The following is a 181,035-nucleotide window of genomic DNA, read 5'->3' as shown; positions in this document are numbered from 1 at the left end:
GCCCCGGCAACTGACCGGCCCGCGGCCGCCCCCGATTGTCAGTGGCGGCGGGTACTTTTCCTCCATGGGGAAGAGGACGGGGGCGCGGGCCGCGTCGTCGTGCGGGGCGGACAGCCGGAGTCCGCGGGGCCGGTGACGGCCGGCCGGGGACCTGCGGCCAGCTGGCTAGTCCCCCGACTTCGAGGACTTCTTCTCCTCGCTGTCCTGGATGACCGCCTCGGCGACCTGCTGCATCGACATCCGGCGGTCCATCGACGTCTTCTGGATCCAGCGGAAGGCCGCCGGCTCCGTCAGGCCGTACTCCGTCTGCAGGATCGACTTCGCCCGGTCGACCAGCTTGCGGGTCTCCAGCCGCTGGGAGAGGTCGGCGACCTCCTTCTCCAGCTCCTTCAACTGCGTGTAACGGGAGACGGCCATCTCGATCGCGGGCACGACGTCGCTCTTGCTGAACGGCTTCACCAGATACGCCATGGCCCCGGCGTCCCGCGCCCGCTCCACGAGGTCGCGCTGCGAGAAGGCGGTCAGCATGAGCACCGGTGCGATGGACTCCGCGGTGATCTTCTCGGCCGCGGAGATGCCGTCGAGCTTGGGCATCTTCACGTCCAGGATCACCAGATCCGGCTTGTGCTCCCGGGCGAGCTCGACGGCCCGCTCCCCGTCACCGGCCTCGGCGACGACGGCGTACCCCTCTTCCTCCAGCATTTCTTTCAGGTCGAGCCGGATCAGCGCCTCGTCCTCAGCGATGACGACTCGGGTCGTCACCGGAGGAACGTGCGACATGTCGTCGTCGGGCACGTCTACGGGCTGGGGCGACTCGGGGGTCACGGGGGCTCCTCGTTCGGGGCAGGGGTACTGCTGACAAGAGCCTACCTAGCTACGGTAAGGTGGACGCGCGGAGGGTCCCGGGAAACCTTGGATTCCTCGAGCCCCGGTAGCCCAATTGGCAGCAGGCAACGGATTCAAAACCCGTACAGTGTCGGTTCGAGTCCGACCCGGGGCACTTTTCCTGCGATTCCAAGGTCACCACTCAATGGGTGAATACCCCGCAGAGGGCCCCTCTTCCGAGGGGCCCCTTTTGGTTTCCCGCTATGCGGAACCGCGGCCCTCGCCCATGTGATGCACATGCACCAGGTTCGTCGTGCCCGGCATACCGGGAGGCGAGCCCGCCGTGATGACGACCGTGTCGCCCTTCCGGCAGCGGGCGTATTCCGAGAGGAGTTCGTCGACCTGGTCGACCATCGCGTCCGTGGAATCCACCCGCGGGCCGAGGAAGGTCTCCACACCCCAGGTGAGGCTGAGTTGGGAGCGGGTGGCCGGGTCCGGGGTGAAGGCCAGGACGGGGATCGGGGAACGGTAGCGGGACAGCCGGCGGGCGGTGTCGCCGGACTGCGTGAAGGCCACCAGGAACCTGGCTCCGAGGAAGTCGCCCATCTCCGCGGCGGCACGGGCCACGGCTCCGGCCTGCGTGCGGGGCTTGCTGCGCTCGGTCAGGGGCGGCAGGCCCTTGGCGAGCATGTCCTCCTCGGCGGCCTCGACGATGCGCGCCATGGTGCGGACGGTTTCCACGACGTGCTTGCCGACGCTGGTCTCGCCGGACAGCATCACCGCGTCCGCGCCGTCGAGGACCGCGTTCGCCACGTCGCTGGCCTCGGCCCTGGTGGGACGGGAGTTGTCGATCATCGAGTCGAGCATCTGGGTGGCGACGATGGCCGGCTTGGCGTTCCGCCTCGCCAGTTTGACCGCGCGCTTCTGGACGATGGGCACCTGTTCCAGGGGCATTTCGACGCCCAGGTCGCCGCGGGCCACCATGATGCCGTCGAAGGCGGCGACGATCTCCTCGAGGTTGTCGACCGCCTGCGGCTTCTCGACCTTGGCGATGACGGGGAGACGGCGGCCCTCCTCGTCCATGATGCGGTGGACGTCCTTGATGTCGTGCCCACTGCGCACGAAGGAGAGCGCGACGATGTCGAAACCGGTGCGCAGGGCCCAGCGCAGGTCGGCCTCGTCCTTGTCGGAGAGGGCGGGGACGGAGACGGCGACGCCGGGGAGGTTGAGGCCCTTGTGGTCGGAGACCATGCCGCCCTCGATCACCGTGGTGCGGACGCGGGGGCCGTCGACGGCGGTGACCTGCAGACACACCTTGCCGTCGTCGACGAGGACGCGTTCGCCGGGGGCGACGTCGTCGGCGAGGCCCGGGTAGGTGGTGCCGCAGCCGTGGCCGTCGCCCTCGGCGTCGTCCTCGACGGTGATGGTGAAGGTGTCGCCCCGCTCCAGCAGGACGGGGCCTTCGGCGAATCGGCCGAGTCTGATCTTCGGTCCCTGGAGGTCGGCGAGGAGGCCGACGCTCCGGCCGCACTCGCCGGCGGCCCTGCGGACCCGTCGGCAGCGCTCCTCGTGCTCCGCGTGGTCGCCGTGGCTGAGATTGAAGCGGGCTACGTCCATTCCGGCCTCGACCAGAGCCTTGATCTGGTCGTAGGAGTCGGTGGCGGGGCCCAGGGTACAGACGATTTTCGCTCGGCGCATGAAACGACCCTAGGCCTTACCGATGGGTAGGCCATGGACGGTGTCCGACTGTCCAACGAGCCTGATGCAAAGGGCAGTTGCCCACTGACGAAAGGTGCGGGGAGACGCTCCGATGAGCATTCCCGTCTTCTTCGGCGGAACGCGAAGGCGGCCTTCTCGTGCAGACATTTCGCGCGGCGAATTGCCGGAACGGGCGAGTTCTTGATTGCGCGATTACCCGCCCCCTCCAGCGTTTCCTCACAGGACCGGTGGAGCCATGGTGAAGCGGGCGTCGACCTCAGCGTGGACGTGCTGGCGCTGAGGTTCCAGGTCGAGGGGTCCGGGTCCGGCGTCCTCGGCGGCCGCGGCGAACGACATGGAGCGGGTGCGGCCGGACGGAGGGCGGGGCGCGGGCGCGTCGGTGCCGGTGTCGGCGAGTTCGATCAGGGCGGTGAGGGTGGTGCCGAGGGCCTCGGCGTACTCGCGGGCGCGCTGCACGGCCTCGCGAACGGCCTGCTGCCGGGCCTGCCGGTGGGCGGGCGAGTCGGGACGCAGCGTCCACCAGGGGCCGTCGACACGGGTGAGGTCGAGGTCGGCGAGACGGGTGGTGAGTTCGCCCAGGGCGGTGAAGTCGGTGAGTTCGGCGATGAGGTGGACGGTGCCGTGGTGGGTGCGGACGCGTTCGCCGCGACCGTGCCTGGCCGGTTCGGGGGTGATCGTGAAGGCTCCGGTCTCGAGGCGCTCCACGGCGTCGCCGCAGGATTTCACCAGGTCGAGGACGGTGGCGTTGCGGCGGGTGAGGTCGTCGAGGGTGGCACGGCGGTCGCGGCCACGGGCCTGGACGGTGATCGCGATGCGCGCGAGGTCGGGGTCGACCTCCAGGTGGGCCGCGCCGCGGACGGCGATGCGCGGCGCGTCGGGGGTGCCGTACGGGACGGTGGGGGGCGTCGGGGCGCCGGACGGGGTGTCAGGAGTAGACATACGTCCCACTCTGTCACCCCTTCGGCGGTGGTGGCCCCGGTGCGGCCGTGCTGTGGTCACCGGATCGAAACCTGCCAGGCCTGTTGCGGCCTGCCGTGTGCGAGTCAGAATCTACGCGCGTTGTCGATTGTCCCCGAGGAGAACCACATGCCCCTGAATCGCCGCAAGTTCCTGAAGAAGTCCGCTGTGACCGGGGCGGGGGTGGCGCTGGCGGGTGCGGCGGGGGTTCCGGCCGCCGGGGCTTCCGCGGCGCCGCGCCGCAAGCGGTACTCGCTGACCGTCATGGGCACGACCGACCTGCACGGGCACGTCTTCAACTGGGACTACTTCAAGGACGCGGAGTACGCGGACGCCCAGGGGAACGCGCAGGGCCTGGCCCGGGTGTCGACGCTGGTGAACCAGATCCGCGCGGAGCGGGGCCGGCGCAACACGCTGCTGCTCGACGCGGGCGACACGATTCAGGGCACGCCGCTGACGTACTACTACGCGAAGGTCGACCCGATCACCGCCGAGGGCGGGCCGGTGCACCCGATGGCGCAGGCGATGAACGCGATCGGGTACGACGCGGTCGCGCTCGGCAACCACGAGTTCAACTACGGCATCGAGACGCTGCGCAAGTTCGAGGAGCAGTGCGACTTCCCGCTGCTGGGCGCCAACGCGGTGGACGTGAAGACGCAGAAGCCGGCCTTCCCGCCGTACTTCATGAAGACGTTCCGGGTGCCGGGGGCTCCGCCGGTGAAGGTGGCGGTGCTGGGGCTGACGAACCCGGGCATCGCGATCTGGGACAAGGCCTACGTGCAGGGCAGGCTGGAGTTCCCCGGGCTCGAGGAGCAGGCCGCGAAGTGGGTGCCGAAGCTGCGGTCGATGGGCGCGGACGTGGTCGTCGTGTCGGCGCACTCGGGTTCGTCGGGCACGTCGTCGTACGGTGACCAGCTGCCGCACGTGGAGAACGCCGCGGCCAATGTCGCCAAGCAGGTGCCGGGGATCGACGCGATCCTGGTCGGGCACGCGCACCTGGAGATTCCCGAGCTGAAGGTCGTCAACGAGCGGACCGGGAAGACGGTCGTGCTGTCGGAGCCGCTGTGCTACGCGGAGCGGCTGACCCTGTTCGACATCGAGCTGGTGTTCTCGAAGGGCCGCTGGGAGGTCGAGTCGGTCGCCGCGTCGCTGCGGAACACGAACACGGTGGCCGAGGACCCGGCGATCTCCGCGCTGCTGGACGACGAGCACGCGGCGGTCGTGGAGTACGTCAACCAGGTGGTCGGCACCGCGACGGCGACGCTGACGACGGTCGACGCGCGGTACAAGGACGCGCCGATCATCGACCTGATCACAAAGGTCCAGGAGGACGTGGTCAAGGCGGCGCTGGCGGGCACCGAGTACGCCTCGCTGCCCGTGCTGTCGCAGGCTTCGCCGTTCTCGCGGACGTCGCAGATCCCCGCGGGCGATGTGACGATCCGGGACCTGTCGAGCCTGTACGTGTACGACAACACGCTGGTCGCGAAGGTGATGACGGGCGCCCAGGTGCGCGCGTACCTGGAGTTCTCGGCGGAGTACTTCGCGCAGACCGCGCCGAACGAGCCGGTCGACGTGGCGAAGCTGACGAACGCGAACGGCCGGCCGGACTACAACTACGACTACGTGTCGGGTCTGTCGTACGACATCGACGTCGCGCAGCCGGCCGGTTCGCGGATCAGGAACCTGACGTACGGCGGTGTCCCGCTGGCCGACGGGCAGGAGTTCGTGTTCGCGGTGAACAACTACCGGGCGAACGGCGGCGGCGCGTTCCCGCACGTGGCGTCGGCGAAGGAGGTGTGGGCGGAGTCCACGGAGATCCGCACCCGGATCGCGGAGTGGGTGACCGCGAAGGGTGTGCTGGACCCGAAGGACTTCGCGTCGGCGGACTGGCGGCTGACGCGGGACGGCACGCCGGTGTTCTAGCGCCCGGGCCCGGTGCGGAGCCGGACGGGTCCCGTCCGCGGGGGTGAGCCGTTCGGCTTCCCCCCGCGGGCGGGACCGCATGGTGTCGCGGCCCGTTGTCCCGCTATGCCCGCCGTACGCGCAACGCGCGGGCCAGGTCGTCCAGTTGGTCGGCGAGCTGGCGGCGCAGGGCCGGGGTGGGTCCGTCGCCGGCGAGGCACTGCTCGCCCAGCCGCAGGGTCTCGGTGTCGACGGCGTGGGCGGGGAAGGCCCAGCGGCCGGCGGCCACGGCGATGGCGGGGCCGCGGCGGGCGGCGACGCCGACCACGTCCTCGTAGTAGCGGGGCACGTAGGCGCGGACCAGGTCGGCCTGTTCGGGCTGCCAGAAGCCCTTGGCGGTGGCCGTGAACAGGTAGTTGGACAGGTCGTCGGAGGCGAACATGGCCTGCCAGGCGCGGGCCTTCGCCTCGTCGTCGGGCAGTGCGGCGCGGCAGCGGGCGGCGCCCTCCCGGCCGGTGGCGCTCGGGTCGCGTTCCCGTTCGGCGGCGATGGCGGCCTCGTCGGTGGCGCCGAGGACGGCGAGCCGGACGAGGATGCGCCAGCGCAGTGCGGCGTCGAGTTCGGGGCCGCCGGGCACGATGCCGTCGGCGAGCCAGGCGGCGATGGTGTCGGGGTGGGCGGCGGTGTCGATGCGGTGGCGTACGGCGATCAGGCGCAGGCCGGGGTGGTCGCCGTCCTCGGTGCGGCGGATGAGGTCGCGGCACAGTTCGGTGAGGGTGGCGAGGGCGGCGGGCCGCTGCTCGGGGGCGAGGTAGCGGTCGGCGATCTGGCCGGCCGCGAAGGCGAGGACGCCCTGGACGAGGGCGAGGTCGGTTTCGTGCGGGAGGTGGGCGCGGGCGGTCTCCAGGTAGGCGGTGGGCGCCAGTTCGCCGTCGCGGACGGCGTCTCGCAGCGCGTTCCAGACGACGGCGCGGGTGAGCGGGTCGGGCACGCCGGCGAGGGCGCTGTGGACGGTGGTGGAGGAGTCGGGGTCGAAGCGGACCTTGGCGTAGGTGAGGTCGCCGTCGTTGAGGACGAGCAGCGCGGGGCGCTTGCCGATGGGCAGGGGTTCGGTCTGCGGGACGTCGAGGTCGAGGCGGCGGCGCAGGGCGAGCCGGCCGTGGTCGGTGAGGTCGCGGTCGTAGAGGCCCGCGGCGACGCGGTGCGGGCGGCTGCCGGTGTGGTCGACGGTGAGGGTGACGGTGCCGGCGCCGGCGGGCGTGACGCGGGAGGTGAGAGTGTCGACGCCGGTGGTGCGCAGCCAGGCGTCGGCCCAGGCGTGGACGTCGCGTTCGGTGGCGGCGGCGAGGGAGTCGAGGAAGTCGGCGAGGCCGGCGTTGCCGAACCTGTGGCGGGCGAAGTGGGTGTTGATGCCGGCGAGGAAGTCCTTCTCGCCGAGCCAGGCGACGAGCTGGCGCAGCGCGGAGGCGCCCTTGGCGTAGGAGATGCCGTCGAAGTTGAGGAGGGCGGCGGCGGTGTCGTCGACGTTCCCGGGGGCGACGGGGTGGGTGGAGGGGCGCTGGTCGGCGTCGTAGCCCCAGGCCTTGCGCTCGACGCCGAAGTCGGTCCAGGTGCCGGTGAAGCGGGTGGCCTCGGTGAGGGTCTGGTAGCCCATGTACTCGGCGAAGGACTCGTTGAGCCAGATGTCGTCCCACCAGCGCAGGGTAACGAGGTCGCCGAACCACATGTGGGCCATCTCGTGGGCGACGACCATCGCGCGCGTCTGGCGTTCGGTGTCGGTGACGGCGGACCGGAAGACGAAGTCGTCGCGGAAGGTGACGAGTCCGGGGTTCTCCATGGCGCCGGCGTTGAACTCGGGGACGAACGCCTGGTCGTAGGAGTCGAAGGGATAGGGCTCCTCGAACTTCTCGTGGTAGCGGTCGTAGCACTGCCGGGTGATGTCGAGGAGTTCGCCGGCGTCCACGTCGAGGTGGGGGGCGAGGGAGCGTCGGCAGTGCAGGCCGAGGGGCAGGCCGCGGTGTTCGGCGCGGACCGAGTGCCAGGGGCCCGCGGCGACGGCGACCAGGTAGGTGGCGATGAGCGGGGTGGGGGCGGCCCGCCAGCGGCCGTGGCCGAGGTGTTCGGTGATGCCGTTGGCGAGGACGGTCCAGCTCTCGGGGACCGTGACGGCAAGGTCGAAGACGGCCTTGAGGTCGGGCTGGTCGAAGGCGGCGAAGACGCGCTGCACGTCGTCCAGGAACATCTGGGTGTAGACGTAGGTCTCGCCGTCGGAGGGGTCGGTGAAGCGGTGCATGCCCTCGCCGGTGCGGGAGTACCGCATGACGGCGTCGACGCGCAGGTCGTGCTCGCCGGGGGTGAGGTTCTTCAGCGGCAGCCGGTTGCCGTCCAGGGTGTCCGGGTCGAGGGGCTGTCCGTCGAGGGTGACGGTGCGCAGCTCGGCGGGCTTGACCTCGACGAAGGTGTCCGTGCCGGCCTCGTCCTCGCGGACGGTGAACCGGATCGTGGTGCGGGAGTCGAAGGTCTCGTCGCCGGTCGTCAGATCGAGTTCGATCGTGTAGCGGTGGACGTCGAGGAGCCTGGCACGGGTCTGCGCTTCGTCGCGCGTCAGTACGGACATGAACGACATGCTGCCTGATGGCGTGGTCGCGGCACAGGGGCGGACCGGTTCACGGACTATGTCCGGTCGCTCTCCAGTTCCCCGGTGTGCTCCCTGCCCAGCTCCCCTGCGCGGTCACGGCCACCGGTCCGCTGCGGAACCACCAGGGTGTCGGGGTGTGACCGGGCGGCGGGCCTCGGCAGGAGCGCGGCGGGGCCGGACGGGGCGGCGAGCAGGGCGCGCAGTTCGCTCACTTCGTCCTGGAGGGCGAGCTGGCGCTGGTGCGCGTCGAAGAGGTAGCGGATCTTGGTGCGCAGGCCCGCCGGGTCGACGGGCTTGCTGACGATGTCGGCGACGTGGAGTCCGTGGGCGGCGGCGGCCAGGGCGTGGTCCCGCCCGAAGCCGGTGAGCAGGACGACGGGGATGCTCCGGGTCTGTTCCCTGAGCCGCATGTAGCGCACCACGTCGAGGCCGCTGATGCCGGGCATGCGCACGTCCAGCAGGACCAGGCCGACACGGCCGCGCAGCAGCTGCTTGAGCGCTTCTTCGCCGCCGGCGGCCCGGCTGAGCCGGTAGCCCAGCGGGGCCAGGGCGTTCTCCAGCGCGAACAGGGTGTCCTCGCGGTCGTCGACGATGAGGATTCCGGTATCCGACGGCATGGCCCGACGTCCCTCCCTCCTGGCAGCCGGATGGGCGACCAGTTTGGGCCCGAGGCTGACGGGTTGTGCTCGTCAGCTGACATGGAGTGCACAGCAGAATGCACCTTGTCGGCCGTCTTGTCACTCCCCAGGACGTCTGCCGAGGTCAGTCGGCCGCCGGGGTGCTCTTCTCGGCGTCCTCGGCGATGCGCTCGTGGTGGCGGATGACCTCGCCGATGATGAAGTTCAGGAACTTCTCGGCGAAGGCCGGGTCGAGTCTTGCGTCCTCGGCGAGGGCGCGCAGCCGGGCGATCTGGCGGGCCTCACGGCCGGGGTCGGCGGGCGGCAGCCGGTGGGCGGCCTTGAGGTGGCCGACCTGCTGGGTGCACTTGAAGCGCTCGGCGAGCATGTGGACGACGGCCGCGTCGATGTTGTCGATGCTCTCGCGCAGCCGGTCGAGTTCCGCACGGACGGCGGGGCCGGCGGCGCCGGTGTGGCTGGTGGTCATGGTGGTTCAGCGTACGACTCGCCGGGCCCGGGGCGCGCGGCGGTCAGCACCGTACGGGACGGGCACCGCCGGGACGGGTACGCGCAGGCCGGCACCCCGAGCAGGCGGTCGGCCGGGGGGACGGTTCCCGGGGACCGGGCGTCGGCCACGTCCCGACGGTTCCCCCGGCGGGTGTCCGTCGGCCGGGCGGGAAGCTCGTACGCCGTCGGGGCGGCCCCGGCTTACCCTTTGTCCCTGAGTGTTCGTTACCTTGTTCGCCGCCGACCCCACCGGCTCACCGTCCGTCCCAGCCCTGCGAGGAGCCGGCCCGTGGATCCCGAGTCCACCGTCACCACCTGCTACCGCCACCCCGAGGTGGAGTGCTACGTCCGCTGCACGCGCTGCGAGCGGTTCATCTGCCCCGGCTGCATGCGCGAGGCGGCGGTCGGCCACCAGTGCCCGGAGTGCGTCAGGCAGGGCGCGCGGTCGGTGCGGCAGGCGCGCACCCTGGTCGGCGGCCGCATCACGGCGGTGCCCGTCGCGACGTACGCGCTCATCGCGCTGAACGTCCTCGCCTACCTGGCCGAGACGGTGCGGCCGGAGCTCGTGGACCGCTTCGCGATGGTGGGCGCCCGGCTGGCCGGCCCGGACGGCGGCTTCTACGTGTTCCAGCCCGAGTACTCGGCGGACTTCGACGCCCAGGGTGTCGTCGCGGGTGAGTGGTACCGGATGCTCACCGGCGCGTTCCTGCACCTGGAGCCGGCCGAGGGCACGTTCGGGATCGCGCACATCGTGATGAACATGCTCGCGCTGTGGCAGCTCGGCCGGGTCGTGGAGGTCCAGCTGGGCCGGGTCCGGTACCTGGCCCTGTATCTGATGTCGGCGCTCGGCGGTTCGGTGCTGGTGCTGCTCGCCACCGACGCCGGGCAGAGCACGGTCGGTGCCTCGGGCGCGCTCTTCGGCGTGGGCGCGGCGTACTACGTGGTGGCCCGTCGTGTCGGTGCCGACATGGCGGCCGTCAACCGGTCCATGGCGTTCCTGCTGCTGTGGCTGCTCCTCTCGGCCCGCTGGGCGTCCTGGCAGGCGCACGTCGGCGGGCTGCTGGTGGGCGGCGCGGTGGCGCTGGCGTATGCCTACGCGCCCCGGGACCGGCGCCGGGTGCCGGTGCAGGCGGGGGCCTGCCTGGGGCTGCTGGCGCTGCTGGCGGTCCTGACGGTGGCCGGGGTGACGGATCTGACCGGTGGAGGTGTCGCCCCGTGAGGCGCCCGGGTGTGCTGTGGCTGGCGGCGGTCCCCGTCGTCGCGACCGCGGTGGTCTACGTGCTGGGGCCGGGCGAGTCCGGTGGGGCGCCCGCGGGCCCGGCCGTGTCGGCCTCGCCCGATGCCCGCGAGGCCGCCAAGGAACGCGCCGAGTCGGAGCGGGCCAAGGACGACGCGCTCGTCGCGAGCAGGCCGCCCGGCCTGGCCGGTCCGGCGAAGAAGGAACTCGCCCAGCAGATCCTGGCGAGCGCCGAGAACTCCACGCTGCGCTGGCGCGAGACGTACGGCTCGATCGAGGACCTCGGCGACGGCGAGGGCTACACGGCGGGCGTCGTCGGCTTCTGCACCGGCACCCACGACCTGCTGACCCTCGTGGAGCGCTACACGAGGAAGCACCCGGACAACGGCCTGGCCGCGTACCTGCCCGCGCTGCGCGAGGTGGACGGCACGGACTCCCACGAGGGCCTCGACCCGGGCTTCACGGACGCGTGGCGTGCCGAGTCGGCGAAGCCGGCGTTCCGCGCGGCGCAGGAGGCGGAGCGCGACCGGGTCTACTTCGATCCGGCGGTGCGCATGGCCAAGCTCGACGGCCTGGGCACGCTCGGCCAGTTCGCGTACTACGACGCGATGGTCCTCCACGGCCCCGACGCCCGTCCGGACGGCTTCTACGGCCTGCGCGAGAAGGCCCTGACCAGGGCCAGGACGCCGGACGAGGGCGGCGACGAGAAGGCCTTCCTGACGGCGTTCCTCGACGTGCGCCGGGCCGCCATGCTGGCGAAGCGACCGGACGCCGACACGTCCCGCGTCGACACGGCCCAGCGCCGCTTCCTGCGCGAGGGCAACCTGAGACTGGCCACGCCGCTGACGTGGGCGGTGTACGGGGAGACGTACCGGGTTCCCCGGTGAGGCCCCGCCGGGGCGTGCGGGCACATGCGGCGGCGCCTGCCATGTCGTCCGGTCGGGGACAGTGAGGCAGACGCCGCCAGTGTTCCGTACGCCTTTGTACGGGACGCTTTATGAATGACCGTCAGGTCACCTTTGTGATCCGGCGTGTCACGCCATGAGGGCGCGGTCCGTCGGACGGATCGGGGCCGGCAGGTCGCTGGCGCCGGTCAGGAAGCGGTCGACGCCGCGGGCGGCGGAGCGGCCCTCCGCGATCGCCCACACGATGAGGGACTGTCCGCGGCCGGCGTCACCGGCGACGAACACGCCCGGCACGTTGGTGTGGTAGTCGGCGTCGCGGGCGATGTTACCCCGCTCGTCCAGCTCCAGGCCGAACTGGTCCACGAGGCCGTTCTCGCGGTCGGTGCCGGTGAAGCCCATCGCCAGCGTGACCAGCTGGGCGGGGATCCTGCGCTCCGTGCCCGGCTTCTGGTGGAGCCCGCCGTCGGAGAACTCCACTTCGGTCAGGTGCAGCCACTGGACGTTGCCGTCCTCGTCGCCCTCGAAGTGGGTGGTGGACACGGAGTAGACGCGCTCGCCGCCCTCCTCGTGCGCGGAGGTGACCTTGTACAGCATCGGGAAGGTCGGCCACGGCTGGTGCGCGCCGCGCTCCTCGCCCGGCCTCGGCATGATCTCCAGCTGCGTGACGGACGCCGCGCCCTGGCGGTGGGCGGTGCCCACGCAGTCCGCGCCGGTGTCGCCGCCGCCGATGACCACGACGTGCTTGCCCTCGGCGGTGATCGGGGGCGCCACGAAGTCGCCCTCCTGCACCTTGTTGGCCAGCGGCAGGTACTCCATGGCCTGGTGGATGCCGTGGAGCTCGCGGCCGGGGACCGGCAGGTCGCGGGCGGTGGTGGCGCCGACGGCCAGGACGACCGCGTCGTACCGCTTCTTCAGGTCGGTCGACGTCAGGTCGCGGCCGATCTCGACGCCGGTGCGAAACCGGGTGCCCTCCGCGCGCATCTGCTCGATACGGCGGTTGATGTGCCGCTTCTCCATCTTGAACTCGGGGATGCCGTACCGCAGGAGGCCGCCGACGCGGTCCGCGCGCTCGTAGACGGCGACCGTGTGGCCGGCCCGGGTCAGCTGCTGCGCGGCGGCCAGACCGGCCGGGCCCGAGCCGACGACGGCGACGGTCTTGCCCGACAGGCGCTCGGGGATCTGCGCGGCGACGTCCCCGGTCTCCCACGCCTTGTCGATGATGGAGACCTCGACGTTCTTGATCGTCACCGGCGGCTGGTTGATGCCGAGCACGCATGCCGACTCGCACGGGGCCGGGCACAGGCGGCCCGTGAACTCCGGGAAATTGTTGGTGGCGTGCAGGCGCTCCTGCGCGGCCGACCAGTCCTCGCGGTAGGCGTAGTCGTTCCACTCGGGGATGAGGTTCCCGAGCGGGCAGCCGTTGTGGCAGAACGGGATGCCGCAGTCCATGCAGCGGCCGGCCTGCTTGCTGATGATCGGCAGCAGGGAGCCGGGGACGTAGACCTCGTTCCAGTCCTTGACGCGCTCTTCGACCGGGCGGGACGTGGCGACTTCGCGCCCGTGGTTCAGGAAGCCCTTCGGGTCAGCCATTGATCGCCGCCTCCATCATCTTCTCGTGGGTGTCGGACTCGGAGAGCCCGGCTCGCTCGGCGGCGTCCTTGGCGGCGAGCACTGCCTTGTACGTGCTGGGGATGATCTTGCTGAAGCGTTCGGCGGCCGTGTCCCACTCGGCCAGGAGCTTCTCGGCGACGGTCGAGCCGGTCTCCTCCCGGTGGCGGCGGATCACGTCGCGCAGCCACTGCCGGTCGGCCTCGTCCAGCGCCTCGACGGCGGCCAGGTTGCCGGCGTTGACGTGGTCCCGGTCGAGGTCGATGACGTACGCGACGCCGCCCGACATGCCGGCCGCGAAGTTGCGGCCCGTCTCGCCGAGGACGACCGCCCGGCCGCCGGTCATGTACTCGCAGCCGTGGTCGCCCACGCCCTCGGCGACGACCAGCGCACCGGAGTTGCGCACGCAGAACCGCTCGCCGACCTTGCCACGCAGGAACATCTCGCCGCCGGTCGCGCCGTAGCCGATGGTGTTGCCGGCGATGACGCTGTACTCGGCGAGGTGGTCGGCGCCGCGGTCCGGGCGGACGACGAGCCGTCCGCCGGAGAGGCCCTTGCCGACGTAGTCGTTGGCGTCGCCCTCCAGGCGCAGCGTGACACCGCGCGGCACGAAGGCGCCGAAGGACTGGCCGGCGGAACCGGTGAAGGTGATGTCGACGGTGTCGTCGGGCAGACCCGCACCGCCGAACTTCTTCGTCACCTCGTGACCGAGCATGGTGCCGACCGTGCGGTTGATGTTGCGGATGGCGACCTGGGCGCGCACCGGCGCCGCCCCGGTGGCGGACTCGGCGTTCAGGGCGTCGGCGGCGAGCCTGATCAGCTCGTTGTCGAGCGCCTTCTCCAGGCCGTGGTCCTGCGCGATCACCTGGTGGCGCACCGCGCCCTCGGGCAGCTCGGGCACGTGGAACAGCGGCGCAAGGTCCAGGCCCTGCGCCTTCCAGTGATCCACGGCACGCGTGACGTCGAGGGTCTCGGCGTGGCCGACGGCCTCCTCGACGGAGCGGAAGCCCAGCTCGGCGAGGATCTCGCGGACCTCCTCGGCGATGAACCGGAAGAAGTTGACGATGTACTCGGCCTGGCCGGAGAACCGTTCCCTGAGCACCGGGTTCTGCGTGGCGATGCCGACCGGGCAGGTGTCCAGGTGGCAGACGCGCATCATGACGCAGCCGGACACGACCAGCGGCGCGGTCGCGAAGCCGAACTCCTCGGCGCCGAGCAGCGCGGCGATCACGACGTCACGGCCGGTCTTCAGCTGGCCGTCGGTCTGGACGACGATCCGGTCGCGCAGGCCGTTGAGCAGCAGCGTCTGCTGGGTCTCGGCGAGGCCGAGCTCCCAGGGGCCGCCCGCGTGCTTGAGCGAGGTGAGCGGGGAGGCGCCCGTACCGCCGTCGTGGCCCGAGATGAGCACGACGTCCGCGTGCGCCTTGGAGACACCCGCGGCGACCGTGCCGACACCGACCTCGGAGACCAGCTTGACGTGGATCCGGGCCCGCGGGTTCGCGTTCTTCAGGTCGTGGATCAGCTGGGCCAGGTCCTCGATGGAGTAGATGTCGTGGTGCGGCGGCGGGGAGATGAGGCCCACGCCCGGCGTCGAGTGCCGGGTCTTCGCCACCCACGGGTACACCTTGTGGCCGGGCAGCTGGCCGCCCTCGCCGGGCTTGGCGCCCTGGGCCATCTTGATCTGGATGTCGTCGGAGTTGACCAGGTACTCGGAGGTCACGCCGAAGCGGCCGGAGGCCACCTGCTTGATGCTGGACCGCCGCGCCGGGTCGTACAGGCGATCCGGGTCCTCCCCGCCCTCACCGGTGTTGGACTTGCCGCCCAGCTGGTTCATGGCGATGGCGAGCGTCTCGTGCGCCTCCCGCGAGATGGAGCCGTACGACATGGCGCCGGTCGAGAACCGCTTGACGATCTCGGAGACCGGCTCGACCTCCTCGACGGGGATCGGCTCCCGGTCCGACGTGAAGCCGAACAGGCCGCGCAGTGTCATGAGGCGCTCGGACTGCTCGTTCACACGGTCGGTGTACTTCTTGAAGATGTCGTAGCGGCCGGAGCGCGTGGAGTGCTGGAGGCGGAAGACCGTCTCCGGGTCGAACAGGTGCGGCTCGCCCTCGCGGCGCCACTGGTACTCGCCGCCGATGTCCAGCGCGCGGTGTGCCGGGGCGATGCCCGAGGCGGGGTACGCCTTGGCGTGCCGGGCGGCGACCTCCTCGGCGACGACGTCGATGCCGACGCCGCCGATCTTGGTGGTGGTGCCGTTGAAGTACTTCGTGACGAAGGCGTCGTCCAGGCCGACCGCCTCGAAGACCTGCGCACCGCGGTAGGAGGCCACGGTCGAGATGCCCATCTTGGACATGACCTTCAGGACGCCCTTGCCGAGGGCGTAGATCAGGTTGCGGATCGCCTGCTCGGGTTCCATGCCGGGCAGGAACGTCCCTGCACGGACCAGGTCCTCGACGGACTCCATCGCCAGGTACGGGTTGACCGCGGCGGCGCCGTAGCCGATCAGCAGGGCGACGTGGTGGACCTCGCGCACGTCTCCGGCCTCGACCAGCAGGCCCACCTGGGTGCGCTGCTTGGTGCCGATGAGGTGGTGGTGGACGGCCGCGGTCAGCAGCAGCGACGGGATCGGCGCGTGCTCGGCGTCGGAGTGCCGGTCGGACAGGACGATGAGGCGGGCGCCGTTCTCGATGGCGGCGTCGGCCTCGGCGCAGATGTCCTCGATGCGGGCGGCCAGCGCGTCGCCGCCGCCGTGCACCCGGTACAGGCCGGACAGCGTGGCGGCCTTGAAGCCGGGCATGTCGCCGTCGGCGTTGATGTGGATGAGCTTGGCCAGCTCGTCGTTGTCGATGACCGGGAAGGGCAGCACGACGGAGCGGCAGGACGCTGCGGCGGGCTCCAGCAGGTTGCCCTGCGGGCCGAGCGAGGACCGCAGGGAGGTGACCAGCTCTTCCCGGATGGCGTCCAGCGGCGGGTTGGTGACCTGCGCGAACAGCTGCGTGAAGTAGTCGAACAGCAACCGCGGACGGTCGGACAGCGCGGCGATCGGCGAGTCGGTGCCCATCGAACCGATCGGCTCGGCGGCGGCCTTGGCCATCGGCGCGAGGATGACGCGCAGCTCCTCCTCGGTGTAGCCGAAGGTCTGCTGGCGGCGGGTGACCGAGGCGTGCGTGTGCACGATGTGCTCGCGCTCGGGCAGGTCGCTCAGCTCGATCTCGCCGGCGTCCAGCCATTCGGCGTACGGCTGCTCGGCGGCGAGCTGCGCCTTGATCTCGTCGTCCTCGATGATGCGGTGCTCGGCGGTGTCCACGAGGAACATCCGGCCGGGCTGCAGGCGGCCCTTGCGGACGACCTTCGCCGGGTCGATGTCGAGGACGCCGACCTCGGAGCCGAGGACGACGAGGCCGTCGTCGGTGACCCAGTAGCGGCCGGGGCGCAGACCGTTGCGGTCGAGTACGGCGCCGACCTGGACGCCGTCGGTGAAGGTGACGCAGGCGGGGCCGTCCCAGGGCTCCATCAGGTTGGAGTGGAACTGGTAGAAGGCGCGCCGGGCAGGGTCCATGGAGTCGTGGTTCTCCCACGCCTCCGGAATCATCATCAGCACGGAGTGCGGCAGGGAACGCCCGCCGAGGTGCAGCAGTTCGAGCACCTCGTCGAAGGACGCGGAGTCGGAGGCGTCGGGCGTGCAGACCGGGAAGATCCGCTCGATGGCCCGGTCGTCGGAGCCGAGGAGGTCCGAGACGAGCTGCGACTCGCGGGCGACCATCCAGTTGCGGTTGCCCTTGACGGTGTTGATCTCACCGTTGTGCGCGACGAAGCGGTACGGGTGCGCGAGCGGCCACGACGGGAAGGTGTTCGTGGAGAACCGGGAGTGCACGAGCGCGATGGCGGAGGCGAAGCGGCGGTCGGACAGGTCCGGGAAGAAGGGCTCCAGCTGGCCGGTGGTCAGCATGCCCTTGTAGACGATGGTCCGCGCGGAGAGCGACGGGAAGTACACGCCGGCCTCGCGCTCGGCGCGCTTGCGCAGCACCAGCGCCTTGCGGTCGAGGTCGATGCCCTTGCTGCCGCCGTCGGAGACGAAGATCTGCCGGAAGGCGGGCATCGTGGAGCGGGCGGTGGCGCCGAGCAACTGGGGGGCGACCGGGACCTCGCGCCAGCCGAGGACGGTCAGTCCCTCGTCGGCGGCGATCGTCTCGATCTGTGAGACGGCGGTGGTGAGGGCGTCCACCGGGCCCCGGGCGCCGCCGGCGCCTTCGGGGCCTGCGGAGCCCTCGGGCAGGAAGGCGATGCCGACCGCGTACGCGCCGGGCTCGGGCAGCTCGAATCCGGCCACCTCGCGGAAGAACGCGTCGGGCACCTGGGAGAGGATGCCGGCGCCGTCGCCGGAGTCCGGCTCGGAGCCGGTGGCGCCCCGGTGCTCCAGGTTGCGCAGCACGGTGAGGGCCTGATCGACCAGCGTATGGGACGCCTCGCCGGTGAGAGTGGCGACGAAGCCGACGCCGCAGGCGTCGTGCTCGTTGCGGGGGTCGTACATACCCTGCGCAGCAGGGCGAGCATCCATGAAGGACCAGTTCTGGCCATTCGCGGAGTGCTGGGACGGCTGGCGCGGCGTACGCATCGGCTCTCCCGTCGTCGTCATCTGGCATGTTCGCGTGCCGAGGGACGACGTTGGCCCTCTGCTTGAGTGCAAAATTTCGTGCAGGTTACATGATGGAGCGGTTCTCGGAAACCGGATACGTCGTTCCACCATGCGGACACCAGAGAGGTCGCGGCGGGGGTACCGCGCCGGTCGGCGGAGGCTGTGGGGGCCGGGTCGACACGGACAGATCGATGTCCGTCGTCCCGATGACGGTTTGGGCGTCGTCGCCCGCGCCGCGGATGCGCACCGCAGGCCTCATTGCCCGCAACGCTAGAGGCTCATGCCCGATGGTCACGCATTCGAAACCAGCGGGTAACAGGTGCCGGCCGCGCAGGCGGTCCCGCGCACGAGCAGGAGCTTCACCCCAGGACCGTTCCGAACATCACGCCCAGGGCGTACGTCACACCGGCCGCCGCGCCACCGAGGGCGAGCTGCCGCAGGCCGCTGTACCACCAGGTCCGCGTCGTCACCCTGGCCACGACCGCGCCGCACAGGAACAGCCCGGCGAGCGCGAGCACCACGGCGGGCCACAGAGCGCTCGCGCCGAGCAGGTACGGCAGGACGGGCAGCAGGGCACCGAGCGCGAACGAGCCGAACGACGACCCGGCCGCGACCGCGGGGGAGGGCAGGTCGCCGGGATCGATGCCGAGCTCCTCGCGGGCGTGGATCTCCAGGGCCTGCTCGGGGTCGCGCGACAGTTGCCGGGCCACCTCGCGGGCGAGCTCCGGCTCGACGCCGCGGGACTCGTAGAGCGCGGCGAGTTCGGCTTCCTCGTCCTTGGGGTGCCTGCGCAGCTCGCCGCGCTCGACGTCCAGCTCGGCCTCGACCAGCTCGCGCTGGGAGGCGACGGAGGTGTACTCGCCCGCCGCCATGGAGAAGGCGCCCGCGGCGAGGCCGGCGAGTCCGCTCAGGACGACGGTGTGCTGGCCGGCCTGGCCACCGGCGACACCGGTCATCAGGGCGAGGTTGGAGACCAGGCCGTCCATCGCGCCGAAGACCGCGGGACGCAGCCAGCCGCCGTTGACATCACGGTGGGTGTGGTTGTCGCGGTGCGCCGCGTGCAGCGCCGCCTCGGTCTCGATGATGGCCATACCGGTCCCCCAGAGTTCCGTCGGGCGAATTCCCGGACGAGGACGAGAGCACGCCCTCGGACGCACTCTTGGACGAGTTCCACTTTTCGACAACAGCAAAGTTACGCCGTTCATTTCGGGTCCGCCAGCAAGGAAAGGCTCGGCTAACCTGCGGTTTTGCCTCTCCTGTCCTTGCGTGACGTGGGGCGCGCAGAAGTCGACCGGGTGGTTCTGGGGCGCGTGGGGCTGCGCGGGGCGCCGCGCCGGGGACAGTTCCGCACAAGGGGTTCCGCGCCCTCGGGCGCCCCGCGAGGCACCCCTGGGAGGAGAGCCCGCGTATGGCATCGATCGTCTGCAGTCCCCCGGTCCCGGCGGCCGGGGACGCCGCCGGGCTGCGCGAACGGGCCCGCGGCGCGCTGCTGGGCCTCGCCGTCGGCGACGCGCTGGGCGCCCCGGCCGAGAACATGAAGCCCTCCGAGATTCGCGCCCGCTGGGGCCGGATCACCGGATACGTCGCGGACACCCCGGCCGGTACGGACGACACCGAGTACGCGATCTTCTCCGGGCGCCTGCTGGCACGGCACGGCTCGGCGCTCACCACGGCCCACGTGGAGGCGGCCTGGCACGAATGGATCGCCGACCGCGACGAGGGGCCGTTCCGGGGCGCGGGGTTCAGCGAGCGGGGCACCCTGGAGAACCTGCGCCGCGGGCTCGCCGCACCGATCTCGGCACAGCACCGGCACGCCTGGAGCGACGGGCTCGCGATGCGCGCCGCGCCGTTCGGGGTGTTCGCCGCGGGCCGCCCCGCCGAGGCCGCCCGGCTCGTCGCCATCGACGGCTCGGTCAGCCACGACGGGGAGGGCATCTACGGCGGCCAGGCGGTGGCGGCCGGGGTCGCGGCGGCGATGGCGGGCGCGCCCGCCATGGCCGTGGTGGCGTCGGCGCTCGCGGTGGTGCCGGACGACTCCTGGACGGCCCGCTCGCTGCGCCGGGCCGTGGCCGTCGCCCACCGCGGCGAACGGGCGGTCCGTTCGGCGGTCGTCGTCGGCGGCTATCCGTGGACCGACCTGGCCCCGGAGGCGGTGGCCCTGGCGTTCGGCGCGTACGCGGCGGCCGACGGCGACTTCGAGCAGGCGGTGCTGACGGCCGTGAACATGGGGCGCGACGCCGACACCACGGCGGCGGTCGCGGGCGCCCTGGCCGGCGCGACCCGCGGTGCGTCCGCCGTCCCGGCCCCGTGGGCGGCGGCGATCGGCCCGGCGCGCGGAAGCTGCCTGCCGGCGATGGCGGGCCATCACGTCCTGGACGTGGCGGATCTGCTGGTGGCGGGGAGGGAGACGTTGTGACGCGGTCAGCGCAGGCACCGCAGCCGCAGGCATCACCCGCGCGAGCCGCGCAGACGCGGGCGCCACGAGCGCAGGCACAGGCACCGGCACCGGCACCGGCACCGGTGGCACCGCAGGCACAGGTGCCGCAGACACAGGCGCAAGCACCGCAAGCACCACAGGCACCACAGGCACCACAGGCACAGGCACCGCAGGCACAAGTGCCGCAAACGCAGGCACAGGCACCCACGGCACCACCCGCGGTCGCCGACGGCGCGGACCTCCGGCCGTGGCCGCCCGCACCCGGAGGCGAGGGCCGCCCGGGGAGCGCGGAGGGGACACAGAAACCGCCGGCCGAAGGCGTGGCCCGGGCCGGGAGGAATCACCGCCGGGTGGAGGGCCTGCTCCTGGGGCTCGCCGCGGGCGACGCCGCCGGCTGGCCCGCCGCCCGCCACCGGGCCGCGCGGATGCCGGAGTGGACCCGACGCCTCACCCGCGAGCTGGACACCTTCGCCGAGCACAACGCGACGACCACCCTCCCCGTCCCGATCGCCCTCAACCAGCCCCCGGAGCCCCTCTGCCTCGGCCCCTCCGACGACGCCGAGTGGGCGGCCTTCGCGGCGGAGGCCGTACTGCGGGCCGGCGACGACGACGTACAGGGGGATCTCAGCCGGGAGCGCCGCACCCGCGCCGCCATCGACCTGACCTGGAACGCGGTCGCCGCGGAGGTCGCCGCCGCGGCCGAACGCGCCCCCGAGATCGAGTCGGCCGTCCTCCCGCTGCGCGCCCGCATCTCGGTGCGGGCCGGTCTCGGCAACCTCGCCACCGGTCTGCGCCCGCCCGCCTCCGGCCACGACAACCCGCACTTCTTCGACGACGCCGCCTGCGTGCGCGCCTGTGTCCTGGCCGTCGCCCATCCCGGCGACCCGTGCCGCGCCGCCGCTCTCGCCGAGTTCGACGCCCGCTACACACAGGACGGCGACGGTGTGCACGGCGCGCGGGCCATGGCGGCGGCCGTCGCGTGCGCCCTGGCCGGCGCGGACGTGACGGCGTGCGTGTCTGCGGCGCTCGCCGAGCTGCCCGAGTCGACGGAGATCGGCCGCAACGCCCGGCACGCGCTCGCGCTCGCCCGGGACGCGGACGGCGCCTTCGACCTCGTACCGCGTCTGGAGCACCAGATCGTCGACCACGTCTACAGCTACGGCATCGCCGCCGCCGAGACCGTCCCGGTCGCCCTCGCCCTGGCCCGCGCGGCCCACGGCAGGATCGCGGAGGCGGTTCCGGCGGCGGCCTGCCTGTCCCGGGTGGCGGACTCGGCGCCCGCCCTGGCCGGTGCCCTGACCGGCGCGCTCGGCGGCGGCGCCGCGATCCCCGCGTCCTGGCGGGAGACCTGCCGCACCCTGTCCGGCTGCGCCCTGCCCCGCCTCACCGGCACCGACCTGGTGGAACTCGCCGGACTCCTGGAAGCCGTACAACCGGCCCCGCCGGGGGGATGATTCGGGCATGACGCCCAGAAGCCAAGAAAATCCCCGAGACTCCGAGACATGCTCCGAGACGTGTCTGGAGGACCGGATCACCGGCGCCCTCGTCGGCGCGGCCGTCGGTGACGCGCTCGGCGGCCCCGTCGAGGGCTACTCCCCCGACCAGATCCTCGAGCGGCACGGCGGCCGGGTGCACGGCGTCGTCGGCCCCTGGAACGGCGACGCGTGGCGCACCGCCCGCCCCATCGCCCCGTACCACAAGGGCGACGGCCACGTCACCGACGACACCCTGATGACGCACGCGCTGGTCCGGGTGTACGCGCGGGTCCGCGACCACCTCGACGCGTACGCCGTCGACGGCCACCTGGTGCCGGATCTGATGACGAACCCGCGCTGGATCCCGGAGCTGGAGGCCGAGGCGCTCCCCCTCCATCGGGTCTTCCTCGCGGAGAAGTGGCTCGTGGCCCGCCTGCACTACGGCCACGTCGACCCGCGCGAGGCCGGCACCGGCAACATCGTCAACTGCGGCGCCGCGATGTACATGGCCCCGGTCGGCCTGGTCAACGCGGCCAACCCGGCGGGCGCGTACGCCGAGGCGCTGGACGTGGCGGGCGCGCACCAGTCGTCGTACGGCAGGGAGGCGGCGGGTGTCCTCGCGGCGGCGGTCGCGGCGGCCTGCGCGCCGGGCGCGACGGCGGACTCGGTGGTGGCGGCCTGCCTGGCCCTGGCGAAGGACGGCACGCGGGCGGCGATCGAGCGGGTCTGCGACGTGGCGGCGCGGTACAGCGACTTCGAGTCGGCGCTGGTACCGCTGCGGGAGGCGGTGGCCCCGTACGACACGGTGGGCCCCGACTACCGCGCGCCGTCGCTGGGCGCCCGACGCCCGTCCCGGCTGCACGCCGTCGAGGAACTGCCGATCGCCCTCGGCATGCTGGTCGTCGCGCGCGGCGACTGGCGGCACGCCGTGCTGGGCGCGGTGAACTACGGGCGCGACTGCGACTCCATCGCCACCATGGCCGGGGCGGTCGCAGGCGCGCTGGGCTCGGCCGTGCCGGAGGACTGGGCGAAGAAGGTCGCCGACGCCAGCCGCCTGGACCTGTGGGAACCGGGCCGGACACTCACCGGGGTCGCGCGGGAGGTCTTCGCACGGGACGTGGCGCGGCGCCGGTCGCACGAGGCGGCGTTCGCTCAGCTCGGAGGCGCGGGATGCTCCGCCTGACGTGGGTGCAGCCCGAGGACCTGATCGGGCACGAACTGCGGCAGGCGGCGCTGGACGGCCGTGCGGCGTCGGTGGTCGCGCAGCGGTGGCGGGCGGCGGGCGGCCCGGAGGCCCCGCTCCGTGCCGGCGCCTCCGAGCGCCCCGCCTCCCACCGTCTGCGGCGGCTCGCGAACGACCTGCTGGACGAACTCGCCGACCTGCCCGGCGCACTGGCCGACGCCGAACCGACCGACCTGGCCCGGATCAGGGCCTTGTGCCCCGACTGGCCGAGCGACCCGGCCCCCGGCCGCCCAGATGTGACAGCACGCCGTCCCGAGTCGCCCACCGGACCCCCCGACACCGCCCCGCGCTCCCACCCGAGCGACCCGGCCCCCGGCCGCCCGGACGCGACAGCCCGCCGTCCGGAGTCCGCCACCGGACCCCCCGGCCCCGCCCTGCGCTCCCGCCTGGAAGCCGCCTGGCTCGGCCGCGCCGCCGGCTGTCTGCTGGGCAAGCCCGTCGAGAAACTCCCCCTCCACGCCATCCGCGCCCTGGCCCGCGCCGCCGGTAACTGGCCGCTGACCGGCTGGTTCACGGCCCGTGGCGTCCCGGCGGAACTTCTCACCGCGCACCCCTGGAACCGCCGCTCGGCCGCCACGAGCCTCGCCGAGAACATCGACGGCATGCCCGAGGACGACGACCTCGATCACCCCGTCCTCGGCCTCATGCTGCTGTGCCGCCACGGCCGGTCCTTCACCACCGCCGACGTGGCCCGCCTCTGGCTGGACGAACTGCCCGCGGGCCGCACCTTCACCGCGGAGCGCGTCGCCTACCGCAACCTGCTGACCGGCCTGGAGCCCCCGCTGACCGCCCGGTACCGCAACCCGTTCCGCGAGTGGATCGGCGCCCTGATCCGTGCCGACGTGCACGGCTGGACCAACCCGGGCGATCCGGCCGCGGCGGCCGGGCAGGCCCACCGCGACGCCACCCTCACCCACACCGCGAACGGCGTCTACGCGGCGATGTTCACCGCGGCCGTGATCGCCACCGCCACCACCGGCGACCACGACGTCCACACCTGCCTGCGCACCGGCCTCACGGTCGTCCCACCCGGCTCCCGGCTGGCAGCGGCCGTACGGCATGCCGTGGGACTCGCCGCGTCCCACGAGGACTTCGACGAGGTCGTGGACCGGCTCCACGCCGCCTACGACGCGACCCACCACTGGGTGCACGCCGTGCCCAACACCGCCCTGATCGCCGCCGCGCTCACCCACGCCGACGGCGACTTCTCCGGCTCGATCCGCCGTGCCGTGTCCGGCGGCTGGGACACCGACTCCAACGGCGCCACGGCCGGGAGCGTCGCCGGGCTCCTCGCCGGTTCCCCGGACGCGCTGCCCGGCCGCTGGACCGCGCCCCTGAAGAACCGGCTCGCCACCTCCGTCGGCGACTTCGACGGCACGGGTTTCGACACCCTCGCCCACCTCACCTTCAAGGAGGCCACCCGCCCATGACGGCCACCGCCACGACCGGCACCACCCCCGGCACCACCTCCGCCCCGGGGCCCGGCACCACGCCCGACGGTCCGCTGACCGGCCTGCGTGTCCTCGACCTCGCGACCCTCTTCGCCGGCCCGCTCGCCGCCACCCTCCTCGGCGACTTCGGCGCCGAGGTGATCAAGGTCGAGCACCCGCGGAAACCTGATCCCTCCCGCGGCCACGGCCCGTCCAAGGACGGTGTCGGCCTGTGGTGGAAGGTGCTCGGCCGCAACAAGCGCACCATCACGCTCGACCTGTCGAAACCCGGCGGCCGGGACACCCTGCTGAAGCTCGCCGCCGGCGCGGACGTGATCGTCGAGAACTTCCGCCCCGGCACCCTGGAGAAATGGGACCTCGGCTGGCCCGAGCTGTCGGCGGCCAACCCGCGCCTCGTCCTGGCCCGGGTCACGGCCTTCGGCCAGTTCGGCCCGTACGCGCACCGGCCCGGCTTCGGCACGCTCGCCGAGGCCATGAGCGGCTTCGCGGCGATCACCGGCGAGCCGGACGCGCCGCCCACGCTCCCGCCGTTCGGCCTCGCCGACTCCATCGCCGGCCTCACCACCGCGTACGCCGTGCTGGCGGCGCTCGCCGCCCGGGACCGCACCGGCGAGGGCCAGGTGGTCGACATGGCGATCATCGAGCCGATCCTGACGGTGCTGGGGCCGCAGCCCACCTGGTACGACCAGCTCGGCCACGTCCAGGCACGCACCGGCAACCGGTCGGCGAACAACGCGCCGCGCAACACCTACCGCACCGCCGACGGCGACTGGGTCGCCGTGTCCGCCTCGGCGCAGTCCGTCGCCGAGCGCGTGATGCACCTGGTCGGCATGCCGGAGCTGATCGACGAGCCGTGGTTCACGACGGGCGCCGGCCGTGCCGAGCACGCCGGCCTCATCGACTCGGCGGTCGGCGACTGGATCGCCCGGCACTCCCGCACCGACGTCCTCGCCGCGTTCGAGAAGGCGGAGGCGGCGGTGGCGCCCGTGCAGGACGTACGGGACGTACTGACCGATCCGCAGTACCGGGCGCTGGACTCCGTCACCACCGTGGACGACCCGGACCTGGGCCCGCTGCGCATGCAGAACGTGCTGTTCCGGCTGTCGGCCACACCCGGCGCGATCCGCTGGGCGGGCCGCCCGCACGGCGCCGACACGGACGAGGTGCTGACCGCGCTGGGCCTCACCCCGGCCGAGCTGACGGCGCTGCGCACGGAGGGAGCCCTGTGACGGACACCCCGCTGACCTGGCTGTACGCCCCCGGCGACCGGCCGCACGTCGTCACGAAGGCTCTGGCGTCCGGTGCGGACGTGGTGATCGTGGACCTGGAGGACGCCGTCGCCCCGGACCGCAAGGCGTACGCCCGCGACGCCACCGCCGAGCTGCTGAGCGACGGACCGCAGCCGGCCCCGGTACCCGTCCACGTCCGGGTCAACGCCCTCGACGGCCCCTGGGGCGCGGCCGACCTCGCGGCGCTCGCGCCCGCCCCGGGCATGGCCGGTGTGCGGCTGCCGAAGCTGACCCGTCCGCAGGACGTGGTCGGTACGGCCCTGCGCACCGGCGATGTCCCCCTGTACGCCCTGCTGGAGACGGCGCTGGGCGTCGAGCACGCCTTCGCCGTCGCCTCCTGTCATCCCGCGCTGCGGGGCATCGCGCTCGGCGAGGCGGACCTCCGGGCCGACCTGGGCGTACGGGACGACGCGGGCCTCGACTGGTGCCGCTCCCGGGTGATCGTCGCGGCGCGGGCGGCCGGACTCCCCCCACCGCCCCAGTCGGTGCACCCGGACACGCGTGACCTGGAGGGGCTGATCGCGTCGTGCGCGCACGGCCGGGCCCTGGGCTTCCTGGGCCGGGCCGCCGTCCATCCCCGTCAGCTCCCGGTGATCGAGCGGGCGTATCTGCCCACGCAGCGGGAGATCGAGCAGGCGGAGACGGTCGTCAAGGCGGCGGCTCAGCAGGCGGGTGCGCAGGCCCTGGCGGACGGCCGGTTCGTGGACGCGGCGGTGGTCAGGGCGGCCCGCCGCACGCTGGCGCTGTCCCGCCGACGCTGAGTGCGGCGTCCGCCACGCACACGACGAGGGCGCCCGGAGTGTCCCGGACGCCCTCGTCGCCGTAGTGAGCGGGTCACTCCCGCGCGTCAGACCTTCTTCGCCGACTCCGCCCCGGCATCGGCCTCGGCGTCGTCCCCGGCTTCAGCCTTGGCATCGGCCTTGGCATCGTCCCCGGCTTCGGTCCCGGCTTCCTTCCCGGCTTCGGCTTCGGCCTCGTCCGTCGCCTCCGCGGCCGTCCCGCCGTCCGTCCCGGCGGCCTCCCCGGCCTCCGTCGCCGGAGCGCCCGTCCCGGTCCCGGTCTCGGTGGCGGTCTCGGTGGCGGAGCCGTCGGATGCGCCGGCGTCGTCGGAGGACTCCGCACCGGTGGAGGACTCCGCGTCGTCGGAGGACTCGGCGTCGGTGGAGTCGTCGCCCCCGTGGTCGGTGTCCTTGGCCGCCGGTTCCACCACGGCCTCGCGGCCGGGCCGCTTCTTCGCCGACACCACGATGCAGAGCACCGCGAGCAGGAAGACGAACAGCGCGGTCCAGTTGTTCAGCCGCAGGCCCAGGATGTGGTGGGCGTCGTCGACGCGCATGTACTCGATCCAGAACCGGCCCACGCAGTAAGCGGCGACGTACAGCGCGAACGCCCGGCCGTGGCCCAGCGTGAAGCGCCGGTCGGCCCAGATGACGAGCAGCGCGACACCGACGCACCACAGCGACTCGTACAGGAACGTCGGGTGGTACGTGCCCGGCATCCGGCCGTCCGCCGACGACGTGATCTCCAGCGCCCACGGCAGGTCGGTCGACTTGCCGTACAGCTCCTGGTTGAACCAGTTGCCCCAGCGGCCCATGGCCTGCGCGAGCGCGATGCCCGGGGCGACGGCGTCGGCGTACGCCGGGAGTGGGATGCCGCGGCGCCGGCAGCCGATCCACGCGCCGACCGCGCCGAGCGCGATCGCGCCCCAGATGCCGAGGCCGCCCTCCCAGATCTTGAAGGCGTCCACCCAGTCACGGCCCTCGCTGAAGTACAGCTGGTAGTCCGTGATCACGTGGTAGAGCCGACCGCCGACCAGACCGAACGGCACCGCCCAGACGGCGATGTCGGCGACCGTGCCGTCCCGGCCGCCGCGGGCGACCCAGCGCCTGCCGCCGAGCCAGACGGCGATGAAGACGCCGATGATGATGCAGAACGCGTAGCCGCGCAGCGGGACGGGGCCGAGGTACAGCACCCCGCGCGACGGGCTGGGAATGTAGGCAAGTTCCATGGCAGGGTCGACGCTACCGTGCCGGGCCGCGCCCCTGGAGTCCGGCCCGGCTACGGCTCCATAACGGGCGCGGGCTACAGGGGCGGACGGCGGGCGGGCGAAACGGACGGCAAGCCTCCGTCACCCCTGGCCCGGGTCCTTCGCCGCCTGCTGCACCATCCGCTTCAGCTTCGCCGGGGTCATCGTCCGGTCCTGGTAGATGTTCTTGCCGTTCAGCAGCACGGTCGGGGTGCCCGAGAAGCCGCCCTTGGAGAAGGCCTCGCCGGACCTGGTCACCCAGGTGTCGTGCTTGCCGTCCTTGACGCACGCGCGGAACCCGGCCGTGTCCAGGCCGTCCACTGTGCCCGCCAGCTCCAGCAGCTTGGCCGGATCGGCGAAGGCGTCGTCGGCCTCCTGCGGCTGGTTGTCGAAGAGCAGGTCGTGGTACGCGGGGAACTTCCCGGCGTCCTGCGCGCACGCCGCCGCGTTGGCCGCGGTGCGCGAACCGGTGCCGCCCATGTTGCCGTCGATGATCGTGGCCAGGTGGTATTCCGTCCTCAGCTGTCCGGCGGCCGTCAGCTCGTGGATCGTCGAGCGGTACGCCTGCTCGAAGCCCTTGCAGGCCGGGCAGCGGAAGTCCTCCCAGACGGTGAGCGTCGACCGGGCGCTCTCCTTGCCGACCGGGATGGCGAGGCCGTCCTTGCCCTTGGCGCCGGACGGTGCCACCACAGGGCCCGCCGCGTCACCACCGTCGTCCTTGCCCACGTTCGCCGCGACGACGCCGATCACCGCCGCCAGTCCCAGGACACCGATCACAACGGCGCCCGCGACGAGCACCCGCCGCCGCTTCTCGCCGGCCTTCTGCTTCTCGCGCTCGGCCGCCAGCCGCTCCCGGGCGGTGCGCTTTCCCTCTCGGTTCTTCTCGCTCACACCCGCAGAACGAACCGGGGAGGCGCAGCGCGCCTCCCCGGCTCCAGGTCCACCCGTACGAGGGACCCGTAGGACATTTCCGTGTCGCGCACGCCCTCCGGCGTGCGCCCACGCCCCGTGCGTGCCTGCGCCTACGCCTGTCCGCGTACGCCCTTGGCGAGTTCACCGGCCAGGGCGCGGACACCCTCGACGCCGGCCGCGTCGTCCGGCGCGTCCAGCATCCGCTTCACGAACGCCGAGCCGACGATGACGCCGTCGGCGAAGCGGGCGACCTCGGCGGCCTGGGTCGGGTTGGAGACGCCGAGGCCGACGCAGACGGGCAGGCCGGTGGTGGCGCGGGTACGCCGCACCAGGTCCTGGGCCTGCGAGCTGACGGATTCCCGGGTGCCGGTGACGCCCATCAGGGAAGCCGCGTAGACGAAGCCGCTGCCGGCCTCGGTGATCTTCGCGAGGCGCTCGTCGCGACTGCTGGGTGCGACCACGAAGACCGTGGCGAGGGAGTGCTTCTCGGCGTGCTCGCGCCACAGCGCCGACTCCTGCACGGGCAGGTCGGGCAGGATGCAGCCCGCGCCGCCCGCCTCGGCGAGCTCGGCGGTGAACCGCTCGACGCCGTAGCGGTCGACGGGGTTCCAGTACGTCATGACGAGGATCGGCCTGCCGGTGGCCCGGTGTGCCTCGCGGACCGTCCGCATCACGTCGGCGATCCGTACGCCGCCGCGCAGGGCGATGTCGTCGGCGGTCTGGATGACAGGCCCGTCGAGCACCGGGTCGCTGTGCGGCAGGCCCACCTCCACGATGTCCGCGCCGCCCTCGATCGCCGCCTTGACGGCCTCGATGCCGCCGTCGACGCTCGGGAACCCGGCGGGCAGGTAGGCGATGAGCGCCGCGCGCTCCTCGGCCCTCGCCGCGGCCAGGGTGTCGGTCAGCAGCTGCATGTTCCCGCTCACTTGGCGTCCCCCTCGATCTCGGCGGTGTCGGCCGCGTCGGCGGCCACCTCGGCATCGGTGTCGTACAGGCCGAAGTACCGCGCGGCGGTGTCCATGTCCTTGTCGCCGCGCCCGGACAGGTTGACCACGATCAGCCCGTCCTCGCCGAGTTCCCGGCCGACCTCCAGGGCGCCGGCCAGCGCGTGCGCGCTCTCGATGGCGGGGATGATGCCCTCGGTGCGCGACAGCAGCCGCAGCGCCTGCATGGCCGCGTCGTCGGTGACCGCGCGGTACTCGCCGCGGCCGGAGTCCTTCAGATAGGCGTGCTCGGGGCCGATGCCCGGGTAGTCCAGACCGGCCGAGATCGAGTACGGCTCGGTGATCTGGCCCTCGTCGTCCTGGAGGACGTAGGAGCGGGAGCCGTGCAGGATGCCGGGCTCGCCGACGGTGAGGGTCGCCGCGTGCTCGCCGGTCTCGATGCCGTGTCCCGCGGGTTCGCAGCCGATCAGCCGGACGCCCTCGTCGGGGATGAACGCGTGGAACAGGCCGATCGCGTTGGAGCCGCCGCCGACGCAGGCGACGGCGGCGTCGGGCAGGCGTCCGGCGCGCTCCAGGAGCTGGCGGCGGGCCTCGACCCCGATGACGCGGTGGAAGTCGCGGACCATCGCCGGGAAGGGGTGCGGTCCCGCGACGGTGCCGAACAGGTAGTGCGTGCGGTCGACGTTGGCGACCCAGTCGCGGAACGCCTCGTTGATGGCGTCCTTGAGGGTGCGGCTGCCGGACTTCACGGCGACGACCTCGGCGCCCAGCATGCGCATGCGGGCGACGTTGAGGGCCTGCCGCCGGGTGTCGATCTCGCCCATGTAGATCGTGCACTCGAGGCCGAACAGGGCGCAGGCGGTCGCCGTCGCGACACCGTGCTGACCCGCGCCGGTCTCGGCGATCACGCGCGTCTTGCCCATGCGCCGGGTGAGCAGCGCCTGGCCGAGCACGTTGTTGATCTTGTGGCTGCCGGTGTGGTTGAGGTCCTCCCGCTTGAGGAAGACGCGGGCGCCCCCGGCGTGCTCGGCGAACCGGGGCACCTCGGTCAGGGAGCTGGGGCGGCCGGTGTAGTGGACGAGCAGATCGTCGAGCTCGCGGGCGAACCCGGGGTCGGCCTTCGCCTTGTCGTACTCGACGGCGACCTCGTCCACGGCGGCGACGAGGGCCTCCGGGATGAACTTGCCGCCGAACGCGCCGAAGTAGCCCTCGGCGCTCGGGATGTGACCCTCCGGGTCGGGGATGAAGAAGTCGCTGGGCATGCGGGTACCTCACGGTGAGTGTGTGGAATGCACTGATTCGCCGTGGGGGCGGGGGCCGTCAGGTGAGTGCGCCCGTCGTGGCTGTCGTGCCCACGTGACGGAGTCGCCCGTTCGGCAGAGCCCCGCGCCCCTGAGGGGCGCGTCGCCATCGTCGGCCGTTGACCTGTCCCGGTTCGTCTCCGATGACGTACCTCACCCTGCGGCCGTGGACCCTGCGTGCCGGGGCGCGGCAGCCCCTGGGGCGGCAGCCGCGCGCGAGGCGGGCGTGCCGGTCAAGGGTGGCCAGGGCGGAAGTCATCGAGGGAGAGCCTAGCCGTGGGTCAGCCGCGGCCGTGCCGCAGCGCGGGGTGCTCGCCCGCCGCGACCAGGTCGGAGACGGCGGACCTGGGGTCGCGGCCGGTGACGAGGGACTCGCCGACGAGGACCGCGTCGGCGCCGGCGTTGGCGTACGCGATGAGGTCGTGCGGGCCACGGACGCCGGACTCGGCGACCTTGACGATGTGGTCGGGGACCTCCGGGGCGACCCGCTCGAACGTGCCACGGTCCACCTCGAGCGTCTTGAGGTTGCGCGCGTTGACGCCGATCACCCGGGCGCCCGCGTCGACGGCCCGGTCGACCTCGTCCTCGTCGTGCACCTCGACGAGCGGGGTGAGGCCGATCGATTCGGCACGCTCGATGAGGGACTCCAGAGCGGACTGCTCGAGGGCCGCGACGATCAGCAGCGCGAGGTCGGCGCCGTACGCGCGTGCCTCCCACAGCTGGTACGACGTGACGATGAAGTCCTTGCGCAGGACCGGGATGTCCACGCGTGCGCGGACCGCTTCGAGGTCGGCCAGGGAGCCGCCGAAGCGGCGCTGCTCGGTGAGGACGGAGATGACGGACGCGCCGCCCGCCTCGTAGTCCGCGGCGAGCGCGGCGGGGTCGGCGATCGCGGCGAGCGCGCCCTTGGAGGGGCTGGACCGCTTCACCTCGCAGATGACCTTGACGCCGTCGCCGCGCAGGGCCGCCACGCCGTCCTTGGCCGCGGGGGCCTTCGCCGCGCGCTCCTTGAGCTCGTCGAGGCTGACGCGCGCCTGCCGCTCCGCGAGGTCGGCACGGACTCCGTCGATGATCTCGTCGAGCACACTCACGCGAGCGGCCCCCTTCCAGACGGTTGGTGAAACGGTGGGCTTGCGCCACCGTCCTCGCGTCCCCGGGTGAAACCGCTGGGCGAAAACCGGTGGTCATTGCGATGGTATCCGCAGGGCGGCCCCGCATCCGCATCCGGTGGACGCCGGTCCCACACCCTGGACGTCCCGGCACGGATCAGGGATGCAGCCAGTGGCCGAACGGCAGGTTGCGCACGAGCGTGAAGACCAGCAGCAACGTCCCCGCGCTCCACGCGTGGACCGGTCCGGGATCGAAGCGCATCGGCCGGCCGCGCACCGCGCGGACCACCCAGACGGTCCACAGCACGGCGCACAGCACATAGCCGGTGACCGCGAGCGCGTTGTCCTGGAGCGCCGCCGTGAGGTCGCCGTGGACGACGGCGTGCGCGCTGCGCAGTCCGCCGCAGCCGGGGCAGTAGATGCCGGTGAGCCGGAGCAGGGGGCAGGCCGGATAGTGGCCGGGCTGGTTCGGGTCGACCGTGCCGACGTAGGCGAAGGCGGCGGTGACGGCCGCGAGGGCGCCCGCGGGGAGGGCGAGCCCGCGCGGCACGGGACGCGGGCGCGCCGGGATCGTCGTCCGGGGCGGCGCCGGGTGCTGGACGTCCGTGGGGTGCGGGCTGTCGGCTTCCACACCTCGCATTGTGCCCGGCGCGGGGCGCGGACGCGCGCGTGAGGGGCGGCCCGGGCCCGCCCCTCACCCGAGGTCGTACGGGGTTCCGCTCAGGCGTCGGCCGGTTCGCGCTGCTGCGTCGTGTGCGCGGAGCGGGCGTTGCGCGGCTGGCCGAGGCCGGCCTTGCTCATGATGCCGCCGATGACGCCGCCGATCAGCACGATGACCATGCCGGCCCAGAAGCCCGCCGGCACCGCCATCACCATGAACGCGCCCGCGACGCAGAAACCGATGAAGGCGATGATGACACCGGTCCAGGCGGCCGGGGTGTGACCGTGGCTGCTGCCCGCCATTGCTTGCTCCTCGTTGCTGTGTACGTGACTGAGCAGGACGCTCGCGCTCATTGTCCCGCACGCGTACGCGTGCCGTGAGCGGGGGTGCGCCACGCGTGCGTGCCGCCCTGCGCGGCCCGCCGCGGCCAGGGCCCCCGGCGGGCCGGCCGGGAGCCGGGCGGCCGGGGCGGGCCGGCCCGCCCGTCAGGCTCCTGTGGGGTCCTCGCCCCGGTCGAGGGCCTTCCACAGGTCCTCGGGGCGGTCGGGGTCGACGGCGGGTGCGGAGCTGCGGGCGGGGCGGGCGGCACCGCGTTCGTAGCGGCCGGACATCGTGGGCCACATCCGGCCGTAGCGCAGCGCGAGCAGTCCGGCGAGCAGGAGCAGCACGCCGCCGGCGACGGCGACGTAGGGCCAGCCGGTGTGGCTGAGGGAGTCGACGGTGGCGGAGGTGTCGCCGGTCGCCTCGGCGGCCTTGGTGTCGAGGGCGCCGCTGTCGGAGGCGCCGAGGGAGGCGGCCACGATCGTGCCCGCGCCGCACAGGGCGAGCAGGGCGGCGACGGCGAAGCGGCCGGTGCGGCGGACGGCGAAGACGGCGACGAGCGCGGCGAGGCCCACTATGGCGAGCGCGGCGGGGACGCCGGTGACGTCGCTGCCCTGCGCGGTCAGCGGGAACTCGCCGCCGGCCACCGTCGCGGTGCCCTCCGACCAGCGCTGTCGGGTGGCCAGCAGGACCACGGCCGCGCCGAGCGCGCCGCTGAGGAGGGCGATGGCCAGGCTCCGGCGGCCGGCCCGGGCGGGGCCTGCGGCTTCGGGACGAAGGTGCGGTACGGCAGTCACGTACCCCAGTGTCGCCTGAACCCCGGGCGAAACGTCACCCGGGGCTCACGTGAGAAGCGCCCTACTTTCCGAGCCGGTTCGCGGTGTGCACCGCCCTCAGCACGGCCGCCGCCTTGTTGCGGCACTCGGTGTCCTCGGCGACCGGGTCGGAGTCGGCGACGACACCGGCGCCGGCCTGCACGTAGGCGGTGCCGTCGCGCAGCAGGGCGGTGCGGATGGCGATGGCGGTGTCGGAGTCGCCCGCGAAGTCGAGGTAGCCGACGCAGCCGCCGTACAGGCCGCGCCGGGACGGTTCGAGTTCGTCGATGATCTGCATGGCGCGCGGCTTGGGCGCGCCGGAGAGCGTGCCGGCGGGGAAGCAGGCGGTGAGGACGTCGAAGGCGGTGCGGCCGGGCGCGACGCGGCCGGTGACCGTCGACACGATGTGCATGACGTGCGAGTACCGCTCGACGGACATGAAGTCGACGACCTCCACGGAGCCCGGCTCGCAGACCCGGCCGAGGTCGTTGCGGCCGAGGTCGACCAGCATGAGGTGCTCGGCGCGTTCCTTGGGGTCGCCGAGGAGCTCGTCGGCGAGGGCCTGGTCCTCCTGCGGGGTGGCGCCGCGGTGCCGGGTGCCGGCGATGGGGTGGACCATGGCCCGTCCGCCCTCGACCTTCACCAGCGCCTCGGGTGACGAGCCGACCACGTCGAAGCCCTCGAAGCGGAACAGGTACATGTACGGCGAGGGGTTGGTGGTCCGCAGGACGCGGTAGACGTCGAGGGCGCTCGCCGTGCAGGGCGTCTCGAAGCGCTGGGAGGGCACGACCTGGAAGGCCTCGCCCGCGCGGATGCGCTCCTTGATGTCGTCCACGGCCCGCTGGTAGTCCGGGCCGCCCCACAGCGCGGTGTACTCGGGCAGTTCGGAGGAGGGCAGCCGGACCGGGGGCTGGGCGACCGGGCGGGAGAGGTCGGTCTCCATGGCGTCGAGGCGGGCGACGGCGTCCGCGTACGCCTCGTCGACGCCGGTCTCCAGGTCGTTGTGGTTTATCGCGTTGGCGATCAGCAGGACCGAGCCCTCCCAGTGGTCCATCACGGCGAGGTCGCTGGTGAGGAGCATGGTCAGCTCGGGCAGCCGCAGGTCGTCGCGCTCGCCGGGGCCGATCTTCTCCAGGCGGCGCACGATGTCGTAGCCGAGGTAGCCGACCATGCCGCCGGTGAAGGGCGGCAGGCCCTCCTGGTGCGGGGTGTGCAGGGCCTCGGAGGTGGCGCGCAGCGCGGCGAGCGGGTCTCCCTCGGTGGGGACGCCGACCGGCGGGGTGCCCAGCCAGTGGACCCGGCCGTCCCGCTCCGTGAGGGTGGCCGCGGAGCGCACGCCGACGAAGGAGTAGCGGGACCAGGAGCGGCCGTTCTCCGCGGACTCCAGCAGGAACGTGCCGGGGCGTTCGGCGGCGAGCTTGCGGTAGAGGGCGACCGGGGTGTCGCCGTCGGCGAGGAGTTTGCGGGTGACGGGGATGACGCGGCGGTCGACGGCGAACTTGCGGAACGTCTCGAGATCCATGGCGGCAGACCCTACTGACCTTCGGCCGGGACGCCGGAACCGGCGCCTCGGGACGGTGCGTCGGCAAGCAGCACGTCGGCGTCGAAGCAGGTGCGGGCGCCGGTGTGGCAGGCCGCTCCGGTCTGGTCGACCTTGACCAGCACGGTGTCGGCGTCGCAGTCCAGGGCGACGGACCTGACGTGCTGGACGTGGCCCGAGGTGTCGCCCTTGACCCAGTACTCCCGGCGGCTGCGCGACCAGTAGGTGCAGCGGCCGGTGGTGAGCGTGCGGTGCAGCGCCTCGTCGTCCATCCAGCCGAGCATCAGCACCTCTCCGGTGTCGTACTGCTGGGCGATGGCGGGCAGGAGGCCGTCCGGGGTGCGCTTGAGGCGCGCGGCGATCTCCGGGGCGAGGCGGCTGGGCCGGGGGGACGAACTGGTCATGGCTGCCATTGTGCCGCGCGGCGGCCGGTTGCCCGGTGGGGCGTCCGCGGTGCGGACACCGGGGCCCGACCGGAACGCGCCGCCCGGCACGCGACACCGGCGTCGCCGTGCGGACAGGGCCCGGGGGCGGTCGTAGGCTGGCGGCATGTCGACCCATGCGAAGCGTGAACGGCTCCTTCTCGCCGACCTGCTGGAGACCGCGGGGCCCGAGGCTCCGACTCTGTGCGAGGGCTGGCTGACCCGTGATCTCGCCGCGCACGTGGTGGTGCGCGAGCGCCGTCCGGACGCGGCGGGCGGCATCCTCGTCAAGCAGCTCGCGCCCCGTCTGGAGCGGGTGACGGCGCAGTTCCTGGCGAAGCCGTACGAGGAGCTGATCCAGCTGATCCGGACGGGCCCGCCGCGTTTCTCTCCGTTCGCGCTGAAGCAGGTCGACGAGATGTCGAACACGGTCGAGTTCTACGTCCACACCGAGGACGTGCGCCGCGCCCGGCCCGACTGGACGCCGCGCGCGCTCGACCCGGTGTTCCAGGACGCGCTGTGGGCCCGGCTCGAGCGCACCGCCCGGCTGATCGGGCGCGGGCTGCCGACCGGTCTGGTGCTACGGCGTCCGAACGGCCAGACGACGGTGGCCCGGCGTGGCACACCGGTCGTGACGGTGACCGGCGAGCCGTCGGAGCTGGTCCTGTTCGCCTACGGCCGGCAGGGCGCCGCTAAAGTCCAGGCGGACGGCGACGCGGACGCGATCGCCAGGCTGCACGAGTCGAAGCAGCTCGGGATCTGATCCCGGGCCGCCTGCGGAAGGACACCCCGTGATCAAGGTCGCCATGACCAGCGTGTACGTCGACGACGTCGCCAGGGCGCATGCCTTCTACACGGATGTCCTGGGCTTCGAGACGCGCTTCCGCATGGACGCGGGCGGCGGCAGTCCGTTCGTCACGGTGGGGGCGCCCCACGGCGCCCAGCCGGACCTCCAGTTGCTGCTCGAGCCGGGTCGGGGCCCGATCGCGGAGCCGTACCGCAGGGCGGTGCGGGAGGCGGGGCTGCCCTCCATCGTGTTCTCGGTGGACGACGTGCGCGCCGAGTACGAGCGGCTGCGCGGCCTCGGCGTGCTCTTCCCGCAGGAGCCGCAGGAGCAGGGCCCGGTGCTCACGGCCGTCCTGGACGACACGGTGGGCAACCTGATCCAGCTGACGCAGCCGAAGATCTAGCGGGCGAGGTCGGCCGAGGGGCTCGGCTGCCGGGTCAGCCCGGCAGTACGGCTTCTCTGAGGCCGGGGAAGCAGAGCGCGACGACCCCGCCGAGTCCGCAGACCACCGCGCTCGTGACGAACACCGGGCCGGTGCCCCAGGCGCCGATCGCGGCGGCGGCCACCGGCATGCTGAGCGGGGCGAGGCCCAGGGAGACGAGGCTCGCGGCGGAGGACACGCGGCCGAGGTAGGCGGGCTCGGACTGGGTCTGCAGCAGGGCGCCGCACACGGCACCGCTGAGCCCGACGAGCAGTCCGACGAGCAGCGCGGTGCCGACGGCCGCCACGACCCCGGGCGCGTACGCGAGATATCCCATGGCGGCGGCGCCGGGAAGGATCGTGCCCGCCACGGCGTACCCGGCGTGCGGCAGCCGGCCCCGGACGACGAGCAGCAGCGAGGCGAGGCCGGCGCCCGTGCCGAAGCCGGCGAGCACCCAGCCCATGCCGGTGGCGCCCCAGCCGCGTTCGTCGGCCAGCAGGGTCAGCCCGACGTTGAGGGGGCCGACGAAGCCGAGGTCCCCGAGGGCGATGGCCAGCACGAGCGGGGCGAGGACGCGGTGCCGGCGGATGTGGCGCAGCCCGTCGCGCAGTTCGGCCCGGGCCCCGGCCGGGGCCTTCGCGGCGGCCGTCGCGGGCGGGGTGTCGTCCGGCGGCAGGTCCCGGACACGGACGCCGATCAGCAGCGGTACCGACACCGCGATCAGCAGGCCCGCCAGGGCGAACGCGGTGGCGGCGCCGCCGAGGGCCACACCGAGGCCGCCCAGCGGGGCGCCGACGACGCCCGCGACGCGCACGGCGAGACCGCGCATGCCCTGCACCCGCGCGAGCTGGTCCCGGCTCGTCACCCGCGCGGGCAGGGCGCCCACGGCGGGCACGAACACGGCGTCCACGGTGCCGAACACCACGGCGAGCGCGGCCAGCGGCCACAGCCCGGGTTCGGTGAGGAACAGCAGGGAGGCCACGGCGAGGACGGCCGCGCAGCGCACGGTGTCGCTGACGATGACGACCCGGCGCGGCCCGAACCGGTCGGCGATCACTCCCCCGGCCAGCATCAGCAGCGCGCGCGGCACCGCGCTCGCCGTCATCACGAGCCCGGCCTGCGCGGGTGTACCGGCGCTCACAGCCGCCCAGGACAGGGCGATGTAGTACATCTGGTCGCCGACCATCGACGCGGTGTAGGCGCCGACCCAGCGCAGGACGTTGCCGTCCCGGTGGGCGGGCCCGGCGGTGACGGGGGTTTCCCCGGGGAGTGTCGTGGCCACGGGCGGACGCCTCTCAGACGCGGAACGGGAAGCCGTACACGTGCAGCGCGACGTTCTCGCGCCCTTCGCTGTCCCCTGCGGCCTCGGCGGCGCGGCCCCTCGCGTCGTACTTCTTCAGCAGGGCGTGCAACTCCCCGGACAGTTCGGCGAGTTCGGCCGCGGTGAGCCGTGCCAGGTACTCGGAGTCGAGGGAGGCGCTCTTCCACTCGGCGCTCCAGTGGGACCGGGTGTCGAGGTGCCGGCGGTAGAGCTCGCTGCGCTGCTCGTGGATGAGCCGGGAGGCGGCGGCGTGCGCGGCGGCCTTCTCCGGGGCGTCGCTGAAGTCCTCGTCGTGGATGCTGAGGCCGTCCGACGCGGGCCGCCACCACCGTTCGCGTCCGTCCTCGCTCTGCGGGTCGGCCTGCTCGATCAGGCCGTGGTCGGCGAGCTTGCGCAGGTGGTAGCTGACCAGGGACACCGCCTCGTCGACCTGGTCGGCGAGGTGCGAGGCGGTGGCCGTGCGGCTGACGTACAGCAGCCGGTACAGCCGCATCCGCAGGGGGTGGGCCAGCGCCTTGAGCGTGCCCATGTCGGTGATCCGCCGGTTCTCCTTGCTCGCCATACCCGAACCGTAGACAGAAAAGAAAAATTGCACAACTTATCTTGCGCAGTTTTTCTTTCACGTCGGGCACGGGAAAGCCCCGGCCGCTCCTGGCGACCGGGGCCCCGCGTGCCGCGCGCTACCTGACCGGTTGCCCGGCCGCGCGCAGCGCCTGTTTCACCTCGCCGACGCGCAGGTCGCCGAAGTGGAAGACGGAGGCCGCCAGGACGGCGTTTGCGCCCGCCTCGACGGCCGGGGCGAAGTCGGCGAGCCTGCCGGCGCCGCCGGAGGCGATCACCGGGACGGTCACGTGCTCCCGGACCGCTCTGATCATCTCCAGGTCGTAGCCGTCCTTGGTGCCGTCCGCGTCCATCGAGTTGAGCAGGATCTCGCCCGCGCCCAGCTCGGCGGCCCGGTGCGCCCACTCGACCGCGTCCATGCCGGTGCCCTGGCGGCCGCCGTGCGTGGTGACCTCGAAGGAGCCCGGCCCGGTGCGCCGCGCGTCCACCGACAGGACGAGGACCTGCCGTCCGAAGCGTTCGGCGATCTCTCGGATGAGGTCCGGGCGGGCGATGGCGGCGGTGTTGACCCCCACCTTGTCGGCGCCCGCGCGCAGCAGCTTGTCCACGTCCTCGGCCGTACGGACACCGCCGCCGACCGTCAGCGGGATGAACACCTGCTCGGCGGTGCGGCGCACCACGTCGTAGGTGGTCTCGCGGTTGCCGGACGAGGCGGTGATGTCCAGGAACGTCAGCTCGTCGGCACCCTCGGCGTCGTACACCTTGGCCATCTCGACGGGGTCGCCCGCGTCGCGCAGGTTCTCGAAGTTGACGCCCTTGACGACCCGGCCGTCGTCCACGTCCAGGCAGGGGATGACTCGTACGGCCAGGGTCATGCGGATGCTCCGTGTTCTCCGCCGGGCCGGTACGCCTCCACCTCGACCTCGACCACCAGATTGGGGTCCACGAAGCCGGAGACGATGATCATGGATGCGGCGGGGCGGACCGTGTCGAACAGCTCCTTGTGGGCGCGTCCCACCTCGTCCACGTCCCGGGCGTGGGTGAGGTACATGCGGGTGCGGACGACGTCGTCGCGGCCGAGGCCCAGCTGACGCAGCGCCGAGAAGGCCGACTCGAAGGCGTTGGCCGTCTGCTCGTAGGGGTCACCCGCGACGATCTGGCCGTCCACGACGGACGTGCAGCCGGACACCAGCACCAGTCCGTTCGGCAGTTCCACCGCGCGGGAGTAGCCGAAGGCCTCCTCCCAGGGCCCGCCGGACGAGACGCGTCGTACGTCGCTCACTCGGCCACCGCCGCCAGGGCCTCTTCCAGGGTGAACGCCTCGGCGTACAGGGCCTTTCCGACGATGGCGCCCTCGACGCCGAGCGGGACGAGGCCGGCGATGGCACGCAGGTCGTCCAGGGAGGAGACGCCGCCGGAGGCGACGACGGGGCGGTCGGTGGCCGCGCAGACGTTCTTCAGCAGCTCCAGGTTGGGCCCCTGGAGGGTGCCGTCCTTGGCGATGTCCGTGACCACGTACCGCGCGCAGCCCTCCTTGTCGAGGCGCTCCAGCGTCTCGTAGAGGTCGCCGCCGTCGCGGGTCCAGCCCCGGCCGCGCAGCGTCGTGCCGCGGACGTCGAGGCCGACGGCGATCTTGTCGCCGTGCTCGGCGATGACCCCGGCGACCCACTCGGGGGTCTCCAGGGCGGCCGTGCCGAGGTTGACGCGGGTGCAGCCGGTGGCGAGCGCGGCGGCGAGGGTGTCGTCGTCGCGGATACCGCCGGACAGCTCCACCTTGATGTCCATGGCCTGCGCGACCCCGGCGATCAGCTCGCGGTTGTTCCCGGTGCCGAACGCGGCGTCCAGGTCCACGAGGTGCAGCCACTCGGCGCCGGAGCGCTGCCAGGCGAGGGCGGCCTGAAGCGGCGAGCCGTAGGAGGTCTCGGTGCCGGACTCGCCGTGCACGAGGCGCACGGCCTGGCCGTCGCGGACGTCTACGGCGGGGAGGAGTTCGAGCGTGGCCATGTCTCTACAGGGTTCCGATCCAGTTGGTGAGGAGCTGGGCGCCGGCGTCGCCGGACTTCTCGGGGTGGAACTGCGTCGCCCACAGCGCGCCGTTCTCCACGGCCGCCACGAAGGGCTTGCCGTGCGTGGTCCAGGTGACCTTGGGCGCGGCGAAGGCCGGGTTGTGGGTCTCCAGGTTCCAGTCGTGCACGGCGTAGGAGTGCACGAAGTAGTACCGGGCGTCCGCGTCCAGGCCGGCGAACAGTTGGGAGTCGGCCGGTGCCTCGACGGTGTTCCAGCCCATGTGGGGCACGACGTCGGCCTGGAGGGGTTCGACCGAGCCGGGCCACTCGCCGAGCCCCTCGGCCTCCACGCCGTGCTCGATGCCGCGCGCGAAGAGGATCTGCATGCCGACGCAGATGCCGAGGACGGGGCGTCCCCCGGACAGCCGCCGGTCCACGATCCAGTCGCCGCGCGCCGCGGTCAGCCCGTCCATGCAGGCGGCGAACGCGCCGACGCCGGGCACCAGCAGCCCGTCGGCGTTCATGGCCCGGTCGAAGTCACGGGTGATCTCGACGTCGGCGCCCGCGCGGGCGAGGGCGCGCTCGGCGGAACGGACGTTGCCGAAGCCGTAGTCGAAGACGACGACCTTCCTGGGGGCGGTCAACTCCACACCTCCAGCCTCATGACGCCCGCGACGAGGCACATCGCGGTGCCGATGGAGAGGAGCACGATCAGGCTCTTGGGCATCTGCTGCTTGACGAAGGAGATCACGCCGCCGAGCAGGAAGAGACCGACGACGATCAGCAGGGTGGACAGGCCGTTCACAGGGCGCCCTTCGTGGAGGGGAGGATGCCGGCCGCGCGCGGGTCGCGCTCGGACGCGTAACGCAGGGCACGGGCGAGGGCCTTGAACTGGCACTCCACGATGTGGTGCGCGTTGCGCCCGTAGGGCACGTGCACGTGCAGCGCGATCTGCGCCTGCGCGACGAACGACTCCAGTATGTGCCGGGTCATCGTCGTGTCGTACTCGCCGATCATCGGCGCCATCTTCTCGGGCTCGGTGTGCACGAGGTAGGGGCGGCCGGACAGGTCGACGGTGACCTGCGCGAGGGACTCGTCCAGCGGGACCGTGCAGTTGCCGAAGCGGTAGATGCCCACCTTGTCGCCGAGGGCCTGCCTGAAGGCGGCGCCCAGCGCGAGGGCGGTGTCCTCGATGGTGTGGTGGGAGTCGATGTGCAGGTCGCCCTCGGTCTTCACGGTCAGGTCGAACAGGCCGTGCCGGCCGAGCTGGTCGAGCATGTGGTCGTAGAACCCGACGCCGGTGGTGATGTCGGTTCGGCCGGTGCCGTCGAGGTCGATCTCGACGAGCACCGAGGTCTCCTTGGTGGTGCGCTCCACGCGTCCGACGCGGCTCATGCGCTCTGCTCCTTCTTCATGTCACGGACCGCGTCGAGGAACGCGTCGTTCTCGGCGGGGGTGCCGGCGGTGACCCGCAGCCATCCCGGTACGCCGTTGTCCCGGACCAGCACGCCCCGGTCGAGGATGTCCCGCCAGGCGGCGTGGGAGTCGTCGAAGCGCCCGAACTGGACGAAGTTGGCGTCGGACTCGGTCACTTCGTAGCCGTTCGCGCGCAGTTCGGCGACGAGCCGGTCCCGCTCGGCCTTGAGCTGCCGGACGTACTTCAGCAGGGTGCCGGTGTGTTCCAGGGCGGCCAGCGCGGTCGCCTGGGTGACGGCCGAGAGGTGGTACGGCAGCCGGACGAGCTGGACGGCGTCCACGACGGCCGGGTGCGCGGCGAGGTAGCCCAGGCGCAGCCCGGCCGCGCCGAACGCCTTGGACATGGTGCGGGAGACGACGAGGTGGGGGCGGCCGTCGAGCAGTGCCAGCAGCGAGTCGCCGTGGCTGAACTCGATGTACGCCTCGTCCAGGACCACCATGGACGGCTTGGCCGCCTGCGCCGCGTCGTACAGCGCGCGGACCGTCTCGGGCGGGACGGCGGTGCCGGTGGGGTTGTTGGGGGTCGTGATGAAGACGACGTCGGGCCGGTGCTCGGCCACGGCTTTCTCGGCCGCCGCCAGGTCGATGGTGAAGTCGTCGTTGCGCGGGCCGGAGATCCAGCCGGTGCCGGTGCCGCGCGCGATGAGGCTGTGCATCGAGTACGACGGCTCGAAGCCGATGGCCGTGCGGCCGGGCCCGCCGAAGGTCTGCAGCAGCTGCTGGATGACCTCGTTGGAGCCGTTGGCCGCCCACACGTTGGCGAGAGCGACCTCGTACCCGGAGGTGTCCGTCAGGTACGCGGCGAGCCGGGTGCGCAGTTCGACGGCGTCCCGGTCCGGATAGCGGTTGAGGTGCCGGGCTGCCTCACGAACCCGCTCGGCGATCCGCTCGACCAGCGGTTCGGGCAGCGGGTAGGGGTTCTCGTTGGTGTTCAGCCGGACGGGGACGTCCAGCTGGGGCGCGCCGTACGGGGACTTGCCGCGCAGCTCGTCCCGTACGGGGAGATCGTCGATCCGGATGTTCACTTGCCCTCCGGCACCTTCCAGTCGAAACGTGCCTTGATCGCCGCACCGTGCGCGGGCAGGTCCTCGGCCTCGGCGAGTGTCACCACGTGGTGGGCGACGTCGGCGAGCGCGTCGCGCGTGTAGTCCACGACGTGGATGCCGCGCAGGAACGACTGCACGGACAGGCCGGAGGAGTGGCAGGCGCAGCCGCCGGTGGGCAGGACGTGGTTCGATCCGGCCGCGTAGTCCCCGAGGGAGACGGGCGCCCACGGGCCGACGAAGATCGCGCCGGCGTTCTTCACCCGGTCGGCGACCGCGGCGGCGTCGGCGGTCTGGATCTCCAGGTGCTCCGCGCCGTACGCGTCGACCACGCGCAGGCCCTCCTCGATGGAGTCGACCAGCACGATCGCGGACTGCCTGCCCCGAAGAGCCGGCACGATCCGGTCGTCGACGTGCTTGGTGGCGGCGACCTGCGGCCGGAGCTCCTTGTCGACCGCGTCGGCGAGCTCCGGGGAGTCGGTGACGAGGACGGCGGCGGCCAGCGGGTCGTGCTCGGCCTGGCTGATCAGGTCGGAGGCGACGTGCGCCGGGTCGGCGCCCGCGTCGGCCAGGACGGCGATCTCGGTGGGGCCGGCCTCGGCGTCGATGCCGATGCGGCCGGTGAAGTAGCGCTTGGCGGCGGCCACCCAGATGTTGCCGGGGCCGGTGACCATGTTCGCGGGCGGGCAGGACTCGGTGCCGTACGCGAACATCGCGACGGCGGTCGCGCCGCCCGCCGCGTACACCTCGTCCACTCCCAGCAGGGCGCACGCGGCGAGGATCGTCGGGTGCGGCAGGCCGCCGAAGTCGGCCTGGGCGGGCGAGGCGAGCGCGATCGACTCGACACCGGCCTCCTGGGCGGGCACCGCGTTCATGATCACGGAGGAGGGGTAGACCGACCGGCCGCCGGGCGCGTACAGCCCGACGCGCTCCACCGGCACCCACTTCTCGGTGACCGTGCCGCCGGGCACGACCTGCGTGACGTGGGTCGTACGGCGCTGGGCGCGGTGCACGAGGCGGGCACGGCGGACGGACTCCTCCAGGGCCGCGCGGACGGCCGGATCCAGCTCCTCCAGTGCGCGCTCGATCGCCGCGGCCGGAACCCGCACCTGGTCGAGCTTCACCCCGTCGAAGCGCTCGGCGAAGTCGATCAGTGCCGCGTCGCCGCGATGATGCACGTCCTCGCAGATCGGACGCACCTTCTCGAGGGCGGCCGAGACGTCGAAGTCGGCTCGGGGCAGCAGGTCGCGCAGAGCGGGGCCCTCCGGGAGGGCGTCGCCGCGCAGATCGATTCGGGCCAGGAAGGAATGTTGCAGCACGTGCCCAATTCTCTCAGACCCGCGCCGGGCGCTGTCCGCACGTATCAATGGCTGATACGAGCCGCTTCGGGCGGCGTCCGGAACGGTCGGCCGGCGGCAGGCCGACGGGCTGCGGGGCCGACGGGGCGGTGCGCGACCCGGCAGTGCGGTGCGCCACCCGGCGGTGCGGTGCGCCACCCGGCGGTGCGGTGCGCCACCCGGCGGTGCGGAGGGCTCAGGCAGGGCCGTCCGCTCGGGCCGCGCGCACGGCTGAAACGCACCCCTCACGCGCCCCCGGCCGAATGACTGAAACGAGCCCTTTCGGCACGCCTCGGGGCGGCCGGTGCGGCACCCTCGGGCCAGCCGGGAAGTCACCGCTACTTTTAGTGACTTTCGGCGTTCGTTTCGTCACTCAGCGGGCATGAACAGGTGTACGAAGACACCGACCGGTGAGTAGCAGAGGAGGGAGGGGGTGCTGTGAACGAGGGGGCGGGCCTCCGCGCCGGAGAACTGCCGGACGACCTGACCGCCGCCGAGGCCGGCATGTGGCAGGCCTTCCGCAACGGCAGCGTGTACGACCTGAGCAGCGGGGACCCGGCGGTGGACGACCCGCACGGCGGGCATCCGTGGGGCCCCGAGCGGACCGTACGGGCCCGCATCGTGTGCTGGCTGCTGCTGGACGGGCCGCCCGCGCTCGCGGGACGGGTCGCGGCGCTGAAGCTGTTCGGCGTGCGCATCAGCGGCACACTGGACCTCGCGGGCGGCACGGTCTCGCCGTACCTGGAGATGCGCCACTGCCGCTTCGAGCGGGAGATCCTGCTGCCGGAGGCGCGCTTCAGCACCCTCCGGCTGGTGGACTGCGACGTCCCGAGGCTGGAGGCGGCCCGCGTGCACACGGAGGGTGACCTGCACCTGCCGCGCTGCCGGTTCCACCACGGCATCCGGCTCACCGACGCCCAGATCGGCACCGACCTGATGCTCAACCAGGCGATCGTGCACCGCGACCGCAGTGGCCGCTCGATCTCCGCCGACGGCCTCGCGGTCGGCCAGGACCTCCAGGCGGAGATGCTGGAGACCGACGGCGAGGTGCGCCTGCGCGGCGCCACGGTCGGCGTCTCGCTGAGCCTGCGGGGCGCCCGGCTGTCCAACCGGTACACGCCCCTCGCGCTGAACGCCCCCCAGCTCACCGTGGAACGGACCCTGTACCTGACGCCCGCCGGTCTCGGGAACCCCCTGATGAGCGGCACGACACCGGCGCAGGGCACCCGCGTCCAGCGCTTCGAGTGCCGGGGCGGGGTGCGGCTGGACGACGGACGGTTCGGGGACGCGCTCGATTTCGGCCAGGCCAGATTCACCCTCACCGACGACCAGGAGGTGTCGCTGCGCCGGGTGCAGACACCCGAGCTGCGCTTCCTCGGCGAACACATGGAGCGCGGCCGGGTGGTGCTGTCCGGGGCACGCGTCGTGAACCTGATGGACCGGGCCGACAGCTGGCCGGGCCCGGGCCGGCTGCACATGGGCGGTTTCACCTACGAGAACCTGGTGCCGCGCGGCCCGTTCCCGCTCGCCGAGCGCCTCGGCTGGGTGGCCGCCGCGACCGCCGAGTACAACCCCGAGCCGTACGAGCTGCTCGCCGCGGTGCTGCGGGCCGGCGGCGAGGACGAGGACGCGCGCGAGGTGCTGCTCGCCAAGCAGCGCAGACGCCGCGAGAGCCTGCCGCTGGCCGCGAAGCTGTGGGGGTACGCCCAGGACTGGACGGTCGCCTACGGGTACCGGCCGGGCCGGGCCGCGGTGTGGATGGCGGTGCTGTGGGCGGCAAGCTCCTTCGCCTTCGCGCACGCCGACCATCCACCGCTGAAGCGGGGTGAGCATCCCGACTGGGACCCCGCCCTGTTCGCCCTCGACCTGCTGCTTCCGGTCATCGAGCTGGGTCAGGTGGGCTTCTGGCAGCTGAACGGCGGCTGGCAGTGGCTGGCCGCGGCGATGATCCTGCTGGGCTGGGTCCTCGCGACGACGGTGGCGGCGGGCGCGACCCGCCTGCTGCGCCGGAGCTGACGGCGGGCGGGCGGCGGCGGGGCTCCGGCGCCGCCCCCGGCCGGTCCGCCCGGGGAGGACGCCACCGGCCGGCATCGAGAGGTACGGGCCCCGTCGACCGGCCCGGGGTGGAGCCCCGGCCGCACGACGTGGCACACGGGCGCCGGCCGAACCCCTCCGGCGCGGCGACACCCGCCGACCTGGCCCGCAGGCCGGGGCGGACCCCGGCCCCGCCCCGGGGCACAGCCGCGTGTGACCGGCGCGGGACACGGCCGCGCTCGACCGGCCGGGTGAGCAGCCGGGGCAGGCCCGGCGTCCGTCCGGCAGAAGGGCACAGCCGTGGCGGCCCTCGGGACCGTCCACCCACGCGCCCCCACACCATCCGTCCGGCCGCACAACCATCGCCGTTCGCCGCCGGTCATCACAGCCGCGACACACACTGACCGCACGACCACGTCGGCGAGCGAACCGGTACCGCCGTTGCGGCGCCGGTGTCGGTCCCGACGCCGGTCACGGCGCCGAGGAGGGCCCCCACCATGGCTCTGCTGAACCCGTTCCTCCGTACCGCACGGCCGCGGCGGAGGCCGTCGCCGCTGCCGTTCGGGCTGCCCGGCGACGGGGACGTACTGCTCGACGCCCCGGACGAGCGGCTCGGCCCGGTGCTGGTGGCCGCCGCGCGCGGCGAGTACCGGCCGGCCGCCGCCCTGCTCGCCGCCACCCGGGAGGGCGCCGAGTGGGACCGCCGCGACCGGTACGCGACCCGGCTCGCGCGCTTCGCGCGGTTCCGCCCCGAATGGCTCCAGCTCTGGTCGGCCGCCGCCCCGCGCGACGCCGGCGCGCTGCTGGTGCGCGCCCGGCTGGCCGTGGACCGCTGCTGGGAGTCGCCGGCCCCCGCCGAGCTGCTGCACCTGGCGCACCCGCCGGTCCTGGCGGCCCTCGAGCACGGCGGGCCCGACCCGGTCCCCTGGCGGGTCGCCCTGGACCGCGTGCGCGGCACCGCCGCCCCGTACGCCGAGTTCGCGCGACTGTGGCGGGAGGCGGTGCGCCGCGACCCGCATCACTACGGCTGCCACGTCGCCGCCCTCGCTCACCTCGCCGCGGCCTCACCCGGCGCCCACCGCGAGTGCCTGGACTTCGCCGAGACGGCGGCGCAGGACGCGCCGCTCGACGCTCTGGTGCAGGCCCTGCCGCTGCGGGCGGCGTTCACCTGCCTGAGTGAAGGCGATCCGGCAGAGGGCGACCCGGCCGGGGCGGTCCGGGTCCGGCTGCACGCGGCGGCCGACCGGGCCGTCGCCCTGTCCTCGCTGTCCGGGCCGCCCGACCCCTGGACCGCGCGCCTGCGCAACATGCTGGCGTACGTCCTGGTGCGCCTCGAGCGGCCCCGGGACGCCCTGGAGGAGTTCCGGCGGACCGGCCCGTACGCCACGTCCTTCCCCTGGGACGGGGACACCGAGGACCCGCTCGGCCGTTTCCTCACAGTGCGGGGCGACGTACGCACCGCGGTGGCCCAAGCCGGGCCGGCCACCGGCATCGGACGCCCGGCCGGTGGGCGATGCGGACGGCTCCGCCGTATGGAGCACTAGGCTTCTGGGTCGTGACCACCGTCCGGCTCCCCCTCTTCCCCCTGAACGCGGTGCTGTTCCCGGGGCTGGTGCTTCCTCTCACCGTCTTCGAGGAGCGCTACCGCGCCATGATGCGCGACTTGCTGAAGATCTCCGAGGACGAACCGCGCCGGTTCGCCGTCGTGGCGATCCGCGACGGCCACGAGGTGGCGTCCGCCCTGCCCGGTCTGCCCGACCCGACGGCCGCGCCGGAGAGCGGGCCGGCCGCCGGTTTCGGGCCGGATCCGGCCAAGGCGTTCCACACGATGGCCTGCGTCGCGGACGCGGCGACGATCCGGGAGCGCGCCGACGGCACCTTCGAGGTGCTGGCGACCGGCACGACCCGGATGCGGCTGCTGTCGGTGGACGCCTCGGGCCCGTTCCTGACGGCCGGGCTCGCGCCCGTGGAGGAGGGGCCGGGCGACGGGGCGGGGGCGCTGGCCGAGGGCGTGCTGCGGGCCTTCCGCCAGTACCAGAAGCGGCTGGCGGGGGCGCGGGAGCGGTCGCTGGCGACCGGGGCCGAACTGCCGGACGATCCGTCCGTGGTGTCGTACCTGGTGGCCGCCGCGATGATGCTGGACATCCCGACGAAGCAGCGCCTGCTGCAGGCGCCGGACACCGCGTCCAGGCTGCGCGACGAGCTGAGACTGCTGCGCTCGGAGACGGCGATCATCCGTAGGCTTCCGTCGTTGCCGGCGGCGGACCTGACCCGCGGCCCCACGTGCCTCAACTGAGGCGGGCACCCCCCGGAAACAAGCAGGACCCGTAGCACCCAGCAGCACCATCAGGAATGGGCCGGGATGGCGAAGAAGTCGAAGAAGCAGCAGGACAAGGGACCGGGCGGCACCCCGGCGACGGTGGCGCTCACGGCGGCCGGGGTGACGTACACGGTGCACGCCTACGACCATGATCCCGCCCATCCGTCGTACGGCGAGGAGGCCGCCGAGGCGATGGGGGTCTCTCCGGACCGGGTCTTCAAGACGCTCGTCGCGGACGTGGACGGGATTCCGACGGTCGCGGTCGTGCCGGTGGCCGGTCAGCTGGACCTCAAGGCGCTCGCCGCGGCGGTCGGCGGCAAGCGCGCCGCGATGGCCGACCCGGCGCTCGCGGAACGCACCACGGGCTACGTCCGCGGCGGCATCTCGCCGCTCGGCCAGCGCAAGCGGCTGCGCACCGTGCTGGACGCGTCGGCGTCGGCGCACGCCACGATCTGTGTCTCGGCGGGCCGCCGCGGCCTGGAGGTCGAACTCGCCCCGGACGACCTGGCGAAGCTGACGGACGCGGTCCTGGCCCCGGTCGGCCGGGCCTGAGCCGTCTCGCGGGGCCGGGGCCGGCCACCCGGGCCCGGCCCCCGCGACGCCTCAACCCTTCGGCGGCGGCGTCCCCTGGTGCCCCTGCGCGCCCTGCTGATTCTGCGGCTCCGCGTACGGCTCAGGGTCCCGGGGGCCGAACATCGTCATCAGGCCGAGGTGGACGACGAGCGTGGCGAAGGGCCACGCCAGCAGCGCGCCCTTCGCGCCGAGCCGGAGCGGCGCCGAGAAGGTGACGCCCTCGCCGATCCTCCTGGCGTGTGCGACCACGTCCTGTTCGGGACCGAGCCACACCCCGAGCCGCCACGCGAGCAGCGAGCCGAGCAGTCCGCCGACGGCGAGCGCGACGACCAGGGGCACTCCCCCGCGCCGCCGCGCCAGGAAGGCGAGGCCCGCGCTGACGGTGCCGAAAGCCAGCGCGAGCAGCGTGAACGTTCCGTCCACGCCCACCGCCTGCTCGCCCTCGGTGTCCTTGAGGTAGACCACCCATCCGGTGCTCGAGGTGTCGCCGACCAGGGGCACGTGCGGCGCGAGCCACCACCACAGCAGGCCGAGCAGCGCTCCGCCGAGTGCGACCGCCACCGTGATCACGGCGGCCTCCCGCAGTTCCGTCTTCATACCGGGGCCGTCCTGTCCGTACCAGCCGAGCCCGCCTCCCCCAGGCGCGTCCGCCGCGTACCCGGCGGGCGGCTGCCCCATCCGGTGCGCGGACTGTTCGTGCGGTGGTGGGGGTGGCGTATGAGGTGCGGTCACCCTGACATCGTGCCAGGCCCGGCCGCGCGACGCGTCACCGGACGGCGGCCCGGCGGTAGGCCCAGGTCGCCACGGCGAGCGAGACGACGCCGACGAGGCCGCACACGGCGAGGTCACCGAGGACGACCATCCAGTCCGGGTGGGGCCCGAAGGTCCGCGCGAAGGCCTCCACGCCGTACGTCGACGGCAGCAGGCCGCGCGCCAGGCGCACCACCTCGGGCATCCGGCCGGCGGGCAGCACGCCGAGCAGCAGCGCCGCCGACATGCCGAGCTGGCCGAGCAGCGTGGCCAGTTCCGGCCGCGGCGCGAGCAGCCCCAGGGCCGCCCCGAGCCCGGCGAGCGCGGCGCCCGCGAGCGGGATCACCGCGGCCAGCACCCACAGGTGCGTCATCGGCAGCCCGAACAGCACACAGCCGCAGACGGCGGTCACGACCGTACCGGGCACCGTGAAGGACGCGTACGCCCCGGCAGCGCCGAGCACCACAGCGGCGGGCGGCACCGGCAGTGTCGCGTAGTGGTCGAGACCGCCGCCGGCCCGCAGCCGGCCGAAGTACTGGGCGAGCAGGTTCAGCGCGACGAACGCGACGACGAGTACGGCGGAACCGGCGACGACGGCCCGCGCCTCCTCGCCGCCGTCCACGACGCCCCGCATGAGGATCATGATGCCGATGGACTGGAAGGTCGCCACGAACAGCAGCGGGATCCGCGCGACCCGCGCCCGGGACAGCTGCGCCCGGTACACGGCCGCCAGCGCCGGCCACAGGCTCGCCCGCGGCCCGAGTTCGGCGGCGCGCGTCGCGCTTGCCCCGGCGGCCGGGGCACCGTCCGGCAGGACATCGGCGGGTACGGCACTCACGTCGCGCTGCTCCCCTTCACCAGGTTCGACTCCGGCTCCCGCCCCGCCGTCCTGCGATACGGACGCGGGGGCCGCCGCGCTCAGGACCCGTGGGTTCACGCCTTCACCAGACCCTGCCGCGCGGCGCCGCCCAGTGCCAGGTACACGTCCTCCAGGCTGGGCGTGGCCAGCGTGAAGTCGTCCAGGGCGGCGAAGGCGGCGCCGCCCGTGACGGTGGCGACGACGGCGCGGGCCTCCTCGGGCGCGAGCCGCAGCGTCCAGCGCCGGCCCGACCGCACGGCGTGGTCCCGCAGCGCGGCCACCTCGGGCACGTGCAGCGGGGCGTCCTCGCGCCACACCAGGTCGACGCGGACCTCGCCCGCGACCTGCTTCTTCAGCCCGGCCGGGGTGTCGCAGGCGATGACGCGTCCCCGGTCGAGGACGGCGACCCGGTCGAGGACGGTCTCGGCCTCGATGACGTTGTGCGTGACGAGCAGGACGGTCGTGCCGCGCTCGGCGCGGCGCCGGTCGACTGCGGCCCACACGGCGCGCCGCGCCACCGGGTCCATGCCGGTGGTCGGCTCGTCGAGGACGAGCAGCGGGCGCTCCCCCACCAGCACGGCGGCGAAGCAGGCGAGGCGGCGCTGCCCGCCGGACAGTTTCTTCAGCGGGCGGGTGGCGAGGGCGGTGAGGCCCAGTTCCTCCAGGACGCCGTCCCGCTCGGCGCGTGCGCCGCGTACGTCCAGGCCGCGCAGCCGTCCGGTCGTCTCGACGGCCAGCGACACGGTCAGTTCGTCGAGGGCGGTGGACTCCTGACCGAGGTAGGCGAGGATCCGCGAGGCCCGTTCCGGGCGCCGCACGATGTCGTGGCCGAGGATCTCGACACCGCCGGTGTCGGGCCGCATCAGCCCGGTCAGCTGCCGTACGACGGTGGACTTGCCGGCGCCGTTCGGGCCGAGCAGTCCGAAGATCTCGCCGCCCCGGATGTCGAGCGTGACGTCGTCGGTGGCCCTGACCTCGGGCGTGCCCGGTACGCCGCGCCTGCCCCGTACCGCCGGATAGGTCTTCGTCAGCCCGCGTACCGCACACACGACGTCACCATCGTGCCGAAGTGCCTGTGCCGCGCGCGTACTCACAAGGGACGAGACTACGGGGTCCACGGGCCCGGCTCGCCCCCGGGGCCCTGTGGCGACAGGCGCCCGAACCCGCCTCCGGGGCCCTGTCGAGCAGACGTCCCGATCGCTCCCGGGGCCTCGTGGCGACAGGCGCCTCAGTCGTTCCGGGGCCCGGCGGCGGGGGCTCAGTCGGCGGCCGGGGCGTGTTCGACGCCCGTGCGCAGGCCGATCTCGCGCCAGAATCCGGCCCGGATGGCATACCGGTCGTGCTCGTCGATCTGGTCGTCCTTGTGGGCGAGCAGTCCGAACCGGGCCGCGTACCTCAGCAGTTCCCCGTCGACGCGGTGCGGGATGCGCGGGTACATGCCGGACAGCCGCTGGAGATGGCTGGGGTCGCCGAGCCGCTCCACCCAGCGCCGGGCGAAGACCTGTCCGACCTCGAACGGGTCGCCGCCGACGGTCGTGATGTCCTCCTCCCGGTCGGCCCACCGCTGCTCGGCCGTGGTCAGCTGGGCGAGCGTCGGCATCGACGCGGCCTCCGGCGGCTCGACGGGCGGCCGGTCCACCCAGCCCTTGTCGGAGGACCAGCGCAGCGTGGCGTTCGGGGGGTGCGGGGCGGGGTGCTGGCCGTGGACGCGCAGGGCGGCGAGATCCTTGGGCGTGGGCACGCCGGCCTTCGCCGCGGGCGTCCGGACGGGGGTGCCGTTCGACGCGGCGGCCGGCGGACGCCCGGTTTCGCCGGCCGGGCGCTCGGGTGCGGCGAGGGCGGACTCGGGCAGCGGCGCGGACAGGATCGCGGCGATCTCCGGCCGGGGCACCGGGGACGGCGCGCACACTCCGGTGAGTTCCTTCGCGCGGACCGCCCGGGTGATCCACGTACGGTCCAGGACGCGGCGTTCGTCGGCCTCGGCGACCAGGTCCTCGGACTGGTTGTAGTCGCCGTCGGCGGCCTGCACGGCCCACAGGTGGACGGCGACGCCGTGTTCCTTGGCGGCCATCATGCCGGGCAGCAGGTCGCCGTCGCCGGTGACGAGAACGATGTCGGAGCAGGCGCGGTTGCGGGCCAGCTCGGTCAGCTCGGCGTGCATCGCGGCGTCCACGCCCTTTTGCGCCCAGCGGCCGTCACTCCGGGTGAGCGCCCCCAGCCGGACGGTGACCCGGGGCATCACGCGCAGCCTGCGGTGCTCGGGCTGCGGGACGCGGTCGGGGGCGCCGTCGAACCAGTAGATGCGCAGCAGGGGCTGCGCGGTCTCGGTCTCGGCCCGTTCTCGCAGGCCCTGGATGAGGGCGGCGTGGTCGACGGTGATGCGGGAGCGCGACGGTTCCCCGGCGAGGAGACTGGCGGCCGCTCCCAGCAGATACCCGGCGTCCACCAGGACGATGCAGCGGTCCACGCGGTCCACCCTCTTTCCGGGAGGTTTGCTTCGGGCTTGCTTCGAGTCTGCCCGACCGCACGGGGGTTAACGGCCCGAACTCGATCTTCGGCGTGGCGTTTCCGCACCGCCTCGCCCGACGAAGCCTGTCACAGACGGTAATTAACCGAAATGCGTTCTTTGTCAGCCTATGTGAATCTGATCCCGACCCCGGCCCCTGAGCCCTGTCGTCGCGATCAGCCCGGCGGACGGGGCCCTGATCCCCCCAACAGGAGGCACTTCACCATGGCCAAGAACAAGAACCGTGATCGTAAACAGCCGCAGTCCGAGCGCAGTCAGGAGGCGGCACATCGGTCGTCGATGGAGACGCAGGCGCACGAGCGTGCCACGCAGGTGACGCCCGGTGATGTCGCCCGCAAGGGCCGGCAGAAGCGCTTCGGCCACAACTGATCACCGGTACACGGGCCGTTGCGGTCCCGGCACCCGGCACCCGGCGAGGGGCGCACCCGGGGGTGCGCCCCTCCGCCGTTCGCGCGGAACAGCCCGCCGGGCCGCTTCGGTGATGCCCGCCGGGCCGGTCAGCCCGCCAGGCAGGACGGCCCGAGCAGCACCTTCAGGTCTCCGAAGAGCGCCGGGTCGGGCTTGACGCGGTGCCGGTCCAGGCGCAGCAGGGTGGTCCTGGTAGGGCCCTGGAGCTTGATCCGGACCTCGCTGTCGCCCTTGTGGTGGCTGAGGATCTCGCCGAGGCGGCTGACCATGGGCGGGGTGACGCGAGTGGCGGGGATGGTGAGGATCACGGGTGCGTTGGTGCCCGCGTTGGACAGGTCGGGCACCTGCAGTTCCATCGCGACGAGCCGCGGCACGTCCTCGCGCTTGTCGAGCCGTCCCTTGACGAAGACGACGGCGTCCTCGACGAGTTGGGTGGACACCAGCTGGTACGTCGCCGGGAAGAACATGCACTCGATGGAGCCGGCGAGGTCCTCGACCGTGGCGATGGCCCAGGCGTTGCCCTGCTTGGTCATCTTGCGCTGCAGGCCCGAGATGATGCCGCCGATGGTGACGACCGCGCCGTCCCCGAAGTCGCCGCCGGTGAGCTGGGAGATTCCCGCGTCGGCCTTGTCGGACAGCACGTGCTCCAGGCCGAACAGCGGGTGGTCCGAGACGTAGAGGCCGAGCATCTCCCGTTCCTGGGCGAGCAGGTACGTCTTGTCCCACTCGTCGGTGGAGAACTCCACGTCCATGCCGAAGCCCGGCTCGCTGGTGTCCTCCTCGCCCATGCCGCCGAAGAGGTCGAACTGGCCCTCGGCCTCCTTGCGCTTGACCGCGACCACATTGTCGATCATCGGCTCGTACTGCGCGGTCAGGCCCTTGCGGGTGTGGCCCATCGAGTCGAAGGCGCCGGCCTTGATCAGCGACTCCGTCGTCCGCTTGTTGCAGACGACGGCCTCCACCTTGTCGAGGTAGTCCGGGAACGACGCGTACTTCCCCTTGGCCTTGCGGCACTTGATGATCGACTCGACGACGTTGGTGCCGACGTTGCGCACGGCGGACAGGCCGAAGAGGATCACGTCGTCGCCCTGTGCCGCGAAGTTGGACATCGACTCGTTGACGTTCGGCGGGAGGACCTTGATGCCCATGCGGCGGCACTCGTTGAGGTAGACGGCCGACTTGTCCTTGTCGTCCTTCACCGAGGTGAGCAGCGCGGCCATGTACTCGGCGGGGTGGTTCGCCTTGAGGTAGGCGGTCCAGTACGACACCAGGCCGTACGCGGCGGAGTGGGCCTTGTTGAACGCGTAGCCGGCGAAGGGCACCAGCACGTCCCACAGCGCCTGGATCGCCTCGTCGCTGTAGCCCTTCTTGCGGGCGCCCGCCTGGAAGAGGACGAAGTTCTTCGCCAGCTCCTCGGGCTTCTTCTTGCCCATCACGCGACGGAGGATGTCGGCCTCGCCGAGCGAGTAGCCCGCGATGATCTGGGCGGCCTTCTGCACCTGCTCCTGGTAGACGATCAGGCCGTAGGTGACGGCCAGGACCTCTTCGAGCGGCTCCTCCAGCTCCGGGTGGATCGGCGTGATCTCCTGCTGGCCGTTCTTGCGCAGTGCGTAGTTCGTGTGGGAGTTCATGCCCATCGGGCCCGGCCGGTACAGGGCCGACACGGCGGAGATGTCCTCGAAGTTGTCCGGCTTCATCAGCCGCAGCAGCGAGCGCATGGGGCCGCCGTCGAACTGGAAGACGCCGAGGGTGTCGCCGCGCTGGAGCAGGTCGAACGTCGTGGGGTCGTCGAGCGGGAGGCTCAGGAGATCGATGTCGATCCCCTTGTTGGACTTCACCATCTTGACGGCGTCGTCCATGATCGTCAGGTTGCGCAGACCCAGGAAGTCCATCTTCAGCAGGCCGAGCGACTCGCAGCTCGGGTAGTCCCACTGTGTGATGGTCACGCCGTCGGTGTGCCTGACCCACACGGGCACGTGGTCGGTGATGGTCTCACTGGACATGATCACGCCGGCGGCGTGCACGCCCATCTGCCGCACCAGGCCTTCGACGCCCTTGGCCGTGTCGATGACCTTCTTCACGTCCGGCTCGTTCTCGTACATCGCGCGGATCTCGCCCGCCTCGCTGTAGCGGGGGTGCGAGGGGTCGGTGATGCCGTCGAGGTTGATGCCCTTGCCGAGGACGTCGGCGGGCATCGCCTTGGTGAGCCGGTCGCCCATCGCGTACGGGTAGCCCAGCACGCGCGCGGAGTCCTTGATCGCGTTCTTGGCCTTGATGGTGCCGTACGTGCCGATCATGGCGACCTTGTCGGCGCCGTACTTCTCCGTCACGTACCGGATCACCTCGACGCGCCTGCGCTCGTCGAAGTCGATGTCGACGTCGGGCATGGAGACGCGCTCGGGGTTGAGGAACCGCTCGAAGATCAGGCCGTGCGGGATCGGGTCGAGGTCGGTGATGCCCATGGCGTAGGCGACGATCGAGCCGGCCGCCGAGCCGCGGCCGGGGCCGACCGCGATGCCCTGCTTCTTGGCCCACATGATGAAGTCGGCGACCACGAGGAAGTAGCCGGGGAAGCCCATCGAGATGATGACGTCCATCTCGTACTCGGCCTGCTTCTGGCGGTCCTGAGGGACGCCGCCGGGGAAGCGGCGCTCCATGCCGCGGCGGACCTCCTCCTGGAACCAGGTGACCTCGGTGTACCCCTCGGGGATGTCGAACCTGGGCATGAGGTCGCGCTTCTGGAACATGTCCGTGGTGTCGACCATCTCGGCGATCAGGAGGGTGTTGGCGCAGCCCTCCTGCCAGGCGTCCGAGGAGTCGATGGCGTACATCTCGTCGGTGGACTTCAGGTAGTAGCCCGTGCCGTCGAACTTGAAGCGGTCGGGGTCGGAGAGGTTCTTGCCGGTCTGGATGCACAGCAGGGCGTCGTGGGCCGTGGCCTCGTGCGCGTACGTGTAGTGCGAGTCGTTGGTGACCAGCGGGGGGATGCCGAGCTTCCTGCCGATCTCCAGCAGGCCGTCACGGACCCGGCGCTCGATCTCGATGCCGTGGTCCATCAGCTCCAGGAAGTACTTGTCCTTGCCGAAGATGTCCTGGTACTCGGCCGCCGCCTTCAGGGCCTCGTCGAAGTGGCCGAGGCGCAGCCGGGTCTGGACCTCGCCGGAGGGGCAGCCGGTGGAGGCGACGATGCCCTCCGACCACTTTGAGATGGTGTCCTTGTCCATCCGGGGCCACTTCGTCAGCCAGCCCTCGGCGTAGGCGTCGGAGGACAGGCGGAAGAGGTTGTGCAGGCCGGTCTTGTTCACCGCCCACATGGTCTTGTGGGTGTAGCCGCCCGAACCGGAGACGTCGTCCCTCTTCTGGTGCGGCTGGCCCCACTGGATCTTGCGCTTGTTGCGCCGCGAGTCGGGGGCGACGTACGCCTCGATCCCGATGATCGGGGTGATTCCGGCCTTCTGCGCGGAATGGAAGAAGTCGTACGCACCGTGGAGGTTGCCGTGGTCGGACATGGCGATGTGCGACATGCCCATCTCGTTGCACGCGTTGAACATGTCCTTGAGCCGCGCGGCACCGTCCAGCAGCGAGTACTGGGTGTGGACGTGCAGGTGCGTGAACGGCGGCTTCGACACGGCTGCGGCCTCCAGGGAAAACGTCGGGGGGACGGGCGAGGGGGGTCCGGCAGGCTGCGGGCAGCCCGGGGGACAGCGTCGAAGTCTATGCCTCGGCACTGACACTCGCGGGCAGCACCGCGTACCTTCGTGCGGGGGCGCGGCCACGCCTCGCACCTCCGTGCGAGGGGCGCGGTCGCGGGCCCCGTACCCTCGCGCGAGGGCCGCGGGCCCACGGCTCGGACCTTCCTGCGGAGGCCGGGCACTCCGCCGTACCCTCGCCCGTTGGAGAGGGCGACGGCGTCCGTCCCGGCCCGTCAGCCGTGTCATGCACCACCCCGCACCAGGAGGCACCAGCGATGTCGGTTCCGCAGCTCGGCGACGAGAGCCGCGGCGAGGAGATACTCGCCGTGTTCGACACCGCGTTCGGCGAGCTCCTGGCCGCCGATCCGGCGGCGTTCCATGTGAAGTTCCGGAAGATGGCGGCCTCGGCGTTCGCCTTCTACCGGGGGACGGCGTGCCTGTTCTACCGCGATCTCGAGGAGGAGCGGCGGGGCGGGCCGTTCCTGGACGAGCGCACCGCGCGCGTGTGGATCCACGGCGACCTGCACGCGGAGAACTTCGGCACGTACATGGACGCCACGGGCCGCCTGATCTTCAACGTCAACGACTTCGACGAGGCGTACGTCGGCCCCTTCACCTGGGACCTGAAGCGCTTCGTCGCCTCGGTGGCCCTGATCGGGTACGCGAAGGCGCTGAGCGACGAGCAGATCACCGCGCTGGTGCTGACGTACGCGGGCGCCTACCGCGAGCGGATCCGTGCCCTGGCGACCGGCGCCAAGAGCGAGGAGGTCCCCCCGTTCACGCTGGACACCGCGCAGGGCCCACTGCTGGACGTGCTGCGTGACGCCCGCGCGCTGACCCGGTTCGGGCTGCTGGAGTCGATGACGGAGATACGCGACTTCGAGCGCCGTTTCACGGCGGGCGGCGGCTCCGTCGAGCTGGACGCGGCCACGCGCTACAAGGTGCTCGCCGCCTTCGACGGCTACCTGGAGACACTCCCGGAGTCGTCGCTGACCCGCCCGGACTCCTACCGCGTGAAGGACGTCGTCGGCCGCCGCGGCATCGGCATCGGCTCGGCGGGCCTGCCGTCGTACAACATCCTCCTGGAGGGCAACAGCGACGCCCTGGAGAACGACGTGGTGATCTACATCAAGCAGGCCCAGACCCCGGCCGTCTCCCGGCACCTCGCGGACCGGGCGATCCGCGACTACTTCGAGCACGAGGGACACCGCACGGTGATCTCGCAGCGCGCCCTCCAGGCACACGCCGACCCGTGGCTCGGCTGGACGGAGCTGGACGGGGCGGGCCAGCTGGTCGCCGAGGTGTCGCCGTACGCGGTGGACCTGGACTGGGGCGACATGGACGACCCGGAGGAGATCGCGCAGGTCGTCGCCGACCTCGGCCGGGCCACCGCGACGATGCACGCCGCGGCGGACGACCAGTCCGGCGAGTCGCTGGTGCCGTTCTCCACGGAGCGCGCCATCGACGCGGCGCTCGCGGCGGACGAGGACGGCTTCGCCCCGCTGCTCGTCGACTTCGCGCACACCTACGGCGCACGCGCCCGTGCCGACCACCAGATCTTCGTGGACCTCTTCCGCAACGGCCGGATCCCGGGTCTGTGACCATCCCCTCGCCCACAGGCTCCCTTTAGGGGCCCCTTACCGGAGCACTGACACACTCTTCCTTTGCTATGGACATGTCCAGGACCCCGATCAGAGCCCTGCGCGCGGCGCTGTTCACGGCACTCGTCGTGACCCTCAGCACCGCGTCGCACGTGCTGCTGTCGCGGGCCCCGCTGCCGCTGAACACGGTGGCCGCCCTCGCGGCCGCCGTCTTCGCCGTGGCATACACCCTCGCGGGCCGGGAGCGCTCCTTCGGCCGGATCGCCGCGCTGCTGATCCCGCTGGAACTGGCCGCGGACACCGTCCTCACCACCGGCCAGCACCTCTGCTACGGCGCCGCGGGCGGCCCGGTCACGGGCCCGCTGCACTCCGTCGGCTTCGACGTGCTGTGCGGCGACGGCACCCCGGTCGGCACGCCGCTGGCCCGGGTCGCCGGCGCCGACCCCGACCGGCTCGCGACGCTGGTCGCGGGCACCGGTCCCGCCACCGCCTGGCTGCTGCTCGGGGCGCACCTCGCCGTCGGCCTGCTGGCCGCGGCCTGGCTGCGCCGCGGCGAGCGGGCCCTGACCCAACTGCTGCGGGCCGTGGGCGCGGCCTCGTTCCGGCCGCTGCTGATCGCCGTGGCCACCGCCTTCGCACGGTCCGGCCCGGCGCCCCGCCCCGCCCCGCGCCCGGCGCACCGTACGGCGCCCGCCCGCGGCCTGCTCCTCGCACGCTCCCTGGGACGGCGCGGACCTCCGTGCCCGGCCGCCGCCCTCGCCTGAGGCACGCGTAGCCTCCGCGTCGGCACCCCCTGAGCACCAGCACTCCCCACCCATACGTATCCCGCACACGACGTGTGCGCGTCCCCCATGGAGAAAACCCCCATGAGCAAGCGGAACAGCCAGACGGCGAAGACGGCGGCCCGGGAGCGGCTGCGCATCGAGCGCGAGCGCGAGGCGAAGCGGGCGAAGTCCAAGCGGCAGGTCGTCGTCGCCCTGTCCATAGTCGGCGTCCTCGCGATAGCCGGCGGCATCGGCTATGCGGCGGTCCAGGCGGGCAAGCCGGAGTACTGGGAGGCCGCCAAGGACGACAAGCTCGTGAAGCCGGCCAACACCACCGGCAAGGACGGCACGACCGTCGTCATGGGCAAGAGCGGCGCCAAGAAGACCCTCGTGATGTACGAGGACTCGCGCTGCCCGGTCTGCGCGTCCTTCGAGCAGGTCGTCGGCGACGCGGTCCACAAGGGCTACGAGGACGGCACGTACAAGCTGCAGTACGTCGGCGCCACGTTCATCGACACCACCGTCCCGGGCGAGGGTTCGAGGAACGCCCTCAGCGCGCTGGGCGCCGCCCTGGACGTCGGCCCGGACGCCTTCCTCGACTACAAGAAGGCGCTCTACTCGATGAAGTTCCACCCCGAGGAGAGCGACGACAAGTTCAAGGACGACGACTACCTCATCAAGGTGGCGGACAGCGTCGACGGGCTGAAGGGCAACAAGGCGTTCCAGAAGGCCGTCAAGGACGGCACCTACGACAAGTGGGCGCTGACCATGAGCGAGAAGTTCGACAAAGACGGCGACACGTACGGCTTCCAGGGCACGCCGACCCTGCTCATGGACGGCAAGAAGATCACCGGCGCGGACGGCAAGAACGCGCCGATGACCGCGCAGGAGTTCAACACGGCGATCGAGAAGGCGCTGAAGGGCTAGGACGCGGCCGGGCAGGCCGGCGGCCGGCCCACGGCGGGGCAGACCGGGGCCGCGCCGGCCCACGGTCGGCACCGTCCAGGTCCTGCCCGGCCCACGGCCGAAAGCCGCTGACGCCGTGGCGAAGAGCGGGCGAACTTTCGCGAGTTCGCCCGCTCTTGTTCCTACCAGTCAGTAATCTGATCGGCTGTGACCAGTCGATACAGCACATCCGAGACCCCGGACAATCCGGAGAACACAGACACCACGGGATCCCCCGACCCCCGTGCCCCGCGCCGCCGTACGGTCGTCAAGACCGCGGCGGCGACGGCTGTCCTGGCCGGCCCGCTCGCCGCCGTGCTCCCCGCCCGCGCCGCCACGGACACTCCCGCCTTCCTGCACGGCGTGGCCTCCGGCGACCCGCTGCCCGACGGCGTCCTGCTCTGGACACGCGTGACGCCCACACCCGAGGCGATACCCGGCTCCGGCACGGGCCCCGACACCGAGGTGAGCTGGACCGTCGCCCGGGACCGGGCGCTGACGGACGTCGTCGCCCAGGGCTCGCTGACCGCCACCGCCGCGTCCGACCACACCGTGAAGGCGGACATCCGCGGCCTGAAACCCGCCACCGACTACTGGTTCCGCTTCTCCGCGGGCGGCACCGACTCCCCCGTGGCGCGCACCCGCACCGCGCCCGCCGCCGACGCCGCGGTCACCAACCTCCGCTTCGGGGTGGTCTCCTGCGCCAACTGGGAGGCCGGCCACTTCTCCGCGTACCGCCATCTCGCGGCCCGCGGCGACCTGGACGCCTGGCTGCACCTGGGCGACTACATCTACGAGTACGGGACCGGCGAGTACGGCACGCGCGACACGGTCGTCCGGCCGCACGAGCCCGCGCACGAGATCGTCACGCTCGCCGACTACCGCACCCGGCACGCCCGGTACAAGACCGACCCGGACCTCCAGGCGCTGCACACGGTGGCACCCGTGGTGGCGATCTGGGACGACCACGAGTTCGCCAACGACACCTGGTCGGGCGGCGCCGCGAACCACACCGAGGGCACGGAGGGCTCCTGGTCCGCCCGGCAGTCCGCCGCCAAGCAGGCCTACTTCGAGTGGATGCCGGTGCGCCCGGCGGTCGAGGGCACCACCTACCGCCGGCTGCGCTTCGGCAAGCTCGCCGACCTGTCGCTGCTCGACCTGCGGTCCTTCCGCTCGCAGAAGGTCTCCGTCGGCAACGGTGACGTCGACGACCCGGAACGCACCCTCACCGGCCGCGCCCAGCTCGACTGGCTGAAGTCCGGCCTGTCGGCGTCGGACACCACCTGGCGGCTGGTCGGCAACTCCGTGATGATCGCGCCGTTCGCGATCGGCTCGCTCTCCGCCGAACTGCTGAAGCCGCTCGCCGAGTTGCTGGGGCTGCCGCAGGAGGGCCTCGCGGTCAACACCGACCAGTGGGACGGCTACACGGACGACCGCCGCGAGATCCTGGCCCATCTGCGCTCCCACGCGATCCGCAACACCGTGTTCCTGACCGGCGACATCCACATGGCATGGGCCAACGACGTGCCGGTGAACGCCGGGACGTACCCGTTGTCGGCCTCCGCGGCCACGGAGTTCGTGGTCACCTCGGTCACCTCCGACAACCTCGACGACATCGTGAAGGTCCCCGAGGGCACGGTCTCGGCGGTCGCCGCCCCGCTGATCCGCGCCGCGAACCGGCACGTCCACTGGGTCGACACCGACCGGCACGGCTACGGCGTCCTCGACCTCACGGCCGAGCGGGCGCAGATGGACTTCTACGTGCTGTCCGGCCGTACGCATCCGGATGCGTCCTCGTCCTGGGCCCGGTCGTACCGCACGCGCAGCGGCACCCAGCAGATCGAGCGCACCTACGACCCCGTGTAAGCCGCACCGGAGTCCGCCCCGCAGGGGCTGTTTTCAGCCAAACCTTGACCGGGATACGAGGCATCGACGAAAGATCACATCGTCGTGGCGGGGGGTGTGGGCCGTGAGCCCAATCCGGACACACCACCCGCCCTGCCGCCTCACCCGACACATCCGGCGCTCAAACGTCGGATGACGGCACGTTTCTGCAGGACATGCTTTCCCAATTGCCCCCATTTGCCGGGTATTTGATTGGGCTTGATCGCTGCTCTACGCGCGTGGTCATGTCCACGTAATCTCCGGGCGGCGGCCAGGAAGACCCCTGTGCGCCATGTCCCCACCACATCCGCTAGGAGCTCGCATGCGTGCGCTTGCCCGGATATCGCCCCTCTCGCGCAGACGCCTTCTCGGAACGGCCGTCGTGGCCGGAACCCTGATGCTCGCCCCCCTCTCCGCCCCCACCGGCATCGCCGCGGCGGCCCCCACCAAGGCCACCGACTGCGCCGAGGACACCAACGCCGCGGCCCGTGAGGCGCGTCCCGGCCACGGCGAGCACGTCGCCGAACCGAACGAGGTCACCGAGGCCCGCGCCCAGGCCATGAACAAGGACCTGCGCGCCAAGCTCGACGGGCTGCGCGACAGCGGCCGTCTCTCGGCCGCCGCCTCCACCAGCATCCCGGTCTACTTCCACGTCATCCACGACGGTACGACCGGCAAGCTCAGCTCGTCGGTCATCTCCGCCCAGATGAACGTCCTGAACGCGGCGTACGCGGGCCAGGGCTCCGGCAACAACGACTCGGGCTTCCAGTTCACGCTGGCCGGCACCGACTACACGGACAACGCCTCCTGGTACAACGTCGGCTCCGGCTCGTCGCAGGAGAGGGCGATGAAGTCCGCCCTGCGCAAGGGCGGCGCGAACGCACTGAACTTCTACACCGCCAACATCGGCGACGGCCTGCTCGGCTGGGCCACCTTCCCCAGCTCCTACCAGTCCAACCCGTCGATGGACGGTGTCGTCGTCCTGGACGCCTCACTGCCCGGCGGCTCGGCCGCCAACTACGACGAGGGTGACACCGGCACCCACGAGGTCGGCCACTGGATGGGCCTCTACCACACCTTCCAGGGCGGCTGCAACGGCAACGGCGACTACGTCTCCGACACGCCGGCCGAGGCGAGCCCCGCGTTCGAGTGCCCGACGGGCCGTGACACCTGCACCGGCAAGCCGGGCGCCGACCCGATCCACAACTTCATGGACTACACGTACGACGCGTGCATGTACCAGTTCACCGCGGGTCAGGTGACCCGCATGCAGCAGAGCTGGGCCGCCTACCGGGCCTGATCTTCCAGCCTCTCCTGCAGCGAGCCGAGGAAGCCGAGTGCCACCCGCCAGGTGGCCTCGGCGGCCTCGGCGTCGTGGTCGGGCAGGCCGGGGTCGGTGTAGAGGTGACCGGCCCCCGCGTATCTGTACACCTCCACCTCGGCGCCTGTCCTGCCCATCTGCAGGTACCAGGCGCTGAGCCAGTCGTCCGTCTCGAACGCGTCCGGCTCGGCCACGTGCAGCTGGACCGGCAGCCCGTCCGCCGAGGCGTTCGCCGCGATGTCCGACGTGCCGTGCAGGAGCAGCAGCCCGCGTGCCTTGCCGTCGCCGAGGGCCAGGGTCTGCGCGACGGACGCGCCCAGCGAGAACCCGGCGTACACCACACCCCGCTCCGAGTAGGGCGCGGCGGCCAGCACGGCACGCTTCAGCAGCTCCTCCTTGCCGATCTCGTCCTGGTGCGCCATGCCCTCCTCGAGGGTGTCGAACGTACGTCCCTCGAAGAGGTCGGGCGTCCACACCTCGTGTCCGGCGGTGCGCAACCGGTCGGCGGCCTGCCGGACGGCGGGCCTGAGGCCATAGGTCGAGTGGAAGAGCACGATGTTCATGAGGTCATGGTGCCAGCCGGGTCCGACAACGCCGGCGGCACGACCGCCGGGCATCGAGCGGGCGGGCCGTCGAGGGGGGCAGGGCCGCTGGGCGGCGGGCCGGGCGGGGCGCCGCAACCGGCGGGTGAGCAGGCCGAAGGCCGGTGGGTGAGCAGGCCGGCGGGTGAGCAGGCCGGTGGGTGAGCAGGCCGGTGGCCGAACAGACCGAGCCCATACCCACTCCGCTCCGGAAGTCACATGTTCGTATCCACCGAGGTCCGGTTAGGTTCGGGGGTATGGAGAATCTGCTCCGCCCCCTGATCGTGGCCGGCGGCTCGGTCGTGCTCACCTTCGTGATCGCCTGGGCCGGCGACCGTCTGCTGTGCCAGGCCGACCGGCGGCACCCGGAGACCCCGCTGTGGGGACTGCTGCGCCGCGGCCGCGTCCCGTTCCAGCTCGTGCTGTGCGCGGCCTTCCTCAGAGGGTCGTACGACGCGGCCCGGGTCCTGGAGGACCACGAGATCGGCATCGGCCGGACCCTGACCCTGGTCCTGATCGGTGCGGCGGCATGGCTGGTGATCCGTATCGCCGCCGCGGTCGTGGAGACGTCGTACTCGCGCTACGCCCGTACCCATCGCGATCCGGCGCGGGTGCGCCGGGTGCGGACCCAGGTGACGCTGATCGTGCGAGTGGTGTCCGCGGTCGTCGGGGTGGTCGCCGCCGCGGCGATGCTGCTGACGTTCCCCGCGATGCGCGCGGCGGGCGCCTCGCTGCTGGCGTCGGCGGGCATCCTCGGCATCGTCGCCGGTGTGGCCGCCCAGTCGACGCTGGGGAACCTGTTCGCCGGGCTGCAGATCGCCTTCGGTGACATGGTGCGCATCGGCGACACGGTCGTGGTGGACGGCGAGTGGGGCACGGTCGAGGAGATCACCCTGACCTTCCTGACCGTGCGCACCTGGGACGAGCGCCGGATCACGATGCCCGTCTCGTACTTCACGTCCAAGCCGTTCGAGAACTGGTCGCGCGGTGGCGCGGAGATGACCGGCACCGTCTTCTGGCATCTCGACCACTCGGCACCGATCGACCTGATGCGCGAGCGGCTCGGCGACATCCTGCGCCAGTGCCCGGCCTGGGACGGCCGCGCCTGCAACCTGTCCGTCACGGACAGCACGCCGAACACCATGCAGGTGCGGGCGCTGGTGACGGCCAAGGACGCGGACGACCTGTGGACGGTACGGGTGGCGGTCCGTGAGGCGATGGTGCGCTGGCTGGCCGACCACCATCCGTACGCCCTGCCCCGCGTCAACACCGCGGACGCCGCCGTACCGCCGCCCCGCAACGGTCACGGGCCCGCCCGCGAGGGGCGCCGCCCCGCACCGGACAACAACCGCGCGAACGGCAACGGCTCGGACAGCAACGGCTCGGCGCCCGACGGCGCGGGACCGCGCCGCGCCCACGGCACGCCACGCCACTGACGCGCCGGGCGGGACGGCCGGAAACCATGCCCGGGCGCCCGCCTGGATGCCCGATCCGCGAGGGATGCCGGAGGCCCGGCGGGGAGAGCGCCCGGCAGCGGTGCGTACGGCCGTACGGCGACGAGCCACCGGCCTCCGTCCCGCGCGGATCACCGCAGGCTTCGTACGTCCAGGTGGCGCAGCACCCGGTCCACGATCTCCGGGTCGGCCCCCGGCTCGCTGCGCGCCGCCAGCACCTCGTGCCGTGCGGCGCTCAGCATCTCCCCGTGGATCCGCCGCACCCGCCTGATGCGCCGGACCCGGTTCACGTGCGCCTCGCGCCGTTCGTCCTCGGCGATGTCCGGGCTGATGCGCAGCCCGATGTCGAAGGCCCGCCGCTGCATCTGCTCGCTGATGTCCTCCGGGAGTTCCTCCGCCTCGCCGATCTCCTTCAGCCGCCCTTTCGCCGCCTTCGCCGCCCGCACCGCGAGCTGCTTCTCGAACTCCTTCTCCCGTTCCGAGTCGGCCCGCACGCCCAGCCGCTTCACCAGCCACGGCAGCGTCAGCCCCTGGATCAGCAGGGTCGACATGATGACCCCGAACGCGACGAACACGATCTCGTCCCGGTTGGGGAAGGCGCCCCCGTCGTCGGTGTGCAGCGGGATGGCCAGCGCCAGCGCGGCCGAGGCGACGCCGCGCATCCCCGCCCACCACATGACGACGGTCTCGCGCCGGCTCATCGGGATGTCCTCGTCGTGGTCGCGCCGGGCGTGCAGCCGCTGCGCCAGCCAGGTCGCCGGCAGCAGCCACAGCAGCCGTACCAGGACCACCACCACGACGATCGTGCCCGCCCAGCCGAGGAGTTCGCCCCACCGTCCGGACGCCGTGCGGATCGCGATGTGCAGTTCGAGGCCGATCAGCCCGAACGCGACGCCGGTGACGAGGGTGTCGACGACGTCCCAGAAGGTGTGCCCGGCGAGCCGTGTCATCACGTCGTCGGCGTCGTGGGCGTACTCGGTCAGGAACAGGGCGGTGGTGAGCACGGCGAGCACCCCGGAGCCGTGCAGTTCCTCGGCCAGTACGTAGGAGGCGTACGGCACGAGCAGGCTCAGGCCGATCTGCAGGGTGGCGTCGCCGAGCATGTTCATCAGCTTGTTGGCGCCCCAGCCCAGTGCGAGCCCGAGCGCGACGGCGACGACGGCGGACAGCACCAGGTCGAGCCCGGCGTTCCAGGGGGAGAACGTCCCGCTGACGGCCGCGGCGATCGCCACGTGGTAGAGGACGATGGCGGTCACGTCGTTGAACAGCCCCTCGCCCTCCAGGATGGACACCAGGCGGCGCGGCAGGCCGAGCCGGGCGGCGACGGCGGTCGCGGCGACCGGGTCGGGGGGCGCGACCAGCGCGCCGAGGGCCACGGCCGCGGCGAGCGGCAGCCCCGGCACGATCGCGCCCGCGACGGCGGCCACGGCGACGGTGGTGACGAAGACGAGCGCCACCGCCAGCAGGAAGATCGGCCGTTTGTTGATCGTGAACTGTCGCCACGACGTCCGCCGCACGGCCGCGTACAGCAGGGGCGGCAGCAGCAGCGGCAGGATCAGTTCGGGCGGGATCTCGACGTTCGGCACGAAGCCGGGCAGCGCGAGCCCGACCCCGAGGACCGTCATCAGTACCGGCGACGGCAGGCCCAGCCGCTCCCCGACCGGGACGCTCACCAGGGCCCCCAGCAACAGCACGAACAGCAGGGTCAACTGATCCACGGTCAGCGCTCCGGGGTGCGACGTCACACGGGTGTCCCCCACCCTGCCACGGCGCCCCGCGGCGGGCGGGTCCGGCACCACCGAGGACGGGCACGGGCCAGGAGGACGGCCCGGCACCCTCGATGTCGGCAGTGGTGCCGCCGGCGATCATTCACCGCCCATGCGGTCCCGGCGACGGCGCGCCCTCCGGGGGTGCGGGTCGGACGGGTCATGCGGGCGAGGCGCAGGACCGTACGGCTAGAGCGAACGCCGCATCGCCCGGTGAGGCAGACCGGCGCCCTGGAACTCCGGCCCGTACGCCTCGTATCCGAGCCGCTCGTAGAAGCCGAGGGCACGCGTCTGCGCGTGCAGGTCGACGGCTCTCAGGCCCCGGGCGCGTGCCGCTTCCTCGATGCCGTGCACCAGCGCGGCCCCGACGCCGAGTCCGCGCGCGTCCCGCGTCACGGCCAGTCGCCCCAGGGAGCCCACCTCCGGATCCCCGCCGTTTCTCGCGGCGGCCGCCTCGCCGTGCAGCAGCCTGCCGGTGCCGAGCGGTACGCCGTCGTCCCGGACGGCCAGCACGTGCACGGCGCGGGCGTCGTACGCGTCGTACTCGACGTCCTCCGGCACTCCCAGCTCGCCGACGAAGACCTCCTTGCGCACCGCGAAGCACGCCTCACGGTCGGCCGGGTCCTCGGCGGCACGCACCGCGTACGGCGGCAGGCTCATGCGTAGGTCTCCTCGCGGACCTGCTCCAGGGCCTTCTGCAGGTCCTCGGGATAGTCGCTGGCGTACTCCACCCACTGCCCGTCGCCGGGGTGCTCGAAGCCGAGCCGGACGGCGTGCAGCCACTGGCGGGTCAGGCCGAGCCGCCTGGCAAGGGTGGGGTCGGCGCCGTAGGTCAGGTCGCCGACACAGGGGTGTCGGTGGGCGGCCATGTGGACGCGGATCTGGTGGGTGCGGCCGGTCTCCAGCTTCACGTCCAGCAGGGAGGCGGCGCGGAAGGCCTCGACCAGGTCGTAGTGCGTGACGGAGGGCTTGCCCTCGGCGGTGACCGCCCACTTGTAGTCGTGCTGCGGGTGGCGGCCGATGGGGGCGTCGATCGTGCCGCTCGTCGGGTCGGGGTGGCCCTGCACGAGCGTGTGGTACCGCTTGTCGACCGTGCGCTCCTTGAACTGACGCTTCAGCGACGTGTACGCGCGCTCGGACTTGGCGACGGCCATCAGACCGGACGTGCCGACGTCGAGGCGGTGCACGATGCCCTGGCGCTCCGCGGCGCCGGACGTCGAGATGCGGTACCCGGCGGCGGCGAGCCCGCCGATGACGGTCGGCCCGGTCCAGCCCGGCGACGGGTGCGCGGCGACTCCGACCGGCTTGACGATCACGACGACGTCCTCGTCGTCGTGCACGATCTCCATGCCCTCGACCGGCTCGGCCACCACCTGCACCGGCGCGGGCGCCTGCGGCATCTCGACCTCGAGCCAGGCGCCGCCGTGCACGCGCTCCGACTTGCCGACCACCGACCCGTCGACCGTGACCTTCCCCGCGGCGGCGAGCTCGGCCGCCTTCGTCCGGGAGAAGCCGAGCATGCGGGAGATGGCGGCGTCGACGCGCTCGCCCTCCAGGCCGTCGGGCACGGGCAGGGTACGGATCTCGGGAATCGTGCTCACCCGTCGAGTATGCCGGACCCGTCCGACCCTCCCGACCGGGCCTGTGGACAAAGGGGTCGTTCAGCCCTGGCGGACGGCACGGTTCCTGTGGACAGAGCCGTTCCCGGGGGGAAAACGGCCGTCGCGCGGGCTCGCCGTCCGTGGCCGGGACCGGTCCCGGCAGGACCGGGCCCGGCGGACGGACCGGTCCCGGCGGGCGGACGGGTCCCGGCGGGCGGCTCAGTCCTTGTGGACGGTGCCGTCCGGGTCCAGACCGCGGAACGACAGCAGCACGATCAGGATGCCGCCGCACACGATCGCCGAGTCGGCCAGGTTGAACACCGCGAAGTGCTTGGGCGCGATGAAGTCGACCACCGCGCCCTCGAAGACGCCCGGCGAACGGAAGATCCGGTCGGTGAGGTTGCCCAGCGCGCCGCCGAGCAGCAGCCCGAGCGCGATCGCCCACGGCGTGCTGTACAGCTTGCGCGCCAGCCGGGCGATCACCACGATCACGACGGCCGCGATCACCGTGAAGATCACGGTGAAGGCCTCGCCGAAGCCGAAGGCCGCGCCCGCGTTGCGCACGGCCTCGAACTTCAGCCAGTCCCCCACGACCTCGACGGGCTCGTGGTGCTCCAGCTCGGCCACCACGAGCATCTTGCTGATCAGGTCGAGGGCGTACGCGACCACGGCGATCGTGAACAGCACGGCGATACGGCGCCTGCCCCGGGGCCGCTCGGCCTCCGGCACCGCCCCGTCGGCGCCGGGCCCGCCGGCCGGGCCCGCGGGCGGCTCGTAACCGGACCGCTCGCCGGGCGACGCGTCCCCTTCGGGCCGGTCCTGCCGCGCCCGTGCCGCGTCCGGGGTGCCCGGCGTACCGATGATGCGCTCCGCCTCTGCCACGTGAGTCCTTCGACCTAGGTACCTGACTGAGCACGAGGGTACGGCACGCCCCCGCGCCGCCCCGATCAGTACCGGCGTTCCTGTTTCTGCTTGCACTCCACGCACAGGGTGGCCCGCGGAAACGCCTGCATACGGGCCTTCCCGATGGGGTTGCCGCAGTTCTCGCACAGGCCGTACGTGCCGGCCTCCAGCCGCTGCAGGGCGTGCCCGGTCTGGGTCAGCATCTCGCGCGCGTTGGCGGTGAGCGCCAGTTCGTGCTCGCGCGTGATGTTCTTGGTGCCGGTGTCCGCCTGGTCGTCGCCCGCGCCGTCCCCGGAGTCCCGCATCAGGCCCGCCAGGGACCGCTCGGACTCGCTGATCTCGGTCTCCAGCCGCTGCTGCTCCGACTGCAGCCCCGCGCGGGCCTCCGCGACCTCCTCGGGGGTCCAGGGATCCTCGCCGGGACGCACCGCGAGGTCGCCGGGCTCGGTCGCGGCCACCCGGGCCTTGGGAACGGCCGTCTTCGCCGCCGTGGCCGTGCCAGGAGTCTTCTTCGCAACCACCGTCGTGGCTCCCGTCTGCTCCGCGGCCTGCGCCGCTCCCACTTCCTTGGCTGTGCTCTTCCCGGCGGCCGGTTTCCCGGCAGCCGCTTCCCCGCTCCCACCCGCTACGGCCTTCTTGGCGGCCGCCTTCCTCGCCACGGCCTTCTTCGCAGCCGTCCTCCCACCGGATGTCTTCCCGGCGACCGCCTCCCCGGCAACCGGCTTCCCGGCCGTCGCCCTGCCGGCCGGAGCCTTCTTCGCGGCGACCTCCTTCCCGGCGGCCTTCCTGCCGGTTCCCCTCTTCGCCACGGGCTTCTTCGCGACGGCCTTCTCAGCCGTGGCCTTCCTCACCCCGGCCTTCTTGGCCGCGGCCTCCTCGGCGGGCGCGCCGGGTACCTCGGGTGCCCCGGATGTCTCCGCCGCCTCGGGCACGTCGGACGCCCCCGGTGCGCCGGGCACCGCGACCGCCTTCTCCCCACCCGCCGCCTTCGTCCCCCCGCTCGCCTCTCTCACCCTCCCGGTCACCGCCTTCCGGACGGCGGCCTTCACCCGCGTCGCCGCGCCGCCCGCCGGGGCCTCCGAGCCTCCCTGTGCGCTCTTCTTCGCCACCATGGCCGCGGCCCCTTCACATATAGTGATCTTGCTCGCGAATCGTGCTGGGACGATAAATCGACTTGAGTCCCGCGACAACGGGGCGCACCGCCCGATTCGCCCACCTCGCGGATCGCACGCGGCGAGCATGCATCCGTTGTGCCCAGCTCCCCGCCGGGTAATCCGCCGGGCCGGACCTCCCGGCATACGCACACGTACAGTGTGGCATTCGATCCATATAGGGCCATATGCCACCCCGTCCATGAGGCCGGGAAATCCGGTCGGCCGCTGTCCGTGCGGCGCCGTACACTGGGCGGAGCGAGAAGCGTGGATGGGGACGAGTAGCGGCGTACGCAGCCCAGAGCGACCCGGGGACGGTGTGAGCCCGGGGGCGAGCGCGACGTGAAGATCACCCCGGAGCCGCCGGAAGAAAGCCCAGCGGGCGAGTAGAACCGGCTTCGCGACCCCAATGAGGGGGCTCACCGCCGCACCACGCGCGGGGGGCCAAGGAGGGTGGTACCGCGGGAGCGCGCCGCAGGCGCAGTCGTCGAAGACAAGCTCTCGTCCCTCCGACGGAAGGCAGCACGTCCGCCGGAGGAAGCTCGTTGAATACGCAGCCGCAGTACCGCCAGGTGCCCGCCCAGGTCGACCTCTCCGCGCTCGAGCACGCGGTGCTCGACTTCTGGCGCGAGCAGAAGATCTTCGCCAAGAGCCTGGAGCAGTCCGAGGGCCGCCCCGAGTGGGTGTTCTACGAGGGCCCGCCCACGGCCAACGGCATGCCGGGCGCCCACCACATCGAGGCCCGCGTCTTCAAGGACGTCTTCCCCCGTTTCCGCACCATGCGCGGCTACCACGTGGCCCGCAAGGCCGGCTGGGACTGTCACGGCCTCCCGGTGGAGCTCGCCGTCGAGAAGGAGCTGGGCTTCTCGGGCAAGAAGGACATCGAGGCATTCGGCATCGCCGACTTCAACGCCAAGTGCCGCGAGTCCGTGCTCCGCCACACCGGCGCCTTCACCGAGCTGACGACCCGCATGGGCTACTGGGTCGACCTCGACGACGCGTACGTGACCATGGAGCCCGAGTACATCGAGTCGGTCTGGTGGTCACTGAAGGAGATCTTCACCAAGGGCCTGCTGGTCCAGGACCACCGCGTCGCCCCCTGGTGCCCCCGCTGCGGCACGGGCCTGTCGGACCACGAGCTGGCGCAGGGCTACGAGACGGTCGTCGACCCGTCCGTCTACGTCCGCTTCCCGCTGACCTCCGGCCCGCTCGCCGGCGAGGCCGCGCTCCTGGTGTGGACGACGACGCCCTGGACGCTGGTGTCCAACACCGCGGTCGCCGCGCATCCCGACGTCACGTACGTCGTCGCGACGAACGGCGAGGAGAAGGTGGTCGTCGCCGAGCCGCTGGCCGGCAAGGCGCTGGGTGAGGGCTGGGAGTCCACCGGGCAGAGCTTCACGGGCACGGAGATGGAGCGCTGGACGTATCGGCGCCCCTTCGAACTGGTCGAGTTCACCGAGCCCGCGCACTATGTGGTGAACGCGGAGTACGTCACGACCGAGGACGGTACGGGTCTGGTCCACCAGTCCCCCGCCTTCGGTGAGGACGACCTCAAGGTATGCCGGTCGTACGGCCTGCCGGTCGTCAATCCGGTCCGCCCCGACGGCACGTTCGAGGAGGACGTCCCGCTCGTCGGCGGCGTCTTCTTCAAGAAGGCCGACGAGAAGCTCACGGCCGACCTCGACGAGCGCGGCCTGCTCTTCAGGCACATCCCGTACGAGCACAGCTACCCGCACTGCTGGCGCTGCCACACGGCGCTGCTGTACTACGCGCAGCCGTCCTGGTACATCCGCACCACGGCCGTCAAGGACCGCCTCCTCGAGGAGAACGAGAAGACCAACTGGTTCCCGGACACCGTCAAGCACGGCCGGTTCGGCGACTGGCTGAACAACAACATCGACTGGGCGTTGTCCCGCAACCGCTACTGGGGCACCCCCCTGCCGATCTGGCGCTGCGAGGACGACCACCTCACCTGCGTCGGCTCCCTCACCGAGCTGACCGCCCTGACGGGCACCGACCAGTCGGGCCTCGACCCGCACCGCCCCTTCATCGACGAGGTCACCTTCGGCTGCCCGCAGGACGGCTGCGGCAAGACCGCCACGCGCGTGCCGGAAGTCATCGACGCCTGGTACGACTCGGGTTCGATGCCGTTCGCGCAGTGGGGCTACCCGTACAAGAACAAGGACCTGTTCGAGTCCCGCTACCCGGCCCAGTTCATCTCCGAGGCCATCGACCAGACCCGCGGCTGGTTCTACACGCTGATGGCGATCGGCACCCTGGTCTTCGACAAGTCGTCCTACGAGAACGTCGTGTGCCTGGGTCACATCCTCGCCGAGGACGGCCGCAAGATGTCCAAGCACCTGGGCAACATCCTGCAACCGATCCCGCTCATGGACCAGCACGGCGCCGACGCGGTCCGCTGGTTCATGGCGGCAGGCGGCTCCCCGTGGGCGGCCCGCCGCGTCGGCCACGGCACCATCCAGGAAGTCGTCCGCAAGACGCTCCTCACGTACTGGAACACGGTCGCCTTCCAGGCCCTGTACGCCCGTACGTCGGGCTGGGCACCCGGCGCGGCCGACCCGGCACCGGCCGACCGCCCGCTGCTGGACCGCTGGCTGCTGTCCGAACTGCACGCGCTCACCGACCAGGTGACCCAGTCCCTGGAGGGATACGACACCCAGCGCGCGGGCAAGCTGCTGTCCGCGTTCGTCGACGACCTCTCCAACTGGTACGTGCGCCGCTCCCGGCGCCGCTTCTGGCAGGGTGACAGGGCCGCGCTGCGCACCCTGCACGAGGTGCTGGAGACGGTGACGAAGCTGATGGCGCCGATCACCCCGTTCATCACCGAGCGGGTGTGGCAGGACCTGGTGGTACCGGTCGGCCCGGACGCCCCGGAGTCGGTGCACCTGGCGTCCTGGCCCGAGGCGGACCTGACCGCCATCGACCCGGAGCTGTCGAAGCAGATGATGCTCGTACGCCGTCTCGTGGAGCTCGGCCGTGCCACCCGCGCGGAGTCGGGCGTCAAGACCCGCCAGCCGCTGAAGCGCGCGCTGATCGCGGCGGCGGGCTTCGACACCCTGGACCGCGAACTGCACGCACAGATCACCGAGGAGCTGAACGTCGAGTCTCTGGCGTCCCTCTCCGAGGTGGGCGGCTCCCTGGTCGACACGACGGCCAAGGCCAACTTCCGCGCGCTCGGCAAGCGGTTCGGCAAGCGCGTCCAGGACGTGGCCAAGGCCGTCGCGAACGCCGACGCCGCCGCTCTGTCCCTCGCCCTGCGCGAGGGCACGGCGTCGGTGGAGGTCGACGGCGAGACCGTCACCCTTGCCCCGGACGAGGTGATCATCACCGAGACCCCGCGCGAGGGCTGGTCGGTGGCCTCCGACTCGGGCGCCACGGTCGCGCTCGACCTGGAGATCACGGAGGAGCTGCGCCGCGCGGGCCTCGCCCGTGACGCGATCCGCCTGATCCAGGAGGCCCGCAAGAACAGCGGCCTCGACGTCGCCGACCGCATCGCGCTGCGCTGGACGGCGACGGACCCGGCCACCACCGACGCCCTGACCGAGCACGCGCCGCTGATCTCCGACGAGGTCCTCGCCACGGACTACGCCCGGGGTGAGGCGGACGACACCTTCGGCGAGCCGTTCACCGACGACGGCCTGTCCCTCACGTTCCGCCTGCGCAAGGCGTAACAGCGACACCCGAAGGCCCGGCCCCGCCCCAAAAATTCTGGCGGGCCCGGGCCTTCGGCGTTGTGTACACCGGACAGATGCCCAGCGCCTCGAACACGTACCCGGCAGCCTGCGGGCCCCTCGGGCAGCCGCCCCACCTACCGGGCAGTCCTCGCACACACGCAGCACGAAGGCGGGGCCCCGGACCGAAAGATCCGGGGCCCCGCCCTGAACGCTGCCGACGCCTACGGCGTACTCCTGCCCGTCAGTTGTCGTCCTCGTCGATGAGGAACCCACGCATCGGGGAGGGAGCCTGTCCCATCGGGCCCGGGCCCTGCGGCCGGACCGGAGCCATCGGCTGGGTCATGGCAGGAGACATCTGCTGCTGACCGCCGTAGGAGGGACCACCGGCCGGGCCGGGGTTGCCGCCCATCGTCTGGTTGCCGCCGCCGTACGACGGGGCGCTCGCGCCGGCCGGGGCCATGGAAGGCGCCGGGGACGGCGGGAGGGACGCCGCGGCGGGCTGGCGCGGCGGGGCGAGCGAGTCGTCCGCCTGGGTCTCCAGCTGACGCAGCTGCGACTCCAGGTAGGACTTCAGCCGCGTGCGGTACTCGCGCTCGAAGCCACGCAGATCCTCGACCTTGCGCTCCAGCGTGGCGCGGGCGGACTCCAGGGAGCCCATCGCGACGCGGTGCTTCTCCTGCGCGTCCCGCTCCAGGGCGTCGGCCTTGGCACGGGCGTCACGCTCGAGACCCTCGGCACGCGAACGCGCCTCGCCGACGATCTTGTTGGCCTCGGAACGGGCCTCGGCGATCGCCTGGTCGGCGGTCTGCTGGGCCAGCGACAGGACGCGCGCGGCGCTGTCGCCACCGGGGCCGCCCTGCCCGTGGCCGGGCATACCGGGACCGCCCATGGGACCGCCCATCGGGCCACCGGGGCCCATCTGCCCCTGCATCGGGCCGTGACCCTGGCCCATCGGCCCGGGGCCCTGACCCATCGGCCCGGGGCCCTGACCCATCGGGCCGGGACCCTGCGGGCCCTGTCCGCCGGGGCCGGCGGGCAGCTGCGGCGCACCGCTCGGCAGCTGGGGCGGGCCACCCATGGGGCCACCCATCTGCTGCTGCGGCGGGCCCGATATGCCGGCGGGTACCGGAGCGCCGGGACCTCGCATGCCCTGCTGCTGCTGCTGCTGTTGCTGTTGCTGCTGTTGCTGCTGGTCCTGCTCCGGCGGCCCCTTGCGCATGTTCTGCTGGTTCTGGGCAGCAGCGCGCGTGGCGGCGGCCAGCTTGGCGCGCAGGTCCTCGTTCTCGCGGAGCAGGCGCGTCAGTTCGGCTTCGACCTCGTCGAGGAAGGCATCGACCTCGTCCTCGTCATAGCCTTCTCGGAGGCGAACGGTCGTGAACTGCTTGTTCCGCACGTCCTCGGGGGTCAACGGCATCTCTTCACCTCAACGTAGTCGTCGGCATTCGGCAAGACGGTAGGTCACATCGCTCACAGCCGGCTCACGATCGAGATCAGGATGTAGACGATGATCATCAGTACGAAGAAGGACAGGTCGAGCGCCACGCCCCCGAGACGCAACGGCGGGATGACCCGCCGCAGAAGCTTGAGCGGTGGATCAGTGACAGTGTAGGTGGCCTCCAGAACGACCACCGTCGCCTTGCCGGGTTGCCACGAGCGGGCGAACTGGAAGACGTAGTCCATGACCAACCGGAAGATCAGCACGATGAGAAAGCACATCAGCGCGATGTAAACGACATCCAAGACCACGCTCATGACTCGTGCTTCCCTCTCCCCTGCCTGCGTACTTCCAAAGTACTTCTACCGGTCGTGCGTCTCAGCTCTGGTTGAAGAACCCGCCCTCTGCGATGCGGGCCTTGTCCTCCGCCGTGACATCGACGTTAGCAGGAGACAACAGGAACACCTTCTGCGTCACCCGCTCGATACTGCCGTGAAGACCAAACACCAAACCGGCCGCAAAGTCGACAAGTCGCTTCGCGTCCGTGTCATCCATCTCGGTGAGATTCATGATCACCGGTGTGCCCTCACGGAAGTGTTCCCCGATGGTACGGGCCTCGTTGTACGTCCGGGGATGCAACGTGGTGATCCGGTAAGGCTCTCGTTCGGACACGACCTTGGGCATGATCACCGGCGCGTTCTTCTCCAGGGACTGACGTTCTTGTGTGATGGACGCCACGGGCGCGATGCGCGCCGGGCGACTGGATTCCGCGGCCGGCGAAGCGGACTGGGCCACCGGTTCGCGCGGCGTCGGAGGATGCACCACTCGCACCGATTCGTCCCTTTGGGACTGATGTGCACCGTGCAACTGGTGCGACGGCTCGCGCCGCCGGTGATCCCGCTCGGGCTCGGGGTCCAGTTCGGGTTCGAAATCGTCGTCGGGATCGAATCCCCGGCCGTCGTACCCATCGTCCTCCACGAGGCCGAGATAGACCGCCATCTTGCGCATCGCGCCGGCCATGCTCTGAGTCCTCCGCTCTGTGGTGGATCGGCTGACGACTGCCAGGTGCCCGCGATCCACGAGGTCGTTTTGACCGCCTTTCGGCGGATAATGACCATATTTTCTGCTGTGGTCCGACTTCTTGGCGACGTTACCCGAGCCTGGGGCGGACTCCGAGTACCGCAGTGCCGACGCGCACATGTGTCGCTCCGGCCGCCACGGCCTGTTCGAGGTCCGCACTCATCCCTGCCGAGACCATGTTCGCAGTCGGATGCGCCCGGCGCAGGTGGGTCGACAAATCCATCAACCGATCGAACGCGGCCCGCCCGCGCCCCGCGTACTCGCCGGCCAGCGGAGCCACGGTCATCAGACCGTCGAGCCGCAACCCCGGCGAACCGGCGACCAGCTCGGCCAACTCCGCGATTCCCCCCGGAGCCACGCCACCGCGATCGCCGCGCGCACCCTCCCCGGCGTCCAGAGCGACCTGGACGAGGCACCCCACCTCGCGCCCGGCCCGCACCGCTTCCTTGGACAAGGTTGTGACAAGCCTGGAACGATCGACCGACTGCACGACATCGGCGTAACCGACCACGGATCGCACCTTGTTGGTCTGCAGCTGACCCACGAAGTGCCACGCGAGGGGCAGATCCGAACAGGCGGCGGCCTTGGGCGCCGCGTCCTGGTCCCGGTTCTCGGCGACGTGACGCACACCGAGTTCCGACAGGATCCGCACATCGCTCGCCGGGTAGGTCTTGGTGACCACGATCAGGGTCACGTCCTCCCGCTTGCGGCCAGCGGCCCCGCACGCGGCGGCGATGCGCTCCTCCACTGTCGCCAGGTTCCCGGCGAGTTCGTCCCTACGGTCCGTCATGCCCATCAGTCCAGCCAGACATAGCCGGCGAGCCGCCCCGTAGTGCGGTCCCGGCGATACGAGAAGTGGTCGCCCGATTCCAGGGTGCACACCGGCGAACGCTCCCGGTCGTGCACGCCGAGCCGGTCGAGCTGCGCGTGCACTCCGGCGCTCACGTCGACGGCCGGTGTGCCCCAGGTGGTCTCGGAGTGCGCCGCCGGTTCCCGGGCGGCGACCTCGGCGCGCATGTCCTTCGGCACCTCGTAGCACCGGCCGCAGACGGCGGGCCCGGTGCGGGCGACGATGCGGGCGGGCTCGGCGCCGAGTTCCGTCATGGCCCGTACGGCGGCGGGGACGACACCCGCGACCAGGCCCGGCCGGCCCGCGTGGGCCGCGGCGACGACACCTGCGACGGGGTCGGCGAGCAGTACGGGTACGCAGTCCGCGGTGAGGACGGCGAGGGCCAGGCCGCGGCGGGCGGTCACGACCCCGTCGACCTCGGGCACGGGCTCCGCCCCCCACGGCTCCTCGATCACGGCGACGTCGTTGCCGTGCACCTGGTTCATCCAGACCACGTGGGCCGGGTCCATCCCGAGGGACGTGGCCACGAGCTCGCGGTTGGTGCGTACGGCGTCGGGGTCGTCGCCGACCGCGCCGCCGAGGTTGAGCTCCTCGTACGGAACGGCGCTCACCCCGCCCCACCGGTCGGTGAAGGCGAAGTGCGCGCCGTTCGCGGTGTCGCGCTGTCCTATCACTTCAGGAAGTCCGGCACGTCCAGTTCCTCGGCCGCGCTGTCCGAGTAGGTGCGCGGCGCGGGCGGGGCGGGCTGGGCGACCGGGATGTCGCGCACCGGCTCGGGCCGGGGCTCCGGGTCCTCCTTCGGCGTGACGCTGCCGAGGGAGCCGAAGGACGGGCGGCTGTCGTGCTGCTGCCGCGCCGGGCCGGTGTCCTCGCGCTTGGCCGAGGACGAGCCGAGGACGTTGTCCCGCTTGTTGGGCGGCTGACCGCCGTCGAAGCCGGCCGCGATCACGGTGACCCTGACCTCGTCGCCGAGCGCGTCGTCGATGACCGCGCCGAAGATGATGTTGGCCTCGGGGTGGGCGGCCTCGCTCACCAGCTGGGCTGCCTCGTTGATCTCGAACAGTCCGAGGTCGGAGCCGCCGGAGATGGAGAGCAGCACGCCCCGGGCGCCGTCGATGGACGCCTCCAGCAGCGGGGAGGAGATCGCCATCTCGGCCGCGGCCACCGCGCGGTCGTCGCCGCGGGCCGAGCCGATGCCCATGAGCGCCGAACCCGCCTCGGACATGACCGACTTGACGTCGGCGAAGTCGAGGTTGATGAGGCCGGGCGTGGTGATGAGGTCGGTGATGCCCTGCACACCGGAGAGCAGGACCTGGTCGGCCGACTTGAACGCGTCGAGCACCGAGACCTGGCGGTCCGAGATGGACAGCAGCCGGTCGTTCGGGATGACGATGAGGGTGTCGACCTCTTCGCGGAGTTCGGCGATGCCGTCCTCGGCCTGGTTGGCCCGGCGCCGTCCCTCGAAGGTGAAGGGCCGGGTGACCACGCCGATGGTGAGGGCGCCGAGCGAGCGGGCGATGTTGGCCACGACGGGCGCGCCGCCTGTGCCGGTGCCGCCGCCTTCACCGGCTGTCACGAAGACCATGTCGGCCCCCTTGAGGACCTCCTCGATCTCCTCGCGGTGGTCCTCGGCGGCCTTGCGGCCGACGGCCGGGTTGGCTCCGGCGCCGAGTCCGCGGGTGAGTTCGCGGCCGACGTCGAGCTTGACGTCGGCGTCGCTCATCAACAGCGCCTGCGCGTCGGTGTTGATGGCGATGAACTCGACGCCCTTGAGACCGACCTCGATCATCCGGTTGATGGCATTGACACCACCGCCGCCGACACCGATGACTTTGATGACTGCGAGGTAGTTCTGCGGTGCTGCCACGTCGAAGGCCTCTCGCCTCGAGTTACGTGTCGTCGGATCACCGTAACGCGCCGCGCTCCGCGATCCGACGACTGATGCCGAATGGGACGGTCCGTATCGCCGACCCGAACCCTAACGCTGAAGTTTAGGGTTACCAATGTGTCTGTTGCTGGGCTTCGTCTGACCCTTCCGAACAGGACACTAAGTCGACAAGCGGCGCCCGTTCAACGAACACGCCGAACCTCCCGTTTTTCTTTTCACCCTATGTGATCAGGCACTGTGACACCCAACCAGGGTCCTGGCCTGCACGGATGAGCGTCAACTTCCTGATGACGCGGGGGCGGTGGGAGCACTGACATCGAAGCGTCCGGCGCCGGGGGTCGCTTTCATCAGGGCCGTGAGCGTGCGAGACTTCGCCCCGCCCTGCTCGCTGCTGCCCCAGGCGACGGTGCGTCCGCCGGACAGTTCGAGCGCGATGTCGTCGTAGGAGCGCACGGTGACGCGCTCGGTCTGACGGGCGACGGCGGGCGGCAGGTCACCGGCGACCCGCACCGCCTCCCGCACCAGCCGGGCCGCGTCGAAGCGGCGCAGGCTCGCGGCGGCCGAACCGGAGCGGGCGGGTCTCAGTTCCAGCAGCGGCACACCCTTCGGCGCCTGAGAAACCGTGGCGAAACGGACACCACCGTCATCCACTTCCACGAACGTCCCGGCCTTCCGGACAAGGAGTACAGCCTTCCGCTCGGTCACTTTCAGCCTGATGTCGTGTGGCCAGGAACGCACCACGTCGACCGAGTCGATCCTCAGGAGTTTCTCCCGCAGCCGGGAGGCGACGGCGTCGGTGTCGACGGACACCAGCGGCTCCCCGACGGGCACGTCCGCCGCCTCCCGGACCTGAGCCTCCGTCAGCAGGACCGTGCCGGACACCGTCACGCGCTCGACGCGCAGCCAGGACGACCCGTAGAGCAGCCACAGCACCCCCGCCGACACCAGGACCAGGGCGAGGGCCGCTGCGGCGATCACGCGGAGGCGGCGCGTGCCGAGGCGCCGCACGACGGGCGGGCCGGACGACTCCTGCTGGCGTTCACCGCGCTCGGCGGTCGTCGTACCGGCCACGCTCCCTGCCTTCCGTCATACGGGTCTAGCGGTGTGCACGCGCGGCGATCGCCTCGTACACCATGCCGACGAGCAGGTCGTCGGCGTCCCGGCGGCCGAACTCGGCGGCGGCGCGGGACATCTCGTACAGCCGGTGCGGGTCTGCGAGCACGGGCAGCACGTTCTGCTGCACCCACTGCGGGGTGAGTTCCGCGTCGTCGACCAGCAGGCCGCCGCCGGCCTTGACCACCGGCTGGGCGTTCAGCCGCTGCTCGCCGTTGCCGATGGGCAGCGGGACGTAGGCGGCCGGGAGCCCGACGGCGGAGAGTTCGGCGACGGTCATCGCGCCCGCGCGGCAGAGCATCATGTCGGCCGCGGCGTACGCGAGGTCCATACGGTCCAGGTAACTTACCGGGATGTACGGCGGCATCCCCGGCATCTGGTGCACCTGCGGCAGTTCGTTCTTCGGGCCGACGGCGTGCAGGATCTGGAGCCCGGCCTGCTGGAGGTAGGGCGCGACCTGCTGGACGACCTCGTTCAGGCGGCGGGCGCCCTGCGAGCCGCCGGAGACCAGCAGCGTCGGCAGGTTCGGGTCGAGGCCGAACGCCGCGCGGGCCTCGGGGCGTACGGCCGCCCGGTCGAGGGTCGCGATGGAGTGGCGCAGCGGGATGCCGATGTAGCGCGAGTTCCGGAGCTTGCTGTCCGGAGTGGCGACGGCCACCTGGGAGGCGTAGCGCGAGCCGATCTTGTTGGCGAGACCGGGGCGGGCGTTGGCCTCGTGGATGACGATGGGCACGCCGAGGCGCTTGGCCGCGAGATAGCCGGGCAGCGCGACGTAGCCGCCGAAGCCGACGACGCAGTCGGCCTTGGTGCGCTCCAGGATCTGCTCGGCCGCCTTGATCGTGCCGCGCAGCCGGCCCGGGACGGTGATCAGCTCGGGGGTGGGCTTGCGCGGCAGCGGTACGGCCGGGATCAGCGCCAGCTCGTAGCCCCGCTCCGGGACGAGCCGGGTCTCCAGACCGCGCTCCGTGCCCAGGGCTGTGATCCCCACGGTCGGGTCCTGCCTGCGCAGGGCGTCCGCGAGGGCGAGCGCGGGCTCGATGTGGCCCGCGGTTCCTCCGCCGGCGAGTACGACATGCACCGAAATTCACCGCTCTCCGGACGAGCGTGCCGACGAGGCACGTCGTCTCATCGTGTTCCAACTGCGGGGACCCCGACTGGCCGCCGGGCCCCCGGCCCCCCGCTTTCTACCAAAGCGGGGTTGCCGCATCGCAAGCGCCGCCCGCGCAGCGGGCTCGTCACGCGCGAACGCGATGAGCAGCCCGATGGCGGACATGGTCGGCAGCAGGGCGGAACCCCCGTAGGAGAACAGCGGGAGGGGGACGCCGGCGATCGGCAGCAGGCCGAGCACCGCACCGATGTTGATCACGGCCTGGGCCGTGATCCAGGTGGTCACACCTCCCGCGGCGTACCTCACGAAGGGGTCCTCCGTGCGTCCGGCGACGCGGATACCCGCATAGCCTAGAGCCGCGAAGAGGGCGAGTACCGACAGCGTCCCCGCCAGACCCAGTTCCTCACCGGTGATCGCGAAGATGAAGTCGGTGTGCGCTTCGGGGAGTTGGCCCCATTTCTCGACGCTCGCGCCGAGTCCGGACCCGAAGAGTCCGCCGGAGGCCAGGGCGTAGATGCCGTGCACGGCCTGCCAGCAGGCGTCGCCGGGGCCCGGGTCGGAGGCGCCCAGGCAGGCGAGCCGGGCCATCCGGTTCTCGCTGGTCCTGATCAGGATGGCGCCGAGGAGCCCGGCGACGGCCAGGACGCCCGCGAACAGCCGGGTGGGCGCGCCCGCCAGCCACAGCAGGCCGAACAGGATCGCCGTGAGGATGATCGCCGTGCCCATGTCGCCGCCGAGCATGATCAGCCCGAGCAGCATGAAGGAGGCGGGCACGAGCGGCACCAGCATGTGCTTCCACTGCGTGAGCAGGTTCCTGTCCTGCTTGCGGGCGAGCAGGTCGGCGCCCCACAGGACGAGTGCGAGCTTGCCGAACTCGCTGGGCTGGATCTGGAAGGAGCCGCCGAGGGAGATCCAGTTCTGGTTGCCGTTGACCGACACCCCTACCCCCGGGACCTGCACCAGCGCCATCAGGAACACGGCGCCGGAGAGGAGCGGGTAGGCCAGCGCCCGGTGCAGCCTCACCGGCATCCGGCAGGCGGCGAACATCAGCCCGCCGCCGATGACGGCCGCCATGAGCTGCTTGCGGAAGAAGTACGAGCCGGACAGGGACATCTGCAGCGCGGTGATCTGGGAGGCCGAGTAGACCATCACCAGACCGAGCACGGTGATCAGCAGGCTGCCGCCGAGGATCAGGTAGTACGCGGTCAACGGCCGGTCCCAGGCGCGGCGGGCGCGCCGGTGGAGCCGGAGTACCGGGTTCTCACGCGGCAGGCGGCCGGCGACGGACCCCTTGCCGGCCCGCGGCGCGGGCGGACGCCGGGTACGGCTGCCGGGGGCATTGGGGCTACTGGGCATCGCGGCCTCCGCCGTCCGCCGGCCTGGACCGTCCCACGCGTCCCTCCCGAAGTCGCCCGGCTCAGGCGGCCGGGTCAGGCGCCGAGTTCGCGAACGGCTTCCGCGAACGCCTCACCGCGCCTGTTGTAGTTGACGAACATGTCCATCGAGGCGCAGGCCGGGGCCAGCAGGACCGTGTCGCCGGGGCCGGCGAGCCGCTGTGCCTCCTGGACGGCCTGGAGCATCGCCCCAGTGTCGGTCCGCTCGACGTCGACCACGGGTACTTCCGGGGCGTGTCGCGCGAGGGCTTCGCGGATCAGGGCCCGGTCGCGGCCGATGAGGACGGCGCCGCGCAGCCGCTTCGCGGACCGGGTGACGAGGTCGTCGAAGGTGGCGCCCTTGGCGAGTCCGCCGGCGATCCACACGATCGAGTCGTACGCCGCCAACGAGGCCTGCGCGGCATGCGTGTTGGTGGCCTTGGAGTCGTCCACGTAGGCCACCGCGTCCACGTCGGCGACGTGCGCGATGCGGTGGGCGTCGGGCCGGAAGGCGCGCAGACCGTCCCGTACGGCCCGGGCGGGTACGCCGAAGGCGCGGGCGAGGGCCGCCGCGGCGAGGGCGTTGGCGACGTTGTGCGGGGCGGGCGGGTTGACGTCCGCGACCTCGGCGAGTTCCTGGGCGTTCTTCTGCCGGTTCTCGACGAAGGCCCGGTCGACCAGGATGCCGTCGACCACGCCGAGTTGGGAGGGCGCCGGGGTACCGAGGGTGAAGCCGACGGCGCGGCAGCCCTCCTCGACGTCGGCCTCGCGGACCAGGTCCTCGGTGGCCCGGTCGGCGATGTTGTAGACGCAGGCGACCCGGTTGCCCTCGTAGATCCGGCCCTTGTCGGCGGCGTACGCCTCCATGGAGCCGTGCCAGTCGAGGTGGTCGGGGGCGAGGTTCAGCACGACGGCGGAGTGGGCGCGCAGTGAGGGCGCCCAGTGCAGCTGGTAGCTGGACAGCTCCACGGCGAGCACGTCGTACGTCTCCTCACCGGTGACCGCGTCCAGCAGGGACACGCCGATGTTGCCGACGGCGGCGGTGCGCAGGCCCGCCGCCCGCAGGATCGACGCGAGCATCTGCACGGTGGTGGTCTTGCCGTTGGTGCCGGTGACCGCGAGCCAGGGCGGGGCGTCGGGGCCGCGCAGCCGCCAGGCGAGCTCGACGTCGCCCCAGACGGGGACGCCGGCCCGCCGGGCGGCGGCGAACAGCGGCTTGTCGGGCTTCCAGCCCGGTGCGGTGACGATCAGTTCGGTGCCGTCGGGCAGGGTCGCCCCGTCGCCGAGGCGCACGGTGATGCCGAGCGCCTCCAGTTCGGCCGCCTGGGCGCGGGCGCGCTCGTCGTCGCCGTCGTTGACGACGGTGACCCGCGCGCCGAGCCCGTGCAGGACCCTGGCCGCCGGGATGCCGGAGACGCCGAGCCCGGCGACGGTGACGTTCTTCCCCTGCCAGTCGGTCACTTGTGCGCTGCCCATCCCGCGTAGAAGAGGCCGAGTCCGACGATCACGCAGATGCCCTGGATGATCCAGAAGCGGACCACCACGAGGACTTCGGACCAGCCCTTGAGTTCGAAGTGGTGCTGGAGTGGCGCCATCCGGAAGACGCGCTTGCCGGTCAGGCGGAAGGAGCCCACCTGGATCACCACGGACATGGTGATGAGGACGAACAGGCCGCCCATGATGGCCACCAGCAGCTCCGTGCGGGAGCAGATGGCGAGGCCGGTGAGGACACCACCGAGCGCGAGCGAACCGGTGTCGCCCATGAAGATCTTGGCCGGTGAGGTGTTCCACCACAGGAAGCCGAGGCAGGCACCCATCAGCGCGGAGGAGACCACGGCGAGGTCGAGCGGGTCGCGGACCTCGTAGCAGGCGCCGGGGTTGGTCAGGGTCTGCGCGTTGGCGCAGGACTCCTGGAACTGCCAGACGCCGATGAAGGTGTAGGCACCGAAGACGAGGACGGAGGCGCCGGTGGCCAGGCCGTCGAGGCCGTCGGTGAGGTTCACGCCGTTCGACATCGCGAGGATCATGAACAGCGCCCAGACCACGAACAGCACCGGGCCGATCGTCCAGCCGAAGTCCGTGATGAACGACAGCTTGGTGGAGGCCGGGGTGTTGCCGCGGTTGTCCGCGAACTGCAGGGAGAGCACCGCGAAGGCGATGCCGACGATCAGCTGGCCGGCCATCTTCGCCTTGGCCCGCAGGCCCAGCGAGCGACGCTTGACGATCTTGATGTAGTCGTCGAGGAAGCCGACCATGCCCATGCCGGCCATGAGGCCCAGCACCAGCAGTCCGGAGAACGTCGGCTGGAAGCCGGTGATGACCTTGCTGAGGAAGTACGCGGCGATCGTCGCGAAGATGAAGGCGATGCCGCCCATCGTCGGCGTACCGCGCTTGCTGGCGTGCTCGCGCGGGCCGTCGTCCCGGATGTACTGGCCGTAGCCCTTGCGGGCCAGCAGCTTGATCAGCAGCGGTGTGCCGATCAGGGTGAGGAACAGACCAATGACTCCTGCGAACAGGATCTGCTTCATCATCGGGCGGCAACCTCACCCTCGGCACCGGCCGCGAGCAGCGCCTCGGCGACACTCTCCAGGCCGACCGACCGGGACGCCTTCACGAGTACGACGTCTCCCGGGCGCAGCTCGCTGCGCAACAGGTCGACCGCCGCCTGTGCGTCGGACACGTGCACCGACTCCTCACCCCACGAACCCTCGTTATATGCGCCCAGTTGCAGCCAGGACGCTTCCCTGCCCCCGACCGCGACGAGCTTGCTGACGTTGAGCCGGACGGCGAGCCGTCCGACCGCGTCGTGCTCGGCGAGCGCCTCGTCCCCGAGCTCGGCCATCTTGCCGAGCACCGCCCACGTGCGACGCCCCTTGCCCATGGCCGCCAGCGCACGCAGAGCGGCCTTCATGGACTCGGGGTTCGCGTTGTAGGCGTCGTTGACGACCGTCACGCCGTCCGGACGCTCGGTGACCTCCATCCGCCAGCGGGAGAGGGAGCCCGCCTCGGAGAGCGCGACGGCGATCTCGTCTGCGGACATGCCCAGCTCGTGGGCGACGGCGGCCGCGGCGAGCGCGTTCGACACGTGATGCTCACCGTACAGGCGCATGGTCACGTCGCTTGCACCGGAGGGTGTGTGAAGCCTGAAGGACGGCCGTCCACTGTCCGTGAGTCGCACGTTCTCGGCACGTACGTCCGCTTCGTCTGACTCTCCGAAGAGAAGCACCTTCGCCCTCGTCCGGGACGCCATGGCCCGTACGAGGGGGTCGTCCGCGTTGAGGACGGCGGTACCGTCCTCGGGAAGGCTCTCGACGAGTTCGCCCTTGGCCTCGGCGATCTGCTCACGGCCGCCGAACTCGCCGATGTGGGCGGTGCCGACGTTGAGGACGAGGCCGACCTTCGGGGGCGTCAGCCCGGTGAGGTAGCGGATGTGGCCGATGCCGCGCGCGCCCATCTCCAGCACCAGGAACCGGGTGCCGGCGGTGGCGCCGAGCGCGGTGAGCGGCAGCCCGATCTCGTTGTTGAAGGAGCCCGGCGTGAACACCGTGGGCGCCTTGCGCTCGAGCACCTGGGCGATGAGGTCCTTCGTACTGGTCTTGCCCGCCGAGCCGGTGAGGGCGACGAGGGTGGCGCCGAGCCGGGCGACGACGTGACGGGCGAGGGCGCCGAGCGCGGCCTGCACGTCCTCGACGACGATCGCGGGCACGCCGACGGGGCGGGACGCCAGCACGGCTGCCGCTCCCGCCGTCACGACCGCTTCCGCGAAGTCGTGGCCGTCCACGCGCTCGCCCACGAAGGCGACGAAGAGGCTGCCGGACACCACCTCGCGGGAGTCCCGGACCACCGGCCCGGTGACCTGCACGGAGGGGTCCGGTATGTCGTACGTCTGCCCGCCGACGACTTCTGCGATCTCGGCGAGGGAGAGGGCGATCACAAGTTCATCCCCTGGATCATTCGGGATTTCATCCCTGGGTCTTCTTGATGGCTTCGCGAAGCACCTGGCGGTCGTCGAAGGGACGGACCACTCCGGCGATGTCCTGGCCCTGCTCGTGGCCCTTGCCCGCGATCAGCACGGTGTCGCCGGGCTGTGCGCGGGCGACGGCGGCGGCGATCGCGGCGGCCCGGTCCTCGAAGACCTGGACCTCGCCCCGCTCGTGCGCCGGCACGGATGCCGCACCCCGGAGCATGGCCGCGAGGATCGCGAGGGGGTCCTCGGAGCGGGGGTTGTCGGAGGTCAGTACGGCGGTGTCGGCGAGCCGGGCCGCGGCGGCGCCCATCGGCTCGCGCTTGGTGACGTCCCGGTCGCCGCCGCAGCCGAGCACGATGTGCACCTGGCCCTCCGTGACCCGGTGCAGGGCGCGCAGCACGGACTCGACGGCGTCGGTCTTGTGCGCGTAGTCGACGACCGCGAGGTAGGGCTGTCCGAGGTCCACGCGCTCCAGCCGGCCCGGCACTCCGGGGACGGCGGCCACGCCGTCGGCGGCGCTGTGCGGGTCGAGGCCCGCGGCGGCGAGGGCGGTGATCGCGGCGAGGGTGTTCGCCACGTTGAAAGGGCCGGGGAGCGGTGACGTGGCGGTGATGCGCTCGGCGTCCGGGCCGAGCGCGACGAACTTCGAGTCGAGCGGGCCGACGTGCACGTCGTCGGCGCGCCAGTCGGCGTCCGGGTGGCCCTCGGCGGAGAAGGTGACGACGGGGACCGTGGCCTCCTTGGCGAGCCTGCGGCCGTACTCGTCGTCGACGTTGATCACGCCCAGCCTGGAGCGTTCCGGCGTGAACAGCTGTGCCTTCGCCTGGAAGTAGTCCTCCATGTCGGAGTGGAACTCCATGTGCTCCGGACTGAGGTTGGTGAAGACGGCGACGTCGAAGACGCAGCCGTCGACCCGGCCGAGCACGAGGGCGTGGCTGGACACCTCCATGGCGACGGCCTCGGTGCCGCGTTCACGCATGACGGCGAACAGGGCCTGCAGGTCGGTCGCCTCGGGCGTGGTGCGCTCGGACTTGATGCGCTCGTCGCCGATGCGCATCTCCACCGTGCCGATCAGGCCGGTCGAATGCGCCGTCCTGAGGCCGCCCTCGACGAGGTAGGCGGTGGTGGTCTTGCCGGAGGTGCCGGTGATGCCGATCTGGAGCAGGTCGGCCCCGGGGCGGCCGTAGATGGTGGCCGCCAGCTCGCCCATCCGGGCCCGCGGGTCGGCCACGACCAGTACCGGCAGGCCGGTGGCGGCGGCGCGTTCGGCACCCGTGGGGTCGGTGAGCACGGCCGCCGCGCCGAGGCCGGCGGCCTGCGTGACGAAGTCGGCGCCGTGCAGACGGGCGCCCGGCAGCGCGGCGTACAGGTCACCGGGGCGGACGGCGCGCGAGTCGTGGGTGATGCCCGAGATCTCGACCGTACGGTCGGTCTCCGGCTGCTCGGCACCCAGCTGACCGGCGAGTTCCGCGAGGGGTGTGGCGGTGACCCGCTCCGGCCGGGGCGGTCCCGGATATGTCACGGGGTGGCCCTTCTGGGTGGTTTCGGACTGATCAGCGTGTGGCACGGCGGTGAGCGTACCCGGCGCACCCGGCCGGGAGCGAAGCGAGGGGCCGGGGCCGTTCCGGTTCCCGGGGTCGGGATCGGGGGTGAGCGTTGTCACGAGCTGTTCCTGGGTGGTTCCGTGCTGACCGTACGCGACCGGTCAGGAGTGCGGGCTGATCAGGGCTGGTAGGTGACGGGGAGTCGGGCGGCACCGGCGCCCGTCGGGGGGACCTGGAGGGTCTTGAGGGCGAACTGCATGACCTGCTTGTGGACCGGTCCGCAGATCTGGCCGCCGAAGTAACTGCCCTTCGTGGCGTTCTGGATGGCGCAGTAGACGGTGATCCGGGGCTTGTCGGCGGGCGCGAATCCGGCGAACGACGAGGTGTAGCCGTGGTACTTGCCGGTGGCCGGATCGACACGGTTGGCCGTGCCGGTCTTGCCCGCCACGCGGTAGCCGGCGATGCGCGCCTTGGCGCCGGTGCCCTCCTCGTCGTCCACCACCGACTCCAGCATCTCGGCGAGGGTCTTCGCCGTCTTCGGGCTCACGACCCGCGTCTTCTCGGGCCGCGGGACGGGTGTGAAGCGCCCGTCGGCGCCCCGGGTGCCGCGCACCAGGGTGGGTTCGACGCGTACGCCGCCGTTGGCGATGGTCGAGTAGACCGACGCCGCCTGCATCGCGTTGATGGAGACGCCCTGGCCGAAAGGGATCGTGTACTGCTGCGAGGTGGACCACTCCTCGGGCCGGGCGAGGATGCCCTGGGTCTCGCCGGGGAAGCCGAGCCCGGTGGGACTGCCGAGGCCGAACCTGCGCAGGTACGAGTAGAGGATCTTGTTGGACTGCCGCTGCGTCGTGCCGAGCTGCCCGGTGGCGAGGATCGTGCCGATGTTGCTGGACTTGGCGAGGACGCCGTTGAGCGTCAGGTACCAGGTCGGATGGTCGACGTCGTCCTTGAACAGCCGGTCGCCGCGGTGCAGCCGGTTGGGCACCACGACGTGCGTCATGGCCGTGGCGGCGTGCTCCTCCAGGACGGCCGCCATCGACATGACCTTGGCGGTGGAGCCGGGTTCGAAGGCGTCCTGGAGGGCGGCGTTGCCGAGCGTCTCGGGGCTGGCCGCGGACAGGTCGTTGGGGTCGAAGCCGGGCGCGTTGGCCATGGCGAGGATCTCGCCGGTCCTGGTGTCCTGCACGATCACGTAGCCGCGGTCCGCCTTGGACTTCTTCACCTGCTCGGCAATCGCGTTCTGCGCGGCCCACTGGATGTCGCGGTCGATGGTGAGCTCGATGTCGCTGCCGGGCACGGCGGGCGTCTCGTCGGCGTCCACGGTCGGGACCTGCCTGCCGCCGGACTGGGCGTAGCGGACCTGTCCCGGCTTCCCGGTGAGCTGCTTGTCGAGCTGGGACTCGATGCCGCCGCCGCCCCTGCCCTCGCTGTTGACCCAGCCCAGTATCCCGGCGGCGAGGTCGCCGTTGGGGTACACGCGCTTGCTGCTGGGGTCGGCGAAGACACCCGCGAGCGCGTTGACCGTGTCCTTGTCCGTCCCGGACTTCTTCGCGAGCGCGCTCTTGAGGTCCTTGATCTGGTTCCAGACCTGCGGGGTGCGGCTGCGGGCGAGCCGCACGTAGCGCAGGTCCTTCTTCGCGGGGCGCAGCTTCTTCACCAGGTCGGCCTCCTCGACACCGAGGATCGGCGCCAGCAGCGCCGCCGCCTGCTCGGGCCCGTCACCGATCCCGAGCAGCTTCCGCGTGAACATCGTCGGGTCGGCGGTGATGTCGTACGCGTCCACGCTCGCCGCGAGATCGACGCCGTTGCGGTCGGTGATGCCGCCCCGCTCGGCGGCCAGGGTGTGCACGACGTACCGGTTCTGCTCGGCCTTCGCGCTGTAGGTGCTCGCGTCGACGGCCTGCACCTGGAGCAGCCGCAGCGTGAAGGCGGTCAGTACGAGGGTGAGCGCCACGCCCAGCAGGCGCAGCCGGGGGCGGGGGCTGCCCAGCCGGATGACGCGCGGGGAGGCCGGGCGGGGCGGGCCGGGGCGGCGGGCGGCCGGACGCGGGTGCGCGGCCGGGTGGTCCCCCGCTCCCCGGGGCCGGGCGCCGCCGGGGCGGCCCGGATGAGCGGGGCCGGCGGGCCCGGGCACACGGCGGCGGGGCGGTTCCCTGTCGGACACTTTCCGTCACCTGCCGGGGGTCGAGGTCGTGGCGGTCGGTGTGGGGGAGGACATGGAGTCGTCGGCCGGGTCGGCGGATGCCCGGCCGGGCGCGCCCTCGGGTGGCACGGTCGTGGCGGTGTCCGCGGCGGCACCGGTCGTGGGCGTGGTGGCGGGCGGGCCGTCGGCGGACGTGCCGTCGGGCGGGAGGACGAGCCGCTCACTGCCGTCCGTCTGGGGGACCGCGGCGGGGCCGGGTACGCCCTTGACCCTGCCGTCGGGGCCGAGGAAGGCCGGGTCGGAGCCGGGGACCATGCCGAGGTCGCGGGCACGGCGCTGCAGGGCGTCGGGGGCGGAGTAGGCGTCGACGTCCCGCTGGAGGGCCTGCTCCTCGTCGGTGAGGTCCGTGGTCTGCCGCTCCAGGTCGTCCAGCCGGAACGAGCCCGCGCTCAGGGCGGAGTTCAGCACCAGCAGGGCGATGAGGCCACCTCCGAGGAGCACGACCACGAGCAGCACGAACGGGGTGCGGGCCGCCTGGGTGCCCCTGCCGCCCGGTCCGGTCGGAAAGAGCCGCGCGAGCCGGGCCGCCCTTCCCTTGAGTTCTGGCTTCCCGCGCAGCAGTGGCTTCCCGGCCGGCGCCGCCTTCGCGCCCGGACGGCGCTTCGCGCTCGACTGCGGTTTTCCACTGAGCGGGGATCTCCTGCTCACGCGCCCTCCCCCGAGTCCGTTTTCCCGAACCGACCCTGCGGCATCAGGCTCACTCCACGTCCTCCCTGATGCGCTCCGCCCCGCGCAGACGGGCCGGCGCGGCCCTGCGGTTGTCCGCGACCTCTTCCTCGGTGGGAAGTTCGGCACCACGGGTCAGCAGCTTGAGCCGGGGCTGGTAGCGCTCGGGCACGACGGGCAGCCCGGGCGGCGCGGTGTTGGCGGCGCCGGCCGCGAGGACCTGCTTGACCAGCCGGTCCTCCAGGGAGTGGTACGACAGCACGGCGATCCGCCCGCCGGTGTCCAGGGCCTTCACGGCGGCCGGAATGGCCCGTTCCAGGACCGCCAGCTCACCGTTGACCTCGATGCGCAGCGCCTGGAAGGTGCGCTTGGCCGGGTTGCCGCCGGTGCGCTTGGCGGCCTGCGGCAGCGCGTCGCGAATCAGCTCGACCAGCCGTGCGCTGTTGCTGAAGGGTTCCTTCGCGCGTTCGCGTACGACGGCGGACACGATCCGCTTGGCCTGCTTCTCCTCGCCGTACGCGCGCAGGATGCGGACGAGTTCGCCGGGCGGGTACGTGTTGAGGACCTCGGCGGCGCTCACCCCGGTCGTCTGGTCCATGCGCATGTCGAGCGGCGCGTCCTGCGCGTAGGCGAAGCCGCGGCCGGCCTCGTCGAGCTGCATGGAGGAGACACCGAGGTCGAACAGGACGCCTTGCACGCGCGGCATGCCGAGCCGGTCGAGCACCTCGGGGAGTTCGTCGTACACGGCGTGCACCAGGGTGGCGCGGTCCCCGTACGGCGCGAGCCGCTCGCCGGACAGCCGCAGCGCCTCCTTGTCCCGGTCGAGGGCGACGAGCCGCGCCCCGGGGAACCGGTCCAGCAGGGCCTCGCTGTGGCCGCCGAGACCGAGGGTGCAGTCGACGACGACCGCTCCCGGGCCCTCCAGGGCGGGCGCCAGCAGATCCAGGCACCGCTGGAGCATGACCGGAACGTGTCGACTCTGACTCAAGGGGCCCTCTCAGATCGGCAGAGCCCGTCCGCACGGCCGGGTCCCGCCCGCGCGCCGAGGGGAGACCGGCCGGCGCCGGAAGCGTCGGCCGGCCGGGAGCGGAGAGGCCGAGCCGTACGTACGCGCCGCGCACGTGGGGAGAAATCCGGACGTCGTGCCGGATTCTCCGGGAAGTTTCAGTCCAGCAGGGAGAGCCTCGCCTCCCGCTTCGCGTCACTTTAGTCCACCCTGTCGCCCGGTCAATCAACCGGCCAGCGCGTCGCCCCCCGGGGCGGCCGCAAATCCTTCGGCACGGGAAATCACCGGAGGATTCACCCGTCCGGCGGCAGCCCGGCCGCCCTATGGGGTAGCTCACAACAACGATCAATGACGCTCTTTGTCCCGTCTCACGGCGAGCCTCGACCGAAGGCGACCAGCTAACGTCGTGAGTATGACGACTTCTGCATCGGTACCCGCAGGTTCCCAGGGCGCCACAGACGCCGACGCTGTGACCGACCGGCTCGTCGAGGCGAACGAGCGGTACGCCGCCGCGTTCACCGACCCCGGCATGGACGCCCGCCCCGTGCTCCGCGTCGCCGTGGTGGCCTGCATGGACGCGCGGCTCGACCTGCACGCCGCCCTCGGCCTCGAACTCGGCGACTGTCACACCATCCGCAACGCGGGCGGCGTCGTCACCGACGACGTGATCCGCTCCCTCACCATCAGCCAGCGCGCCCTCGGCACGCGCAGCGTGGTCCTCATCCACCACACCAACTGCGGCATGGAGTCCCTCACCGAGGACTTCCGGCACGACCTCGAGATGGAGGTCGGCCAGCGCCCCGCCTGGGCGGTGGAGGCCTTCCGGGACGCCCAGCAGGACGTACGCCAGTCCATGCAGCGTGTCCGCACCTCGCCGTTCCTGCTGCACACCGAGGACGTCCGCGGCTTCGTGTTCGACGTGAAGACGGGCCTGCTGACCGAGGTCCACCCCGACTGACCGGGCCACCCACCCCGAATACGGCACACCGCACATCGCGGGAAAAGCCCTAAGACCCGACATGTCGCAGTCAGTTGTCCACAGGCGAGTGACACGAATCGGTAACGGCAGCAAGAATGCGGGTGTGGCACCACGTGGAACCTTTCACGCGTGGTGTCCGTGTTCGGGGTGGGCCGGTCCGCACCACAGAGCGTCGGCCCGGGCAATTTGGGGTACCCCCTGCTCCCCTGTGAGCGCGGGGAAGGGCCGAGGAGGGCCGGGTGACGACCTATGACGATCGAGCGAGCCTCACTGATCTGACCGCCGTGGTGGAGCGCGTGCGGGGGTCGGTGGAGAGCGTGATCGAGGGCAAGCCGGAGGTCGTACGGCTCTCGCTGACCGTGCTGCTCGCCGAGGGACACCTGCTGATCGAGGACGTCCCCGGCGTCGGCAAGACGATGCTGGCCAAGGCGCTGGCGCGGTCCATCGACTGCTCGGTGCGCCGCATCCAGTTCACGCCGGACCTGCTGCCGTCGGACATCACCGGAGTGTCCATCTGGGACCAGCAGCGCTCCGAGTTCGAGTTCAAGCCGGGCGCGATCTTCGCCCAGGTGGTGATCGGCGACGAGATCAACCGCGCCTCGCCCAAGACCCAGTCGGCGCTCCTGGAGTCCATGGAGGAGCGGCAGGTCACCATCGACGGCAGGACGTACGAACTGCCGAGCCCGTTCATGGTGGTGGCGACGCAGAACCCGGTCGAGATGGAGGGCACCTACCCGCTGCCCGAGGCGCAGCGCGACCGCTTCATGGCGCGCGTCTCCATCGGCTACCCCAGCGCGGAGGCCGAGCTGCAGATGCTCGACGTGCACGGCGGGGTCAACCCGCTGGACGACCTCCAGCCGGTGGCGCACGCGCACGAGATCCTCAAGCTGATCGAGGCGGTGCGCGGCGTGCACGTCGCCGAACCGGTCCGGCGGTACGCGGTGGACCTCGTCGCCGCCACGCGCACCCACCCCGACCTGAGACTGGGCGCCTCGCCGCGCGCGACACTGCATCTGCTGCGCGCGGCGAGGGCGTCCGCGGCCCTCGGCGGCCGGGAGTACGCACTGCCGGACGACGTCCAGGCACTCGCCGTGGCCGTCCTCGCGCACCGCCTGCTGCCCACCGCCCAGTCCCAGCTCAACCGGCGCACGGCGGAGCAGGTCGTCCAGGAGATCCTGCAGCGCACCCCGGTGCCCGCGGCCCAGCGCCCGCTGGGCGACTACGGCCAGGGCCCCGGCACCCCGGTGTACGGCCGGCAGCAGCCGCGGAGGCTGTGATGACCTCCGCGGCCCCCGGGAGCGCACTCTTCGCGGAGGGCCGGGGCGGCGACCCGGGCGGCCTCCGTATGGCCCTGTCGGGCCTGACCACCCGCGGCCGGTCCTTCCTGGCCGCCGGGATCGCGGCGGCCGTGTGCGCGTACGTCCTGGGCCAGAGCGACCTGCTGCGGGTCGGGCTGCTGCTGTCGGTGCTGCCGCTGGTGTGCGTGACGGTGCTGTACCGCACGCGGCACCGGGTCACGGGCAGCCGCCGGCTCTCCCCCGCGCGCGTGCCCGCCGGCGGCGAGGCCCGGGTCCATCTGCGGATGGACAACGTCTCGCGGCTGCCCACGGGTCTGCTCATGCTCCAGGACCGGGTGCCGTACGCGCTCGGTCCGCGCCCGCGCTTCGTCCTGGACCGGATCGAGGCGGGCGGCCGGCGCGAGGTGTCCTACCGGGTCCGGTCCGACCTGCGCGGGCGCTATCCGCTGGGCCCCTTGCAGTTGCGGCTGACCGACCCGTTCGGGATGTGCGAGCTGACCCGGTCCTTCTCGGCGTACGACACGCTGACGGTGATCCCGCGCGTGGAGCCCCTGCCGTCGGTGCGGCTGGGCGGCGATGCCAAGGGATACGGCGACGGACGGCAGCGCTCCCTGGCGCTGGCCGGTGAGGACGACGTGATCCCGCGCGGGTACCGCTACGGCGACGACCTGCGCCGCGTGCACTGGCGTTCCACCGCGCGCCACGGCGAGTTGATGGTGCGCCGCGAGGAGCAGCCGCAGCGGGCCCGCTGCACGGTGCTGCTGGACACGCGGGCCGTCGCCTTCCTGGGCGCGGGTCCAGACTCGGCGTTCGAGTGGGCGGTGTCGGGCGCCGCGTCCGTGCTGGTGCACATGCTGGAGCGGGGTTTCTCGGTGCGGCTGCTGACGGACACCGGCAGTTCGGTGCCGGGCGAGGGCTCGGACGGTTTCGCGGGCGCCAGTCAGGAGGCGGCGGACGCGGCCGGGATGATGATGGACACCCTCGCGGTGATCGACCACTCCGACGGCGCCGGGCTGTCCCGCGCGTACGACGTGCTGCGGGGCGGGATCGAAGGGCTGCTGGTCGCCTTCATCGGCGACCTGGACGACGCACAGGCTGCGGTGCTCGCGCGGATGCGGCACCGCAGCGGTGCCGCGGTCGCCTTCCTGCTCGACAGCGGCGTCTGGGGGCGGGAACCGGGCGACGCGGCCGGGCCGTTGCAGCAGCACGGGGAGCGGCTGCGGATGCTCCGCGAGGCGGGCTGGACGGCCGTGGCCGTGCCGCGGGGCGCCCCGGCGGCCGAGTTGTGGCAGCAGGCGGACCGGGAACGGACCGGTGTCGTCGCGGGGAGCGACGGGGAGGCGTGGTCATGAGCGGTCGGGCACGACTGGCGCTGTGCGCCTGGGTGGCCACGCTGACGACCGCCTGCACCCTGCTGCCCCTGGTGCAGCCGGCCTCGTGGATTTTCCGGGCGGCCTTCCTGCTGGCGGTGCAGACGGGCGTGGGCATGGTGACGCGCCGGGTGCCGCTGGCCCGCCCGCTGACCGTCGCGGTGCAGGCGCTGGTGACGCTGGCGCTGCTGACGGTGATCTTCGCGCGCGAGTACGCGGTCGCGGGTCTGGTCCCGGGCCCGCAGGCCTTCGCCCACTTCGCCGACCTGCTCCAGCAGGGCGGCAAGGACATCGGGCGGTACGCGATCCCGGCACCGCTGACCGACGGCATCAAGCTGATGGTGGTCGGCGGTGTGCTGGCGATCGGGCTGCTGGTGGACGCGCTGGCGGTGACCTTCCGTACGGCGGCCCCGGCCGGGCTGCCGCTGCTCGCGCTGTACTCGGTGGCGGCGGGTCTGTCCGACGGCGGCGCCGACTGGGTGTCGTTCCTGGTCGCGGCGGCGGGCTATCTGGTCCTGCTGCTGGCCGAAGGGCGTGACCGGGTCTCCCAGTGGGGCCGGGTCTTTAGCGGCGTCTCGCGTACCTGGGGCGGCGAGTCGGGTGCCCTGGCCCCGGTGCACACCGGACGGCGCATCGGTGTGGTCGCGCTGGGCATCGCCCTGGTGGCGCCGCTGGGACTGCCCGCCATGGACGGCGGGCTGCTGGGCACCGGTGGAACCGGCGTGGGCGCGGGCACGGGTGGCGGCGGCACGATCTCCGCGGTGAACCCGCTGGTGTCCCTGCGCGACAGTCTGAACGGGGGCGACGAGAGTCCGGTGCTGACGTTGCGGACCGAGTCGAAGGACGTCTCCGGTCTCTATCTGCGCATCGTGTCCCTGGACGCCTTCGACGGCACGACGTGGAAGCCCGCCAAGCGGGAGATCACGGCCGTGCCCGAAGGCGGTTTCCCCACGCCGCCCGGCCTCGGCCCGGAGGTGAGGCGCACCGAGTTCGCCACGACGGTCCGCGCGTCCGAGGCGTACGAGCAGGACTGGCTGCCCATGCCGTACCCGCCGAGCCGCGTCCGCCTCGGCGGCGACTGGCGGTACGAGCCCGAGGGCATGTCAGTGGTCGGCGACCACGGGCAGGACACCCGCGGCCTGACGTACCGGGTGAGCGGCCTGGACGTGCAGCCGACCGCGAAGCAGCTGGCCTCCGCACCGGCCCCGCCCGCAGCGGTGACGAAGGAGTTCACGAAGCTCCCGGGCTCCCTGCCCGAGGTGGTGAGCAGCACGGCCCAGCGGGTCACCCGGGGCGCGGCGAACCCCTACGAGCAGGCGGTCATGCTCCAGGAGTACTTCGCCGACACCGGCGGCTTCAAGTACGACACCGAGGTGCGGGTCGGCAGCGGCTCCCAGGGCATCGCCCGCTTCCTCCGCGACAAGGAGGGCTTCTGTGTGCATTTCTCCTTCGCGATGGCGGCCATGGCGCGCTCGCTGGGCATACCGGCCCGGGTCGCGGTGGGCTTCGCGCCGGGCACTCCGCAGGCCGACGGCACCGTGTGGGTGAGCCTGAAGGACGCGCACGCGTGGCCGGAGCTGTACTTCGAGGGCGTGGGCTGGACCCGCTTCGAGCCGACGCCCAGCCGCGGCACGACCCCGGGGTACACGCTGCCGGACACCCCGGGCAGCACCCTGCCGGACCCGGCCGGGCCGTCGGACGCGGCGTCCGCCGCACCGTCCGCAGCACCTTCGCGCAGCGGGGGCTGCACGGTGCAGCAGAGGCGGCTGGACGGCGGCTGTCCGACCGAGTCCGCGCAGGCGGTGCTCGCGTCGGGCGACGACGGACCGACGGGGTGGATGGTTCTGTTGTGGGTGCTGGGCGGGCTCGCCACGACGGCTCTCCCGTTGGCACCGATGCTCTGGCGGCTGAGAACCCGGACCGTGCGACTGGGTGCGCACGGCCGCTCTGCGCAGGGCGCGGTGGCCCACACCCTGGCAGTGTGGCAGGAGCTGACCGACACGGCGTGGGACGTCGGGATCGCGCCGGAGGAGTCCCGGACGCCGCGCGGGGCTGCCGCCCGGATCGTGCGGCTGGGGCACCTCGACGGGGACGCCGCGGCCTCGGTGCACCGGGTGGCGGGCGCCGTCGAACAGGTCCTGTACGCGCCCCGGCCGCAGCCGACGCCGGGCCTCGCGGACGACGTCCGCCGGGCTGTCGCCGGTCTGTCGGCGGCGACGAGTCGCGGTACACGTCTGCGCGCCGTGTTCGCGCCGCGTTCGGCCGTGCGGGTGATGTGGGCGACGTCGGTGTGGTGGGCGGACGTGAAGTGCCGCGCCGCCGCGACCCGCCCGGCCCTGCGCGGGGCGGGCCGACAGCGGGGCTGAGGCAGGAGCGGGGGGATGTCGGGCGGGCGGGTCCGTTGATCGATGGGGGTGGCCGGTCGATGGGGGTGACCCGTCGGCCGGGCTGTGATCGGGATGGCCAGTCGGCCGAGGAAGCACGGCCCTCCTGGCGGTCGGACAGGGTGGCGGGTGATCGGCCGACTGGACCCACCAGGTCGGACCGGATTGGTGACCCGGATTGGTCGGCCCGAGTGGTCGGCCGGTGGCCGGCAACACCTCCGAGCCGCGCACCGTGAGCTTCACGGTGATGGTCGGCGGCGGGGTGCCGGCATTGGCCTGATCAGCCGGTCCGGCCCGACGTGGCGTTATTGCTGGCACCCCGCGCTCCCGGGCCGGCCGCTTGGGACGGCCCTGTCGGTTGGGGTGCACGGCGCGTCGGAGCGGCGACAGGTACCCCTCGGCGGACGACGGGGTCCCGGGGCTCAAGCAGCAGCGGGACACAGACAGGCGTGAGGGGTGACCACCTGTTCCGGTGGTCACCCCTCACGCCTGTCTTCACATCTTGGGGAGCTAGTGGCCCTGTTCGTCGCGGCGCCGCTGCCAGCGCTCTTCGATCCGGTCCATCATGGAGCGGCGCTGCCTTGCCTGACGGCCCGGGGCCGTGGCACCGGCGGCCGGCTGTTCACCCGGCTTGGGTGCCTTGCGCCAGCCGGTCACGGCGAGTACGGCGCAGCCCAGCATCACGAGGAAGCCGACGACGCTGAGCCAGACCTGCTGGGCGACCATTCCGGCCATGAGGAGCGCAATACCTGCGAGGAAGCCCGCAACCGCCTGGTAGACCCGCCGCCGGGTGTACGTGCGCAGCCCGCTTCCCTCAAGCGCTGACGCGAACTTGGGATCTTCGGCGTACAGCGCTCGCTCCATTTGCTCGAGCATTCGCTGCTCGTGCTCCGAGAGCGGCACGGAGTCCTCCTCATCGTGCAGTCGCCGGGGCGACCCGGGGGGGTCTCTTCAGGATAGGCAGGGAATCGCCCCCGTGAAACCCGCCCCTCTGCGCCAATTGGCCAACCGGAACCCGCCATGCACGTCCCGGTCCACTGAAGTTTCCATTCCCCAGCGACCGGCCCGTCATGCCGGGCGGTCTCCCTCGATCATACGGCGCGATGCCTCCGTTCGGGGGGCCTGTGGCCTACTGCATGCGCCGATGACGCGCTGATCAGCGGCCACTCCGCAGGTCCGCTCAGTCTTCGTCCGCCGCCCGGGTCTCCCCGAGCACATGGAGCTGGGTGGCCACGGAGTGGAACGCCGGAAGCTCGGCCGCCGCCTCCTCCAGCTTCAGCAGCGCTTCCAGGGCACCGGGCTCGGTGTCGACCAGCACCCCGGGCACGAGGTCGGCGAAGACCCGCACGCCGTGCACGGCGGCGACTTTCAGGCCGGCCCCCTCGACGAGTCCGGTGAGCTGCCCGGCGGTGAAGCGGCGCGGCACGGGGTCGCCCTCGCCCCAGCGGCCGTCCGGGTCGTCGAGCACCTGTCGGGCCTCCGTGAAGTGACCGGCGAGGGCGCGGGCGAGCACGGCGCCGCCCAGGCCGGCGGCGAGCAGGCTGAGGACGCCCTCGGAGCGCAGGGCGGCGACCGTGTTGCGGACACCCTCGGCCGGGTCGTCGACGTACTCGAGGACGCCGTGGCACAGCACGGCGTCGTAGCCGCCGCGCTCCACGACGTCGAAGAGGCCGTGGGCGTCGCCCTGGACGCCCCGGACGCGGTCGGCGACATCGGCCTCGGCGGCGCGGCGCTCCAGGGCGAACAGCGCGTTCGGACTGGGGTCGACGACGGTGACGCGGTGGCCGAGGCGGGCGACGGGCACCGCGAACTTGCCGCTGCCGCCACCGGTGTCGAGGACGTCCAGCGCCTGGCGACCCGTGGCCTTGACCCGGCGGTCCAGGGCGTCCTGGAGGACCTCCCAGACCACGGCGGTACGGATTGAGGCGCGGGGGCGCATCGGGTCCGACACGGCAGTTGACTCCTCGGCACGGCACCGCCCGGTGGACGGCGGGGCGAACGGCGTGCCCCTCCCGGACCGGCGTGCGGGCGGGCAGGGCTTCAGGTCCTCCACCCTATTGCCTCCGGTTGCCTGCCCGGCGCCCGCGGGGCCACGGCCTCCGGCACCCCGCCCGGGGCCGCAGACAGCACCCCCGCCGGTGGCTGCGGGCCACCTGCCGATGGCCGCGGACCACCTGCCAGTGCCGCGGAGTTGATGATGCCCCCCACCTGGTCGCCGCGCGGGTCACCTCCGGCGCCCCAGTGCCCCACCTGGTCGCCCGGTTGCTGACGACAATCTCGCGCCCCGGCGGCGTCCAGGTGGGGCGGCTCCGTCAGCCCACGTCCGGCATGTCCCGGCCCGGGGTGGCGGCCCGGCTGCGAGGGCCCGGGCGGTCCGGGGTGGTGGTCCGGCCACGCGGAGCCGGCCGGCCCGTGTCCGCGTGGGGCTGCGGCAGGGACGGCTGGAGGACGAGCATCCGCTCCACCAGGCGCAGGAACATCGCCACGTCGCGTATCAGATCGTCGGCGTCCCGGCCGCTCGCCGCGCCCCGGATGCCCGCCTCCGCACGGGCCCGGCGAGCGGCTCCCGAGGCGAACAGCGCGCTCCACTCGGTGAGCTCGGGCGCGATGTCGGGGAGCACTTCCCAGGCGCTCCTGATGCGGGCGCGGGCGCGCGGGGTGGCCGCCGGGCGGCCGCGGGCGGCCAGTACGGCGGCGGCGGTGCGCAGGGCGGCGAGGTGGGCCGTCGCATAGCGCTCGTTGGGGGTTTCGAGAGAGGCGGCCTCGTCCAGGGCGGCGTGGGCCCGGGCGAGCAGGTCGAGGGCGGCGGGCGGTGCTGTGGCACCGCGCAGCACGGGGTGCACGTCGGTCGCGGGTCCGGTCAGTGAGGGGGCAGGGCCGGTGGCGCGGCGCCGACTGGCGGCGGCTGCGGACGGATGGGCCATGACGAACCTCCTGTCGTCTCTGTGACGGCACTGTGGCCGTATGGGCCCATCGTGGGGTATGCCACTGACAATCCGTTCTGACCTGGGCTTTTGCCTCGATCGCAAGTTCGGGATAGTTTTTGCACTGACCAGTCAGTTCAAAGGGCGTTCCCCGTGCGGGTTCGCTGCGGGGGAGGAGGAAACCGTGCACGGACTCGCGGTCACGGCCCGGGGTCTGGGCCTGCGGGGCCCTCGCGGCTGGGCCTTTCGCGGGGTCTCCTTCGCCGCCGAGCCCGGTGCGCTGATCACCGTCGTGGGGCCCTCCGGGTCCGGCCGCACCTGCCTGCTCCTCGCGCTGACCGGACGGATGAGGGCGACGGAGGGAACGGCGGCCGTGGGCGAGGCCCGGCTGCCCCGGCGGATGTCCGCGGCCCGGCAGGTCAGCGCCCTCGCCCATGTCGCCGGGGTCGCCGAACTCGACCCGGCACTGACCGTGGGTGAGCACCTGCGGGAACAGGCACTGCTCCAGCGCCGCTTCGGCGGCTCGCTGCCCGCCCTGCTGCGCCCGCGGGCCGAGCGCCGCGACGAGGCGGAGCGACGTACCGACTCCGCGCTGGCCGCCGCCGGACTCGACCGGTCAACGCTGCCCAAGGGCGCCCGGACCGCCGTACGGGATCTGGAGCGGCTGGAGGCACTGCGGTTGTCTGTCGCGCTGGCGCTCGTCGGCCGCCCGCGGCTGCTGGGCGTGGACGACACCGATCTGAAGCTGTCGCCGCCCGAGCGCGACGAGATGTGGGCACTGCTGAGGTCGGTCGCCGGCGACGGCACCACGGTCGTGGCCGTGTGCAGCGACGCCCCCGAGGGCACGGTCGTCGTGCCCACCCGGCCCGCAGCCGACCCGGACAGCGACAACGGCGACGGCGACGGCGACGGCGGGATCAATCACTCATCGAAGGAGGCGGCGGCCGATGCGCTCGCCGGGACTGGCCGCGCTTGAGCTGAGGCGCTTCGGGCGCGGCAGGCTTCCCAGAGCCGCGCTGGTCGCGCTGCTGTTGCTGCCGCTGCTGTACGGCGCCCTGTACCTGTGGTCCTTCTGGGACCCGTACGGGCGGCTGGACCGCATCCCCGTGGCGCTCGTGAACGACGACGAGGGCGCGAGCGCCGACGGCCGGCGGCTCACGGCGGGGGACGACATCGCCGAGGCGCTGCGCGAGAGCGACACGTTCGACTGGCGGGAGGTCGGCGCCGACGAGGCCCGCAGGGGTGTGGAGGACGGCACGTACTACCTGTCGCTCACCATGCCCGCCGACTTCAGCAGGCGCATCGCGTCCAGCGCGGGCGACTCCCCCGAGACCGGCGCCCTGCGGGTGCGGACGAACGACGCCAACAACTACGTCGTCGGGCAGATCTCGCGGACTGTGTTCGGCGAGGTGCGGCGGGCGGCGTCCACGAAGGCCTCGCGGTCGTTCCTGGACCGGATCTTCATCTCCTTTTCCGGCATCCACGGCGAGACGGTGAAGGCCGCCGAGGGCGCCGACGAACTCAAGGGCGGGATCGGCAGGGCGAAGAAGGGTTCCGAGGACCTCGCCGACGGGCTGCGGGACGCCAAGAGCGGCAGCGGCAGGCTGGCCAAGGGCTTGGACAGGCTGCACTCGGGCGCGGGCGCTCTGCAGTCCGGTTCCCGCCAGGTCGCCGACGGCACGCAGACGCTCGCCGACCTGGTCAACGGCGTCGCGGACCAGGCGGGCCCGTTCCTGCGGGACAACGAGAAGACCATCGGGGACACGGCCCGGCTGGTCGCCGACTCCTCCGGCGCGATCCGCGACAACCTGGACACGCTGGCCGAACGGGCGCCTGCCGCCGCCAGGACGGCCCACACCGCGGCGGACACGCTGACCGTGATCCACCACACGCGCTGCGAGGGCCCCCCGTCGCCTGGTCCGCCGCCCGACCCGGCCTGCCCCGATCTGTTGAAGGCCAGGGACGCCGCGGCCGACGTGGCGGCCGTCGCCGACGATCTCCACACCCTGATCGCCGATCAGAACGGCGACGTGAAGAAGCTCGACCGGCACCTCGCCGTCCTCCAGAAGCAGGCGCGGGCCCTGGCCGACCGCGCCCCGCATCTGTCCGAGGACTTCGAGGCCGCCGTGAAGAAGATCAACAAGCTGAACGACGGCGCGGCGAAGGTCGCGGCGGGCGCGAAGAGACTGAACAAGGGCCTCGGCGGCGCGGAGACGGGCGCGGCCGGCCTGGACGAGGGCGTCGGCAAGCTCGGGACGGGCGCACGCACCCTGAACGGCGGCATGTTCAAGCTGGCCGACGGCTCCGGGAAGCTCGCGGGCGGCCTGCACGACGGCGCCGGACGGATCCCGGACTACACGGAGAAGGACCGCGACGCACGCACCGAGGTCATGGCGGACCCGGTCCGGCTGGTCTCCGAGGACCTGCACAGGGCGCCCAACTACGGCACCGGGTTCGCCCCGTACTTCATCCCGCTGTCCCTGTGGGTGGGCGCGATGGTGGCGTACATGCTGATCGCACCGATGAACCGGCGCGCGCTCGCCGCGGGCGCCCCCGCGTGGCGGGTCGCTCTGGCGGGCTGGCTGCCGGTGGTGGCGATCGGGGTGCTCCAGACGGTGGCGCTGATGTCGGTGCTGCACTGGGCGATCGGGCTACGGGCAGCCCGGGCGGCCGGCACGGTGGCCTTCCTGTTCCTGGTGACGGCGTGTTTCGCGGCGATCGTGCAGTGGTTGAACGCCCGCTTCGGCGCGGCGGGCCGGATCCTCGTCCTGGCGGCGATGATGCTCCAGCTGACGTCGGCGGGAGGCACGTACCCCGTGCAGACCAGCCCCGGCTTCTTCAACGCGCTGCATCCCTTCCTGCCGATGAGCCATGTCGTGGACGCGTTGCGCAGGCTGATCACGGGCGGCGGGCTCGGGCCGGTGTGGCAGGCCTGCGCGGTGCTGGCGGCGTTCACCGCGGGCGCCCTCGCGCTGACCGCCCTGTCCGCCCGCCGACGCCAGGTGTGGACCCTGGACCGGCTGCACCCGGAGCTGACCCTGTGACCGCACCCGGCTCCGCGACCCCGCACGAGCCTACGACCGCACCCGACCCCGTGACCCCGCACGAGCCGGCGACCACACCCGACCCCGCGACCCCGCACCGGCCCGTGACCGCACCCGACGTGTCCGGGAAGGGTCCCATTGCTGTGAGAATCGGGGCCATGGAAAGCAGCAGCACCACGTCGGGCGGCCGAACCCGCCGTGAGACCACCCGGCAGAAGCTCTACGAGGCGGCCGTCACGCTCATCGCCGAGCAGGGGTTCTCCGCCACCACGGTGGACGAGATCGCCGAGCGGGCCGGAGTCGCGAAGGGCACCGTCTACTACAACTTCGCCAGCAAGTCCGTGCTGTTCGAGGAACTGCTGCGGCACGGCGTCGGGCTCCTCACCGCGTCCCTGCGGGAGGCGGCCGAGCGCACCGCGCGCGGGGGCGGCAGCAAGGTCGACGCCCTGGACGCGATGGTCCGCGCGGGGCTCGTCTTCATCGACCGCTACCCGGCCTTCACACAGCTGTACGTGGCGGAGCTGTGGCGCACCAACCGCGCCTGGCAGTCCACCCTCCTGGTGGTCCGTCAGCAGGCTGTCGCGGTCGTCGAGGACGTCCTGCGGGAGGGCGTGGCCGGCGGTGAGTTCAGCGCGGAGATCGACGTGCCGCTGACGGCGGCGGCGCTGGTCGGCATGGTGCTGGTGGCCGCGCTCGACTGGCAGTCCTTCCAGCCGGAACGCTCCCTGGACGACGTGCACGCGGCGCTGTCCCGCCTGCTGCAGGGCCGGGTGAGCGGCCGCGGCTGAGCACCGCTGCCGGTGACGTACGGGAAAGCGCCGGTCCGCCGCGACCGCGTCCCCCGCGGGCCGCCGTCGGACCGGCGCTTTCCCTTCCCCCGTACGTCCCCCCGTAGAACCCCCGTCTTCCGGTCGTCCCCCGGGTCTCCCCTGCTTCCCCCGTGCTCCCCCGTGCCCCGCTCCCGCCGACCACGGCCGGTGGGAGGAGTGGATCGAGGGCCGCACCGTTCCGGCGCCCCGTGTCGTCGGTGCCGGTGCCGCGCCCCTTCTCCGTGCCCCACTCTCTCCTTCGAGCGGTCCGGCACCCATCCGCGCGCGTACTCATCTGCCGCCCTGGGTACGACTACTCAGCCCTGCGCACCCCTCCTCACCGGCCCCGGTGCCGATCGCGTCCGCGCCGGTACTCCCGAACCGGGCGTCCGGCCGCCGCGCCCGGCACCCGCAGCCACTCGGCGAAGTCCGGGAAGCCGCAGCTCACGGGCGGGCGGGGGGAATGTCGGTGGGGGCGGATAGAGTCGCCGGCATGGCACGGATTGCGGTGATCGGCGCCGGCATGGGCGCGATGGCAGCCGCCGCCCGGCTGGCCGTCGCCGGCCACCGGGTGACGGTGTACGAGCGGACGGACACGTACGGCGGGGCCGTGCGCCGCGTGGCGCGGGACGGCTTCGCCTTCGACACGGGGCCGGGGCTGCTGCCACTGCCCGCCGTCTGGCGCGACCTGTTCGTGAAGACCGGCAAGGAGCGATTGGAGGACCGGGTCGACCTGGTCCAGGCCGACCCGTCGTCGCGGCACGTCTTCGCGGACGGCACCGAGGTCGCCCTGCCGAACGCCTCGCGCGCGGGCGTCGTCGCCGCCCTGGACGAGGCGCTGGGCGGGGGCGCGGGCGGGCGCTGGGGCGACTTCCTGGTGCGCGCCCGCGAGGCCTGGGACCGCACGCGCCGCCCGCTGCTGGAGGAGCCGCTCTGGCCGAACTGGCAGGTGCTGGCCGGGCGTGAGCCGTACCCGGCGGTCCCGCACAAGCGGCTGCTGCGCACTCGCCGGGCCGGCACGCTCGCCGAGGTCGCCGCGTGGGAGCTGCGGGACCCGCGGCTGGCCGCCCTGCTGGAGAGCCACGCCCTCGCGTACGGCCTGGACCCGCGGGTCGCCCCGGCGAGCGCGGCCGTGCTGCCGTACATGGAGCACGCCTTCGGCATGTGGTACGTGCGCGGTGGGCTGCGGGAGCTGGCCCGCGCCGTGCACGAGCGGTGCGCGGCACGCCGGGTGGAGTTCCGCTTCGGCGCCGAGGTCACCGCGATCGTGGAGAAGGACGGCCGGGCGGCGGGCGTGGAGCTGGCCGGCCAGGAGGTGGCGGAGGCCGACGTCGTGGTCGCCGGTGTCGCCCCGGGCGTGCTCGGCCGGCTCACCGGGGAGGCGGGGGTACGGGAGGAAGGCGATGTGCCGCCGCAGCGCGGGGTGGCGGCGAGCCGGCTCACGGTGCTGCTGGCGCTGCGCGGGCCACGGCCGGAGGGGACGGCGCACCGCACGGTCGTGCACGCGGCGGACCGGGAGGCGGAGCTGGACCCGCTGTTCGGTACGCCCGGCACGGGCGGGGCCTCCCCGGTGAGGGTGCAGGTCCCGACGGTGACGGTCCTGCGGCCCGACGATCCGGGGCTGGTCCCGGACGCCGGGCACGAGGCCGTGACGCTGACGTCGACCGTGCCGGCCCGGCCCGGCTCAGGAAACGGGGCCGACTCCGAGGTCCTCGAGCATCACACCGAGGCCATGATCACCGCCGCCGAACGCGCCGTTCCCGGTCTGCGCGGGCGGATCCGTTGGCGCGAGGTGCGCACACCGGCTCACGTCGCCGCCCAGACCGGCTCCGATTCCGGTGCGGTTCCCGCGCCCGCGCTGGCCGCGGCCGGCGGTCGGCTGTTGCACCCGTCGAACGGCACCCGCATACCGGGGCTGTTCACGGTCGGCGGCTGGGCCCACCCCGGCGGCGGGCTGCCGCACGCGGGCATGTCGGGCGCGCTGGTGGCCGGGCTGATCGTGGAGGGACCGGACTTCCGCGGCTCACAGTGAGCGTGCCCGCGACGGGCCGCCAGCGGTGAGCGGTCGGCAGCGACAGCCGAGTGCGCGGTGGCACCGCTCAGTAGCGGTACTGCTGCTCGTCGTACCCGTTGCCCTGCATGGGCTGCTGCTGCGGCTGCTGCTGCTCGCCCTGGTACGGGTAGGGCTGCTCGGGCGGCATCTCCCCGCCGTAGGGGTCGGTGCTGCGCTGCTGCGGCACCCACACGCCGTCGGCCGGGGTCTCGCCGCCGTAGCCGCCCGCCGCGTACTGGTCCTGGGTGTAGCCCTGCTGCTGCCCGTATCCCTGCTGGCCGTAGGCCGCCGGGTCGTACGGGGCGCCGCCGTAGGTCTGGGTGCCGATGTACGGGTCGGAGTAGGCGGCGTACTGCTGCTGGCCCGTGGTGTCGTAGCCGTAGTTCTGGTCGTAGCCGGTGCTGTACCCGTAGGCGTAGTTCTGGTCGGTGCCCTGGGCGGCTGCCGCGTGCTGCGGGTCCGCCTGGGGGTAGCCGGTCTCGGCGCCGTATATGCCGTAGGCGCTGGTGTCGTCGGGCATGGGCTGCGGCTCGTAGACCGCGGTGGCCTCGGCGGGCATCGGCGCGGAAGCCGGAGGCGCGGGCGCGAAGACGTCGTCGCGGTCGTAGGCGTCGGACGCGTAGGGCATGCCGTCGTCACTCTGTGTGGGCGCACCGTCGCCGTAGCCGCTGTCGGCGGCCTCGGGTACGAGGGCCTCGTCGCGGTCGCGGTCGTAGCGGCGGGTCTTGCTGCTGAGGGCGGGTGCGTTGACCGCCCAGCCGGACGCGAAGCCGCGCCGGAACGACAGCGTGACGTAGGTCTGGCCGACCGCGAAGGCGGCGGCGCCCAGACCGATCACGACGACGGACGGGATGAGGACACCGAGGACCACGCCGAGGAATCCGCCGAAGGCCAGCAGCCGCCAGCGCAGACGCGCCTTGTACTGGAGCAGCACCTCGCCCAGCAGCCACAGCGCGACGATGCCGAACGCGATGTAGAGGACCGTCCAGCCCATGTACGCCCCTCTCCCAGTGACCGCTACGGCAGTGTGTCGTACGTCCGTGCGGCCGGTCTAGGCCTGCGGTGGATGGTGCAGGCCCAGGTTCTCGTAAATTTCCAGCGTCGCCGTGGAGTTGTTCAGCGTGATGAAGTGCAGTCCGGGGACTCCCTCGGCCAGCAGTCGCGCACAGAACTCCGTGGCGAACCCGATCCCAATGGAGCGTACAGCCGCCGGATCGTCCTTCGCGGTGAGGAGCCGCTCTTTCAGGGCGTCGGGGAACGAGGCGTTGCTCAACTTGGGCAGCCGCTCCAGCATCCGCACGCTGGTCACGGGCATGACCTCGGGGATGACGGGCGTGTCGCAGCCGGCCGCGTCGACTTTGTCACGCAGCCGCAGGTACGACTCCGGCTGGAAGAACATCTGAGTGATCGCGTAGTCCGCGCCGGCCCGGCACTTGTCGACGAAGTGCGCGACGTCGGCGTCCCAGTCGGCGGAGCGCGGGTGCATCTCCGGGAAGGCCGCGACGCCCACGCAGAAGTCACCCGACTCCTTGATGAGCCGGACGAGCTCGGCCGCGTACGTCAGCCCCCGCGGGTGCGGGACCCACTCGCCCATCGGGTCGCCCGGCGGGTCGCCGCGCACGGCGAGCATGTTGCGGATGCCCGCGTCGGCGTACTGCCCGATGATGTTGCGCAGTTCCGCCACGGAGTGGTCGACCGCGGTGAGGTGGGCGACCGGGGTGAGCGTGGTGTCGGCGACGATCTGCTCGGTCTCCTTGACCGTGCCGGCGCGCGTCGTGCCACCGGCCCCGTAGGTCACGGAGACGAAGTCGGGCGCGATCGCCTCGACCCTGCGCAGCGCGCTCCACAGGTTCCGCTCGCCCTTGGGTGTCTTCGGCGCCGAGAACTCGAAGGAGTACGTCGTTTTGCCGCCGGCGAGGATGTCGCGCACCGTCCGTGCGCGATCCGTCCTGGTGGATGCGGTTCCGAGGGCCATACCCGCAGGTTAGCCAGGCGGTCGCGGTACCCCAACCGAATGCCGAATTTTTGACCGGATTGTCCACTTCTTGTCCAATCCTTGGACAGACTGGACCCCGCAGGGCTCCGACAGGGCCACGGGAGAGCTCCGCTCCCCGCTCCGATGACCCCGACGCGGCGCCCGGGCCGTCAGAGGGCCGTCCGCGCCTCGGTCACGCCCCGCGCAGCCGCTCGGCGAGCTCCGCCGCAGCGGCCCCCGGGTCGTCCGCCTCGGTGATCGTCCGGACGACGACGACCCGGCGGGCGCCGGCCTCCAACACCTGGTCCAGGTTGCCGAGGTCGATGCCGCCGATGGCGAACCAGGGGCGGTCGGTGCGGAGGGAGGCCGCGTACCGCACGAGGGCGAGGCCGGGCGCGTGGCGTCCCGGCTTGGTGGGGGTGGGCCAGCAGGGGCCGGTGCAGAAGTAGTCCACGCCGTCCTGTGCGGCGGCTGCCGCGGCCTCGGACCGGGCGTGCGTGGAGCGGCCGATCAGGACGTCCTCGCCGAGGATCGCGCGGGCGGCGGGGACCGGGAGGTCGCCCTGGCCGAGGTGGAGGACGCCGGCGCGGGCGGCGTGGGCGACGTCCGCGCGGTCGTTGACCGCGAGGAGTCTGCCGTGCCGGGCGCAGGCGTCGGCGAAGACCGTCAGGTGCTCCAGCTCCTCGGCGGCCTCCATGCCCTTGTCGCGCAGCTGCACGATGTCGACCCCGCCGGCGAGGACCGCGTCCAGGAACTCGGGCAGGTCACCCTGGCGCTTGCGGGCGTCCGTGCACAGGTAGAGGCGGGCGTCTCCGAGCGCGGCGCGTGCGGCGCCCGTGGCGGTGGCAGCGTCGGGTATGTCGGGCATGCGTGGATCCCCCGGGTCTTCGGTGCGTGGGCAGGTGCGCGGGCCGTGCCGTGAGTGGCCGGCACCCGGATGCGGGTGTCTGCGCGCGGAGGTGCGAGGGTGCGGCGTACGGGCCGGGGCGTGGCCGGGCCGTGCTGGGCCCTGGCCGGGACCCGGGCGGGCGAACCGGCCCGTACGCCGACGGTGTCAGGTCGGATTCATGCTCTGCTCAATCGGGCTCGGGTTCAGACGGCGAGCGCCTGGGCGCGGCGCTTCACCTCCGTGCCGCGATTCTCGCTCAGGGCCTGCGCGGGCGTGCCCGGCAGGCTCGGGTCGGGGGTGAAGAGCCACTCCAGCATCTCTTCGACCGTGAAGCCGTCGTCCCGCAGGAGCGTCAGGGTGCCCGACAGGCCCTTGACGACCTTGTCCCCGTCGACGAAGGCGGCGGGAACGTGCAGCGCGCGGTTCTCGCCACGGCGTACGGCGATGAGCTGGCCGTCCTTGACCAGCTGTCGCACACGCGTCACCTCGACGCCGAACTGTTCGGCGATGTCGGGGAGGGTGAGCCAGGCAGGGACGAGAGCATCGATCTTTGCGTCAATCTCGGTCACGGAACAAAGCCTGCCATCTGCCACTGACAGCCGGAAGCCGGAGCCCCCCGCGCGGCGCACCGGCGGGTCGTGTACAGGCACGCGTACCGGCGGGGAACGGGGGGTGCGGCGCGGGTGTCAGGCCGTCGCCGCCTTCAGGGGACGCGCCGGGTCCGCGAGCAGCGGCGGGTTCATCGTGACGCCCGCCTCGATCAGCCGTCTGGCCTGGGCCAGGTCCCTCGGCCGGCCCACCGCGAGCAGGGCGACCAGCCGGTCGTCGCGCAACCAGCAGACCGTCCAGGCCGGTCCGGAGGGGTCGCCGCGCCACAGGACGGTGTCGGCGTCCGTGTGGTGGCCGGCGTACTGCACGAAGCGGCCGAACTGCTCGGACCAGAAGTACGGCACCGGGTCGTAGACCGCGGGTGGTTCGCCGAGCGCTTCGCCGACGATGTTCCGGGCGACGGTGCGCGGGCCCTGGAGCGCGTTGTCCCAGTGGTGCACCAGCAGCCGTTCGCCGTACCGGCCGGACGGGAAGGACGCGCAGTCGCCGACGGCGTGGACGTCCGGCGCGGAGGTGCGCAGGTGCGCGTCGGCGACCACCTCGCCCCGCGTGCCCAGCTCGATGCCGGAGTCGGCGAGCCACGCCGTGGCGGGGCGGGCGCCGATGCCGACGACGACCGCGTCGGCCGGGAGGCGCGCACCGTCGTCCAGGAGCACCACGCCCGGCTCGACGCACGCCACGCGCGCGTGCGTGCGCAGAACGGCGCCGGCTTCGGCGTACCAGGCGGTCATCGGCTCGGCCACCTCGGCGGGCAGCACGCCCGCGTGTGGCCGCTCCGCCGCCTCGACCACGGTGACGGCGCAGCCCGCCTCGCGCGCCGCCGTGGCGAACTCGGCGCCGATCCAGCCGGCGCCGACGACCACGATGTCGTGCTGCCGGGCGAGCACGGGCCGCAGCCGTTCGGCGTCGTCCAGGGTGCGCAGCAGATGCACGCCGGGCACGGCCCCGGAGCCCGGCAGCCGGACCGGTTCGGCGCCGGTGGCCAGCACGAGGACGTCGTACGGCACCGGCCCCTCGGCGGTGTCGAGTTCGTGGTCGGCGGGGCGGACGCCCAGGGCCTCGCGGCCGAGTCGGAGTTCGATGCCGAGTGCCTCGAAGTCAACGTCGAAGGCGGAGTCCTCGGCCTCGCCGAGCAGGACGGCCTTGGACAGCGGGGGCCGGTCGTACGGCTGGTGGGGTTCGGCGCCGATCAGTGTCACGGTGCCGGTGAAGCCCGCTTCCCGCAGGGCGACGGCGGTCTGCACACCGGCCATGCCCGCGCCCACGACGACCACGCGGCGTGCCGTGTCCCCTGCCCGGTCCTGCGTCTGCTCGCTCACCCGATCACCTTAGACACCTGAAGGCTCCCGAAGGCGGGTCAGCCGGGCGTGGCCTGCTCCACCACGCTGGTCCCGCTGCCCTCCCGGGACTCCCACGCCCAGGTCTCCTCCAGGCGCACGCGCCCGTCGGGCAGGTCGGCGACGGCCGACACGCAGTGCCCGCAGGCCGTGCCCCCGTCCCGTGTGAGCTGTACGTACCGGAAGTCCAGCCGGTCGCCGCGCCGGGTGCCCACGAGGTGCCCGCGTACGACGTCGCCGCCCGCGTAGTCGGCCCAGATCACGCCGTCCTGCTCGTGGTAGGTGAAGCGGGTGCGGGTGTCCACCTGGCCGGGCGCCTGGTCGGCGACGGGGGCGAGGACGAGGTTGTCGAGTGAACGTGCCACGGCGATGACTCCTCAGCGGTGCGGGCGGGGCGGGTTAGGGTGGCCAACGTAAAGCACTCGCGGGAGCCCGGACGCACCGGGCTGAGAGGGAGGCTGGCGGCCTCCGACCGTACGAACCTGATCCGGGTCATGCCGGCGAAGGGAGGGGCTGGACGCCCATGTCGCTCACGCGTACCCCCGACGTCCTCGCCGTCGGGGGCGGAATCATCGGACTGGTGACGGCCTGGCGGGCCGCGCAGCGCGGTCTCGCCACCGGCGTGGTGGATCCGGAGCCGGGCGGCGGGGCCGCCCGGGTGGCCGCCGGGATGCTGGCCGGCGTCACCGAACTGCACTACGGCGAGCAGACCCTGCTCGCCCTCAACCTGGTGTCGGCCGGACGCTATCCCCGCTTCGTGGCGGAGCTCACCGACCTCACCGGTCACGACCTCGGCTACCGCCGCTGCGGCACGCTCGCTGTCGCGCTGGACGCCGACGACCGCGCCCACCTGCGGGAACTGCACGCCTTCCAGCGGCAGTCGGGTCTCGAGTCGGAGTGGCTGTCGGGGCGGGAGTGCCGGCGCCTGGAGCCGATGCTGGCGCCGGGTGTGCGCGGCGGGCTGCGCGTCGACGGGGACCACCAGGTCGACCCGCGGCGCCTGGCCCGCGCGCTCGTGGCCGCCTGCGAGCGGGCCGGAGTGGTGTTCCACCGGCAGTGGGCCGAGCGGCTCACCGTCTCTGGGGACCGGGCCACCGGCGTCGTCACCGCCGACGGCACCGCGCTCACCGGCGGGCAGGTCGTCCTCGCCGCGGGCAGCCTCAGCGGGCGGCTCGCCGGTGTGCCGGACGCCGTGCTGCCACCCGTTCGACCCGTGAAGGGGCAGGTCGTACGGCTGGCCGTGCCGCAGCGGTACGCGCCGTTCCTGCACCGCACGGTGCGTGCCGTCGTACGCGGCGGTCATGTGTACCTGGTGCCCCGCGAGAACGGCGAGCTGGTGATCGGCGCGACCAGCGAGGAGATGGGCTGGGACACCACGGTCACGGCGGGCGGCGTGTACGAGCTTCTGCGCGACGCGCACGAGCTGGTGCCGGGCCTCACCGAGCTGCCCCTGACGGAGACCCGGGCCGGGCTGCGTCCCGGGTCCCCGGACAACGCTCCGCTGCTCGGCCCGACCGGGCTGCCGGGGCTGCTGCTGGCCACCGGGCACTACCGCAACGGCGTACTGCTCACGCCGGTCACCGGTGACGCCATGGCGCACGCGCTGGTCACCGGGGAGCTGCCCGAGGAGGCCCGCCCCTTCACCCCGAGGCGCTTCGACGCCACCACCCCCACGGACCCGTCCGCGCACACGGAGCAGACCGCACTCACGGAGCAGACCGCATGAACGTCTCCGTCAACGGGGACCCCCGGGAGTTCCGGCCCGGTACGGCTCTCGACGCCGTCGTGGCATCGCTCACCGCGGCGCCGGCCGGCGTGGCCGCCGCCCTCAACGAAACCGTCGTCCCGCGCGCGAAGTGGCCGTCGACGCCCCTGTCCGAGGGCGACCGCGTCGAGGTCCTCACCGCTGTCCAAGGAGGCTGACCATGGCCGACGACCCCTTCGTCCTCGGCGGTACGTCCTACACGTCCCGTCTGATCATGGGCACCGGCGGGGCGCCCGGCCTCGACGTCCTGGAGCGGGCGCTGGTGGCCTCCGGGACGCAGCTCACGACCGTCGCGATGCGGCGGGTCGACCCCGACGTGCACGGCTCGGTGCTGACGGTGCTGGACCGGCTCGGCATCCGGGTGCTGCCGAACACGGCGGGCTGCTTCACCGCGGGCGAGGCGGTGCTCACCGCGCGCCTGGCACGCGAGGCGCTCGGCACGGACCTGATCAAGCTGGAGGTCGTCGCCGACGAGCGCACCCTGCTGCCGGATCCGGTCGAGCTGCTGGACGCGGCGGAGACGCTGGTGGACGACGGGTTCACCGTGCTGCCGTACACGAACGACGACCCGGTGCTGGCGCGGAGACTGGAGGACATCGGCTGCGCGGCCGTGATGCCGCTCGGGTCGCCCATCGGATCCGGGCTCGGCATCCGCAACCCGCACAACTTCCAGCTGATCGTCGAGCACGCGCGCGTGCCGGTGATCCTGGACGCGGGTGCGGGGACGGCGTCCGACGTGGCACTGGCCATGGAGCTGGGCTGCGCGGGCGTGATGCTCGCCTCGGCGGTCACCCGGGCCCGGCAGCCGGTACTGATGGCGGCCGGCATGCGGCGCGCCGTGGAGGCGGGGCGGCTGGCCCGCCGCGCGGGGCGGATTCCCCGGCGGCACTTCGCGGAGGCGTCGTCCCCGGTGGAGGGCCGGGCGGTGCTGGACCCGGAGCGCCCCGCCTTCTGACGGACCGGCCGGGGCCCGCGGTGCGTCCCCCGGTGGGAAGCGTCACAGGTCGGCTGCAGAGGTCTGCATTGGTCCAGGTTGTCGGTGGCGGCTCGTAGACTCGCCTGCGTGGACACGACCCTTCAGGACCCTCTGGTCGGGCAGCTGCTCGACGGGCGGTACCGCGTCGAGGCGCGGATCGCCGTCGGCGGGATGGCCACGGTCTACCGGGCCGTGGACACCCGCCTGGACCGCGTGCTCGCACTCAAGGTGATGCACCCCGCGCTCGCGGCCGACGGGTCGTTCGTCGAGCGGTTCATCCGGGAGGCGAAGTCGGTGGCCCGTCTCGCGCACCCCAATGTGGTGCAGGTCTTCGACCAGGGCACCGCCGGCCCGTACGTGTACCTCGCCATGGAGTACGTGGCGGGCTGCACGCTGCGTGACGTGCTGCGCGAGCGCGGCGCGCTCCGGCCGAGGGCCGCGCTGGACATCCTGGAGCCGGTGCTGGCCGCGCTGGGCGCCGCCCACCGCGCCGGTTTCGTGCACCGGGACATGAAGCCGGAGAACGTCCTCATAGGGGACGACGGCCGGGTCAAGGTCGCCGACTTCGGCCTCGTACGGGCCGTGGACACGGTGACGAGCACCACCGGGGCCGTGCTGGGCACCGTGGCGTATCTCGCACCGGAGCAGATCGAGAGCGGGACGGCGGACCCGCGCGTCGACGTGTACGCGTGCGGTGTCGTCCTCCACGAGATGCTGACCGGCGGCAAGCCGCACACCGGGGACTCCCCCGCGACCGTGCTCTACAAGCACATGCACGAGGACGTGCCGCCGCCGTCGGCCGCCGTGCCGGGCATGGCGTACGAGCTGGACGAACTGGTCGCGTCGGCCACCGCCCGCCGCCCGGCGCTCCGGCCGCACGACGCGGTGGCGCTGCTCGCGCGGGTTCGCGAGACGCGTGCCGCACTGGGCGCCGCCCAGCTGGACGCGGTACCGCCGCAGTCGCTCGCCTCGGACCATGACATCGCCGACGACCGTACGAGCGTGATCGCGCGCGGTCTGACCGTGCCGCGCCTGCTGCCGGTCGACGAGGACGACGAGGCGGCGGGAGTTCACCACACCAGCCGCCTCCAGTCCCCGCCGCCGCCTCCGCCGCGCCGGGGTGCGGGGCTGCGCGGGCGCGTTCCGCTGGTGATCGGGCTGGCGGTGCTGCTGTTGCTGGGCGTCTGGTACATCAACTCCGGACAGTTCACGAAGGTCCCGCCGCTGCTGACGAAGACGGAGGCGCAGGCCAGGGACCGGCTGTCGGAGGCGGGGCTCGGCGTGGGCGCCGTCCGGCACGCCCACAGCGACACGGTGAAGCGGGGCACGGTCATCAGCACGGACCCGGAGGCGGGCGCCCGCATCCGGCAGAACGACTCCGTGGCACTGACGATCTCCGACGGCCCGAAGAACGTGAAGATGCCGGACCTGGCCGGCTCCCGGCTCGACAAGGCCCGCGAGATCCTCGAGCGCGAGGGCCTGGAGCCGGGCATGGTCACCCGGGAGTTCAGCGACGACGTGCTGCGCGGTTTCGTGATCTCGACGGCTCCGGCATCGGGCATCACGGTCCGCGCGGGCGCGGCCGTCGCGCTCACCGTCAGCAAGGGCAGCCCGGTCGACGTGCCGGACGTCACCGGTGATGACCTCGCGGACGCCCGGGCCGAGCTGACCGAGGCCGGTCTGAAGGTCAGGGTCGCGCAGAAGCAGGTCAACTCCGAGCACGGCAAGGGCCAGGTGGCGCGGCAGTCCCCGGCGCCCGGCAGCCGGGCCGCCGAGGGCGACACGGTGACACTGACGGTGTCCAGGGGTCCGGTGCTGGTCGCGGTCCCGGACGTGGTCGGGGACAGCGTGGACGACGCGAAGGAGAAGCTGGAGGCGGCCGGCTTCGAGGTGAAGGAGGACCGCGGCCTGCTCGGCCTGTTCGGCGACACCGTCGAGGGGCAGTCCGTGGCGGGCGGGGAGAAGGCCCCCAAGGGTTCGGCCGTCACCCTCAAGATCCGCTGACGGCCTCGGGGTCCGCCGTCGGGGGCGGAGGTCCGCCGACGGGAGCGGGCCGACGGCATGACACCCTGGCAGGGTGAAGAGTCAGCAGTCCGGCCGTTCCCGCAATCCCGTCGGCGGCCATGTCCCCGTCGCCGGCGGCCTCCATTCCGTGGGCCTGTCCTACGCCCGTGACCTGGGCGCCGAGACCGTGCAGGTCTTCGTCGCCAACCCGCGCGGCTGGGCCACCCCGGTCGGCGATCCCCGGCAGGACGAGGCGTTCCGCGCCGCGTGCGAGGCGGAGTCGATCCCGGCGTACGTGCACGCCCCCTACCTGATCAACTTCGGCTCCCACACGGAGGCGACCGTCGAGCGCTCGGTGGAGTCGCTGCGGCACTCGCTGCGGCGCGGCCGGGAGATCGGGGCGCTGGGCGTGGTCGTGCACACGGGCAGCGCGACGGGCGGCCGGGACCGGTCGGTGGCGCTGCGGCAGGTGCGGGAGCGTCTGCTGCCGCTGCTGGACGAGCTGACCCACGACGACGACCCGTATCTGCTGCTGGAGTCGACCGCCGGGCAGGGCGCCTCGCTGTGCTCGCGGACCTGGGACTTCGGACCGTACTTCGAGGCACTGGACGCGCATCCGAAGCTGGGCGTGTGCCTGGACACGTGCCACGTCTTCGCGGCGGGGCACGACCTGACCGGCCCGGCCGGCATGCACCAGACGCTGGACCTGCTGGTGGACACGGTCGGCGCGGGCCGGCTGAAGCTGATCCACGCCAACGACTCGAAGGACGTGGTGGGCGCGCACAAGGACCGGCACGCGAACATCGGTGCCGGTCACATCGGTGAGGACCCGTTCCGCGCGTTGATGACCCACCCCGCCACCGAGGGCGTACCGCTGGTCATCGAGACGCCCGGCGGCAAGGAGGGCCACGCCGCGGACGTGGAGCGGCTGAAGAAGCTGCGGGAAGCCGGCTGACGGCTCACAGGCCGGGGGCCGGACGCCCCGCCCCCGACGTCCCCGACGACCACGGCGACCGCGGCGACCGCGGCGACCCGGAAACGGGTCAGAGTTCGGGGCCCTCCCCCGGCTCCTCCTGGTACGAGTAGCGCTGTTCCTTCCAGGGGTCGCCGACGTTGTGGTAGCCGCGTTCCTCCCAGAAGCCGCGGCGGTCGGCGGTCATGTACTCGACGCCGCGCACCCACTTGGGACCCTTCCAGGCGTACAGGTGCGGCACGATCAGGCGCAGCGGGAAGCCGTGTTCGGCGGTGAGGAGCTCGCCGTCCTTGTGGGTGGCGAAGAGGGCACGGTCGGCGGCGAAGTCGGTGAGCCGCAGGTTGGAGCTGAAGCCGTACTCCGCCCAGACCATCACGTGGGTGACGGAGGACGCCGGCGGTGCCAGGTCGAGAACGGTCCGTGCGGGGATGCCGCCCCACTCGGCGCCGAGCATGCTGAACTTCGTGACGCAGTGCAGGTCGGCGACGACGGTGATGTACGGCAGGGCAGTGAACTCATCGTGGTTCCAGCAGTGCTTCCCGCCGTCCGCGGTGGCGCCGAAGACCCGGAACTCCCAGCGCTCGGGGCGGAACTTGGGGACCGGCCCGTAGTGGGTGACCGGCCAGCCCTTCTGGAGCCGCTGCCCGGGGGGAAGCTCGGGCGGCGGCGCTCCCTGTGGATCGCGCTCTCCCGCTTCGCGCTCCGCCGGCTGACCCATGTCTCCATCCTGACAGACCTCTGAGGATGCGCTTCACCTGCCCCGCCCGCCCCGCGAGCGGCAGCGGCGATTCACCGCCAATCTGGACCAAACATACATTCTCCTACTAAGCGCAGACTTACTGGACGATCCACGCATGCGGTGCGATCATGCGGCGCAACCCGCCAGTTTCCCCTGGAAGGAGCCTCTGCGATGCAGGGCGATCCCGAGGTCATCGAATTCCTCAACGAGCAGCTCACGGGCGAGCTCACCGCGATCAACCAGTACTTCCTGCACGCGAAGATGCAGGAGAACTTCGGCTGGACGAAGCTCGCGAAGTACACGCGGCACGAGTCGTTCGACGAGATGAAGCACGCCGAGGTCCTGACCGAGCGGATCCTGTTCCTGGAGGGGCTGCCCAACTATCAGCGGCTGTTCCACGTCCGGGTGGGTCAGACCGTCAAGGAGATGTTCCAGGCGGACCGGCAGATCGAGGTCGAGGCGATCGACCGCCTCAGGCACGGCATCACGGTGATGCGGGAGAAGGGCGACATCACGTCGGCGAACATCTTCGAGTCGATCCTGGCGGACGAGGAGCACCACATCGACTACCTCGACACCCAGCTCGAGCTGGTCGAGCGGCTCGGCGTGGCTCTCTATCTGGCGCAGCTCGTCGAGCAGCCGGAGAGCTGAAGCCTGTCATGTGCAGGGCCGTCACGGCCACGCCGGTCCGGGTCGGGCCGGATCTCCTGCGCACCGGGTCGCCCCCGGGCTCGGATCAGGCCGCCGCGTCGAGGCCGGTGCCGGTGGCCGGCAGGTCGGACAGCACCGGCATGCCCTGCTCCGCGAGGTCGCGGCGCGGGCAGGCACCGCGGCCGAGAATCGCCTGGATGCGTCGCACGCACGACCCGCAGTCCGTGCCGGCCTTGCAGGCCGAGGCGATTTGGCGGGGGGTGCAGGCGCCGTCTTCCGCGTGCCGCTCGACCTGCTGTTCGGTGACTCCGAAGCAACTGCAGACGTACACGCGGCTCACCTCCGGGCAGGAATCACAGGTCGTGCCGTCCCGACGTCGCGGTGAGGCAGACCTAACCTTACCTGTCGGCCACGTGGCGCAAAAGTGGGGTGGGGCGCGGATCGTTGGTGATCCGCGCCCCACAGCGCACTGTGCCCGCACGCCTACCGGGCGCGGTCCGTCCGGCTACCGGGCGCGGTCCGTCCGGCTTACCGGGCGCGGCCCGTCCGGCTACTGGTCGCGGTACATCTCGGCGACCAGGAACGCCAGGTCGAGCGACTGGCTGCGGTTGAGCCGCGGGTCGCAGGCCGTCTCGTAGCGCTGGTGGAGGTCGTCGACGAAGATCTCGTCGCCGCCGCCCACGCACTCGGTCACGTCGTCGCCGGTCAGCTCCACGTGGATGCCGCCCGGGTGGGTGCCGAGCTCCTTGTGGACCTCGAAGAAGCCCTTGACCTCGTCGAGCACGTCGTCGAAGCAGCGGGTCTTGTGCCCGGACGCCGCCTCGTAGGTGTTGCCGTGCATCGGGTCGGTCACCCAGGCCACCACCGCACCGGACGCCGTGACCTTCTCCACCAGCTCCGGGAGCTTGTCGCGGACCTTGTCGGCGCCCATGCGGACGATGAAGGTCAGCCGGCCCGGCTCGCGGTCCGGGTCGAGGCGCTCGATGTACTGCAGCGCCTCCTCGGCCGTGGTCGTCGGGCCGAGCTTGACGCCGATGGGGTTGCGGATCTGCGAGGCGAACTCGATGTGCGCGTGGTCCAGCTGCCGGGTGCGCTCACCGATCCACACCATGTGCGCCGACACGTCGTACAGGCGCCCGGTGCGGGAGTCGACGCGGGTGAGCGCCGACTCGTAGTCCAGCAGCAGCGCCTCGTGCGAGGCGAAGAACTCGACGGTCTTGAACTCCTCCGGGTCGGCCCCGCAGGCGTGCATGAAGTGCAGCGCCTTGTCGATCTCGCGGGCGAGCTTCTCGTAGCGCTGGCCGGACGGCGAGGACTTCACGAAGTCCTGGTTCCAGGCGTGCACCTGGCGCAGATCGGCGTAGCCACCGGTGGTGAAGGCCCGCACCAGGTTCAGCGTCGAGGCGGACGCCTGGTACATGCGCTTGAGGCGCTCGGGGTCCGGGACCCGGGCCTCCTCGGTGAACTCGAAGCCGTTGACGGAGTCGCCCCGGTAGGTGGGGAGCGTCACGCCGCCCCGGGTCTCGGTCGGCTTGGAGCGCGGCTTGGAGTACTGGCCGGCGATCCGGCCGACCTTCACGACCGGCACCGAGGCGGCGTACGTCAGCACGGCGCCCATCTGGAGCAGGGTCTTGAGCTTGTTGCGGATGTGGTCGGCGGACACCGCGTCGAAGGCCTCCGCGCAGTCGCCGCCCTGGAGGAGGAACGCCTCTCCCTTGGCGACGGCCGCCATGCGGGCGCGCAGCTGGTCGCACTCGCCCGCGAAGACGAGCGGCGGATACGACTCGAGGTCCGCGATCGCTGCGCGCAGAGCCTCGGCGTCGGGGTACTCGGGCTGCTGCGCCGCGGGCAGGTCTCGCCAGGTGTTGCCAGCGCTCGCGCTGGTCTTAGCGTTCACGGTCACGGCCCCAACATTACGGGGTGACGTCGTGCCTTCCAGCCGATGCCCAGGAAGTGAGACACGTCGTACAGCCCGCGGACCTGGGGTAGGGTGCGCCGTATGTTCGCGCCGCTGACCTGCACCTGGTGGTGGACCGCTCCCTCGGCGGCCCACTGACTGCGCGTACGCACCGACTTCGCGAAGGCCGCCCGAGGGGCGGCCTTCGGCGTTTGCGGCCCGGGTCGTCCCTCCTTCCCAGAAGGACCACGACGACCATGAGCAAGCCCGCGAAAACGTCCGTGAAACCGACGGCCGGGACCCTGTCCGGCCTGATCGCCGGCTCCCGTCCCTTCGCCCTGCTGCGCCGCCGCTCCCCCGGGCACGACCACGACGTGGTCGAGCTGCTGCTCGGGCCGGTGGCGGCCTACGGCCGGCTCGCCGACCTGCCCGACGCGTGCCTGGCGCTGGTGCCGTTCCGGCAGATCCGCGAGCGCGGTTTCGACGTCCGCGACGACGGCACGCCCCTGCTGGCACTGACACCCGAGGAGTCGTACGAGATTCCGCTCGCCGACGCCCTGGAGCAGTTGCCGGGCCACGACGTGCGCGTCACGGACGGTGGGTTCGACGTGACCGACGACGCGTACGAGCGCATCGTCGGGCGGGTGCTGGAGGAGGAGATCGGGCGGGGCGAGGGCGCCAACTTCGTGATCCGGCGGACGTACCGGGGTGAGATCCCCGGCTTCGGGCGGGCCGACGCGCTGGCGCTGTTCCGGCGGCTGCTGGAGGGCGAGCGGGGCGCGTACTGGACCTTCGTGGTGCACACCGGAGACCGGACCCTGGTCGGGGCCAGCCCGGAGGCGCACGTCCGGATGTCCGGCGGGACCGTCGTCATGAACCCGATCAGCGGGACGTACCGCTATCCCGCCGAGGGGCCGACCCCCGAGCACCTGCTCGGCTTCCTCGCCGACGGCAAGGAGATCGAGGAGCTGTCGATGGTCGTGGACGAGGAACTCAAGATGATGTGCACCGTCGGCGACATGGGCGGTGTCGTCGTCGGGCCCCGGCTGAAGGAGATGTCCCACCTCGCGCACACCGAGTACGAGCTGCGCGGCCGGTCCTCCCTCGACGTGCGGGACGTACTGAAGGAGACGATGTTCGCGGCGACCGTCACCGGGTCCCCGGTGCAGAACGCCTGCCGGGTCATCGAACGGCACGAGAGCGGCGGGCGCGGCTACTACGCGGGCGCGCTGGCCCTGATCGGCCGGGACGCGGGCGGCGCCCAGACCCTGGACTCCCCCATCCTCATCCGCACCGCCGACATCGATGCGGCGGGACGGCTGCGGGTGCCGGTCGGCGCCACGCTCGTACGCGGTTCGGACCCGGCGGGCGAGGTGGCGGAGACGCACGCCAAGGCGGCCGGGGTGCTGGCGGCGCTCGGCGTACGGCCGGGCCGGCCGCGCGCCGAGGGCCCCGCCGTACGGCTGGCGGACGACCCGCGGGTGCGGGCGGCGCTGGACGGGCGGCGGGCCTCGCTCGCGCCGTTCTGGCTGCGGATGCAGGACCGGTCCGACGGGCCGGCGGGCCACGCGCTGGTCGTGGACGGGGAGGACACCTTCACCGCGATGCTCGCGCACGTGCTGCGCTCGGGCGGCCTGGAGGTGACCGTCCGGCGGTACGACGAGCCGGGGCTGCGCCAGACGGTGCTCGGGCACGAGGGGCCGGTCGTCCTGGGGCCGGGCCCGGGTGACCCGTCGGACCTCTCCGACCCGAAGATGCGGTTCCTGCGGGACCTGGCCGCCCGGGTGGTGCGCGAGCACCGGCACGGGCTGCTCGGCGTCTGCCTCGGGCACGAGCTGATCGCCGCCGAGCTGGGCCTGGAGATCGTCCGCAAGGATGTGCCGTACCAGGGGGCCCAGACGCGGATCGACCTGTTCGGGCGCGGTGAGACCGTCGGCTCCTACAACAGCTTCGTGGCGCACTGCGACGACGCGGCGCTGCGGGAGCTGGCCGCGCACGACGTGGAGGTGAGCAGGTCCGGCGGTGGTGAGGTGCACGCGCTGCGGGGGCCGGGGTTCGCGGGGGTGCAGTTCCATCCGGAGTCGGTGCTGACGCTGAACGGGGCCGCGATCGTGCGGGAGCTGGTCGGCCGGCTGCGCGGCACGAGCGCGGTCCCGGAGCGGCGGCCCGCCCGGTAGTCGAGGGTGTCGCGCACGGTCCCGGAGCGGCGGCCCGCCCGGTAGTCGAGGGTGTCGCGCACGGTCCCGGAGCGGCGGCCCGCCCGGTAGTCGAGGGTGTCGCGCACGGTGGCGTCGACGGTCTGCGTCACGGCGTCGTCGTGCGTGCGCCCGGCGGGGCGTGAGCAGTGCGTTCGGGTACGCCCTGAGGGGGCCGGGGTCTCGTCCGCGATGACCTCAGGGCCTGCCGAGGGCGCTCAGGCCCGCCTCCGCCTCGTACACGTCGTGGCCCGCGCGCGGAGGGTGGGCCGGACTCGGCGCTCACCCGCGCCGAAGGGGCGGGGAACTCACCCGAAGAAGACACCGACCTCCGCGTACCGGGCCGGGTCCACCTGCCTCAGCCCCGCCACCGCCTCCCGCAGGGGAATGCGGACGATGTCCGTGCCGCGCAGCGCCACCATCGTGCCGAAGTCTCCGTCGTGGACGCAGTCGACGGCGTGCAGCCCGAAGCGGGTGGCGAGCCAGCGGTCGAAGGGGCTGGGCGAACCGCCGCGCTGCGTGTGGCCCAGCACCGTGGTGCGGGCCTCCTTGCCGGTGCGGTGCTCGATCTCCGCGGCCAGCCACTCCCCCACGCCGGACAGCCGCACCTGCCCGGCCGGGCCCTTCCTGAGGACCATGCCGCCCTCCTTGGGCACGGCACCGTCGGCGACGACCACGATCGGCGCGTACGACGCCCGGAACCGGGACGTCACCCAGCCGCACACCTGCTCCACGTCGAAGGGCTGCTCGGGGACGAGGATGACGTTCGCGCCGCCGGCCAGCCCGGAGTGCACCGCGATCCAGCCGCTCTCCCCGCCCATCACCTCCACCACGAGCACCCGCTTGTGGGACTCGGCGGTGGTGTGCAGCCGGTCGATGGCCTGCGTGGCGACGCCGACGGCGGTGTCGAAACCGACCGTGCAGTCCGTGCCGGGCAGGTCGTTGTCGATCGTCTTGGGTACGCCGACGCAGGGCACGCCGTGCTCGTCGGCGAGGCGGGTGGCGGTGCCCAGGGTGTCCCGGCCGCCGATCGTGATCAGGGCCTCGACCTCGTGCTCCGCGAGGGTGTCCTTGATGCGGCGGGCCCCGTCCCGGTGCGCCAGGGGGTCGGTGCGCGAGGAGCCGAGGATGGTGCCGCCACGGGGCAGGGTGCCGCGCACCGCGGGGATGTCGAGGGGGACGGTCTGGCCCTCCAGGGGGCCGAGCCAGCCGTCCCGGAAGCCGACGAACTCGTAGCCGTACTCCTGCACGCCCTTGCGGACGACGGCCCGGATCACGGCGTTCAGCCCCGGGCAGTCACGGCCTCCGGTCAGTACTCCGACCCGCATGATGGGGAGTCCCTCCGCCGCGTTGACCCTGTCCCGACGGTCCCCACGCTAGCGGGCGGACGGCGCTCGGTGGGTTCACTCGTCGTCCAGGCCGCGTTCGATGGCGTAGCGGACGAGTTCCACGCGGTTGTGGAGCTGGAGTTTGCCGAGGGTGTTCTGTACGTGGTTCTGGACCGTGCGGTGCGAGATGACGAGGCGTTCGGCGATCTGCTTGTAGCTCAGGCCCTTGGCGACCAGGCGCAGCACCTCGGTCTCGCGGTCGGTCAGCCGGGGGGCGCGGGACGCCCCGGCGTCCCGTGCGGCGGCCGGGGCGGGTTCGCAGGCCAGGCGGCGGTACTCGCCGAGGACCAGTCCGGCGAGGCCGGGCGTGAAGACGGGGTCGCCGACGGCGGTACGGCGCACCGCGTCGAGGAGTTCCCCGGTGGACGCCGACTTCAGCAGGTAGCCGGTGGCGCCCGACTTCACGGCCTCCAGGACGTCGGCGTGCTCGCCGCTCGCGGACAGCACCAGGACGCGCACCGTCGGGTCGGCTGCGACGACCTCCTTGCAGACCTGGACGCCCGGCTTGGCGGGCAGGTTCAGGTCGAGGACGAGCACGTCGGGCCCGGTGGCCCTGGCGCGGCGCACCGCCTGGTCGCCGTCGCCCGCGGTGGCGACCACGTCGAAGCCGGCTTCGGCGAGGTCGCGGGCGACGGCGTCGCGCCACATGGGGTGGTCGTCGACCACCATCACCTTGATCGGAGCCTGCTGTTCGGTCATCTCTTGGTGGCCTTCCCCCGTGCGGGCGTCACGTGCTTCGCGGGCTGCACGGGTTCTCCGTGCCTCCCGTGCGCCGTGTCCTTCGGTACCTTCAGTTCGACCTCCGTGCCCTGACCCGGTACGGAGACGAGCTCGGCGCTGCCGCCCAGGTCGCGCAGCCTGCCGCGGATCGACTGGGCCACGCCGAGCCGCCCCTCGCCCTCGGCCTCGGCGAGTCGGCCCGCGGGGATGCCGGGGCCGTCGTCCCGTACGGTCACCAGGATCGCGCCGGGTTCACCGGGCCGGCCGGGTTCGTCCTCCACGAGGATCCACGCGCGCGCGTGCTCCCCCGCGTGTTTGCGGACGTTGTCCAGGGCGGCACCGACGGCCGCGGCGACCTCGCGGGCGGCGGCGGGCGCGAGCAGCACGGGGGCGCCGGGCTCGGCGAGGCTGACGCCGGCGCGGGCGTACGGGGCGAGCAGGCCCCGCAGGTCCACGGGACCGGCGCCGGCGGCCGTCCCGTCGTCCCCGTCCTCGACGTCCGCCTCGTCCACGGCCCGTACGACGGCGCCCTCGGCGGCGTCCTCCGAGACGCGGGAGACGGGCAGCAGGCCGCTGGAGACGAGGGTGCGCAGCGCCACCTCCTGCTCGCCTGCCATCCGGCCCAGCTCGGCCGCCTCGCCTCCGATGACGGCGCCGCGCCGCTGCACCATGGCCAGCACCTGGAGGACTCCGTCGTGGATGTCGCGGGCGAGCCGCTCCCGCTCACGGGTGGCGGCCTCGATCTCCAGGGCGCGGGCGAGGGTGCGCTCGGAGGCGCGGGCGACCTCGACGACGTAGCCGATGGCGATGGCGGCGACCCAGACGAGGATGACGTTGTGGACGGTGTCGCGGGCGGGGCCGCCGCGCTCGAGGAGGTTGGCGGCGGCGACGGGAGTGGAGGCGAAGGCGGCCCAGCGCCAGCCGCCCTTGAGCGCGAAGGCGAGGACGGCGCCGGCGGTCCAGATCGACGGCAGTGTGGGGCCGCCCGCCTGGACCCGCTCGTGGGCGTCGGCGACCGGCGTGAGCAGGATGCCGGTCAGCGCGACGGTCAGGTCGGCGGCGAGGAAACGCCCGGTGCAGCTGTCGGCGTTCGCGACGCGGGGCAGGGTGGCCAGGGTCCACGCGGCCAGGACGGCGAAGTAGGCGACGGCGACCCAGGGGCGGACGAACTGGTCGTGGGCGGAGGCGAAGACACCGACCGCGTACACCGCGGAGAGGAGGCGGTAGCCGACGAGCGCACGCCACAGCGGCAGCTCGACCGACATCCTCATGACGTGCTCGCGCCCGGCCATGTCCCCCACCCCCGGCCCGCCGTGTCCGGCGCCGGCTCTACTCGCTCTGCGCTTTCGGGCCCTGCTCCCGCTCCGTCTGCTCCCGTTCGGCCTGGTCCCGTTCGGCCTGGTCCCGCTCGGCCTGGTCGCGGGCCGCCCGCTCCCTGCGTGCCCGCTCCTTCAGTACCTGTTCCCTCTCGGCCGCCGCGAGCGCGGCCCGGGCCGCCTTCACGGCTTCCCTCTCGGCCTTCGCCGCCTCCGCCAGCTGCCGCTTCATGGCGGTGGCGTACATGTCGACGTACTCCTGGCCGGACAGCTTCATGATCTCGTACATGACCTCGTCGGTCACCGCGCGCAGGACGAAGCGGTCGTGGTCCATGCCCTGGTAGCGGCTGAAGTCCAGCGGGCGGCCGATCCGGATGCCCGGCCGCATCAGCTTCGGGACGACCTTCCCGGGCGGCTGGATCTTCTCGGTGTCGATCATGGCGACCGGGATGACGGGTGCCCCGGTGGCGAGCGCCACGCGCGCGAGCCCGCCCGGTTTACCGCGGTAGAGACGGCCGTCGGGCGAGCGGGTGCCCTCCGGGTAGATACCGAACAGCTCGCCGCGCTCCAGCACTTCGATGCCGCTCTGGATGGCGGCCTCGCCCGCGCCGCGCCCGCCGGAGCGGTCCACCGGGAGCTGGCCGACGCCCTTGAAGAAGGCGGCGGTCAGCCGGCCCTTCACACCGGGGGTGTTGAAGTACTCGGCCTTGGCGATGAAGGTCACCTTGCGGTCGAGGACGGCCGGCAGGAAGAACGAGTCGGAGAACGACAGGTGGTTGCTCGCCAGTATGGCGGGGCCGCGGGCCGGGACGTGCTCGATGCCCTCCACCCAGGGCCGGAAGGCGAGCTTCAGCGAGCCCCCGATGGTGACCTTCATCGTGCCGTACAACAACCGAGTGCCTCCCGTGTCTGTGGGTCAGACCCTATCCCGGCGCACTGCCGAACGGCCCGACGGTCCGGCCGGTGTCAGTGGCCCGACGGCCCTGGCCGGTGTCGGTGCCGTCGCGTACGGTGAAGTACCCGCGTGCGGCACGCGTGAGCGACAGGCGCGCGGAGTCCCCGCAGTAAACGTGCCAGCCAGGCGTCGAACGTGTCAGCCAACGTGTCAGCCTCTTCACGGACAGGAGAGCGAAGGTGCCGGTCCTCCCCGGAGCAGAGCCGTTCCGCCACGAGGGCGGGGAGGTCGGGGTGCTCCTGTGTCACGGCTTCACCGGTTGCCCGCAGTCGATGCGCCCCTGGGCGGAGTATCTCGCCGAGCGCGGTCTGACGGTCTCGGTGCCGCTGCTGCCCGGTCACGGCACCCGCTGGGAGGACATGCAGCTCACGGGCTGGCCCGACTGGTACGCGGAGGTGGACCGCGAGCTGCGGACCCTGCGCGAGCGCTGCACGCGGGTGTTCGTGGCCGGCCTGTCGATGGGAGGCGCGCTGGCGCTGCGGCTGGCGGCCCGGCACGGCGACGCGGTGGACGGCGTCGTGGTGGTCAACCCGGCGAACAAGGTGCACGGCCTGTCCGCGTACGCCCTGCCCGTGGCCCGGCATCTGGTGCGCACCACGAAGGGCATCGCGAGCGACATCGCCAGGCCGGGAGTCACCGAGGTGGGTTACGACCGGGTACCGCTGCACGCGGCGCATTCGCTGCGGACCTTCTTCCGTCTGGTGGACGGGGAGCTGCCGCAGGTCACCCAGCCGTTGCTGCTGCTGCGCAGCCCGCAGGACCATGTCGTGCCGCCCGCCGACTCGGCCCGGGTCCTCAGCCGGGTGTCCTCCCCGGACGTGACGGAGATCCTGCTGGAACAGAGCCACCACGTCGCGACGTTGGACCTGGACGCGGACCGGATCTTCGAGGAGAGCCTCGCGTTCATCGCCCGGATCGCACCCGGTGTCGCCAAGGAAGGGACGGCCTCAGGTGGCTGAGCAGGACTCCGAGCGTGAGGACCACGAGCCGGACGAGAAGGCGGCGGAGCAGCGGGCCGACGAGCAGGCGGACGCCACGCCCGAGGGGGACGGTGTGCCCCTCGACGAGGAGGCGGCCTGGGCGGCCATCGTCGCGGGGTACGGCGACGAGCCGCCGGACCCGCCGGGTGCCAAGCCGTTCAAGACGATCGAGGACCTGGCGCTGCTGGAGCCCGAGACGAACACGGAACCGGAGGCGCGGCGCCGGGCCCCGGTCGCCGACGACGACCCGGAGGAGGAGCGGCCCGCGTCGGCCCGGCCGGTGGGCAGCTCGGTGTCGTTCGCACCCGGGGTCGCGGGCCCGCGCGACTACTCGGTGGCCGAGTCCCCGGACGAGGACCTCGACGAGGACGACGGCGACGAGGGCCACTTCGTCCCGCCGGAGCCCCCGCCGCTGCCGGAGGCCGACGTCACCGCCAAGTTCGCCTGGCTGGGCGTGCTCGGCGGCCCGGTGCTGCTTCTGCTGGCGGTGCTGCTCGGCTGGGAGATGACATGGTGGCTGCAGACCCTCGGCATAGGCGGCTTCCTCGGCGGGTTCGTCACGCTGGTGGTGCGGATGAATCCGGGGGACGAGGAGGACGACGACCCGGGCCGGGGCGCGGTGGTGTGAGCCTGATGGTGTCGCGGCCGGGGCCCGTCATCCGGCCGCCGGCACCCTGAGGGCGGCCAGGACCGGCAGGTGGTCGGTGGCCGCCCGCAGGTCCGCGTCCGTCACGCCGGGGTGGCCGAGCGGTACGCCGCAGCCGAGCACCTCGATGCCCTTGGTCGCGAGGATCGCGTCGATGCGCTGGTGCGGGTGGCCCGGCGTGAAGGTGTACTCACCACCCCAGGGAGCCGCGGCCCAGCAGTCCTGAAGCCCGTCGGCGAGCCGCCGGAAGGTGCGTCCGTCGGGACGTTCGTTGAAGTCGCCGCCCACGACCGCGTGCTCGGTGCCGAGTGCGGCGAGCCGGTCGAGAAGCAGACCGCCGTGCTCGTAGCGCTCGTCGTGCCGCAGGCCCAGATGGCAGCTCAGGACACCGAGCCGGGCCCCGCCGAACCGTACGACCGCGGTGGCGAACCCGCGCCGGTGCAGTCCGGGGGTGAGGGGCAGCAGGACGTCCTCGGTACGTTCGACGGTGGCGCGCAGGGAACAGAGCATCGCGGGTCCGGCGGCGGTGGCACCACCCGTGAGTGTCACCATCTCCGATTCGGAGGCGAGCCGGGCGAGCTTCTTGCGCCAGCGGAAGAAGCGGGGCGCTTCCTGGAGGAGGACCAGGTCGGGGGCGCAGGCGCGGACGACACGGGCGAGGGCGCCGGTGTCGTCCCGCATCGAGCGGACGTTGTAACTCAGCACCCGGATGACGGCCGACCCGTCGGACTCGTTCCGGGAATCGGGCAGCAGCGGAGACGTCGCCATGCGGATCAAGATACGCCGCCGCGGACGACCGGGGGGCGGTTCAGCGCCGTACGCACCGGAGGAAACGGCCCCACGCGCCCGCCGGGACGGCGAAGCGCGGCCCGTCCCGCGTCTTGGAGTCACGCACGTGCACAGCGCCGGTCCCGAAGGCCACTTCCACACAACTGTCGCCCTCGGATCCGCTGTAGCTGCTCTGGAACCAAGACAGCTCGCCGCGGGTGCTCATCGGGCTCCTCGCATCCGCCGCGACAACTCCACCGAGTCTGGGGACAAGGCCTGCGAGCGCCTCTTGGCATAGCGCATCTGCATCACGCTCACCGCTTCTCGGTCAGCCATCAACTGCCCGGTCTTCTGTCCCTCCGCATACCCCAACGGCCAGTGACTGGAAGACGGGGAAGCTCTCCTTCGGCTGAACCGCGTCGGGACGGGGCCGGGGTCACTGGGATCCCGGCCCCGTTTCCGCCGTCCGGCGTGCGGAGCCGCGTCGAGGGCCCGCTCCGCGCCCCGCCCCGGCCGCACATGGCGCCGCCCGCCGTCCCCGGAGGGAACAGGCGGGCGGCGCCCCGTGTGTGAGGGACGGTCACATGACCGGGTCCGGCTCCCGGGCCAGGTCTGCGGCGCCGACCAGGCCCGCCTTGTTGCCGAGCTGGGCGGCGAGGACGTCGGCGACGGGGCGCCAGTTGCCGCCGACCAGCCAGCGCTTGTACGACTTGCGGATCGGGCCGAGGACCAGCTCGCCCTCGTCGGAGAGGCCGCCGCCGACGATGAACGCGGAAGGGTCGAAGAGGGAGGCCAGGTCGGCGAGGCCCGCGCCGACCCAGCGGGCCAGCTCACGGTAGGAGTCGACGGCCACCCGGTCGCCCTGACGGGCGGCCATGGAGATGTGCTTGCCCTCGATGCCGTCGGGGGTGCCGCTGCCGAGGGAGAGCAGCGTCTCCGCGTTCTCCGGTGTGGCGTTGGCACGCTGCTTCGCGTACCGCACGAGGGCGCGGCCGGAGGCGTACTGCTCCCAGCAGCCCTGCGAACCGCAGCCGCACAGCAGGCCGTCGGGCACCATGCGGATGTGGCCGAACTCGGCGGCCACCCCGAAGTGACCGCGGCGCAGCTTGTTGCCGATGATGATGCCGCCGCCGAGGCCGGTGCCGAGCGTGATGCAGATGACGTTGCGGTGGCCCTTGCCGGCGCCGAACTTGTACTCGCCCCAGGCCGCGGCGTTCGCGTCGTTCTCCACGACGACCGGGAGGCCCACGCGGGCCTCGACCTTCTCCTTGAGCGGCTCGTTGCGCCAGTGGATGTTGGGCGCGAAGTAGACCTCGGAGCGCTGGCGGTTGACGTAGCCGGCGGCGCCGATGCCCACGCCGACGATGTGGTGGCCCGCGCGCGCGCCGTCCACCGCGGAGGCGATGGCGTCCACGATGCCCTCCGGCGTGCCCGGGGTCGGCACCTTGTGGGTCGAGAGGATGCTGCCTTCCTCGTCGACCACGCCGGCCGCGATCTTCGTGCCGCCGATGTCGACGCCGATGGTGAGTCCCATGAATCCCTCAGTTCCGGTCGAGCCCCGCTACGGCCAACCGTACCCGAGGAGGGGGTCAGTCCAAGTCGATGTGCTGCGCCGGTCCACTACCTGGACCGTCGTCCTCGCCGCCCCGGCCCTTCCGGCTGTCCCGCTCGTCCGGATCATGAGAATCGCGCGGGTGGCGCGGATCCTTCGGGTCGTGCCCGCCCTGCGTATCCCGCTCGTCGCGGGGCGTCGGCGGGTCCGTCTCGCCGCTCGTCCAGCGCCGCTCCTGGGCCTGGACGGCCGAGCGGTAGGCGGCCAGGAGCTCGCCGCCGGCCGCGGCCAGGTGGTCGAAGACGTCCGGGTTGCGTTCGATGACGGGCTCGACGGCGGCCCTGGCCTGCTGCACGACCTGCCGTACGGCCTGCTGCGCGGCGGGGCCCGCGACGGCTCCCAGGAGGGGGGCCTGGATGTCGGACAGCTTGTCGGCGACCGCGTCGACGAGCTTGCGCAGTTCCTCGGCGGCCGAGCCGGGGGGCGGTCCGTACCGGGTGCGGCGGCGGGCCTGCTCCGCCTCCAGGTCCTCCGCGGCGGCCGCGGCCCAGGCGTCGGCGTCCGTGTCGGTACCGGTGCCGGCGTCCGTGTCCGTACCGGTGTCCGCGTCTGTGCCGGTGTCCGCGTCTGTGCCGGACACCCGGGTCTCGTCGGCCGGCTCGGGGCCGGGCTCGGGGGCGTCGGGCGCCGGGCGCTCTTCGCTCATGACGGGCTCCTGACTACGGTTCGTCCTTCCGACGTTACCCGACGGCCCGCCGTGCCCTCACCGGGTGCGCGGCCACAGCTGCGGATCCGGCGCGAACCGGATGCGCAGCTCGCCGTCGCGCAGGGCGGCGCCGTCGACCGTGCAGCGGCGCAGCGCGGAGGGCAGCGGCACGATGCGGCGAAACGGTCCGGCGGTGACGACGAGTTCGTCGCCGCGCCGTACGAGGTCCAGGTCGCCGCGCTCGGCGCCGGGCAGCGGGAGGTGCCAGACGAGCACGCCGTCGTCCGCGACGTGGTCGGTGACGGGCCACTCGGCGGGGGCGGCTTCGGCGGCCGTGCCGGGGACCGCGAGGGCCGCGAGGTCGTCCGTGCCGCGCGGGTCCCGGCCGAGGTGCGCGACGGCGCGGACCTCGTACGCCTCCCGCCACTCCGTCAGCGTCTTGCGCTGCTGGGCGAGGGGGCCCGCGAGCCAGGTGTCGGGCCCGGCCTCGGGCAGGACGCGGTTGGCGATCAGGAGGTCGGTGCGCAGGCCGCGCAGGGCGAGGCCGAGGCGGGCGGTGCGTACGGCGTCGGCGCCGGCCGGGCCGGGTTCGGCGACCAGTCGTACGGCGGTGCGGCGGTCGGCGACGACGGCCTCGGCGGCGGCCAGTTCCACGTCCCAGCGTGCGGCGGACTCGTACAGCCACTCGGCGGGCACGGGGACGCCGGCCAGCCGGCCGAGGACGGGGCGCAGGGCGCGGGCCGCCTGCCGCTCGGGCGGGAGGAGGCGACGCAGGTAGCGGCGCAGTTCCTCGGGCAGGGCGAGCAGGGCGAGGGCCCTCGGGGCGGGGGGCAGGTCGACGACGAGGAGGTCGTGGGACTCGTCGGACAGCGCGGCGTCGCGCAGGGCGCGCAGCAGGGCGAGTTCCTCGGCGCCGGGCAGGGGGGTGAGTTCCTCGGGGTCGAGGCGGGTCGCGCCGACGAGGTCGAGGACGGAGGACGCACGGTCCTGGAAGGCGGTGAGGTCGGCGCGGAACCGGTCGTCGGGGTCGGGACGCCAGACGGTGAGGTTCGGGGCGACCGTCGTCGGGGCCGGACCGGTGCTCGTGCCCAGGGCCGCCCCGAGGGTGTCGGTGCGGTCGGTGCCGAGCAGGAGGGTCCGGGTGCCCTCGCGGGCGGCGTGCAGGGCGGTGGCCGCGGCGAGGGTGGTGCGGCCGGCGCCGCCGGGGCCGGTCAGCAGGAGGGTGCGCATGGGGGTGAACCTAACGGACGTCAGCGCTGCCGCCCGGGGGTCTGGTCGGGGGCCGTCCCGGCGGATGGGTGCGGGGTGCCGCGGCGCGGGCGGCACCGGGATCAAGCTCAGTACCCCGTTCGAGACGGACTGGGGGCCTGCCCGACGGGTCTCGCGCAGGCACCGGACGCGGCGGACCAGTAAGCGATTGCCACGCTCGCGATTCTTCAGCTGTCTGTCCACGGCGCCCGGTCATCCGTCCGGGAAGCAGACACCTGTACGTCGGGCGCCGGCCGTACTGACGTCCTTTTGGGCCAACGGATAAAGGCACGGCACACAACACGGCACGTCCCGTCACCATGAAAGTTATGGCAACTTCGGGGGCAAGGACAAAAATCAGTCGGCTCGGCGGCTTGGGACAGTGGTGGGGTTTGATCGCCGCCGCACTGCTGATCGCCGCGTGGATCAACAGGGCCACAGGGCCGGCGATCGTCGCAGCACTGTCGGCCCTGGTCCTGATCTGGTGCTTTTTCCAAGCACCTGTGACATGTGGGGCGCCTGTCAGAGGCGGGGAGGACGGCTGCCGGAATAACGCAACCGGCCTCCTCATGGGCTGCCACATCCGCCAACACCGCTGGCAGAAGCTGAAGATGCTTATTCTTCGGCGTCACGTACGTGAGTTCTGCTCCGGCCTCTTCTCGGACGGTAAGGCCACCCTCGTCACGCTGGCTGCGATGGGAAGCTTCCTGTCGGGTCTTGTCGCCTTCATTCCTGGCGTCGCCCTCAACTGACTACACAAGAACAGACGCCCGGTACCAACTACGAGTGGGCCATGCCAGGACGTTCCCTCCGCAACGTGCGCCGAGTGGGGTAGCCCGTGCTCAAGGAACCAGGGAGCGTCCTGCTCGGCGGGCAGCACTCCGGCGCCCGAAACCGCTATACGTTCGCTGGCAAGCCTCCCAGCAAGGCCATCCACACATCAGTGGTCACATGACCGCGCAGGCACGGCGGGGCGGGGGTGTGCCGCCCCGCGGTCGACAGGTTGCCGCCCTCGCCCCCGCGCCGCCCCGGCGGTACGACGGCCCGCGCGTTACGACAGCCCGCGGCCCGGGTCCCCCCTACGCCCCCGACTCCACCCTCTTCTTCAGCCCGGCCAGGGCCCGGTCGATGATGACCTTCTCCGCCTTGCGCTTGATCATGCCGAGCATGGGGATCTTGACGTCGACCGTGAGGCGGTACGTGACCTCGGTGGTGCCCTCGGCCGTGGGGCGGAGGCTGTAGACGCCGTCCAGAGAGCGCAGCATCTGGGACTTGACCAGGGTCCAGGAGACCTCGTGGTCCCCGGTCCAGGTGTAGGCCAGGGTCTGGTCGTCCTTGATCGCGCCCGCGTCCATGACGAGGCGGACCTGCTCGGCGCGGCCCCGGTCGTCCGACGTGAGGACCTCGGCCTCCTTCACCTCGCCGGTCCAGTCCGGGTAGCGGGCGAAGTCGGAGATCACCCCCATGACATCGGCCGGTGCCGCCTCGATCGTGATGCTCGAGCTGGTGTATTCCGCCATCGCCGTGGCTCCTCCGGATGCGGGCCGCTTGGGGCTCGTCACGCGCCGGGACCGACATCGTGCGCGGACGTGAGTGTGTGCAGCGTGAAGGCTACCGCGCGTCCGTCACGCCGGATTCACCCCACCTGCGCGGACCTCGCCGCGCGGCGCACGGGCGCACCCCCGGCACCCGCCCCACCACGGCCTCACCACTCCAGCGCCCACGGCCGTCCCGTCCCCGCGAAGTGTCCGACGTTCACGCATTCGGTCGCCCCGATCCGTACGCGTCGCGCGAGCGGCTGGTGGACGTGCCCGAAGAGGGCGTACCGGGGGCGGGTGCGGCGTATCGCGTCCAGCAGGGCCCGGCTGCCGCGTTCGAAGCGCCGCGCCACCGTGTCGTAGACCAGCTCGGGGACCTCCGGCGGGATGTGCGTGCACAGCACGTCGACCTCGCCGACCGCCTCGATCTTCGCGGCGTACTCCTCGTCGCTGATCTCGTACGGCGTGCGCATCGGGGTGCGCAGGCCGCCGCCGACGAAGCCGAAGACCCGGCCGGCGATCTCGACGCGCTCGCCGTCCAGGACGGTGGTGCCCGGTCGGGCGTACTCCGGCCACAGGGCCGGCATATCGACGTTGCCGTACGTGGCGTACGTCGGAGTGGGGAAGGCGGCGAACAGTTCGGCGTACTGCTTGCGCACCGCTTTCTCGATCACGGCCGCGCGCTCGGTGCCGACGCCGGCCCACAGGCGTCTGCCGAGCTCGCGGGCCTCCTCGAAGCGGCGGGCGGTGCGCAGCGCCACGATGCGGTCGGCGTTCTCGACGCCGAACAGGTCGGGGAAGATGCCGCGGGAGTGGTCGGCGTAGTCGAGGAAGAGGACGAGGTCGCCCAGGCAGACCAGGGCGTCGGCGCCGTCACCGGCCCTGGCCAGGTCGCGGGTGTTGCCGTGCACGTCGCTGACCACGTGGATGCGCGTCCTGCGGCTGCCGGCTCGTGTGGATGGCATGACGATCAAGGGTAGGCGTGTGCGGCATACGTGAACAGTGGCGGCCGGACCTGCGGTTACTGGCAAGTCAGTAACGCGCTGGACTACTGTTCGTCAAGCAACGCCCATCCGTGTGACGCAGCGAACATCTCGCCGGGCCCCCCTGTCGAAGACGTCATACCGGCGGGTAACGTCCGGGCAGTCCAGTCGTGCTCAGAAATTCAACCAGTGGGCCCCGATCCCACGGCCGAAATCCTGAGCGCCTGCCCGAGCCGTGGACCGCACCGCCGCATCGCACGACGTCGTGGCGCCGGCGCCCTATGAGGAGCAGCAGTCTTGCGCGAGTTCAGCCTTCCGGCTTTGTACGAGGTCCCTGCGGACGGAAATCTCACCGACATCGTCCGCAGAAACGCCGCGCAGCATCCGGACGTCGCCGTCATCGCCCGCAAGGTGGGCGGTACCTGGCAGGACGTGTCGGCGCGCGTGTTCCTCGCCGAGGTGCACGCCGCCGCCAAGGGCCTCATCGCCTCCGGTGTCCAGCCCGGCGACCGGGTCGGTCTGATGTCGCGCACCCGCTACGAGTGGACGCTGCTGGACTTCGCGATCTGGAGCGCGGGCGCGGTCACCGTGCCGGTGTACGAGACCAGCTCGCCGGAGCAGGTGCAGTGGATCCTCAGCGACTCCGGGGCCACGGCGTGCGTCGTGGAACTGGATTCGCACGTTGCGGCCCTCGAGTCGGTGCGCGACGGGCTGCCCGAGCTGAAGCAGGTGTGGCAGATCGAGGCGGGCGCCCTGGAGGAGCTGGGCCGGCTCGGTCAGGACGTCACGGACCGGACCGTCGAGGAGCGCGGCTCGATCGCCCGCGCCGACGACCCGGCGACCATCGTCTACACCTCCGGCACCACCGGCCGCCCCAAGGGCTGTGTGCTGACCCACCGCAGCTTCTTCGCGGAGTGCGGCAACATCGTGGAGCGGCTGCGTCCGCTGTTCCGCACCGGCGAGTGCTCGGTGCTGCTGTTCCTGCCGCTCGCGCACGTCTTCGGCCGCCTCGTACAGGTCGCGCCGATGATGGCGCCGATCAAGCTGGGCTGCGTCCCCGACATCAAGAACCTCACCGACGAGCTGGCCACGTTCCGGCCGACGCTGATCCTCGGTGTGCCGCGCGTCTTCGAGAAGGTCTACAACTCGGCGCGCGCCAAGGCGCAGGCCGACGGCAAGGGCAAGATCTTCGACAAGGCCGCCGACACGGCCATCGCGTACAGCAGGGCGCTGGACACCCCGTCCGGCGCGTCCCTCGGCCTGAAGATCAAGCACCGGATCTTCGACAGGCTGGTCTACGGCAAGCTCCGCGCGGTGCTGGGCGGCAAGGGCGAGTACGCCATCTCCGGCGGCGCCCCGCTCGGCGAGCGCCTCGGGCACTTCTTCCGCGGCATCGGCTTCTCGGTGCTGGAGGGCTACGGCCTGACCGAGTCCTGTGCGGCGACCGCCTTCAACCCCTGGGACCGGCAGAAGATCGGCACGGTCGGCCAGCCGCTGCCCGGCTCGGTGATCCGCATCGCCGACGACGGCGAGGTGCTGCTGCACGGCGAGCACCTGTTCACGGAGTACTGGAACAACCCGGGCGCCAGCGAGGAGGCCCTCGCCGACGGCTGGTTCCACACCGGCGACATCGGCACCCTCGACGAGGACGGCTACCTGCGGATCACGGGCCGCAAGAAGGAGATCCTGGTGACCGCGGGCGGCAAGAACGTCGCGCCCGCCGTGATCGAGGACCGTATCCGGGCGCACGCGCTGGTCGCCGAGTGCATGGTGGTGGGCGACGGGCGGCCGTTCGTGGGCGCCCTGGTCACCGTCGACGAGGAGTTCCTGGGCCGCTGGGCCGCCGAGCACGGCAAGCCCGCGGGCGTCACGGCCGCCGAGCTGCGCGACGACCCGGATCTGAACGCCGCCATCCAGTCCGCGATCGACGACGGCAACGCGGCCGTGTCGAAGGCGGAGTCCGTACGCAAGTTCCGGATCCTCGGGTCGCAGTTCACGGAGGAGTCCGGGCATCTGACGCCGTCGCTGAAGCTGAAGCGCAACGTGGTGGCCAGGGACTACGCGTCGGAGATCGAGGCCATCTACGCGAAGTGACGTCGTCGGTTCGGCAGGGGGCGCCTCCCGGGGCGCCCCTTTCTGCCGTCGGCGGCCTGCCGTCGCCGGTGGTCGAGCGGCCCGTTCCCCGTCCCTTCCGCGCGTTCGCCTACAGCAGGGTTTTCAGGTTTTCCGCCAGGAGGTCCCAGCGCCATTTCTCCTCGACCCACTCCCGGCCCCGCTGCCCCATGCGGCTGCGGAGGCCGGCATCGCCCAGGAGCGTGACGATCCGGTCGGCGGACTCCGCCGGTGACGTGCCGCGCACGACCCAGCCGGTCTCGCCGTCCAGGACCGCGTCCGGGGCGCCGCCCGAGTCGCCCGCGACCACGGGCAGGCCGGTGGCGGAGGCCTCCAGGTAGACGATGCCGAGGCCCTCGACGTCGAGGCCGCCGCGACGGGTGCGGCAGGGCATCGCGAACACGTCTCCGGCGCCGTAGTGGGCGGGCAGCTCGGACCAGGGCACGGCGCCCGTGAAGCGCACGGAGCCGGCGACGCCCGTGTCGCGGGCCAGGCGGCGCAGGTCGTTCTCGTAGGGGCCGCCGCCGACGATCAGCAGGACGGCCTCCGGCTCGGCGGCCAGAATCCGCGGCATCGCCCTGATCAGCGTGTCCTGGCCCTTGCGCGGCACCAGCCGGGAGACGCACACCACGACGGGCCGGTCGGTCAGCCCGAGCCGGGCCCGTACCCCGGCGCCGCCCGAGCCCGGGTGGAAGGTCTTCTCGTCGACGCCGGGCGGCAGTTGCACCATGCGGGCCGCCGCCCCGGGGGTGAGCGCGCCGGCGATCCGCGAGCGCGTGTACTCGCCGAGGTAGGTGAGCGTGTCGGTGCCCTCGCCGATGCGGCGCAGCAGCTGCCGGGCGGCCGGGAGCTGGGCCCAGCCCGCCTCGTGGCCGTGCGTGGTGGCGACGAGGCGCTCTGCGCCCGCCCTGCGCAGCGCCGGGGCCATCAGTCCGAGGGGGGCCGCCGCCCCGAACCACACCGAGGTGCAGCCGTGCTCGCGCAGCAGTCCGGCGGCCCGCCTGGTGACTCCCGGAGTCGGCAGCAGCATCGTCGTACGGTCCCGTACGACCGTGAAGGGCTGCTCCGCGTCGAAGTCGGCGGTCGCCCGCCGTCCCTCGGCGCCGCGCTTCCAGGTGGAGGCGTAGACGACGAGCCGCTCCGGGTCGAGGCGCAGCGCCATGTTGTGCAGGAACGCCTGGATGCCGCCGGGCCGGGGCGGGAAGTCGTTGGTGACGATGAGGGTCTTGTGCATCGCCGCCGACCCTACCGAAAGGGCCCGCCGTGGCCCTGGGTGGCAGCCGCGCGGCCGTCCGCGACATCATGGCCCCGAGCGGGCGGCGAGCGGACGGGCAGGGAACGCGTGAAGACGACGGGCGTGCGGCGGCACCCGATGGCGCTGCCGGTGGTCTGGGCCCTGACGAGACTGCCGCTGATGCTGTGGGTCCTGAAGGTGTACGTCTTCCCCGGCCCGGACGTCACGAGCGACGTGTCCGGCATCTACCGGGGCTGGTACGAGGTGCTGAGCACCGGCACGTTTCCGCTGGAGGACGTGACCTGGCAGTACCCGCCGGCGGCGGCGCTCGCGATTCTCTCCCCGGCGGTGCTGCCGTTCTGGGACTACGCGACGGCGTTCTACGTGCTGGTGTGCGCCGCCGACCTGGTCGTCCTCGCGCTGCTGGCCCGGGCGGGCCGCCGCCCGGAGCTGTCCCGGCGGGGCGCCTGGGTGTGGGTGGCGGGCCTGCCGCTGCTCGGCCCGACCGTGTACGCGCGCTACGACGTGATGGTGACGGCCGTGGCGGTGGCGGCGCTGCTGGCGGGAGCCCGGCACCCGCGCGCGATGGGTGTGCTGGCGGGTCTGGGCGCCATGGTGAAGGTGTGGCCGGTGCTGGTGGTCCTCGCCGTGCGGCGGCGCTCGACGTGGGCCGCGACGGTGCTGACCTGCGCGGTGCTGGCCGGTGTGTTCGCGGTGGTGATGCCGGGCGCGTTCGCGTTCCTGACGTTCCAGCGGGACCGGGGCACCGAGGTGGAGTCGCTCGGCGCGCTCGTGTTCCACGTGGCCCGGCAGTTCGGCTGGAGCGGCGAGGTGCTGCTCAACTACGGCTCGGTGGAGTTCCTCGGCCCGCACGTGGACGTGGTGAGCTCGGCGGCGCTGTTCCTGACCGGTGCGGCGTTCGGCTGGCTGCTGCTGTGGCGGGTGCTGGCGCGGCGGTTCGAGGCGCACACCGTCGCGGACGCGGCGTTCGTGGCGGTGCTGATGTTCACGACCACGAGCCGGGTGATCAGCCCCCAGTACCTGGTGTGGCTGGTGGGCGTGGGGGCGGTGTGCCTGTGCCACCCTTCCAGCCGGATGCGGCTGCCGGTGTGGCTGGCGCTGGCGGCGTCCTTCGTGACGGTGCTGGAGTTCCCCCTGTGGTTCGCGCACGTCGTCGCCGGCGACGCTCTGGGCGTCACCCTGCTGTTCCTGCGCAACGGCCTGCTGCTGGCCGCCACCCTGCTCGCGGCGACCCGCCTGTGGCGCGCGACCGTCCGCCGTACGGCCCCGGCCCCCAGCGAGGCCGTCCCGGCGCCCCTCACCCCGGCTCCGACCGCGGGCACCCCCACCACGCGACCGTGAAACCGTCGGAGGCCGTCCCCGGCACCCGCCCCAGAACGTCATCCACCGCACCCGACCACACCCCCACGGCCACCGCCGACCCGGCAGAACCCGGGCTGGCGGGCAACCCCCACCCCGCTCACCCCAGCTCCGAGCGCACATAATCCCGCCACGCGCCGAGGAATTCCTTTGACGTCGTCCCCAGCACCCGGCTGAGCGCGGCCTCGACCGCGCCGTCCCGTGAGCCGTGGTCGCCGACGGCCCGGTAGAACGCGCCGAGGCGTTCCTCGCCCCAGCGGGCCGCGATCATCCGGCAGGCCATCCAGCCGCTCTCGTACGCGCGGGCCAGCGCGTTCGCGTCGCCGTCGAAACCGAAGTCGTCGTCCTCGGGCAGCCCGGTCGGCAGCCGTCCCTCGGTGAGGGCGGCGGCCAGCTCGGGGGCGGCCTGCTGCGGGGTGCGGTCGGTGCCGCGGTAGCCGACCCAGTCGGCGTAGCCCTCCGACAGCCACAGCGGGGTCGCGGGGGAGGTGTCGGCGCGGGTCGCGACGTGGGTCGTCTCGTGGGTGAGGACGACCTGCCGGCCGACCGGACCGAGCGCGCCGTACGCGTCGGGGTTCACGACGACCCGGTCGGCGGGCGCCGTGTCGCGGGCGCGGGTCTCGCCGGTGGTGACCGCCGCTATCCCCCGGTACTCGGAGGCGGGCGAACCCAGCAGCCCGGCCATGCCCTTCAGCGACTTCGGCACGAGGACGACGACGCGCCGGGCCCAGGTGGTGTGCCAGGCGTCCGACACGGCCGGCACGGCGCGGTCGGCGAGCCCCGCGTAGCGGTCCAGGGCCGCGCGGGACTGGCCGACGCCGAGGACGAGGCTGTGCGTACCGTGGACGGCCCGCACGGCGCCCTGGTCCCACAGTTGCTGCGCGGACCGCCGCGCTGGCCGGTCGGAGTCCACCCTCCACCGGCCGTCCGCGTCCCTGCTGAGCCGCAGCGTGCGGGCCGTGCTGACCGGGCCGCTGTCGAAGCCGCGGACGCGGTAGCGCAGTTCGGTCTCGGCGGTGACCGTGTCCCCGCCGCGCCGCACGCCCGTCACGCGGTACGCCCAGTCGTCCAGCGGCACGGCCCGCAGACTGTCGTACGGGCTTCGGGTGCCGGTCCGCAGCAGGGCCCGCTCGTCGCGGCCGAGAAGCGCCGCGGCGCGCAGGTCGAGGACCCGCTGCACGTCGGCCCGCACCGGCTCGGCACGGGGCGGCCCGCCGCACGCCACCAGGGAGACCAGCAGCAGGCACAGCGCCACCACCGAGGAACCCGACACCCGCCTTCGACCAGCCACCTGTCCGAGGGTAGGCGCGAGCGGCCGGGCCGGTCAGACCCGGGTGACGGCGGAGACCGGCATCATGCCCACCGGGTCGTAGCGCACCGGGGCCCCCGGATAGGGCGCGTGGATCACCTGCCCGTTGCCGGCGTACATCCCGATGTGGCTGGCGTCGGACCGGTAGACGACCAGGTCACCGGGCCGCGCCTCGGACAGCGGGACCCGACGGCCGGCGTTCCGCTGCGCCTGCGAGGTGCGCGGCAGGGCGACCCCGGCCCGGGCGTACGCCCACTGCATCAGGCCCGAGCAGTCGAAGGCGGAGGGTCCGTTGGCACCCCAGACGTAGGGCCTGCCGAGGGCGGCCTGCGCGGCGGCGAGGGCTGCGGCGGCCCGCCCGGAGGCCGCCGCACCGCCGCCGGGGAGGGGCAGGGCGGTGCGGCCGGTGCGGGAGACACGGTCGTAGGCGGCGCGGTCGGCGTCGGGCAGGGAGTTCAGCAGCCGCCGGGCCGCGGCGAGCTTCCGGACGACGGTCTTCTTGTGGGCGGCGAGGGCGCCGCGGGTCGCGGCGAGTTCGGCGGCCTTGCGGGTGGCCTCCGCGCGTTCCTGGGCGAGTTCGCGCAGGACCTTGCGGAGGGCGCGCAGTTCGCCGGCCCGGCGGGCGCCGATCCGTTCGAACACGGCTGCCTTGTCGAGGTAGTCGTCCGGTTCGGAGGTGAGCAGCAGGACGACGACCGGGTCGACGCCGCCGTCGCGGTACTGGGCTCCGGCCAGCGAACCGAGCGACTCCCGCAGGGTGTTGACCTGCTGCTGCCGGCGGGCGACGTGGTCCTGGGCGGCACGGATCTGCCGGCGCAGCGTGCCGGCGCGTTCGCCGGCCGCGTGGTAGGCCTCGGTGGCCCGCTCGGCGGCGGTGTGCAGACGGTCGACCTCTGCGCGCGTCTCGTCGAGCGGCGCGGCCTGGGCCGAGGTGCCCGGTACGGCGCCGAGGGCGGCGGCCGCGACGGACAGCACGCCGAGCGCGGCGGTCCTGCCCCGGGGGAGACCGGACGGTGCAACGCGACGATGGGAACCCACGGGAAGCCGTACTCCTTCCGCTGGCGGACACGTCGGCTCCCCCGCGCCGGGGGGGCCGGCGGTGAGGGAAGCGCGGCAGACAGTAACCCCGCGACGGGGTGCCGGCCAACGACCGCCATGCGCACGCACGGTGACGCCCCGCCGCTGACGCAGGTCACCGACGGGGCGTGGAGTCGTCACGCGGCGCGCAATTCGCCCGTTCGGGCGCCGCGGCGTGGCGAGCTCAGGAAGTGCGGAGGGAGATGCGGAGGGTGCCGGGTCAGACCCGGACGCCCCACATGAAGGGACCGCCGATGGTGCTCATCGACTCGTAGCGGACGACCGTGCCGGTGCGCGGGGCGTGGATGACCTGACCGTTGCCCGCGTACAGACCGACGTGGTGCAGGTCGCTGAAGAAGAACACCAGGTCGCCGACCTGGAGGTCGCCCACGGCACTGATGCGGGTGCCGATCCCGGACTGCGCCTCGGAGGTGCGGGGGATGGACACCCCGGCCTGGGCGTACGCCCACGAGGTCAGGCCCGAGCAGTCGTAGGAGGACGGGCCGGTGGCGCCGTAGACGTAGGGCGAGCCGAGCTTGGACTGGGCGGCGGAGTAGGCCGCGGCGGCCCGGCCGGAGGCGGCGGTGGAACCACCGAGGGCCTGGCGCTCACTGCTGCGGGTGGCGCGGGCGTCCTCGGCGGCGAGGGCGGCCTTCTCCTTGGCGGTGAGGGTGTTGAGCAGCTTCTGCGCGGCGGCGAGCTTGCTCTGTACTTCCTTCTTCTTCTTGCCGAGCTCGGTCCTGGTGGACGCCAGGTCCTTGAGCTTGTCGGAGGCCTCGGCGCGCTCCTGGGCGAGCTCGCGCTGCTTCTCCTGGATCTTCTTCAGTCCCTCGATCTGCTGACCGCTCAGCTGGTCGAGGGTGGAGGCCTTGTCCAGGTAGTCGTCAGGGTCTGCGGAGAGGAACAGCTGCACGGAGGGGTCGATACCACCCGAGCGGTACTGGGCGCTGGCCATCGAGCCGAGGCCGTCGCGCAGGTCGTTGAGCTCTTCCTGACCGCGGGCGACGTTGTCCTGGATGGTGGAGATCTCCTTCTGGAGCTTCTCCTGCTTCTCCTTGGCCCCGTTGTACTTCTCGGTGGCGTGCTCCGCCTGCTCGTAGAGCTTGTCCACCTTGGCCTTGACTTCGTCCTTGCTCGGCTTCTCGCTGGGCGCGGCGTTGGCGGCCTGGGAGCTGAGCGCGACGGCAGCGGCGGCTGCGGTGGTCAGCACGGTCACACGAGTGCGGCTCGGCTGCTTGGGTCGACGGTGGGACGCCACGGGGGCGAGCTCCTTCTCCTCAGTGATCACCCGTTCGCGGGTTCGAGGGCTGACCCTAGTGACCGAGCCGTGATCAGTTCAAATCCTCTGCCGAAATATCCCGGTTACGCATCGCATTCTTTACCCCCAAGGCACCTGCGGTAACGCCGCATTGACGCTACGTCGCGCGACAGTCCCGTCAATACGGGCATAGCACAGGTACGTTGCGCTTGGTGCGTAAGTGAATCAGCGGTCAGGAAAGCCGCTTGAGGAGCACCGCGGATGCGACCGGGCGTGCGCCGGCGCGCGCGATCCCGTCGGCCACCTCGCGGTCGGTGGAGGCGACGATGACGGGCCGGCCGGGCGGCTCGGCGCGCACCAGCTGGCGGATCAGCTCGTCGGCGGTGACGCCCGGCTTGGAGAACAGCACCCGCACCCCGCGCGGCGGCGCGAGCAGCACGGGCGCCGCCAGTTCGGCGCCGTCGAAGACACACGTCACCTCGGCCCCGGTCTGCAGGGCGAGCTGGGAGAGCTGGCCGAGCAGTCTGAGGCGCTGCTTGTCCAGCGGCATCTGCGGATAGCCGGTCTTGGTGACGTTGTAGCCGTCGACGACCAGATGGGCCTGCGGCAGCGCGAGGAGCTGGTCGAGGATCGCGGGGTCGTTCTCGGACAGGGCGCGGGTGGCGATGTCCTTCGGGGTCATCCGGCCGGGCTCGACGGCGTCCACGGTCTCGGCGGGCCGCACCGACACCGGCGGCAGGGCGAGTTCCCGGCGCAGCCCCTGTGTGGCGTCGAGCAGGGTGTCCAGCAGCAGCCGTACGCGCATGTCCTCGACGCTGCGGCCCTCGCGGGCGGCCCGGCGGGTGGCCTCCAAGGTGGCCTCCGACTCGGCCAGGCGGGCCTTGAGCCGGCGGCTCTCGCTCTCGGCGGCGGACACCTGGGTGTGCCCCTCGGCGCGGACGGTCTCGATCTCGGCGTGCGCCTTGCGCAGGGCGGCCTCGCCGCGCTTGACGTCGCTGAGGGCGGAGCGCAGCTTGCGGTGCAGCGACTCGGCTTCCCTCTTCGCCGCTTCCAGCTCGGCGCGCAGCCGCTCGATCTCCGCCCGGGTGTGGTCGCGGGCCTGGGCGAGTTCGGCGCGCAGCCGCTCCAGTTCGGCGCGGCTCTCCTCGTCGGCGCGTTCGGCGTCGGCCCGCAGGGCCTCCTCGCCGGCCGCCGTGACGAGTTTGACCCAGTCCGTGGGCCGCAGCACGTAGGCCGCGGCCGCCACGTCGAGCGGGTCCGCGGCCGGGGGCGGCGCGCCGGAGTCCAGGGAGCCGGCGATCTCCGGCTGCGCCTCTCTCAGCTTCTCGCCGATGCGCTGGCGGAACAGCGGGTCGGTCTCCAGCGCGGCGGCCATGGCGTTGCCCGCGAACTTGGCCCGCCGCGCCGGCGTGAACCGGGCGTACTGTCTGAGCTGCGCCGGCAACTCGGCCATGGTCAGCCCGCCGAAGCCGTCGGACACGATCTGCACGACCCTGCGGCGCACACCGTCGGGCAGGGGACGGTCGAGCACCTCGGCGGCGCCGTCCTCCGGCCCCCCGCCCGTGGTCTCCACCATCCGTCACCCCAATGCCTGTGCGGGATCCCTCGGCGGTCCCGGATCGGGACCCGTCGGGGATCGCCCTGCGCCGGGCCCGCTCCGTCAGGAGCCGGCGGCCGGCCTGTCCACGAGTTCCACCTCGTCCACGGCGTTGCACCAGTGGCACCGCGCCGACTCGATGGTCTCACCGACCACCTCGCGCTCCCCGGTCCTCGGTTCCCCGGCCAGGTCGTGGTGGACGTACTCGACGACCGTGGAGGAGCGGGTCACGTCGAGGCGCGGGAGGCCACCGCACAGGGTGCGGCGCCACCGCGTTCCGCGGGTCGGCGGGGAAACCGTCATCGTGACCGCCCGCCTTCCTTCTCGTGTCCGTGACGCGCCCGGCTCCCGGTGCGTGTGGCTCGTAACCCTACGGCCTGGTGGCCGCCCGCCGCCCGTCCGCCCACGACGGCGAGGCGGTCTGTCGCGATGCGTCCGGTTACGTCATGCTCTGTTCATGATCGGTAACTGGAGAGCGCCGTCCGCCTGGGCGGTCCGGGGTCCGTCGGCGCCGGTGACGTACGGGCTGATCGCGCTGTGCTGTGCGGTCTTCGTGATCGGTCCGGCGTCGGGCTTCAACCCCGGGTACGGCACCGGGGACGAACTGCTCACCGCGCAGCTGGCCTATTTCCGGCGCTGGGGCGTGATCCCCGCGGATCTGTTCGACGGCTCCCCGGGCGCCGCCCTCACCCCGGCGACGGCGCTGTTCGTCCACGGCAGCTGGGTGCATCTGCTCGGCAACATGCTCTTCCTCCACGTCTTCGGGACGATGACCGAGGAACGCATGGGCCGCGTACGGTTCACCCTCTTCTACCTCGGCTGCGGCTACCTCGCCCTGCTGGGCTACGCCGCCGCGAACGCCGGATCCACACAGTCCCTGGTCGGCGCGTCGGGCGCCATCTCGGCGGTCCTCGGCGCGTTTCTGTACTTGTTCCCGCGTGCCCGCGTCACCAGTCTCCTGCCCTTCCTGTTCTTCCTGCCGCTGCGCTTCCCGGCGTGGGTGGTGCTGCCGTTCTGGGTGGCCCTGCAGTGGCTGGCGGCGGGCCGGGCGTCCTCGGGCCCGGTAGTGGCGTATCTGGCGCACCTCGTGGGGTTCGGGCTGGGCTTCGTCGCGGCGTGGGTGCGCTTCGGGCGTACGGCTAGAGTGAGGAACGCCCCAGCGCCGGCACCCGAGGGAGAGAACCAGCCGTGATCACCGCGATCGTCCTCATCAAGACCAGCGTGGACCGGATCCCCGAGATCGCGGAGCGGATCGCCTCGCTGGACAGCGTGAGCGAGGTCTTCTCCGTCACCGGGACGTACGACCTGATCGCGATGGTGCGCGTGCGGCAGCACGAGGATCTCGCGGAGATCATCCCGGGCCGGATCAGCAAGATCCCCGGCGTGGAGGGCACGGACACGCACGTGGCGTTCCGCACCTACTCGCAGCACGACCTGGAGGCCGCCTTCGCGATCGGCCTCGACAGCTGATCCGGCTCGAGAGCCGATCGGACCCTCGGTCCCGCCCCGGCCGGCCTACGCCGCCGTCGGCGTCGCCGAGGTGTCGGGCACGCAACGGCCGTCCTCGGTGCGGTAGTTCCAGCGGGCTCCGTCGCGCACCAGCTCCCGGCAGGCGGTCACGAAGCGGTCGACGTGCTCGTCGGGGGTGCCCGCGCCGAAGCTGACCCGGATCGCGTTGAGAGACTTGCCGCCGGGCGAGGCCCCGGGCGCCCCGCACTCGCCCTGCGCCTGCGGGTCACTGCCCAGCAGGGTGCGCAGCAGGGGGTGGGCGCAGAACAGCCCGTCGCGTACGCCGATGCCGTACTCGGCCGACAGGGCTGCTGCGAAGTGGGAACTGTTCCAGCCGTCCACGACGAACGACAGGACGCCGACGCGCGGGGCGTGGTCCCCGAACAGCGACAGGACCCGCACCTCCGGCACGTCGGCGAGCCCCTCCCGCACCCTGCGGATCAGGTACTCCTCGCGGGCGACGAGCGCCTCGAACCCGGCCTCGGTGAGGGCCTTGCAGGCGGAGGCGACGGCGTAGGCACCGATGACGTTGGGCGAACCGGCCTCGTGCCGGGCGGCCGTGTCGTGCCACTCGACGTCCACTCCCCCGTCCGCGCGCCGCGCCACCGCCCGGCTGGCGCCGCCCCCGGCCAGGTACGGCTCCGCCTCCCGCAGCCAGTCGGCCCGCCCTGCCAGCACACCCGAGCCGAACGGCGCGTACAGCTTGTGCCCGGAGAAGGCGACCCAGTCGACGTCCAGGTCACGTACGGACACCGGATGGTGGGGCGCGAGCTGGGCGGCGTCGAGGACGATCCGGGCGCCGTGCGCGTGCGCGGCCGCGGCCAGCTCCCGCACCGGCCACAGCTCGCCGGTGACGTTGGAGGCACCGGTGACGCACACCAGGGCAGGACCGTGCGGGTCACGGCCGGCGAGGGCGCGCTCCAGGGCCACGACCGCCTGCCGGGGGCTGCGCGGGGCGTCGAGGAAGGTGACGCGGGCGCCGCGCCAGGGCAGCAGGGCGGCGTGGTGCTCGGTCTCGAAGACGAACACCTCACAGCCGGCCGGGAGCGCCGCGGCGAGCAGGTTCAGGGAGTCGGTGGTGGACCGGGTGAAGACGACCTGGTCGTCGTCGCGGCAGCCGAGGAATCCGGCGACGGTCCGGCGGGCGTTCTCGAACAGGTCGGTGGACAGCTGCGACAGGTACCCGGCGCCCCGGTGCACGCTCCCGTAGTACGGCGCGTACGCGGCGACGTCGTCCCAGACGCGTTGCAGGGCGGGCGCGCTGGCGGCGCAGTCGAGCGCGGCGTAGGTGACCTCGCCGCCGGTGACGAGCGGCACGGTGACGTCCCGTCCCAGCACGGGCAGCGGGGCGCAGACGGTCGGGCAGGAGGAGGACGGCGCGGCGGGGGACGGCGCGGCGGAGGAAGACATGGCGGAACTCCCGTACGTGGCAGGTGGAAGCACCGCGCGAGCGGGCGACGCTCAAGCGCGGAGGGACGATCCAGAAGGGGGATGCGGAGGCGGGGCTCTGCGGCCCTAACGCATTCGCTTGCTCACGGGAGGCTCCTCGACGACCAGGACCCCTGGTGGCACGAGGGGTCCGCGCTTGCCGCAGTCCTTGCTGGCTGCGACCTGGTCTTCACCCGGGGCACCCCGCCACGGACGGAGGGTTGCCGGACAGTCGGCCGGGGCCGCATGACTGTCACTCATGACCTGCACAGGAACGTAAGGGAAACGATCGACGTCCCGCAACCCGTGTCCGGATCGCGGGACGTGCGTCCCCCAGGGCGGTGCGCGTCAGGCGTTGCTGGCCGTCACCCAGCGGTCCAGGGCCCTCTTGGCGGCGCCCGAGTCGATCGCCTCGGCGGCCCGTGCCATGCCGGCGCGGATCTGCTCGGTCAGCGGTGCGCCGGAGGGTTCGAGGGCCACCAGGGCCGCCGCCGAGTTCAGCAGCACGGCGTCGCGGACCGGGCCGGTCTCGCCGTCCAGCAGCCTGCGGGCGACGTCGGCGTTGTACGAGGCGTCCGCGCCGCGCAGCGCCTCGACGGGAACCAGGTCGAGGCCGACGTCCCTCGGGTCGAAGGTCTCCGCGGACACCGAGCCGTCCCGGACCACCCACACGTGGGACGTGGCCGTCGTGGTCAGCTCGTCCAGGCCGTCGTCGCCGCGGAACACCAGTGAGGAGTTGCCGCGCTCGGCGAACACGCCGGCGATGATCGGCGCCATCCGCGCGTCGGCCACGCCGACCGCCTGGGACGTCACCTGCGCCGGGTTGGTCAGCGGGCCCAGGAAGTTGAACACCGTGCGGATGCCGAGCTGGCCGCGCGCCGCCGCCACGTGGCGCAGCGCCGGGTGGAACTTCACCGCGAAGCAGAAGGTGATGCCGGACTCCTCGGCGACCTCGGCCACCCGCTTCGGCGTCAGCTCCAGGTTCACCCCGAGCTTCTCCAGTACGTCGGACGCCCCGGACGCGGAGGACGCGGCGCGGTTGCCGTGCTTGACGACCTTGGCGCCGGTGCCCGCGACGACGACGGCGGACATGGTGGAGATGTTCACCGTCCTGGCCCCGTCGCCGCCGGTGCCGACGATGTCGACGGTCTCGCCCGGCACGTGGATCACATGGGCGTGCGCGTACATCGTGCGGACCAGGCCGGTGATCTCCTCGACCGTCTCGCCCTTGGCACGCAGGGCCACCGCGAAGCCCGCGATCTGCGCGTCGGTCGCCTCGCCGCGCATGATCAGGTCCATCGCCCACGCCGTGTCGTCGGCGCTCAGGTCCTTGCGGTCCAGCAGACCGTTGAGCAGGGCGGGCCAGGTGCGGCCCGCCGCGGTGTCGCCTCCAGCGGGGGTCACAGCGCTCATCAGCCGCTCCTGGTTCGTCGCCACGTTCAGACTGGTCCCCACCCTATCCAGCCCCGGACACGGCGAAGGGCCCCGTCCGTAAATCGGGACGGGGCCCTTCCGCGTGGTGTGGCGAAGGCAGCGATCAGTGGTGGCCGTGGCCGCTCGTGATCTCCTTGTACTCCTCGACGGTCGGCTTCGGGATCTGGGACTCCGGGCCGTAGTACGCCTTGCTGAGCTTGACGCGCAGCTTCTCGGAGCCCTTCACCTTCCGCTCGACACCGTTCTCGTCGACCGCCGGGCCGAGCTCGGCCGGCTTGTACTGTTCGTGAGCGGTGAGCGTGAACAGCTGCTCCTGGCTGAGCGGCTCGTGCACCTCGATGTACTCACCGTGCGGCATGCGCTTGATGATGCCCGACTCGCGGCCGTGCAGCACCTTCTCGTAGTCCCGGCGCTGGAGGCCGAGGCAGAACCGCTTGGTGATCACGAAGGCGACGACCGGACCGGCGAAGAAGCTGATACGGACGAACCAGGTGACCGCGTTGATCGACAGGTGGAAGTGCGTGGCCACGATGTCGTTGCCGCCGCCGATCAGCATGATCATGTACGCGGTCAGCCAGGCGACACCGAACGCGGTCCGCGTCGGGGCGTTGCGCGGGCGGTCCAGGATGTGGTGCTCGCGCTTGTCCCCGGTGATCCAGGACTCGATGAACGGGTACAGGGCGAGCACGCCGAGGAACAGACCGAAGACCACCAGCGGGATGAACACGCCCAGGACGAGCGTGTGACCCCAGAGGTTGATCTCCCAGCCCGGCATGGCGCGGACCAGGCCCTCGGCGAAGCCCATGTACCAGTCGGGCTGGGCGCCCGTGGACACGTGGTCCGGACGGTACGGCCCGAGCACCCAGATCGGGTTGACCGAGGCGATGCCGGCGAGCGCGGCGATCACACCGAAGACCAGGAAGAAGAAGCCTCCGGCCTTCGCCGTGTAGACCGGCAGCAGCGGCATGCCGACGACGTTCTTGTTGGTCCGCCCGGGACCCGCGTACTGCGTGTGCTTGTGGAAGAACACCAGGATGAGGTGGGCGGTCACCAGGCCGAGCATGATGCCCGGCAGCAGCAGGATGTGGATCGAGTAGAACCGCGCGACGAAGTCGCCGCCCGGGAACTCCCCGCCGAACAGGAACATCGAGATGTACGTGCCGACGATCGGCACCGACAGGATGGCGCCCTGCGTGAAGCGGACACCGGTGCCGGAGAGCAGGTCGTCCGGGAGCGAGTAGCCGGTGAACCCGGTGAACATGCCCAGGACGAACAGCAGGAAGCCGAACAGCCAGTTGATCTCGCGCGGCTTGCGGAACGCGCCGGTGAAGAACACGCGCATCATGTGCGCGAACATGCCGGCGAGGAAGACGATCGCCGCCCAGTGGTGGATCTGCCGGATGAGCAGACCGCCACGCACGTCGAAGCTGATGTCGAGCGTGGAGGCGTACGCCTCGCTCATCATCACGCCCTGCATCGGGACGTAGCTGCCGTGGTACTCCACCTCGTTCATCGACGGGTGGAAGAACAGCGTCAGGTACACACCCGTGAGGATGATGATCAGGAAGGTGTACAGGCAGATCTCGCCCAGCATGAAGGACCAGTGGTCCGGGAAGATCTTGCGCATGTTGGACTTGGCCAGGGAGAAGAGGCCCAGCCGTCCGTCGGCCCAGTCGGCGGCACGCTCGCCGGCCGAGGCCTTCCCGCGTGTGCGGGACGTGGTGCCGGTGGTGCTGGTGGTGCTCATCCGCGCTCCCAGAAGGCAGGACCGACGGGCTCTTCGAAGTCGCTGAGCGCCTCGAGGTAACCCTCCTCGTTCACGCCGATGCGCAGCTGCGGCAGGGCGTGGCCGGCGGGACCGAAGATCACGCGGGCACCGTCGGAGAGGTCGAAGGTGGACTGGTGGCAGGGGCACAGTACGTGGTGCGTCTGCTGCTCGTACAGGGAGATCGGGCAGCCCACGTGGGTGCAGATCTTCGAGTACGCGACGATGCCCTCGTGCGACCACTCCAGCTCGCGCTTGTCCTTGATGTCGTCCGGCTGAAGGCGGACGATCATCAGGGCGGCCTTGGCGATCTCGTTCTGGAAGTGGTGGTCGTGCTCCTCCAGGCCCTCGGGCTTGGCGAAGGTGAGCGAGCCCACCGCGACGTCGGACGGACGCAGCGGCTCGTTCGTGTTCATGTTGACGAGCAGCTTGCCCTTGGACCACAGGGTCTGGCGCAGCTTCGTGCCGGGCAGCGGACCGAGGTCGCGCAGCAGGACGATGCTGGTCAGCGGGACCAGGGTGAGCGCGCCGAGCATCGTGTTGCGGATCAGCTTGCGGCGGCCGAGGCCCGACTCCTTGGCACCCTGGCGCCAGTCCTCGTGGATCCGCGCGCGCAGCTCGGGGGAGGCCTCGATGGGGTGGCGCTCGTCGGACATCTCCACGTCGGCCATCAGCGTGCGGGCCCAGTGGACCGAACCGGCGCCGATGCAGAACAGGGCCAGGCCCAGGGTCACGCCGAGCGCGAAGTTCAGCGCGCTGACGTTGCCGACCGCGAAAATGTAGACGGCCCGGTCGATCGGGATGGTCACGAACGCGACGATGAAGCCGATGGTCGCCAGCATCGACATCGTGAACATCAGGGCGACCGCACGCTCGGACCGCTTGGCGGCCCGCTCGTCGATGTCCTGGATCCGCGGCTCGTGGGGCGGCAGGCCCGGGTCCGCGAACGGGTGCGTGTCGTCCGCGACGTCCACCGCGCCGTGCGTGCTGTCCTGCGCAGCGGGCAGGTTCTCTTCGGGAATGTCTTGGCTACTCATGACTTCTTGGCCTTTGCGGTCCGAGCGGCGACCCAGACGGCGACGGCGATCAGCCCGCCCAGGCCGAAGATCCAGCCGAACAGACCCTCACTGACCGGACCGAGTCCGCCCAGCTCGAGACCGCCCGGGCTCTGGCTCTTGTCGCCGTTGACCGCGTCGAGGTACGCGATGATGTCCTTCTTGTTCTTCTCCGTCAGCGTGGTGTCGGGGAAGGACGGCATGTTCTGCGGGCCGGTCTGCATGGCCTCGTAGATGTGCTTCGGGTCGACACCCTCGAGCGAAGGCGCGAACTTGCCGTGCGTCAGCGCACCGCCCTTGCCGGTGAAGTTGTGGCACTGCGCGCAGTTGTTGCGGAACAGGTCACCGCCCTTGGCGACGTCCGCGCCCTCCGGGCCGTACTGCTCGGCGGTCGGGACGGTGGGACCGGAGCCCAGGGAGGCGACGAACGCCGCCAGCTGGTCGATCTCGGCCTGCGAGTAGATGACCTTCTTGGCCGGCACCTGGGGGCCGGGCTGCTGGGCCGGCATGCGGCCGGTGCCCACCTGGAAGTCGACGGCCGCGGCGCCCACGCCGACCAGGCTGGGGCCGTCACTGCCGCCCTGACCGCCGGTGCCGTGGCAGCTGGCGCAGCCGACCGAGTAGAGCTTCTTGCCCTCCTCGATGGTGAGGGACTGGGCGGTGACGTCGGCCTTCGCCTCGTCCGCGGGCGCGAACACGGCGTACAGCCCCCCGGTGCATGCCAGCGCGAGGAGTAGGACGACGAGCGCCGCCAGCGGATGGCGTCGTCGTGCGGAGAGCTTTTTCACGGATTACCCCGGTGTCAGGATCTTCTGCGTCGATGCTTCTGGAGAGGTGGTCGGGAGTGGTCCCGACTACTTGATCATGTAGATCGTGGCGAAAAGGCCGATCCAGACGACATCGACGAAGTGCCAGTAATAGGACACGACGATGGCGGCGGTCGCCTGCTCGTGGGTGAACCTGCTGGCCGCGTAGGTACGGCCGAGGACCAGCAGGAAGGCGATGAGGCCGCCTGTCACGTGCAGGCCGTGGAAGCCGGTCGTCAGGTAGAAGACCGAGCCGTACGGGTCGGAGGAGAGCGAGAGGCCCTCGTGCTTCACGAGCTCGGTGTACTCGAAGACCTGGCCGCCGATGAAGATCGCACCCATGATGAAGGTGACGATGAACCAGCCCCGTAGCTTCTTCACATCACCGCGCTCGGCGGCGAAGACGCCGAGCTGGCAGGTGAGGGAGGAAAGCACCAGGACCGTGGTGTTGGCCGCCGAGAACGGGAAGTTCAGCGCATCCGCCATTTCCTTCCAGTGGTCGGGCCCTGTCACCGATCGCAGGGTGAAGTACATCGCGAAGAGGGCCGCGAAGAACATCAGCTCGGAACTCAACCAGATGATGGTTCCGACGCTGACGAGGTTCGGCCGGTTGACCGACGGGTGCGCGTGCCCGGTTTCTACTGTCGTTGCTGTCGCCACGACCGACATTATGTCGGTCGCTTATCCCGCCCTCACTCCGGGGGGTGCCGTTCGGAGTGTCTGGGCCGGTGGTACCGCTGTTGACGTGGGGTTCGGAGGAGTAGCATCCGCCCCACGGGCCTGTCCTTACGACGTAGACGTCACGGAGGAACAATGCAGCCGACCGCCACGGTGCTGGTCTACAGCGACAACGCCAACACCCGGGAGCAGGTGCGGTTGGCCACCGGCCGACGGCCCGCTCCCGACGCCCCGCTGGTCGAGTTCTTGGAATGTGCGACACCTGCGGCCGTCCTCAAGGAGCTGGACAGGGGCGGCATCGACGTCTGTGTGCTGGACGGCGAGGCCGTGCCCATGGGCGGCATGGGCATGTGCCGGCAGATCAAGGACGAGGTGTTCCACTGTCCGCCGGTGCTGCTGCTGATCGGGCGCCCGCAGGACGCGTGGCTGGCCACCTGGAGCCGGGCCGAGGCCGCGGTGACGCTGCCGGTGGAGCCCGTGGAGTTCGCGAACGCCCTCGCCTCTCTGCTGCGGCCCAAGGCGTCCTTGGACGCTTAGGGCGCGGCGGCCCGGCGCTCGGCCGGGATCACGTCGCCGTGGGACGCAGACGTGCGGTCTGGAGGGCATCCGCCGCCTGGGACGGGCCCGCGTTCAGGGCGCTGCCCTCCTGCCACTTCTGCCAGGGGACGTTCCAGTCCCCGAAGCCGTTGCCGAACGGTTCCATGGTGTCGCCGCCCGAGTTCTCGACCTTGACGACGTCGCCCTCGCGGACGCTGTCGAAGAACCACTCGGCGTTGGCCGTGCTCATGCCGGTGCAGCCGTGGCTGACGTTCGCCGCGCCCTGGGAGCCCACGGACCAGGGCGCTGCGTGCACGTATTCACCACTCCATGTCACGCGAGTGGCGTAGTACACGGGCAGGTCGTAGCTCTCGGAGCTGTCGGCGGATATGCCGATGCTGGTGCCGCGCATGCGGACGAAGTACTCCTTGCCGATGACGACCTTGACACCGTTGCGGGTCTCGAAGCCGGGTTTTCCGGTGGTGACCGGGACCGACTTGACCTCCTCGCCGTTCTTGAACAGCGTCAGTTGGTGGGCGGCGGCGTCGGTGACGGCGACGACCTGGTCCCCGATGGAGATCTTCAGGGGCTTGGCCCGGCCTCCCCACACCCGGTTGCCGATCTTGATGCCCTCCAGGTGGCTGCTCACCTCGACGGTGCTGTGGGCGGGCCAGTAGTCCTTGGGCCGGTAGTGGAGTTCCTTGTCGTCCACCCAGTGCCAGCCGCCCTCCACCCACGGGGTCGAGCGCACCTTGAGGGCGCGTTCCACCACGGCCCGCTGCGCCCGCTCCCGCACGGGCTGGGAGAGCTGGGCGGTGAGGGGCTGGCCGACGCCGTAGGTGCCCTTCCGGGGGCCGAAGGTGACGTTCAGGCGCTTCTTGGCGGAGGGCCTGCCGGTGTCGAAGGTGAAGACCTTCCGGCCGGGCGAGCCGCTCTCGTTCTCCGTGCTCACCCGGACCGTGTAGCGGGCGCCCGCGGCCAGCGGTGAGGTGCTGTTCCAGCGGCTGCCGTCGGCGGCGAGTTCGCCCGCCACGTAGCGCCCCGCCGCGTCCACGGCGGTGACGTCGGTGATGCGGCCGTCGGCGTCCTGGACGAGGACCTCCAGCGGCCTGTCCGGGTCGGTGAGCTTCCCCTCGCCGGAGAGACCGTTGAAGGAGACCTGGTCCGCCGCGTCGTACGGCTCGGACGCGAGCGGGCTGTCCTCGGCGCTGCAGGCGGTGAGACCGGCGCCGAGGGCGATCACGAGGAGCGTGCAGCCGACGGCGGTCCGGCTGCGCGGGGAGTCGGTGTGGCTCATGGCCTCAACGTAGGGAGCCTCGCCGGGGGCGGCGCGGTGGGTAAGCCGCACGGGTGAACCGTGTGGAGCGAAAGACGGAGCCCGGGCACTCCGTTCGGAGTGCCCGGGCTCCCGGGGGTTTCGCCCGCGCTACTGGGTGCGGTTCTCACCGCGGTAGTACTCGAAGACCCAGCCCCAGATGCCGATGAGGACCAGGGGCGCCGAGAAGTACATCAGCCACCAGCCGATGGCGATGGACAGGAAGGCGAAGGCACCTCCCACCGCGAGGGACAGCGGCTGCCAGCTGTGCGGGCTGAAGAACCCGACCTCGCCGGCGTCGTCCGCGACGTCCGCCTCCTTGTTGTCCTGCGCTCCGGCGTCCACCCGCTTGGCCGTGAAGCCCAGGTAGAAGCCGATCATGATGCACAGGCCGAAGGCCAGGAAGAGGGCCGTGGTACCGGCCGGCTCCTTCGACCACACGCCATAGACGACTGCCATGGCGAGGACGAAGACGCTCAGCCACATGAACATCTTGCCCTGGATCTTCACTTGCCGGCCTCCTTGCCCCCAGCGAGGGCCTTCTCCCCGTGACCGATGTTCTCGAGCTCGTCGAGCGCGGCGATCTCCGGGTGGTGCAGGTCGAACGCCGGGGATTCACTGCGGATCCGCGGCAGGGTGAGGAAGTTGTGCCGCGGCGGCGGGCAGGACGTCGCCCACTCGAGCGAACGGCCGTAGCCCCACGGGTCGTCGACCTCGATCTTCTTGCCGTACTTGGCGGTCTTCCACACGTTGTAGAGGAACGGCAGGACGGACATGCCGAGGACGAACGAGCTGATCGTGGAGAACGTGTTCAGGGCGGTGAAACCGTCGGCCGCCAGGTAGTCGGCGTACCGGCGCGGCATGCCCTCGGCGCCCAGCCAGTGCTGGACGAGGAACGTGCCGTGGAAGCCGAAGAACAGCGTCCAGAAGGTGATCTTGCCGAGCCGCTCGTCGAGCATCTTGCCGGTCATCTTCGGCCACCAGAAGTGGAAGCCGGAGAACATCGCGAAGACCACGGTGCCGAACACCACGTAGTGGAAGTGCGCCACCACGAAGTAGGAGTCGGAGATGTGGAAGTCCATCGGGGGCGAGGCCAGGATGACGCCGGTCAGGCCACCGAAGGTGAAGGTGATGAGGAAGCCCATCGCCCAGAGCATCGGCGTCTCGAAGGACAGCGAGCCCTTCCACATCGTGCCGATCCAGTTGAAGATCTTCACACCGGTCGGGACGGCGATCAGGAACGTCATGAAGGAGAAGAACGGCAACAGCACGCCACCGGTGACGTACATGTGGTGCGCCCACACCGTCACCGAGAGACCGGCGATGGCGATGGTCGCCGCGATCAGGTTCATGTAACCGAAGATCGGACGGCGGCTGAAGACCGGGATGATCTCACTGATGATGCCGAAGAACGGCAGCGCGATGATGTACACCTCTGGATGGCCGAAGAACCAGAAGAGGTGTTGCCACAGCAGCGCCCCGCCGTTGGCCGGGTCGAAGATGTGCGCGCCGAACTTGCGGTCCGCCTCCAGCGCGAAGAGCGCGGCGGCCAGCACCGGGAAGGCCAGCAGGACCAGCACACCGGTCAGCAGCACGTTCCACGTGAACACCGGCATGCGGAACATGGTCATGCCGGGTGCACGCATGCAGATGATCGTGGTGATGAAGTTGACCGAGCCGAGGATGGTGCCGAAGCCGGAGAAGGCCAGACCCATGATCCACAGGTCGGCGCCCAGGCCCGGCGAGCGGACCGCGTCCGACAGCGGGGAGTAGGCGAACCAGCCGAAGTCGGCCGCACCCTGCGGGGTGAGGAAACCACCGACCGCGATGGTCGAACCGAACAGGTAGAGCCAGTAGGCGAACATGTTCAGCCGCGGGAAGGCCACGTCGGGCGCGCCGATCTGCAGCGGCATGATCCAGTTCGCGAAGCCGGCGAACAGCGGCGTCGCGAACATCAGCAGCATGATCGTGCCGTGCATCGTGAACGCCTGGTTGAACTGCTCGTTCGACATGATCTGCAGGCCCGGCCGGGCCAGCTCGGCGCGCATGAGCAGCGCCATGACGCCACCGATGCAGAAGAACACGAACGAGGTGGCCAGGTACAGCGTGCCGATCGTCTTGTGGTCGGTGGTCGTCAGCCACTTCACCACGGCGTTGCCCGGCTGCTTGCGCCGCACCGGCAGCTCGTCCTCGTAATACGAGTCTTCAGTCGGCGCGGCGGCGCCCTGAGGTTCGTTGACGATGCTCACAGTTGGTTCGTCTCCCGGTTCTTCTCGTGGCTCGTCTGCGCGATGCCAGCGGGAACGTAACCGGTCTGCCCCTTCTTCGCGAGGTCCTTGAGGTGCTGCTCGTACCGCTCCTGGGAGACGACCTTCACGTTGAACAGCATCCGGGAGTGGTCGACGCCGCACAGCTCGGCGCACTTGCCCAGGTAGGTGCCCTCCTTGTTGGGGGTCACCTCGAAGGCGTTGGTGTGGCCCGGGATGACGTCCTGCTTCATCAGGAACGGCACCACCCAGAAGGAGTGGATGACGTCGCGCGAGGTGAGGACGAAGCGGACCCGCTTGCCCTCGGGCAGCCAGAGCGTCGGGCCCGGGTTGTGGGTCTGCGGGTTGCGGGAGCCGGGCACGCCGCATTCGTAGACACCGCCGGCGTTCGCCGGGAACTGGTCCTTGAACCGGTCCGGGATCGCGCTCAGTTCCTTGGCGGACTTGGCGTCCCCCGAGGAGCCGGACACGCTCTCGACGTAGTTGAAGCACCAGCTCCACTGGAAGCCGACCACGTTGACCGTGACGTCGGGCTTCTTGTCCAGCTTCAGGAGCTCGGACTCGTCACGGGCCGTGAAGTAGAACAGCACCGAGACGATGATGAGCGGGACCACGGTGTACAGCGCCTCGATGGGCATGTTGTACCGGGTCTGCGGGGGAACTTCGACCTTGGTTCGGCTGCGCCGGTGGAAGAATGCACTCCAGAGGATCAGGCCCCACACCAGCACGCCGACGGCGAGCGCGGCGGCCCACGAGCCCTGCCACAGGGAGAGGATCCGGGGAGCCTCTTCCGTGGTCGGGGTGGGCATGCCGAGGCGGGGGAAGTCCTCGTAGGTGCAACCGGTGGCGGTCGCCAGGACCAGGCCCGCGGTCAGTGCCTGCAGCAGCTTCCGCCGCATCGGGCGCCGCGGCGAGGGGGTACCGCCCACGCCCTTCAGGCGGTGGGGGAGATCGGAGCCGTTGGGACTCACGTAGCGCCTTCCCGAGAGTCTCGCCCGCGCGGATTGGCTGCGGCCTTCTCGTTGGTTGGTCGCCGCCCTGCGTCGGGCAGGGGTTTGGATGTTTATGCGGACCAAACCCTAGCCGACGCTCTCCACGGGTTCGCGGGGAGGGTGCCATACGCGCCGCCGGTCACTCCGACGGGGCGTCGCGGGGGGTCCGGGGCGCCCAAAGGGTGGGGTTGTGCTCGCTGTTCGGCGGATGCGGGCCGTATGTGGGTGATCGCGCCCGCGTGGCGCGGCCGCACGCCGGCGCCGTCCCGCACGCCCTCCGGACGGCCCCTCGTTCTACCGTGGGGTGTGGCCTACTTCGACGCTGCTTCGTCCGCTCCCCTCCATCCCGTCGCCCGGCAGGCTCTGACGGCCTCGCTCGACGAGGGGTGGGCCGATCCCGCCCGGCTGTACCGGGAGGGGCGGCGGGCGCGGATGCTGCTGGACGCCGCACGGGAGGCCGCCGCCGAGGTGGTGGGGTGCCGGGCGGACGAGCTGGTGTTCACCCCGTCGGGGACGCGGGCCGTGCACACCGGGGTGGCGGGGGCGCTGGCCGGACGGCGGCGGGCCGGGCGCCACCTGACCGTGTCGGCGGTCGAACACTCCTCGGTGCTGCACGCGGCCGAGGCGCACGAGGCGGACGGCGGAACGGTCACCCGGGTGGCGGTGGACCGTACGGGTGCGGTGGACCCGGAGGCGTACGCGGCGGCGCTGCGGGCGGACAGCGCGCTGGCCTGTCTGCAGTCCGCGAATCACGAGGTGGGCACGGAGCAGCCGGTGGGCGAGGTGGCGCGGGTGTGCCGGGCGGCGGGGGTGCCGCTGCTGGTGGACGCCGCCCAGTCGCTGGGATGGGGGCCGGTGCCGGAGGGCTGGTCGCTGCTGACGGCGAGCGCCCACAAGTGGGGCGGGCCGGCGGGGGTGGGGCTGCTCGTCGTACGCAAGGGGGCGCGGTTCGCCGTGCGGGGTCCGGCGGACGAGCGGGAGTCGGGGCGGGCTCCCGGATTCGAGAACCTGCCGGCGATCGTGGCCGCGGCGGCGTCGCTGCGGGCGGTGCGGGCCGAGGCGGACGCGGAGGCGGCGCGGCTGCGCGAGCTGACGGACCGGATCCGGGCGCGGGTGCCGCGTCTGGTGCCGGACGTGGAGGTGGTCGGGGACCCGGGGCGCCGGCTGCCGGGCGTCGTCACGTTCTCGTGCCTGTACGTCGACGGGGAGGCGCTGCTGCACGAGCTGGACCGGGAGGGTTTCTCCGTGTCGTCGGGGTCGTCGTGCACGAGCAGCACGCTGACGCCCAGCCATGTGCTGCGGGCCATGGGGGTGCTGAGTGAGGGGAATGTACGGGTGTCGCTGCCGCCGGGGACGCCGGAGGAGGACGTGGAGCGGTTCCTCGCGGTGCTGCCGGGGGCGGTGGCCGGGGTGCGGGGGAATCTGGGCGCGCCGGTCACAGGGGCCGACGTCCCCGCGGAGGCCGGGACCGTCGTCGTGGACGCGGTGGGGCGGCGCTGTCCGATCCCGGTGATCGAGCTGGCCAAGGTCATCGGGGACGTGCCGGTGGGCGGCACGGTGCGGGTGCTCTCGGACGACGAGGCGGCGCGCCTGGACATTCCGGCGTGGTGCGGGATGCGGGGGCAGGAGTACGTCGGCGAGGAGCCGGCGGACCGGGGTACGGCGTACGTGGTCCGCCGGCTCGGGTGAGCCCGGTCAGGCGAGGTGCGTCCGGACCTCGGCGGCGGCCTCGTCGCCGTAGGCCTTGGTGAAGCGGTCCATGAAGTGGGCGCGGCGCAGCCGGTACTCCTGGGTGCCGACCGTCTCGATGACGAGCGTGGCGAGCATGCAGCCGACCTGCGCGGCGCGCTCCAGGGAGACGCCCCAGGCCAGGCCGGAGAGGAAGCCGGCGCGGAAGGCGTCGCCGACGCCGGTGGGTTCGGCCTTGCGGTCCTCGTCCGGGCAGGCCACCTCGATCGGGTCGTGACCGGCCTGCTCGATGCGTACGCCGCGGGCGCCGAGGGTGGTGACGCGGTGGCCGACGCGGGAGAGGATCTCCTCGTCGCTCCAGCCGGTCTTGCTCTCGATGAGGCCCTTCTCGTACTCGTTGGAGAAGAGGTACGTGGCGCCGTCCAGCAGGATGCGGATCTCGTCGCCCTCCATGCGGGCGATCTGCTGGGAGAAGTCGGCGGCGAACGGGATGGAGCGTGAGCGGCACTCCTCGGTGTGCCGCAGCATCGCCTCCGGGTCGTCGGCGCCGATGATGACCAGGTCGAGGCCGCCGACGCGCTCGGCCACGGTCTGCAGCTCGATGAGGCGGGCCTCGCTCATGGCGCCCGTGTAGAAGGAGCCGATCTGGTTGTGGTCGGAGTCGGTCGTGCACACGAAGCGGGCGGTGTGCAGGGTCTCCGAGATGCGGACGGACTCGGTGTCGACGCCGTGCCGGTCCAGCCAGGCCCGGTACTCGTCGAAGTCGAAGCCCGCGGCCCCGACCAGGATCGGCTTGGTGCCGAGCTGGCCCATGCCGAAGGCGATGTTGGCGCCGACGCCGCCCCGGCGGACGTCGAGGTTGTCGACCAGGAAGGACAGCGAGACCGTGTGCAGTTGGTCCGCGACGAACTGGTCGGCGAAGCGGCCGGGGAAGGTCATGAGGTGGTCGGTGGCGATGGAGCCGGTGACTGCGATGCGCACGGCGTGGACTCTCCAGAGGGGAGGCAGCTTGACGCTTCACGCTACCGGGTAGCCGGGTGGCGATGAAGCAGGGAAAACTACCCGATAGTAGATCTTTCTTCGCGTGGCACAACCTGCATACGGTGCCGACATGACGAACCTCAGGGTCCACACCCCCGCCCCGGACGAGCTCGCGGCCCCCACCAGTGCCGGTACCGCTGTCGATATCGATGTCGATCTGGCGGCGCTGCGCGGCGACTGCGCCCGGATGGCTCCGCACTGGGCGGTGCCGGACCGGGGCTCGGTGCGGCCGGTTCCGCCGTCGCTCATCCACGGCGTGCGGGTTCCGGCGACCTCGGCGAAGCTGGTGGACGCGATGTCGGACTACGGCGACTGAGCCGGCGCCCCCGGCGTGTCGTTCGGCGCGAATGATTCGAACAACAGGCCGTGTCCGGGGGAACCGCTCGCGTCCGCGTCGCGTCCCATCGCTGTCCCCTGTGACAGTTGCGCAGCCGAAGGAGCGATGCGGTGAACACCGAGCGACCCGACAACGACGACGCCGCGGTCGAGAACGGCGGCGAGGAGGCCGTCCCGCCCGGCCCGGGCGGGACTCGGGAGCACGGCGAGGACGACGGCGGCGGGCGCGCTGCCCGGCGTACGCCGGTGATCGTCGCCTCGGTCGTCGCGGCCGTCCTGGTCGTGGGCGGCGGCGGGGCGTATCTCGCCGCGGGCACGTCCGGCGGCTCGGACGACAAGACGGCCCCGGGCACGGCCGGCGGTGGCGGCACTCCCCCGCCGCTGCCCCTCGACGGCTACGCCGGGAGCGGCTCCGGCCCCGGCATCGCGCCGGGTGAGCCGAACCCGTCCGGCGCCACCTACCGGGCCGGCGGGACGCTGCCGGACGGGCCCGGCTCCGCGCCGGTGTACCGGACGTCGGGGCAGGTCGGCGAGGCCGAGGTGGCGCGGCTGGCACAGGCGCTGGGAGTCGACGGGACGCCGGTCGTGGAGGGGCAGGCCTGGAAGATCGGCGCGAAGGACGGCGCGGGGCCGAGTCTGCAGGTCAACCGGCAGGCGCCGGGCACCTGGACCTTCTACCGGTACGCACCCGGCACCGACAACTGCTCGGGAAAGCCCACCTGCGCGAGCGGCCCGGCGGGCGGCGCGGCGGCCGATCCGGTGGGCGAGGAGGCCGCGAAGAAGGCCGCCGCCCCGGTGCTCAAGGCGGTGGGCCAGGACGACGCGAAGCTCTCCGCGGGCCAGGTCCAGGGCGCCAACCGGGTGGTGAACGCCGATCCGCTGATCGGCGGGCTGCCGACGTACGGCTGGAGCACCGGAGTCACGGTGAGCGCGAGCGGCGAGGTGGTCGGCGCGAGCGGGCAGCTGAAGGCTCCCGTCAAGAGCGACACGTATCCCGTCCTGGACGCGGAGCGGACGCTGGGGCTGCTGAACGCGGCGCCGGGCGGCGGACCGGTGGGAATCAGCGGCTGCGCCAGTGCCGTACCGCACGCGGAGCCGAACGCGGACAGGGGCGGCACGAAGCCGTGCGACCCGGTCACCGGCCTTGCGAGCCCGGAGCCGAAGAAGCAGGTGAACACGGTCGAGAAGGCGGTGTTCGCGCTGGCCGCGCAGTTCGTGTCGGGCCGGCAGGCGCTGGTGCCGTCGTGGTTGTTCGAGGTGCGGGCGCCGGGCGCGAAGACCCCGTTCACCCTGGCGTACCCGGCCGTCGACCCGGAGTACATCGCCTCTCCCACGCCGCCCGCCGGGCCGACCGAACGGCCCAGCCCGCGGCCGACGGGCCCGGACGCGCAGCGGACCGCCGAGCCGCGTGACGTCGCCGTCCAGGGCTACACCGCGGAGGGCGTGGAGCTGACCGTGAGCTTCACCGGCGGGGTCTGCTCCGACTACCGGGTGACGGCGGACGAGAGCGGCGGCAAGGTGACGGTGAGGGTGACCGAGACGCCGCGGCCGGGCAAGGTGTGCATCATGATCGCCAAGATGTATCACCGGACCGTGCGGCTGGACGCGCCGCTCGGCGGCCGTGCGGTGGTCGCCTCGCACGGCAAGCCGGTCCCGCTGGAGAAGCCGGGAGCGCGGCTGCCGCAGGCCCGGTAGTACCGTCGGCCGGATACGGGAAAGGCGGCGCTCCCCTCCTGGGGGCGCCGCCTTTCCCGTGCTCGCGGACGTGCCGGGACTCAGTTGAAGGAGTCGCCGCAGGCGCAGGAACCCGATGCGTTCGGGTTGTCGATCGTGAAACCCTGCTTCTCGATCGTGTCCACGAAGTCGATGGTGGCGCCGCCCAGGTACGGGGCGCTCATCCGGTCGGTGACGACCTTGACGCCGTCGAAGTCCTTCTGCACGTCGCCGTCGAGGGAACGCTCGTCGAAGAACAGCTGGTAGCGCAGGCCGGAGCAGCCGCCGGGCTGGACCGCGACGCGCAGCGCCAGGTCGTCACGGCCTTCCTGGTCGAGCAGCGCCCTGACCTTGGACGCGGCGGCGTCGGTCAGGATGATGCCGTCGGTGACGGTGCTGGTCTCGTCCGATACGGACATCTACATCTCTCCCGGGTTGTTCGGAGACTGCTTGCCGACGGTTGCAACCGGCGGGGCCGCGGATTCATTCCGGGCCGGGCGTGTCTTTGACTCCGTCTTCATGCTCGCACATGCCCCGCGGAGCGGAAAACGCCTCCCGGAGGCCTCTTCACGCCGTGCTGAGGCGTCTTCACGCCGTACTGACGCGTCTTCGGCGGCTGAGCTCGCTCCCGCCGGGATTCACGTCACACAGACGCTATGGCCATCGTCAAACTGACGTGAAGCAGTTATGATAGATAGCGTCTATTTGACGAAAAGTCGTCCGTGATGTCCCGCGTGCTCCGCCGGATCCCCCACCCGGGGACCCGGCGGGCCGCAGAACAGAAAGGGTGCGTGTCGTGACCACCGCCCAGCCCCAGGAGCTCGACGTACAGCCGTCGCCCCTCGCCCTGCTGCTCCTCGGCCGTGAGGCCGACCCGCGGAGCGAGCGCGGTGTGGAGTGCCCGGGCGACCTGCCCTCGCCGTCCGACCCGGACCTGGTCGAGCGCGCCCGGGCGGCCAAGGAGAAGCTCGGGAACAAGGTCTTCGTGCTCGGCCACCACTACCAGCGTGACGAGGTCATCCAGTTCGCCGACGTCACGGGCGACTCCTTCAAGCTGGCCCGGGACGCCGCCGCGCGCCCGGAGGCCGAGTACATCGTGTTCTGCGGCGTGCACTTCATGGCGGAGTCCGCGGACATCCTGACCTCCGACGACCAGAAGGTCGTCCTGCCCGACCTCGCCGCCGGCTGCTCGATGGCCGACATGGCCACGGCCGAGCAGGTCGCCGAGTGCTGGGACGTCCTGACCGAGGCCGGGGTGGCCGAGCAGGTCGTGCCCGTCGCCTACATGAACTCGTCCGCGGACATCAAGGCGTTCACGGGCAGGCACGGCGGCACGATCTGCACCTCCTCCAATGCCCGGCGCGCCCTGGAGTGGGCCTTCGAGCAGGGCGAGAAGGTGCTCTTCCTGCCCGACCAGCACCTCGGCCGGAACACGGCCGTCCGCGACATGGGGATGTCCCTGGAGGACTGCGTCGTCTACAACCCGCACAGGCCGAACGGCGGGCTGACGGCGGAGGAGCTGCGCGGCGCGAAGATGATCCTGTGGCGCGGCCACTGCTCGGTGCACGGCCGCTTCAGCCTGGATTCGGTGAACGACGTGCGCGCGCGCATCCCGGGCGTGAACGTCCTGGTCCACCCCGAGTGCCGGCACGAGGTCGTCGCCGCGGCGGACCACGTGGGCTCGACGGAGTACATCATCAAGGCGCTGGAGGCGGCCCCGGCCGGCTCCACGTGGGCCGTCGGGACCGAGCTGAATCTCGTACGGCGGCTGGCGAACCGTTTCGCTCCCGAGGGCAAGGAGATCGTCTTCCTCGACAGGACGGTCTGCTTCTGCTCAACCATGAACCGCATCGACCTGCCGCACCTGGTGTGGGCGCTGGAGTCCCTCGCCGACGGCAAGCCGGTCAACCGCATCGAGGTGGACCGGGACACCGAGGCGTTCGCGAAGCTGGCACTGGAGCGGATGCTGGCGCTGCCGTAACGGGTTGTTCCCGATCCGCCGGCCCGTGCGGGCCGGCGGATCGGGAAAGGGCCCCGCCCCTGATGCCTCGCGGCAACAGGGGCGGGGCCCTTCTCGTACGGCTGCGGCCGTCTGCCGCCGGAGCGGCACGGGTGGGCGCGGTGGCACCCCGCCCGGCCGGGCGCGGCGGCGCCGCTAGACCCCGGCCGGCTCAGGCGCGGCCGGCTCCGTCCCCTCCTTCTTCGCCCGCCTGGCCGCCCGCTTCTTCGCCCGCCGCTCCTTGCGGAGCTCGAGCATCGCGTACAGCGTCGGGACGAGCAGCAGCGTCAGCAGCGTGGACGTGATCAGGCCGCCTATCACCACCACCGCGAGCGGCTGCGCGATGAAGCCGCCCTCGCCGGTGACGCCCAGCGCCATCGGCAGCAGCGCGAAGATCGTCGCCAGGGCCGTCATCAGGATGGGCCGCAGCCGGTGCCGACCGCCCTCGACGACCGCCTCGACAACGCCGTAGCCCTGCTTGCGGTACTGGTTGATGAGGTCGATCAGCACGATCGCGTTCGTCACGACGATGCCGATCAGCATCAGCATGCCGATCATCGCCGGGACGCCCATCGGGGTGCCCGTGGCGACCAGCATGCCGATCGCGCCGGTCGCCGCGAACGGGATGGACACCAGCAGGATCAGCGGCTGCGCGAGCGAGCGGAACGTGCCGACGAGCAGCAGGAACACGATCGCGATGGCTGCCAGCATGGCGAGACCGAGGTTGGCGAAGGCGTCGTCCTGGTCCTGCGTGACACCGCCGATGTCGGCCGTGGCGCCCGCCGGGAGCTTCAGCGCGTCGATCTTCTGCTGGAGCTCGGTGCTGACCGCGCCCGTGTTGTCGGCGGTGGGCCGCGCGGTGATCGTCGCGGCGCGCTGACCGTCGATCCGGGTCATGGAGACCGGGCCGTCGACCAGCTTCACGGTAGCGATGTCACCGAGCTTCACCGGGCCGAGCGGCAGCTTCTTCAGCTCGGCCAGCGTCTCGGCCGGGTGCGCCGAGCGGATGACGACGTCCCGCTCGGTGTCGTCCAGGATCGCCTTGCCGGCCGTGGTGCCGCTCACGGCGTTGGTGACGGCCGCGCCGAGGGACTGCTGGTCGAAACCGGCCGCGGCGGCCTTGGCGTTGGCGCGCACGGAGATGCGCGGCACGCTCTGCGACAGGTCGCTGGTGACGTCGGTGACGTCGTCCAGGCGGGCCACCGTGTCGCGGACCCGGTCCGCCGCCCGGCGCAGCACCTCGGCGTCGGCCGCCTTGACGACGACGCTGAGGTCCTGGCTGCCGAAACCGTCACCGGCGGCGACCGTGGTGGTGCCGACGCCGTCGAGCTTCTTCAGCCCGGCCTCGATGTCGTCGCGTACGTCCTCGGAGGACGCGGAGTCCTCCAGCATCACCTGGTACGAGGCCTGGTTGGTGTCGGTGCCGCCGCCGAAGGCCGCCATGAAGCCGGACGAGCCGACGGTCACCTGGTAGTCCTTGACGCCGTCCACGCCGCCGAGCATCTTCTCGACCCTGCGGGCCGCCGCGTCGGTCGCCGCGAGGCTGGTGCCGGCCTTCAGCTCCTGCTTGACGCTGAGGACTTCCTGCTCGCCCTGGTCGAAGAAGTTCGTCTTCAGCAGGGGTGTCATGCCGAACGTGCCGACGAGGATCACGACCGCGAGCAGCACGCTGGTGAGGCGGCGGCGGGTGGCGAAGCGCAGGACGGGGACGTAGATCCGCTGCAGGCGGCTCCTGGCCTCCTTCTCCTCGGCGAACCGGCGCGCCTCGCCGGCGTCCTCGGGGGTGCCCTTCGGGGGGCGCAGGAACCAGTACGACAGGACCGGTACGACCGTCAGGGAGACGAGCAGGGACGCGAGCAGCGCGGCCGTCACCGTCAGGCTGAACGAGCCGAACAGCTCGCCCACCATGCCGCCGACCAGGCCGATCGGCAGGAACACGGCGACCGTGGTGAGGGTGGAGGAGGTGACCGCGCCCGCGACCTCGCGGACGGCGTTGAGGATGGCGTCCCGGCGTTCCTCGCCGTAGCCGAGGTGCCGCTTGACGTTTTCGAGGACGACGATGGAGTCGTCCACGACGCGCCCGATGGCGATGGTCAGCGCGCCGAGCGTGAGCATGTTCAGGGACAGGTCGCGCGTCCACAGCACGATCAGGGCGAGCACGACGGACAGCGGGATGCTCACCGCCGTCACGAGCGTCGAGCGGATCGACGCGAGGAAGACGAGGATGACGAGGACGGCGAAGAGCAGGCCGAGTCCGCCCTCGGTGGTCAGGCCCTCGATGGCCTTGGACACGGCCGGGCCCTGGTCGCTGACCACGGTGAGCGTGGCGCCCTTGCCGAGGTCCTCGCGCAGCGCGGGCAGCATGTCCTGGACGGCCTCGGAGACGGCGACGGCACTGCCGTCGTGATCCATGGTGAGGGCGACGGCCAGGCTGGGTTCGCCGTTGGTGCGGGTGATGGAGTCGGTCTTGGCCTCCCCCTGCGCGACGGTGGCGACGTCGCCGAGGCGCACCGGCTTCTTGCCCTCGCCCCGGACCGCGAGGTCCCGGATCTGCTTCAGCGAGGTGAAGCCGCCGCCCACCTGGACGGTGCGGTTGGCGCCGGACTCGTCGAAGGACCCGGCGGGCACGGTGGCGCCGCCCGCCCGGAGGGCCTGGGCGAGGGCCTGCGGGGTCAGGCCGGCCCTGGCGAGCGCGGCGTCGTGGGGCGTGACGGTGACCTGGACGTCGCGCACGCCGTCGACCGTGACCTGGCCGACGCCGTCGATGTCCTTGAGGTCCGGGACGACGGACCGGTCGAGCTGGTCGGCGAGGGCCTGCTGGTCCCTGTCGGAGGTGACGGCGAGGACGACGGTCGGGATGTCGTCCGTCGAGCCGGCCACGACCTGCGGGTCCACGGCGTCCGGCAGCGTCGCGCGGGCCCGGTTGACGGCCTGCTGGACGTCGGCGACGAGTTGCTTGGTGTCGTTGCCGTAGTCGAAGGACGCCATGATGACGGCGTTGCCCTCACTGGCGGTGGAGGTGACGCCGGTGATGCCGTCGACGGCTTCGAGGTTGTCCTCGATGGGCTCGACGACCTGCTTCTCCACGACGTCGGGGGACGCGCCCCGGTAGGGGGCGAGCACCGACACCATGGGCAGTTCGATGGTGGGCAGGAGCTGCTGCTTGAGCTGCGGGATCGCGATCGCCCCGAAGACGAGCGCGATGATCGACATCAGGCCTATGAGGGCCCGTTGTGCGAGGCTGAATCTCGACAGCCAGGACATGGGTCAGCATCTCTCTTCTGTGGAGCGGCAGGTCTTCTGTGGAGCTCGTCGGAGCCCTTGGGGAGTTCTTCCGTGGCGCGACGGCGGCGTTTCCGGGAGCGGAACCGCAGAGGCGCTCAGGGGCGGGCCTGCCGTGCACGCCCCTACACACTGGGCCACGCGGGACGGCCGGACCGTCGCCCTCTGGTCCATTTCCGGTCCGGCGTGTACTGCGGGCGCAGTAGGGGCGCGCGGGGGTCAGTCCACCCTTGGACGTACCAGCCCCGACTCGTACGCCATGACCACCAGCTGGGCCCGGTCGCGGGCGCCGAGCTTGGCCATGGCCCGGTTCACGTGGGTCTTGACCGTGAGCGGGCTGACCTCCAGCCGCTCGGCGATCTCGTCGTTGGAGTGGCCTCCCGCGACCTTCACCAGCACCTCGCGCTCGCGCACGGTCAGCGCGTCCAGTTGCCCGGAGCGGGCCGGGTCGCGCTCGTCGTCGGTGTCCCGCTGGGCGAGGAAGCGGGCGATGAGGCCCTTGGTGGCGGCCGGCGACAGCAGGGCCTCGCCGCCCGCCGCGACGCGGATGGCGTTCAGCAGTTCGTCGGGCTCGGAGCCCTTGCCAAGGAAGCCGGAGGCACCCGCGCGCAGCGACCGCACGACGTAGTCGTCCACCTCGAAGGTGGTCAGTATGACGACGCGGACCTCGGCGAGGGCCGGGTCGGCGCTGATCAGACGGGTGGCGGCGAGGCCGTCGGTGCCGGGCATCCGGATGTCCATCAGGACCACGTCGGCCTGCCGCTCCTTCGCCAGCCGCACGGCTTCCGCGCCGTCGGACGCCTCACCGACCACCTCCATGTCGGGCTCGGAGTCGACAAGCACCCGGAAGGCGCTGCGCAGCAGTGCCTGGTCGTCGGCGAGCAGGACACGAATGGTCATACGGGGTCCCCCGGTACGGCGGTCACGCGGTCGCCGTCGCGTACGCCCGTACGGTACGTACACGGCGTCACGTGGACGGTTCGGTCTGTGGTGTGGCGGGCGTACGGGCCTTGACCGGCAGGATCGCATGGACGCGGAAGCCGCCCCCGAAGCGGGGACCGGTGGTGAGGGTGCCGCGCAGGGCGGTGACGCGCTCCCGCATGCCGAGCAGCCCGTGCCCGCCACCGTCGGCGGGGCGCTCCGCCTCGCCGGTGCCGTCGTCCAGGACGGTGATCTCGACGTGCGGGCCCACGCGCACGACACTGACCTCCGCCTTGGCCTCGGCGCCCGCGTGCTTGCGCACGTTGGTGAGGGCCTCCTGGATGATGCGGTACGCGGCCAGGTCGACGGCGGCGGGCAGGGTGCCGCCCTGGTCGGCGCGGGCGACCTCGACGCGCTGTCCGGCGCTGCGGAAGGTGCCGACGAGTTCGTCCAGGCGGTCCAGGCCGGGCGCCGGTTCGGTGGGGGCCTCGGGGTCACCCGACTGGCGGAGCAGGCCGACGGTGGCGCGCAGTTCGTTGAGCGCCGACCGGCCGGCCTCCCGTACGTGCGACAGGGCCTCCTTGGCCTGGTCGGGCCGCTTGTCCATGACGTGCGCCGCGACGCCGGCCTGCACGTTGACCAGGGCGATGTGGTGGGCGACGACGTCGTGCAGGTCGCGGGCGATGCGCAGGCGTTCCTCCGCGACACGGCGGCGGGCCTCCTCCTCGCGGGTCCGCTCGGCGCGTTCGGCCCGTTCCTGCACGGCCTGTACGAAGGCGCGGCGGCTGCGGATGGCGTCGCCGGCGGTCGCGGCCATGCCGGTCCACGCGAAGATGGCGAGGTTCTCCTGCGTGTACCAGGGCAGCGGCCCGGCGAGCATGGCGACGCCGGTCAGCACGGACATGGTGAGCAGGCCGATGCGCCAGGCGGTGGGGCGGTCGGTGGAGGCGGCGACCGTGTAGAGGGCGATGACGGCGGACATGGCGACGGGTGCGCGGGGGTCGCCGGTGACGAACTCGACGAGGGACAGGGTGCCGGTGACGGCGAGGACCGTCCTCGGCACCCGGCGGCGCAGGACGAGCGCCGCGGCGCACAGCGTCATGAGCACCAGGCTCAGCGCGTCGGGGCTGCGGGTGCCCCAGATGACGCGGTCACCGCTGTGCGGCTCGACGAACGATCCGGCGACCATGCAGGCGAGCACACCGGCCGCGATGGCCGCGTCCAGCGCCATGGGGTGGGCCTTGAGTCGCTGTCTGACGCGGTCGAGGGAGGTCACGCCAGCCAACTGTACGGACCCGGACCGCGCGGTGACCGGTGCCGGCGCATGCGGACGGGCGTTCCCAGCCGGTGTCCGCGGACCCGGGCCGGGGGGCCGCCGCGTGGCCGGTACCGGCGCGCGGGGGACGGTGCCCGGCGCCCGGCCCCGTCCCCCGCGCGCGGGACGGTGTGCCGCGCCCCGGGACGGACGCCCCGGTTTCCGGCACCCGACGGCCGGCCGCCCCCTCGGACACGACGGGCCGGTCCCTTCAGGTGCCGGGGATCAGGCCGTTGTCGCTGAGGAGTTCCCGCACCTCGTCCAGGGTGGCGTCCGGGGACGGCAGGATCAGGTCCGAGGGTTCCAGGGAGTCGTCCGCGAGGGGCTCCCCGAGGGCGCGGACCTCGGAGAGGAGGGCCTGGAGGGTGCGGCGGAAGCCGGGGCCGTCGCCGTTCTCCATCTCGGCCAGGAGTTCGTTGTCCAGCTTGTCGAGTTCGGCGAGGCTGCTGTCGGCCAGCCTCACCTGTCCCTCCCCCATGATCCGTACGATCATGTCGCCCTCCTCGGCGTGGGCCCCGGCCGCTGCCCGGTGGTCGGCGCGGCCGCTGCTCGGTGGTCAGTGGCCGCGGCGCGGCCGTCACTGCTTGTCGAAGCGCGGGGTGTCCTGCGACTGCTGCTGGGACCGCTGCCCGTCCGTGCCGCCCTCGATGGCCTGCTGTCCGCCGGACGAACCTCCGGCCAGCTCGGCCTTCATGCGCTGCAGTTCCAGCTCTACATCCGTACCACCGGAGAGCCGGTCCAGCTCGGCCTGAATGTCGTCCTTGTGCATGCCGGACGGGTCGTCCAGGGCGCCGGAGGCGAGGAGCTCGTCGATCGCGCCGGCCCGAGCCTGGAGCTGGGCGGTCTTGTCCTCGGCCCGCTGGATCGCCAGGCCCACGTCGCCCATCTCCTCGGAGATGCCGGAGAAGGCCTCGCCGATCCGGGTCTGCGCCTGGGCCGCGGTGTAGGTGGCCTTGATGGTCTCCTTGCGCGTACGGAAGGCGTCGACCTTGGCCTGCAGGCGCTGGGCCGCCAGGGTGAGCTTCTCCTCCTCGCCCTGGAGGGTCGCGTGCTGCGCCTCGAGGTCCGTGACCTGCTGCTGCAGGGCCGAGCGGCGCGAGAGCGCCTCACGGGCCAGGTCCTCGCGGCCCAGCGCGAGCGCCTTGCGGCCCTGGTCCTCCAGCTTGGACGACTGGGACTGCAACTGGTTCAGCTGGAGCTCCAGACGCTTGCGCGAGGTGGCCACGTCGGCCACGCCACGGCGCACCTTCTGGAGCAGCTCCAGTTGCTTCTGGTACGAGTAGTCGAGGGTCTCGCGCGGGTCCTCGGCCCGGTCAAGGGCCTTGTTCGCCTTCGCGCGGAAGATCATCCCCATACGCTTCATGACACCGCTCATGGGCTTCGCGCGCCCCCTTCTGACGGACTCCGGCTCCAGCACCTGCGACAGAACCCACAGTACGGGCCCTGCCTCCATTACCGCACTGTTCGGGGACGGATGCGCTCATCCGCAAGGACGACTGATCGCGCCCGCGGTCCGGCGCAAGGAGTAGGTGATCCCCGTACGGTGCTCGTACGTCCTGCGTACGATCCACGCGTCCCCCGTCCTCGCTGTCCGGTGCCGTCCCCTTCTGTCCTGTGGGAGACGTCCGGCGTTGCGGGATCGTTCCCCGTACCGCCGGGGTCCACGCCCGGGGCACCACGTACCCTTGGGTTTTGTGTTCCGTAGCCGCGCCAAGGAAGAGAAGGCACCGTCCGCCGACAGGGCAACGGTGACCGACTCCCATAATCCCCGCCATCCGGAGGCCCCCAAGGGCCGCCCCACGCCCAAGCGCAGCCAGGCCCAGTCGCAGCGCCGCAGCGTCGCCAGCACGTCGACGTCCCGCAAGGACGCGTCGAAGCGGCAGCGCGAAGAGCGCCGTGCCGTGCTGGAGCGTCAGCGCCAGGCGCTGGCCAGCGGCGACGAGCGATACCTGCCGGCCCGTGACAAGGGCCCGGTCCGCCGTTTCGCACGCGACTTCGTCGACTCCCGGTTCAACATCGCGGAGTTCTTCCTGCCGATGGCCGTCGTCATCCTCATCCTGAGCATGGTGCGCGTGGCCTCGTTGCAGAACGTCGCGCTGCTGCTGTGGCTCGTGGTGATCGTGCTGATCGTGCTGGACTCCGCCGTCACCGGCTTCCGGCTGAAGAAGGCGCTCGGCGAGCGCTTCCCCGACGAGCCCAAGCGCGGCGCCATCGCGTACGCGCTGATGCGCTCGCTGCAGATGCGCCGGCTCCGGCTGCCGAAGCCGCAGGTCAAGCGCGGAGAGCGGCCCTGAGCACGACGTCGTTCAGCGGGGGCGCCGCACATTCCGCCCGGCTGGGCCCGCCGGACGGGCTGCGTGATGCCGTCCGGCACGAACTGGTCGCCCGGCAGCTCGACGAGCAGCTGGCCGGCCGGTTCGCGGTCGGGCGTCGGCTGCGGGTGCTCGACGTCGGCATGGGCCGGGGCGCGCAGGCGCTGCGGCTGCTGCGTGCCGGGCACCGGGTGACCGGCCTGGAGCAGGACCCGGTGCTGATCACGGCGGTGCGTACGGCGCTGGGCGGCGAGCCCGAGGGCGTCCGGGAGCGGATGCGGATCATCGAGTCCGACGGCCGCGACACCGGCGTGCACTTCCTGCCGGGCAGCTTCGACGTGGTGCTGTGCCACGGTGTGCTCATGCACGTCGAGGAGCCGGACGCGCTGCTGGCCGGGCTCGCGCGGATGCTCGCCCCGGGCGGGCTGCTGTCCCTGCTGGTCTGCAACGGCGACGCGCTCGCGATGCGGCCGGGCCTGTCCGGCGACTGGGCCGGGGCGCTGGCCGCGTTCGACACGGCCGACCGGCTGCCCCATCCCCGGCTCCGCCCGGGCGGGGGGACGCCGGTCCCGGCGGCGGCCGAGGTGCGGGCCGACCGGCTGGGCAAGCTGACGGGGACGCTCGCGGGCATCGGGGCGCCGCTGCACACCTGGTACGGGGTACGGGTCTTCACGGACACGGCGGCGGACGACGCGGAGCCGCCCGCCGGCCTGGAGGCGCTGTTCGCGGCCGAGGAGCGGGCGGGGCGCACGGACCCGTACCGCGGGGTGGCCGCGCTGCTGCACCTGTGCGGCGTGCGCGACTGAGCGCCGCGACGGACGGAACGCCGAAGGGGGCGGCCGGCTCGGGCCGCCCCCTTCGGCGTGCGTCAGCGGGTCAGGACTCCGACGCCGACTCGTCCGCGTGCAGGTTCATCGGCCCGTAGATCTCCGTGGAGTCCTCGAACAGCCGTACCTGGTCCGCACCGCCGGAGAGCAGCTCCTTCCACTGCTCCCCGATCCAGGACTCGGCGTCCCCCTGCGTGGTGAACTCCTCCGGCTGCACCGCGGGCTGCACCTCCGTCCCGTCGGCCGCCTCGAACCGCCACGTCCATGCCGCCATGTACGCCTCCCAGTCTGAGCACAGGCAGTGCAGGAGCCCGGATCTCGGTCCCGCTCCTGACCAGAGCCTAGCCGGACGCGCAAGACCATCCCGGACACGTGAAAATCGGGGCGTGGACATCACTCTGCTCGGTACCGGCGCTCCCGCGGGGCTTCCCCGCCCCGACTGCTCCTGCGCGGTCTGCGCGTCCGCCCTCGGCGCGGACGCGCGCGCGGCCACCGCCGTACTCGTGGACGGGGCGCTGCTGCTGGACCTGACACCCGGCGCGGCGTTCGCCGCCGCGCGCGCCGGGCACTCGCTCGGCGGGGTCCGGCAGGTGCTGCTCACGCATCCGCACGACGGGCCACCGGTGGAGGTGCCCGCCGGACTGCCGCAGCCGGGGCGGGTTCCGGACGGGCGGGAGCTGGCGCTGCTGACGGGGCACCGGGTGCGGGCCCTGGCGATGGACGCGCCGGGCACCGGGTACGCGGTGACCGGCCCGGACGGGCAGCGGCTGCTGTATCTGCCGCCGGGCGGCGCGCCCGCGGGCCTGGAGGAGCCGGTCGAGCCGTACGACATGGTCGTCGCGGACGTCGTGGGGCGGCCGGACGGGCTGGCCAAGCTGCGGGCGGTGGGCGCGGCCGGGCCGACCACCGACGTGGTCGCCGTGCACGTCGGGCACGACGTGCCGCCGGGTCCCGAACTGCGGAGGCGGCTCGCGGCGGCCGGGGCGCGGGCCGTGCCGGACGGGACGACACTGCCCGTGGGCGCCTACGAGAACGTGCCCGACGTGCCCCGGCGGACCCTGGTGCTGGGCGGGGCGCGGTCGGGGAAGTCGGTGGAGGCCGAGCGGCGGCTGGAGGCCTTCCCCCACGTGCTGTACGTGGCGACGGGCGGGTCCCGCAACGGCGACACCGAGTGGGCGGCGCGGGTCGCCTCGCACCGGGAGCGGCGGCCGGGGTCCTGGCGGACCGTGGAGACCTGCGACCTGGTGCCGCTGCTGAAGGACGACGGGCCGCCGCTGCTGGTGGACTGCCTGTCGCTGTGGCTGACGGACGCGATGGACGCCGTGGGGGCGTGGGACGACGCCGAGTGGGCGGACGGCGGGGAGCGGGCGCTGCGCGAGCGGGTGCGGGAGCTGACCGGGGCGGTGCGCCGGACGCGGCGGACGGTCGTCGCCGTGTCGAACGAGGTGGGGTCCGGGATCGTGCCGTCGACCGCGTCGGGGCGGCGGTACCGGGACGAGCTGGGCCGGCTGAACGCGGCCTTCGCCGGGGAGTGCGAGCACGTGGTGCTGGTGGTGGCCGGACAGGCGATGGCGCTGCGGGGGTGAATGACGCCGCCGGGCGGGCGGCTGTTCGCGGGCGGTCGGCCGGTTCCGGGCGGCGGGCGGTCGATTCCGGGCGAGCGACTCCGGGCGAGCGGGCGGTTTCGGACGGTGCATCGGTTCGGGACGGTGGGTCGATTCCGGGCGGGCGGTCGACTCCGGGCGGGCGGTCCCGCAAGGGCCGTTCCGCGCGGCCGTTCCGCACGGCCGGTTCCGCACGGCCGGTTCCGCACGGCCGGTCCGCACGGCCGGTTCCGCACGGCCGGTCCGCACGGCCGGTCCGCACGCCGGTTTCAGGAGGCCGATGTCAGGAGGCCGATGTCAGGAGGCCGATGTCAGGAGGCCGATGTCAGAGTGTCGGTTTCGGCTGCCGGTTCCGGACGGTCAATCGCGGCGGGCCAGGACGCGGTAGGCGCCGGAGAGGGGGGCGCGGGCCTTCGTGGTGAGGGGCGTGCAGCCGTTGGCACGGAGTTCGGCCTCGATGTTCGCCCGGGGCGGCAGGTGCAACGGGGCGGGGCGGGCCGGGGGTGTCCACCGCCCGGCGCGCGGGTCGGTCAGGTCGAGCAGCAGGTGGCCGCCGGGGCGGAGCACCGTGAGGGCGGCGCGGAGTTCCGCGCGGGGATCCGGGGCGCCCTCCAGGTGGTGGAGCATGGTGACGACGTCGTAGCGGTCGCGCAGCCGGGCGGTGAGGTGCGGGTCCGTCAGCCGCCCCAGGTGGGCCTCCTCGACCCGGTCCGCCGCCTGCGCCCGTACCACGCGGTGCCCGGCGTCCACGCCGTCGAAGGCCGTGTACGGGAAGAACCCCCGTGCGACGGCCGGGAAGTCGCCGTCGCCCGTGCCGACGTCCAGCCAGCTCTCCGGCTCGGGGAAGGACAGCAGCGCGCGGGCGGCCGAACGGTGGCGACGGGCGGCGAGGCGACGGGTCGGCCCGGTGATGCCGTGTGGGTACGGGGTGAGCTCCTCGGCGGTGAGGCAGGGGTCGCGCCAGAGGTACCGCCGGGGGTTCTGGAAGACGTGCCCACAGTCCGCGCACGTGTCGAACGGGACGGTTCCCGCGGGGAGATCGGCAACATCGAGGGGTGCGGCCGGCGGACGGGCGTCCGGTGTGGCTGCCGGCCGGCCGCGCGGACGTCGTACGGCAGGGAGGGCGGGCCACGGGCTCGGTCGCCGCGCGTCCGCCGGGGCCGGTCCGGGGCCCAGTCGCCCGGAGCCGCACCAGGGGCAGTCGGGGCGGCGCGGCTCGGACCACCCTGCGAAGCCGCGGCCGGGAGCGGCGCGGCGGACGGCGGCCCGGAGTCGGCCGACGGCCCGGGAGAGGAACGGTGCGGGCGGCATGGCGGCTCCCGGGGACGAAACGGTGATCCACAACAAACCGGAACGTATGGGATGGCATTGTCGGGCGCAACGACGCCGCTGTCACGGGGTGGCGATGTGGCGGCCGTCCGTTCGCGTCGGGCCGGTACTGTTCGGCGAATGAGCTCGCTGAATCTCGACGACTTCACCGATCTGATCGAGCGCCCCGACGGCGGGATGCGCCGCGACGCGGAGGCACGCCGGGAACGTCAGGTCGTACCGCCCGGATCGCTGGGCCGGCTGGACGAGCTCGGTGAGTGGCTGGCCGCGGCGCAGTCGGCCGTTCCGGTGCGGTCGGTGGGGCGGCCGAAGGTCGTGCTCTTCGCGGGTGACCACGGCGTCGCGGAGCTGGGCGTGTCGGCGCGCCCGGCGGGCAGCGCCGGGCAGTTGGTGCGGGAGATCCTGGAGGGCGGCCGGCCGGTGTCGGTGCTGGCCCGGCGGCTCGGTGTACCCCTGCGGATCGTCGACATGGGGCTGGACTGCGACCCGGACACGCTGCCCGCCGACGTCGTGCGCCACCGGGTGCGGCGCGGCAGCGGACGCCTCGACGTCGAGGACACGCTGACCCGCGACGAGGCGGAGTCCGCCTTCCGCACCGGCGTCGCGCTGGCCGACGAGGAGGCCGACTCGGGTACGGACCTGGTGGTCCTCGGCGACGTCAGCGTGGGCGGTACGACCGCCGCGGGCGTGCTGGTCGCGGCGCTGTGCGGTACGGACGCGTCCGTCGTGACCGGGCGGGGCGGGCTGGCCATCGACGACCTGGCGTGGATGCGCAAGTGCGCGGCGATCCGGGACGGGCTGCGCCGGGCGCGGCCGGTGCTCGGGGACCAGTTGCAGCTGCTGGCCGCGGTGGGCGGCGCCGACCTCACGGCGATGACGGGCTTCCTGCTGCAGAGCGCGGTTCGGAAGATGCCCGTCGTCCTGGACGGTGTGGTGGCGGCGGCGTGCGCGCTGGTGGGCCAGCGGATCGCGTTCCGCGCGCCGGACTGGTGGCTGGCCGGGCACGGCAGCGGCGAGCCGGGCCAGGCGAAGGCGCTGGACCGGATGGCGCTGGAGCCGCTCCAGTCCCACGGGGTGACGGTCGGGGAGGGCACGGGTGCCCTGCTGGCCCTGCCGCTGGTCCAGGCGGCTGCCGCGCTGGCGGCGGAGCTGCCGGAGAAGGCGGAGGAAGCCGCGGCCGGCAGGGCCGAAGCGGAGAGCGGGAGCGGCGGGGTGGCCGACGGGGCCGCCGAGGAGAGCGGGAGCGGCGGGAAGGCCGACGGGGCTTCCCCGGCCGGCCCGGACCAGCCACAGCCCTAGCTGGGCTAGCCGCGGGAGCTGCCGTGGGCACAGGCGGGGACGCACTCGCCGCGGGTGCTCTCCTGACCGCCGGGTAACCTGCGCCGATGGTCAAGACCCCGTCGTTCGGGAGGCCGTCGGCCGACGGCCTCCGTTTCTCCTTCGGCACCCTCACCGTGCTGCCGGTCCGGGTGACCCGCTGGGACCGGGACGCCGCGCGGGGCGGCATGCTGTGCGCCCCGCTGGCCGGGCTGGTCGTCGGGGCGGGGGCCGCCGCAGCCGGGCTGGTGCTGCTGTCACTCGGTGCCGGCGCGCCGCTCGCCGCCGTCGTCTCGGCCGCCGTACCGGCGCTGCTCACCCGTGGGCTGCACCTGGACGGGCTGGCCGACACCGCCGACGGGCTGGGCAGCGGGAAGCCCGCCGAGGACGCGCTGCGGATCATGAAGCG

General features: G+C 72.4%; 158 protein-coding genes, 1 tRNA gene, 1 pseudogene and 2 riboswitches (1 of these 162 running past the window's edge). Of the genes and pseudogenes, 56 read left to right on the top strand and 104 right to left on the bottom strand.

The window, feature by feature from the left end; genetic code table 11:
- Positions 1-165 precede the first annotated feature (165 nt).
- Positions 166-780 (bottom strand): response regulator, encoded by a 615-nt coding sequence (locus ABZ354_RS05290; protein ID WP_358653176.1) that lies wholly within the window; start codon positions 778-780, stop codon positions 166-168.
- A 145-nt stretch (positions 781-925) separates the two neighbouring features.
- On the opposite strand from ABZ354_RS05290, the gene ABZ354_RS05285 reads away from it, so the two are divergent.
- Positions 926-1,000 (top strand) — tRNA-Leu (locus ABZ354_RS05285).
- An 86-nt stretch (positions 1,001-1,086) separates the two neighbouring features.
- Here the strand turns inward: ABZ354_RS05285 and pyk are convergent.
- Both pyk and ABZ354_RS05275 read right to left on the bottom strand, forming a co-directional pair.
- A complete protein-coding gene (pyk, locus tag ABZ354_RS05280) occupies positions 1,087-2,523 on the bottom strand; it encodes a pyruvate kinase (protein ID WP_358653114.1) in 1,437 nt (478 codons plus the stop codon).
- A gap of 237 nt (positions 2,524-2,760) precedes the next feature.
- Positions 2,761-3,483: an SIMPL domain-containing protein gene (locus ABZ354_RS05275; protein WP_358653112.1), complete on the bottom strand. Its 723-nt coding sequence runs from the start codon at positions 3,481-3,483 to the stop codon at positions 2,761-2,763.
- A gap of 147 nt (positions 3,484-3,630) precedes the next feature.
- Here ABZ354_RS05275 and ABZ354_RS05270 point away from each other — a divergent pair, with 147 nt between their 5' ends.
- Positions 3,631-5,424: a 5'-nucleotidase C-terminal domain-containing protein gene (locus tag ABZ354_RS05270; RefSeq protein ID WP_358653110.1), complete on the top strand. Its 1,794-nt coding sequence runs from the start codon at positions 3,631-3,633 to the stop codon at positions 5,422-5,424.
- Positions 5,425-5,527: 103 nt separating this feature from the next.
- On the opposite strand, the gene pepN is transcribed toward ABZ354_RS05270, so the two are convergent.
- The 3 genes from pepN to ABZ354_RS05255 all read right to left on the bottom strand — a co-directional run bounded on the left by pepN (position 5,528) and on the right by ABZ354_RS05255 (position 9,145).
- A complete protein-coding gene (gene pepN / locus ABZ354_RS05265; RefSeq protein ID WP_358653108.1) occupies positions 5,528-8,020 on the bottom strand; it encodes an aminopeptidase N in 2,493 nt (830 codons plus the stop codon).
- A gap of 56 nt (positions 8,021-8,076) precedes the next feature.
- Entirely contained in the window at positions 8,077-8,658 is a 582-nt protein-coding gene (locus tag ABZ354_RS05260) for a response regulator (protein ID WP_358653106.1), read from the bottom strand.
- Between the two features lie 145 nt (positions 8,659-8,803).
- Positions 8,804-9,145, bottom strand: a complete 342-nt coding sequence (locus tag ABZ354_RS05255; protein WP_358653104.1) for a chorismate mutase — start codon at positions 9,143-9,145, stop codon at positions 8,804-8,806.
- A gap of 309 nt (positions 9,146-9,454) precedes the next feature.
- Between ABZ354_RS05255 and ABZ354_RS05250 the strand changes: the two genes are divergently transcribed.
- Together ABZ354_RS05250 and ABZ354_RS05245 are read left to right on the top strand one after the other, a co-directional pair.
- Positions 9,455-10,384: a rhomboid family intramembrane serine protease gene (locus ABZ354_RS05250; RefSeq protein ID WP_358653102.1), complete on the top strand. Its 930-nt coding sequence runs from the start codon at positions 9,455-9,457 to the stop codon at positions 10,382-10,384.
- Positions 10,381-11,289 (top strand): chitosanase, encoded by a 909-nt coding sequence (locus tag ABZ354_RS05245; protein ID WP_358653100.1) that lies wholly within the window; start codon positions 10,381-10,383, stop codon positions 11,287-11,289. Before ABZ354_RS05250 ends, ABZ354_RS05245 begins: the two co-directional genes overlap by 4 nt.
- A 147-nt stretch (positions 11,290-11,436) precedes the next feature.
- Here ABZ354_RS05245 and ABZ354_RS05240 read toward each other — a convergent pair whose 3' ends face one another.
- The 3 genes from ABZ354_RS05240 to ABZ354_RS05230 form a co-directional block, all read right to left on the bottom strand.
- Complete coding sequence (locus ABZ354_RS05240; RefSeq protein WP_358653098.1) at positions 11,437-12,897, bottom strand: glutamate synthase subunit beta; 1,461 nt, start codon at positions 12,895-12,897, stop codon at positions 11,437-11,439.
- A complete protein-coding gene (gene gltB / locus ABZ354_RS05235; protein ID WP_358653096.1) occupies positions 12,890-17,533 on the bottom strand; it encodes a glutamate synthase large subunit in 4,644 nt (1,547 codons plus the stop codon). Before gltB ends, ABZ354_RS05240 begins: the two co-directional genes overlap by 8 nt.
- Positions 17,534-17,913: 380 nt before the next feature.
- Positions 17,914-18,645 carry a VIT1/CCC1 transporter family protein gene (locus ABZ354_RS05230; protein ID WP_358653094.1) on the bottom strand — a complete coding sequence of 244 codons (732 nt, stop codon included), beginning with the start codon at positions 18,643-18,645 and terminating at the stop codon, positions 17,914-17,916.
- A gap of 317 nt (positions 18,646-18,962) precedes the next feature.
- Between ABZ354_RS05230 and ABZ354_RS05225 the strand changes: the two genes are divergently transcribed.
- From ABZ354_RS05225 to ABZ354_RS05200, 6 genes are all read left to right on the top strand, one after another.
- The gene (locus tag ABZ354_RS05225) at positions 18,963-19,970 is read left to right on the top strand and encodes an ADP-ribosylglycohydrolase family protein (RefSeq protein ID WP_358653092.1); all 1,008 of its coding nucleotides are present in this window, start codon (positions 18,963-18,965) and stop codon (positions 19,968-19,970) included.
- 104 nt (positions 19,971-20,074) lie between these two features.
- Positions 20,075-21,445: an ADP-ribosylglycohydrolase family protein gene (locus tag ABZ354_RS05220; protein WP_358653090.1), complete on the top strand. Its 1,371-nt coding sequence runs from the start codon at positions 20,075-20,077 to the stop codon at positions 21,443-21,445.
- A 7-nt stretch (positions 21,446-21,452) separates the two neighbouring features.
- Positions 21,453-22,649 carry an ADP-ribosylglycohydrolase family protein gene (locus ABZ354_RS05215; RefSeq protein WP_358653088.1) on the top strand — a complete coding sequence of 399 codons (1,197 nt, stop codon included), beginning with the start codon at positions 21,453-21,455 and terminating at the stop codon, positions 22,647-22,649.
- A complete protein-coding gene (locus ABZ354_RS05210; RefSeq protein WP_358653086.1) occupies positions 22,637-24,139 on the top strand; it encodes an ADP-ribosylglycohydrolase family protein in 1,503 nt (500 codons plus the stop codon). The genes ABZ354_RS05215 and ABZ354_RS05210 overlap by 13 nt, the downstream gene beginning before the upstream one ends.
- Positions 24,136-25,389: a CoA transferase gene (locus ABZ354_RS05205; RefSeq protein WP_358653084.1), complete on the top strand. Its 1,254-nt coding sequence runs from the start codon at positions 24,136-24,138 to the stop codon at positions 25,387-25,389. The genes ABZ354_RS05210 and ABZ354_RS05205 overlap by 4 nt, the downstream gene beginning before the upstream one ends.
- Positions 25,386-26,210: a CoA ester lyase gene (locus ABZ354_RS05200; protein WP_358653082.1), complete on the top strand. Its 825-nt coding sequence runs from the start codon at positions 25,386-25,388 to the stop codon at positions 26,208-26,210. Before ABZ354_RS05205 ends, ABZ354_RS05200 begins: the two co-directional genes overlap by 4 nt.
- Positions 26,211-26,296: 86 nt before the next feature.
- On the opposite strand, the gene lgt is transcribed toward ABZ354_RS05200, so the two are convergent.
- The 10 genes from lgt to hisI form a co-directional block, all read right to left on the bottom strand.
- Complete coding sequence (lgt, locus tag ABZ354_RS05195; protein WP_358653080.1) at positions 26,297-27,457, bottom strand: prolipoprotein diacylglyceryl transferase; 1,161 nt, start codon at positions 27,455-27,457, stop codon at positions 26,297-26,299.
- A 120-nt stretch (positions 27,458-27,577) separates the two neighbouring features.
- On the bottom strand, positions 27,578-28,366 hold the full coding sequence (locus tag ABZ354_RS05190; RefSeq protein ID WP_358653078.1) for a thioredoxin domain-containing protein: 789 nt from the start codon (positions 28,364-28,366) through the stop codon (positions 27,578-27,580).
- Between the two features lie 131 nt (positions 28,367-28,497).
- Positions 28,498-29,313 carry a tryptophan synthase subunit alpha gene (gene trpA, locus ABZ354_RS05185; protein ID WP_358653076.1) on the bottom strand — a complete coding sequence of 272 codons (816 nt, stop codon included), beginning with the start codon at positions 29,311-29,313 and terminating at the stop codon, positions 28,498-28,500.
- Positions 29,310-30,593 carry a tryptophan synthase subunit beta gene (gene trpB / locus ABZ354_RS05180; protein WP_358653074.1) on the bottom strand — a complete coding sequence of 428 codons (1,284 nt, stop codon included), beginning with the start codon at positions 30,591-30,593 and terminating at the stop codon, positions 29,310-29,312. Before trpB ends, trpA begins: the two co-directional genes overlap by 4 nt.
- Before the next feature lie 320 nt (positions 30,594-30,913).
- Positions 30,914-31,723, bottom strand: coding sequence for an indole-3-glycerol phosphate synthase TrpC (gene trpC, locus ABZ354_RS05175; protein ID WP_358653072.1), 810 nt, complete (start codon positions 31,721-31,723; stop codon positions 30,914-30,916).
- 175 nt (positions 31,724-31,898) lie between these two features.
- Positions 31,899-32,381 carry a DUF2752 domain-containing protein gene (locus tag ABZ354_RS05170; protein ID WP_358653070.1) on the bottom strand — a complete coding sequence of 161 codons (483 nt, stop codon included), beginning with the start codon at positions 32,379-32,381 and terminating at the stop codon, positions 31,899-31,901.
- A gap of 80 nt (positions 32,382-32,461) precedes the next feature.
- Entirely contained in the window at positions 32,462-32,704 is a 243-nt protein-coding gene (locus tag ABZ354_RS05165) for an HGxxPAAW family protein (protein ID WP_358653068.1), read from the bottom strand.
- 183 nt (positions 32,705-32,887) lie between these two features.
- On the bottom strand, positions 32,888-33,529 hold the full coding sequence (locus ABZ354_RS05160) for a TIGR02234 family membrane protein (protein ID WP_358653174.1): 642 nt from the start codon (positions 33,527-33,529) through the stop codon (positions 32,888-32,890).
- Between the two features lie 52 nt (positions 33,530-33,581).
- Entirely contained in the window at positions 33,582-35,060 is a 1,479-nt protein-coding gene (locus ABZ354_RS05155; protein ID WP_358653066.1) for an anthranilate synthase component I, read from the bottom strand.
- 11 nt (positions 35,061-35,071) lie between these two features.
- Entirely contained in the window at positions 35,072-35,491 is a 420-nt protein-coding gene (hisI, locus tag ABZ354_RS05150) for a phosphoribosyl-AMP cyclohydrolase (protein WP_358653064.1), read from the bottom strand.
- 136 nt (positions 35,492-35,627) lie between these two features.
- On the opposite strand from hisI, the gene ABZ354_RS05145 reads away from it, so the two are divergent.
- Positions 35,628-36,263: a TIGR03085 family metal-binding protein gene (locus ABZ354_RS05145; protein ID WP_358653062.1), complete on the top strand. Its 636-nt coding sequence runs from the start codon at positions 35,628-35,630 to the stop codon at positions 36,261-36,263.
- Between the two features lie 28 nt (positions 36,264-36,291).
- On the top strand, positions 36,292-36,690 hold the full coding sequence (locus ABZ354_RS05140; protein WP_358653060.1) for a VOC family protein: 399 nt from the start codon (positions 36,292-36,294) through the stop codon (positions 36,688-36,690).
- 34 nt (positions 36,691-36,724) lie between these two features.
- On the opposite strand, the gene ABZ354_RS05135 is transcribed toward ABZ354_RS05140, so the two are convergent.
- The 10 genes from ABZ354_RS05135 to hisD all read right to left on the bottom strand — a co-directional run bounded on the left by ABZ354_RS05135 (position 36,725) and on the right by hisD (position 44,434).
- A complete protein-coding gene (locus ABZ354_RS05135; protein WP_358653058.1) occupies positions 36,725-37,990 on the bottom strand; it encodes an MFS transporter in 1,266 nt (421 codons plus the stop codon).
- A gap of 13 nt (positions 37,991-38,003) precedes the next feature.
- A complete protein-coding gene (locus tag ABZ354_RS05130; RefSeq protein ID WP_358653056.1) occupies positions 38,004-38,591 on the bottom strand; it encodes a helix-turn-helix domain-containing protein in 588 nt (195 codons plus the stop codon).
- Positions 38,592-38,709: 118 nt separating this feature from the next.
- Positions 38,710-39,465 carry an imidazole glycerol phosphate synthase subunit HisF gene (gene hisF / locus ABZ354_RS05125; RefSeq protein ID WP_358653054.1) on the bottom strand — a complete coding sequence of 252 codons (756 nt, stop codon included), beginning with the start codon at positions 39,463-39,465 and terminating at the stop codon, positions 38,710-38,712.
- Complete coding sequence (locus ABZ354_RS05120; RefSeq protein ID WP_358653052.1) at positions 39,462-39,872, bottom strand: RidA family protein; 411 nt, start codon at positions 39,870-39,872, stop codon at positions 39,462-39,464. Before ABZ354_RS05120 ends, hisF begins: the two co-directional genes overlap by 4 nt.
- The gene (gene priA / locus ABZ354_RS05115; RefSeq protein WP_358653050.1) at positions 39,869-40,594 is read right to left on the bottom strand and encodes a bifunctional 1-(5-phosphoribosyl)-5-((5-phosphoribosylamino)methylideneamino)imidazole-4-carboxamide isomerase/phosphoribosylanthranilate isomerase PriA; all 726 of its coding nucleotides are present in this window, start codon (positions 40,592-40,594) and stop codon (positions 39,869-39,871) included. The genes ABZ354_RS05120 and priA overlap by 4 nt, the downstream gene beginning before the upstream one ends.
- A 4-nt stretch (positions 40,595-40,598) precedes the next feature.
- The gene (gene hisH / locus ABZ354_RS05110) at positions 40,599-41,240 is read right to left on the bottom strand and encodes an imidazole glycerol phosphate synthase subunit HisH (protein WP_358653048.1); all 642 of its coding nucleotides are present in this window, start codon (positions 41,238-41,240) and stop codon (positions 40,599-40,601) included.
- Entirely contained in the window at positions 41,237-41,401 is a 165-nt protein-coding gene (locus tag ABZ354_RS05105; protein WP_358653046.1) for a hypothetical protein, read from the bottom strand. The genes hisH and ABZ354_RS05105 overlap by 4 nt, the downstream gene beginning before the upstream one ends.
- Positions 41,398-41,991, bottom strand: a complete 594-nt coding sequence (gene hisB, locus ABZ354_RS05100) for an imidazoleglycerol-phosphate dehydratase HisB (RefSeq protein WP_358653044.1) — start codon at positions 41,989-41,991, stop codon at positions 41,398-41,400. The genes ABZ354_RS05105 and hisB overlap by 4 nt, the downstream gene beginning before the upstream one ends.
- A complete protein-coding gene (locus tag ABZ354_RS05095; RefSeq protein ID WP_358653042.1) occupies positions 41,988-43,097 on the bottom strand; it encodes a histidinol-phosphate transaminase in 1,110 nt (369 codons plus the stop codon). Before ABZ354_RS05095 ends, hisB begins: the two co-directional genes overlap by 4 nt.
- Positions 43,094-44,434: a histidinol dehydrogenase gene (hisD, locus tag ABZ354_RS05090; RefSeq protein WP_358653040.1), complete on the bottom strand. Its 1,341-nt coding sequence runs from the start codon at positions 44,432-44,434 to the stop codon at positions 43,094-43,096. Before hisD ends, ABZ354_RS05095 begins: the two co-directional genes overlap by 4 nt.
- 456 nt (positions 44,435-44,890) lie before the next feature.
- On the opposite strand from hisD, the gene ABZ354_RS05085 reads away from it, so the two are divergent.
- From ABZ354_RS05085 to ybaK, 4 genes are all read left to right on the top strand, one after another.
- Positions 44,891-46,468 (top strand): oxidoreductase, encoded by a 1,578-nt coding sequence (locus ABZ354_RS05085; RefSeq protein WP_358653038.1) that lies wholly within the window; start codon positions 44,891-44,893, stop codon positions 46,466-46,468.
- Positions 46,469-46,983: 515 nt separating this feature from the next.
- The gene (locus ABZ354_RS05080) at positions 46,984-48,030 is read left to right on the top strand and encodes a hypothetical protein (RefSeq protein ID WP_358653036.1); all 1,047 of its coding nucleotides are present in this window, start codon (positions 46,984-46,986) and stop codon (positions 48,028-48,030) included.
- 11 nt (positions 48,031-48,041) lie between these two features.
- Positions 48,042-48,782, top strand: coding sequence for an LON peptidase substrate-binding domain-containing protein (locus ABZ354_RS05075; RefSeq protein ID WP_358653035.1), 741 nt, complete (start codon positions 48,042-48,044; stop codon positions 48,780-48,782).
- A 66-nt stretch (positions 48,783-48,848) separates the two neighbouring features.
- Positions 48,849-49,358 carry a Cys-tRNA(Pro) deacylase gene (ybaK, locus tag ABZ354_RS05070; RefSeq protein ID WP_358653033.1) on the top strand — a complete coding sequence of 170 codons (510 nt, stop codon included), beginning with the start codon at positions 48,849-48,851 and terminating at the stop codon, positions 49,356-49,358.
- Positions 49,359-49,409: 51 nt separating this feature from the next.
- On the opposite strand, the gene ABZ354_RS05065 is transcribed toward ybaK, so the two are convergent.
- The 4 genes from ABZ354_RS05065 to ABZ354_RS05050 all read right to left on the bottom strand — a co-directional run bounded on the left by ABZ354_RS05065 (position 49,410) and on the right by ABZ354_RS05050 (position 53,455).
- Positions 49,410-50,111, bottom strand: coding sequence for an AAA family ATPase (locus ABZ354_RS05065; RefSeq protein ID WP_358653031.1), 702 nt, complete (start codon positions 50,109-50,111; stop codon positions 49,410-49,412).
- A gap of 34 nt (positions 50,112-50,145) precedes the next feature.
- Positions 50,146-50,967 (bottom strand): ABC transporter permease, encoded by an 822-nt coding sequence (locus ABZ354_RS05060; protein WP_358653029.1) that lies wholly within the window; start codon positions 50,965-50,967, stop codon positions 50,146-50,148.
- 95 nt (positions 50,968-51,062) lie between these two features.
- Positions 51,063-52,037, bottom strand: coding sequence for an ABC transporter ATP-binding protein (locus ABZ354_RS05055; RefSeq protein ID WP_358653027.1), 975 nt, complete (start codon positions 52,035-52,037; stop codon positions 51,063-51,065).
- Between the two features lie 209 nt (positions 52,038-52,246).
- The gene (locus ABZ354_RS05050) at positions 52,247-53,455 is read right to left on the bottom strand and encodes an NYN domain-containing protein (RefSeq protein WP_358653025.1); all 1,209 of its coding nucleotides are present in this window, start codon (positions 53,453-53,455) and stop codon (positions 52,247-52,249) included.
- A gap of 264 nt (positions 53,456-53,719) precedes the next feature.
- Between ABZ354_RS05050 and ABZ354_RS05045 the strand changes: the two genes are divergently transcribed.
- Entirely contained in the window at positions 53,720-53,884 is a 165-nt protein-coding gene (locus ABZ354_RS05045; RefSeq protein ID WP_358653023.1) for a hypothetical protein, read from the top strand.
- A 128-nt stretch (positions 53,885-54,012) separates the two neighbouring features.
- Here ABZ354_RS05045 and dnaE read toward each other — a convergent pair whose 3' ends face one another.
- Positions 54,013-57,552, bottom strand: coding sequence for a DNA polymerase III subunit alpha (gene dnaE, locus ABZ354_RS05040; RefSeq protein WP_358653021.1), 3,540 nt, complete (start codon positions 57,550-57,552; stop codon positions 54,013-54,015).
- A gap of 338 nt (positions 57,553-57,890) precedes the next feature.
- Between dnaE and ABZ354_RS05035 the strand changes: the two genes are divergently transcribed.
- The 5 genes from ABZ354_RS05035 to ABZ354_RS05015 all read left to right on the top strand — a co-directional run bounded on the left by ABZ354_RS05035 (position 57,891) and on the right by ABZ354_RS05015 (position 64,109).
- Positions 57,891-59,216 carry a DUF2252 domain-containing protein gene (locus tag ABZ354_RS05035; RefSeq protein WP_358653019.1) on the top strand — a complete coding sequence of 442 codons (1,326 nt, stop codon included), beginning with the start codon at positions 57,891-57,893 and terminating at the stop codon, positions 59,214-59,216.
- Positions 59,217-59,284: 68 nt separating this feature from the next.
- Positions 59,285-59,980, top strand: a complete 696-nt coding sequence (locus tag ABZ354_RS05030; protein WP_358653017.1) for a hypothetical protein — start codon at positions 59,285-59,287, stop codon at positions 59,978-59,980.
- A 102-nt stretch (positions 59,981-60,082) separates the two neighbouring features.
- Positions 60,083-60,907 carry a thioredoxin domain-containing protein gene (locus ABZ354_RS05025; RefSeq protein WP_358653015.1) on the top strand — a complete coding sequence of 275 codons (825 nt, stop codon included), beginning with the start codon at positions 60,083-60,085 and terminating at the stop codon, positions 60,905-60,907.
- Positions 60,908-61,219: 312 nt separating this feature from the next.
- The gene (locus tag ABZ354_RS05020; protein WP_358653172.1) at positions 61,220-62,791 is read left to right on the top strand and encodes an alkaline phosphatase D family protein; all 1,572 of its coding nucleotides are present in this window, start codon (positions 61,220-61,222) and stop codon (positions 62,789-62,791) included.
- A gap of 340 nt (positions 62,792-63,131) precedes the next feature.
- On the top strand, positions 63,132-64,109 hold the full coding sequence (locus ABZ354_RS05015) for a M43 family zinc metalloprotease (protein WP_358653014.1): 978 nt from the start codon (positions 63,132-63,134) through the stop codon (positions 64,107-64,109).
- Here the strand turns inward: ABZ354_RS05015 and ABZ354_RS05010 are convergent.
- A complete protein-coding gene (locus ABZ354_RS05010) occupies positions 64,097-64,693 on the bottom strand; it encodes a dienelactone hydrolase family protein (RefSeq protein ID WP_358653012.1) in 597 nt (198 codons plus the stop codon). The two genes, ABZ354_RS05015 and ABZ354_RS05010, sit on opposite strands and share 13 nt — an antisense overlap.
- A 275-nt stretch (positions 64,694-64,968) precedes the next feature.
- Here ABZ354_RS05010 and ABZ354_RS05005 point away from each other — a divergent pair, with 275 nt between their 5' ends.
- On the top strand, positions 64,969-66,147 hold the full coding sequence (locus tag ABZ354_RS05005) for a mechanosensitive ion channel domain-containing protein (RefSeq protein WP_358653010.1): 1,179 nt from the start codon (positions 64,969-64,971) through the stop codon (positions 66,145-66,147).
- A gap of 149 nt (positions 66,148-66,296) precedes the next feature.
- Here ABZ354_RS05005 and ABZ354_RS05000 read toward each other — a convergent pair whose 3' ends face one another.
- The 5 genes from ABZ354_RS05000 to ABZ354_RS04980 all read right to left on the bottom strand — a co-directional run bounded on the left by ABZ354_RS05000 (position 66,297) and on the right by ABZ354_RS04980 (position 71,547).
- Positions 66,297-67,883 carry a Na+/H+ antiporter gene (locus ABZ354_RS05000; RefSeq protein ID WP_358653008.1) on the bottom strand — a complete coding sequence of 529 codons (1,587 nt, stop codon included), beginning with the start codon at positions 67,881-67,883 and terminating at the stop codon, positions 66,297-66,299.
- 237 nt (positions 67,884-68,120) lie between these two features.
- Positions 68,121-68,591 carry a GNAT family N-acetyltransferase gene (locus tag ABZ354_RS04995; protein ID WP_358653006.1) on the bottom strand — a complete coding sequence of 157 codons (471 nt, stop codon included), beginning with the start codon at positions 68,589-68,591 and terminating at the stop codon, positions 68,121-68,123.
- Entirely contained in the window at positions 68,588-69,532 is a 945-nt protein-coding gene (locus ABZ354_RS04990; protein WP_358653004.1) for an RluA family pseudouridine synthase, read from the bottom strand. Before ABZ354_RS04990 ends, ABZ354_RS04995 begins: the two co-directional genes overlap by 4 nt.
- Before the next feature lie 219 nt (positions 69,533-69,751).
- On the bottom strand, positions 69,752-70,414 hold the full coding sequence (gene lspA, locus ABZ354_RS04985) for a signal peptidase II (RefSeq protein ID WP_358653002.1): 663 nt from the start codon (positions 70,412-70,414) through the stop codon (positions 69,752-69,754).
- Between the two features lie 65 nt (positions 70,415-70,479).
- Positions 70,480-71,547 (bottom strand): TraR/DksA C4-type zinc finger protein, encoded by a 1,068-nt coding sequence (locus ABZ354_RS04980; protein WP_358653000.1) that lies wholly within the window; start codon positions 71,545-71,547, stop codon positions 70,480-70,482.
- 584 nt (positions 71,548-72,131) lie between these two features.
- Here ABZ354_RS04980 and ileS point away from each other — a divergent pair.
- Positions 72,132-75,278: an isoleucine--tRNA ligase gene (gene ileS / locus ABZ354_RS04975; protein WP_358652998.1), complete on the top strand. Its 3,147-nt coding sequence runs from the start codon at positions 72,132-72,134 to the stop codon at positions 75,276-75,278.
- 244 nt (positions 75,279-75,522) lie between these two features.
- On the opposite strand, the gene ABZ354_RS04970 is transcribed toward ileS, so the two are convergent.
- The 16 genes from ABZ354_RS04970 to rsmH form a co-directional block, all read right to left on the bottom strand.
- Entirely contained in the window at positions 75,523-76,695 is a 1,173-nt protein-coding gene (locus ABZ354_RS04970; RefSeq protein ID WP_358652996.1) for a DivIVA domain-containing protein, read from the bottom strand.
- Between the two features lie 53 nt (positions 76,696-76,748).
- Positions 76,749-77,033, bottom strand: a complete 285-nt coding sequence (locus tag ABZ354_RS04965) for a YggT family protein (protein WP_358652994.1) — start codon at positions 77,031-77,033, stop codon at positions 76,749-76,751.
- 61 nt (positions 77,034-77,094) lie between these two features.
- Entirely contained in the window at positions 77,095-77,736 is a 642-nt protein-coding gene (gene sepF / locus ABZ354_RS04960) for a cell division protein SepF (protein ID WP_358652992.1), read from the bottom strand.
- Positions 77,737-77,866: 130 nt separating this feature from the next.
- Positions 77,867-78,586 carry a YggS family pyridoxal phosphate-dependent enzyme gene (locus ABZ354_RS04955; RefSeq protein WP_358652990.1) on the bottom strand — a complete coding sequence of 240 codons (720 nt, stop codon included), beginning with the start codon at positions 78,584-78,586 and terminating at the stop codon, positions 77,867-77,869.
- A 5-nt stretch (positions 78,587-78,591) separates the two neighbouring features.
- Complete coding sequence (gene pgeF, locus ABZ354_RS04950) at positions 78,592-79,320, bottom strand: peptidoglycan editing factor PgeF (protein WP_358652988.1); 729 nt, start codon at positions 79,318-79,320, stop codon at positions 78,592-78,594.
- Positions 79,317-80,513, bottom strand: a complete 1,197-nt coding sequence (ftsZ, locus tag ABZ354_RS04945; protein ID WP_358652986.1) for a cell division protein FtsZ — start codon at positions 80,511-80,513, stop codon at positions 79,317-79,319. The genes pgeF and ftsZ overlap by 4 nt, the downstream gene beginning before the upstream one ends.
- 297 nt (positions 80,514-80,810) lie before the next feature.
- Positions 80,811-81,605, bottom strand: coding sequence for an FtsQ-type POTRA domain-containing protein (locus ABZ354_RS04940; protein ID WP_358652984.1), 795 nt, complete (start codon positions 81,603-81,605; stop codon positions 80,811-80,813).
- 25 nt (positions 81,606-81,630) lie between these two features.
- Complete coding sequence (gene murG, locus ABZ354_RS04935; protein ID WP_358652982.1) at positions 81,631-82,725, bottom strand: undecaprenyldiphospho-muramoylpentapeptide beta-N-acetylglucosaminyltransferase; 1,095 nt, start codon at positions 82,723-82,725, stop codon at positions 81,631-81,633.
- Positions 82,726-82,731: 6 nt separating this feature from the next.
- Entirely contained in the window at positions 82,732-84,111 is a 1,380-nt protein-coding gene (gene ftsW, locus ABZ354_RS04930) for a putative lipid II flippase FtsW (protein WP_358652980.1), read from the bottom strand.
- 74 nt (positions 84,112-84,185) lie between these two features.
- On the bottom strand, positions 84,186-85,604 hold the full coding sequence (gene murD / locus ABZ354_RS04925) for a UDP-N-acetylmuramoyl-L-alanine--D-glutamate ligase (protein ID WP_358652978.1): 1,419 nt from the start codon (positions 85,602-85,604) through the stop codon (positions 84,186-84,188).
- Entirely contained in the window at positions 85,586-86,656 is a 1,071-nt protein-coding gene (gene mraY / locus ABZ354_RS04920; RefSeq protein ID WP_358653170.1) for a phospho-N-acetylmuramoyl-pentapeptide-transferase, read from the bottom strand. Before mraY ends, murD begins: the two co-directional genes overlap by 19 nt.
- Positions 86,656-88,062 carry a UDP-N-acetylmuramoyl-tripeptide--D-alanyl-D-alanine ligase gene (gene murF, locus ABZ354_RS04915; RefSeq protein ID WP_358652976.1) on the bottom strand — a complete coding sequence of 469 codons (1,407 nt, stop codon included), beginning with the start codon at positions 88,060-88,062 and terminating at the stop codon, positions 86,656-86,658. Before murF ends, mraY begins: the two co-directional genes overlap by 1 nt.
- Positions 88,063-88,090: 28 nt before the next feature.
- Positions 88,091-89,617 carry a UDP-N-acetylmuramoyl-L-alanyl-D-glutamate--2,6-diaminopimelate ligase gene (locus ABZ354_RS04910; protein ID WP_358653168.1) on the bottom strand — a complete coding sequence of 509 codons (1,527 nt, stop codon included), beginning with the start codon at positions 89,615-89,617 and terminating at the stop codon, positions 88,091-88,093.
- Between the two features lie 200 nt (positions 89,618-89,817).
- On the bottom strand, positions 89,818-91,806 hold the full coding sequence (locus ABZ354_RS04905) for a penicillin-binding transpeptidase domain-containing protein (protein WP_358652974.1): 1,989 nt from the start codon (positions 91,804-91,806) through the stop codon (positions 89,818-89,820).
- A 6-nt stretch (positions 91,807-91,812) separates the two neighbouring features.
- Positions 91,813-92,403: a septum formation initiator family protein gene (locus ABZ354_RS04900; protein WP_358653166.1), complete on the bottom strand. Its 591-nt coding sequence runs from the start codon at positions 92,401-92,403 to the stop codon at positions 91,813-91,815.
- Between the two features lie 139 nt (positions 92,404-92,542).
- Positions 92,543-93,499 carry a 16S rRNA (cytosine(1402)-N(4))-methyltransferase RsmH gene (gene rsmH / locus ABZ354_RS04895; RefSeq protein ID WP_358652972.1) on the bottom strand — a complete coding sequence of 319 codons (957 nt, stop codon included), beginning with the start codon at positions 93,497-93,499 and terminating at the stop codon, positions 92,543-92,545.
- Between the two features lie 430 nt (positions 93,500-93,929).
- Here rsmH and ABZ354_RS04890 point away from each other — a divergent pair, with 430 nt between their 5' ends.
- From ABZ354_RS04890 to ABZ354_RS04875, 4 genes are all read left to right on the top strand, one after another.
- Entirely contained in the window at positions 93,930-94,475 is a 546-nt protein-coding gene (locus tag ABZ354_RS04890; protein ID WP_358652971.1) for a carbonic anhydrase, read from the top strand.
- Positions 94,476-94,735: 260 nt separating this feature from the next.
- On the top strand, positions 94,736-95,773 hold the full coding sequence (locus tag ABZ354_RS04885) for a MoxR family ATPase (RefSeq protein ID WP_358652969.1): 1,038 nt from the start codon (positions 94,736-94,738) through the stop codon (positions 95,771-95,773).
- Positions 95,773-97,146, top strand: coding sequence for a DUF58 domain-containing protein (locus ABZ354_RS04880; protein ID WP_358652967.1), 1,374 nt, complete (start codon positions 95,773-95,775; stop codon positions 97,144-97,146). The genes ABZ354_RS04885 and ABZ354_RS04880 overlap by 1 nt, the downstream gene beginning before the upstream one ends.
- Positions 97,143-99,530, top strand: coding sequence for a DUF3488 and transglutaminase-like domain-containing protein (locus tag ABZ354_RS04875; RefSeq protein WP_358652965.1), 2,388 nt, complete (start codon positions 97,143-97,145; stop codon positions 99,528-99,530). The genes ABZ354_RS04880 and ABZ354_RS04875 overlap by 4 nt, the downstream gene beginning before the upstream one ends.
- 528 nt (positions 99,531-100,058) lie before the next feature.
- On the opposite strand, the gene ABZ354_RS04870 is transcribed toward ABZ354_RS04875, so the two are convergent.
- From ABZ354_RS04870 to ABZ354_RS04860, 3 genes are all read right to left on the bottom strand, one after another.
- Entirely contained in the window at positions 100,059-100,451 is a 393-nt protein-coding gene (locus ABZ354_RS04870; protein ID WP_358652963.1) for a DUF3040 domain-containing protein, read from the bottom strand.
- Positions 100,452-100,728: 277 nt separating this feature from the next.
- Entirely contained in the window at positions 100,729-101,499 is a 771-nt protein-coding gene (locus ABZ354_RS04865; protein ID WP_358652961.1) for a methyltransferase, read from the bottom strand.
- A 361-nt stretch (positions 101,500-101,860) separates the two neighbouring features.
- Positions 101,861-102,472 carry an SAV_6107 family HEPN domain-containing protein gene (locus ABZ354_RS04860; protein ID WP_358652959.1) on the bottom strand — a complete coding sequence of 204 codons (612 nt, stop codon included), beginning with the start codon at positions 102,470-102,472 and terminating at the stop codon, positions 101,861-101,863.
- A gap of 184 nt (positions 102,473-102,656) precedes the next feature.
- Here ABZ354_RS04860 and ABZ354_RS04855 point away from each other — a divergent pair, with 184 nt between their 5' ends.
- The 4 genes from ABZ354_RS04855 (at position 102,657) to ABZ354_RS04840 (ending at position 108,357) form a co-directional block, all read left to right on the top strand.
- Positions 102,657-103,448: an ATP-binding cassette domain-containing protein gene (locus ABZ354_RS04855; protein WP_358652957.1), complete on the top strand. Its 792-nt coding sequence runs from the start codon at positions 102,657-102,659 to the stop codon at positions 103,446-103,448.
- Positions 103,420-105,516, top strand: coding sequence for a YhgE/Pip domain-containing protein (locus tag ABZ354_RS04850; RefSeq protein ID WP_358652956.1), 2,097 nt, complete (start codon positions 103,420-103,422; stop codon positions 105,514-105,516). The genes ABZ354_RS04855 and ABZ354_RS04850 overlap by 29 nt, the downstream gene beginning before the upstream one ends.
- 158 nt (positions 105,517-105,674) lie before the next feature.
- The gene (locus ABZ354_RS04845) at positions 105,675-106,304 is read left to right on the top strand and encodes a TetR/AcrR family transcriptional regulator (protein ID WP_358652955.1); all 630 of its coding nucleotides are present in this window, start codon (positions 105,675-105,677) and stop codon (positions 106,302-106,304) included.
- Between the two features lie 514 nt (positions 106,305-106,818).
- The gene (locus ABZ354_RS04840) at positions 106,819-108,357 is read left to right on the top strand and encodes an NAD(P)/FAD-dependent oxidoreductase (RefSeq protein WP_358652954.1); all 1,539 of its coding nucleotides are present in this window, start codon (positions 106,819-106,821) and stop codon (positions 108,355-108,357) included.
- A gap of 67 nt (positions 108,358-108,424) precedes the next feature.
- Here ABZ354_RS04840 and ABZ354_RS04835 read toward each other — a convergent pair whose 3' ends face one another.
- The 6 genes from ABZ354_RS04835 to ABZ354_RS04810 all read right to left on the bottom strand — a co-directional run bounded on the left by ABZ354_RS04835 (position 108,425) and on the right by ABZ354_RS04810 (position 113,553).
- Positions 108,425-109,372, bottom strand: a complete 948-nt coding sequence (locus ABZ354_RS04835; RefSeq protein ID WP_358652953.1) for a hypothetical protein — start codon at positions 109,370-109,372, stop codon at positions 108,425-108,427.
- A 57-nt stretch (positions 109,373-109,429) separates the two neighbouring features.
- A complete protein-coding gene (gene metF / locus ABZ354_RS04830) occupies positions 109,430-110,353 on the bottom strand; it encodes a methylenetetrahydrofolate reductase [NAD(P)H] (protein WP_358652952.1) in 924 nt (307 codons plus the stop codon).
- 193 nt (positions 110,354-110,546) lie between these two features.
- Positions 110,547-111,221 carry a thiamine phosphate synthase gene (gene thiE / locus ABZ354_RS04825; RefSeq protein ID WP_358652950.1) on the bottom strand — a complete coding sequence of 225 codons (675 nt, stop codon included), beginning with the start codon at positions 111,219-111,221 and terminating at the stop codon, positions 110,547-110,549.
- A gap of 224 nt (positions 111,222-111,445) precedes the next feature.
- Entirely contained in the window at positions 111,446-111,811 is a 366-nt protein-coding gene (locus ABZ354_RS04820) for an Rv2175c family DNA-binding protein (protein ID WP_358652948.1), read from the bottom strand.
- Positions 111,812-111,928: 117 nt separating this feature from the next.
- Positions 111,929-113,170, bottom strand: coding sequence for an FAD-dependent oxidoreductase (locus ABZ354_RS04815; RefSeq protein WP_358652946.1), 1,242 nt, complete (start codon positions 113,168-113,170; stop codon positions 111,929-111,931).
- 38 nt (positions 113,171-113,208) lie between these two features.
- Positions 113,209-113,553 carry a hypothetical protein gene (locus ABZ354_RS04810; protein ID WP_358652944.1) on the bottom strand — a complete coding sequence of 115 codons (345 nt, stop codon included), beginning with the start codon at positions 113,551-113,553 and terminating at the stop codon, positions 113,209-113,211.
- Positions 113,554-113,602: 49 nt separating this feature from the next.
- A riboswitch (TPP riboswitch) is annotated at positions 113,603-113,714 on the top strand.
- Here ABZ354_RS04810 and thiO point away from each other — a divergent pair.
- From thiO to ABZ354_RS04785, 5 genes are all read left to right on the top strand, one after another.
- On the top strand, positions 113,712-114,914 hold the full coding sequence (gene thiO, locus ABZ354_RS04805; protein ID WP_358652942.1) for a glycine oxidase ThiO: 1,203 nt from the start codon (positions 113,712-113,714) through the stop codon (positions 114,912-114,914). (Overlaps the previous riboswitch by 3 nt.)
- The gene (gene thiS / locus ABZ354_RS04800; protein WP_358652940.1) at positions 114,911-115,111 is read left to right on the top strand and encodes a sulfur carrier protein ThiS; all 201 of its coding nucleotides are present in this window, start codon (positions 114,911-114,913) and stop codon (positions 115,109-115,111) included. Before thiO ends, thiS begins: the two co-directional genes overlap by 4 nt.
- Before the next feature lie 2 nt (positions 115,112-115,113).
- Entirely contained in the window at positions 115,114-115,908 is a 795-nt protein-coding gene (locus tag ABZ354_RS04795) for a thiazole synthase (protein WP_358652938.1), read from the top strand.
- Between the two features lie 108 nt (positions 115,909-116,016).
- Entirely contained in the window at positions 116,017-117,933 is a 1,917-nt protein-coding gene (gene pknB / locus ABZ354_RS04790) for a Stk1 family PASTA domain-containing Ser/Thr kinase (protein ID WP_358652936.1), read from the top strand.
- Positions 117,934-118,006: 73 nt separating this feature from the next.
- Positions 118,007-118,888 carry a deoxyribonuclease IV gene (locus ABZ354_RS04785; protein ID WP_358652934.1) on the top strand — a complete coding sequence of 294 codons (882 nt, stop codon included), beginning with the start codon at positions 118,007-118,009 and terminating at the stop codon, positions 118,886-118,888.
- Positions 118,889-118,976: 88 nt separating this feature from the next.
- Here the strand turns inward: ABZ354_RS04785 and ABZ354_RS04780 are convergent, their stop codons facing one another.
- A complete protein-coding gene (locus ABZ354_RS04780) occupies positions 118,977-119,624 on the bottom strand; it encodes a sulfite oxidase-like oxidoreductase (protein ID WP_358652932.1) in 648 nt (215 codons plus the stop codon).
- A 192-nt stretch (positions 119,625-119,816) separates the two neighbouring features.
- On the opposite strand from ABZ354_RS04780, the gene bfr reads away from it, so the two are divergent.
- The gene (gene bfr / locus ABZ354_RS04775) at positions 119,817-120,296 is read left to right on the top strand and encodes a bacterioferritin (RefSeq protein ID WP_358652930.1); all 480 of its coding nucleotides are present in this window, start codon (positions 119,817-119,819) and stop codon (positions 120,294-120,296) included.
- A gap of 85 nt (positions 120,297-120,381) precedes the next feature.
- Here bfr and ABZ354_RS04770 read toward each other — a convergent pair whose 3' ends face one another.
- Positions 120,382-120,636 carry a (2Fe-2S)-binding protein gene (locus tag ABZ354_RS04770; protein WP_358652929.1) on the bottom strand — a complete coding sequence of 85 codons (255 nt, stop codon included), beginning with the start codon at positions 120,634-120,636 and terminating at the stop codon, positions 120,382-120,384.
- A 210-nt stretch (positions 120,637-120,846) separates the two neighbouring features.
- Positions 120,847-122,199: a class II 3-deoxy-7-phosphoheptulonate synthase gene (locus tag ABZ354_RS04765; RefSeq protein WP_358652927.1), complete on the bottom strand. Its 1,353-nt coding sequence runs from the start codon at positions 122,197-122,199 to the stop codon at positions 120,847-120,849.
- 251 nt (positions 122,200-122,450) lie between these two features.
- On the opposite strand from ABZ354_RS04765, the gene ABZ354_RS04760 reads away from it, so the two are divergent.
- The gene (locus ABZ354_RS04760; protein WP_358652925.1) at positions 122,451-124,370 is read left to right on the top strand and encodes an anthranilate synthase family protein; all 1,920 of its coding nucleotides are present in this window, start codon (positions 122,451-122,453) and stop codon (positions 124,368-124,370) included.
- A 326-nt stretch (positions 124,371-124,696) separates the two neighbouring features.
- Here ABZ354_RS04760 and ABZ354_RS04755 read toward each other — a convergent pair whose 3' ends face one another.
- The 4 genes from ABZ354_RS04755 to ABZ354_RS04740 form a co-directional block, all read right to left on the bottom strand.
- A complete protein-coding gene (locus ABZ354_RS04755) occupies positions 124,697-125,716 on the bottom strand; it encodes a 6-phosphofructokinase (RefSeq protein WP_358652923.1) in 1,020 nt (339 codons plus the stop codon).
- A 75-nt stretch (positions 125,717-125,791) separates the two neighbouring features.
- Positions 125,792-126,475 carry a response regulator transcription factor gene (locus tag ABZ354_RS04750; protein WP_358652921.1) on the bottom strand — a complete coding sequence of 228 codons (684 nt, stop codon included), beginning with the start codon at positions 126,473-126,475 and terminating at the stop codon, positions 125,792-125,794.
- Complete coding sequence (locus ABZ354_RS04745; protein ID WP_358652919.1) at positions 126,472-127,788, bottom strand: DUF5931 domain-containing protein; 1,317 nt, start codon at positions 127,786-127,788, stop codon at positions 126,472-126,474. The genes ABZ354_RS04750 and ABZ354_RS04745 overlap by 4 nt, the downstream gene beginning before the upstream one ends.
- 37 nt (positions 127,789-127,825) lie before the next feature.
- Positions 127,826-128,689, bottom strand: coding sequence for a lysophospholipid acyltransferase family protein (locus ABZ354_RS04740; RefSeq protein ID WP_358653164.1), 864 nt, complete (start codon positions 128,687-128,689; stop codon positions 127,826-127,828).
- 257 nt (positions 128,690-128,946) lie between these two features.
- On the opposite strand from ABZ354_RS04740, the gene ABZ354_RS04735 reads away from it, so the two are divergent.
- Together ABZ354_RS04735 and ABZ354_RS04730 are read left to right on the top strand one after the other, a co-directional pair.
- Positions 128,947-129,726 (top strand): alpha/beta fold hydrolase, encoded by a 780-nt coding sequence (locus ABZ354_RS04735; RefSeq protein ID WP_358652917.1) that lies wholly within the window; start codon positions 128,947-128,949, stop codon positions 129,724-129,726.
- Positions 129,719-130,375, top strand: a complete 657-nt coding sequence (locus ABZ354_RS04730; protein WP_358652916.1) for a hypothetical protein — start codon at positions 129,719-129,721, stop codon at positions 130,373-130,375. The genes ABZ354_RS04735 and ABZ354_RS04730 overlap by 8 nt, the downstream gene beginning before the upstream one ends.
- A 27-nt stretch (positions 130,376-130,402) precedes the next feature.
- On the opposite strand, the gene ABZ354_RS04725 is transcribed toward ABZ354_RS04730, so the two are convergent.
- From ABZ354_RS04725 to ABZ354_RS04705, 5 genes are all read right to left on the bottom strand, one after another.
- Positions 130,403-131,161, bottom strand: a complete 759-nt coding sequence (locus ABZ354_RS04725; protein ID WP_358652914.1) for an endonuclease/exonuclease/phosphatase family protein — start codon at positions 131,159-131,161, stop codon at positions 130,403-130,405.
- 40 nt (positions 131,162-131,201) lie between these two features.
- The gene (locus tag ABZ354_RS04720; protein ID WP_358652912.1) at positions 131,202-131,387 is read right to left on the bottom strand and encodes a DUF397 domain-containing protein; all 186 of its coding nucleotides are present in this window, start codon (positions 131,385-131,387) and stop codon (positions 131,202-131,204) included.
- 354 nt (positions 131,388-131,741) lie between these two features.
- Positions 131,742-132,695 carry an ROK family glucokinase gene (locus tag ABZ354_RS04715; RefSeq protein WP_358652910.1) on the bottom strand — a complete coding sequence of 318 codons (954 nt, stop codon included), beginning with the start codon at positions 132,693-132,695 and terminating at the stop codon, positions 131,742-131,744.
- Between the two features lie 55 nt (positions 132,696-132,750).
- Positions 132,751-133,419 (bottom strand): DUF5304 family protein, encoded by a 669-nt coding sequence (locus tag ABZ354_RS04710; RefSeq protein ID WP_358652908.1) that lies wholly within the window; start codon positions 133,417-133,419, stop codon positions 132,751-132,753.
- Between the two features lie 57 nt (positions 133,420-133,476).
- A complete protein-coding gene (locus tag ABZ354_RS04705; RefSeq protein ID WP_358652906.1) occupies positions 133,477-134,649 on the bottom strand; it encodes an ArsA-related P-loop ATPase in 1,173 nt (390 codons plus the stop codon).
- Positions 134,650-134,996: 347 nt separating this feature from the next.
- On the opposite strand from ABZ354_RS04705, the gene ABZ354_RS04700 reads away from it, so the two are divergent.
- On the top strand, positions 134,997-135,419 hold the full coding sequence (locus tag ABZ354_RS04700; RefSeq protein WP_358652904.1) for a hypothetical protein: 423 nt from the start codon (positions 134,997-134,999) through the stop codon (positions 135,417-135,419).
- 327 nt (positions 135,420-135,746) lie between these two features.
- Here the strand turns inward: ABZ354_RS04700 and ABZ354_RS04695 are convergent, their stop codons facing one another.
- Entirely contained in the window at positions 135,747-136,187 is a 441-nt protein-coding gene (locus tag ABZ354_RS04695) for an SRPBCC family protein (protein WP_358652902.1), read from the bottom strand.
- A gap of 185 nt (positions 136,188-136,372) precedes the next feature.
- Positions 136,373-137,128 (bottom strand): metallophosphoesterase, encoded by a 756-nt coding sequence (locus ABZ354_RS04690; RefSeq protein WP_358653162.1) that lies wholly within the window; start codon positions 137,126-137,128, stop codon positions 136,373-136,375.
- A gap of 357 nt (positions 137,129-137,485) precedes the next feature.
- Between ABZ354_RS04690 and ABZ354_RS04685 the strand changes: the two genes are divergently transcribed.
- A complete protein-coding gene (locus ABZ354_RS04685; RefSeq protein WP_358652900.1) occupies positions 137,486-139,282 on the top strand; it encodes an AMP-dependent synthetase/ligase in 1,797 nt (598 codons plus the stop codon).
- 109 nt (positions 139,283-139,391) lie between these two features.
- On the opposite strand, the gene ABZ354_RS04680 is transcribed toward ABZ354_RS04685, so the two are convergent.
- Positions 139,392-140,534, bottom strand: coding sequence for a glycosyltransferase family 4 protein (locus ABZ354_RS04680; RefSeq protein ID WP_358652898.1), 1,143 nt, complete (start codon positions 140,532-140,534; stop codon positions 139,392-139,394).
- A gap of 138 nt (positions 140,535-140,672) precedes the next feature.
- Between ABZ354_RS04680 and ABZ354_RS04675 the strand changes: the two genes are divergently transcribed.
- A complete protein-coding gene (locus tag ABZ354_RS04675) occupies positions 140,673-141,896 on the top strand; it encodes a glycosyltransferase family 87 protein (RefSeq protein ID WP_358653160.1) in 1,224 nt (407 codons plus the stop codon).
- A 118-nt stretch (positions 141,897-142,014) separates the two neighbouring features.
- Here ABZ354_RS04675 and ABZ354_RS04670 read toward each other — a convergent pair whose 3' ends face one another.
- The 5 genes from ABZ354_RS04670 to ABZ354_RS04650 form a co-directional block, all read right to left on the bottom strand.
- Positions 142,015-143,205: a hypothetical protein gene (locus tag ABZ354_RS04670; protein WP_358652896.1), complete on the bottom strand. Its 1,191-nt coding sequence runs from the start codon at positions 143,203-143,205 to the stop codon at positions 142,015-142,017.
- Positions 143,206-143,238: 33 nt separating this feature from the next.
- Positions 143,239-144,261, bottom strand: coding sequence for an NlpC/P60 family protein (locus ABZ354_RS04665; RefSeq protein WP_358652894.1), 1,023 nt, complete (start codon positions 144,259-144,261; stop codon positions 143,239-143,241).
- Between the two features lie 259 nt (positions 144,262-144,520).
- The gene (locus tag ABZ354_RS04660; protein ID WP_358652892.1) at positions 144,521-145,558 is read right to left on the bottom strand and encodes an NlpC/P60 family protein; all 1,038 of its coding nucleotides are present in this window, start codon (positions 145,556-145,558) and stop codon (positions 144,521-144,523) included.
- A 232-nt stretch (positions 145,559-145,790) separates the two neighbouring features.
- Positions 145,791-147,134 carry an NYN domain-containing protein gene (locus tag ABZ354_RS04655; RefSeq protein WP_358652890.1) on the bottom strand — a complete coding sequence of 448 codons (1,344 nt, stop codon included), beginning with the start codon at positions 147,132-147,134 and terminating at the stop codon, positions 145,791-145,793.
- An 84-nt stretch (positions 147,135-147,218) separates the two neighbouring features.
- Positions 147,219-147,458, bottom strand: a complete 240-nt coding sequence (locus ABZ354_RS04650) for a hypothetical protein (protein WP_358652888.1) — start codon at positions 147,456-147,458, stop codon at positions 147,219-147,221.
- Between the two features lie 154 nt (positions 147,459-147,612).
- Between ABZ354_RS04650 and ABZ354_RS04645 the strand changes: the two genes are divergently transcribed.
- Positions 147,613-148,347 carry a rhomboid family intramembrane serine protease gene (locus tag ABZ354_RS04645; RefSeq protein WP_358652886.1) on the top strand — a complete coding sequence of 245 codons (735 nt, stop codon included), beginning with the start codon at positions 147,613-147,615 and terminating at the stop codon, positions 148,345-148,347.
- A complete protein-coding gene (locus ABZ354_RS04640; protein ID WP_358652884.1) occupies positions 148,344-148,625 on the top strand; it encodes an Lrp/AsnC ligand binding domain-containing protein in 282 nt (93 codons plus the stop codon). Before ABZ354_RS04645 ends, ABZ354_RS04640 begins: the two co-directional genes overlap by 4 nt.
- Before the next feature lie 45 nt (positions 148,626-148,670).
- Here the strand turns inward: ABZ354_RS04640 and ABZ354_RS04635 are convergent, their stop codons facing one another.
- The 6 genes from ABZ354_RS04635 to ABZ354_RS04610 form a co-directional block, all read right to left on the bottom strand.
- Positions 148,671-150,074, bottom strand: a complete 1,404-nt coding sequence (locus ABZ354_RS04635; protein ID WP_358652882.1) for an aminotransferase class V-fold PLP-dependent enzyme — start codon at positions 150,072-150,074, stop codon at positions 148,671-148,673.
- A 166-nt stretch (positions 150,075-150,240) separates the two neighbouring features.
- A riboswitch (SAM riboswitch) is annotated at positions 150,241-150,357 on the bottom strand.
- An 83-nt stretch (positions 150,358-150,440) separates the two neighbouring features.
- The gene (trpD, locus tag ABZ354_RS04630; RefSeq protein WP_358652880.1) at positions 150,441-151,505 is read right to left on the bottom strand and encodes an anthranilate phosphoribosyltransferase; all 1,065 of its coding nucleotides are present in this window, start codon (positions 151,503-151,505) and stop codon (positions 150,441-150,443) included.
- 124 nt (positions 151,506-151,629) lie between these two features.
- Complete coding sequence (locus ABZ354_RS04625; protein WP_358652878.1) at positions 151,630-153,273, bottom strand: cytochrome bc complex cytochrome b subunit; 1,644 nt, start codon at positions 153,271-153,273, stop codon at positions 151,630-151,632.
- Complete coding sequence (locus tag ABZ354_RS04620; protein ID WP_358652876.1) at positions 153,270-154,328, bottom strand: Rieske 2Fe-2S domain-containing protein; 1,059 nt, start codon at positions 154,326-154,328, stop codon at positions 153,270-153,272. The genes ABZ354_RS04625 and ABZ354_RS04620 overlap by 4 nt, the downstream gene beginning before the upstream one ends.
- Positions 154,325-155,134 carry a c-type cytochrome gene (locus ABZ354_RS04615; RefSeq protein ID WP_358652874.1) on the bottom strand — a complete coding sequence of 270 codons (810 nt, stop codon included), beginning with the start codon at positions 155,132-155,134 and terminating at the stop codon, positions 154,325-154,327. Before ABZ354_RS04615 ends, ABZ354_RS04620 begins: the two co-directional genes overlap by 4 nt.
- A gap of 66 nt (positions 155,135-155,200) precedes the next feature.
- Positions 155,201-155,821, bottom strand: a complete 621-nt coding sequence (locus ABZ354_RS04610; RefSeq protein ID WP_358652872.1) for a heme-copper oxidase subunit III — start codon at positions 155,819-155,821, stop codon at positions 155,201-155,203.
- Between the two features lie 144 nt (positions 155,822-155,965).
- Here ABZ354_RS04610 and ABZ354_RS04605 point away from each other — a divergent pair, with 144 nt between their 5' ends.
- Positions 155,966-156,367, top strand: coding sequence for a hypothetical protein (locus ABZ354_RS04605; RefSeq protein WP_358652870.1), 402 nt, complete (start codon positions 155,966-155,968; stop codon positions 156,365-156,367).
- A gap of 28 nt (positions 156,368-156,395) precedes the next feature.
- On the opposite strand, the gene ABZ354_RS04600 is transcribed toward ABZ354_RS04605, so the two are convergent.
- The 4 genes from ABZ354_RS04600 to coxB form a co-directional block, all read right to left on the bottom strand.
- Complete coding sequence (locus ABZ354_RS04600) at positions 156,396-157,664, bottom strand: Ig-like domain-containing protein (protein WP_358652868.1); 1,269 nt, start codon at positions 157,662-157,664, stop codon at positions 156,396-156,398.
- Positions 157,665-157,793: 129 nt separating this feature from the next.
- Positions 157,794-158,192 carry a cytochrome c oxidase subunit 4 gene (locus ABZ354_RS04595; protein ID WP_358652866.1) on the bottom strand — a complete coding sequence of 133 codons (399 nt, stop codon included), beginning with the start codon at positions 158,190-158,192 and terminating at the stop codon, positions 157,794-157,796.
- On the bottom strand, positions 158,189-159,931 hold the full coding sequence (gene ctaD, locus ABZ354_RS04590; RefSeq protein ID WP_358652864.1) for a cytochrome c oxidase subunit I: 1,743 nt from the start codon (positions 159,929-159,931) through the stop codon (positions 158,189-158,191). Before ctaD ends, ABZ354_RS04595 begins: the two co-directional genes overlap by 4 nt.
- Positions 159,928-160,848, bottom strand: a complete 921-nt coding sequence (gene coxB / locus ABZ354_RS04585) for a cytochrome c oxidase subunit II (protein WP_358653159.1) — start codon at positions 160,846-160,848, stop codon at positions 159,928-159,930. The genes ctaD and coxB overlap by 4 nt, the downstream gene beginning before the upstream one ends.
- 399 nt (positions 160,849-161,247) lie before the next feature.
- Between coxB and ABZ354_RS04580 the strand changes: the two genes are divergently transcribed.
- A complete protein-coding gene (locus ABZ354_RS04580; protein ID WP_358652862.1) occupies positions 161,248-162,630 on the top strand; it encodes an aminotransferase class V-fold PLP-dependent enzyme in 1,383 nt (460 codons plus the stop codon).
- A 6-nt stretch (positions 162,631-162,636) separates the two neighbouring features.
- Here ABZ354_RS04580 and ABZ354_RS04575 read toward each other — a convergent pair whose 3' ends face one another.
- Complete coding sequence (locus tag ABZ354_RS04575; RefSeq protein ID WP_358652860.1) at positions 162,637-163,611, bottom strand: carbohydrate kinase family protein; 975 nt, start codon at positions 163,609-163,611, stop codon at positions 162,637-162,639.
- Between the two features lie 130 nt (positions 163,612-163,741).
- Between ABZ354_RS04575 and ABZ354_RS04570 the strand changes: the two genes are divergently transcribed.
- Positions 163,742-163,987 (top strand): hypothetical protein, encoded by a 246-nt coding sequence (locus ABZ354_RS04570; protein ID WP_358652858.1) that lies wholly within the window; start codon positions 163,742-163,744, stop codon positions 163,985-163,987.
- Positions 163,988-164,118: 131 nt separating this feature from the next.
- Positions 164,119-165,702, top strand: coding sequence for a hypothetical protein (locus ABZ354_RS04565; RefSeq protein WP_358652856.1), 1,584 nt, complete (start codon positions 164,119-164,121; stop codon positions 165,700-165,702).
- Positions 165,703-165,782: 80 nt separating this feature from the next.
- On the opposite strand, the gene ABZ354_RS04560 is transcribed toward ABZ354_RS04565, so the two are convergent.
- Positions 165,783-166,139 carry an iron-sulfur cluster assembly accessory protein gene (locus ABZ354_RS04560; protein WP_358652854.1) on the bottom strand — a complete coding sequence of 119 codons (357 nt, stop codon included), beginning with the start codon at positions 166,137-166,139 and terminating at the stop codon, positions 165,783-165,785.
- 377 nt (positions 166,140-166,516) lie between these two features.
- On the opposite strand from ABZ354_RS04560, the gene nadA reads away from it, so the two are divergent.
- A complete protein-coding gene (nadA, locus tag ABZ354_RS04555; protein ID WP_358652852.1) occupies positions 166,517-167,701 on the top strand; it encodes a quinolinate synthase NadA in 1,185 nt (394 codons plus the stop codon).
- 174 nt (positions 167,702-167,875) lie between these two features.
- Here the strand turns inward: nadA and ABZ354_RS04550 are convergent, their stop codons facing one another.
- The 5 genes from ABZ354_RS04550 to ABZ354_RS04530 all read right to left on the bottom strand — a co-directional run bounded on the left by ABZ354_RS04550 (position 167,876) and on the right by ABZ354_RS04530 (position 174,600).
- Positions 167,876-170,983: an efflux RND transporter permease subunit gene (locus ABZ354_RS04550; protein WP_358652850.1), complete on the bottom strand. Its 3,108-nt coding sequence runs from the start codon at positions 170,981-170,983 to the stop codon at positions 167,876-167,878.
- 237 nt (positions 170,984-171,220) lie between these two features.
- Positions 171,221-171,901: a response regulator transcription factor gene (locus tag ABZ354_RS04545; RefSeq protein WP_358652848.1), complete on the bottom strand. Its 681-nt coding sequence runs from the start codon at positions 171,899-171,901 to the stop codon at positions 171,221-171,223.
- Between the two features lie 67 nt (positions 171,902-171,968).
- Positions 171,969-173,198 (bottom strand): histidine kinase, encoded by a 1,230-nt coding sequence (locus tag ABZ354_RS04540; protein WP_358652846.1) that lies wholly within the window; start codon positions 173,196-173,198, stop codon positions 171,969-171,971.
- Positions 173,199-173,448: 250 nt separating this feature from the next.
- Positions 173,449-173,730 (bottom strand): hypothetical protein, encoded by a 282-nt coding sequence (locus ABZ354_RS04535; RefSeq protein ID WP_358652844.1) that lies wholly within the window; start codon positions 173,728-173,730, stop codon positions 173,449-173,451.
- A gap of 84 nt (positions 173,731-173,814) precedes the next feature.
- Positions 173,815-174,600, bottom strand: a complete 786-nt coding sequence (locus ABZ354_RS04530) for a PspA/IM30 family protein (RefSeq protein WP_358652842.1) — start codon at positions 174,598-174,600, stop codon at positions 173,815-173,817.
- A gap of 249 nt (positions 174,601-174,849) precedes the next feature.
- On the opposite strand from ABZ354_RS04530, the pseudogene ABZ354_RS04525 reads away from it, so the two are divergent.
- Together ABZ354_RS04525 and ABZ354_RS04520 are read left to right on the top strand one after the other, a co-directional pair.
- Positions 174,850-175,531: pseudogene (locus tag ABZ354_RS04525) on the top strand (DUF3043 domain-containing protein).
- A gap of 83 nt (positions 175,532-175,614) precedes the next feature.
- Entirely contained in the window at positions 175,615-176,355 is a 741-nt protein-coding gene (locus tag ABZ354_RS04520; RefSeq protein ID WP_358653157.1) for a methyltransferase domain-containing protein, read from the top strand.
- Between the two features lie 70 nt (positions 176,356-176,425).
- Here ABZ354_RS04520 and ABZ354_RS04515 read toward each other — a convergent pair whose 3' ends face one another.
- Complete coding sequence (locus ABZ354_RS04515; protein WP_358652840.1) at positions 176,426-176,650, bottom strand: hypothetical protein; 225 nt, start codon at positions 176,648-176,650, stop codon at positions 176,426-176,428.
- A gap of 112 nt (positions 176,651-176,762) precedes the next feature.
- On the opposite strand from ABZ354_RS04515, the gene ABZ354_RS04510 reads away from it, so the two are divergent.
- Positions 176,763-177,962, top strand: a complete 1,200-nt coding sequence (locus ABZ354_RS04510) for a bifunctional adenosylcobinamide kinase/adenosylcobinamide-phosphate guanylyltransferase (RefSeq protein ID WP_358652838.1) — start codon at positions 176,763-176,765, stop codon at positions 177,960-177,962.
- 378 nt (positions 177,963-178,340) lie between these two features.
- On the opposite strand, the gene ABZ354_RS04505 is transcribed toward ABZ354_RS04510, so the two are convergent.
- Positions 178,341-179,291, bottom strand: coding sequence for a methyltransferase domain-containing protein (locus ABZ354_RS04505; RefSeq protein ID WP_358652836.1), 951 nt, complete (start codon positions 179,289-179,291; stop codon positions 178,341-178,343).
- Positions 179,292-179,429: 138 nt separating this feature from the next.
- Here ABZ354_RS04505 and cobT point away from each other — a divergent pair, with 138 nt between their 5' ends.
- Positions 179,430-180,608 (top strand): nicotinate-nucleotide--dimethylbenzimidazole phosphoribosyltransferase, encoded by a 1,179-nt coding sequence (cobT, locus tag ABZ354_RS04500; protein WP_358652834.1) that lies wholly within the window; start codon positions 179,430-179,432, stop codon positions 180,606-180,608.
- 86 nt (positions 180,609-180,694) lie between these two features.
- Positions 180,695-181,035, top strand: the 5' end (the start) of a protein-coding gene (locus ABZ354_RS04495) for an adenosylcobinamide-GDP ribazoletransferase (protein WP_358652832.1). Its footprint extends 460 nt past the window's final position; the window shows 341 of its 801 coding nt (coding positions 1-341); it begins with the start codon at positions 180,695-180,697; its stop codon lies off the right edge, out of view.

This window comes from Streptomyces sp. NPDC005925 (assembly GCF_040638805.1).
GTDB lineage: Bacteria > Actinomycetota > Actinomycetes > Streptomycetales > Streptomycetaceae > Streptomyces.
This window is presented reverse-complemented; position numbering and strand designations above follow the sequence as displayed.

What these genes read in the sequence shown, in the direction of transcription:
- pepN (WP_358653108.1), bottom strand. Translation starts at nt 8,020, where the DNA reads ATGTCCGTACTGACGCGCGACGAAGCGCAGACCCGTGCCAGGCTCCTC.
- ftsW (WP_358652980.1), bottom strand. Translation starts at nt 84,111, where the DNA reads ATGCCCAGTAGCCCCAATGCCCCCGGCAGCCGTACCCGGCGTCCGCCC.
- ABZ354_RS04650 (WP_358652888.1), bottom strand. Translation starts at nt 147,458, where the DNA reads ATGACGGTTTCCCCGCCGACCCGCGGAACGCGGTGGCGCCGCACCCTG.
- ABZ354_RS05275 (WP_358653112.1), bottom strand. Translation starts at nt 3,483, where the DNA reads ATGTCTACTCCTGACACCCCGTCCGGCGCCCCGACGCCCCCCACCGTC.
- pyk (WP_358653114.1), bottom strand. Translation starts at nt 2,523, where the DNA reads ATGCGCCGAGCGAAAATCGTCTGTACCCTGGGCCCCGCCACCGACTCC.
- ABZ354_RS04755 (WP_358652923.1), bottom strand. Translation starts at nt 125,716, where the DNA reads ATGCGGGTCGGAGTACTGACCGGAGGCCGTGACTGCCCGGGGCTGAAC.
- ABZ354_RS05240 (WP_358653098.1), bottom strand. Translation starts at nt 12,897, where the DNA reads ATGGCTGACCCGAAGGGCTTCCTGAACCACGGGCGCGAAGTCGCCACG.
- ABZ354_RS04850 (WP_358652956.1), top strand. Translation starts at nt 103,420, where the DNA reads ATGCGCTCGCCGGGACTGGCCGCGCTTGAGCTGAGGCGCTTCGGGCGC.
- ABZ354_RS04995 (WP_358653006.1), bottom strand. Translation starts at nt 68,591, where the DNA reads ATGAGCCTGCCGCCGTACGCGGTGCGTGCCGCCGAGGACCCGGCCGAC.
- ABZ354_RS04560 (WP_358652854.1), bottom strand. Translation starts at nt 166,139, where the DNA reads ATGTCCGTATCGGACGAGACCAGCACCGTCACCGACGGCATCATCCTG.
- ABZ354_RS04795 (WP_358652938.1), top strand. Translation starts at nt 115,114, where the DNA reads ATGGCCGACGACCCCTTCGTCCTCGGCGGTACGTCCTACACGTCCCGT.
- ABZ354_RS05080 (WP_358653036.1), top strand. Translation starts at nt 46,984, where the DNA reads ATGGCTCTGCTGAACCCGTTCCTCCGTACCGCACGGCCGCGGCGGAGG.
- ABZ354_RS05170 (WP_358653070.1), bottom strand. Translation starts at nt 32,381, where the DNA reads ATGCGAGGTGTGGAAGCCGACAGCCCGCACCCCACGGACGTCCAGCAC.
- ABZ354_RS04835 (WP_358652953.1), bottom strand. Translation starts at nt 109,372, where the DNA reads ATGGGCTGGACGGTCCTCTACATCGCGTTCGGCATCGTCGCGCTGTGG.
- ABZ354_RS04610 (WP_358652872.1), bottom strand. Translation starts at nt 155,821, where the DNA reads ATGTCGGTCGTGGCGACAGCAACGACAGTAGAAACCGGGCACGCGCAC.
- ABZ354_RS05145 (WP_358653062.1), top strand. Translation starts at nt 35,628, where the DNA reads ATGTCGACCCATGCGAAGCGTGAACGGCTCCTTCTCGCCGACCTGCTG.
- ABZ354_RS05205 (WP_358653084.1), top strand. Translation starts at nt 24,136, where the DNA reads ATGACGGCCACCGCCACGACCGGCACCACCCCCGGCACCACCTCCGCC.
- ABZ354_RS04715 (WP_358652910.1), bottom strand. Translation starts at nt 132,695, where the DNA reads ATGGGACTCACCATCGGCGTCGACATCGGCGGCACGAAGATCGCGGCC.
- ABZ354_RS04845 (WP_358652955.1), top strand. Translation starts at nt 105,675, where the DNA reads ATGGAAAGCAGCAGCACCACGTCGGGCGGCCGAACCCGCCGTGAGACC.
- ABZ354_RS05270 (WP_358653110.1), top strand. Translation starts at nt 3,631, where the DNA reads ATGCCCCTGAATCGCCGCAAGTTCCTGAAGAAGTCCGCTGTGACCGGG.
- hisF (WP_358653054.1), bottom strand. Translation starts at nt 39,465, where the DNA reads ATGACCCTGGCCGTACGAGTCATCCCCTGCCTGGACGTGGACGACGGC.
- ABZ354_RS04720 (WP_358652912.1), bottom strand. Translation starts at nt 131,387, where the DNA reads ATGAGCACCCGCGGCGAGCTGTCTTGGTTCCAGAGCAGCTACAGCGGA.
- ABZ354_RS04675 (WP_358653160.1), top strand. Translation starts at nt 140,673, where the DNA reads ATGGCGCTGCCGGTGGTCTGGGCCCTGACGAGACTGCCGCTGATGCTG.
- ABZ354_RS04745 (WP_358652919.1), bottom strand. Translation starts at nt 127,788, where the DNA reads ATGGCCGGGCGCGAGCACGTCATGAGGATGTCGGTCGAGCTGCCGCTG.
- ABZ354_RS04655 (WP_358652890.1), bottom strand. Translation starts at nt 147,134, where the DNA reads ATGGTGGAGACCACGGGCGGGGGGCCGGAGGACGGCGCCGCCGAGGTG.
- trpB (WP_358653074.1), bottom strand. Translation starts at nt 30,593, where the DNA reads ATGCCCAGCGACTTCTTCATCCCCGACCCGGAGGGTCACATCCCGAGC.
- ABZ354_RS04980 (WP_358653000.1), bottom strand. Translation starts at nt 71,547, where the DNA reads ATGGTGGCGAAGAAGAGCGCACAGGGAGGCTCGGAGGCCCCGGCGGGC.
- ABZ354_RS04530 (WP_358652842.1), bottom strand. Translation starts at nt 174,600, where the DNA reads ATGAAGCGTATGGGGATGATCTTCCGCGCGAAGGCGAACAAGGCCCTT.
- ABZ354_RS04625 (WP_358652878.1), bottom strand. Translation starts at nt 153,273, where the DNA reads ATGAGCACCACCAGCACCACCGGCACCACGTCCCGCACACGCGGGAAG.
- ABZ354_RS04505 (WP_358652836.1), bottom strand. Translation starts at nt 179,291, where the DNA reads ATGCCGCCCGCACCGTTCCTCTCCCGGGCCGTCGGCCGACTCCGGGCC.
- bfr (WP_358652930.1), top strand. Translation starts at nt 119,817, where the DNA reads ATGCAGGGCGATCCCGAGGTCATCGAATTCCTCAACGAGCAGCTCACG.
- ABZ354_RS04740 (WP_358653164.1), bottom strand. Translation starts at nt 128,689, where the DNA reads ATGAAGGTCACCATCGGGGGCTCGCTGAAGCTCGCCTTCCGGCCCTGG.
- ABZ354_RS05010 (WP_358653012.1), bottom strand. Translation starts at nt 64,693, where the DNA reads ATGAACATCGTGCTCTTCCACTCGACCTATGGCCTCAGGCCCGCCGTC.
- ABZ354_RS05260 (WP_358653106.1), bottom strand. Translation starts at nt 8,658, where the DNA reads ATGCCGTCGGATACCGGAATCCTCATCGTCGACGACCGCGAGGACACC.
- priA (WP_358653050.1), bottom strand. Translation starts at nt 40,594, where the DNA reads ATGGCCACGCTCGAACTCCTCCCCGCCGTAGACGTCCGCGACGGCCAG.
- ABZ354_RS05225 (WP_358653092.1), top strand. Translation starts at nt 18,963, where the DNA reads ATGGCATCGATCGTCTGCAGTCCCCCGGTCCCGGCGGCCGGGGACGCC.
- ABZ354_RS04705 (WP_358652906.1), bottom strand. Translation starts at nt 134,649, where the DNA reads ATGCGCACCCTCCTGCTGACCGGCCCCGGCGGCGCCGGCCGCACCACC.
- ABZ354_RS05215 (WP_358653088.1), top strand. Translation starts at nt 21,453, where the DNA reads ATGACGCCCAGAAGCCAAGAAAATCCCCGAGACTCCGAGACATGCTCC.
- cobT (WP_358652834.1), top strand. Translation starts at nt 179,430, where the DNA reads ATGAGCTCGCTGAATCTCGACGACTTCACCGATCTGATCGAGCGCCCC.
- ABZ354_RS04965 (WP_358652994.1), bottom strand. Translation starts at nt 77,033, where the DNA reads ATGAGCGTGGTCTTGGATGTCGTTTACATCGCGCTGATGTGCTTTCTC.
- ABZ354_RS04605 (WP_358652870.1), top strand. Translation starts at nt 155,966, where the DNA reads ATGCAGCCGACCGCCACGGTGCTGGTCTACAGCGACAACGCCAACACC.
- ABZ354_RS05155 (WP_358653066.1), bottom strand. Translation starts at nt 35,060, where the DNA reads ATGGATCTCGAGACGTTCCGCAAGTTCGCCGTCGACCGCCGCGTCATC.
- ABZ354_RS04710 (WP_358652908.1), bottom strand. Translation starts at nt 133,419, where the DNA reads ATGAGCGAAGAGCGCCCGGCGCCCGACGCCCCCGAGCCCGGCCCCGAG.
- mraY (WP_358653170.1), bottom strand. Translation starts at nt 86,656, where the DNA reads ATGAAGCAGATCCTGTTCGCAGGAGTCATTGGTCTGTTCCTCACCCTG.
- ABZ354_RS05045 (WP_358653023.1), top strand. Translation starts at nt 53,720, where the DNA reads ATGGCCAAGAACAAGAACCGTGATCGTAAACAGCCGCAGTCCGAGCGC.
- ABZ354_RS04860 (WP_358652959.1), bottom strand. Translation starts at nt 102,472, where the DNA reads ATGGCCCATCCGTCCGCAGCCGCCGCCAGTCGGCGCCGCGCCACCGGC.
- murD (WP_358652978.1), bottom strand. Translation starts at nt 85,604, where the DNA reads ATGGGCAGCGCACAAGTGACCGACTGGCAGGGGAAGAACGTCACCGTC.
- ABZ354_RS05035 (WP_358653019.1), top strand. Translation starts at nt 57,891, where the DNA reads ATGTCGGTTCCGCAGCTCGGCGACGAGAGCCGCGGCGAGGAGATACTC.
- hisI (WP_358653064.1), bottom strand. Translation starts at nt 35,491, where the DNA reads ATGGCAGCCATGACCAGTTCGTCCCCCCGGCCCAGCCGCCTCGCCCCG.
- ABZ354_RS04875 (WP_358652965.1), top strand. Translation starts at nt 97,143, where the DNA reads ATGAGCGGTCGGGCACGACTGGCGCTGTGCGCCTGGGTGGCCACGCTG.
- ABZ354_RS04970 (WP_358652996.1), bottom strand. Translation starts at nt 76,695, where the DNA reads ATGCCGTTGACCCCCGAGGACGTGCGGAACAAGCAGTTCACGACCGTT.
- ABZ354_RS04880 (WP_358652967.1), top strand. Translation starts at nt 95,773, where the DNA reads ATGACCTCCGCGGCCCCCGGGAGCGCACTCTTCGCGGAGGGCCGGGGC.
- ABZ354_RS04645 (WP_358652886.1), top strand. Translation starts at nt 147,613, where the DNA reads ATGATCGGTAACTGGAGAGCGCCGTCCGCCTGGGCGGTCCGGGGTCCG.
- coxB (WP_358653159.1), bottom strand. Translation starts at nt 160,848, where the DNA reads ATGCGGCGGAAGCTGCTGCAGGCACTGACCGCGGGCCTGGTCCTGGCG.
- ABZ354_RS04750 (WP_358652921.1), bottom strand. Translation starts at nt 126,475, where the DNA reads ATGACCGAACAGCAGGCTCCGATCAAGGTGATGGTGGTCGACGACCAC.
- ABZ354_RS04725 (WP_358652914.1), bottom strand. Translation starts at nt 131,161, where the DNA reads ATGGCGACGTCTCCGCTGCTGCCCGATTCCCGGAACGAGTCCGACGGG.
- ABZ354_RS04700 (WP_358652904.1), top strand. Translation starts at nt 134,997, where the DNA reads ATGGCAACTTCGGGGGCAAGGACAAAAATCAGTCGGCTCGGCGGCTTG.
- ybaK (WP_358653033.1), top strand. Translation starts at nt 48,849, where the DNA reads ATGGCGAAGAAGTCGAAGAAGCAGCAGGACAAGGGACCGGGCGGCACC.
- ABZ354_RS05165 (WP_358653068.1), bottom strand. Translation starts at nt 32,704, where the DNA reads ATGGCGGGCAGCAGCCACGGTCACACCCCGGCCGCCTGGACCGGTGTC.
- hisB (WP_358653044.1), bottom strand. Translation starts at nt 41,991, where the DNA reads ATGAGCCGCGTCGGACGCGTGGAGCGCACCACCAAGGAGACCTCGGTG.
- ABZ354_RS04780 (WP_358652932.1), bottom strand. Translation starts at nt 119,624, where the DNA reads ATGGGTCAGCCGGCGGAGCGCGAAGCGGGAGAGCGCGATCCACAGGGA.
- ABZ354_RS05230 (WP_358653094.1), bottom strand. Translation starts at nt 18,645, where the DNA reads ATGGCCATCATCGAGACCGAGGCGGCGCTGCACGCGGCGCACCGCGAC.
- ABZ354_RS04840 (WP_358652954.1), top strand. Translation starts at nt 106,819, where the DNA reads ATGGCACGGATTGCGGTGATCGGCGCCGGCATGGGCGCGATGGCAGCC.
- metF (WP_358652952.1), bottom strand. Translation starts at nt 110,353, where the DNA reads ATGGCCCTCGGAACCGCATCCACCAGGACGGATCGCGCACGGACGGTG.
- ABZ354_RS05015 (WP_358653014.1), top strand. Translation starts at nt 63,132, where the DNA reads ATGCGTGCGCTTGCCCGGATATCGCCCCTCTCGCGCAGACGCCTTCTC.
- thiO (WP_358652942.1), top strand. Translation starts at nt 113,712, where the DNA reads ATGTCGCTCACGCGTACCCCCGACGTCCTCGCCGTCGGGGGCGGAATC.
- ABZ354_RS04550 (WP_358652850.1), bottom strand. Translation starts at nt 170,983, where the DNA reads ATGTCCTGGCTGTCGAGATTCAGCCTCGCACAACGGGCCCTCATAGGC.
- thiS (WP_358652940.1), top strand. Translation starts at nt 114,911, where the DNA reads ATGAACGTCTCCGTCAACGGGGACCCCCGGGAGTTCCGGCCCGGTACG.
- ABZ354_RS05025 (WP_358653015.1), top strand. Translation starts at nt 60,083, where the DNA reads ATGAGCAAGCGGAACAGCCAGACGGCGAAGACGGCGGCCCGGGAGCGG.
- ABZ354_RS05255 (WP_358653104.1), bottom strand. Translation starts at nt 9,145, where the DNA reads ATGACCACCAGCCACACCGGCGCCGCCGGCCCCGCCGTCCGTGCGGAA.
- lgt (WP_358653080.1), bottom strand. Translation starts at nt 27,457, where the DNA reads ATGGAACTTGCCTACATTCCCAGCCCGTCGCGCGGGGTGCTGTACCTC.
- gltB (WP_358653096.1), bottom strand. Translation starts at nt 17,533, where the DNA reads ATGCGTACGCCGCGCCAGCCGTCCCAGCACTCCGCGAATGGCCAGAAC.
- ABZ354_RS04600 (WP_358652868.1), bottom strand. Translation starts at nt 157,664, where the DNA reads ATGAGCCACACCGACTCCCCGCGCAGCCGGACCGCCGTCGGCTGCACG.
- ABZ354_RS05130 (WP_358653056.1), bottom strand. Translation starts at nt 38,591, where the DNA reads ATGGCGAGCAAGGAGAACCGGCGGATCACCGACATGGGCACGCTCAAG.
- ABZ354_RS04570 (WP_358652858.1), top strand. Translation starts at nt 163,742, where the DNA reads ATGACGAACCTCAGGGTCCACACCCCCGCCCCGGACGAGCTCGCGGCC.
- sepF (WP_358652992.1), bottom strand. Translation starts at nt 77,736, where the DNA reads ATGGCCGGCGCGATGCGCAAGATGGCGGTCTATCTCGGCCTCGTGGAG.
- ABZ354_RS04890 (WP_358652971.1), top strand. Translation starts at nt 93,930, where the DNA reads ATGACGACTTCTGCATCGGTACCCGCAGGTTCCCAGGGCGCCACAGAC.
- ABZ354_RS04545 (WP_358652848.1), bottom strand. Translation starts at nt 171,901, where the DNA reads ATGACCATTCGTGTCCTGCTCGCCGACGACCAGGCACTGCTGCGCAGC.
- ABZ354_RS05005 (WP_358653010.1), top strand. Translation starts at nt 64,969, where the DNA reads ATGGAGAATCTGCTCCGCCCCCTGATCGTGGCCGGCGGCTCGGTCGTG.
- ABZ354_RS04680 (WP_358652898.1), bottom strand. Translation starts at nt 140,534, where the DNA reads ATGCACAAGACCCTCATCGTCACCAACGACTTCCCGCCCCGGCCCGGC.
- ABZ354_RS04535 (WP_358652844.1), bottom strand. Translation starts at nt 173,730, where the DNA reads ATGATCGTACGGATCATGGGGGAGGGACAGGTGAGGCTGGCCGACAGC.
- ABZ354_RS04695 (WP_358652902.1), bottom strand. Translation starts at nt 136,187, where the DNA reads ATGGCGGAATACACCAGCTCGAGCATCACGATCGAGGCGGCACCGGCC.
- trpD (WP_358652880.1), bottom strand. Translation starts at nt 151,505, where the DNA reads ATGAGCGCTGTGACCCCCGCTGGAGGCGACACCGCGGCGGGCCGCACC.
- ABZ354_RS05290 (WP_358653176.1), bottom strand. Translation starts at nt 780, where the DNA reads ATGTCGCACGTTCCTCCGGTGACGACCCGAGTCGTCATCGCTGAGGAC.
- ABZ354_RS05210 (WP_358653086.1), top strand. Translation starts at nt 22,637, where the DNA reads ATGCTCCGCCTGACGTGGGTGCAGCCCGAGGACCTGATCGGGCACGAA.
- ABZ354_RS04515 (WP_358652840.1), bottom strand. Translation starts at nt 176,650, where the DNA reads ATGGCGGCATGGACGTGGCGGTTCGAGGCGGCCGACGGGACGGAGGTG.
- ABZ354_RS05030 (WP_358653017.1), top strand. Translation starts at nt 59,285, where the DNA reads ATGGACATGTCCAGGACCCCGATCAGAGCCCTGCGCGCGGCGCTGTTC.
- ABZ354_RS04760 (WP_358652925.1), top strand. Translation starts at nt 122,451, where the DNA reads ATGAGCAAGCCCGCGAAAACGTCCGTGAAACCGACGGCCGGGACCCTG.
- ABZ354_RS04955 (WP_358652990.1), bottom strand. Translation starts at nt 78,586, where the DNA reads ATGACGGACCGTAGGGACGAACTCGCCGGGAACCTGGCGACAGTGGAG.
- ABZ354_RS04635 (WP_358652882.1), bottom strand. Translation starts at nt 150,074, where the DNA reads ATGTCTTCCTCCGCCGCGCCGTCCCCCGCCGCGCCGTCCTCCTCCTGC.
- thiE (WP_358652950.1), bottom strand. Translation starts at nt 111,221, where the DNA reads ATGCCCGACATACCCGACGCTGCCACCGCCACGGGCGCCGCACGCGCC.
- ABZ354_RS04620 (WP_358652876.1), bottom strand. Translation starts at nt 154,328, where the DNA reads ATGAGTAGCCAAGACATTCCCGAAGAGAACCTGCCCGCTGCGCAGGAC.